General features: G+C 60.7%; 178 protein-coding genes, 5 tRNA genes and 1 pseudogene (2 of these 184 running past the window's edge). 102 read left to right on the plus strand and 82 right to left on the minus strand.

Annotated features, from left to right (window positions below; translation table 11 throughout):
* Nucleotides 1-169 carry the start of an aminotransferase-like domain-containing protein gene (locus tag ACEN8R_RS05060; protein WP_495624591.1) on the minus strand. Its footprint begins 1,157 nt before the window's first position, so the window shows 169 of its 1,326 coding nt (coding positions 1-169); it begins with the start codon at nt 167-169; its stop codon lies off the left edge, out of view.
* Between the two features lie 89 nt (nt 170-258).
* On the opposite strand from ACEN8R_RS05060, the gene ACEN8R_RS05065 reads away from it, so the two are divergent.
* The gene (locus tag ACEN8R_RS05065; protein ID WP_018925330.1) at nt 259-888 is read left to right on the plus strand and encodes a LysE family translocator; all 630 of its coding nucleotides are present in this window, start codon (nt 259-261) and stop codon (nt 886-888) included.
* A 26-nt stretch (nt 889-914) separates the two neighbouring features.
* On the plus strand, nt 915-1,244 hold the full coding sequence (locus ACEN8R_RS05070; protein WP_018925331.1) for an antibiotic biosynthesis monooxygenase: 330 nt from the start codon (nt 915-917) through the stop codon (nt 1,242-1,244).
* 36 nt (nt 1,245-1,280) lie between these two features.
* Here the strand turns inward: ACEN8R_RS05070 and inhA are convergent, their stop codons facing one another.
* A complete protein-coding gene (inhA, locus tag ACEN8R_RS05075) occupies nt 1,281-1,967 on the minus strand; it encodes an isonitrile hydratase (RefSeq protein ID WP_064619088.1) in 687 nt (228 codons plus the stop codon).
* A 90-nt stretch (nt 1,968-2,057) separates the two neighbouring features.
* On the opposite strand from inhA, the gene ACEN8R_RS05080 reads away from it, so the two are divergent.
* Nucleotides 2,058-3,050 carry a GlxA family transcriptional regulator gene (locus ACEN8R_RS05080; RefSeq protein WP_495624592.1) on the plus strand — a complete coding sequence of 331 codons (993 nt, stop codon included), beginning with the start codon at nt 2,058-2,060 and terminating at the stop codon, nt 3,048-3,050.
* On the opposite strand, the gene ACEN8R_RS05085 is transcribed toward ACEN8R_RS05080, so the two are convergent.
* The 3 genes from ACEN8R_RS05085 to ACEN8R_RS05095 all read right to left on the minus strand — a co-directional run bounded on the left by ACEN8R_RS05085 (nt 3,019) and on the right by ACEN8R_RS05095 (nt 6,688).
* Complete coding sequence (locus tag ACEN8R_RS05085) at nt 3,019-3,909, minus strand: alpha/beta fold hydrolase (RefSeq protein WP_495624593.1); 891 nt, start codon at nt 3,907-3,909, stop codon at nt 3,019-3,021. The two genes, ACEN8R_RS05080 and ACEN8R_RS05085, sit on opposite strands and share 32 nt — an antisense overlap.
* Before the next feature lie 59 nt (nt 3,910-3,968).
* Nucleotides 3,969-4,358, minus strand: coding sequence for a hypothetical protein (locus tag ACEN8R_RS05090; protein ID WP_495624594.1), 390 nt, complete (start codon nt 4,356-4,358; stop codon nt 3,969-3,971).
* A gap of 506 nt (nt 4,359-4,864) precedes the next feature.
* A complete protein-coding gene (locus ACEN8R_RS05095) occupies nt 4,865-6,688 on the minus strand; it encodes a glycoside hydrolase family 15 protein (RefSeq protein WP_495624595.1) in 1,824 nt (607 codons plus the stop codon).
* A 161-nt stretch (nt 6,689-6,849) separates the two neighbouring features.
* Between ACEN8R_RS05095 and ACEN8R_RS05100 the strand changes: the two genes are divergently transcribed.
* A complete protein-coding gene (locus ACEN8R_RS05100; RefSeq protein ID WP_495624596.1) occupies nt 6,850-8,022 on the plus strand; it encodes an MFS transporter in 1,173 nt (390 codons plus the stop codon).
* A 20-nt stretch (nt 8,023-8,042) separates the two neighbouring features.
* Here the strand turns inward: ACEN8R_RS05100 and ACEN8R_RS05105 are convergent, their stop codons facing one another.
* Nucleotides 8,043-9,176: a cupin-like domain-containing protein gene (locus ACEN8R_RS05105; RefSeq protein ID WP_495624597.1), complete on the minus strand. Its 1,134-nt coding sequence runs from the start codon at nt 9,174-9,176 to the stop codon at nt 8,043-8,045.
* Nucleotides 9,177-9,334: 158 nt separating this feature from the next.
* Between ACEN8R_RS05105 and ACEN8R_RS05110 the strand changes: the two genes are divergently transcribed.
* The 5 genes from ACEN8R_RS05110 (at nt 9,335) to ACEN8R_RS05130 (ending at nt 42,345) form a co-directional block, all read left to right on the plus strand.
* Nucleotides 9,335-10,072 (plus strand): thioesterase II family protein, encoded by a 738-nt coding sequence (locus tag ACEN8R_RS05110; RefSeq protein ID WP_086945110.1) that lies wholly within the window; start codon nt 9,335-9,337, stop codon nt 10,070-10,072.
* A 319-nt stretch (nt 10,073-10,391) separates the two neighbouring features.
* The gene (locus tag ACEN8R_RS05115) at nt 10,392-22,772 is read left to right on the plus strand and encodes a non-ribosomal peptide synthetase (RefSeq protein ID WP_495624598.1); all 12,381 of its coding nucleotides are present in this window, start codon (nt 10,392-10,394) and stop codon (nt 22,770-22,772) included.
* Nucleotides 22,772-36,292: a non-ribosomal peptide synthase/polyketide synthase gene (locus ACEN8R_RS05120; RefSeq protein WP_495624599.1), complete on the plus strand. Its 13,521-nt coding sequence runs from the start codon at nt 22,772-22,774 to the stop codon at nt 36,290-36,292. Before ACEN8R_RS05115 ends, ACEN8R_RS05120 begins: the two co-directional genes overlap by 1 nt.
* A complete protein-coding gene (locus ACEN8R_RS05125) occupies nt 36,289-39,522 on the plus strand; it encodes a non-ribosomal peptide synthetase (protein ID WP_018925342.1) in 3,234 nt (1,077 codons plus the stop codon). Before ACEN8R_RS05120 ends, ACEN8R_RS05125 begins: the two co-directional genes overlap by 4 nt.
* A 342-nt stretch (nt 39,523-39,864) precedes the next feature.
* Nucleotides 39,865-42,345 (plus strand): TonB-dependent siderophore receptor, encoded by a 2,481-nt coding sequence (locus tag ACEN8R_RS05130; protein ID WP_018925343.1) that lies wholly within the window; start codon nt 39,865-39,867, stop codon nt 42,343-42,345.
* A 156-nt stretch (nt 42,346-42,501) separates the two neighbouring features.
* On the opposite strand, the gene ACEN8R_RS05135 is transcribed toward ACEN8R_RS05130, so the two are convergent.
* From ACEN8R_RS05135 to pvdM, 5 genes are all read right to left on the minus strand, one after another.
* Nucleotides 42,502-46,677, minus strand: a complete 4,176-nt coding sequence (locus ACEN8R_RS05135) for a non-ribosomal peptide synthetase (protein WP_018925344.1) — start codon at nt 46,675-46,677, stop codon at nt 42,502-42,504.
* Between the two features lie 29 nt (nt 46,678-46,706).
* Nucleotides 46,707-48,365, minus strand: coding sequence for a cyclic peptide export ABC transporter (locus ACEN8R_RS05140; protein ID WP_018925345.1), 1,659 nt, complete (start codon nt 48,363-48,365; stop codon nt 46,707-46,709).
* A gap of 131 nt (nt 48,366-48,496) precedes the next feature.
* Entirely contained in the window at nt 48,497-49,384 is an 888-nt protein-coding gene (gene pvdO, locus ACEN8R_RS05145; protein ID WP_018925346.1) for a dihydropyoverdine dehydrogenase, read from the minus strand.
* 127 nt (nt 49,385-49,511) lie between these two features.
* Entirely contained in the window at nt 49,512-50,792 is a 1,281-nt protein-coding gene (gene pvdN / locus ACEN8R_RS05150; protein ID WP_495624600.1) for a pyoverdine-tailoring periplasmic protein PvdN, read from the minus strand.
* Nucleotides 50,789-52,159: a pyoverdine-tailoring dipeptidase-like protein PvdM gene (gene pvdM / locus ACEN8R_RS05155; protein ID WP_495624601.1), complete on the minus strand. Its 1,371-nt coding sequence runs from the start codon at nt 52,157-52,159 to the stop codon at nt 50,789-50,791. The genes pvdN and pvdM overlap by 4 nt, the downstream gene beginning before the upstream one ends.
* Nucleotides 52,160-52,485: 326 nt before the next feature.
* On the opposite strand from pvdM, the gene pvdP reads away from it, so the two are divergent.
* Complete coding sequence (pvdP, locus tag ACEN8R_RS05160; RefSeq protein ID WP_495624602.1) at nt 52,486-54,114, plus strand: pyoverdine maturation tyrosinase PvdP; 1,629 nt, start codon at nt 52,486-52,488, stop codon at nt 54,112-54,114.
* 66 nt (nt 54,115-54,180) lie between these two features.
* Here pvdP and ACEN8R_RS05165 read toward each other — a convergent pair whose 3' ends face one another.
* From ACEN8R_RS05165 to ACEN8R_RS05175, 3 genes are read right to left on the minus strand one after another with little or no spacing between them, the layout of a single operon-like run.
* Nucleotides 54,181-55,575, minus strand: a complete 1,395-nt coding sequence (locus ACEN8R_RS05165) for an efflux transporter outer membrane subunit (protein ID WP_495624603.1) — start codon at nt 55,573-55,575, stop codon at nt 54,181-54,183.
* A 7-nt stretch (nt 55,576-55,582) separates the two neighbouring features.
* A complete protein-coding gene (locus ACEN8R_RS05170) occupies nt 55,583-57,556 on the minus strand; it encodes a MacB family efflux pump subunit (RefSeq protein WP_495624604.1) in 1,974 nt (657 codons plus the stop codon).
* Nucleotides 57,557-58,729, minus strand: coding sequence for an efflux RND transporter periplasmic adaptor subunit (locus ACEN8R_RS05175; protein ID WP_495624605.1), 1,173 nt, complete (start codon nt 58,727-58,729; stop codon nt 57,557-57,559).
* Between the two features lie 325 nt (nt 58,730-59,054).
* On the opposite strand from ACEN8R_RS05175, the gene ACEN8R_RS05180 reads away from it, so the two are divergent.
* The 6 genes from ACEN8R_RS05180 (at nt 59,055) to ACEN8R_RS05205 (ending at nt 68,715) form a co-directional block, all read left to right on the plus strand.
* Nucleotides 59,055-59,537: a sigma-70 family RNA polymerase sigma factor gene (locus tag ACEN8R_RS05180; RefSeq protein ID WP_019579945.1), complete on the plus strand. Its 483-nt coding sequence runs from the start codon at nt 59,055-59,057 to the stop codon at nt 59,535-59,537.
* A gap of 131 nt (nt 59,538-59,668) precedes the next feature.
* Complete coding sequence (locus ACEN8R_RS05185; protein WP_495624606.1) at nt 59,669-61,006, plus strand: lysine N(6)-hydroxylase/L-ornithine N(5)-oxygenase family protein; 1,338 nt, start codon at nt 59,669-59,671, stop codon at nt 61,004-61,006.
* 431 nt (nt 61,007-61,437) lie between these two features.
* Entirely contained in the window at nt 61,438-64,155 is a 2,718-nt protein-coding gene (gene mgtA / locus ACEN8R_RS05190; protein WP_495624607.1) for a magnesium-translocating P-type ATPase, read from the plus strand.
* Nucleotides 64,156-64,329: 174 nt separating this feature from the next.
* Entirely contained in the window at nt 64,330-64,707 is a 378-nt protein-coding gene (locus ACEN8R_RS05195; RefSeq protein ID WP_495624608.1) for a response regulator, read from the plus strand.
* Nucleotides 64,708-64,849: 142 nt separating this feature from the next.
* Nucleotides 64,850-65,476: a response regulator transcription factor gene (locus ACEN8R_RS05200; protein WP_018925357.1), complete on the plus strand. Its 627-nt coding sequence runs from the start codon at nt 64,850-64,852 to the stop codon at nt 65,474-65,476.
* Between the two features lie 32 nt (nt 65,477-65,508).
* Nucleotides 65,509-68,715: a transporter substrate-binding domain-containing protein gene (locus ACEN8R_RS05205; RefSeq protein ID WP_050563944.1), complete on the plus strand. Its 3,207-nt coding sequence runs from the start codon at nt 65,509-65,511 to the stop codon at nt 68,713-68,715.
* 3 nt (nt 68,716-68,718) lie between these two features.
* Here ACEN8R_RS05205 and dkgB read toward each other — a convergent pair whose 3' ends face one another.
* Complete coding sequence (dkgB, locus tag ACEN8R_RS05210; RefSeq protein WP_018925359.1) at nt 68,719-69,522, minus strand: 2,5-didehydrogluconate reductase DkgB; 804 nt, start codon at nt 69,520-69,522, stop codon at nt 68,719-68,721.
* 243 nt (nt 69,523-69,765) lie between these two features.
* Between dkgB and ACEN8R_RS05215 the strand changes: the two genes are divergently transcribed.
* From ACEN8R_RS05215 to ACEN8R_RS05225, 3 genes are all read left to right on the plus strand, one after another.
* On the plus strand, nt 69,766-70,632 hold the full coding sequence (locus tag ACEN8R_RS05215; RefSeq protein ID WP_018925360.1) for a pirin family protein: 867 nt from the start codon (nt 69,766-69,768) through the stop codon (nt 70,630-70,632).
* 136 nt (nt 70,633-70,768) lie between these two features.
* A complete protein-coding gene (locus ACEN8R_RS05220; protein WP_495624609.1) occupies nt 70,769-72,217 on the plus strand; it encodes a mechanosensitive ion channel domain-containing protein in 1,449 nt (482 codons plus the stop codon).
* A gap of 165 nt (nt 72,218-72,382) precedes the next feature.
* Nucleotides 72,383-72,823: a carboxymuconolactone decarboxylase family protein gene (locus ACEN8R_RS05225; protein WP_018925362.1), complete on the plus strand. Its 441-nt coding sequence runs from the start codon at nt 72,383-72,385 to the stop codon at nt 72,821-72,823.
* A 9-nt stretch (nt 72,824-72,832) separates the two neighbouring features.
* Here ACEN8R_RS05225 and ACEN8R_RS05230 read toward each other — a convergent pair whose 3' ends face one another.
* The 4 genes from ACEN8R_RS05230 to ACEN8R_RS05245 all read right to left on the minus strand — a co-directional run bounded on the left by ACEN8R_RS05230 (nt 72,833) and on the right by ACEN8R_RS05245 (nt 78,515).
* Entirely contained in the window at nt 72,833-74,425 is a 1,593-nt protein-coding gene (locus ACEN8R_RS05230; protein ID WP_018925363.1) for a DHA2 family efflux MFS transporter permease subunit, read from the minus strand.
* Nucleotides 74,426-74,433: 8 nt separating this feature from the next.
* On the minus strand, nt 74,434-75,561 hold the full coding sequence (locus ACEN8R_RS05235) for an HlyD family secretion protein (RefSeq protein ID WP_018925364.1): 1,128 nt from the start codon (nt 75,559-75,561) through the stop codon (nt 74,434-74,436).
* Between the two features lie 150 nt (nt 75,562-75,711).
* The gene (locus tag ACEN8R_RS05240) at nt 75,712-77,238 is read right to left on the minus strand and encodes a trypsin-like serine peptidase (protein WP_018925365.1); all 1,527 of its coding nucleotides are present in this window, start codon (nt 77,236-77,238) and stop codon (nt 75,712-75,714) included.
* A 125-nt stretch (nt 77,239-77,363) separates the two neighbouring features.
* A complete protein-coding gene (locus tag ACEN8R_RS05245; protein ID WP_018925366.1) occupies nt 77,364-78,515 on the minus strand; it encodes an MFS transporter in 1,152 nt (383 codons plus the stop codon).
* A gap of 168 nt (nt 78,516-78,683) precedes the next feature.
* On the opposite strand from ACEN8R_RS05245, the gene ACEN8R_RS05250 reads away from it, so the two are divergent.
* The gene (locus ACEN8R_RS05250) at nt 78,684-79,676 is read left to right on the plus strand and encodes a diaminopimelate epimerase (RefSeq protein WP_026286351.1); all 993 of its coding nucleotides are present in this window, start codon (nt 78,684-78,686) and stop codon (nt 79,674-79,676) included.
* A 57-nt stretch (nt 79,677-79,733) separates the two neighbouring features.
* Here the strand turns inward: ACEN8R_RS05250 and codA are convergent, their stop codons facing one another.
* The 5 genes from codA to ACEN8R_RS05275 form a co-directional block, all read right to left on the minus strand.
* Complete coding sequence (codA, locus tag ACEN8R_RS05255; RefSeq protein ID WP_018925368.1) at nt 79,734-80,978, minus strand: cytosine deaminase; 1,245 nt, start codon at nt 80,976-80,978, stop codon at nt 79,734-79,736.
* A 13-nt stretch (nt 80,979-80,991) separates the two neighbouring features.
* Complete coding sequence (gene codB, locus ACEN8R_RS05260; protein WP_495624610.1) at nt 80,992-82,263, minus strand: cytosine permease; 1,272 nt, start codon at nt 82,261-82,263, stop codon at nt 80,992-80,994.
* 310 nt (nt 82,264-82,573) lie between these two features.
* Nucleotides 82,574-83,404, minus strand: coding sequence for an alpha/beta fold hydrolase (locus tag ACEN8R_RS05265; protein WP_018925370.1), 831 nt, complete (start codon nt 83,402-83,404; stop codon nt 82,574-82,576).
* A 112-nt stretch (nt 83,405-83,516) separates the two neighbouring features.
* Nucleotides 83,517-83,873, minus strand: a complete 357-nt coding sequence (gene queD, locus ACEN8R_RS05270; RefSeq protein ID WP_007933061.1) for a 6-carboxytetrahydropterin synthase QueD — start codon at nt 83,871-83,873, stop codon at nt 83,517-83,519.
* An 85-nt stretch (nt 83,874-83,958) separates the two neighbouring features.
* Nucleotides 83,959-85,038, minus strand: a complete 1,080-nt coding sequence (locus ACEN8R_RS05275) for a hypothetical protein (RefSeq protein WP_018925371.1) — start codon at nt 85,036-85,038, stop codon at nt 83,959-83,961.
* Nucleotides 85,039-85,317: 279 nt separating this feature from the next.
* Here ACEN8R_RS05275 and ACEN8R_RS05280 point away from each other — a divergent pair, with 279 nt between their 5' ends.
* The 7 genes from ACEN8R_RS05280 (at nt 85,318) to ACEN8R_RS05310 (ending at nt 91,564) form a co-directional block, all read left to right on the plus strand.
* Nucleotides 85,318-85,626 carry a PepSY domain-containing protein gene (locus ACEN8R_RS05280; RefSeq protein WP_018925372.1) on the plus strand — a complete coding sequence of 103 codons (309 nt, stop codon included), beginning with the start codon at nt 85,318-85,320 and terminating at the stop codon, nt 85,624-85,626.
* Nucleotides 85,626-85,931 (plus strand): PepSY domain-containing protein, encoded by a 306-nt coding sequence (locus ACEN8R_RS05285; RefSeq protein WP_018925373.1) that lies wholly within the window; start codon nt 85,626-85,628, stop codon nt 85,929-85,931. The genes ACEN8R_RS05280 and ACEN8R_RS05285 overlap by 1 nt, the downstream gene beginning before the upstream one ends.
* Nucleotides 85,932-85,934: 3 nt before the next feature.
* Nucleotides 85,935-86,603, plus strand: coding sequence for a response regulator transcription factor (locus ACEN8R_RS05290; protein WP_018925374.1), 669 nt, complete (start codon nt 85,935-85,937; stop codon nt 86,601-86,603).
* A complete protein-coding gene (locus ACEN8R_RS05295) occupies nt 86,600-87,913 on the plus strand; it encodes a sensor histidine kinase (RefSeq protein WP_018925375.1) in 1,314 nt (437 codons plus the stop codon). Before ACEN8R_RS05290 ends, ACEN8R_RS05295 begins: the two co-directional genes overlap by 4 nt.
* Nucleotides 87,914-88,106: 193 nt before the next feature.
* Complete coding sequence (locus tag ACEN8R_RS05300) at nt 88,107-89,423, plus strand: Na+/H+ antiporter family protein (RefSeq protein WP_167331173.1); 1,317 nt, start codon at nt 88,107-88,109, stop codon at nt 89,421-89,423.
* A 97-nt stretch (nt 89,424-89,520) separates the two neighbouring features.
* Nucleotides 89,521-91,197 carry a methyl-accepting chemotaxis protein CtpM gene (ctpM, locus tag ACEN8R_RS05305; protein ID WP_495624998.1) on the plus strand — a complete coding sequence of 559 codons (1,677 nt, stop codon included), beginning with the start codon at nt 89,521-89,523 and terminating at the stop codon, nt 91,195-91,197.
* Between the two features lie 208 nt (nt 91,198-91,405).
* Nucleotides 91,406-91,564: a metallothionein gene (locus ACEN8R_RS05310; protein ID WP_018925378.1), complete on the plus strand. Its 159-nt coding sequence runs from the start codon at nt 91,406-91,408 to the stop codon at nt 91,562-91,564.
* Between the two features lie 71 nt (nt 91,565-91,635).
* On the opposite strand, the gene ACEN8R_RS05315 is transcribed toward ACEN8R_RS05310, so the two are convergent.
* Nucleotides 91,636-91,863 (minus strand): DUF6555 family protein, encoded by a 228-nt coding sequence (locus tag ACEN8R_RS05315; protein WP_018925379.1) that lies wholly within the window; start codon nt 91,861-91,863, stop codon nt 91,636-91,638.
* A gap of 145 nt (nt 91,864-92,008) precedes the next feature.
* Between ACEN8R_RS05315 and ACEN8R_RS05320 the strand changes: the two genes are divergently transcribed.
* The 3 genes from ACEN8R_RS05320 (at nt 92,009) to ACEN8R_RS05330 (ending at nt 94,053) form a co-directional block, all read left to right on the plus strand.
* Nucleotides 92,009-92,797, plus strand: coding sequence for an AraC family transcriptional regulator (locus tag ACEN8R_RS05320; RefSeq protein ID WP_018925380.1), 789 nt, complete (start codon nt 92,009-92,011; stop codon nt 92,795-92,797).
* 96 nt (nt 92,798-92,893) lie between these two features.
* Nucleotides 92,894-93,067, plus strand: a complete 174-nt coding sequence (locus ACEN8R_RS05325) for a DUF1427 family protein (protein ID WP_007933035.1) — start codon at nt 92,894-92,896, stop codon at nt 93,065-93,067.
* Nucleotides 93,068-93,096: 29 nt separating this feature from the next.
* The gene (locus ACEN8R_RS05330) at nt 93,097-94,053 is read left to right on the plus strand and encodes a quinone oxidoreductase family protein (RefSeq protein ID WP_018925381.1); all 957 of its coding nucleotides are present in this window, start codon (nt 93,097-93,099) and stop codon (nt 94,051-94,053) included.
* 93 nt (nt 94,054-94,146) lie between these two features.
* Here ACEN8R_RS05330 and ACEN8R_RS05335 read toward each other — a convergent pair whose 3' ends face one another.
* The gene (locus ACEN8R_RS05335) at nt 94,147-95,181 is read right to left on the minus strand and encodes a purine-nucleoside phosphorylase (protein ID WP_018925382.1); all 1,035 of its coding nucleotides are present in this window, start codon (nt 95,179-95,181) and stop codon (nt 94,147-94,149) included.
* 24 nt (nt 95,182-95,205) lie between these two features.
* On the minus strand, nt 95,206-96,162 hold the full coding sequence (locus ACEN8R_RS05340; protein ID WP_018925383.1) for a nucleoside-specific channel-forming protein Tsx: 957 nt from the start codon (nt 96,160-96,162) through the stop codon (nt 95,206-95,208).
* 307 nt (nt 96,163-96,469) lie between these two features.
* Here ACEN8R_RS05340 and selD point away from each other — a divergent pair, with 307 nt between their 5' ends.
* Together selD and mnmH are read left to right on the plus strand one after the other, a co-directional pair.
* Nucleotides 96,470-97,504 (plus strand): selenide, water dikinase SelD, encoded by a 1,035-nt coding sequence (gene selD, locus ACEN8R_RS05345; protein ID WP_018925384.1) that lies wholly within the window; start codon nt 96,470-96,472, stop codon nt 97,502-97,504.
* Entirely contained in the window at nt 97,504-98,607 is a 1,104-nt protein-coding gene (gene mnmH, locus ACEN8R_RS05350; RefSeq protein ID WP_018925385.1) for a tRNA 2-selenouridine(34) synthase MnmH, read from the plus strand. Before selD ends, mnmH begins: the two co-directional genes overlap by 1 nt.
* A 63-nt stretch (nt 98,608-98,670) precedes the next feature.
* Here the strand turns inward: mnmH and ACEN8R_RS05355 are convergent, their stop codons facing one another.
* Entirely contained in the window at nt 98,671-99,342 is a 672-nt protein-coding gene (locus ACEN8R_RS05355; RefSeq protein ID WP_432416833.1) for a histidine phosphatase family protein, read from the minus strand.
* Between the two features lie 310 nt (nt 99,343-99,652).
* Here ACEN8R_RS05355 and ACEN8R_RS05360 point away from each other — a divergent pair, with 310 nt between their 5' ends.
* The 3 genes from ACEN8R_RS05360 to hemB all read left to right on the plus strand — a co-directional run bounded on the left by ACEN8R_RS05360 (nt 99,653) and on the right by hemB (nt 102,340).
* Nucleotides 99,653-100,360 carry a glutathione binding-like protein gene (locus ACEN8R_RS05360; protein WP_018925387.1) on the plus strand — a complete coding sequence of 236 codons (708 nt, stop codon included), beginning with the start codon at nt 99,653-99,655 and terminating at the stop codon, nt 100,358-100,360.
* Between the two features lie 23 nt (nt 100,361-100,383).
* A complete protein-coding gene (locus ACEN8R_RS05365; RefSeq protein WP_018925388.1) occupies nt 100,384-101,226 on the plus strand; it encodes a PhzF family phenazine biosynthesis protein in 843 nt (280 codons plus the stop codon).
* 139 nt (nt 101,227-101,365) lie between these two features.
* A complete protein-coding gene (gene hemB / locus ACEN8R_RS05370) occupies nt 101,366-102,340 on the plus strand; it encodes a porphobilinogen synthase (protein WP_018925389.1) in 975 nt (324 codons plus the stop codon).
* A gap of 15 nt (nt 102,341-102,355) precedes the next feature.
* Here the strand turns inward: hemB and ACEN8R_RS05375 are convergent, their stop codons facing one another.
* Nucleotides 102,356-103,885, minus strand: coding sequence for an FAD-dependent monooxygenase (locus ACEN8R_RS05375; protein ID WP_018925390.1), 1,530 nt, complete (start codon nt 103,883-103,885; stop codon nt 102,356-102,358).
* Between the two features lie 160 nt (nt 103,886-104,045).
* Between ACEN8R_RS05375 and ACEN8R_RS05380 the strand changes: the two genes are divergently transcribed.
* On the plus strand, nt 104,046-105,140 hold the full coding sequence (locus tag ACEN8R_RS05380; protein ID WP_018925391.1) for a DUF1615 domain-containing protein: 1,095 nt from the start codon (nt 104,046-104,048) through the stop codon (nt 105,138-105,140).
* Between the two features lie 81 nt (nt 105,141-105,221).
* Nucleotides 105,222-105,842: a glutathione S-transferase N-terminal domain-containing protein gene (locus tag ACEN8R_RS05385; RefSeq protein ID WP_018925392.1), complete on the plus strand. Its 621-nt coding sequence runs from the start codon at nt 105,222-105,224 to the stop codon at nt 105,840-105,842.
* A gap of 113 nt (nt 105,843-105,955) precedes the next feature.
* Here the strand turns inward: ACEN8R_RS05385 and ACEN8R_RS05390 are convergent, their stop codons facing one another.
* Nucleotides 105,956-106,396 (minus strand): CBS domain-containing protein, encoded by a 441-nt coding sequence (locus ACEN8R_RS05390; protein WP_007939416.1) that lies wholly within the window; start codon nt 106,394-106,396, stop codon nt 105,956-105,958.
* Nucleotides 106,397-106,746: 350 nt separating this feature from the next.
* On the opposite strand from ACEN8R_RS05390, the gene ACEN8R_RS05395 reads away from it, so the two are divergent.
* Nucleotides 106,747-109,107, plus strand: coding sequence for a DNA polymerase II (locus ACEN8R_RS05395; protein ID WP_167331174.1), 2,361 nt, complete (start codon nt 106,747-106,749; stop codon nt 109,105-109,107).
* Here the strand turns inward: ACEN8R_RS05395 and ACEN8R_RS05400 are convergent.
* The 3 genes from ACEN8R_RS05400 to ACEN8R_RS05410 form a co-directional block, all read right to left on the minus strand.
* Entirely contained in the window at nt 109,072-109,542 is a 471-nt protein-coding gene (locus tag ACEN8R_RS05400; RefSeq protein ID WP_018925394.1) for a DUF1810 domain-containing protein, read from the minus strand. The two genes, ACEN8R_RS05395 and ACEN8R_RS05400, sit on opposite strands and share 36 nt — an antisense overlap.
* A gap of 30 nt (nt 109,543-109,572) precedes the next feature.
* Complete coding sequence (locus ACEN8R_RS05405; RefSeq protein ID WP_018925395.1) at nt 109,573-110,394, minus strand: aldo/keto reductase; 822 nt, start codon at nt 110,392-110,394, stop codon at nt 109,573-109,575.
* Between the two features lie 176 nt (nt 110,395-110,570).
* Nucleotides 110,571-111,719, minus strand: a complete 1,149-nt coding sequence (locus ACEN8R_RS05410) for an aldose epimerase family protein (RefSeq protein WP_018925396.1) — start codon at nt 111,717-111,719, stop codon at nt 110,571-110,573.
* Nucleotides 111,720-111,968: 249 nt separating this feature from the next.
* Here ACEN8R_RS05410 and ACEN8R_RS05415 point away from each other — a divergent pair, with 249 nt between their 5' ends.
* Together ACEN8R_RS05415 and ACEN8R_RS05420 are read left to right on the plus strand one after the other, a co-directional pair.
* The gene (locus tag ACEN8R_RS05415) at nt 111,969-112,718 is read left to right on the plus strand and encodes a hypothetical protein (protein WP_018925397.1); all 750 of its coding nucleotides are present in this window, start codon (nt 111,969-111,971) and stop codon (nt 112,716-112,718) included.
* Between the two features lie 164 nt (nt 112,719-112,882).
* Nucleotides 112,883-113,668, plus strand: a complete 786-nt coding sequence (locus ACEN8R_RS05420) for a sulfite exporter TauE/SafE family protein (protein WP_018925398.1) — start codon at nt 112,883-112,885, stop codon at nt 113,666-113,668.
* Here ACEN8R_RS05420 and ACEN8R_RS05425 read toward each other — a convergent pair.
* A complete protein-coding gene (locus ACEN8R_RS05425; RefSeq protein ID WP_007939410.1) occupies nt 113,650-114,045 on the minus strand; it encodes a VOC family protein in 396 nt (131 codons plus the stop codon). The genes ACEN8R_RS05420 and ACEN8R_RS05425 overlap by 19 nt on opposite strands.
* A 164-nt stretch (nt 114,046-114,209) precedes the next feature.
* Here ACEN8R_RS05425 and ACEN8R_RS05430 point away from each other — a divergent pair, with 164 nt between their 5' ends.
* The 3 genes from ACEN8R_RS05430 to ACEN8R_RS05440 all read left to right on the plus strand — a co-directional run bounded on the left by ACEN8R_RS05430 (nt 114,210) and on the right by ACEN8R_RS05440 (nt 116,057).
* Nucleotides 114,210-114,755 (plus strand): DUF4174 domain-containing protein, encoded by a 546-nt coding sequence (locus tag ACEN8R_RS05430; RefSeq protein ID WP_018925399.1) that lies wholly within the window; start codon nt 114,210-114,212, stop codon nt 114,753-114,755.
* Between the two features lie 641 nt (nt 114,756-115,396).
* Complete coding sequence (locus ACEN8R_RS05435) at nt 115,397-115,774, plus strand: DUF6124 family protein (protein ID WP_018930331.1); 378 nt, start codon at nt 115,397-115,399, stop codon at nt 115,772-115,774.
* 16 nt (nt 115,775-115,790) lie between these two features.
* On the plus strand, nt 115,791-116,057 hold the full coding sequence (locus ACEN8R_RS05440) for a hypothetical protein (protein WP_007941174.1): 267 nt from the start codon (nt 115,791-115,793) through the stop codon (nt 116,055-116,057).
* A gap of 274 nt (nt 116,058-116,331) precedes the next feature.
* Here ACEN8R_RS05440 and ampC read toward each other — a convergent pair whose 3' ends face one another.
* Nucleotides 116,332-117,486, minus strand: a complete 1,155-nt coding sequence (gene ampC / locus ACEN8R_RS05445; RefSeq protein WP_280630357.1) for a class C beta-lactamase — start codon at nt 117,484-117,486, stop codon at nt 116,332-116,334.
* Nucleotides 117,487-117,646: 160 nt separating this feature from the next.
* Between ampC and ACEN8R_RS05450 the strand changes: the two genes are divergently transcribed.
* Nucleotides 117,647-118,525, plus strand: a complete 879-nt coding sequence (locus tag ACEN8R_RS05450; protein ID WP_018925401.1) for a LysR family transcriptional regulator — start codon at nt 117,647-117,649, stop codon at nt 118,523-118,525.
* A gap of 40 nt (nt 118,526-118,565) precedes the next feature.
* Here ACEN8R_RS05450 and gudD read toward each other — a convergent pair whose 3' ends face one another.
* Nucleotides 118,566-119,909 carry a glucarate dehydratase gene (gene gudD / locus ACEN8R_RS05455; RefSeq protein WP_495624611.1) on the minus strand — a complete coding sequence of 448 codons (1,344 nt, stop codon included), beginning with the start codon at nt 119,907-119,909 and terminating at the stop codon, nt 118,566-118,568.
* Nucleotides 119,910-119,932: 23 nt separating this feature from the next.
* Nucleotides 119,933-121,279: an MFS transporter gene (locus tag ACEN8R_RS05460; protein WP_495624612.1), complete on the minus strand. Its 1,347-nt coding sequence runs from the start codon at nt 121,277-121,279 to the stop codon at nt 119,933-119,935.
* A gap of 283 nt (nt 121,280-121,562) precedes the next feature.
* On the opposite strand from ACEN8R_RS05460, the gene ACEN8R_RS05465 reads away from it, so the two are divergent.
* Entirely contained in the window at nt 121,563-122,279 is a 717-nt protein-coding gene (locus ACEN8R_RS05465) for a FadR/GntR family transcriptional regulator (RefSeq protein ID WP_007940425.1), read from the plus strand.
* Between the two features lie 110 nt (nt 122,280-122,389).
* On the opposite strand, the gene trhP is transcribed toward ACEN8R_RS05465, so the two are convergent.
* On the minus strand, nt 122,390-123,715 hold the full coding sequence (trhP, locus tag ACEN8R_RS05470; protein ID WP_018925404.1) for a prephenate-dependent tRNA uridine(34) hydroxylase TrhP: 1,326 nt from the start codon (nt 123,713-123,715) through the stop codon (nt 122,390-122,392).
* Nucleotides 123,716-123,890: 175 nt separating this feature from the next.
* Here trhP and ACEN8R_RS05475 point away from each other — a divergent pair, with 175 nt between their 5' ends.
* On the plus strand, nt 123,891-124,952 hold the full coding sequence (locus tag ACEN8R_RS05475) for an AI-2E family transporter (RefSeq protein WP_018925405.1): 1,062 nt from the start codon (nt 123,891-123,893) through the stop codon (nt 124,950-124,952).
* Here ACEN8R_RS05475 and ACEN8R_RS05480 read toward each other — a convergent pair.
* The 3 genes from ACEN8R_RS05480 to ACEN8R_RS05490 all read right to left on the minus strand — a co-directional run bounded on the left by ACEN8R_RS05480 (nt 124,949) and on the right by ACEN8R_RS05490 (nt 125,988).
* The gene (locus tag ACEN8R_RS05480) at nt 124,949-125,131 is read right to left on the minus strand and encodes a hypothetical protein (RefSeq protein WP_018925406.1); all 183 of its coding nucleotides are present in this window, start codon (nt 125,129-125,131) and stop codon (nt 124,949-124,951) included. The two genes, ACEN8R_RS05475 and ACEN8R_RS05480, sit on opposite strands and share 4 nt — an antisense overlap.
* Before the next feature lie 101 nt (nt 125,132-125,232).
* Nucleotides 125,233-125,427 (minus strand): hypothetical protein, encoded by a 195-nt coding sequence (locus ACEN8R_RS05485; protein ID WP_018925407.1) that lies wholly within the window; start codon nt 125,425-125,427, stop codon nt 125,233-125,235.
* Nucleotides 125,428-125,619: 192 nt separating this feature from the next.
* Nucleotides 125,620-125,988 (minus strand): hypothetical protein, encoded by a 369-nt coding sequence (locus tag ACEN8R_RS05490; protein ID WP_018925408.1) that lies wholly within the window; start codon nt 125,986-125,988, stop codon nt 125,620-125,622.
* 238 nt (nt 125,989-126,226) lie between these two features.
* Between ACEN8R_RS05490 and ACEN8R_RS05495 the strand changes: the two genes are divergently transcribed.
* Complete coding sequence (locus ACEN8R_RS05495) at nt 126,227-127,045, plus strand: shikimate 5-dehydrogenase (protein WP_018925409.1); 819 nt, start codon at nt 126,227-126,229, stop codon at nt 127,043-127,045.
* 163 nt (nt 127,046-127,208) lie between these two features.
* Here the strand turns inward: ACEN8R_RS05495 and ACEN8R_RS05500 are convergent, their stop codons facing one another.
* Nucleotides 127,209-127,856 carry a YceH family protein gene (locus ACEN8R_RS05500; protein ID WP_495624613.1) on the minus strand — a complete coding sequence of 216 codons (648 nt, stop codon included), beginning with the start codon at nt 127,854-127,856 and terminating at the stop codon, nt 127,209-127,211.
* A 127-nt stretch (nt 127,857-127,983) separates the two neighbouring features.
* On the opposite strand from ACEN8R_RS05500, the gene ACEN8R_RS05505 reads away from it, so the two are divergent.
* The gene (locus ACEN8R_RS05505; RefSeq protein WP_019579999.1) at nt 127,984-128,493 is read left to right on the plus strand and encodes a DUF1993 domain-containing protein; all 510 of its coding nucleotides are present in this window, start codon (nt 127,984-127,986) and stop codon (nt 128,491-128,493) included.
* Between the two features lie 69 nt (nt 128,494-128,562).
* On the opposite strand, the gene sstT is transcribed toward ACEN8R_RS05505, so the two are convergent.
* Nucleotides 128,563-129,795 (minus strand): serine/threonine transporter SstT, encoded by a 1,233-nt coding sequence (gene sstT / locus ACEN8R_RS05510; RefSeq protein ID WP_064618915.1) that lies wholly within the window; start codon nt 129,793-129,795, stop codon nt 128,563-128,565.
* Between the two features lie 334 nt (nt 129,796-130,129).
* Here sstT and ACEN8R_RS05515 point away from each other — a divergent pair, with 334 nt between their 5' ends.
* A complete protein-coding gene (locus tag ACEN8R_RS05515; protein WP_138867944.1) occupies nt 130,130-131,284 on the plus strand; it encodes an MFS transporter in 1,155 nt (384 codons plus the stop codon).
* 4 nt (nt 131,285-131,288) lie between these two features.
* Here ACEN8R_RS05515 and nhaR read toward each other — a convergent pair whose 3' ends face one another.
* The gene (nhaR, locus tag ACEN8R_RS05520) at nt 131,289-132,188 is read right to left on the minus strand and encodes a transcriptional activator NhaR (RefSeq protein ID WP_018925414.1); all 900 of its coding nucleotides are present in this window, start codon (nt 132,186-132,188) and stop codon (nt 131,289-131,291) included.
* Between the two features lie 156 nt (nt 132,189-132,344).
* On the opposite strand from nhaR, the gene ACEN8R_RS05525 reads away from it, so the two are divergent.
* Together ACEN8R_RS05525 and ACEN8R_RS05530 are read left to right on the plus strand one after the other, a co-directional pair.
* Nucleotides 132,345-132,587, plus strand: a complete 243-nt coding sequence (locus tag ACEN8R_RS05525; protein ID WP_495624614.1) for a hypothetical protein — start codon at nt 132,345-132,347, stop codon at nt 132,585-132,587.
* 28 nt (nt 132,588-132,615) lie between these two features.
* The gene (locus ACEN8R_RS05530; RefSeq protein ID WP_258612393.1) at nt 132,616-133,365 is read left to right on the plus strand and encodes a TerC family protein; all 750 of its coding nucleotides are present in this window, start codon (nt 132,616-132,618) and stop codon (nt 133,363-133,365) included.
* An 80-nt stretch (nt 133,366-133,445) separates the two neighbouring features.
* Here the strand turns inward: ACEN8R_RS05530 and ACEN8R_RS05535 are convergent, their stop codons facing one another.
* On the minus strand, nt 133,446-133,616 hold the full coding sequence (locus ACEN8R_RS05535; protein ID WP_019020874.1) for a hypothetical protein: 171 nt from the start codon (nt 133,614-133,616) through the stop codon (nt 133,446-133,448).
* A 171-nt stretch (nt 133,617-133,787) separates the two neighbouring features.
* Between ACEN8R_RS05535 and ACEN8R_RS05540 the strand changes: the two genes are divergently transcribed.
* The 3 genes from ACEN8R_RS05540 to ACEN8R_RS05550 all read left to right on the plus strand — a co-directional run bounded on the left by ACEN8R_RS05540 (nt 133,788) and on the right by ACEN8R_RS05550 (nt 135,062).
* A complete protein-coding gene (locus tag ACEN8R_RS05540; protein WP_018925417.1) occupies nt 133,788-134,516 on the plus strand; it encodes a cysteine peptidase family C39 domain-containing protein in 729 nt (242 codons plus the stop codon).
* 93 nt (nt 134,517-134,609) lie between these two features.
* The gene (locus ACEN8R_RS05545; protein WP_019580004.1) at nt 134,610-134,825 is read left to right on the plus strand and encodes a DUF6021 family protein; all 216 of its coding nucleotides are present in this window, start codon (nt 134,610-134,612) and stop codon (nt 134,823-134,825) included.
* A gap of 12 nt (nt 134,826-134,837) precedes the next feature.
* The gene (locus tag ACEN8R_RS05550) at nt 134,838-135,062 is read left to right on the plus strand and encodes a hypothetical protein (RefSeq protein ID WP_019580005.1); all 225 of its coding nucleotides are present in this window, start codon (nt 134,838-134,840) and stop codon (nt 135,060-135,062) included.
* Nucleotides 135,063-135,120: 58 nt separating this feature from the next.
* Here ACEN8R_RS05550 and pbpG read toward each other — a convergent pair whose 3' ends face one another.
* Complete coding sequence (gene pbpG, locus ACEN8R_RS05555) at nt 135,121-136,059, minus strand: D-alanyl-D-alanine endopeptidase (protein WP_018925420.1); 939 nt, start codon at nt 136,057-136,059, stop codon at nt 135,121-135,123.
* Between the two features lie 261 nt (nt 136,060-136,320).
* The gene (gene folD, locus ACEN8R_RS05560) at nt 136,321-137,175 is read right to left on the minus strand and encodes a bifunctional methylenetetrahydrofolate dehydrogenase/methenyltetrahydrofolate cyclohydrolase FolD (RefSeq protein ID WP_018925421.1); all 855 of its coding nucleotides are present in this window, start codon (nt 137,173-137,175) and stop codon (nt 136,321-136,323) included.
* Nucleotides 137,176-137,450: 275 nt separating this feature from the next.
* Here folD and ACEN8R_RS05565 point away from each other — a divergent pair.
* The 12 genes from ACEN8R_RS05565 (at nt 137,451) to ACEN8R_RS05620 (ending at nt 148,069) form a co-directional block, all read left to right on the plus strand.
* Nucleotides 137,451-137,527: transfer RNA gene (locus ACEN8R_RS05565), tRNA-Arg, on the plus strand.
* A 32-nt stretch (nt 137,528-137,559) separates the two neighbouring features.
* A tRNA-His gene (locus tag ACEN8R_RS05570) sits at nt 137,560-137,635 on the plus strand.
* A gap of 57 nt (nt 137,636-137,692) precedes the next feature.
* Nucleotides 137,693-137,777, plus strand: a tRNA-Leu gene (locus tag ACEN8R_RS05575).
* Nucleotides 137,778-137,855: 78 nt separating this feature from the next.
* A tRNA-His gene (locus tag ACEN8R_RS05580) sits at nt 137,856-137,931 on the plus strand.
* Nucleotides 137,932-138,331: 400 nt separating this feature from the next.
* Entirely contained in the window at nt 138,332-139,642 is a 1,311-nt protein-coding gene (gene tig / locus ACEN8R_RS05585; RefSeq protein ID WP_026286355.1) for a trigger factor, read from the plus strand.
* Nucleotides 139,643-139,735: 93 nt separating this feature from the next.
* Nucleotides 139,736-140,374 (plus strand): ATP-dependent Clp endopeptidase proteolytic subunit ClpP, encoded by a 639-nt coding sequence (gene clpP, locus ACEN8R_RS05590; RefSeq protein ID WP_018925423.1) that lies wholly within the window; start codon nt 139,736-139,738, stop codon nt 140,372-140,374.
* Nucleotides 140,375-140,480: 106 nt separating this feature from the next.
* A complete protein-coding gene (clpX, locus tag ACEN8R_RS05595; protein ID WP_018925424.1) occupies nt 140,481-141,764 on the plus strand; it encodes an ATP-dependent Clp protease ATP-binding subunit ClpX in 1,284 nt (427 codons plus the stop codon).
* Between the two features lie 232 nt (nt 141,765-141,996).
* Entirely contained in the window at nt 141,997-144,393 is a 2,397-nt protein-coding gene (gene lon / locus ACEN8R_RS05600; protein ID WP_007940400.1) for an endopeptidase La, read from the plus strand.
* A 151-nt stretch (nt 144,394-144,544) separates the two neighbouring features.
* Entirely contained in the window at nt 144,545-144,817 is a 273-nt protein-coding gene (locus ACEN8R_RS05605; RefSeq protein ID WP_002552737.1) for an HU family DNA-binding protein, read from the plus strand.
* Nucleotides 144,818-144,870: 53 nt separating this feature from the next.
* Nucleotides 144,871-144,947: transfer RNA gene (locus tag ACEN8R_RS05610), tRNA-Asp, on the plus strand.
* 102 nt (nt 144,948-145,049) lie between these two features.
* The gene (locus tag ACEN8R_RS05615; RefSeq protein ID WP_018925425.1) at nt 145,050-146,921 is read left to right on the plus strand and encodes a SurA N-terminal domain-containing protein; all 1,872 of its coding nucleotides are present in this window, start codon (nt 145,050-145,052) and stop codon (nt 146,919-146,921) included.
* 278 nt (nt 146,922-147,199) lie between these two features.
* Complete coding sequence (locus ACEN8R_RS05620) at nt 147,200-148,069, plus strand: DUF2242 domain-containing protein (RefSeq protein WP_495624615.1); 870 nt, start codon at nt 147,200-147,202, stop codon at nt 148,067-148,069.
* A 291-nt stretch (nt 148,070-148,360) separates the two neighbouring features.
* Here ACEN8R_RS05620 and ACEN8R_RS05625 read toward each other — a convergent pair whose 3' ends face one another.
* Both ACEN8R_RS05625 and ACEN8R_RS05630 read right to left on the minus strand, forming a co-directional pair.
* On the minus strand, nt 148,361-149,446 hold the full coding sequence (locus tag ACEN8R_RS05625; protein ID WP_018925427.1) for an AraC family transcriptional regulator: 1,086 nt from the start codon (nt 149,444-149,446) through the stop codon (nt 148,361-148,363).
* A gap of 3 nt (nt 149,447-149,449) precedes the next feature.
* Nucleotides 149,450-150,580 (minus strand): carbon-nitrogen hydrolase family protein, encoded by a 1,131-nt coding sequence (locus ACEN8R_RS05630; protein ID WP_018925428.1) that lies wholly within the window; start codon nt 150,578-150,580, stop codon nt 149,450-149,452.
* A 208-nt stretch (nt 150,581-150,788) separates the two neighbouring features.
* Here ACEN8R_RS05630 and ACEN8R_RS05635 point away from each other — a divergent pair, with 208 nt between their 5' ends.
* The gene (locus ACEN8R_RS05635; RefSeq protein ID WP_018925429.1) at nt 150,789-152,828 is read left to right on the plus strand and encodes an oxidoreductase; all 2,040 of its coding nucleotides are present in this window, start codon (nt 150,789-150,791) and stop codon (nt 152,826-152,828) included.
* A gap of 202 nt (nt 152,829-153,030) precedes the next feature.
* Nucleotides 153,031-153,963, plus strand: a complete 933-nt coding sequence (locus ACEN8R_RS05640; RefSeq protein WP_018925430.1) for a 1-aminocyclopropane-1-carboxylate deaminase/D-cysteine desulfhydrase — start codon at nt 153,031-153,033, stop codon at nt 153,961-153,963.
* Here ACEN8R_RS05640 and ACEN8R_RS05645 read toward each other — a convergent pair.
* The 3 genes from ACEN8R_RS05645 to ACEN8R_RS05655 form a co-directional block, all read right to left on the minus strand.
* Nucleotides 153,960-154,508 carry a cytochrome b gene (locus ACEN8R_RS05645; protein ID WP_018925431.1) on the minus strand — a complete coding sequence of 183 codons (549 nt, stop codon included), beginning with the start codon at nt 154,506-154,508 and terminating at the stop codon, nt 153,960-153,962. The two genes, ACEN8R_RS05640 and ACEN8R_RS05645, sit on opposite strands and share 4 nt — an antisense overlap.
* Nucleotides 154,509-154,700: 192 nt before the next feature.
* The gene (gene phnX, locus ACEN8R_RS05650; protein WP_018925432.1) at nt 154,701-155,528 is read right to left on the minus strand and encodes a phosphonoacetaldehyde hydrolase; all 828 of its coding nucleotides are present in this window, start codon (nt 155,526-155,528) and stop codon (nt 154,701-154,703) included.
* A gap of 118 nt (nt 155,529-155,646) precedes the next feature.
* The gene (locus ACEN8R_RS05655; protein WP_495624616.1) at nt 155,647-156,756 is read right to left on the minus strand and encodes a 2-aminoethylphosphonate--pyruvate transaminase; all 1,110 of its coding nucleotides are present in this window, start codon (nt 156,754-156,756) and stop codon (nt 155,647-155,649) included.
* 113 nt (nt 156,757-156,869) lie between these two features.
* Here ACEN8R_RS05655 and ACEN8R_RS05660 point away from each other — a divergent pair, with 113 nt between their 5' ends.
* The gene (locus tag ACEN8R_RS05660; RefSeq protein WP_018925434.1) at nt 156,870-157,733 is read left to right on the plus strand and encodes a LysR substrate-binding domain-containing protein; all 864 of its coding nucleotides are present in this window, start codon (nt 156,870-156,872) and stop codon (nt 157,731-157,733) included.
* Between the two features lie 102 nt (nt 157,734-157,835).
* Here ACEN8R_RS05660 and ACEN8R_RS05665 read toward each other — a convergent pair whose 3' ends face one another.
* Entirely contained in the window at nt 157,836-159,266 is a 1,431-nt protein-coding gene (locus tag ACEN8R_RS05665) for a type VI secretion system Vgr family protein (protein ID WP_018925435.1), read from the minus strand.
* Between the two features lie 232 nt (nt 159,267-159,498).
* Here ACEN8R_RS05665 and ACEN8R_RS05670 point away from each other — a divergent pair, with 232 nt between their 5' ends.
* Complete coding sequence (locus ACEN8R_RS05670; RefSeq protein WP_007940960.1) at nt 159,499-160,203, plus strand: YebC/PmpR family DNA-binding transcriptional regulator; 705 nt, start codon at nt 159,499-159,501, stop codon at nt 160,201-160,203.
* Nucleotides 160,204-160,271: 68 nt separating this feature from the next.
* On the opposite strand, the gene ACEN8R_RS05675 is transcribed toward ACEN8R_RS05670, so the two are convergent.
* From ACEN8R_RS05675 to ACEN8R_RS05715, 9 genes are all read right to left on the minus strand, one after another.
* Nucleotides 160,272-161,576 carry a leucine-rich repeat-containing protein kinase family protein gene (locus ACEN8R_RS05675; RefSeq protein ID WP_018925436.1) on the minus strand — a complete coding sequence of 435 codons (1,305 nt, stop codon included), beginning with the start codon at nt 161,574-161,576 and terminating at the stop codon, nt 160,272-160,274.
* An 81-nt stretch (nt 161,577-161,657) separates the two neighbouring features.
* Nucleotides 161,658-162,785, minus strand: coding sequence for a cell division protein ZapE (gene zapE / locus ACEN8R_RS05680; RefSeq protein ID WP_111454094.1), 1,128 nt, complete (start codon nt 162,783-162,785; stop codon nt 161,658-161,660).
* Nucleotides 162,786-162,952: 167 nt separating this feature from the next.
* Nucleotides 162,953-163,999 (minus strand): ABC transporter substrate-binding protein, encoded by a 1,047-nt coding sequence (locus ACEN8R_RS05685; RefSeq protein ID WP_495624617.1) that lies wholly within the window; start codon nt 163,997-163,999, stop codon nt 162,953-162,955.
* Between the two features lie 18 nt (nt 164,000-164,017).
* Entirely contained in the window at nt 164,018-165,133 is a 1,116-nt protein-coding gene (locus tag ACEN8R_RS05690; protein WP_495624618.1) for an NAD(P)/FAD-dependent oxidoreductase, read from the minus strand.
* Complete coding sequence (locus ACEN8R_RS05695; protein WP_495624619.1) at nt 165,130-166,485, minus strand: FAD/NAD(P)-dependent oxidoreductase; 1,356 nt, start codon at nt 166,483-166,485, stop codon at nt 165,130-165,132. The genes ACEN8R_RS05690 and ACEN8R_RS05695 overlap by 4 nt, the downstream gene beginning before the upstream one ends.
* The gene (locus ACEN8R_RS05700; RefSeq protein WP_018925441.1) at nt 166,482-166,772 is read right to left on the minus strand and encodes a (2Fe-2S)-binding protein; all 291 of its coding nucleotides are present in this window, start codon (nt 166,770-166,772) and stop codon (nt 166,482-166,484) included. The genes ACEN8R_RS05695 and ACEN8R_RS05700 overlap by 4 nt, the downstream gene beginning before the upstream one ends.
* A 7-nt stretch (nt 166,773-166,779) precedes the next feature.
* Nucleotides 166,780-167,574 (minus strand): ABC transporter permease, encoded by a 795-nt coding sequence (locus tag ACEN8R_RS05705; protein ID WP_019580025.1) that lies wholly within the window; start codon nt 167,572-167,574, stop codon nt 166,780-166,782.
* Between the two features lie 6 nt (nt 167,575-167,580).
* Nucleotides 167,581-168,450, minus strand: a complete 870-nt coding sequence (locus ACEN8R_RS05710) for an ABC transporter permease (protein WP_018925443.1) — start codon at nt 168,448-168,450, stop codon at nt 167,581-167,583.
* Nucleotides 168,447-169,472: an ABC transporter ATP-binding protein gene (locus tag ACEN8R_RS05715; RefSeq protein WP_064618870.1), complete on the minus strand. Its 1,026-nt coding sequence runs from the start codon at nt 169,470-169,472 to the stop codon at nt 168,447-168,449. Before ACEN8R_RS05715 ends, ACEN8R_RS05710 begins: the two co-directional genes overlap by 4 nt.
* Nucleotides 169,473-169,715: 243 nt before the next feature.
* Here ACEN8R_RS05715 and ACEN8R_RS05720 point away from each other — a divergent pair, with 243 nt between their 5' ends.
* Nucleotides 169,716-170,552 carry an IclR family transcriptional regulator gene (locus ACEN8R_RS05720; protein ID WP_018925445.1) on the plus strand — a complete coding sequence of 279 codons (837 nt, stop codon included), beginning with the start codon at nt 169,716-169,718 and terminating at the stop codon, nt 170,550-170,552.
* A 12-nt stretch (nt 170,553-170,564) separates the two neighbouring features.
* Here ACEN8R_RS05720 and ACEN8R_RS05725 read toward each other — a convergent pair whose 3' ends face one another.
* Nucleotides 170,565-171,317 carry an anti-sigma factor family protein gene (locus tag ACEN8R_RS05725; protein WP_018925446.1) on the minus strand — a complete coding sequence of 251 codons (753 nt, stop codon included), beginning with the start codon at nt 171,315-171,317 and terminating at the stop codon, nt 170,565-170,567.
* Nucleotides 171,314-171,820, minus strand: coding sequence for an RNA polymerase sigma factor (locus ACEN8R_RS05730; RefSeq protein WP_086945058.1), 507 nt, complete (start codon nt 171,818-171,820; stop codon nt 171,314-171,316). Before ACEN8R_RS05730 ends, ACEN8R_RS05725 begins: the two co-directional genes overlap by 4 nt.
* Nucleotides 171,821-172,114: 294 nt before the next feature.
* On the opposite strand from ACEN8R_RS05730, the gene ACEN8R_RS05735 reads away from it, so the two are divergent.
* The 5 genes from ACEN8R_RS05735 (at nt 172,115) to ACEN8R_RS05755 (ending at nt 177,586) form a co-directional block, all read left to right on the plus strand.
* Nucleotides 172,115-173,677, plus strand: coding sequence for an amino acid adenylation domain-containing protein (locus tag ACEN8R_RS05735; RefSeq protein ID WP_495624620.1), 1,563 nt, complete (start codon nt 172,115-172,117; stop codon nt 173,675-173,677).
* A complete protein-coding gene (locus ACEN8R_RS05740) occupies nt 173,674-175,008 on the plus strand; it encodes a ferredoxin reductase domain-containing protein (protein WP_495624621.1) in 1,335 nt (444 codons plus the stop codon). The genes ACEN8R_RS05735 and ACEN8R_RS05740 overlap by 4 nt, the downstream gene beginning before the upstream one ends.
* A gap of 57 nt (nt 175,009-175,065) precedes the next feature.
* The gene (locus ACEN8R_RS05745) at nt 175,066-175,830 is read left to right on the plus strand and encodes an enoyl-CoA hydratase-related protein (RefSeq protein ID WP_495624999.1); all 765 of its coding nucleotides are present in this window, start codon (nt 175,066-175,068) and stop codon (nt 175,828-175,830) included.
* 122 nt (nt 175,831-175,952) lie between these two features.
* Nucleotides 175,953-177,044 (plus strand): catalase family peroxidase, encoded by a 1,092-nt coding sequence (locus ACEN8R_RS05750; protein ID WP_495624622.1) that lies wholly within the window; start codon nt 175,953-175,955, stop codon nt 177,042-177,044.
* Nucleotides 177,041-177,586 carry a cytochrome b gene (locus ACEN8R_RS05755; protein WP_018925452.1) on the plus strand — a complete coding sequence of 182 codons (546 nt, stop codon included), beginning with the start codon at nt 177,041-177,043 and terminating at the stop codon, nt 177,584-177,586. The genes ACEN8R_RS05750 and ACEN8R_RS05755 overlap by 4 nt, the downstream gene beginning before the upstream one ends.
* Here the strand turns inward: ACEN8R_RS05755 and ACEN8R_RS05760 are convergent.
* Entirely contained in the window at nt 177,479-178,810 is a 1,332-nt protein-coding gene (locus ACEN8R_RS05760; protein WP_495624623.1) for an MFS transporter, read from the minus strand. The genes ACEN8R_RS05755 and ACEN8R_RS05760 overlap by 108 nt on opposite strands.
* Before the next feature lie 96 nt (nt 178,811-178,906).
* Here ACEN8R_RS05760 and ACEN8R_RS05765 point away from each other — a divergent pair, with 96 nt between their 5' ends.
* A complete protein-coding gene (locus ACEN8R_RS05765) occupies nt 178,907-179,353 on the plus strand; it encodes a winged helix-turn-helix transcriptional regulator (RefSeq protein ID WP_026286359.1) in 447 nt (148 codons plus the stop codon).
* 62 nt (nt 179,354-179,415) lie between these two features.
* On the opposite strand, the gene ACEN8R_RS05770 is transcribed toward ACEN8R_RS05765, so the two are convergent.
* Nucleotides 179,416-180,567 carry a M14 family metallopeptidase gene (locus tag ACEN8R_RS05770; protein WP_018925455.1) on the minus strand — a complete coding sequence of 384 codons (1,152 nt, stop codon included), beginning with the start codon at nt 180,565-180,567 and terminating at the stop codon, nt 179,416-179,418.
* Between the two features lie 481 nt (nt 180,568-181,048).
* Nucleotides 181,049-181,390 (minus strand): DUF6124 family protein, encoded by a 342-nt coding sequence (locus ACEN8R_RS05775; RefSeq protein WP_018925456.1) that lies wholly within the window; start codon nt 181,388-181,390, stop codon nt 181,049-181,051.
* 129 nt (nt 181,391-181,519) lie between these two features.
* On the opposite strand from ACEN8R_RS05775, the gene ACEN8R_RS05780 reads away from it, so the two are divergent.
* Nucleotides 181,520-182,185 (plus strand): LexA family protein, encoded by a 666-nt coding sequence (locus tag ACEN8R_RS05780; RefSeq protein WP_495624624.1) that lies wholly within the window; start codon nt 181,520-181,522, stop codon nt 182,183-182,185.
* Between the two features lie 39 nt (nt 182,186-182,224).
* Here ACEN8R_RS05780 and ACEN8R_RS05785 read toward each other — a convergent pair whose 3' ends face one another.
* Genes ACEN8R_RS05785 through ACEN8R_RS05800 form a run of 4 tightly spaced genes read right to left on the minus strand, consistent with a single transcriptional unit; the run spans nt 182,225 to nt 187,792 of the window.
* A complete protein-coding gene (locus ACEN8R_RS05785; RefSeq protein ID WP_495624625.1) occupies nt 182,225-184,180 on the minus strand; it encodes an acetyl/propionyl/methylcrotonyl-CoA carboxylase subunit alpha in 1,956 nt (651 codons plus the stop codon).
* The gene (locus ACEN8R_RS05790) at nt 184,180-184,995 is read right to left on the minus strand and encodes a gamma-carboxygeranoyl-CoA hydratase (RefSeq protein ID WP_007940935.1); all 816 of its coding nucleotides are present in this window, start codon (nt 184,993-184,995) and stop codon (nt 184,180-184,182) included. The genes ACEN8R_RS05785 and ACEN8R_RS05790 overlap by 1 nt, the downstream gene beginning before the upstream one ends.
* Before the next feature lie 13 nt (nt 184,996-185,008).
* On the minus strand, nt 185,009-186,616 hold the full coding sequence (locus ACEN8R_RS05795; protein ID WP_086945009.1) for a carboxyl transferase domain-containing protein: 1,608 nt from the start codon (nt 186,614-186,616) through the stop codon (nt 185,009-185,011).
* Between the two features lie 12 nt (nt 186,617-186,628).
* Nucleotides 186,629-187,792, minus strand: a complete 1,164-nt coding sequence (locus ACEN8R_RS05800) for an isovaleryl-CoA dehydrogenase (protein ID WP_007940933.1) — start codon at nt 187,790-187,792, stop codon at nt 186,629-186,631.
* A 211-nt stretch (nt 187,793-188,003) separates the two neighbouring features.
* On the opposite strand from ACEN8R_RS05800, the gene ACEN8R_RS05805 reads away from it, so the two are divergent.
* On the plus strand, nt 188,004-189,701 hold the full coding sequence (locus tag ACEN8R_RS05805) for an AMP-binding protein (protein ID WP_495624626.1): 1,698 nt from the start codon (nt 188,004-188,006) through the stop codon (nt 189,699-189,701).
* Nucleotides 189,702-190,312: 611 nt separating this feature from the next.
* Here ACEN8R_RS05805 and ACEN8R_RS05810 read toward each other — a convergent pair.
* The 3 genes from ACEN8R_RS05810 to ACEN8R_RS05820 all read right to left on the minus strand — a co-directional run bounded on the left by ACEN8R_RS05810 (nt 190,313) and on the right by ACEN8R_RS05820 (nt 192,875).
* Nucleotides 190,313-191,212, minus strand: coding sequence for a hydroxymethylglutaryl-CoA lyase (locus tag ACEN8R_RS05810; RefSeq protein WP_064618838.1), 900 nt, complete (start codon nt 191,210-191,212; stop codon nt 190,313-190,315).
* 129 nt (nt 191,213-191,341) lie between these two features.
* Nucleotides 191,342-191,740: a MerR family transcriptional regulator gene (locus tag ACEN8R_RS05815; protein WP_007904077.1), complete on the minus strand. Its 399-nt coding sequence runs from the start codon at nt 191,738-191,740 to the stop codon at nt 191,342-191,344.
* A 205-nt stretch (nt 191,741-191,945) separates the two neighbouring features.
* Nucleotides 191,946-192,875, minus strand: coding sequence for a LysR family transcriptional regulator (locus ACEN8R_RS05820; RefSeq protein ID WP_018925462.1), 930 nt, complete (start codon nt 192,873-192,875; stop codon nt 191,946-191,948).
* 188 nt (nt 192,876-193,063) lie between these two features.
* Here ACEN8R_RS05820 and ACEN8R_RS05825 point away from each other — a divergent pair, with 188 nt between their 5' ends.
* Nucleotides 193,064-194,293 (plus strand): acyl-CoA dehydrogenase, encoded by a 1,230-nt coding sequence (locus ACEN8R_RS05825; protein WP_018925463.1) that lies wholly within the window; start codon nt 193,064-193,066, stop codon nt 194,291-194,293.
* A 170-nt stretch (nt 194,294-194,463) separates the two neighbouring features.
* Here the strand turns inward: ACEN8R_RS05825 and ACEN8R_RS05830 are convergent, their stop codons facing one another.
* Nucleotides 194,464-195,801, minus strand: coding sequence for a substrate-binding domain-containing protein (locus tag ACEN8R_RS05830; protein ID WP_064618836.1), 1,338 nt, complete (start codon nt 195,799-195,801; stop codon nt 194,464-194,466).
* Between the two features lie 112 nt (nt 195,802-195,913).
* A complete protein-coding gene (gene xthA, locus ACEN8R_RS05835; RefSeq protein ID WP_018925465.1) occupies nt 195,914-196,726 on the minus strand; it encodes an exodeoxyribonuclease III in 813 nt (270 codons plus the stop codon).
* A 244-nt stretch (nt 196,727-196,970) separates the two neighbouring features.
* Here xthA and ACEN8R_RS05840 point away from each other — a divergent pair, with 244 nt between their 5' ends.
* From ACEN8R_RS05840 to ACEN8R_RS05850, 3 genes are all read left to right on the plus strand, one after another.
* Nucleotides 196,971-197,621, plus strand: coding sequence for a GNAT family N-acetyltransferase (locus ACEN8R_RS05840; protein WP_018925466.1), 651 nt, complete (start codon nt 196,971-196,973; stop codon nt 197,619-197,621).
* Nucleotides 197,622-197,686: 65 nt separating this feature from the next.
* Nucleotides 197,687-199,414: an autotransporter assembly complex protein TamA gene (locus ACEN8R_RS05845; protein WP_207238872.1), complete on the plus strand. Its 1,728-nt coding sequence runs from the start codon at nt 197,687-197,689 to the stop codon at nt 199,412-199,414.
* Entirely contained in the window at nt 199,411-203,085 is a 3,675-nt protein-coding gene (locus ACEN8R_RS05850; RefSeq protein WP_495624627.1) for a translocation/assembly module TamB domain-containing protein, read from the plus strand. The genes ACEN8R_RS05845 and ACEN8R_RS05850 overlap by 4 nt, the downstream gene beginning before the upstream one ends.
* A gap of 97 nt (nt 203,086-203,182) precedes the next feature.
* On the opposite strand, the gene ACEN8R_RS05855 is transcribed toward ACEN8R_RS05850, so the two are convergent.
* Entirely contained in the window at nt 203,183-204,046 is an 864-nt protein-coding gene (locus ACEN8R_RS05855; RefSeq protein ID WP_371924316.1) for a methyl-accepting chemotaxis protein, read from the minus strand.
* Nucleotides 204,041-204,823 (minus strand): annotated as a pseudogene (locus tag ACEN8R_RS05860) (MCP four helix bundle domain-containing protein); the annotation flags it as partial. The gene ACEN8R_RS05855 and the pseudogene ACEN8R_RS05860, both read right to left, overlap by 6 nt.
* A gap of 341 nt (nt 204,824-205,164) precedes the next feature.
* Here ACEN8R_RS05860 and ACEN8R_RS05865 point away from each other — a divergent pair.
* The 11 genes from ACEN8R_RS05865 (at nt 205,165) to ACEN8R_RS05915 (ending at nt 217,245) form a co-directional block, all read left to right on the plus strand.
* Nucleotides 205,165-206,184 (plus strand): LacI family DNA-binding transcriptional regulator, encoded by a 1,020-nt coding sequence (locus ACEN8R_RS05865; protein ID WP_064618828.1) that lies wholly within the window; start codon nt 205,165-205,167, stop codon nt 206,182-206,184.
* The gene (locus ACEN8R_RS05870; RefSeq protein WP_495624628.1) at nt 206,168-207,172 is read left to right on the plus strand and encodes an ABC transporter substrate-binding protein; all 1,005 of its coding nucleotides are present in this window, start codon (nt 206,168-206,170) and stop codon (nt 207,170-207,172) included. The genes ACEN8R_RS05865 and ACEN8R_RS05870 overlap by 17 nt, the downstream gene beginning before the upstream one ends.
* Nucleotides 207,173-208,042: an ABC transporter permease gene (locus ACEN8R_RS05875; protein ID WP_018925472.1), complete on the plus strand. Its 870-nt coding sequence runs from the start codon at nt 207,173-207,175 to the stop codon at nt 208,040-208,042.
* Nucleotides 208,039-208,833 (plus strand): ABC transporter permease, encoded by a 795-nt coding sequence (locus ACEN8R_RS05880; protein ID WP_258612378.1) that lies wholly within the window; start codon nt 208,039-208,041, stop codon nt 208,831-208,833. Before ACEN8R_RS05875 ends, ACEN8R_RS05880 begins: the two co-directional genes overlap by 4 nt.
* Entirely contained in the window at nt 208,830-209,861 is a 1,032-nt protein-coding gene (locus ACEN8R_RS05885) for an ABC transporter ATP-binding protein (protein WP_018925474.1), read from the plus strand. The genes ACEN8R_RS05880 and ACEN8R_RS05885 overlap by 4 nt, the downstream gene beginning before the upstream one ends.
* A 25-nt stretch (nt 209,862-209,886) precedes the next feature.
* Entirely contained in the window at nt 209,887-210,720 is an 834-nt protein-coding gene (locus ACEN8R_RS05890; RefSeq protein WP_064618825.1) for a phosphodiesterase, read from the plus strand.
* Between the two features lie 191 nt (nt 210,721-210,911).
* The gene (locus ACEN8R_RS05895; protein WP_495624629.1) at nt 210,912-212,231 is read left to right on the plus strand and encodes an OprD family porin; all 1,320 of its coding nucleotides are present in this window, start codon (nt 210,912-210,914) and stop codon (nt 212,229-212,231) included.
* Nucleotides 212,232-212,426: 195 nt separating this feature from the next.
* Nucleotides 212,427-212,906, plus strand: coding sequence for a MarR family winged helix-turn-helix transcriptional regulator (locus tag ACEN8R_RS05900; RefSeq protein ID WP_018925477.1), 480 nt, complete (start codon nt 212,427-212,429; stop codon nt 212,904-212,906).
* Complete coding sequence (locus ACEN8R_RS05905; protein WP_018925478.1) at nt 212,896-214,365, plus strand: efflux transporter outer membrane subunit; 1,470 nt, start codon at nt 212,896-212,898, stop codon at nt 214,363-214,365. Before ACEN8R_RS05900 ends, ACEN8R_RS05905 begins: the two co-directional genes overlap by 11 nt.
* A gap of 15 nt (nt 214,366-214,380) precedes the next feature.
* Complete coding sequence (locus ACEN8R_RS05910) at nt 214,381-215,589, plus strand: HlyD family secretion protein (protein ID WP_018925479.1); 1,209 nt, start codon at nt 214,381-214,383, stop codon at nt 215,587-215,589.
* A 126-nt stretch (nt 215,590-215,715) separates the two neighbouring features.
* Entirely contained in the window at nt 215,716-217,245 is a 1,530-nt protein-coding gene (locus ACEN8R_RS05915) for a DHA2 family efflux MFS transporter permease subunit (RefSeq protein WP_018925480.1), read from the plus strand.
* A 37-nt stretch (nt 217,246-217,282) separates the two neighbouring features.
* Here ACEN8R_RS05915 and lpxH read toward each other — a convergent pair whose 3' ends face one another.
* Nucleotides 217,283-218,035, minus strand: a complete 753-nt coding sequence (gene lpxH, locus ACEN8R_RS05920; RefSeq protein ID WP_018925481.1) for a UDP-2,3-diacylglucosamine diphosphatase — start codon at nt 218,033-218,035, stop codon at nt 217,283-217,285.
* Nucleotides 218,032-218,535 (minus strand): peptidylprolyl isomerase, encoded by a 504-nt coding sequence (locus ACEN8R_RS05925; protein WP_018925482.1) that lies wholly within the window; start codon nt 218,533-218,535, stop codon nt 218,032-218,034. Before ACEN8R_RS05925 ends, lpxH begins: the two co-directional genes overlap by 4 nt.
* Before the next feature lie 261 nt (nt 218,536-218,796).
* On the opposite strand from ACEN8R_RS05925, the gene ACEN8R_RS05930 reads away from it, so the two are divergent.
* A complete protein-coding gene (locus tag ACEN8R_RS05930; RefSeq protein WP_018925483.1) occupies nt 218,797-220,497 on the plus strand; it encodes a glutamine--tRNA ligase/YqeY domain fusion protein in 1,701 nt (566 codons plus the stop codon).
* Nucleotides 220,498-220,517: 20 nt separating this feature from the next.
* Nucleotides 220,518-221,900 carry a cysteine--tRNA ligase gene (gene cysS / locus ACEN8R_RS05935; protein WP_111454075.1) on the plus strand — a complete coding sequence of 461 codons (1,383 nt, stop codon included), beginning with the start codon at nt 220,518-220,520 and terminating at the stop codon, nt 221,898-221,900.
* A gap of 78 nt (nt 221,901-221,978) precedes the next feature.
* On the opposite strand, the gene ACEN8R_RS05940 is transcribed toward cysS, so the two are convergent.
* On the minus strand, nt 221,979-223,859 hold the full coding sequence (locus ACEN8R_RS05940) for a sigma-54-dependent Fis family transcriptional regulator (RefSeq protein ID WP_495624630.1): 1,881 nt from the start codon (nt 223,857-223,859) through the stop codon (nt 221,979-221,981).
* 430 nt (nt 223,860-224,289) lie between these two features.
* Here ACEN8R_RS05940 and ACEN8R_RS05945 point away from each other — a divergent pair, with 430 nt between their 5' ends.
* The 6 genes from ACEN8R_RS05945 to ACEN8R_RS05970 are packed head-to-tail and all read left to right on the plus strand — an operon-like array spanning nt 224,290 to nt 230,226.
* Entirely contained in the window at nt 224,290-225,384 is a 1,095-nt protein-coding gene (locus tag ACEN8R_RS05945; protein WP_018925486.1) for an ABC transporter ATP-binding protein, read from the plus strand.
* Nucleotides 225,384-226,481 (plus strand): ABC transporter ATP-binding protein, encoded by a 1,098-nt coding sequence (locus tag ACEN8R_RS05950; RefSeq protein WP_495624631.1) that lies wholly within the window; start codon nt 225,384-225,386, stop codon nt 226,479-226,481. Before ACEN8R_RS05945 ends, ACEN8R_RS05950 begins: the two co-directional genes overlap by 1 nt.
* Nucleotides 226,478-227,344, plus strand: coding sequence for a carbohydrate ABC transporter permease (locus tag ACEN8R_RS05955; protein ID WP_495624632.1), 867 nt, complete (start codon nt 226,478-226,480; stop codon nt 227,342-227,344). The genes ACEN8R_RS05950 and ACEN8R_RS05955 overlap by 4 nt, the downstream gene beginning before the upstream one ends.
* Nucleotides 227,345-227,352: 8 nt before the next feature.
* A complete protein-coding gene (locus ACEN8R_RS05960) occupies nt 227,353-228,153 on the plus strand; it encodes a carbohydrate ABC transporter permease (RefSeq protein WP_105343966.1) in 801 nt (266 codons plus the stop codon).
* Nucleotides 228,154-228,163: 10 nt separating this feature from the next.
* Nucleotides 228,164-228,436 carry a DUF2160 domain-containing protein gene (locus ACEN8R_RS05965; protein WP_105343964.1) on the plus strand — a complete coding sequence of 91 codons (273 nt, stop codon included), beginning with the start codon at nt 228,164-228,166 and terminating at the stop codon, nt 228,434-228,436.
* A gap of 47 nt (nt 228,437-228,483) precedes the next feature.
* Nucleotides 228,484-230,226 (plus strand): ABC transporter substrate-binding protein, encoded by a 1,743-nt coding sequence (locus ACEN8R_RS05970; protein ID WP_495624633.1) that lies wholly within the window; start codon nt 228,484-228,486, stop codon nt 230,224-230,226.
* A 43-nt stretch (nt 230,227-230,269) separates the two neighbouring features.
* On the opposite strand, the gene ACEN8R_RS05975 is transcribed toward ACEN8R_RS05970, so the two are convergent.
* On the minus strand, nt 230,270-230,686 hold the final stretch of the coding sequence (locus ACEN8R_RS05975; protein ID WP_495624634.1) for an alpha/beta fold hydrolase. Its footprint extends 462 nt past the window's final position; only the last 417 of its 879 coding nucleotides appear in the window; its start codon lies beyond the right edge, outside the window; its stop codon occupies nt 230,270-230,272.

A 230,686-nucleotide genomic window follows, 5' to 3' on the forward strand; every position in this document is an offset into this window, starting at 1 on the left:
GGCCGATCGCCTCCAACTCGTGATAGACCCGCAAAGCCGTGGCCAGGGCGATCCGTTCGCTCTGCATCAACGCGCGAATGGTCGGCAATTGCGTGGCGGGTGGCAGTTCACCGCTGCGAATCTTCCCGGCGAACTGATCCACCAGGCGTTTGTAGCGAATACGGGTCATGGGTGAGCGCTCTTTGTATCTGGATCAATTTTTTGTTTGTATCAGATTGGCGCTCTAATCTACAGGCTTTCCAGGACGGAGACTTCGCTGTGATTGACCCTGCGACCTTATCGATTTTCGTCGGCGCGGTGATGCTGTTGCTGCTGTCACCCGGGCCGAACATGGCCTTCGTAATCAGCCATGGTGCCAGTTATGGCTGGCGCGGCGGTGTGGCGTCGGGATTGGGCATTGGCCTGGCCGATCTGATCCTGACCGCGCTGACCGCGATGGGGGTTACGGCACTGGTTGCCAGTTGGCCACCGGCCTTCGACCTGATCCGTTATGCCGGCGTTCTGTACCTGCTGTGGCTGGCGTTCAAAGCGTTGCAAAAGCCATCGGCCAGCGGCACGTCGGATGTTGCGCAGGTGCCGCTCAAGACCCTGCTGATCCGGGCGATGCTCAACAGCCTGCTGAACCCCAAGGCCTTGCTGTTTTTCATGGTGTTCCTGCCGCAATTCGTTAACGCGCAACGAGGCTCGATTGCCGTACAGCTGGTGCTGCTGGGCATGGTGCTGACCCTGGTCAGTGGCGTGTTTCACACCCTGCTCGGGGTTTTCGGCAGCACGGTCAGCCGGCGTATTTCCAGCACGTCGACATTCGCCACATGGCAGTCATTGGGGCTGGCCGCGGTATTGCTGTTGCTCGCCGTCCGGCTGGCCCTGATGACACGTCCGGCCTGACTCATTCACTGAAAAGGAACCTCTGCATGTACATCGCATCGTTTATCTACAAACCCGGGCAACGAGACGAGGAGTTCAACCTGTTGAGCACGTTGATCGACGAAGTCGCGATCAGCATCGAAGGGTTCGTCGGTACCCAGTCCTGGTGCTCGGCCGATGGCGAACTGGTCAACGCCAGTTACTACTGGCAGGACGAAACCTCTATCCGGGAATTCGCCAGCCACCCCAGGCACCTGGAGGCCAAGCGCCAGTACCGCAAGTGGTATGCGGGTTATCAAGTGGTGATCGCTAAAGTGGAGCGGGCTTATGGCGATGACTCGTTCGAGCTGTTTGTGCCGAATGGCCGGCGTGAGTGACTGGCTGCGGGGTATAGCCCCCCGCGGCCATCTCTTTCACTGGAGGTCGAGTTTCGCCGCTGCACGTTCGGTGATTTCCGTACGTAATTTCAACGACCCGGCAGCACGTTTACGGGCTTCCTCCAGCACGCCGGCTGGTGCTGTCTCGGGGCTGCCCGAAGCAAACGGCGGTGCCGGGGCGTATTCCAGCTGCAATTGCACCAGTTGCGCGGTGTCCTTATCGAACAATTCAGCGGCCAGGGTCAGGGCAAAATCGATTCCCGCGGTGATCCCGCCACCGGTCAGCAGATTGCCGTCGCGCACCACCCGATCCTTCACCGGGATCGCCCCCAACAGCCCGAGCAACTCGTGATACGCCCAGTGCGTGGTGGCGCGCTTGCCCTTGAGCAGCCCTGCCGCGCCAAGCACCAGGGCACCGGTGCAGACCGAGGTGACATACCGCGCCGTGGCGGCCTGAGTCTTGATGAAGGCCAGGGTTTGTTCATCCTCCATCAATGGGCCGACGCCGCCACCTCCGGGAATGCAGATCACATCCAGCGGCGGGCAATCGTCGAAGGTGATGGTCGGTTTCAACACCAGCCCGGTACTTGCGGTGACGGGCACCAGGTCCTTCCAGATCAGGTGCACCTTCACGTCCGGCAGCGAGGCCAGCACGTCATAAGGGCCGGTCAGGTCCAATTGTTGAACCTGTGGAAACAACAGTAAACCGATCTGCAACGTCATGGCGTTTTTCTCCTGATTGGGGTGGACGGCTTCACTGTAGGCTCGTAGGATTTGGCGAATACGCCAATAACCCCACGAATTACGCCAATCATGCCAAACCACCCGAAAACCATTCATGTGCTGGCCTTCGCCAACGTGCAAGTGCTCGATGTCACCGGGCCGTTGCAGGTGTTTGCCTCGGCCAATGACATTGCCCGCCAGCAAGGTCTGCCGCCGCCCTATGCGCCGTCAGTGATTGCCAGCGGTGGCGGGGCGGTGATGTCGTCGGCGGGGTTGGCACTGTTGGCAGAACCGCTGCCGAATCGGGGCAGCGACACCTTGATCATTGCCGGTGGCTGGGGCGTTTACGCGGCAGCGCAGGACGCGTCGCTGGTGGCGTGGGTGCGTGAGCATGCGCGAGATTGCCGGCGGGTATCGTCGGTGTGTACCGGGGCGTTTTTGCTGGCGGCCAGCGGCTGGCTTGATGGTCGACGGGTGGTGACGCACTGGACCCGTTGCGAGCAATTGGCGCAGCAGCATCCCAAACTGCAGGTCGAACCCAACCCGATCTTCATCAACGACGGTCCGGTCTGGACCTCGGCCGGGGTTACCGCGGGCATTGACCTGGCGCTGGCCATGGTCGAACAAGACCTCGGCCGAACCATGGCCCTCGAAGTCGCCCGGCAACTGGTGGTGTTTCTCAAGCGTCCGGGGGGCCAGTCGCAGTTCAGCGTGACCCTGTCTTTGCAGAAAGAAGGCAACCGATTCGACGAGCTTCACGCCTGGATCAGCGAAAACCTCACCAAGGACCTCGGCATCCCGACCTTGGCCTTGCAGGCCGGGATGAGCGAGCGCAGCTTCGTCCGTCACTACCGCGCCGACACCGGCCAGACCCCGGCGCGGGCCATAGAACTGATTCGGGTCGAGACCGCGCGACGACTGCTCAGCGACACCGGCGTACCGATCAAACGGGTCGCGGTGCAATGCGGGTTTGGCAGCGAAGAAACCCTGCGCCGCAGTTTTCTGCGGGCCTTGGGCGTGACACCGCAAGCCTATCGCGAGCGGTTTTCCGTCAGCCCTTCAGCAGATCCAGTATTGCCCTGAGCGTCGCTTCGGGTGCTTCCTCGGGAATGTTATGCCCGACGCCCGCCAACACTCGGCGTTCGTAGCGGCCGGTAAAATGCTCGGCGTCTTCATCGACTTCAGGCGCGGGCCCCACACCGTCATCGGCACCGCACAGGGAAATTGTCGGCACGCTGATTGCCGGTTGTCGGGTCAGCGCTTGTTCCATCCACTCTAGCGCTGGGTCGCCAGGCGTATACATGAACCGGTGCCGGTACGAGTGAATTACTACGTCGACGAAATCCGGATTATCGAAGGCTGGCGCGCTCAAGGGATATCGTTCGGCATTTTGCGCCCAGGTCGGTGACCACAGGCGCCAGAGCAGTTCGCACAGGGCCCGGCGGTTTTGGGTCAAGCCTTCCACGCCGCGCGGGGTGTGGAAGTAATACTGATACCAGAGACGATGTTCAGTCAGCGGATCCAGAGGCTGGGTGGAGCGGGGGATGTTCTGCAGGTTGTAACCGTCCCCGGTCACCAGGCAGCGCACCCGCTCCGGCCTTAGCGCCGCGACAATGCACGCCGCCCGACCGCCCCAGTCATAACCGCACAGCGCGGCTTGTTTGATGGCGAGGGAGTCCATCAGGTCCAGCAAATCCTGGGCGAGGGCGGCCTGCTGGCCAGAGCGCAGGGTGGCGGGGGAGTTGAAACGGGTCGGGCCGTAGCCGCGCAGGTAGGGAACGATCACGCGGTAGCCCTTTGCGGCGAGGGTTGGGGCGATGTCGTCGTAGGCGCGGGGGGAGTAGGGGAAACCGTGCAGAAGGATGACTGGGTCACCGGTGCTGGGGCCGTGTGTTTCGCAGGCAATATCGAGGTTTGGCGTCAGGACATGTTGGATCTGCATTCGATGCTCCATGGGCTGTCTATCAACGGCTGATTCAGATCGACCTGAGGCCTTGCTTCTCAGGCTTCCACGTCCGCTACCTGGTTGAAATACTTCGACCGATCCGGCGTAAATGTCACGACCATTCTGGTCCTGGAACAGGTCAACGCCCGTTCTGCGCTCAGATCAATATCCAGATCTTCCCCGCGTAACCCTTGCCATTGGGCGAGGTATTTGAGGGATCCGTATTTTTCGAGTTTCTTCAGGCTGCGGCTGACGCCACCTTTCCAACCCAGCACCGGGAGTTCGCCGGTGAGGCATTGGTGGGCGAGGTCGGGGAAGCGGGCGGCGCGCTGACGGCCGATTTCCCAGCATTTGATCAAGCCTTTGTCGGGGCCTTCCCACAGTTCAGTCCGATTCAGGCCTGATCGGAGTGGGACGTTGATGCTGCGATGGATGCGCTGGGTCATTCTGGTTCCTTGAATTCGGGTTTTGTTGGACAGCTCCGCTGTGCCCGTTGAGCGTGGATGGTAGGGATGGATGTAGGTGCTGGCAACAAGGTATTTCCGGATGTAGGAATCAGTTACCAAGTGTTGATTGGGCTGGTTTGTTTAGTGAATGTAGGCGATTGGCCTACGCAATCCTGTGGCGAGGGGGCTTGCCCCCGTTCGGCTGCGCAGCAGTCGCTAAGCCAGTAAATACGGTGCTTCTGGAGGAATGTGGTTGCAGATTTCAGGGCCGCTGCGCGCCCCAACGGGGGCAAGCTCCCTCGCCACGGGAGGTCAGTCCTGTCAGGCAGAGTGTGTTTAAGTTCATCGCGGGTAGGTCTTGATCCTACAAAAAGTGTCGTAAAAGTAGATATTTCTGACGAGTTTTGGCGGTAGTCACAACGGCGGTACCGAAGCCAGCGCCACCCACAGTTGAACGGTATACATCTGTAGGAGCGAGGCTTGCCCGCGAAGCAGTCACCTCAGTCTCAAGGCTGCCAGAAGTTCTTCTCCCCACTCAACTTCCGATCCAGAAAGCTCGCCGCGCTGATCAGCGCCAGGTGCGTCAGTGCTTGTGGTGTGTTGCCCAAGTGCCGCGCGTGGCTGTCTAGCTCTTCGGCGTACAACCCCAACGGGTTGGCGTACCGCAGCAATTGCTCGAACTCCAGCTGCGCCTTTTCTACCTGGCCGGCGCGGGCCAGGCATTCGACGTACCAGAACGAACAGGCAGCGAAGGCGCCTTCGGTGCCGGGCAGGCCGTCGATCTGGCTGTCGTCGTTGCGGTAGCGGTAGACCATGCCCGCGCGCACCAGGTGTTTCTCGATGGCTTCGAGGGTCGCGATCCAGCGTGGATCCTTGGCACTGACGAAGCGCACCAGCGGCATCAGCAGCATCGAGCCGTCGAGGCCGGTGCCGCCGATGTGCTGGACGAAATGCCCGCGTTCTTCGTTCCAGAAGTTGCTCCAGATGTCGGCGTAGATCGCTTGACGGGTCTGGTCCCAACGGGCGAACGGGGCGGGCAGCGAGCGTTTGGAGGCCAGCCGGATGGCCCGATCCAGCGCCACCCAGCACATCAGTCGCGAGTGCAGGAAATGATGCTGCTCGCCGCGCATTTCCCAGATGCCAACGTCCTTTTGCTGCCAGGTTTCGCAGACCTGATTGACCACTTCCACGGTGTGTTTCCAGCCTTCGTGGGAGATCGCCTCACCGTACTTGTTGACCAGGTACACCGCGTCCATCAGCTCGCCGAAGATGTCGAGCTGGATTTGTTCGTAGGCCTGATTGCCGATGCGCACCGGCGTCGCACCGCCATGGCCGGACAGGTGCGCAAGTTCGACTTCCGGCAACTCCTGGCGGCCATCGATGGCGTAGAGAATATTGAGTTTCATCGGTTTACCACGGCAATCACTGACCCTGCCGCGCAGCCAGCGCATGTAGGCGTTGGCTTCCTCGACGAAGCCCAGGCGCATGAAGGCGTAGACGGTGAACGAGGCGTCGCGGATCCAGGTGTAGCGGTAGTCCCAGTTGCGTGTGCCGCCGGGTGTTTCCGGCAGGCCGAAGGTGGCGGCGGCGAGGATGGCGCCGTGTTTGCGCGAGGTCAGCAGCTTCAGCGCCAGGGCCGAGCGATTGACCATTTCCCGCCAGCGCCCGCGGTAATTGGACTGGCCGATCCAGTTGCGCCAAAACTTCAGGGTGCGCTCCAGGCACAGATCGGCGGCGCCTTCCTTGAAGCGCGGATCGTCAACGCCGCCGAGCAAAAACTCGGCGCTCTGGCCCTGTTCGAGGGTGAATTCGGCAATCGCTGCGTTGCCCTCGACGCGCAAGGGCTGATCCGCACACAGCTGCATGGGCGGCTGACCGGTGGCCTCGAAATACACACTGCGGCCGCGCGCCCGCGCCTTGGTGTGAGCCCGCGCATAGTCATGACGCAGGTTGCACAACATCTGAATCGTCGCTTGACCGCTGACCACGCGCACCCGGCGCATCAACATCGGCAAATCATCCTCGCTGTCGCCGATGGGCAGCAGGTCGGTGACTTCGACCACCGCATGATCGCTGAGCCAGCGGGTTTGCAAGACGTTGGTGTCGGGCAGGTAAATCTGCTCGCGGCGGGCGTCGGGCAGGTCCGGAGCCAATTGGAAGATGCCGGCTTCGGGGCTGTCCAGCAGCGAGCAGAAGATCGACGGGCTGTCGAATTCCGGCCAGCAGAAAAAGTCCACGCTGCCCTTGTCGTTGACCAGCGCCGCGCTGCGCATGTCGCCAATGATGCCGTGGGCGTCGATCGCGCTTTGTCGTTCGGAAGGATCAGCCATTGCCGCAGAACTCCGGGAATCGAGGGCTTAACCAGCTGACTGGTTTAAGCCACGGAGAGTTCATTTGGCGCCGAACCGCGTTCACACTCAACCAACAATTCGGCGCTTTCCCGCAGACCGACGCTGTGGCAAGTTGCAGGCCCTTGTTGAGGCCCGATCCCATGGCAAACCCCTACCGCGAGCTGTTCCACGCCCCAGGCGCCCGTGCCTTTGTGCTGGCCGGGATGATCGCGCGCATGCCGATTTCCATGACCGGCATCGGGCTGATCACCATGCTCTCGCAGCTCCAGGGCGGTTATGGCCTGGCGGGCTCCATCGCGGCGACTTTTGCCCTGGCCACGGCGTTTTGTGCGCCGCAGGTTTCGCGGCTGGTGGACCGTTTTGGGCAAGGCCGGATCTTGCCGGTATCGGCACTGGTCGGTGGCGGGGCGCTGTTGATGCTGTTGCTCTGCACCCGCTTGCAGGCGCCGCACTGGACGTTGTTTGCGTTTGCCGCGCTGGCCGGTTGCATGCCGAGCATGTCGGCGATGGTGCGGGCACGCTGGACCGAGTTGTATCGCGGTCGCCCTGAGTTGCAAACCGCCTATGCGCTGGAGTCGGTGCTGGATGAGGTGTGTTTTATCGTCGGGCCGCCGCTGTCGGTGGGGTTGTGCGTGGTGGCGTTCCCCGAGGCGGGGCCGTTGGCGGCGTTGCTGATGCTGGCGATCGGGGTCACGGCGCTTGTGTTGCAGCGCGGCACCGAGCCGCCAGTGCATCCCCATGAAGAACACCATCAGGGTTCGATCATCCGCTCGAGCGAGATCCAGTTGTTGATGCTGTTGATGGTTGCCATGGGCACTATTGTCGGTGTGGTGGATGTGGTCAGCGTTGCCTTCGCCGCGCAGCAGGGGCAACCGGCGGCCGCGAGCATTGTGCTGTCGGTGTATGCCATCGGTTCATGCCTGGCCGGGTTGGCGTTCGGCGCGCTGCGCTCGAAACTGCCGCTGCCGTTACTGTTTCTCTATGGCGGGGTAGCGACGGCGGTGACCACGTTGCCGTTGCTGCTGGCGGCGAATATTGTCGGCTTGTCGCTGGCGGTGTTCGTTGCCGGGCTGTTCTTCGCTCCGACCCTGATTGTGGCGATGGCGCTGGTGGAGCGCATCGTGCCGCCGGCCAAACTCACCGAAGGCCTGACCTGGCTGGTCACCGGTTTGAGCATCGGCGTGGCGATCGGCGCGGCCAGTTCCGGCTGGCTGGTGGATGCGTTCGGGGCGCGCAGCGGGTTCTGGGTGTCGATTGCCGCGGGTGCCGTGGTGTTGGGGGCGGCGGTGCAGAGTTTCCGTCATTTGAAATAGCCCGCTGCTCCCGTAAGGGATTACCAGCCTCTTCCCGAATTCACCCAGAAATTCACCGACAACGATGTCGAGACCGATTCCACCTGATGGAACCAGCCTTCGGGCAGAAACAGCAGGTCGCCGGCCTCCAGGGTTACTCGCAGAAACGTCACGTCTTGCGCGCCGGGGAAACGCTGGTAATCCGGCGCATCCGGGTTGAAATCACAACCGTCGAGCCCGCCCTGCGGGGCTGTCGACCAGGTGCCGAGGGCTTCACGGTGATGGGGCGCGGCGAGGGTGAAGGTTTTCTGGCCCCAGACCTGAGCGAACAGGTTGTCGGTGTCGTCGCGGTGCAGCGGTGTCAGCGTGCCCTTGGGGCCGATCCAGATGCGGGGCGGGATGAGCAGCGCTTGATCGAAGTAGGGCGGGTACTTGATCTGCTCCATCAACTGCGCCGGCAGGATGTTGTTGCCCATGTACGCCGGAGGTTCGCCATCGGCGCTTTTCACTGCCGGGGTGTCCAGCGAAGCGATGAACTCGGCCATGGAGGTGGAGCGGAAATCCCGCTCCGTGGAGAAGGTTTTCTTCACGTAATCGCCGTGGCGGGTGATGCCTTGCAGTTCGGCGAAATGCACCAGCGATTCTTCGCGGCTGAGCTTGAACAGGGGCCAGTCTTGCAGGGCATCGCTGATCACCAGCGGAATCCCGTGGGGCAGGTAGCGCGTTTCGAACTCCAGCACTGACAGTTCGCGACGTGGCCGACGCTCCACCGAGCGTTGGGGCGACAGGCTGGCGGAGACCTTTTCGCTGAAACGCGGCGGGGTCGGGTAGCGCTTGTTCATGTCGACCTTTTCCACCACGCCGCCACCATGGCGGGCGTGATCGATGATCTGCGGCAGCATCGTCGCCAGGCCCATGTTGCCGCCGATTTTCAAGCGGCCGCTGGCGAACAGTTCCTCGACATTGGCCATGCCGCCCATGATCCCGAGAAAGTCCTGTTCCGCGACTTCGATGGTCACGTCGGGGCTGGGATGACGGCCGGCTTCGGTGCGGCTGCTGGTCTTGACCTCGGACCAGTACGCCTGATGCGGGCCGAACACGAATTGAAAAACCCCTTCGATGCCGACGGCACCGGCATTGGCGAACAGTTTGCCCAGGATGGTCTGCAGGTCCACGGCGACGCCTCTTGTTGGTTTTGGTCTGAGCTGGTTTTGGTTTGAACTGATTCTGGTTTGAAGAGAAACGAGCACCTGCAGCGGAGATTTAACCGACGCTGACTAATTTGCGCTCCTCGCGGGTCGTCTTCCCATACAGACGACTTTTTGAGGTAAACGTGGTGACCAAGCTGACCCTGCTGTGCCTGCCGTATTCTGGCGCCAGTGCCATGGTCTACAGCCGTTGGCGACGCAAGTTGCCGCAGTGGCTGCAGTTGCAACCGGTGGAGCTGCCGGGGCGGGGCGCACGGTTTGGCGAACCGCTGCACACCGACATGCGCGCGCTGGCGATGCAATTGGCCAGGGAGTTGCGTTCGACGCTCAAGGCGCCCTATGCGCTGTTTGGCCATAGCTTGGGCGCCTTGCTCGCGTGTGAGCTGGCCCACGCCTTTCGTGCGCTGGGTTGTCCGGAACCGGTGGCGCTGTTTGCCTCGGGGACGGCGGCGCCAACGATGCGCGCCGACTACGATCGGGGCTTTGCCGAGCCCAAAACCGATGCGCAGTTGATCGAGCAGCTACGCACGCTCAATGGCACCAGCGAAGCGGTGCTGGCCAATGAAGAGCTGATGAGCCTGACACTGCCGATTCTGCGTGCGGATTTTCTATTGTGTGGGCGTTTTCAGCCGGTGCAGCGGCCATTGCTCAAGTGCCCGGTGCATGTGCTGGGTGGTAAGGCCGACAAGGCCACCACCGAACAGTTGATCGGCTGGAGCAGGGAAACCCTCGGCAGCTTTTCGGTGGACATGTTGGCCGGTGGGCACTTCTTCATTCATGAGCACGAAGCCAAGGTGCTGCGGGTGATCAAGGATCAGCTGGAGGTTCACCATCGGCGGCATGCCTTGGCGGCTGTCGGTTAACACGATGCTTCAGTTTGGTGATCTCTGTGGCGAGGGAGCTTGCTCCCGCTGGGTTGCGAAGCGACCCTAAAACCTGCGACCTCGCTGTGTCAGGAATACCGCATTCGCCGGTTTACGACTGCTGCGCAGCCGAGCGGGAGCAAGCTCCCTCGCCACAGGTCTGTGTTCGGCCGTCATTCCTTCGCCGCCCTGCCGATTCCAGTCGCTTCGACCTCCCTTCCTGATACTTGTTCTCAAACGCTAATTTTTCCGGTCTGCATTCGTTTCATAGGGACGACGTGCCTTTGTGCTTCCTGCCTACTGATCCGGATGCTAAGAAATGAATGCTGAAGACTCCTTGAAACTTGCTCGCCGGTTTATCGGGTTGCCCCTGGAAAAGCGCCAGATGTTCCTTGCGGCCTTGCACAAGGAGGGCGTGGACTTCGCCCGTTTTCCGATTCCGCAAGGGGTCGAGGCCGAGGACCGGCAAGCGCTGTCCTACGCCCAGCAGCGCATGTGGTTTCTTTGGCAACTGGACCCGCACAGCGGCGCCTACAACTTGCCGGGCGCAGTGCGCTTGACCGGGCAACTGAACCTGCCGGCCCTGGAGCAAGCGTTCGCCAGCCTGGTGGCGCGTCATGAAACCTTGCGCACGGTGTTCCAGCGCCAGGCCGACGAGTCCCTGCAACAGGCACCTGCCAGTGCGCCGTTGGTGATCGAGCAAATTGATTTCAGCGCGCTGCCAACCCTTGAGCGCGAACAGGCCGTGGCCGAGGCCGCCCAGCAGCAATCGTTGCTGCCGTTCGATTTGGCCGTCGGGCCGCTGCTGCGGGTCAAGCTGCTCAAGCTCGCCGAGCAGGAGCACGTGCTGCTGCTGACCCTGCACCACATCGTTTCTGATGGCTGGTCGATGAACGTGTTGATCGACGAGTTCATCCGCTGCTACGACGCCCATGATGCCAGCGTGCAACCGCAGCTCGCGCCGTTGCCGATTCAATACAGCGACTATGCCTTGTGGCAACGCCGCTGGCTGGAAGCCGGGGAGCAGGCGCGGCAGTTGGAATACTGGCAAGCCCAATTGGGCTTCGAGCATCCGGTGCTGGAGCTGCCCACCGATCACCCGCGCCCGGCGATGCCCAGCTATCGCGGCACGCGTTATGAGTTCGGCGTCGACGGCCCACTGGCCGAGCAACTGCGAGCCACCGCGCAGAAGCACAACATCACCTTGTTCATGCTGTTGTTCGGCGCATTCAACGCGTTGCTGCACCGTTACACCGGGCAGACCGACATCCGCGTCGGCGTGCCGATCGCCAACCGCAATCGCGGCGAAATCGAAGGCCTGATCGGTTTCTTCGTCAACACCCAAGTGCTGCGCACCCGGCTCGATGGCCAGACCCGCGTGGCGGATTTGCTCAGTGACATCAAGGAAACCGCCCTCGGCGCCCAGGCCCATCAGGACTTGCCATTCGAGCGGCTGGTGGAAGCGCTAAAGCTGGAGCGCAGCCTCAGCCATACGCCGTTGTTCCAGGTGATGTACAACCATCAGCCGCAGGTGGCGGACATTTCCACGGTAACCACCGCCTCGGGCCTGGAACTGGGCATGATCGAATGGGAAGGGCGCACCACCCAATTCGACCTGACCCTGGACACCTATGAAAAGGCCGGCACACTGCACGCCGCGCTGACCTATGCCAATGACCTGTTCGATGCGCCGACCATCGAGCGCATGGCGCGGCACTGGACCCATTTGCTGCACGGTATGGTCAACGACAGCCAGCAGCGCATCAGCGATTTGCCGATGCTTGAAGCCGAGGAATACCAACGCATCGTCCATGACTGGAACCGCGCTGACGAAGGTTTCGCCGATGATCTGTGCATCCATCAATTGATCGACCGCCAGGTCGCCGCCCAACCGGATGCGCTGGCGGCGACCTTCGCGGCCAAACAACTGACTTACGCCGAACTCGACAGCCGCGCCAACCCACTCGCCCACAAGCTGATCGAGTTGGGCGTGGGTCCGGAAGTGCGGGTCGGCGTGGCGATGCAGCGTTCCGACAGCTTGCTGGTAGCGCTGCTGGCGGTGCTCAAGGCCGGCGGCGCCTACGTGCCGTTGGACCCGGATTACCCGGCCGACCGCGTGGCCTACATGCTCGAAGACAGCCGTGCATTGGTGCTGCTGACCGAGCAGGCCGTTGCGGCAACATTGAGCATCGCTGCCGAGACACAAGTGTTGTTGATGGACAACGCCGAGCCATGGCTGGTCACTTACCCAAGCAGCGCACCGGTGACCGGCGTCACGCCGGATAACCTGGCCTACGTGATCTACACCTCCGGTTCCACCGGCAAGCCCAAAGGGGTGGCCATCGCCCATCGCAACGTGCTGGCGCTGATCGACTGGTCGCAATCGGTGTACAGCCGCGACGACATTCAGGGTGTGCTGGCCTCGACCTCGGTGTGTTTCGACCTGTCGGTGTGGGAGCTGTTTGTCACCCTGGCCAACGGCGGTTCGGTGATCATCGCCCGCAACGCCCTGGAGCTGCCGCAATTGCCGGCCCGCGATCAGGTGCGCCTGATCAACACCGTGCCGTCGGCGATCAATGCGTTGCAACGCGACGGGCAGATCCCGCCGAGCGTGCGCATCATCAATCTGGCCGGTGAGCCGCTGAAGCAGTCGCTGGTCGACGCGCTTTATGGGCAGCCGACCGTGGCGCATGTCTACGACCTTTACGGCCCGTCGGAAGACACCACCTATTCCACCTGGACTCGCCGCCAGTCCGGCGGCAGCGCCAACATTGGCCGACCGTTGAAGCACACCGCCAGCTATTTGCTCGATGCCGATCTGCAACCGGTGCCGCAGGGCGTATCGGCTGAGCTGTACCTGGCCGGCGCGGGCATCACCCGGGGTTACCTGGCGCGACCGGGCATGACCGCCGAGAAATACGTGCCGAACCCGTTTGCCAGCAACGGCGAGCGTCTGTATCGCACCGGTGACCTGACCCGCTATCAGGTCGACGGCGCGTTGCAATACGTCGGTCGCATCGACCATCAGGTCAAGGTTCGTGGTTTCCGCATTGAGCTGGGTGAAATCGAAGCGCGGCTGTTGCAGCAGGACGCGGTACGCGAACTGGCGGTGCTGGCCCAGGACGGCGCCAGCGGTCAGCAACTGGTCGCCTACATCGTGCCCGCCGATGCAGCGCTGTTGGCGGACAATGCCGATGCTCAAGCGAACCTGCGCGAAACCCTGAAAGCCGCGCTGCGCCGACATTTGCCGGACTACATGGTCCCGGCGTATCTGCTGTTCCTCGAACAATTGCCGTTGACCCCCAACGGCAAGCTCGACCGCAAGGCCTTGCCTGCGGTCGACGGCACCCAGCAACAACGTGAACACGTGGCGCCGCGCACGGCGCTGGAAAAGTCGCTGGCGGCGATCTGGCAAGACATCCTGGCCATCGACAACGTCGGCCTTGAAGACAACTTCTTCGAGCTGGGCGGCGACTCCATTGTGTCGATGCAAGTGGTCAGCCGCGCGCGTCAGACGGGCATCCTGTTGAGCCCCAAAGACCTGTTCCAGTACCAGACTATCCGCAGCCTGGCGCAAGTGGCCCGCAGCGGCGAGCAGAACCTGATCGATCAAGGTCCGGCTGTTGGCGCGGTGGCCCTGACGCCGGTGCAGCACTGGTTCTTCGAGCAAGCCATCCCTGAGCGTCATCACTGGAACCAGTCGCTGCTGCTGGTGCCGCGCGAAGCGCTGGATGCCGGGGCGCTGGATCAGGCGTTGGCGCAGTTGCTCCAGCATCACGATGGGTTGCGTCTGCGTTATCAACAGACCGACGCCGGTTGGCAGCAGGCCTATGGCGCAGCGTCTGTTGAGTCGGTGCTGTGGCAACGCTCGGCGCAATCGCTCGAAGAGCTGAATGCGTTGTGCGACGAAGCCCAGCGCAGTCTTGATCTGAGCAGCGGCCCGTTGCTGCGAGCGTTGTCGGTGCAGATGGCCGATGGCACTCAGCGGCTGCTGCTGGTGATTCACCACTTGGTGGTGGACGGTGTGTCGTGGCGGGTGTTGCTGGAGGATCTGCAACAGTTCTATCGCCAGGCACGCGATGGCTCGACGCTGACGACGGCGGTGAAAACCAGTTCATACCAGCGCTGGGTGGCGCGTCTACAAAGCCACCTGCCAACGTTCCACAACAGTGTCGATTATTGGCAGGCGCAACTGCGCGATGCGCCGCAAACCGACTTGCCGTGCGACCGCCCAGACGGTGCACTGCAAAACCGTTTCGAGCAGAAAGTCGAACTGATCTTCGATGCCGAACAAACCCGCAAACTGCTGCAACAGGCGCCGGCGGCTTATCGCACTCAGGTCAATGATTTGCTGCTGACCGCGCTGGTGCGGGCCGTGTGCCGCTGGACCGGGCAGGGCAGCACGCTGATCCAGCTCGAAGGCCACGGCCGTGAAGACCTGTTCGACGACATCGATTTGACCCGCACTGTCGGCTGGTTCACCAGTCTGTTCCCGGTCAACCTGAGCCCGGTCGGCGACCTCGGCGCATCGATCAAAACGGTCAAGGAGCAACTGCGCGCGGTGCCGGACAAAGGACTGGGCTACGGCGTGCTGCGCTATCTGGGCGACTCGCAGGTTGGCGCCGCACTGGCAGCCATGCCGCAACCGCGCATCACCTTCAACTACCTGGGGCAGTTCGACCGTCAGTTCGACGAAGCGGCGTTGTTTGTGCCGTCCAGCGAAGGCAGCGGTGTGGCCCAGGATCCGTCGGCGCCGTTGGCCAACTGGCTGACGGTCGAAGGCCAGGTGTACGGCGGCGAGCTGTCGATGAGCTGGGCCTTCAGCCGCGAGATGTTCGACACCACGACCATCCAGCAGCTGGTTGATCAATACGCTGTCGAACTCAACGCATTGATCGAGCATTGCTGCACCCTTGAGGTGCCACAGGCCACGCCATCGGACTTCCCGCTGGCGCGCATCACCCAGGCACAACTCGATGCATTGCCGGTGGCCGTCGGCCAACTCGACGACCTCTATCCGCTGTCGCCGATGCAGCAGGGGCTGTTGTTCCATACCCTGTACGAGCAGGCGGCGGGTGAATACATCAATCAGCTGCGGGTGGATGTGCAAGGCCTCGAGCCGGAGCGTTTCCGCGCCGCTTGGCAGGCCACGGTCGATGCACAGGACATCTTGCGTACCGGTTTTGTCTGGCAAGGCGAACTGGAACAACCGGTGCAGATCGTCCACAAGCAGGTGCAGTTGCCGTTCACCGTGCTCGACTGGCGTGAGCGTGACGATCAGCTTCAGGCCTTGAATGAACTGGCCAATGCCGAGCGCCAACAAGGATTCGACCTGAGCCAGGCACCGTTGCTGCGACTGGTGTTGGTGCGCACCGCAGCCGATAGCTGGCAGCTGATTTACACCCATCACCACATCCTGATGGACGGCTGGAGCAACTCGCAGTTGCTCGGCGAAGTCTTGCAGCGTTACAGCGGTCGCCCGCCGATAGCTACCGGCGGACGCTATCGCGATTACATCGCTTGGTTGCAGCGTCAGGATGGGCAACTGAGCCAGGACTTCTGGCGCGAGCCATTGGCCTCCTTGCAAGAGCCGACCCGACTGGCGCGGGTGGCGTCCGGCAACGAAACCCTGAGCGGGCACGGCGACCACTTCCAGACCCTGGACATCAGTCGCACCCAAGGCCTTGAAGCCTTTGCCCGGCAACAGAAAGTCACCCTCAACACGTTGGTGCAAGCCGCGTGGCTGCTGTTGTTGCAACGCTACACCGGTCACCCAACCGTGGCTTTCGGCGCCACGGTGGCCGGGCGTCCGGCAGACTTGCCCGGCATCGAGCAAGCGGTCGGCTTGTTCATCAATACCTTGCCGGTGATCGGCGCGCCGCGTCCGGACCAAAGCGTCGGCCACTGGTTGCAAGCGGTACAGGCGCAAAACCTCAGCCTGCGCGAGTTCGAACACACGCCGCTGGCGGACATTCAACGCTGGGCCGGGCAGGGCGGCGAAGCCCTGTTCGACAACATTCTGGTGTTCGAGAACTACCCGATTGCCCAGGCGCTGCAGCAGGGCGCGGAGCAAGGCGTGGTATTCGGCGACGTCGCCAACCTTGAGCAAACCCATTATCCGTTGAGCGTTGCCGTGACATTGGGCCAGACCCTGGCGCTGCATTACAGCTTCGACCGGGCGCATTTCTCAACGCCGGCGATCGAACGCATCGGTGCGCACCTGTTGCAACTGCTGGAGCAGTTCGCCGAGTCGGCCGAACGCAATCTTGGTGAAATTGCCCTGGCCAGCGCTGCCGAGCTGTCGCAGCAACAGGCCAATAACCAGCCGCAGCCGTATCCGGTGAATGTCGCCGTGCACCAGCGCATCGCCGAACTCGCCGCCCAACGCCCCAAGCGCACAGCGGTGATTTTCGCCGGTCAGCGGTTCAGCTATGGCGACATCGACCAACGCGCTAATCAATTGGCCCACGCTTTGATCGCCCGGGGTGTCGGCCCGGAAAGCCGGGTCGGCGTGGCCTTGCCGCGCAGCGAAGGGGTGATTGTCGCGCTGCTGGCGGTGCTCAAGGCCGGCGGTGCCTACGTGCCGCTGGACACCAGCTACCCGCGCGAACGCCTGGCCTATCTGATCGAGGATTCGGGGCTGGCGTTGTTGCTCAGCGATTCGTCGGTTTCGGCGCAGTTGCCGGTGGATGATGCGGTCCCGGTGCTGGAGCTCGACCGTCTCGATCTGCGCAGCCAATCCCTTACCGCACCCAAGGTGCCGCTCGATCCGCAGAACCTCGCTTACGTCATTTACACCTCCGGCTCCACCGGTAACCCCAAAGGCGTGAGCGTCGCCCATGGCCCGCTGGCGATGCATTGCCAGGCCATTGGCGAACGCTATGAAATGCGTGACAGCGACTGCGAATTCCACTTCATGTCCTTCGCCTTCGACGGCGCCCATGAGCGTTGGCTGACCAGCCTGACCCACGGCGCCTCGCTGCTGATTCGCGACGACAGCCTGTGGACCCCGGAACAGACCTACAACGCCATGCGCGAACACGGCGTGACGGTGGTGGCGTTCCCGCCGGTCTACCTGCAACAACTGGCCGAACACGCCGAACGTGAAGGCCACCCGCCGAAGGTGCGGATCTACTGCTTCGGCGGTGATGCCGTGCCCAACGCCAGTTTCGAACGGGTCAAGCGTGCGCTCGATCCGGACTACATCATCAACGGCTACGGCCCGACCGAAACCGTGGTCACGCCGCTGATCTGGAAGGCCGGGCGCGACGTACAGTGCGGCGCGGCCTACGCGCCGATCGGCAGTCGCATCGGTGACCGCAGCGCTTACGTGCTGGACGCCGACCTGAACCTGCTGCCCCAAGGCATGGCCGGTGAGCTGTACCTGGGCGGCACCGGCCTGGCCCGGGGTTACCTGAACCGTCCGGGCCTGACGGCGGAGCGCTTTGTCGCCGATCCGTTCAGTGCGGTCGGTGGCCTGCTGTACCGCACCGGCGACCTGGTGCGGCAACGCGCCGACGGCACGTTCGATTACCTGGATCGCATCGACAATCAGGTGAAGATTCGCGGTTTCCGCATCGAACTGGGAGAAATCGAAGCGCGCCTGCAAGCCCTCGACGGGGTGCGCGAAGCCGTGGTGGTCGCCCAGGAAGGCACCGCCGGCAGCGGCAAGCGCCTGGTGGCTTATGTGGTCGCCGATGCGCTCGATGCCGAACAGGCTGATTTCGCCGACAGCCTGCGCGAGCAACTTAAAGTCGCTCTGCCGGCGCACATGGTCCCGGCGTATTTGCTGCTGCTTGAGCGCCTCCCGCTGACCCCCAACGGCAAACTCGACCGCAAGAACCTGCCCAAGCCGGACATCAGCCAATTGCAGCAAGCCTATGTGGCGCCGCAAAACGCACTGGAGCAGCAACTGGCGACGATCTGGCAGGACGTGCTGAAACTCGATCAGGTCGGTTTGAGCGACAACTTCTTCGAACTGGGCGGCGATTCGATCATCTCGATCCAAGTGGTCAGCCGCGCCCGTCAGGCCGGCATCCGCTTCACGCCAAAAGACCTGTTCCAGCACCAGACCATCCAGGCACTGGCCACGGTGGCGCGGTTGGGTGAGCAGGCTCAGGTCATCGATCAGGGGCCGGTCACAGGCGATCTGGTGTTATTGCCGGTGCAGCAGGCGTTCTTCGAACAGACCATCCCCGAGCGTCAGCACTGGAACCAGGCGGTGATGCTCAAGCCGACGCAAATACTGAATGCCAATCTGCTTGAGCAGGCGTTTGGTGCGCTGGTTACTCACCACGATGGCTTGCGCTTGAGTTTCGTCGAACAGGCCGAGGGCTGGCAGGCGCAATACCGTGCGCCGGGCAGCCAGACCGAGGCGTTGCTCTGGGCGGTTGACGTCGCCGACGCCACGGCACTGGAAGCGGTGGCCAATGAGGCGCAACGCAGCTTGAACCTGCAACACGGGCCGCTGCTGCGCGCGGTGCTGGCGAACCTCGATGACGGCACTCAGCGCCTGTTGCTGGCGATCCACCATCTGGTGGTGGACGGCGTGTCGTGGCGGATTCTGTTTGACGATCTGCAAACCGCTTACCGTCAGCTGTTGAGCGGCGAGCCCCTGCAATTGCCGGCCAAAACCAGTGCGGCCAAGGTCTGGGCCGAGCACCTGCAAACCTACGCCCGCAGTGCTGAACTGCGCAGCGAACTGGCCTGGTGGCAACAGCAGTTACACGGCGCCGACGTGGCGTTGCCGGAGGACAATCCCGAGGGCGGGCAACAGAACAAGCATGCACTGACGGTGCGCACGCAACTGAACAAGGAAATGACCCGGCAACTGCTGCAAGACGCCCCGGCGGCGTATCGCACGCAGGTCAACGACCTGCTGCTGACCGCTCTGGCCCGCGTCATGGTGCGCTGGACCGGGACCGACAGCGCGTTGATCCAGCTCGAAGGTCATGGCCGTGAAGAGCTGTTCGACGGCGTTGACCTGACCCGCACCGTCGGCTGGTTCACCAGCCTGTACCCGGCCAAACTGACGCCGGTCGCTGACCTCGGTGGTTCGCTGAAACAGATCAAGGAACAGCTGCGCGCGATCCCGAACAAGGGCCTCGGTTTTGGTGCGCTGGCCCATCTGGGTGACGACGCTGCACGTCAAATCCTCAGCCAATTGCCGGTGCCGTGCCTGACCTTCAATTATCTTGGCCAGTTCGACGGCAGCTTCACCGAAGCCGACGGCGCCTTGTTTGTACCGTGCAGTGATGCGGCCGGTGATGAACTGGACGCCCGGGCGCCATTGGCCAATCAGTTGGCCCTCAATGGCCAGGTGTATGGCGGTGAACTGAACCTGGGCTGGACCTTCAGCCGCGAACGGTTCAATGAGTCGACCATTCAGGCGCTGGCCGACGATTACGCCCAGGAACTGCAAGCGCTGATCGCCCATTGCTGCCGGGCCGGGCAGCACGGCGTCACCCCGTCGGACTTCCCGCTGGCGCGCTTGAGCCAGGCACAACTGGACGGCTTGCCGCTGGCGCCGCAATCGATCGAAGACCTCTATCCGCTGTCGCCGATGCAGCAGGGCATGTTGTTCCATGCCGTGTACCAGGAAACCACCGGCGATTACATCAACCAGATTCGCCTGGATGTGGAAGGGCTCGACCCCGAGCGTTTCCATCAGGCCTGGCAAGCAGCGGTGGATGCCCACGACATTCTGCGCACACGCTTTGTCTGGCAGGGCGAACTGGAAAACCCGGTGCAGGTGGTCGGCAAACACGCGCAGATGCCTTACAGCCTGCATGATTTACGCGCCCATCCGCAGCGCGATCAGGCCTTGCAGACGCTCGCCGACACGGAACGCCAAGCCCTCAACTTGAGCGCACCGACCTTGTTGCGGTTGGTGATTGCGCGCATCGACGACCACCGTCATCACCTGATCTACACCAACCATCACATCCTGATGGACGGCTGGAGCAACTCGCAGTTGCTCGGCGAAGTTCTGCAGCGTTACAGCGGCCAGTTCAACGGCGCTCACAGCGGACGTTACCGCGATTACATCGCCTGGCTGCAACGCCAGGACTCGGCCGCCAGCGAAGCGTTCTGGACCCCGGCGCTGCTGGCGCTGGAAGAGCCGACGCGCCTGGCCCAGACCGTCGCAGTGCCGCAAGCGTCTACCGAAACCCAAGGTTACGGCGATCACTTCCAGGTGCTGGAGGCCGATCAAACCCTGCGTCTGGGCGAGTTCGCCCGGGCCGCGAAAGTCACCGTCAACACGCTGGTACAGGCGGCCTGGTTGCTGTTGCTGCAACGCTACACCGGCAAAACCACCGTGGCCTTCGGCGCGACGGTCGCTGGTCGTCCGGCAGACTTACCGGGTGTCGAGCAGCAGATCGGGCTGTTCATCAACACCTTGCCGGTGATCGCCAGCCCTCGGGCCGAGCAATCGCTCGCTAGTTGGCTGCAAGCGGTGCAAGGGCAAAACCTGGCCTTGCGCGAGTTCGAACACACCGCGCTGTTCGATATCCAGCGCTGGGCCGGGCAGGGCGGTGAAGCGCTGTTCGACAACATTCTGGTGTTCGAGAACTACCCGATCGCCCAGGCCCTGGAGCAGGGCGCCCTGCAAGGGCTGCGCTTTGGTCCGGTGGCCAGCCGCGAGCAAACCAACTATCCGCTGACCCTGCTGGTGAGCCTCGACGCGCAACTGTCGCTGCACTTCAGCTATCAGCGCGGCAGTTTTGCGCAGGCGACAGTGACGCGACTGGCGGCTCATTTGCAGCACCTGTTGAGCCAGATGATCGACGCCGGTGAACGCTGTCTCGGCGAGTTGTTGCTGCTGGATGAAACCGAGCAGCAACAAGTGTTGCTGGATTGGAACCCTGCTGACGAAGGTTTCTCCGATGATCTGTGCATCCATGAGCTGATCGCCAGGCAGGTCGCGGCCATGCCGGATGCGCTGGCGGTGACCTTCGCAACCAAGCAATTGACTTACGCCGAACTCGACAGCCGCGCCAACCAATTCGCCCACAAGCTGATCGAGTTGGGCGTGGGCCCGGAAGTGCGGGTCGGCGTGGCGATGCAACGTTCCGACAGTCTGTTGGTGGCGCTGCTGGCGGTGCTCAAGGCCGGCGGCGCCTATGTGCCGTTGGACCCGGATTATCCGGCCGACCGCGTGGCCTACATGCTCGACGACAGCCGCGCGTTGGTGCTGCTGACCGAGCAGGCTGTTGCGGCAACATTGAACGTGACGGCGGGCACTCAAGTGCTGTTGATGGACAACGCCGAGTCGTGGCTGGCGGATTATCCGCGCATCGCCCCGGTCACCCGTGTCACGCCGGATAACCTGGCCTACGTGATCTACACCTCCGGCTCCACCGGCAAGCCCAAAGGCGTGGCCATCGCCCATCGCAACGTGCTGGCGCTGATCGACTGGTCGCAATCGGTGTACAGCCGCGACGATATTCAGGGGGTACTGGCCTCGACTTCGGTGTGTTTCGACCTGTCGGTGTGGGAGTTGTTTGTCACCCTGGCCAACGGCGGCTCGCTGATCATCGCCCGCAACGCCCTGGAGTTGCCGCAACTGCCGGCCCGCGATCAGGTTCGCCTGATCAACACCGTGCCGTCGGCGATCAATGCGCTGCACAGTGCCGGGCAGATCCCGCCGAGCGTGCGCATCATCAACCTCGCCGGTGAGCCGCTGAAGCAGTCGCTGGTCGATGCGCTTTATGGGCAACCGACCGTGGCGCATGTCTACGATCTTTATGGCCCGTCGGAAGACACCACCTATTCCACCTGGACCCGTCGCGAAGCGGGTGGCACGGCGAACATTGGTCGCCCGCTCAAACACACCGCCAGCTATTTGCTCGACGCTGATCTGCACCCGGTGCCGCAGGGCGTATCGGCCGAGTTGTACCTGGCCGGTGCCGGCATCACTCGGGGTTACCTGGGGCGGCCGGGCATGACCGCCGAGAAGTACGTGCCGAACCCGTTCGCCAGCAACGGCGAGCGCCTGTACCGCACCGGCGATCTGACCCGCTATCAGGCCGATGGCGTGCTCGAGTACCGAGGCCGAATCGATCATCAGGTGAAGATCCGCGGCTTCCGCATCGAACTGGGGGAAATCGAAGCGCGTCTGCTGGAGCAGCCAGCGGTTCGCGAAGTGGCGGTGCTGGCGCAGGAAGCCCTGGGCAATCAGCAACTGGTGGCCTACGTGGTCGCTTCACCACTGGGCCTAGAGGCTGCCGACGATCAGCAGTCCCTGCGCGATGAACTCAAGGCACGGCTCAGGGAGTCTTTGCCGGAGTTCATGGTCCCGGCGCACCTGCTATTCCTCGAACAATTGCCGCTGACGCCCAACGGCAAGCTCGACCGCAAGGCGTTGCCGACGGTGGAGGGCGGTCATTTACAGGGGCGTTATGTCGCCCCGCAGAGCGAGCGCGAGCAGCAGGTTGCGGCGATCTGGCAGCACGTGCTGCAAGTCGAGCGTGTCGGCCTGCTGGATCACTTTTTCGAACTGGGCGGCCACTCGTTGCTGGCCGTCAATGTGGTTTCACGCCTGCAACTGGAACTGGGCCTGAAACTGACCCCACAACTGATTTTTCAACACCCCGTACTCACGGATTTCGTCAGCAGTCTGGCAACCGCAGGTGAGCAGGTCGATACGTTGAAACTGAGCAAGCTGGACGCCCTGCTTGATGAAATGGAGGAAGCTTGATGGATACCAATGTCGCTTTGAAGATCGCCCGGCGCTTCATTACTTTGCCGCTCGACAAGCGCAGGGTCTATCTGCAGAAGATGCTCGAGGAGGGCGTTTCACCGGCGAACCTGCCGATTCCCGAAACCCAGTCGCAGTTCGATCCGGTGCCGCTGTCTTTTGCTCAGGAGCGCCAGTGGTTCCTCTGGCAGATGGACCCCGACAGCGCCGCCTACAACATCCCCAGTGCCATGCAGTTGCAGGGCGAACTCGACATCGCGGCACTCGAACGGGGGTTCAATGCGCTGATTGCCCGTCATCAAAGCCTGCGCACCACGTTCCGGCAGCAGGATGAGCAAGCGGTGCAGGTGATTCATCCGCACATGAACCTGACCGTCGCCGTGCATGAACTGGATGAAAGCCCCGATGCCCTGTCGCCAGAAGCGCAGATTCAAGCGTTCGTCGCCGAACAGGCCGGGCAGCCGTTCGACTTGGTCAACGGGCCGCTGTTGCGCGTCAGCCTGCTGCGCCTTGGTGCGCAGGAGCACGTGCTGACCCTGACCCAGCACCACATCGCCTCGGATGGCGCGTCGATGCGGGTCATGGTCGATGAACTGCTGCAACTGTACGGCGCTTACCGCCAGGGCCAGGAACTCGCTTTGCCGGCGCTGTCGATCCAGTACGCCGACTATGGCATCTGGCAACGGCACTGGATGGAAGCCGGGGAGCGCGAGCGGCAGCTGGAGTATTGGCAGGCGCACTTGGGCGGCGAACATCCGGTGCTGGAATTGCCCACCGATTACCCGCGTCCGGCGGTGCAGAGCCTGCGTGGCGCCCGTCATGAGCTGGCGTTGCCGCCGGCACTGGGCGAGCGCCTGAGGGCCTTGGCCAAAAGTGAAAACGTCACCCTGTTCATGCTGTTGCTGGCGTCGTTCCAGACCTTGTTGCATCGCTACAGTGGCCAGGCCGAGATTCGCGTCGGCGTGCCCACCGCTAACCGCAACCGGGTCGAGACCGAGCGGCTGATCGGCTTCTTCGTCAACACCCAGGTGCTCAAGACCGAGTTCGACGCTCAGGCCACGTTCAGCACGCTGCTGGCCCAGGTCAAGCAGACCGCGATGGCCGCCCAGGCGCATCAGGACCTGCCTTTCGAGCAATTGGTCGAGGCTTTGCAGCCGGAACGCAGCCTGAGTTACAGCCCGCTGTTCCAGGTCATGTACAACCACCAGAGCACCGGCGCCAGCCAAAGCCGCCAGGGCACCGGCGAGTCGGCGCTGACGATCCGCCACTTGCATCAGCCATCGCGCACCGCGCAATTCGACCTGACCCTGGAAACCTTCGACGGCCCCGAAGGCCTCGGCGCACAGCTGACCTATGCCACCGACCTGTTTGACGGCGCGACCATCGAGCGTCTGGCACGGCATTGGCAAAACCTGTTGGGCAGCATCGTTGCCGATCCGCATCAGCGTTTAGGCGAACTAGGCCTGCTCGACGAAACCGAACAACAGCGGGTGCTGGTCGACTGGAACCGCAGCGCCGCCGAATACCCGACCGACCGTTGCATCCATCAATTGATCGAAGCCCAGGCCCGGCGCACGCCAGAGGCCACGGCGTTGGTGTTCGACGGGCAATCCCTGAGTTATGCGCAACTCAATCGCCAGGCCAACCAGTTGGCCCATCGGCTGATCGAACGGGGCGTCGGCCCGGATCAGTTGGTCGGTATCGCCATCGACCGTAGCCTGGAAATGCTGATCGGGCTGATGGCGATTCTCAAGGCGGGCGGTGCCTACGTGCCGCTGGACCCGCAATACCCTGAAGACCGTCTGGCGCACATGATCGAAGACAGTGGCTTGCAACTGCTGCTGACCCAGGCGCATTTGATCGGGCAATTGCCGATTCCGGCCGGCGTGCAGACCCTGTTGCTCGACCCGCAAGGCGAGCACGCTCGCGGTTACAGCGAGGCCGATCCGCAGGTAGCGCTCAGCGGTGAACACCTGGCGTATGCGATTTACACCTCCGGCTCCACCGGCAAGCCCAAAGGGGTGATGGTGCGCCATCAGGCGCTGGTGAACTTCGTGGTGAGCATGGTCAAGGCGCCGGGCATCGAGGCCCAGGACCGCATGCTGTCGCTGACCACGTTCTCGTTCGATATTTTCGGCCTGGAAATCTACGGCCCGCTGCTCAGCGGTGCCCGTGTGGTGCTGGTGGACAAGCACACCGCCCAGGATCCGCAAGCGCTGCTGGAGATGATCCGGCAACAGCAAGTCACGATGGTGCAAGCCACGCCGTCGACCTGGCGCATGTTGCTCGACCATGAACAGGCGCCCACCCTCCAGGGTTGTAAATTCCTCTGCGGTGGCGAAGCGCTGGCCGATGACCTGGCCCAACGCATGCTCGGTCTGGCGGGGCAGGTCTGGAACCTTTATGGCCCGACCGAAACCACCATCTGGTCGGCGGCCTGGCAGCTGACCCGCGAGCAGCGCCAGCCGTACCTGGGCAAACCGATTGCCAACACCACGCTGTACATTTTGGGTGATGACCTGGCACCGAACCCGGCGGGCTCGATTGGCGAACTGCTGATCGGCGGGGATGGCCTGGCCCGTGGGTATCACGACCGAGCGGCAATGACCGCCGAGCGCTTCCTGCCCGACCCGTTCGGCAACGGCGCGCGGCTGTACCGTACCGGCGATCTGGCGCGCCATCGTCACGACGGCGTGCTCGAATACATGGGGCGTATCGACCATCAAGTGAAGATCCGCGGTTTCCGCATCGAACTGGGTGAAATCGAGGCGCGTTTGCTGGAGCAGCCAGCAGTCCGTGAAGTGGCGGTGCTGGCGCAGGAAGCCCTGGGCAGCCAGCAACTGGTGGCCTATGTGGTCGCGCCGCAACTGGACCTCGATGCCGCCGACGAGCAACTGCGTCTGCGCGATGAACTCAAGGCGCGGCTCAAGGAATGCCTGCCGGAATTCATGGTCCCGGCGCATCTGCTGTTCCTCGCCAACCTGCCGCTGACACCTAACGGCAAACTCAATCGCAAGGCGTTGCCAGCGGTGGACGCGAGCCAGTTACAGGCGCGTTATGTCGCCCCACAGAGCGAGCGGCAACAGCAAGTCGCCGCCATCTGGCAGGACGTACTGAAGCTGGACCGCGTGGGCCTGACCGACAACTTCTTCGAGCTGGGCGGGCACTCCCTGCTGGTGACCCAAGTGGTGTCGCGGGTGCGTCGGGTGCTGGGCATTCAGGTGCCGTTGCGCAGCCTGTTCGAGCACAGCACCCTGGAGGATTTCGTCCAGGCGCTGGGCGCCGAGCCGGGCGAACAGTCACCGCCGATGACCCGGGTCGACCGTGACCAACCGCTGGCGCTGTCCTTTGCCCAGGAGCGCCAATGGTTCCTGTGGAAAATGGACCCCGACAGCGCCGCCTACAACATCCCGACCGCGCTGCGGATGCGCGGCGCGCTGGACAAAAATGCCCTGCAACGCAGCTTCGAGACGCTGGTGGTGCGCCACGAAAGCCTGCGCACAGCGTTCGTCGAGGAAGATGGCCGCACCTGGCAGGTGATCCGCCCGCAAGGTCGCGTGAGCTTTGTCGAACAACGCCTGGCGGCCAGCGATGAGGCGAGCATCAAGGTCTTCGTCGAACAGGAAACACAACGCCCGTTCGATGTGCTCGACGGCTCGTTGGTGCGCTTCGTTCTGCTGCAGGTGGGCGAGCAGGATCACGTGCTGATTCTGACCCTGCACCACATCGTCTCCGACGCCTGGTCGTTGCAGGTGATGATCGACGATTTGATGGGCCTGTATGCGGCGATCAGCCAGGGCCGGCCGGCCGAATTGCCGCCACTGCCGGTGCAGTACGCCGACTATGCGGTGTGGCAGCGTCAATGGATGGCCGCCGGCGAACGGGATCGGCAGTTGGCCTACTGGTGCGAAAAACTCGGCAGCGAACAGCCGCTGCTGGAGCTGCCACTGGATCATCCGCGTCCGGCGCAGCAAAGTTTCCGTGGCGCGCGTCTGCCGATTGCCCTCGACGAATCCCTGAGCAATGCCCTGAAGGCCTTGGCCCGACGGGAAAACGTCACGCTGTTCATGCTGTTGCTCGGCTCGTTCCAGACCTTGCTGCATCGCTACAGCGGCCAGGCCGATATCCGCGTCGGCGTGCCGATTGCCAACCGTAATCGGCTGGAGACCGAGCGTCTGATCGGCTTCTTCGTCAACACTCAAGTGCTGCGCGCCGAGTTCGACGGCCAGCTGACGGGCGCGCAATTGCTGCAACAGGTGAAGCAGACGGCCATGGCGGCGCAGATGCATCAGGACCTGCCGTTCGAGCAACTGGTCGATGCGCTGCAACCGCAACGCAACCTGAGTCACAGCCCGCTGTTCCAGGCGATGTTCAACCATCGCAGCGAAGCGGCCTCAACGCTGGCCGAATCGTTGCCGGGCATCGAGCTGGCAAACCTCAGTTGGGAACACCGCACCGCGCAGTTCGACCTGACCCTGGACACCAGTGATAACCCGCAAGGCCTGCACGCGTCACTGACCTACGCCACTGATTTGTTCGAGCCATCGACCATCGAGCGCATGGGCCGGCACTGGCTGAATCTGTTGCAGGGCCTGGTCGAGGACATCCACCGTCCGGTCGGGCAATTGGCGTTGCTCGATGACCGCGAGCGGCAATTGACGGTCGCCGGTTGGAACGCCACCGCTGTCGACTACCCGTTGCATCGCAGCGTGCAGGCGCTGATCGAAGAGCAGGTCGGTAAAACCCCGCAGGCGTGTGCGCTGGTGTTTGCCGAGCAACGCCTGAGCTACGCCGAACTCAATGGCCGCGCCAACCAACTGGCTCACGTGCTGATCGAGCAGGGTGTCGGCCCGGATGTGCTGGTGGGCATCGCGGTCGAGCGGTCGGTGGAAATGGTCGTGGGCTTGCTGGCGATTCTCAAGGCCGGCGGTGCCTATTTGCCCCTGGACCCGGAATACCCGCAGGAACGTTTGGCCTATATGTTTGCAGACAGCGGCATCCAGTTGCTGCTGACCCAGAGCCATTTGCTTGAGCAGTTGCCGATTCCGGCCGGCATTCGCAGCCTGGTGCTGGATCAGGACGGCGACTGGCTGGAAGGCCGCAGCGATGCCAACCCTGGCGTTGATCTCGACGGGGAAAACCTTGCCTATGTGATCTACACCTCGGGCTCCACCGGTAAACCGAAAGGCGCGGGCAACCGTCATTCGGCACTGGTCAATCGCCTGTGCTGGATGCAGCAGGCCTATCGGCTCGACGCCACGGACAGCGTGTTGCAAAAAACGCCGTTCAGTTTCGACGTGTCGGTCTGGGAGTTCTTCTGGCCGCTGTTGACCGGTTCGACCCTGGTGGTGGCCGCACCGGGTGTTCATCGTGATCCGGCGCAGTTGATCGAGTTGATCACCGCGCAACGCATCACCACGCTGCATTTCGTGCCGTCGATGTTGCAGGCGTTCCTGCAAGACCCTGCGGTGGGCCAGTGCCGCAGCCTGACCCGGATTGTCTGCAGCGGCGAAGCCCTGCCAGTGGACGCGCAGCAGCAAGTGTTTGCCAAGCTGCCGAATGCCGGGCTGTACAACCTCTACGGCCCGACCGAAGCGGCCATCGACGTCACGCACTGGACGTGCATCGAGGAAGGGCGCGACAGCGTGCCGATCGGCCAGCCGATCGCCAACCTGGGCACTTACATTCTCGATCACGAGTTGTCGCCGGTGCCGGTGGGCGTGATTGGTGAGTTGTACCTGGGCGGCGAAGGCCTGGCCCGGGGTTATCACCGTCGCCCGTCGCTCACGGCGGAGCGCTTCGCGACCAGCCCGTTCGGTGACGGCCAGCGTCTGTACCGCACCGGCGACCTGGCGCGTTATCGCGCCGACGGGGTGATCGAATACGCCGGGCGCATGGACCATCAGGTGAAAATCCGTGGCCTGCGCATCGAATTGGGCGAGATCGAAGCGCGCCTGGCTGAACACGCCGAAGTCCGTGAAACCGTGGTCATCGCCCAGGACGGCACGCTGCTGGTGGCGTATGTGGTGCCGGCCCGCGACGCATTGCTGCACGCCGACGATGAAACTCGCAACGCCTTGCAGCGCAGTCTCAAGGAACACCTGAGCCAGACATTGCCGGACTACATGGTCCCGCAGCATTGGCTGTGGCTGGAAAAAATGCCGGTCAGCCCCAACGGCAAACTGGAACGCAAAGCGTTGCCCAAGGCTGACACCACAGCCAGCAGCAAGGCTTACAGCGCCCCGACCAGCGCTATGGAACAAGCGCTGGTGGAGATCTGGCAAAGCGTGCTGGGTCGGTCGCAGGTGGGAATCAGCGACAACTTCTTCGAGCTGGGCGGCGATTCGATCATCTCGATCCAGGTAGTCAGCCGGGCGCGTCAGGCGGGGATTCATTTCAGCCCCAAAGACCTGTTCCTGCACCAGAACGTGCAAAGCCTCGCGGCGGTGGCGAAGGTCGGCGACAGCGACTTGCGCATCGACCAGGGCCCGGTCACTGGCGATACGCCGTTGCTGCCATTCCAGCAGTTGTTCTTTGAACGCGAGATGGCCGAGCCGCACCACTGGAACCAGTCGGTGCTGCTCAAGTCCGCCAAACCACTGCACGCCGAACACCTGGAGCGTGCGTTGCAGGCACTGGTCAGCCATCACGACGTGTTACGTCTGGCCTTCACCCGTCAGGGTAATAAATGGACCGCGCAGCATCGCTCCCCGGCCGAGCAACAGGCGCTCTGGCAACAGTCGCCGCTGCTGTGGACCTCCGAGGTTGCCGATGCGGCGGCACTCGAACAGTTGGGCGAACAGGCACAGCGCAGCCTCGAACTGGCGAGCGGTAATCTGCTGCGCGCGGTGCTGGCGAACATGGCCGATGGCAGCCAGCGACTGTTGCTGGTGATCCATCACCTGGTGGTCGACGGCGTGTCCTGGCGCATTCTGCTTGAAGACCTGCAACAGACCTATGAGCAGTTGCAGGCCGGCCAAACGCTCACATTGCCGGCCAAGACCAGTGCCACCCAGGCCTGGGCGCGACGCTTGCAACAGCATGCCGACAGCCCGGCGATGCAGGCTCAGCTGAGGTTCTGGCAAGAACAGTTGCAGGATGCACGCAATGACTTGCCCTGCGATCGACCCCAGGGCGAGTTGCACAATCGCCACGCCTTGCATGTGCAGACCCGTCTGGACAAACAGCAGACCCGCCAGCTGTTGCAGGAGGCACCGGCGGCCTATCGCACGCAGGTAAACGACCTGTTGCTGACGGCGCTGGCGCGGGTGATTGCGGACTGGACGGGCGACGCCTCGACCCTGATCCAGCTCGAAGGCCACGGTCGCGAGGCGCTGTTCGACGAACTCGATTTGAGCCGCAGCGTGGGTTGGTTCACCAGTCTGTTCCCGGTTCGGCTGACCCCGGCGAGCACGCCGCAGGACTCGATCAAGACGATCAAGGAGCAACTGCGGGCGATCCCCGATAAAGGCCTGGGCTTTGGCGCGCTGCGCTACCTGGGCAATGACAGTACCCGGCAAATGCTGCAAGCCTTGCCCGTGCCGCGCATTACCTTCAACTACCTCGGCCAGTTCGATGCCGGGTTTGGCGACGAGGCGGGCGCACTGTTCACCCCGGCCAGCGAATCGGCGGGCGCGGAGCAAAGTCCGCTGGCACCGCTGGACAATTGGCTGACCCTCAATGGCCGTGTGTATGGCGGCGAATTGAGTATTGGCTGGACGTTCAGCGGGCAGATGTTCGATCAGTCGACCATCGAGCGATTGGCGCAGGCTTATGCGCGGGAACTGGGGCTGTTGATCGAGCACTGCTGTGAGGCTCGGCATCAGGGCCTGACACCGTCGGACTTCCCGCTGGCCGGGTTGACGCAACGCCAGCTTGATTCATTGCCCGTGACGCCACGCCAGGTCGAAGACATTTACCCGCTGTCACCGATGCAGCAAGGCATGCTGTTCCACACCCTCTACGAGCAGCAGGCCGGCGATTACATCAATCAGCTGTGCGTGGATGTCGAAGGCTTGAACGTCGAGCGTTTCCGCGAGGCCTGGCAAGCGGCAATGGATGCGCACGATGTGCTGCGCAGCAGTTTTGTCTGGGACGGAGAATTCAAGCGTCCGTTGCAGGTGATCCACAAGCAACTGGCCGTACCGTTCACCTTCCATGACTGGCGCGACCAGAGCGATGTGGCCCTGGCGCTCAGCGAACTGGCGGCCGCGCAGCGCCAGCAGGGTTTTGATCTTGCCGCCGCACCGTTGCTGAACCTGACGGTGGTGCGTCTCGACAACGCGCGTTTTCACCTGATCTACACCAGCCATCACATCTTGATGGACGGCTGGAGCAATTCGCAGCTGCTCGGGGAAGTGCTGCAACGCTACAGCGGCCAGGTGCCGGCGAACACGGCGGGGTGTTATCGCGACTACATCGAATGGCTGACGCAACAGGACGCGCAGGTCACCGAAGGTTTCTGGAAAGGCCAGTTGGCCGGGTTCGATGAGCCGACCCGGTTGGCCAAAGCGCTGGTGTGGACCGGCAGCGAAGCGGCCAACGCCGCCCAGGGCGAGCATTTCCTGACCCTGGACCTGGCGCAGACCGCCGGGCTCAACACGTTTGCACGGGAACAGAAAGTCACCCTCAACACCCTGGTGCAGGCAGCCTGGCTGCTGCTGTTGCAACGCTATACCGGGCTGGACACGGTCAGTTTCGGCGCCACGGTGTCCGGACGTCCGGCGCAACTGGCCGGGGTCGAGCAGCAGATCGGCCTGTTCATCAACACCTTGCCGGTGGTCGCCAGCCCACGGGCCGAACAGCCGCTGGCGCAGTGGTTGCAACAGGTGCAGGCGCAGAACCTGGCCTTGCGTGAGCAAGAACACACCGCACTGTTCGACATCCAGCGTTGGGCCGGGCAGGGCGGCGAAGCCCTGTTCGACAACATTCTGGTGTTCGAGAACTACCCGATCTCCGAAGCCCTGCAACAGGGCGCACCGCAAGATCTGCGCTTCGGTGAAGTGGGTAACTTCGAACAAACCAATTACCCGTTGACCCTGTCGGTCAACCTCGGCGCCGAGTTGTCGTTTCAACTGAGTTTCGATCGTCAGCAGTTCGATGACGCCGCGATTGAACAACTGGCCGGGCATCTCGCGCACCTGCTGTTGCAGATGGTCGAGGCACCTGCCGCCAGTGCCGTGGGCGATCTGGCCCTGGTCTCGACCGCTGTGCGCGAGCCGCTGGCGCTGCCGGTCGATGACATGTGCGTGCAGCGTTTGTTTGAACGGCAAGCCGAACGCACGCCGCACGCGCTGGCGTTGATTTTCGACGAGCAACGCCTGAGCTATGCCCAGCTCAATGCCCAGGCCAACCAATTGGCCCACGTGCTGCTGCAACACGGCGTCGGCCCCGAAGTGCTGGTGGGCATTGCGGTCGAGCGTTCGACGCAGATGATCATTAGCCTGCTGGCGGTGCTCAAGGCCGGTGGCGCCTACGTGCCGCTGGACCCGGAGTACCCGGCCGAGCGACTGGGCGCGATGATCGAGGACAGCGGTCTGCGTGTGCTGTTGACCCAAAGCCACCTCGTGCCGACGTTGCCAGAAGCTGCGGGTGTGACCGTCCTGAGCCTGGATCAACTGGATTACCCGACCCAGACCGACAATCTGCCGCAGCGCAGTGGCCCGCAAAACCTGGCGTATGTGATGTTCACCTCGGGCTCCACCGGGCGCCCGAAAGGCGTTGGCATCACCCACTCGGCGCTGACCCGTCATGCCCGGGTGGCCCTGGATTTCCTCGGCCTCACGCCGCAGGACCGCTCGCTGCAATTTGCCACGTTCAACTTCGATGCCTTTGTCGAGCAGCTTTACCCGGCACTGATTTGCGGTGCCTCGGTGGTGCTGCGCGGGCCGGACATCTGGGACAGCGAGACCTGGTATCGCGAACTGCGCGACAAGCAGTTCAGCGTCAGCGACCTGACCACTGCCTACTGGAATATGTTGGCCAAGGACCTCGCGGCGGCGGGTCATCGTGACTATGGTGCGTTGCGCCAGGTGATCGTCGGTGGCGAAGCCATGCCGCCGGAAGGTGTTGCCGCCTGGGGCCGGGCCGGGCTGGGCCATGTGCGCCTGCTGAACACCTACGGCCCGACCGAAGCCACGGTCAGCGCCACGCTGCTCGATTGCAGCGACTACGTGTCCGGCCGCGACCCGTTGCCGGTGACCATGCCGATTGGCCGGGCGTTGGGCGGCCGGGCGATTCATGTACTCGACACCCTGGGCCAACCGGCGCCGGCCGGTGTGGTCGGTGAACTGGTGATTGGCGGTGAGCTGCTCGCACGGGGCTACTTCCAGCGCCCGGAATTGACCGCCGAACGCTTCATTCCCGACCCGTTCGATCCACTGGGTGGTGGCCGCGTGTACCGTACCGGCGACCTCGCGCGTTATCGCGCCGACGGCGTGATTGAGTACGTCGGGCGGGTCGATCATCAAGTGAAGATTCGTGGATTGCGCATCGAGCTCGGTGAAATAGAAACCCATCTGCTGCGGGTTCCTGCGGTGCGTCAGGCACTGGTGGTGGCGCAACCGGGCGCCATCGGTCAGCAATTGGTGGCGTACGTGGTGTTCGACGATCCGACGCAAGCCAGCGCCGATTCATCCACGCTGGCGGCGTTGCGCAATGACATCAAGGCACGCCTGAAGGCCAGCCTGCCGGATTACATGGTTCCGACCCATGTGCTGTTCCTCGAAGGCCTGCCCCTGAGCCCGAATGGCAAGATCGATCGCAAGGCCTTGCCGGGCGTCGATGCCCGTCTGGTGGCGTTGGACTTTGTCGCGCCTGAAGGTGCACTGGAACAGCAGATCGCTACGGTCTGGCAGGACGTGCTGGAACGGGATCAGGTCGGTCGCGACGATCACTTTTTCGAGCTGGGCGGGCATTCTCTGCTCGCCACGCAAGCGGTCTCGCGCCTGCGCAAACTCACGGCCTGTACGTTGAGCCTGCGCGACCTGTTCAGCCATCCGCGACTCAAGGACCTGGCGGCGTGGATCGCGCAGCAGCAGGGCACACCTGAGCCGAACGGCCACCACGGTTTGGTGCTCAAGGCCCATGGCACCCGGCACAGCGCACCGTTGTCGCTGGTGCAGCGTCGCTTGTGGATCGCCGAGCAATTGTCCGGCGGCACCGCGGCCTATGGCATGCCGATGGCCTTGCGTTTGCGTGGTGAGTTGTCGGTGGAACGGCTGATCAGCAGTTTCGCCGAGGTGGTGCGCCGCCATGAAGTGCTGCGTACCGCGTATACCCAGGACGATGAAGGTGACCCGATTGCCGTGATCGCCGAGCAGGTTGAACTGGATTTCCCGGTGATCGATTTGTCCGGTCTGTCCCGCAGTGCCCAGGAAGAATGGGTGGCGCAAGCAGCACTGGAAAACGCGCGCACGCCGATTGATATGGAACACGCGCCACTGTTGCGTGGGCGGATCCTGCACCTGGGGCCGACCGAGCATGTGATGCTTTATGCGATGCACCACATCATTTCCGATGGCTGGTCGATGGGCTTGCTGGTCAACGAACTGGTGCAGATTTACCACCGCACCAAGGCCGGTGACCTGACCCCGTTGCCGGCGCTGGAGGTGCAGTATTCCGACTTCGCGCTATGGCAGCAGGAACTGGAACAGCAAGGCGTGCTGGCGCGCCAGGCCGAGTACTGGAAAGCGCGGCTCGCGGGCTATAGCGGGCAACTGAAGTTGCCATCGGATAACCCCCGTGGTTTGACACCGTCCTATGCCGGTGACTCGGTGCAGTTCCAGCTCACCACGTCACTCAGCACGGCCTTGCGCCAGTTGTCCATGGACGCGGGCGTCACGCTGTACAGCACGCTGCTGGCCTCGTTCCAGGTGTTGTTGCACCAGATCAGCGGCGTTGCGGATGTGTTGGTCGGCGCCGACGTGGCCGGGCGTGAACAGCCGGAGCTTGAACGGTTGATCGGCTTCTTCGTCAACGTCTTGCCGTTGCGTTCGCAGTTCGATGCCGCCACGCCGTTCGCCCGATTCCTGGGCCAGACCCAGGAATCCCTGCTCAGTGCCCTGGAGCATCAGGACCTGCCGTTCGACATGATCGTCGACGCCTCGGACGTGCCGCGGCACAAGGGCATGAACCCGCTGGTGCAAGTGTTGTTCGTGATGAACAACCTGCCGGGACGCACCCAGGCCATGGGCGGTTTGAGCGTGGAATCGCTGCCGGCGCTGGAGACCCATTCTAAATTCGACATGGCGTTGTTCGTTGACGATGAAGCAGGGCAATTGCTGGGTAATTGGCAATTCGCCACAACCTTGTTCGGACACGAGCGCATCCAGCACCTGGTCAAGGCCTGGATAGCCCTGTTGGAACAGATCGTCGCTGATCAGGACATTCTATTGGGAGCTATCAGCATGCCAGTCGACAATTTAGCGGTGGCCGCCAAGCCTGCCGTCCCCGGACCCAAGGCCGACAAACTCGGTAAGTTCCTCAAGCGCGGCGCAGCCCCGGCGGCCAAGGCCCGACCAGCGCCGATCCGCGAATCGCTGATCGCCGCACCACAGCCGTTCCCGCTGCTGCTGGAACCGAACGAGCCGCACCTGGACTTGATCGAGTGGATCAACAACAACCGGCCGCTGATCGAAGAAAAACTCGCCAGGCACGCCGGGATTCTGTTCCGTGGTTTCGAACTGGACGGCATTCAGGGCTTCGAGGCGTTTGCCGAAGCGATCCAGCCAGGGCTTTACGGCCAGTACGGCGATCTGCCGAAGAACGAGGGCGGCAAGAACACCTACCGCTCCACGCCGTACCCGGAACGCAAGATGATCCTGTTCCACAACGAGAGCTCCCATCAGGACCGCTGGCCGCGCAAGCAAATGTTCTATTGCGAGCAAGCCGCGCCCATTGGCGGTGCGACTCCAGTGGTGGATTGCCGGTTGATGTACGAAAAACTGCCGGTGGACCTGCGGGACAAGTTCGAGGAAAAAGGCCTGCTTTACGTGCGCACCTTCACCGACAACCTCGACGTGTCCTGGCAGCATTTCTTCAAGACTGAAGACCGTGCCGAAGTCGAGGCCCGCTGCCGGGCCGGCGGCATCGAATGGCGCTGGCTCGACAACAATGAACTGCAAACCCGCACCCCAGGGCCGGCCATCATTCGTCACCCGGTGACCGGCGCCAAATCGTTCTTCAACCAGGTGCAACTGCATCACATCTATTGGCTGGAGCCGGACGTGCGGGAAGACCTGTTGTCGATGTTCGGCCTGGACCGCTTGCCGCGCCATGTGTTCTACGGCGACGGCACGCCGATCGAAGATGAAGTGATGCAACGCATCGGTGACTTGTACGAAGAATGCGCGGTGCGTTTCGACTGGCAAAAAGGCGACGCCATCCTGCTCGACAACATGCTGGTGGCCCACGCCCGTGATCCGTTCGAAGGCCCGCGCAAGATTGTCGTGGCCATGGGCGACATGTTCGACCGCAGCGCCCTTGAACGCGTAATGAACACCGAGGAAACCGGAGCATGAACGAGGTATCGATGGACCAGCAGGACCTGGGTTACGCCTTGACGCCTGAACAGCAACGGTGGCTGGAGCAGTTGCCCAAGGCCCCGGCCTGTGGTGATGCGCTGCATTTCCTGGAGATCGAGATCCGCGGCGCCCTCGATCCGCAGCGAATGCAAAGCGCGCTGGATCGCTTGCTGGCGCAACAGCCGATGCTGGTTGCGCGGCTGGGCAAGGCGCCGGGTTTCCATGGTGTCCGGCAGTTCGTCGGGGGGGCGGAGCGCTTTCCGCTGAGCGTGCAGGTGCGGGTCGATACCCCGGCCGGTATTCAGGCTCAGCTCAGCGAATGGGCGGAACGTGCTTTTGTCGTCGGTGAGTCCGAAGGCGCGCAAGCGGTGCTCTATCGCTTGGCCGATGATCAATGGAAATTGGTCTTGGGTCTGGCCCGGCACAGCCTCGATGCAAGCGGCGTGCGGTTGCTGTATCAGCAATTGGTGCGGGCCTATGGGCAATCAGCGGCGGCGGACGACGAAGAGACCGGTGAATTCACCCAGTACCTGGAATGGCGCAGTGAAGTGGTGCTCGACGAAGACGCGGCCGGCGCACGTAGTTACTGGCAGGAACACCTGCAAGGCGTCGATCCTGATCTGAGTACTCCGTGGCTGGCCTATCGCAACGCGAATCCTGGGTTGTCGTCGGCCACTGAATCGCTGGCGCTCACGCTCGATCCGGCACTGCGCAGCGGTTTGCAGCAAGTGGCCGAGGCGTTGGAGCAATCGCCGAGTGTGGTGCTGCAAGCGGCCTGGTGGCTGTTGCTGGGTCGGCTCAGCGGGCATCAACAGGTGCTGGTCGGGGTGCGGCATGACAGTCGCGAAGATTACCAATACTTCAGTAATGCCGTGGGCGTGTTCGAGAAAACCCTGCCGCTGAACCTGCCACTGACGGCGAATGCAGGGTTCAGCACTTGGGTGGCGGAGTTGGCGGCGCGCCTGGATGAGCACCGTACGTGGCAGGAATACTGGTCGCCTGAACTGGCGCCGACGGCGGCTCGCCCGGCCTATGGTTTTGCCGTGTGCCGGGCCATGCAAGCCGCGACGTCCGCTGATCTGCAATGGACTCCGCATTCGGCAGTGCGCGAAGCACTGTTTGAATTAATGCTTGAACTGGAAACGGACGAGGCGGGCAACGCCCACGCGTTCCACCTGCATTACAACGCGTCCCGTTACTCGGTTCAGGCGATGGAAGGGTTGCTGGAGCAGTTGCGCGTATTGCTCGAAAACATCGTTGCCAATCTTCACGCCGAACTCGGTCAACTGAACGTGTTGGGAGCCGCCGAACAACAGCGCTTGCTGTCGATCAACCCGCCAGCGCGAGCACGGGTCGATAGCCGGTTCTTGCCGCAGCGCATTGCCGACTGGGCCAGGACCACGCCGCAAGCTATCGCCCTGACTGACGGCGATCAACGCCTGAGTTACGGGCAGTTGCAGGCGAAGGTCGAGGTGTTGGCCCAGGCATTAAAAGCCCAGGGCATGGGGCCGGGGGCTATCGTCGCGCTGGCCTTGCCACGCTCGGCGGAGCTGGTGATCGCCATGCTCGCGGCGTGGCGCATCGGCGCCGCGTACCTGCCGCTGGACCCGCAATGGCCGCAAGCCCGTCAAGCCTTGATGCTGGAACAGGCCGGCGCTGCGTTGCTGCTGGTCGACGCCGGGAACATCGCGCAATGGCACGATTATCCGTTGCCTCTGGCGACCGTGGATCGTGTGCTGCAATCGACCCCGGCGAGCACGTCGGCCATCACCCACGATACACAGGGCGATCAGGCGGCGTACGTGCTGTTCACCTCCGGCTCCACCGGTATGCCGAAAGGCGTGGTCATCGAGCATCGGCAATTACTTAATTACACCGCTCACGTCAGCCAGGCCCTGGGGCTGGATCAATGCCAGCAGTTCGGCTTCACCTCCACGGTGGCGGCGGACCTGGGCAACACGGCGCTGTTCGGCGCCTTGTTCAACGGTGCCGCACTGCATGTGGCCAGCGATGAGCAAATGCAGGACGGCAATTTGTTTGCCGACTTCCTGCAACGGCAAGCCATCGATTGCCTGAAGATCGTTCCGTCGCACCTGGCTGCGCTGCTCGACAGCGAACGCGCGCAACTGCCGCGCACGCTGGTGCTGGGTGGCGAGCCGATTGCCCAGGCATTGGTGCAACGGATCGCCGGTTTGCGCAGTGATTGCCGGGTGTTCAATCACTACGGCCCGACCGAGGCCACGGTCGGCGTGCTGGTTCATCCGCTGGATCTGGAGGCGGCGGTGCCTGACACCGGCGTTCTGTCCCGGGTGTTGGGCAACAATCAGGTGTTTGTACTCGACGATAACCGGCAACTGGCGCCAGTCGGTGTGCTGGGCGAGTTGTACCTCGGCGGCGCGCAGTTGTGTCGCGGCTACGTGAATGTCGAGGCCGATTCGCAAGTGTTTATCCAGAGCCCGTTCAATCCGCAGGAGCGCCTGTACCGCACCGGCGACCTGGCCCGCTATCGCCCGGATCTGGCGATTACGTTGCACGGTCGGCGCGATCAGCAAATCAAGGTGCGGGGTTTCCGCATCGAACTGGCAGAGATCGAAGCCGAGTTACTGCGTGTGCCACAGGTCGCGCAAGCACTGGTGTTGCCGGGGCCGTCCGCGCAAGACGGGATGCTCGCGTTCATCGTGCCGCATCAGGCGCCTTCGGCGACGTTGCTCGATGCCGTTCGCGACGAACTGGCGCGGCGTCTGCCCAGTGTGATGCTGCCGCAGCACTTGCAGTTGATCGACAGCTTCCCGCGACTGGCCAACGGCAAGGTTGACCGCAAGGCCTTGCAACAACTCGTGTCCACTTCGGCTGACGATGAAGCCATGCAGCCCCGCGATGCTCTTGAGCAACTGCTGGTGACGCGCATGGCGCAGTTGCTGGGGGTTGAGCGTCTGGGCATCGACCGGGACTTTTTCGCCGCCGGGGGCCATTCCTTGCTGGTGATCAAACTGGTGGCCGGCATTCGCAAGTTGTTGCAGTGCGAAATCCAGCCGGGCGTGGTGTTTGACCATCCGACCGTGGCGGGGCTGGCGGCGGCGTTGCGCTCCCGGGAAAGCAGTCCGGGTCAGTTGGAGAAGATGGCCCAGGCGAGGCTGCGTCTGGACAACATGAGCCCCGAAGAAAAAGCGTTGCTCACCGAAAAAGCCCGGCAACTGCAGAACGCCAAGGCTGCACAAAACGGTTGAAGTAGCAGAAAAAAAGGCCGACGCCCAATGCGTCGGCCTTTTTTTTGAATGTTTGCGCAAATGATAAATAAACTCATTCCGGTTTTTGCGCGGTGCTGCGTCTTACTTACGTAAGCAGATAAATCGAGCCGGGCAGGGTAGCCACAGGGCTCAGGTTTTCCCAGCCGTACACATTTTTACCGCTGCCCGGACAAACGATCGTGCCCGGGGAGGGGCCGGTCATCGACTTGCGACACGTTGCCCGAGATGGCAGCCGATCCAGGTGGTTCACAGGTCCAGGCAGCGGCAGGGCACTCGATTGCCCATGGATCCTATCCATTTCAATTAAAAATAGAGAGCACGATGTCAGCAATTCATGAGTTGAAACCTCTGTTCAAGGCCTTGGTCATTGCCCGAACCTTGCGCTCGCGTCGCTCGTTGGCCGGTCTGGGCATGGCTTGCCTGCTGCCGCTCAGCGCGCAGGTCCACGCCGAAGACTTCACCCTCGACATTCCTGCCCAGCCTTTGCCCCAGGCGTTGCAGGCGTTTGGCACGCAGACCAATCAGCAGGTGATCTACAGCGCCGATGATATGACCGGCCTGCGCAGCACACGCGTCAGCGGCAAGTTGAGCAGCGAAGCGGCGATTGCCCAATTGCTCAAGGGCACGGGCGTGCACTACAGCTTTGAAGGCAACACGCTGATGCTGGTACGCGGCAGTTCGACCGAGGGTCTGGAACTGGGCGCCACCACCATCAACGCGCAACAGGTGGGCGCGACCACCGAAGGTTCGAATTCCTACACCTCGAATGCCGTGACCATCGGCAAGGGCACCCACACCCTCAAGGAAATTCCGCAGTCGGTCACGGTGATGACCCGCAAGCAAATGGATGATCAGGATATCGTCGATCTCAAGGACGCCGCCAACAAGACCACCGGACTGGTCGGTGCCCAAGGCGTAGGCAGAGGTTTGATCCTCTCTTCGCGCGGTTTCCAGATCGATGACTGGCAGTACGACGGTGTGCCGATCCCGCGCAACACTTACGCGCTGGGCAACTGGGCCACGCAGGACTTGATTTTCTTCGACCGCATGGAAGTGCTGCGCGGTGCGTCGGGCTTGCTGCAAGGCACCGGCAGCCCGGGTGGCGCAGTCAACCTGGTGCGCAAGCGCGGTCAGGCCGTACCGACCGTGACCCTGACCGGCAAGGCTGGCTCCTGGGATCACTACGGTCTGCAACTGGACGCGGGCGGGCCGTTGAACCAGAACGGCACCATTCGTGGACGCTTCGTGGCCGACCAGGACGACACCCACACGTTCGTTGATTCCGAATGGTACAAGACCACCTCGCTGTACGGTGCGCTGGACTTCGATCTGAGCGAAGCCACCACCGTGGGGGTCGCGGTCAGCCAGTCCGACGGCGAATCGCGCGCGAATGTCCGCGGCTTCCCGCGTTACTCCGACAGTAAACCCATCGACCTGCCGCGCAGCACGTACACCGGGGCGAAGTGGAACCATTCGGATATCGACGTCACCACGCTCTACACCGATCTGGAACACCGTTTCAACGATGACTGGGCCTTCAAGATCGGCGCCGTGCGCATGACGGAAACCAACAAGGCGAAGAACCAGCGGGTGCAATCCACCGGCGATGGCATCAATCCCGATGGCAGCGGCGTGCAATACGCGGACTTCGTGACGGACATGGACTCCACCAAAGTCGCTCTGGACATGAACCTCACCGGCAAGTTCGAAGCCTTGTCCATGCCGCAGGAAATCATGGTGGGCGGCAACTATTCCAAATACACCTCGGACGACAAATACGCCCGAACCTTCAATGACAGCTCCGACAATATCTTCGACATTGATCACAACCGTCCGGATATCAGCTACGAAGGCTTGATCAATAGCCCCGGTGGTCGTGGGACTCCCAGCCAATACGACATCCGCCAGAAAGGCCTGTACGGCAGCTGGCGGGTCAAGCCTGTTGAAGACCTGACCCTGGTGCTCGGCTCGCGCGTCAGTTGGTACGACTACAATTACAAGTCTTCGACCCAGACCGCGAGCGGCATTACAGAAGATCCAAAAAGCACCGCCACTGAAACCGGAGAAGTCACGCCCTATGCCGGTATCGTCTATGACCTGAGCCGCGAATGGGCGGTCTACGCCAGTTACACCGACGTATATACACCGCAGACCGAACGCGATACCGCCGGCGCGGTACTCAAACCGATTATCGGCAGTAACTACGAGATTGGTCTCAAGGGCGAGTTGATGGACGGCCGGATCAATACCTCCGTGGCCCTGTTCCGTTACGACCAGGAAAACCGTGCCGTTCTCGATACGCAGGGTGCGCAAACCTGCGACGGTTGGTTCTGCTCGACGGCATCGGGCAAAGTGCGCAGCCAGGGTCTGGACGCCGAAATCAGCGGCGAAGTGATCGACAATCTGCAACTGTTTGCCGGCTACACCTACAACACCACCAAATACCTCGACGACCCTGACAACGAAGGCAAAATCTTCAGCTGGTGGACGCCTAAACACATGCTGCGTGTGTGGGGCAATTATCAGTTGAGCGGCGACTGGAGCCGTGTGAGTACAGGCCTGGGCTTTACCGCACAAACCCACACGATAGGTTTCGACCACTCCGTCAACGTTCCGGGTTACACCGTGTGGAATGCCCGCGTCGGTTACCAGCTCACCCCGGAAATCGAGCTGGCGATGAACGCCAACAACCTGTTTGACAAGACCTACTTCGCAGCGGCCTACAACCAGATCAACGGCAACAACAACTACGGTGATCCACGCAACGTGATGTTCAGCGTGAAATACACACCGCAGTTCTGAGTCCTTTGCACTAGCGTCAATGTCCCGGCCCGCGCCCTTTTACCAGGGGCGCGGGCTAATCTTGTAGCAGCTGCCGAGCAGCTGCTACGGTATTGCCGGAAGTACAAACAAAAACGCAGAAGCCATGGCTTCTGCGTTTTTTTTGCCGTCGCTCGGTCAGCTACATGACTTGCCCTGGCAGCCGAGAAACACTTCGGTAAACGACTCCAGTAGCGACTCGGTGTAGATCATGCTGCGGTGCGGCAGTGGTGAGTGGATCGAGGTGTGCAATTGGCCTGTCACGTTGTGGGCCCTGAGCAGTTGTTCCGAATACAGCACTTGCTCCAGGGTTTTATGCGACAGCGACCACCAGCAACTGGCCTTGACCTTGAGCGGCGGCAGCGAGAAGGCATTGAACGCGTCCACCAGGCGATCGTGAATCGCATAGGCCTGGGCGTTCATGACTTCCTGCTTGATGCCTTCCAGGGTCGCGATCATCTCTTGCTCGCCGGTGGCCGTCTGTTCGCTGGCCCAGCGATAGAAGGTCTTGAGGTCGGCCGTCGGGTTCCGGGCGATGAAGCTCGCCGCCGCCGGTTCCAGATGCGCGAACATCAGGTTGAAGACTTCGAGTGCTGCCAGCAGTTCGTTTTCCGCGCTGAGGTGGTTCGGGTTGTCTTCTTCCAGAGGCTTGCGCGGCAGGTCGGCGGGCAAGGCATGTTCGGGCAATGTGCTGTCGACGAGGCCGAGGAAGGTCACTTCCTTGCCCTGGCGCTCCAGGTGGGCGGCGACGTCCATGGCAATCGCGCCCCCCAATGACCAGCCCATCAATCGGTAAGGGCCGTGTGGCTGCTTCTCGACGATCTGTGCGCTGTAGTCGGCAATCATCTCGGCCCATGTCTGAGCGTTCGAGTCTTTGTCGGCAAAGCCCTTGTGCATCACGCCGAAGGTCCGGGCATGGGCACTGAGTTTTTTCGCCAGCGGCTGATAACAGAACACGATACCGCCGCTGGGGTGCAGGCAGAACAGTGGTGGTACCGACGCTGTCGAGGCATTGAGTTCGACCACGCATTGCACATGCTGCTGATGCTCCAGGGCGATGAATCTGGCCAGTGCCTGGACATTGGGGTGAGCCAGCATGTGTTGCAGCGCCAGTTTGATGCCCAGGCGCGCGTTTAGGGTCGAGATGAATTGAATGGCCAGAATCGAGTGGCCACCGAGTTCGAAAAAGTTGTCGTCGAGGCTGACACGCTCGACCTGCAACGCTTCTTGCCAGAGTTCGGCGAGCGCCTTTTCCAGGGGCGTTTCGGGAGCAATGAAGTGGCGCTGCGTCTGGCGGAGGTCGGGCTGCGGCAGGGCCTTGCGGTCGAGCTTGCCGTTGGGGCTCAACGGCATGGCGGCCAGTACCAGCAGATGGCTGGGCACCATGTAGTCCGGCAGATTGGCCTTGAGCTCAGCCTTGAGGGTTTCGCGCAGGTCGAGTTGTTGCTGCTCGCTCAGCGAGTCGCTTTGGGCCACGACATAGCCGACCAGTTGCAAACCCACCGCGCCTTCCCGGGCAACCACCAACGCCTCGCGGACCTGCGGCGATCGCAGCAGGCATGACTCGATTTCCCCGAGTTCGATGCGGAAGCCGCGAATCTTCACCTGGTGATCCAGCCGGCCTGCATACTCGATCACACCGTCGGCGCGATAGCGCGCCAGATCGCCGGTGCGGTAGAGACGACCGCCGCCCTGAACATCGAACGGGTCGGGGATGAAGCGCTCGGCCGTGAGCTCAGGTCGCTTGAAGTAGCCGCGTGCGAGCAGGTCGCCGGCAATCATCAGTTCACCGACGACACCCACTGGCACTGGCTGGCCGCCGGCATCGAGCAGGTAAATCGCCCGTCCGGCGAGAGGCTGGCCGATCGGCATGCTTTTGGGCAGGGCGATATGCCCTGTCACGTAGTCGCTGCAATCCAGCACCGTGGCGCTGACGGTCGTTTCCGTCGGCCCGTAGGTGTTTAGCAGCTTCACGTGCCCGAGCCCGGCCTTGCCCCAGGCCGCCACGCCCTCCGGTGGCATCGCTTCGCCACCGACGATCACTTGCCGCAGTGCACCGTAGTCGCGCTGACCGGCAGCGGCGAAGTCCTTGGCCAGCATGTTCCAGTAGGTGGTGGTCAGGTCGCTGACGCTGAACTGTTTGTCGAGCAGTTCGCGGTACCAGGTTTCACTGTCCCAGATATCCGGCCCGCGCAGCACCACCGAGGCGCCGCAGATCAACGCCGGGTAAAGCTGCTCGACAAAGGCATCGAAGTTGAACGTGGCGAACTGCAGGGACCGGTCCTGTGCGCTCAGGCCGAGAAACTCCAGCGCCACCTGGGCGTGACGGGTCAACGCCGCCTGGGTGATGCCGACCCCTTTGGGGCGACCGGTAGAGCCGGACGTGAACATCACATAGGCGAGGTTTTGGCCGGTGGTGCGGCAGGGCGGGTCAAGTGCGGGCAGCGTCCCCCGGACATCGATGTCGTCGACGCAGCGTCGCTGGACGCCGGGCATCGAGGGCAGCCGATCCAGCAGCGAACGCTGGCTCAGCAACACGCTCAGGCCACTGTCTTCAATCATCCAGGCCAGGCGTTCCTGCGGATAATCGGGGTCCAGCGGGACATAGGCGCCGCCGGCCTTGAGCACCGCCAGCAGGCTGACAATCATCTGCGCCGAACGCTCCACGGCAATGCCCACCAGCACCTCGGGGCCGACCCCGCATTCAATCAGGGTGTAGGCCAGGCCGTTGGCCGCATGGTTGAGCTGCGCATAACTGAGTTCAAGGTCGTTGAAGATCAGGGCCACCGAGTCGGGGGTTGCCAGCGCCTGGCGTTCGAACAATTGATGCACGCCGTCCTCAGGCATCGCCGACGCGGGCGGATTCCACTGCTGCAACTGAACCTGGCGTTCGTCGCTTGCCAGCAACGGCAATTCGCCGAGCGCACGCAGCGGATCTTCCGTGAGTGCATGGAGCAGGTTCAGCCAGTGCCGGGCCAGGCGTTCGAGGGTGGCAGGGGCGTAGAGGTCCCGGCTGTATTCGAGACTCGCGTGGATGCCCTCGAGCGAATAGCCGACGTCCAGGGACAGATCGAATTTGGCCTGGCCGGGACCCGCGCCGAGGAACTCCAGCGCCAGCCCGTCCAAGTCGATCCGGTCCGGTTGCCCGGCTTCGGTGCGCCAGTTGAACAACACCTGGAACAACGGATTGGCGTGTTCGCTGGCGTGCAATTGCAACGCGTCGAAACTCAATTCCAGCGGGTAATCGCCATGGTCCAGTGCCGCCAGCGATTCGCGCCGCAGCCGCTGGAGAAAGTCTGCGCAGGACAGCAGCGGATCAATGCGCGCCCGGTACACCTGGGAGCTGACGAAAAAGCCGACCAGATCCTGGGTTTCGCTGCGATTGCGGGTGGCGTTGGGTACGCCGACGGTAAAGTCGTGTTGGCCACTGTAGCGGCTCAATAACAATTGCCAGGCCCCGAGGGCCACGACGAAAGGCGTCAGTTTTTGCTGCTGGCAGAAGCGGTTCAGGGCTTGCGCGAGGGGGGCGGGCACACTGAAGTCATACTGCCCGGCAGGGTGGCTGTGCCGGGCATTTCGTGGGAAGTCCACCGGCAGATCGAGGGCCGGCAATGTTTGCCCCAGATACTCTTGCCAGTATTCGGCGCTGCTGGCGCAGATTGCACTGTGCAGGTATTCGCCGCGCTGCCAGGCGGCGTAGTCGGCGTACTGGATGGCCGGGCGTGGCAAGGGTGATGTATCGCTGCTGCCGGCCTGGGCAAAGGCCCGTGTCAGGTCTTGCATCAGAATGGCATTGGACCAGGCATCGGAAACGATGTGGTGCATGTTCATCAGCAACAGATGCTCGTCGACCGAAATCTGCAGCAGAGTCGCGCGCATCAGCGGCGCCTGGCGCAGATCGAACGGCATGCCGGCCTGGGCCTCGATACGTAGCGCGATCCGGTTGGCGCGGGCTTCGTCCGACAGACCCGACAGGTCTTCATGGCCGAGCACCAGTGTTGCCTGCGCATCGACCACCTGCATGGCGCAACCATCGATTTCGACGAAGGCACTGCGCAAAATATCGTGACGCTCAAGCACCTTGTTCAGGGCTGTTTCCAGCCGCCGGGGCGCCAGGGGGCCGGTGATGCGCATGACACGGGGCAGGTTGTAGGCGGCGTTGTCCGGTGACAGTTGCTGGAGAAACCACAGCCGCTGCTGGGCGAAAGACAGCGGCGCCGGGCGCTGGTTGACGCGGGCGGTTATCCCTTGGGGTTGATCACCGGCATCGGCCAGCAGCAGCGCCAGTACATCATCATCGATCAAGTCGTTCATCGGGGCTCTCGTAGTCGGCGGTGGATCGTTCAGGCGGTCGCCAACGGTTTTTTTTGTGCGACGAGCTTGCCGCCTTCCATCCGCACCAATTGGTCGGCGACATCGAAGTAACGGTCGTCGTGGGAAATGACGATGATGGTCTTGCCCAGGTATTTGAGTTCCGGCAACAGCTCGGTGTAGAAGATGCGCCGGAAGGCCGGGTCCTGGTCGGCCGCCCACTCGTCGAACACCAGCACCGGGCGTTCTTCCAGCCAGGCGTTCAACAGGGCCAGGCGTTTACGCTGACCGGTGGACAGGTCGGTGGTGCTGAAGGCGCCATCGCGGATGCTGACCTTGTGTGAGATTTCCAGGCGTTCCAGGTAACGGTTGGCGTCTTCGGGAACGTTCTGCTCACCTTGCACCAATTCGTCGAACAGGTAGTAGTCGGCGAAAATCGTGGTGAACAACTGGCGATAGTCGTCGCGGTTATGCGCCAGGACCGGCTTACCGTTAAGGATGATTTCCCCGCCCTGGGGCGCATACAGCCCCAGCAGCAACTTGATCAGCGTGGTCTTGCCGCCGCCATTCTCGCCGACGATAAACACGATCTCGCCCTGGGCGATGGACAGGTTGACCGGCCCGAGGGCGAAGGGCTTGCTGCCGTCCACCGTCGGGAAGGCGAAATGCACGTCGCGCATTTCAAGGTGTTCGACCACCGGTTTGGGCGCGTCTTTGTCACTCAGCAGCAGGTGCGGTTCCGGTGAAGAAAATTGCTCCGCCAGGTCGGCAATGCGCTTGAACGCAATGTTGGCGCGGCTGACCACCGGCAGGGTGGTGACCAGGTATTCCATCGGGCCCTTCATGTACAGCAGCACCAGCACGAACCCGCTGAGCACCGCTTTATCGGTGCCCAGCCACAGCGATTGCAGGGCCAGCGCCAGGCCGATCACCACGAAAAACAGCATCGAGCCAAGGGTCTTGGCCACCACGAAGGTGTTGACCGCGCGGATGTGCGTGTTGCAGATGAAATCAGCGGTGCCTTCGATACGTTGGCTGAACATGCGTTGGCGGCGCGGACGATGGATGCGCAGTTCCTTGGCGCCGGCGGCAATCGCGCTGTAGTGCTTTTGCAGTTCGTCCTCGGCTTCGCGAGCCGCCTGGAAACCCTTGATGCCCTTGGTCCGGGCCACGTATTGCAGCGCGGTGCCGATCACCAGGGCCACCAGCAGCAAGGCAAACATCGGCAACGACAGGTAGGCCAGGTAGCTCAGGCAGCCGAGGGTGACGGTGAACGCAATGGCCAGCGGCGCGAAGGAAAAGGCGAAATCACTGACGGTGTCGACGTCATGGGTCAGCACCGGAATCAGTCGATAACTGCGGAAGCGCTCGATCTGTTCGATCGGTGCCAACAGGACTTTTTCCCCCAGGGATTTACGCAGCCCGGCAATGATGTGTTGCCCGACATGGTTGGTGCCGATGTCCGACAGGATCGACGTCAGCAACGCCACCGCGCACAGGCCGATAAACGTTGCCAACACCCGGGTCGACGGGGTATCGGCGGCGTTCAGCGCGTCATTGATGGTCGCCAGTAACGCGGTGATGCTGAGGCCACCGAGCATGCCGAGCATGATCGACACCACAACGATGACCCGGAAAGGCCTGAGCAGGCCGAGGACTTCACTGAAGGCTCCGCGGGATTTTGAGGTCATGGAAGTTTCCGCTTCAAGTGCCGCTAAAGGGCAAAGGTTCAAGAGTTTGGCTGCTTAAAAGACGAAACCCGTGGGCGGCGATTTAGCCGCGCACGGGTTTGTTGCAGGTCATGCGACGGGAGGTGGGAGCCTCAAAGATCCCGCGCGACGCGAAAACCGAGCCAGTCGCCACGGGTGTCGGGGTAGGTGGCATTACGGTTGCCCGAACGCGAGAACACCGGTGCTTCACCCCAGTCATTGCCGCGAATGCGCCGGGCGGTGCATTCGCCGGTCAACCAGGCGCTGCCATCGCTCGGTGCGCCGACGTAGTTGTCGTTGTAGCAATCGGCGGTCCACTCATAGACGTTGCCGTGCATGTCGTACACGCCGAAGGCGTTGGCCGGGAAGCTGCCCGCCGGTGAGGTGAAGTTGTATCCATCGGCGGCGCCGTAGGTGTTGGCGTGTTTGGCGATGCTGTATTCCTTGCCTTCATCGAACGGGAAGGGGAACGGGCCACTGCTGCCCGCGCGGGCGGCATACTCACGCAGCGATTCGCTGACCAACCGATAGTGCTTGCCGGTCTTCTTCGAGAGCCAGGCCACATAGGCATTGACCTCGGGGAAGTTCATGCACACCGCCGGATGCCTGGCCGTGCGTTCATAGCGCGGCACGCCGGCCTTGCACTCGCGGCCCGGCCGGGTGTCGCCGTCGGGCATGAGGTAACCGCTGTCGCGCAGGTACGCGTCCCACTCGCCGGCCAGCACCTGAAAGCGGCTGATGGCCAGCGGTTTGGCGAAGGTCACCGGGTGCAACGGACCTTCGTCGGGCTCGCGGCCTACCTCATTGTCCGGGGTGCCCATGGTGAAAGTCCCGGTGGGCAGCACGACCATCTCCGGGCAGTCCTTGCAGTCCTTGAACACTTTGCCGGGCTGGGCGGGGGCGGCGGCCTGAGCGGCGCCCGGCAGCAGGCCTGCAACTACCGTGGCGAAGGCCAGTGCGGGAAGCGTCTTCAGGGAAAAGCTACGCAGCTCACTGTTCATCATTGCTCTCGATAAAAAGTTAAAGGGAATCAGGGGGGGCAACTTCCGCCGCGCCGCAAATCTCCGTAGCAGCTGGCGAAGCCTGCTGCTACAGATCGCATTACGACATTAACCATGGGGCTGGCGATCAGAGCTGTTTGCCGAGCAACGCGATGAAGCGGTCGACTTCAGCTTCGGTGTTGAGCAGCCCCGGCGCCGTGCGGATCACCGGGCCCACGTCGCGCTCCACGGCATCGGCGATCACGCGGTTTTGCATCAGCCAGGCGGCGATCTTGTCGCTGCTTTTGCCCTTGACCCGAAAGAAGCTGAAACCGGATGACAGCTCGGGACTCACGGGCGTGACCAGTTCGATCTGCGGGTGCGCTTGCAGGCGCTTTTTCATATGGCTGTTCAGGGCATGGATACGCGCCTGAACATCGGCCTTGCCCCATTGCAAATGCAGCTTGAAGGCTTCGTTCAGCGCCCAGCGGTGCTCGAACGAGTGGTAGCCGCCCGGTGTCATGGTGGTTGAGAACGCCGTGGCTTCGGAGAAGGTCGGGATGATCGGCGTGACGTATTTGACCTCTTCACTGCGGCTGCAAACGATGCCGGTGCCACGGGGACCGAACATCCATTTATGGGTGCCGGCGATGAAGAAGTCGCAGTTCATGGCGGGAAAACTCAAGTCCTCGACACCAAAACCGTGCACGCCGTCGACCAGGTAAATAATGCGATCGTGGTCGGCGCGATTGCGGTTGTGCTTGTCCACCAGCGCGCCGATGTCAGCGATCGGCAGTTTCACGCCGCTGCCGGAGTGCACCCAGGTCATGCCGAGTACACGGGTTTGCGGTTTGATGTTCTGGTCGATCGAGGCCAGGATCTCCGCTTTGGACACCGTCTGCGGATCCTTGAACAACCTGATCTTGCGCACCCGAGTACCGTCCCGTTGGGTGCGCAGATCGAGAATGGTGTGGGTCGCGTAATGCTCGTGGGCGGTGGTGAGGATTTCCTGGTCCGGGCGTACATGAACGCCGCCGTAAATCATCGCCAGGCCTTCGGTGGTGCTGCCGGTCAAGGCGATCTGTCTGGCATTGGCTTGCAGGTAGCGACCGGCCCAGACACGTACCTCTTCTTCACGCTGCTCGATAACGCCGAGGTCCCAGTCCATCGCCAGCCCGGGGTTTTTATCGAGGGCGGCACGGTGCATCTCGATCGCTTCACGCACAGGCTTTGGGTGCGAGGTGATCAGGAAATTGGAGAAATGCAGGTAATCCGGATCCTGGTCGAACAGCTGCCGCAGTTGTGCCCATTTGTCCCCGGGCGGCGAGGGCACTGGCGTGGCGTTGGCGACGTTGTTCAGGCCGGCAGTCAACGGCAGGCCGGCGGCGAGGATCCCGGCCTGTTTCAGAAAGGTGCGACGATCGCTCATGGTGTGCTCGTGCCTTGTTGTGAAATCAGCGCTGGCTTGGCGGCTTTCTGCACCTGATCCCAGACCCGCAGGAAGTTGCCGCCCCAGAGCTTGGCGATATCTGCTTCGGAGTAGCCGCGCGAGATCAGTTCTGCCGTGACATTGCGAATGTCACCGACGTTTTCCCAGCCTTTGACGCCGCCCCCTTCGTTGAAGTCGGAGCTGATGCCGACATGGTCAATGCCGATTTTGCGCACCGTGTAATCGATGGCGTCCCCGAGGTCCTTGAGGCTGGCTTTGGGTTCTTCTTCGAGAATCGCGTAGAGACGGCTGGCGTACTGGCCGAATTTTTTCTCGGGCCAGGCAGCGATGACCGGATCGCCCGGCATCAATGCCATGGCGAGGTTCGGCAGGGGCGGCAGGTCGAACGCTTTGCGCAGTTCGTTGAGTTTGTCCTGGGTGGTCTGGGTCAGCGGGCGCAGGTATTGGGAGAAACCGACCACCTGCACCACGCCGCCGCTGTTCTTGATCAGCTGCATTTCCTTGTCGCTGAGATTGCGCGGGATATCGACCATCGCCCGTGGCGCCGAGTGCGAAGCGACCATCGGTGTGCGGCTCAATTGCGCGACTTGCTCCAGGGCCTTGGTCGACATTTGCGATACGTCGATGATCACGCCCAGATCATTCAAACGATGCACCGCTTGCTTGCCCAGGTCCGAGAGGCCGTCGAGGGCATCCGGCGAATCGTTGAAAAACGGCAAGGGACGCGAAGAGTCGGCCCAGTCGTTATTGCCGATGTAGCTGAAGCCGAACATGCGCATGCCGCGTGCCGTCCACAGGTCCAGCAGGTTCAGGTCGTGGCCCAGCGGGTAGGCATTGAGCATGCTGATGAAAATCGCGAACTTGCCTTCGCCGTGCAAGCGACGGAAATCGTCGGGGGTGTAGGCAATGGCGACCTGATTGGGAAAATCACGGACCATCCCGGAAATAATCTTGTAGCGGATCTCCTGCTGGTTGCGTGCCTCTTCGACAAAACCGGCGGTGGGCTTGTGCGGCGCGTTGGCGCCATTCCACAGTTCCGGCCAGCCGAAAATCGTCAGGGCCGCGCCGGACAGGCGTCCGCGGTTGGCCTTGACCAAGTCGAACTGCCCCGTTCCGTCCTTATCGGCTTCGTTGCCCTGGGTGCCGAAGTTCTGCATCAGGGTGATGTGGCTGTCGAAGGAGAGCATGCGCTCGTGCAACTCGTCGGCCTGTTGCATGACCTTGATCGGGTAACCGGGGGTGTCCGTGAATCCGTAATACCAGACTGCGAAGCTCGCGCCGGCGCTGATCGCCAGGGCCAGCGGCAGGCCGATGTAAAGAGCCTTTTTCGAACGTGGTTTTGTCATTGCCATCTCTGTCAGGTTCGCCGCCCCGGTGCAGGCGCAGGGGCCTTTGCTATCTGGGAGGAACGAGTGGCTGGCAGAAAAAATTAGGAGATAGCGAGATACCTGTGGCGAGGGAGCTTGCTCCCGTTGGACTGCGAAGCAGTCCTGAAACCTGCAACCTCGTTCTGCCAGGCACACCGCATGCGCCGGATTTACGACTGCTTTGCAGCCGAGCGGGAGCAAGCTCCCTCGCCACAGGGGATTGTGTTTGGCACGCTTAAATTTCCCCGCACAACAAACGTTCTAGCTTGGATAAAGCCTGCTTCATGGCTGACACAGGTAGGGCAATGACGATTTCTCGACGATGGTTCATGGCAGGCCTGGCGCTGACTGGCGCTGCCGTGCCTGCGGCTTATTATGGGCATCGCGAATGGACGAAGCCGGACCCGACGATTACCCCCGGCGAGGCGACGGTCGACCTCGCGGACACCGCGGGTCAGCAGTTGGCCAACTCGCTGCGAGGCATCTGGGATATCCGCTTCGAAGGTTCGCAAGCGGGCCTCGACGGTTTACCGCAGCACGGGCTGGAGCTGTTTCTCGACATCGCTCAGCGCGGCCGTGGCCTGCGTGGCTGCCTCGATACCGCGCAGCAGTTACGCGGTGAAGCCGAGCCGCGTTATCGGGTGATCGGCGACCTGGTGTCGCCTGACGCCAGCCAGCTGTACTGGCGCCTGATCGATCGGCAATCGGCCAACGGCGCGCCGGCTTATGAGCTGGCGGTCACGTTCGATGAGGTCTGGGCCGATTTCGGCAATGCCGGCAGTGGCACCCTCAGCGGGCGGATCCTGCGCCTGGATCGCCCGCTCGGTTTGCTGGAACTGGACAATCGTTTTGTCGCGCGCAAACGGCTGTTTCCCGAAGCCCGTGAGCGTGTGGGGTTGAATCCGCCGTTGCTGGCGTGGCTGATTTCCCCCGAGCACCGTTTGTTCCACCAGCTCTGGCACGCCTCGCGGGACAAATGGCACAAACTCTCCAAGGACCAACAGGACGCCTTGCGCGGCATCGGCTGGCAGCCGGGCCCGCGAGGCAATGAGCGCGATGCCCGGGGGCCGCGCAAAGACCGTAATGGTTCGGGAGTCGACTTTTTCTTCATGCACCGGCACATGCTCGGCACGGCGCGTTCGATGCAGGACCTGCCGTCCTGGTCGAGCTTCCCGATGCCGCAGCCGGAGCTTGAACGCGACCGTCAGGGCTTCGCCCGCTATTTCGACAATCACGATGGCACGGCGCTGCCGCCCACCTGGCTGGCCGCCGAAGACACCGAGTACACCCAGTGGGTCAGCGACATCAAGACTGCCGAGACCTACCACAGCAATTTTCAGGTATGGGAGTCCCGTTACCGCGACCCGCGTTACCTGTCGAAGCTGACCCTGGGGCAGTTCGGTTCGGAGGTGGAACTGGGGCTGCACGACTGGCTGCACATGCGCTGGGCCTCGGTGCCACGGGATCCCTCCAACGGTCAGCCGGTGCCTTTTGCCCGGGATCCGGCGGACTTTGCCGCGCGCTGGTATGCGCCGGAAAACGACTTCCTCGGTGACCCGTTTTCATCCCACGTGAACCCGGTGTTCTGGCACTTCCATGGCTGGATCGACGATCGCCTGGAAGACTGGTTCCGCGCCCACGAGCGTTTCCATCCGGGGGAGCTCAGTCGGCTTGAGGTCAATGGCGTGCCTTGGTTCGCCCCGGGGCGCTGGGTTGAAGTCGATGATCCGTGGCTCGGCCCGAGCACCCACGGTTGCAGCACTACGCCGGGATTGCAGGTCGGCAAGTCGGTGGAAATGGACCCGGAAACCATGAAGCTGGCGCTGCGCATTACCTTCGGTACGGATGAAAAGAAACTCGCGGGGCTGTTCCGGCGGGTGCCGCAGCGGCCGTGGTATGCGCGGAATCTGAAGGTCAAGCCGCTGAGTTCGTAAGCCAGGCACTTGTGGCAAGGGAGCAAGCTCCCTCGCCACACAGTTTTTGGTGACGGATAACCTCGATCAAAGCACCTGCCACCCCCCACCCAACGCCTTGTACAACGCAATGCTCGCCTGCAACCGCGACAACCGCAGTTGCACATTCGAGTCCTGCGCCGCATACAGCGTGCGCTGCGTTTCCAGCACCGTCAGCCAATCCTCGGCGCCAGCCTGATAGCGGCTTTGCGCAATGTTGAACGCGGCCTGGGCCTGGTTCAGTTCTTCGCGTTGCCACTGCCGCTGTTCATCCAGGCCGCGAATGCTGTTGAGGGCTTTTTCGACGTCGGCAAACGCATTGATGATCGCGCCTCGGTAGGCTTCCAGCAGTTCTTGTTGGCGGGCCGTGGCCTTGTCGCGCTCGGCACCGAGGCGGCCGTTGTTGAAGATCGGTGCGACCAGCCCGGCGGTGAGGTTGTAGAACGGGCTGCGCAGAATGTCGCTGGCCGTGTTGGCGCCCGAGCCGATGTCGGCGCTGAGGGTCACGGCGGGCAACATGGCTGCGCGTGCGACCGTGACGTTGGCCTGGGCGGCGGCCAGTTGCGCTTCGGCGCGGGCGATGTCCGGGCGGCGGCTGAGCAGTTCGCTGGGCAATCCGGCATCGATGGCAGGCCATTGCAGTTGATCGAAGGATTCGTGGCTGGGCGGAAGTTGCTGAACCGGTCGGCCCAGCAGGGCGGCGAGGTTGATCCGGGCGTCCTCGGCTTGCTGGCGAATCAGCGGCAGTTGCCGTTGTTGCGCCGCCACCAGGCTTTTTTGTTGGGCCAGTTCCAGCGCGGTGGCCGAGCCTGAGTCGAAACGGGTCTGCACCAGTTTCAAAACGTTCTGTGCATTGGCCAGGTTCAGCTCGGCAATGCGACTTTGTTCATCCAGCGACAAGGCTTGCGCGTAGCTGTTGGCCACGCCGCTGAGCAAGGTCAATTCAACCGTGGCCTGATCGAACTCGCTGGCGCGCAGCCCGAATTGCGCACTGTCCCGGGACGCACGTTTGCCGCCCCAGAAGTCGATTTCGTAACTGGCGCTGAGGTTGGCGTCAAAGTAGTCCACGGCCTTATTGCTGCTGTCGGCATCGAGTTGGCTGTAGCCGTTGCCGCGCAACAGTTTTTGGCGGTTGGCGTTCATGCCGGCCTTGATCTCCGGCAGCTGCGAGCCGCCGGCAATCACTGTGTCGGCCCGGGCCTGATGCACCCGAGCGATGGCGGCGGCGAGGTCATAACTGCCGACGCGGGCCTGTTCGATCAGGCGATCAAGCTGCGGGCTGCCGAACTGCGTCCACCATTGTCGACTCGTCCGGGAGGCACTTTCATCGTGTGGTGATTGCCAGGCCGGCGGTGGTTGAATGCCGCTGTCCGGGCGCGCAGCCGGGTGGCTGCAGGCGCCGAGTAACAGGCAAAGGGTCAACAGGCTCAGTTGCGGTTTCATAGATCGATCATTCACTGGTAAGGGCCGTGACCGGGTCGAGCCGGGCAGCTTTGCGGGCCGGCATGAAGCCGAAGACAACGCCGGTGATCAGTGCGCAGGCGAAGGCGCCGATGACCGCCGCCAGGGAAAAGGCCACCGCGACTTTGCTGAGCACCAATGCGCCGCCGACGATCAGCGCCAGGGCGATGCCGGCGATCCCGCCGACCACCGAGAGCATCACTGCTTCAGTGAGGAACTGGCGCAATATGTCGCGCTGACGGGCGCCGGTGGCCATGCGGATACCGATCTCCCGGGTCCGTTCGCGCACGGTCATGAGCATGATGTTCATCACGCCGATGCCGCCCACCAGCAGCGAGATCGCCGCAATCGAACCGAGCATCAGCGACAGCGTATTTTGCGTGCGCGCCTCGGCCTGAATCATCGCGGCGTTGTTGGTCAGTTCGAAATCGTGTTTGCCGTCGTGCAGGCGCAGCATCAACTGCTCGATGGCCTTTTCGGTCTCTTTGACCTTGCGCGCGTCGGCCGCGGCAATGGCCACGTATTCGGGGTTGTGGGTGCCGAACAGCCGGACACTGGCGGCCGAGTAGGGCACGGCAATCCGATTGTCGCTGTCGGAATCGCCGGAACTGGCGCCTTTTTCCGCGAGCACGCCGACGACCTGAAAGGGCACGTTTTCGATCAGGATGTATTGGCCGATGGGGTTGGTGACGTCCTTGAGCAATTTGCTGCGCACCTTGTGGCCGATCACCGCGACCGCCGCGGCGTTGCGTTCATCGGCCTCGGTGAAGTAACTGCCCTCGACCACCGGCCAGTTGAAGATCGCCGGAAAGTTGGTGTCGTTGCCGCCGACGTAGCTCAGATGGTCGAGGTTGCCGAAGCGCACCCCGGCTTCGGCGCCGTTGACCGGCATGATTCGCATGACTTGCGGCAGGCTGGCCAGCGCGGCGACGTCATCCAGGGTCACGATGCCGGGCGGTGTGCGTGGATTGGGAGCGGAGCCGCTGAGGTAAATGATGTTTGAGCCGAACGCGCCCATCTGCGCCATGACCTGACGCTTGCTGCCTTCGCCGACGGCCAGCATCACCACCACCGAGGCGACGCCGATGATGATCCCCAACAGCGTCAGGGCGGTGCGGAAGCGGTTGATCCACATCACCCGCCAGGCCGCGTGTACCGCATCCACCAATTCACCTTTCCAGGCACCGGTGGCCTCGCTGCCTTCGCTCAGCCGCTTGCGCAAATCCACCGCTTGCAGCGCACCGGGATTGGCCGAGGCCTGCACGGCGGGGTTGTCGCGGGCGCTGTCGCTGATGATCAGGCCGTCGCGGATTTCGATCACGCGTTTGGCTCGCGCCGCCACGTCGCGGTCGTGGGTGATGAGGATCACCACATGGCCCTGGCTCGCCAGTTCGTCGAGCAGTGCCATGACCTCGGCGCCGCTGTGGCTGTCGAGGGCACCGGTGGGTTCGTCGGCGAGGATGATGTGGCCGCCATTCATTAATGCGCGAGCGATGGACACCCGTTGCTGCTGGCCGCCGGAGAGCTGGTGCGGACGGTTGCCGGTGCGTGCTGCCAGGCCGAGACGGTCGAGCAGGGCGGCGGCGCGGGCGTGGCGTTCGGCCGCTGGGGTGCCGGCGTAGATCGCCGGCATCTCGACGTTTTCCTGGGCCGAACCGGACGGAATCAGGTGATACCCCTGAAACACGAAACCGAATGCCTCGCGGCGCAGCCAGGCCAGTTCATCGCTGTCGAGTGCCGCGACATTTTCGCCGGCGAACCGATACTCGCCGGACGTTGGCCGGTCGAGGCAGCCGAGGATGTTCATCAGCGTCGATTTGCCGGAGCCGGAAGCACCGACGATCGCCACGAACTCCCCGGCGTGGATCGACAGGTCGATGCCGCGCAACACATGAACTTCAGGCGCGTCGCCGCCACCGTAGGATTTACGAATGTCCTGCAGGTCGATCAGAGGCGTTTGCATTCAACCTCCGCTGCCGTCGGCGGGGCCGATCAACAGGTGATCGCCTTCGGCCAGTCCGTCGAGGATCTGCACCTTCAGGCGGTCGCTGATGCCGGTGCGCACGGTCCGTTGCTCGATGCTGCCGTTCTGGGCGACCACCCGAGCCGTTTGACTGTCGGCCTGCGGGCCGCCCTGCAAGGCGGCGACCGGCGCGGTAAGGACGTTTTTTGCCTGGTTGGAAACGAAGAACACTTGGGCGGTCATTTCCGCCATCAGCGCGTTGTCGGCGTTGTCGACGTCCAGCAGCACCGTGTACAGCACCACGCGGGCCGTCCCGCTTTTACTGGAACTGGCTGGACTGCCGCCGCCCTGGCTGGTCTGATCCAGTGGTTTGGGCGGTATCGGCAAAATCTGCCGCACCGTGCTGCTCCAGCGCCGGTTACCGCCGCTGAGCGTGGTGAACCAGGCGCTCATGCCGGGTTTGACGTGGCCGATGTCAGCCTCCGAGACCTCGGCCCAGACCGTCATCGGCGACAGTTTGGCGATGCGCAGGATCAGCGGCGTTTGTTGCTGGGCGTTGAGGGTCTGGCCTTCGCGGGCATCGAGGGCCACGACCGTTCCGCTCATCGGTGCGTAAATGCGCGTATAGCCGAGTTCGGCCTGATCGCTGCGCAGGTTGGCCTGGGCCTGGCGGATCTGCGCCTCGAACATGTCGATGCGCGCCTGGGTGGTGCGCAGTTCGGCCTGGGCCGTTTGCACGTCTTCGTCCCGTGTCGCGCCGCCGGCGGCGAGGTTCTGTTGACGCTGATATTTCTGCCGGGCCAGGTCGTGCTGTGCCCGCTGCTCCTGCAGCTGCGCCTTGAGGTTGTCGATGGAAAAACGCCCGGCGTCGAGTTTGGCCTGTTGGGTGGAGGGATCGATTTCCACCAGCAACTGGCCTTCCTTGACCACGTCACCGACCTCCACATGGATCTTCTGGATCTGCCCGGAGGCCTGGGCGCCGACATCGACATACCGCCTCGGTTGCAGGGTTCCCAATGCCGTGACGCTGCTTTCAATGTCGCCGCGCGCGACCTGGACCGTGGCGAAGCGGTCACGACCCGCTGGCAAAACCTGCCAGGCCGCGATGGCGATAACGGGGATCAGACAAAGGGCAACAAGCAGGGCGCGTCGGGTGTGACGGGGACGTTTCATGCAGGGTTCCGGCCAATAGGATTCGGCCCGTCATTCAACTTGCGCGCAAAACCTGGCGGCAGCTGAACGCTGTCGGAGGACCGACAGCCACGGGGAGCTGTCCTGTAAACGAGGGAAGGGGCGGGGAATTTAAGCGTTGAGGCTTTGAGTGACAGACAGGTATAGAACAGCACTATTTAGCAGGCAAATGGAAACAGCACTTTAAATCTATATGAGAATTACTATAAATTACGCACTCGAAGTCGCCATCATCGTGCCATTGCCTATTTGGGCGGTGGCGGATCTGGTTCAAGGATAGAAACCGCACCCCGTGCGGCCGGGAGTCATGTTGGAAAACTACTATCGCGAGCTGGTGTGTTTCCTGAACGCCAAGCTAGGCAACCGCCAGGTGGCCGAAGATGTGGTGCATGACGCGTATCTGCGGGTACTGGAGCGTTCCAGCGACACGCCGATCGAACAACCCCGGGCGTTCCTTTATCGCACCGCGCTCAACCTGGTGATCGACGACCACCGACGCAATGCCCTGCGTCAGGTCGAGTCGCTGGACGTGCTCGACAGCGAAGAACGCTACTTCATCCCTTCGCCCCACAACAGCCTCGATCACGGTCAGCGCCTGGACATGCTCCAGCGCGCACTGGCGGAATTGCCACGGCTGTGTCGCGAGAGCTTCCTGCTGCGCAAGATCGAAGGCCTGTCACACCCGCAAATCGCCGAGCACCTGGGTATTTCCAAAGCGCTGGTGGAAAAGCACATCGTCAATGCCATGAAGCATTGCCGGGTGCGCATGCGTCAGTGGGACGTCGCTTAAATCAGTCCTCGTTAAATTTTTTTTCATTGTCCTCGTTCCTATTCAACAGACGATCTGCCGCCGCCAAAGGCCGGTCAGGTCACCCAGGCTTTATCCCCGCAGCTGCGGGGTTTATCCAGAGGACACTGGAAATGACACAGGCAATTGCATCGCCCATCGTTCACGACCTGATCGGCGTTGGTTTCGGCCCTTCGAACCTGGCCCTGGCCATCGCCCTGCAAGAGCGCGGGCTGAGCCAGGGCGAGCTGGATGTGCTGTTTCTCGACAAGCAGGCGGACTACCGCTGGCACGGCAACACCCTGGTCACCCAGAGCGAACTGCAGATTTCTTTTCTCAAGGACCTGGTGACGCTGCGCAACCCGACCAGCCCGTATTCCTTCGTCAACTATCTCAAGCACCATGGTCGTCTGGTGGACTTCATCAACCTCGGCACCTTCTATCCGTGCCGCATGGAGTACAACGACTACCTGCGCTGGGTCGCCGGGCAATTCACCGGGCAGAGTCGCTACGGCGAGGAAGTGCTGACCATCGAGCCGGTGCTGCATAACCAGCAGGTCGAGGCGTTGCGAGTGATCTCGCGTGATACCCAGGGTTTGCAGCATGTGCGTACCACCCGTTCGGTGGTGGTCAGCGCCGGCGGTACACCGCGGATTCCCGAAGCGTTCAAGGCACTGAAGGATGACGGTCGGGTGTTCCACCATTCCCAGTACCTGGAGCGCATGGCCAGGCAACCGTGCGTGAACAACCAACCGATGAACATCGCGATCATCGGCGGCGGGCAGAGCGCGGCGGAGGCCTTCATCGACCTCAACGACAGCTTCCCGTCGGTGCAGGTAGACATGATCCTGCGCGGCTCGGCCTTGAAACCGGCCGATGACAGCCCCTTCGTCAACGAAGTGTTCTCGCCGGAGTTCACCGACCTGGTGTTCCAGCAGGCCAGCAGTGAACGCGAGCGTCTGGTCAACGAGTACCACAACACCAACTATTCGGTGGTGGACATCGACCTGATCGAGCGCATCTACGGGATCTTCTACCGGCAGAAAGTCTCGGGCATCGCGCGGCATGCGTTCCGTACCCTGACCACCGTCGAAAAAGCCATCGCCACCGAACGCGGTATTGAACTGACTGTGCGCAATAATGCCACCGGAGAAGTCTCGGTTCGTCGTTACGACGCGGTGGTGCTGGCCACGGGTTACGAGCGTCAGATGCACCGCAAACTGTTGGCGCCGCTGGAACAATACCTGGGCGATTTCGAAGTCGATCGCAATTACAGGCTGATCACCGACGAGCGTTGCAAGGCCGGCATCTACATGCAGGGTTTCTGCCAGGCCAGCCACGGCTTGAGCGACACCTTGCTGTCGATCCTGCCGATCCGCGCCGATGAAATTGCCGGCTCGTTGTATGACCATGGCAAATCCCGCGGGCATGGCCGGTCGGTCAGGGACTTGTTGTTGGCTACTGCCAGCTAAGATTTTGTGGCGAGGGGGCTTGTCGGAACGCCCCCTCGCCACAGGTTTGCGATCAACCTGAACCCTTCCTGAAGAACCCCGAGATTCCCCCTGCAACACCCCTGCGCAGCGTTTACTCTCTAGATATCGCGGCGTAAGCTTCACGCGTTTTCATCAATTAGCGGAGACCCACAGTGGGTACTTGTTCGAGTGACAGTTGTCGGCCGGTCTCGGTAACCGGCATTTTCCCGGCAAGATAACGCGCAGCCTTTTTCTGCCGTTGTCTCGCCGTAAAGCGAGCAGCGGCATCCCGATCGTGGCCGGTTTTGGCCCGACTCCCGACGTCCTCTCATCGACGCTGAACAGCGTGTGATGTTCGACCCCGTGTCGTCATCGCAGCGCCTCGACACGCCTGCTCGACGGTTTCCCGGCTGACCCTGGGGGGCACTGCCATGAACCTGACCTGGCTGAAAGAATTCTTCGCCGGATTCCTGCGAAACCGTCACATCGCCCGGCACTTCCGTCGACTGGCGCTGCTGGAAAGCTTCACCGACACCACGGTCAGCCGTGAAGTCCCGCCGACGCTCGCGCAAACCCTGGTCGCCGCCGCCAACAGCGACACCGGCCAATTGCTGGATAACCTCGGCAGCCACACCGACGGCCTGAGTGAAGCCGAAGCCGATGCCCTGCGCGAGCAACATGGCCTCAATGAAGTCGAGCACGAGCAACCGTTGCCGTGGTGGACCCACCTGTGGCACTGCTACAAAAACCCGTTCAACCTGCTGCTGACCTTGCTGGCGGTGATCTCCTGGCTGACCGAAGACATGAAAGCCGCCATCGTGATTTTCTCGATGGTGGTGCTCTCGACCTTGCTGCGTTTCTGGCAGGAAACCAAATCCAACCAAGCCGCCGACGCGCTCAAGGCGATGGTCAGCAACACCGCCACGGTGATGCGTCGGGAGGTGGCGAACAACGGTGCGCAACGCCTCGAATTGCCGATCAAGCAACTGGTGCCGGGTGACCTGATCGTGCTCTCGGCCGGTGACATGATTCCTGCCGATTGCCGAGTGCTCAACGCCAAGGACCTGTTCGTCAGCCAGGCCGCGATGACCGGTGAATCGATGCCGGTGGAAAAATTCCCACGTCAGCAGGACAACCACACCCACAACCCGCTGGACCTCGACAACATCCTGTTCATGGGCACCAACGTGGTGTCCGGCACGGCGATGGCGCTGATTCTCACCACTGGCAACAACACCTATTTCGGCGCGCTGGCGCAGCGGGTCGGTGCCACCGATCGTGCGCCGACTTCGTTTCAGACCGGGGTCAACAAAGTCAGCTGGTTGCTGATCCGCTTCATGTTCGTCATGGCGCCGCTGGTATTGTTCATCAACGGTTTCACCAAGGGTGACTGGACCGAAGCGTTGCTGTTCGCGCTGTCGATCGCCGTGGGCCTGACCCCTGAAATGTTGCCGATGATTGTCACCTCGACCCTGGCAAAAGGCGCGGTGTTCCTGTCGCGCAAAAAAGTCATCGTCAAGCGCCTCGATGCGATCCAGAACTTCGGCGCCATGGACGTGCTCTGCACCGACAAGACCGGCACCCTGACCCAGGACAAAATCTTCCTCGCGCGCAACGTCGATGTCTGGGGTAACGATTCCGATGACGTGCTGGAAATGGCCTACCTCAACAGCTACTACCAGACTGGCCTGAAAAACCTGCTGGACGTGGCAGTGCTGGAGCACGTGGAGATCCACCGTGAACTGAAAGTCGGCACGGCGTTTCGCAAGGTCGACGAGATTCCGTTCGACTTCACCCGTCGGCGCATGTCGGTGGTGGTGGCCGAGCGTGAGCAGCCGCATCTGCTGATCTGCAAAGGCGCGGTGGAGGAAGTGCTGGCGGTGTGCACCCGGGTGCGCCACGGCGATGCCGACGAGGCGCTGAGCGATGAATTGCTGGCGCGGATTCGCCAAGTCACCGCCACCTTCAATGCCGAAGGCCTGCGGGTGGTGGCGGTGGCGGCGCGGCCAATGATCGAGGGCCGCGACACTTACAGCCTGGCCGATGAACAGGCGCTGACGCTGATCGGTTATGTGGCTTTCCTCGATCCACCGAAGGAAAGCACCGCGCCAGCACTCAAGGCCCTGGCCGCGCACGGTGTGGCGGTGAAAGTGCTGACTGGCGACAACGAACTGGTGACCGCGAAAATCTGCCGTGAAGTCGGGCTGGAGCAGCAAGGCCTGCTGATGGGCAACGACATCGAACGCATGAGCGACGCCGAGCTGGCGGTGGCGGTGGAGACCACCAACGTCTTCGCCAAACTCACGCCGTCGCACAAGGAGCGCATCGTCCGCCTGCTCAAGGGCAACGGTCACGTGGTCGGCTTCATGGGCGACGGCATCAACGATGCGCCAGCCCTGCGCACTGCCGACATCGGTATTTCGGTGGACAGCGCGGTGGACATCGCCAAGGAAGCGGCGGACATCATCCTTCTGGAAAAGAGCCTGATGGTGCTGGAGGAGGGCGTGCTGGAAGGGCGGCGGACCTTCGCCAACATGCTCAAGTACATCAAAATGACCGCCAGCTCGAACTTCGGCAACGTGTTCTCGGTGCTGGTGGCCAGTGCGTTCATTCCGTTCCTGCCCATGCTGCCGATGCACCTGCTGGTGCAGAACCTGCTCTATGACATTTCGCAGATCGCCATCCCGTTCGATAACGTCGATGAAGACATGCTGAAACAGCCCCAACGCTGGCAGCCAGCGGACGTCGGACGCTTCATGCTGTTCTTCGGCCCGATCAGTTCGATTTTCGACATCAGCACTTTTGCGTTGATGTGGTACGTGTTCGATGCCAACACCCCGGACCACCAGACCCTGTTCCAGTCCGGCTGGTTCGTGGTCGGGTTGCTGACCCAGACACTGATCGTGCACATGATCCGCACGCCGAAGGTCCCGTTCCTGCAAAGCCGCGCCGCCATGCCGCTGCTGGTGATGACGGGCATCATCATGGCCGTGGGGATTTTCCTGCCGATGGGGCCGCTGGCGCATTACTTCAAACTGCAGGCGCTGCCGTCGCTGTATTTTGTGTTCCTGCCGGTGATTCTGCTGGCGTACATGGCACTGACCCAGGCGGTGAAAGGTTTCTATATTCGGCGGTTTGGCTGGCAGTAAGGCTGCCAAAAGTAGGAGCTGTCGCAAGCTGCGTCAGCTCCTACGAAGGCCGCGATCTTTTGATCTTTAAGTCGGACAGAGCGCCCTATTTTTAGGAAAAGTCCTACAGAACGCTTCCCGAGTCTTCCGTAGCCTTGCCGCCTCACTCATCAGCCATTGACCTGGAGGCCCGCGATGACCAATAAAGCCTTGCGCATCCTGATCGCCGACGAACAGCATTTTCACCGGCTGAAAACCGAGCGGTTGTTCAATCAGCTCGGTTATTACCGGGTGGCACCGGTGCACAGCCTTGTGCAGATACTGACCTTGGTCGAGTACGGTTGCGAGCCGTTCGACCTGGTGGTCATCAATGCCTCTCTGGCGGCAGGGGCATTGGATCTGTCCGGGTTCTTGCGCGATAACCGCCAGGTTCACCACGCCTTGATCTACGAAGACCACGCGGCGCTGCCGGATTTAGCCGCCATTCGACGGCTGATGGAGCTCATCGATCCGCCTGCGTGTGAAGCTGCATCGCCACTGGATCAGGAGCGGAGTCGACAACGGATCGGTTGAGTCCAGGGTTACCGTTCGTCGGTACTATCATTTCTGATAGGTACATTTCTCCTGCTTTCCGTGCAAAAGTCATTGCGCAGCCGCTGCGTCTATCCCGGCGGTTACCGGCGGGCAATCGTTGAGTTTTTGCAAAGGAATTGCCATGAAGAAAGCGCTGATTGTGGACGATCATCCGGTGGTACGTGCCGCAGTCACACTTGTACTCGAGCGGGAAGGCTTCAAACTCATTTTTGAGGCGTCCAGTGTTGGCGAGGCCTTATCGATACTTCGTGAGCATGCAGTCGATCTGGTGATACTGGATCTGGTTATGCCCGGTGGCGATGGGCTGGAGCTGCTGGACCGGATCAGGGCCAATGGTTGGCTATGTCTGGTACTGGTTTTCACTTCCCTGGATCCGCTTTTTTTTCAAGAGCGTTGCATGCGTGCCCGGGCCATGGCTTATGTCGCCAAGACCCGCTCCTTGCAACAATTGCAAAAAGCCGTGCACGCCGTCATGGCCGGTTACACCTTTTTCGCGCGGTTGCCTGCGGGATCGCAGGACCCCCGGCAACGCAGCGAAAAAGAGATGATCGATAAACTTTCCAACCGCGAACTGACAATCCTGCGGTATTTGGCCCAGGGCATGAGCAACAAGGCGATCGCCGAACGTATGCACCTGAGTCACAAGACCGTCAGCACCTACAAGACCCGCTTGATCGAAAAACTGGGCGTGAACGCTGCGGTACACCTGCGCGATTTCGCCAAGCGTAATCTTCTGATCTCTGAGTGAACTCGACCGTGCGCATCTTCCAGTGGGGCTTGATGCTATGTCTTGTATCGCAGGCCCTGGTCGCGGTAGCCGACGAGCCTAAGTCATTGCGCCTGCTGGGGCGCTCCACGGTGGATGGCTATGCCGTCCAGCTGGGCATGGATGACCGCAATTGGCTGGTCAGCAAACGGGTGTTGCGCGTCGGAGTAACGGGGCCGGACTACCCGCCCTTCGAATTGACGCGCAATCACGATGAACTGGAGGGCATTACCGCCGATTACGTCGAGCTGCTTGCGCAACTGCTGCACGTCAACGTCGAGGTGCTGCGCTACGGCACACGCGAGTCGGCGATGGAGGCACTCAAACGCAAAGACCTGGATCTGCTGGGAACCTCCAACAGCTTCGAGGCCGCCGATCCCGAACTGAATCGAACCAGCGCCTATGCCGAAGATCAGCCGATGCTGGTCACCAGACTGGACGAGCGCATGCCCGAGGATCTGGCGGGTAAACGCATTGCCATGGTCGCCGACTATCTGCCGGAGCAGACCGTCAAAGCCTTCTATCCCAAGGCTGATCTGCAACGTTACCCATCGGCGCTCGATGCACTCGGAGCCGTGGCATACAGGCAGGCTGATGTGTATCTCGGGGACCTTATCAGTGCCAATTACCTGATCAACAACAACTACCACAATAACGTTCAGTTGATGGGGCCATCCGGCCTTGACGCCAACCCGTTCGGTTTCGCATTGGCGCGGGACAATACGCGCCTGAAAAACATCGTCGACCAGGCACTGGCGGCGATCCCGATGGAGCAACGCTCTGCCATCGAGCAACGATGGAGTGCCGGCCGCGCCAATCGACTGGGTCTGCAGCGGGTGAGTCTGAGCACCAGTGAACAGCACTGGCGGGATCAGCATCCGACGGTGAGCGTCGGAGTGGTCGGGGACTTTGCGCCTTTGACTTTCTATGACGCCGAAAGGCGATTCAGCGGGTTGACCGCGCAATTGTTGACGCTGATCAGCCAGCGTAGCGGTTTGAACTTTGACGTGCAGCGGGGCCAATCCCTGGACGAGCAGATCCAGCGACTCAAGGCTGGCGAGATCGACATATTGCCGGCGCTCATCCCCACGACTGAAGGTGTGGCCGGGCTGCGTTTTACCAGCCCTTACGTCACCAATCCATACACGCTGGTCAGTGCAGTCAACCCCGGCAGCCCGAGAACGCTGGACGATCTGGCCGGCAAACGCCTGGCGATTTATCACAGTCATCCCATGCGCGCATTCATTCTTGCCAGGGCACCGCAGGTGCGGATGCTGGATGTGCAAAGCCCGGCCCAAGGCCTGGAAATGGTCATGAAGGGGGAAGCCGATGCCGCGCTCAGTTCGTTGTTCATGACCCGCTACCTGATTGCCCGGTATTACAGCGGGCGTCTGCGCATCAGCAGTACCGTGGGCGATGAACCGGCACGCATCGCTCTGGCGACCGGAAGTGATGCGCTGGAGCTGCACTCGATTCTGAACAAGGCATTGCTGAGCATCTCGCCCCAGGAGATGGACGATCTGGTGGCCCGCTGGAGCAATGACGTGGTGGTGGATGACAGCTATTGGTTGCGTCATCGCCAAGGCATTGTTCAAGCGTTTGCCGTGGCGGGAGCCTTGCTGTTGCTCGCCTTGGGCTGGATCGCCTGGCAGCGTCGGCAGATCCGCCAGCGCCAGCAATGGTTGCGGCAATTGCAGGACGCCAAGGCTGAGGCGGAGGATGCCAATGGCGCCAAAACCACTTTTCTGGCGACCATGAGTCACGAGCTACGCACACCGTTGTACGCCCTGATCGGCATGCTCGAACTGGCCTTGAAGCGTGCGGACGAGGGCGTCACCGACCGTAGCGCCATTGAGGTGGCGTCCAGTGCCGCACAACAATTGCTGGCGCTGATCGGCGACATTCTGGATATCGCGCGTATCGAGTCAGGGCATTTATCCCTGACCCCTGAGCGCGCCAATCTGCGGGGGCTGGTGGAATCGGTGTGTCGGGTTTTCGAAGGCCTTGCACGGCAGAAAGAGCTGGCGTGGCGAATCGATCTGGACGAACACAGTGACTGTGATGTGTTGATCGATCCCACACGCTTCAAACAGGTGCTGTCCAATCTGCTGAGCAACGCCATCAAGTTCACCCATGAGGGTGAAGTGAGCCTGACGCTGCGAGTGGCGGCCGTCATGTCAGGACATCTGGCGGTCAGCGTGCAGATTGAAGACACCGGCATAGGCATCAGCACCGTCGACCGACAACGGTTGTTCAGCCCGTTCATCCAGGCCGATAACGGCCGACAGTCAGCCCGAAGCGGCTCTGGCCTGGGGTTAGTGATCAGCCGCACGCTGTGCGAAATGATGGGCGGGCGGTTGCAACTCGACAGCGTCCTTGGACAAGGCACGCAGGTCGACATCAATCTTGAGCTGATCGCATTGCCGTCGTTGCCTTCCATTGAGGCCGTGGAGAGCGGATTGCAGGCGCCAACGCGGCCACTGACGATTCTGGTGGTTGACGATCACCCGCCTAATCGACTGTTGCTTTCACGGCAACTGAGCCACCTTGGGCATCATGTTCTGGAGGCCGAAGAGGGCGCACGGGCGCTTAAGCTGTGGCGCAAACATGAGTTCGATCTGGTGGTTACCGACTGCAATATGCCCAGGCTCAGCGGTTATGAACTGGCGGGTGCAATCCGCGATGAAGAGTGTGCCAAGGGATTGCCACCTACATTGATTCTGGGCTGTACCGCCAATGCGCAGCCCGAGGAGAAGGCCCGATGCCTGGAGGCGGGCATGGACGACTGCCTGTTCAAACCGATCCTGCTGGCGGATCTGAACACTTGGTTGGCCTCCAGGTTTTTGAACCAGACGCCAGAACCTGTCGCAGAGCCCTTGACGCCGGAGATTGACCTCAGTGGCCTGGAGCAATACGTCGGTGCGGACCGCACGTTGATTGATCGTCTGGTGCGCGAACTGACGGTGACCAACCGGGTGGATCGGGATGATCTGCTCCAGGCGCACGCCAATGGCAATCACCGTGTGCTGCGCGACCTGGCGCACCGCATCAAGGGCGGTGCGCGCATGGTCCGGGCGGTGCGTTTGATCGAGCATTGCGAACAACTGGAGCGGGTCATCGATGTGGGGGATTCGGCGCTGCTCGACGAAGCCGTCGATCAATTGCAGCGCGCGATGTCATCGCTGGATGAATGCTTGAGCCAAGATTTAAGTCAGGGCTGAAACTCAATCCCACCGCGGCGCAATGCCGTTGGGGCTGGTCAGCCGCTGGCCGCGATCCAGGCCCGCGATCAGCGCCATGTCGGCGTCGCTCAGGGTCAGGGTGCAGGCGTGCAGATTGCTTTGCAGGTTGGTGCGTTTGGTGGAAGAGGGGATCACCGCGTACCCCAGTTGCATGGCCCAGGCCAGGGTGACTTGGGCCGGTGTCGCCTGCAGGCGATCGGCGATCCGTTGGATGAGCGGATCTTTCAGCACTTCGCCATAGGCCAGGGTCATGTAAGAGGTGATCTGGATGCCCTGGCTTTGTGCAAATTCGACGACCTTGCGGTTTTGCAGGTACGGGTGCAGTTCGATCTGGTTGGTGGCGATGTTCTCGGCGCCGACCGCAGCAATGGCTTGCTTCATCAGGTCGACCGTGAAGTTGGACACGCCGATCCGACGGGTCAGGCCCAGTCGTTTGGCCTCGAGCAGCGCCCCCATGAACTCTTCGACCGGCACCTGATCTTCCGGTGACGGCCAGTGGATCAGGGTCAGGTCCAGATAGTCGGTTTGCAGCTTATCCAGGCTTTCTTTGAGGCTGTCGATCAACCGGTCTTTGGCAAAGTTGGCGACCCAGATTTTGCTGGTGATGAACAACTCTTCACGGGCAATGCCGCTGGCGGCGATGGCCTGGCCGACTTCGGCTTCGTTTTCGTAGATTTGCGCGGTGTCGATGACCCGGTAGCCCAGCTCAAGACCGGTGCTTACCGAATCGATGACCACTTGGCCTTGCAGGCGAAACGTACCAAGACCGAATGCGGGAATAGACATCAAAGACTCCAGGGGTTGCAGTGGGAATGGGCGGGAGTATCCCCGGCTGCACCCTTGAGAAAAACCGCTGGTTTGGCAAAGCACTGTTTACCGCAAGTCATGAATGGGTTGTTGGAAGATCAAAAAATCTTCCTCCATCGTTCTCCAGATAGAACGATGAGGCTGATTTTTGCAGTCTAGTGCGCCAAAGGTCATGGTTTTAAGCTTTATCCATCGCGTCACACAACAGATTCAGAGGCCAAGATGAAAAACATCATCGGTATCTACACCAGTCCACGACCTCATTGGGTCGGCGACGGTTTTCCGGTTCGCACGCTGTTTTCCTACGACAACCTGGGCAAACACATCAGCCCGTTCCTGCTGCTGGATCACGCAGGTCCCGCCGAATTCACTCCGACCACCGAGCGTCGTGGCGTGGGTCAGCATCCGCACCGCGGGTTCGAAACCGTGACGATCGTCTACAAGGGCGAGCTGGAACACCGTGACTCCACCGGCAGCGGCGGCAAGATCGGCCCCGGCGATGTGCAATGGATGACCGCAGCCTCGGGGATCATTCATGAGGAGTTTCACTCCGAAGGTTTCGCCAAAACCGGCGGCACCCTGGAAATGGTGCAGCTGTGGGTCAACTTGCCGGCCAGGGACAAGATGGCCGAGCCCGGTTACCAGACGATTCTCGACGGCGACATTGCGCGTATCCCGCTGAAAAACAATGCTGGCAGCCTGCGCTTGATCGCCGGTGAGTTCGACGGCCACAAAGGCCCGGCGCGGACCTTCACGCCGATCGACGTGTGGGATGTGCGCTTGAACGCCGGCAAGTTGCTGACCCTGGATCTGCATGAAGGACGCAACACCGCACTGGTGGTGCTGCGCGGTACGGTTCAGGTCAATGGTCAGGAACTGGTGCGTGACGGGCAGTTGGCGTTGTTCGAACGCAACGGTGATCAGCTCAGCCTCGAAGCCGACAACGATGCAGTCGTGCTGCTGCTCAGCGGCGAGCCGATCGACGAGCCCATCGTCGGCCACGGCCCGTTTGTAATGAACACCGAGCAGGAAATTCATCAGGCCTTCAGCGACTTCCAGTCGGGCCGGTTCGGCCGGATGAGCGGTTGAATACGACGCAGTAGTGGGTTGCTCTGCAACCTGGTATCTCCCACATTGGTTTTGTGGTGTTTTGCAGATCGCAGGCTTCGCCAGCTCCTACAATCTGTGAGATCTTCACGCCATTGGCCATTGTTGGAGTTGCTTGATGCTGTCACTGCTCACCAATCACCCGTTGCTTAGCGCGCTGATCCTGATCCTGATAGATCTGATGTTGTGGCGTTTGATCACGGCCAGTAGCAGCAGCTGGAAACTGGCCGCGCGGGTGGTGATTTTCGCGTTGTTCAGCGTGCTGCTATTCAACGAAGGCTTGAACCCCATGGCGCCGGCGCCCTGGGCCGACAATGTGCCGTTGCACCTGGCGGCAACCGGTTTGCAGATTGGCTGGTGGCTATACGCAGCGCGCACCCTGACAGTATTGCTCGGCGCGGTGATGATGCAACGGGTCGGGCACACCGGGCGCTTGTTGCAGGACCTGCTCGGCGCGGTGATTTTCCTGATCGCGGTCATTGCTGCTCTGGCGTACGTGCTCGAATTGCCGGTCAAGGGCGTGCTGGCGACATCCGGCGCGTTGGCGATCGTCGTCGGCCTGGCCTTGCAAAGTACCCTCAGCGACGTGTTTTCCGGGATCGTCCTGAACACCACCAAACCCTATCAACTGGGTGACTGGATCTCCATCGATGGCACCGAAGGTCGGGTCACCGACATCGATTGGCGCGCCACACGCCTGCAAACCTCCCAAGGCAGCATGGCGGTGATCCCCAACTCCCTGGCGGCCAAGGCCAAGATCATCAATTTCAGCCGGCCCAGTGATATTTTCGGCGTCTCGATCAGTTTGCAAGTGAGCCCCCACGCGCGTCCGCAAACGGTGATCGATGCCCTGGAGCGGGCCATGCAGGGGTGCCGCTTTCTGTTGGACAAACCGGCACCGTGCGTGGCGTTGAAAAGCTCCGGCAGCACCGGCGTGGAATATGAAATCAGCGGCTTCGTGGTCTCCATGGATCAGAAACGCATGGTGCGCAATCTGCTGTTCGACCTGGCGTTCCGGCACTTGCAGGCGTCCGGCGTCATCCTGTTGTCGAACGTCGAGCCCAACGCTCCTGCGGCCTTGTCACGGCAGCGGGCGTTGCTGGACAGCTCGAACATCTTCTCGACCCTGCGTCAGGAAGAGAAAGAAACCTTCAGCCAGAACATGAAGCTGCAAACCTTCCGCGCCGGAGAAATGATTCTGCCGGCGGGGGAGGTCAGCGATCATCTGTTCATCATTGAATCCGGCGTCGTGTCGGTGGAGCTGAGCCGCGGCGGGGTCAAGATCGAAAGCGGGCGCATGGGGCCGGGAGAGGTGATCGGCGAGGGAGGGATTTTGTCCGATATGGCGATGCCGGCGGACTTTAAAGCCAAGACGACCTGCAACTTGTACCGGATCGAAAGGGAATACCTCCAACCGTGCCTGGATGCGCGGCATGACATCGGTGAAGCGATGAAGACGTTGCTGGATTTCCGCTTGAACAAGGCTCAGGCGCTGAGTCAGGAAACACCCAAGGTGGTGGAGAAAAAAGGGTTTTTGCAGTGGTTGCGCAATCGTAGTCACCAATAGGTTGGTTGCCTGTTCCGGCGCCTTCGCGAGCAGGCGTCGGCGTCGGCACTGTCACTTAAATTCTTCTGGTCTATTGGCATCCTCAACTTCCCAATAATTGGCTATTTGTTCAACCTCAGGTCCGCATTAACGTAGCGCCAACACCCATTGTGATTGGAGCTCGCCATGCAAACCCGTATCGATTTCTACACTGCCTCCCCAGACGCCTTCAAAGCCATGATGGCCCTGGAAACCGCTGTCTCGAAACTGCCCCTGGAAAAGTCGCTGATAGAACTGGTCAAGCTGCGCGCCTCGCAGATCAACGGCTGCGCCTTCTGCATCGACATGCACACTGCCGATGCCATGAAGGACGGGGAAACGCCACGCCGGCTGTTCGCCGTGACCGCCTGGCGCGAGGCACCGTTTTTCACCAATCGCGAGCGCGCCGCACTGGCCTGGACCGAGTCCATGACCCAAGTGAGCCTGACCCACGCGCCGGACGAAGACTATGCGCTGCTCAGCGCCGAGTTCAGCCCCAAGGAAATGGTCGACCTGACGGTGGCGATTTCCACCATCAACAGCTGGAACCGCCTGGCCGTGGGTTTCCGCAAGATGCCTCAGGAGTAACAATCAGGCTCAATGAGCATCGGCACTCGGCGCGGCTGGTGGTTGTACCTTGCGCATCAGGGGCACCATCGCCGTGGCGAGAATGAAGCAGACCATGATCATCAGGAACGCGTCGCCGTAGGTTTGCGTCTGCGCTTCGCGGTAGGTCAGCAGCCACAGTTGATGCAGGCTGGCGGTGACGCCGATGTCACCGCTCTGGCCGAGGGCGGCGAAGTTATGGCCGACCTGGGACAGCCACTGATTGAGTGCTTCGTTGGTGCTGTTGAGGTTCTCCGCCAACCGGGTGAAGTGCAGGTTGGTGCGGTCATTGAGGATGGTCGCGCACGCGGCGATCCCCATCGCGCCGCCAAGGTTACGCATCAGGTTAAATAACCCCGAAGCATGTTTGAGCCGCGACGGTGCCAACCCGCCAAGGGTCAGGGTCACCGCCGGCGGCACCGCCAGTTGTTGCGCGATCCCGCGCAAGGCTTGCGGCAGTATCAATTCCCTGGCGCCCCAGTCGTGGGTGATCGGGCTGAAATCCCACATCGACAGGGCGAACAGCCCAAGGCCGGTCATCATGATCCAGCGCAGGTCGATGCGATTGGCCAGAAAGGCGTACAGCGGAATCGCCATAATCTGGAACACCCCGGTGGAAAAAACCGCCAGGCCAATGTCCAGCGCGCTGTAGCCGCGTACCCGGCCGAGAAACAGCGGCGTCAGGTAAATCGTCGCGAACAGGCCGATCCCGGTGACGAACGAAAAGAAACAACCGAGGGCGAAGTTGCGGTCCTTCAAGGCGCGCAGATCGACGATCGGGTTGGCCACGTACAAGGTTCGACCGATGAAGGCCAATCCGGCCAGGCCGCTGATCCACGCAGTGGTCAGAATCGTGCTGTCGCTGAACCAGTTCCAGCGCGGGCCTTCTTCGAGGGTGTATTCCAGGCAACCGAGAAACACCGCCATGAACAGCATGCTCAGGTAGTCGGCGCCTTTGAGCAGCGACAATTCCGGCTGGTCGATTTTCACCAGCATCGGCACTGCCACCGCGACGAAAATCCCCGGCACCAGGTTGATGTAGAACAGCCAGTGCCAGGACGAAATGTCAGTGATCCAGCCACCGATGACCGGCCCCAGCGTCGGCGCCAGCGAGGCCACTGCGCCGATGGTTGCGGCGGCGATCACCCGTTGCTTGCCGGTGAAGAAAAAGAAGGCGGTGGTGAACACCAGCGGAATCATCGAGCCACCGAGAAACCCTTGCAGGGCGCGGAAGGCGATCATGCTCTGGATGTTCCAGGCCACACCGCAGAGCAGGCTGGCCAGGGTGAAGCCAATCGCCGAGGCGCAGAACAGCCAACGGGTCGAGAACACCCGGGACAACCAGCCCGACAGCGGAATCACGATGATTTCGGCGATCAGGTAACTGGTCTGCACCCAGGCGGTTTCGTCGGTGCCCGCCGAGAGCCCGCCGCCGATGTCACGTAGCGACGCCGAGACGATCTGGATATCCAGCAGCGCAATGAACATGCCGATGCACATCGTGGCGAAGGCGAACACCTTGGTCGCCGTCGCCATGTTGGCGGCGTTGAACGGTTGCGCGGGGGCGGCGAGGGCGCGGCTCATGGCGCGGCTCATGGCGCGCTGGCCACGGTTGGGGTTTGCGCTTCAGGCTCGGCGCGGGTGTCCACTTCGGCCGTCACCGACAGGCCTGGACGCAGATGACCGAGTACGCCATCCGCCGGGTCGAGCAGGATCCGCACCGGCACCCGCTGGACGATTTTGGTGAAGTTACCGGTGGCGTTTTCCGGTGGCAGCACGCTGAACTGCGAACCGCTGGCCGGCGCGAGGCTGTCCAGATGCCCGTGGAACTCACGTCCCTTGAGCACGTCGGCATGAACGATCACACGTTGGCCCGGCGTCATCCGCGCTAGCTGATCCTCCTTGAAATTGGCGTCGACCCACAATCCGCTGGCCGGCACCAACGACAACAGTTGCGAACCGGCCTGGGCGTAAGCGCCGACCCGCGCCCGACGATTGCCGATCACACCATCGACGGGGGCTTTCAACTCGGTGTAGCCGACGTTCAACTGCGCCAGATCACGCTCGGCCCGCGCCTGTACCAATGCGGCACGGGCTTGTTGTTTCTGGGTTTCGATCACGTTCAACTGGCGTTGCGCGGCCAGCAGTTCGGCCTGGGCCCGGGCACTCTGCGCCTGGGCCGTCTTGAAGGTAGCGTCGGCCCGTTGCGCGCTTTCCACCGAGACGGCATTGCTGCCCACCAGGCGCTTGTAGCGGGCATTGTCGTCCCGCGAGCGCGCGGTTTCGGCGCCCGCGGCATCGATACCGGCGCGGGCCTGGCCGATCACCGCGTGTTGCAGTTGTTCAGTGGCGTCGAGGTTGGCGAGCAACGCTTCTTCAGCGGCCACCGCGCCTTCGGCCTTGGCCAGGTTGGCGCGATAGTCACGGGCGTCGAGCCGGATCAGCACATCGCCGGCCTTGACCCTCTGGTTGTCGGTCACCAGCACTTCTTCGATATAGCCGGCAACCTTCGGGCCGATCACCGTGACGTCGCCACCAATGTAGGCATCGTCGGTTTCTTCAATGAAGCGTCCGGCAGTCCACCAATGGTTCGCGTACAGCCCGATAAACACCAGGGCAGCGATGGCTGCCGTCAGCAGCACCAGCCGTTTCAGCAGGGGAGGCTTGGGTGGGGTCGCTGCGACGGCAAGGTCGGGTTCAAGGCTGGGCATGCTGGTCATGACAATTACCTGTGAGAAACGATGCGCTATTACGTGCGTAATATGATGCAGGTAATATATTGTGACAATGGTTTTTTGTAGCCGCTCGTCGCTTATCCAAGCTGCGCGCCGGGAGGATGCCGGTCATATGAAGAAAGCGCTAACCCAGGCTTACGGGGCGGCGTCTGGCAGTCGGAAGTCGATGACAGGCGAAGGATTGCCTGCCATGTCCACGGTCTTGAGGCAGATTTTTTTCTCGCCGTCGCTCGTGTCCACTTCAAAATCCAGCAGTGGTGGCCTGACCTGCTTGTATCCCTCAGCTTGTTGGCAATCAATCGTGGCCGATGTACCGATCTTGTATTGATGCCCTGCTACATCCAGATCGGGCGTGACCTGAGAAGGCGCTACAGAATAGACGCCCTCTCCTCTATTCGTGATGTTGAATACTGGCGCCATTTGAGCGGGTTCTGCCAATACCCACCGCCAAAAAATCCTGGCGTTTCGCGCATCCCATTTTCCGGGTGGTCCCGCCTGATGGTTTTGCCCCATCACGCACAAGAAATACAGCCCTGGTCCTTGGCGCAGTTCATAGCGTAACTCGCTCTCGCCGCCTGAGTCAGTGGTACGCACCTCACTGTAATCCCTGATATCCGCACAATTTTCGGCAGTGCGCGTGTACTTGAAGCGAAAGAAGGGTTGGTTGCTCGAAAAACGATGCTCCCACAACAACGGCAGGTAGTTCCCTTGTTCATCTCGGGGCTGTTTGAGGAAGTGATCGCCATACTTCGAGCCGAATTCCGACACGGGCCCCAGTACACAGGGCTCGCGGTCCCCAACGAAGCGCCCCCCTCTAAAACAGGTATCCAGGCCATTGGCGGGCGTCGAGTAATTGGTGTCTTGCGCTTTATTGGGCATGCCTTCGATGACTTCGCAAGGTGCGCTGATACTGCATCGCGATCGCCCGCTGTCGCGCGTGGTGGTGCCAATCACCGCGACGATTTCGTTGGTGTAGCGATTCAGGAGTGGAGAGCCAGAGATTCCATTGATGACCCCCAGGCATCGATTGCTGATTTGATCCACCCAAACCCACCCGGCTTCGAGAATTCCTGCGCGGTGTTCCTGCGGACATGCCGAACGCTGGATAAAATCATCGACAGCGGCGCCAACCACCAGCGTATCGGTGCCTTCGGTCAGGGCATGGCTCGCAACTTTCAAGGGCTGGATGCCATCGTTCATCACTTGGCCGAGGGTGCGATCGAGTACCAGCAGCGCAATGTCCTGGCCACGCAGGGTGCTCCAGGCGATTCTGGTGATGGGATAGTTTTTTTGTTGTGGCGTCGTGTCCCGGAAAAAATTGAAGGTAGCCTGTCCGGACGCAGGCTCGTTCACGATAAATCGACCGACATTACCTTTTGCACAATGACCTGAGGTGAGCACATACGCTGGGCCGCTGCGATCATCGTTTGCTCCACGGGTATCGATCAGGCTGCCGCTGCAGATCCGGCCTTCATCAACCTTGACCCTGGCGATGGACTGCCAATGGTTGTATCGCCCGTCGGCATTGGACAAGAGACGTGCCGGTGCGAAATTTTCAATACCTTCGCCCCAGTCATGTTGGGCAAGCGGCGATTTGCTGCAACCGTTCGCGCCCATCAGCAGCAACAAAACCAGCAGAACCTTGAGGTTGAACGTGTTCATGAGGAGCTCACCCGCCTGGGATATTCAACTCATGGTCGATGCGCAGCCAAAACGTGTCTACTGTCAGAACTGATAGTAAAGCGGCGAAAAATACGACCTCCTGTCGTTTTTCGTGCTGCTGAGCATTAGACCTTCAGCACTTTCCCTCCAATCGCCACCGCCACCAGCAGGCCCCCCATTAGACCGAACGCGAAGCTCAGGCTGCTGCCATGAGCCACAAAACCGATCACCGCCGGTCCCGCCAGAATCCCGGCATAACCCAGGGTCGTGATGGCCGGCACCGCGATGCTTTGCGGCATCACCGTCTGCTTGCCCACGGCGGTGTACAGCACTGGCACGATGTTCGAACAACCGGCACCGAGCAGCGCATAACCGAGCAGCGCGGCTTGCCATCCCGGTGCGAAGGTCGCCAGAAACAATCCTGCCGCAGCCATCAGTCCGCCGAACAGAATCACCCGCGTGGCGCCCAGGTGCCGGACAATCGCGTCACCGGTCAATCGCCCGGCGGTCATGGTCAGCGCAAATGCCGCATAACCTAGCCCGGCATACGCGGTGTCGATCCCGCGTTCCTGCGCCAGGAACACCGCGCTCCAGTCGAGTGCCGCACCTTCAGCCAGGAATACGATGAAGCACATCCCGCCGATAAACAGCACGATGCCATGGGGCACGGCAAATGCCGGGCCGGAGCTTTCACTGCCGTAAGGCAACAGGTGCGGCGCGGCTTTAAGCAATGCCAGCACCAGCACCACGATCACCACGCACATCGCCCCCAGCGGCGAAAAACCCAGACCGAGCAGGCCGCTGACACCCGCCGCGCCGACGATCCCGCCGAGGCTGAACAGCCCATGAAAACCCGACATCATGGTCTTGCCGCTGGCCCGCTCGACGATCACCGCTTGCAGGTTCACCGTCGAATCCACCGTGCCCAGGCCGGCGCCGAACATGAACAATGCCGCGATCAACGCCGGAATCGAGGATACCGTCGCCAACAGTGGCAGCGCCGCGCAGATCAACAAGGTGCCGCCGCTCAACACCCGACGGCAGCCGAAACGCGTCGCCAGAATCCCGGCCATGGGCATCGCCAGAATCGAACCCACCCCCAGACACAACAGCAACAGCCCGAGGGTGCCTTCATCCAGCCCGGCCCGCGCCTTGGCGTAAGGCACCAGCGGCGCCCAGGCCGCGATGCCGAAACCGGCGATGAAGAAGGCGATGCGCGTGGACATCTGTTCCAGACGTCCGGGGACGAAGGTGGCTTGGGTGTTGAGGTTGGTCATATCGATCCTTGGCAAAAAACGTCGCGTCCCAAAGGACAGTGAACAACCGCAAAGGGTTCGATCACCACGTTCAGGCGGGGGCAGCAGTCACGCAGAGTGACATCCTTGCACAGCCAGCCGTTGTTTCGCGATATTGTCGACGCATCAATTGTTCATAGGGGGGGCGCCATGACGCGGATGTACGATGCTCGAGGCAATATCTACGCGGTGGTGGCGCCTGACGCCCTGCGCGATAGCGGTATCGAGCTGCCTGAACAGGCCAGCCAGGCGGCGCAAACCCGTGAGGCCTGGGCGTTGTCGGCCATCGAGGCATTCTGCGGCTGGGCTCCCGGGACACAACCGCCCGGCAGCAAGGCGCATCGTTGCGATGGCTTGCTGGTGGGGCCGTTTCAATCTTCGCCGCCGTTTGACCTGCTGATCGTCAACACCGACGGCAGCCTGGCCGAGCGCAGTGGCAATGGCCTGACGATTTTTTCCCAGGCCCTGAGTGAACAAGGGCTGATGCCGAGGGAGGAGGCTTGCCTGCTCAGGGTTCATCACGACAAGCGCGATGCGCTCTCGCCAGTGGCGACTTCGGTGAAACCCGCCGAAATCGATGGCGTGCAAGGGTTCTGGCTGGACTTGGGGCAGCCTTCGTTCGGGCCTGAAGCGGTGGGTGCGCAAGGGGTCGAAGCCGTCGTGTTGGACGGGCGTGATGTCAGTCACGTGCGGCCATTGTCGACGCTCGACCCAGCCTGGAACCGCAGCCAGTTCGTGCGCATCGGTAACCCCCATTGTGTGACGTTAGTGACAGACGCCGATGCGTTGCCGAGCAACGCGCAAATGCGCGAGTCGGAGTTGTCTGGAGGGTTGACCCGCATCGCTTACGCCACGCCGACCGGGGCAGGGCAGCCGTGTGCGGCCGGGGTGAACCTGCAATGGGCGATGCTTGAATCCGAAGGGCGAATCGTTGCGCGGGTGTTCGAGCGTGGCGAAGGGCCGACCGCGTCGTCGGGTACCAGCGCCAGTGCGGTGGCGTGCGCGGCGTGGCGAGTGGGTTGGGTGGCGGCGGGGGAAGTGCAAGTGGTCATGCCCGGCGGCACGGCGCCGATTCTGCTGGAAGAACGGGAGGGCGAATTGAGTCGGGTCAGGTTGTTTGGGACGGCGCGGTTGATGGGGTGATTTTGAGACCGTCATCGCGAGCCTGCTCGCGATGACGCCCGAACGGTCAGCGAAGATTCAGAGCCGATCCGCCCACTCAACCACCGGCATCTGTCGCTTCATCAACACCTTGCCCCCGCGAATCGAATACAGCGGCAGACCCTGGCTGCGGATCACCTCGTAATCGCTGTCCGCCGACAGAATCAGCAGATTCGCCGGCCGGCCCCGTTCCAGACCATAGCGATCGCCCAGGTTCATCGCCTTGGCACTGTTGTCCGTGACCAGGTCCAGCGCACTCTGCAAATTGCGATAACCGAGCATGTGGCAGATGTGCAAACCGGCCTCGAGCACCCGCAGGATGTTGCCATTGCCCAGCGGATACCACGGGTCGACGATCGAGTCCTGACCGAAACACACGTTCATCCCCGCTTCGAGCAACTCATTCACGCGAGTCACGCCACGGCGTTTCGGGAAGTTGTCGAAGCGGCCTTGCAGGTGAATGCTTTCGGTGGGGCAAGAAACAAAACTGATCCCCGAGTGCCCGAGCAAGCGAAACAGTTTCGCGCAGTAAGCGTTGTCGTAGGAGCCCATCGCCGTGGTGTGGCTGGCGGTGACGCGCGAACCCATGTCGCGGCTGCGGGCCTCTTCGGCCAGCACTTCAAGGAAGCGTGAGTGCGGGTCGTCGGTTTCGTCGCAATGCACGTCCACCAGACAGCCCGTACGTTCGGCCAGGTCCATCAGGAACTTCACCGAGCTTACGCCCTGGTCCCGGGTGTATTCGAAATGCGGAATGCCGCCGACCACATCGGCGCCCAGGCGGATCGCTTCTTCCATCAGCTCGCGCCCGTTGCGGTACGACTCGATGCCTTCCTGGGGGAACGCGACGATTTGCAAGTCGATAAGGTGGTGGCTTTCCTCGCGGACTTCGAGCATCGCCTTGAGCGCGATCAGTTCCGGGTCGGTGACATCGACGTGGGTGCGCACGTGCTGAATGCCGTGGGCGGCGAGGGTCTGGATGGTTTTTTTGGCGCGGGTCTTGGTGTCTTCCTGAGTGATGGTGGCCTTGCGCTCGCCCCAGCACTCGATGCCTTCGAACAGCGTACCGCTCATGTTCCAGCGCGGCTCGCCGGCCGTCAGGGTGGCGTCGAGGTGAATGTGCGGTTCGACGAAGGGCGGCACCACCAGATTACCGCCGGCGTCCAGGTCATCCGGCCCCAGTGACGGGGCTTCGGTTTGCCGGGCGATGCTGTGAATCAGGCCGTTTTCCAGGTGCAACTCATGCAGGCCTTCTTGGTTGCGCAGGCGGGCGTTGATGATGTGCATCAGGCGAGTCCTTTTAGAGATCTTGTAGTGGTGCTTCGGCGGTACGGGCACCCAGTACGCCGGTCAATAACACATACGTTAGCGCGGCAGTGGCAATCCCTACCAGCGGCGCGATCCACGGCGAGCTGAATGCTGCGACAGTGCCGACCGCATAAGCGCTCAGGCCAGGCCAGTTGAACGCCGGCAACCGGGCATCGGCCAGGCGTGGATATTGCCCACGGTAACGGAAGAAAAAGTCCGCCATGATCACCCCGCCAATCGGCGGAATCACCGTGCCCAGCAGAATCAGGTAAGGCACCAGCATGTCGTACATGCCCAGCAGCGCCAGCAGCGTGCCGATCACCGCGCCGGCCAGGGTCACGGTTTTACGGCGGCCGGTGCGCAACAGATTGCAGCCGGCGACGGCGAAGTTGTAGATCGTGTTGTCCTGGGTGCTCCAGATGTTGAGCAGCAACATCGCCATCGCGGCCATGGCGAAACCTTGCAGCAACAGCACTTCGACCACGTCCGGTTGCTGATAGACGATCGCGCCGTAGGCACCGATCAACACCATCAGGCCGTTGCCGATGAAAAAGCCGATCAGGCTTGCCAGCACCGCGACTCGCGCCGAACGGGAGAAACGTGTCCAGTTGGTCGCCTGGGTCGCGCCACTGACGAAGGTGCCGAACACCAGGGTAATCGCGGTCGACCAGTCCAGTGTTGCCGTCGGCACCACGGCGAGCAAACCCTCGAGCCCGCCGACCTTCACCGTCGCGACCCACATCGACAGCATCAGCAACAACATCATGGCGGGTACGGCGATGTACGACAGAATCTCCAGCCCTCGATAGCCGATGTACGCCGTGGCGCAAAAGCCCAGGCCGAACAGCACCATCAGCCCCAGAACGGTGCTTTCATTCAGTTCGAAATATTTGCCGAGTACGACGGCTGCGGTCGCGGTGCCCCAGGCGTACCAGCCGATCTGGGTGAAGCCGAGGATCAGGTCGTTGAGCTTGCTGCCCACTTCGCCGAAGCAGAAACGGCCCATCAACACCGAATTGAGGCCGCTTTTGAAGGCGATGTAGCCAAGTCCGGCTGCGTAGATTCCCAACAGCAGATTGCCGGCGATGATCACCGCCAGCATCTCGCTGAAACTGAACGCCACCCCCAGCTTGCCGCCGGCAAACATGGTCGCCGTGAAGAAGGTAAAACCCAGCAGCACCATGGCTGTGGAGGCGAGCCCCTTGCGGGCATGCATCGGGACTTCGCTTAAAGGGTAATCGTTGCCCGGATCGTTCTGCGTCATGTGGCATTCCTTGCTGGATGGAGGACGCGAGGGTGTTGCAGTGCTCGTGCCAATGGCGCGAGGGTGTTGTTCTTTATAGCCGAGCCGGCGGATTTAGCCTGAAGAGGGGCACGAAAGCAGTGCGGCGGTGGTTCAAATTGGAACGCAGCAATCAGGTAGTCACAAAGTCCTGTGGCGAGGGGGCTTGTCGGAACGCCGCATCGCCCCGTTGGGTTGCGAAGCAGCCCCAAAATCTCTGATATACCAAAGATCTTGTGAGCGCTACGCACTCAAACGGGGGCAAGCCCCCTCGCCACAGGGTCTCCGTCGCTCAGGCGTTCTGTGCCAACGGTAAAAACCGCAATATCGCCGCCATGATCGCCTCCGGTGCATCCTCCTGCACCAGATGCCCGGCATTCGCAACGGGATGAAACTGCGACCCCGCAATCATCTGATGCAACGCCCGCCCGCGTTCAATGGGAATCCACTGATCGTCTTCCCCCCAGAGAATCTGCACCGGGCAGCGAATCGTCGGGTACAGCGTTTCGATCTCGCGGGTATAACGCTCATCCATCTGCGCGATCTGCCGATAGAACGCCGCTTGCCCCGAATCACCCAGCCAGGGCTGCACGTAAGGCGCCAGCTCCTGATCGGAAATCTCGCGCTTGATCGCGCCACGAATATAGGTCGGCACAATCGCCCGTTGAATGTAATCAGGCAGCCCGCTGAACGCCGCTTCATGCTGACGCACATGCTGCACGAACGGCGAACCCCAGGGCGACAGCGCCACCGGGTCAATCAGCGTCAGGCTGCGGTAATCCTTGCCATTGAGCAGATGCGCGCGCAACACAGTGGCGCCGCCGAAATCGTGGGCTACCACGTCTGGCCGTTCCAGGCCCCAGTGCTCCAGCAATTGCGCCAACAGTTGGTTTTGTACGCCCAGCGACACATCGCCGTCCGGCTGTGCGGACTGCCCGTAACCCAGCAAATCGAAGTAATACACCCGGTGCGTGGTGATGAAGTGCGGCGCGATCCTGTGCCACACATGAGAAGAGAAGGGCGTGCCATGCACGAACACCAGCGGCGGACCGTCGCCACGTACGGCGTAGCGAACGGAGTGCCCGTTGAAACGATAGGTCTGAGCCAGCGGCCAGTCAGTCATGGGTGCGTCCTCTTGGCGTGTGCAAGGCCAAAAGCATAGGCATAAAAAAACAGCCATTGAAGGCTGTTTTTCATATCACTGACGAAACGCATTCTCCTTATGGGATTTACGTTTACTCACCGCGATAGATGCAACCGCTGGTGCAGGTCTCGTGGATGCGGATCGCGCTGAGTTCCGGCAACAACGGCTTCAACTCATTCCAGATCCACTTGGCCAGCACTTCGCTGGTCGGGTTTTCCAGGCCGGGAATGTCGTTCAGGTAATTGTGATCGAGGCGCTCGTAGAGCGGCTTGAAGATCTCTTTGATTTCAGAGAAATCGCGGATCCAGCCGGTGTGCGGATCGAGGTCGCCGCTCAGGTGAATCGCCACTTTGAACGAATGACCATGAAGGCGGCCGCACTTGTGGCCGTCCGGTACGTGGGGCAGGCGATGGGCGGATTCGAAGGTAAATTCTTTGAAGATTTCCACAGTGATGTTCAGCTCTTTCAGGTGGCGATCGCCGCGGCGATGTGGGCAGGTGGCGAGTTTACCAGAGCTCCGGGCAAAACACTGACTAAAGGGTCAGCAAGCGCTCGCCGAGGCGACCGTTGGCGGTCAGTTCAAGGAATTCATCGCCCAGGCGACGGCTTTCATCCATCGTTGCGCGCCAATACTTCTGTCGGCTCGGGGCATCGCCCATGAAGCGCTTGAAGTCGTTGCGGTCCGGCAGCTTGCCGTAGGGCAGGCGTGCCAGGTATTCCTTCGACGGGGCCAGCAGCAGAACATCCTGCAAGCGCTCAGGGCAGGCGCGGCGCCATGGCAGCGTCTTGTCGAACCAGCCGGGGATCACCCGGTCGGTGAAGTGCGGATACAGCACGATGTCGTTGCCGCTGTAGGGCAGGTCGAGGTGATAGTCCAGCAGACCACCATCGCGGAACGTCCCCGCGCCGGCCCCCGGCAAGTCGCGTACGCCTTGCATGACCATCGGGATCGAACCCGAGGCCAGCAGGGCCTGGCGCAGGTTGCCGGCATTCAGTGAGATGAAGCGCGACGGGAAGTCGTTCAGCGCGTTGACCGGTGGTGCCAGGCGCGGGTCGTGGATGATCAGCCGCTCGAAATGCCGCGACAGCCGTGAACGACCGCGCAGGTTGTCGGCGATCACTGACGACAGGCCCAGCCCCAACCGGCCGCGATGATCGTCCGCCAACAGGCCGTGGCTTTTGACCACCATGATGTTCAGGCGGTAGTGGGCGTTATCCAGAATCGAAGCATCGCGGCCGTCGAGCAAGTCATCGAGCATGCGTCGGGAGCTCTGGCTGATCTGCGCCATGGTCACGCCTTTGGCGAAGTTCTGCTCGGTGTACAGATGACCGAGGCGGCGGATGCCTTCGGCGGCATCCGGCAGGCAGGCGCTGGCGAACCGCCAGGAACCCACCGAGGCGCCGATCAGCGAACGCTCCCGGGGCGCCGCCGGCAGCCATTCGCCAAACAGCGCCAGGTCCAGACCCTGAATCCCCAGCGCTTTCGGGCCACCGGCGGCGCCCGGCAACGTGCCCACATCGGCAGCGTTCAAGCCGTTGGCACGGATGCGCGCCAGAGCACGCGGGCCGGCCTTGAGGGTCAGGGAAGGGAACTTGATGTGGATAGCGGTCATACCGGTCTCGATGTCTGGCAAGCAGGGATTATAAGCACCTCTTGGGCTGCGATTGTCCCCGATCAATGCAGGAGCTGCCGAAGGCTGCGATGCTTTAATCTTTGGCTGCGTCATGCACGCAAAAAATCCAAATCAAAAGATCGTCCGATCGCGGCCCGAGCCTTCGGCAGCTCCGGCTTATGCGTAAGCTATTCCCAATGATGGCAATTCAGTTTCAGTTAAGTTCGAATCGCTAAGGTCGCGCCGTCGGCAACACATAAGAAAATACGGAGCCACCCCATGAAAATCCTGACTGCCCTGTTCACCGCGTCCCTCATCTGCCTGACCGCCAGCCTCGCTCATGCCCGCGACCTGGGCCCCGACGAAACCCTGAGACTGCACGACGCTGGTACCATTGTGTCTTTCGAGAAGCTCAACGCCACCGCTCTGGCCAAACACCCCGGCTCGACCATCACCGGCACCGAGCTTGCAGAAGAGTACGGCAAGTACAAATACCAGATGGAACTGCGCGACCCGCAAGGCATTGAGTGGGATATGGAATTGGATGCGGTCAGCGGGCAGGTTCTCAGGGATCATCAGGATACGTAATGAAGGTGCTTTCATTTTCAAGCATGGCGCTGGTGCTTCTGGCTTTTTGCTCGGTGGCCGTGGCCCGCGACCTGGATCAGGACGAAGCCCTGCGCCTGCGCCAACAGGGCGTGATCCTGCCGCTGGAGCAGCTCTTGCAGCAAGCGCTGGACCGCTATCCCGGGGCCAAGTTGCTGGAAGCCGAGCTTGAAGAAAAACACGACGTCTATGTTTATGAAGTCGAGCTGCTGACCGCCGAAGGCGTGGTGCGCGAGCTGGACGTCGATGCCACCACCGGCCACGTGCTGAAAGACAAGGAAGATTGATCGATGCGTTTGCTCCTGGTGGAAGACCACGTGCCGCTGGCCGACGAATTGATGGCCGGCCTCAATCGGCAAGGCTACGCCGTGGACTGGCTGGCCGACGGCCGCGATGCGGTGTACCAGGGCAGCAGCGAGCCTTATGACCTGATCATCCTCGACCTTGGCCTGCCGGGTTTGCCGGGGCTTGAGGTGCTGGCGCAGTGGCGGGCCGGTGGCCTGGCCACGCCGGTGCTGATTCTCACCGCACGCGGTTCCTGGGCCGAGCGGATCGAAGGCCTCAAGGCCGGCGCCGACGATTACCTGAGCAAACCCTTCCACCCGGAAGAACTGCACCTGCGCATTCAGGCCTTGTTGCGCCGCTCCCACGGCCAGGCCAATCAGCCGACACTCAAGGCCGCCGGGCTGCACCTGGATGAAGGTCGCCAGTGCGTGACCCGCGACGGCGCCGACATCCAGCTCACCGCCGCCGAATTTCGCCTGCTGCGCTATTTCATGCTGCACCCCGAACAGATCCTTTCCAAAAGCCACCTCGCCGAACACCTCTATGACGGTGAAACCGAGCGCGACTCCAACGTGCTAGAAGTCCACGTCAATCACCTGCGCCGCAAGCTCGGCCGCAGCGTGATCGAAACCCGTCGCGGTCAGGGTTACCTGTTCGGCGGGCAAGCCCAGTGAGGTCGATCCAGCGCCGCTTGAGCCTGGGCCTGATCAGCGTGATGGTGATCGTCGGCCTGGTGCTGGCGCAAACCAGCCTGTGGCTGTTCGAAATGGGTTTGCAGCGCTACCTCGAAGCCGGGTTGCGCAACGACAGTGAAAACCTGCTGGTGGCGCTGGTGCGTGGCCCGCAGGGGTTGCAGCTGGATGAGCGCCATCTGTCGCCGGCCTATCAGCGCCCGTTTTCCGGGCACTATTTTCGTATCGACTTTGCCGACAGCCATTGGCGCTCCCGTTCGTTATGGGATCAGGACCTGCCGCGGCTCGAACACCCTGGCCTGAACAGCAACCTGCAACTGGGGCCGGAAGGGCAGCAGTTGCTGGTGCTGCGTTCGGACTACCGGCGGCTGGGCCAGGCGATTTCCATCAGCGTCGCTCAGGACTACACGCCGGTGCGCGAGAGTTTCTGTCGCATGCAACAAGTCGGTCTCGGGTTGGGGCTGGCGGGGCTGTTGCTGATTTTGCTGTTGCAACGGATCACCGTGCGCCGCGCCTTGCGCCCGCTGGAAAAGGCCCGCGAGCAAATCGCCCAGTTGCAGCAGGGCCAGCGTTCGCAACTCGACGAAGCCGTGCCGGTGGAGCTGGAACCGCTGGTGGCGCAGATCAACCATTTGCTGGCCCACACCGAAGACAGCCTCAAGCGCTCGCGCAATGCCTTGGGCAACTTGGGGCATGCGTTGAAAACCCCGTTGGCAGTGTTGTTGAGCCTGGCTTCCAGCGAGAAGCTCGATGCGCACCCGCAGCTGCGCAAGGTGATTCAAGCGCAACTGGAGCAGGTCCAGCAGCGACTCAATCGCGAACTCAACCGCGCCCGGTTGTCCGGCGATGCACTGCCGGGGGCGTTGTTTGATTGCGATGCCGAGCTGCCGGGGTTGCTGGCCACGCTGAACATGATTCACGGTGAACACCTCGACCTGAGCTACCGCGCACCGGCCGGTTTGCAACTGCCGTGGGATCGCGAAGATCTGCTGGAGTTGCTGGGCAACCTGCTGGACAACGCCTGCAAATGGGCGGATGCCGAGGTTCGGTTAAGCGTGGTTGAAACGGCTGAAAGTTTTCAGTTGAGCGTGGAAGACGATGGGCCGGGGATTCCCGAAGACCAGCGTGACCAGGTGTTCAGCCGCGGTACACGGCTTGATGAACAGACCGATGGGCATGGATTGGGATTGGGCATCGTGCGCGACATCGTCGACACGTGGGGCGGGGTGTTGAGGCTGGAGGAAAGCGAGTGGGGCGGCTTGAAAGTGATGATCGAACTGCCCAAACGCTGACACAGAGCGGAAGCCAACCCATAACCCTGTGGGAGCGCAATCCGTTACATATCGGCAATAGCTGTTCGCTTTGACAAGGGGACGATGCTGCGGCACAGTGCGCGCCCTCTAATAAAACCCTCTCTTCAATCCGCTGGCGGCGCTTATGCGCACTGCCGGCTGGACTCTTTCCGCTTGCCTTGAGGTAACGATGATTAATGCAGTAATTGCCGCGGTCGGCATCATGCTGATACTCAGCCTGTCCCGCGTGCATGTGGTAATCGCGCTGATTGTGGGCGCGCTGGTCGGTGGCTTGACCGGTGGTCTGGGGATCGATGCGACCCTCAAAGCCTTCAACAGCGGCCTCGGCGGCGGGGCGACGGTGGCGTTGTCCTACGCCTTGCTCGGCGCGTTCGCCGTGGCCATTGCCAAGTCCGGCTTGGCCCATGCCCTGGCGGACAAAGCCCTGGCCATGGTCGATCGTCAGCACGCCAACGGTGGCGGCAATGTCAAATGGCTGCTGATCGGCCTGCTATGGGTGGTGGCCATCGCCTCGCAGAACATTTTGCCGATTCATATCGCGTTTATCCCGTTGCTGGTGCCGCCTCTTTTATATGTGCTGACCAAACTGCAACTGGACCGGCGGTTGATCGCCTGCGTGATGACCTTCGGGCTGATCACGCCGTACATGTTCCTGCCGGTGGGCTTCGGCAACATCTTCCTCAATGAAATCCTGTTGGCCAACGTCGCCCGTAGCGGGGTGGACATCAGCGGCATCAACGTCACCCATGCCATGGGCATTCCGGCGCTGGGCATGGTGTTTGGCCTCGCGGCAGCCTTCATCAGCTACCGCAAGAAGCGCGTTTACGACCTGGAAAAGATCGAGCAAGTCGAACAGGTCGCGGTGCAGTACAACCCCTTGAGCCTGATGGTCGCCGGTCTGGCGATTGTCGTGGCGTTCATTATTCAGCTGTTGCTGGACTCGATGATTATCGGGGCGCTGGTGGGCTTCCTGATCTTTTCGGCGTCGGGCATCGTCAAGTGGCGTGAAACCGACGACCTGTTCACCGAAGGCATGAAGATGATGGCGATGATCGGCTTCATCATGATCGCCGCATCCGGTTTTGCTGAAGTGATGAAAGCCACCGGTCATGTGCAGACACTGGTGGAGTCCTCGGCCTCGTGGATCGACCACAGCAAAGGCATCGGGGCGCTGTTGATGCTGCTGGTGGGCCTGTTGGTGACCATGGGCATCGGCTCGTCGTTTTCCACCGTACCGATTCTGGCGGCGATTTTCGTGCCGTTGTGCGTGCAACTGGGCTTCAGCCCGATCGCCATCGTGTGCATCGTCGGCACTGCCGGCGCGCTGGGCGATGCCGGTTCACCGGCGTCGGACTCGACCCTGGGCCCGACCTCCGGTCTGAACATCGACGGCCAGCATCACCACATCTGGGACACCGTGGTCCCGACCTTCCTGCACTACAACCTGCCGTTGCTGGCGTTCGGTTGGGTGGCGGCGATGGTTCTGTAACCACTCTACCTTGTGGGACCGCGTTCAACTTTTGATCTGGCGTGCCGTTATAGCCTTTAACCACGCCAATAAAATCAAAAGAGTGAACGTCATGCGCATGAGCCTGAAGGCCAAAGTCCTGTCCCTTGCCGTCCTCCCGGTGTTGCTCTTTGCGCTGGTCATCAGCCTGACCACGCTGTTCATCCTGCAGGAACAGGCCCGCAAGGAAGTCGAGGAAACCCGTCAGCGCCTGCTCAGCGATGCCAAGGCAACCCTGCAAAGCTACGTTGCCGTGGCCATGACCGCGATCAAACCGCTCTACGACGCGGCCGCTCCCGGCGATGACGCGGCGCGGGCGCAGGTGATCAAGTTGCTGTCGAGTATCACCTACGGCAAGGACGGCTACTTCTTCGGCTACGACTCCAACACCGTGCGCCTGTTCAGGGCCAACAGCCCCGAAGGCGTGGGCCAGAGCTTCAAGGACAACCGCGACCCGAACGGCGTCTACGTTAACCGCGACCTGGTGAAAGTCGCCAAGGACGGGACCCACTACCTGCAATACAGCTCGACGATGCCCGGCAACAGCCAAGTGCTGGTGCCCAAGCTCGGCTACACCGAATACCTGCCGAAGTGGGACATGGCGGTCGGCTCCGCGGTCAACCTCGACGGCATCGAGGCTCAAGTGGCGCTGGTCGAGACCAAGGTCCAGGAACGCATGCAAGGCGTGGTGCTGAGCATTGTCGGGATTGCCGTGGTGGTGCTGCTGGTGATCGCCGCGGCCGGGATGCTGCTGGCCAATACCATTCTGCGTCCGCTGAACCTGATGAAAGCCAACCTCGACGACATCGCGGCGGGCGAGGGCGACCTGACCCGGCGCCTGACCATCACCAGCCAGGATGAACTCGGCGAACTGGCCGGCTCGTTCAACCGTTTCGTCGACAAGATCCACGGCCTGGTGCGGCAGATCACCGAAATGACCTCGCAACTGACCGGGCTGGTGAATCAGGTTTCCGATCAGGCCCAACGCTCGGATCAGGCCATGGAGCGCCAGCGTCACGAGACCGATCAGGTGGCCACGGCGATCAACCAAATGTCGGCGGCGGCCCAGGAAGTGGCCAAGAGCGCGCAAAACGCCGCGGTCGCTGCCCAGCAGACCGACGAAGAAGGCCAGGCCGCCAAGCGCGTGGTGGCCGGCAGCATCGTGAAGATTCATGCACTGGTGAACGACATTCGCAGCAGCGGCGTGTCCCTCGACAGCCTGCAGAAAGACGTGTCGTCGATTGTCAGCGTGCTCGGGGTGATCCGTTCGATTGCCGAGCAGACCAACCTGCTGGCGCTCAACGCCGCCATTGAAGCAGCCCGCGCCGGTGAGGCCGGGCGTGGTTTTGCGGTGGTCGCCGACGAAGTGCGGGCGCTGGCCAGTCGCACGCAAATCAGCACCCAGGAAATCCAGGGCATGATCGACCGCTTGCAGGCCGGCACCCAATCGGCGGTCGAGTCCATGCGCCGCTCCAGCGAGGCCGGCGACGGCACATCGGCCCAGGCCAACGAGGCCGGGGCGTCGCTGGACGCCATGGCCCAGTTGATCGGCACCATCAACTCGATGAACGCGCAGATTGCCAGCGCCGCCGAAGAGCAAACCGCCGTGGCCGAAGAGATCAACCGCAGCGTGCACCAGATCGCCGTGGCGGTAGACAGCGTCGCCGACGAGACCCAGCGCGGCGCACAAACCTCGCGCAGCCTGGCCGATCTCGGTCAGCGCCTGGGGCAATTGGTCGGGCAATTCCGTATTTGATTGATGTCGCTGAGAGAGTTATGCGATCTGCAGCAGCTGCCGAGCCCGCGAGGCTGCTGCTACGGGGGAGCCACATCGCGACTACCCTCAATAGTAAGCAAACTCCGTCCAGGCATCTGTTTGAACCGGTTTCTGCAACGGGCGGTCATTTGCTTCAGGTGCCGCGCACCCGCGGCACCCGGACGACCCTAACCATGGAGTCAGACTCATGAACGACGGTACCTGCGACTGCCCGAAATGCTCCTGCAAACTGGGCGATCACCCCATCGTGCGTCACGGCAAGCACTATTGCTGTGAAGCCTGCGCCCACCATCACCAACACGGCGAAGAATGCTCCACCAAAGGCTGCAAGTGCGCTAAGCCCTGACCGCTCACCCAAAAAAGTGGAGCCGCTGCGGCTCCACTTTCAGTTTGAATATTCACTCTCCCTTTCAAAGCTCAACTCGTCGGCCGCCAGGTCACATTCTCGACGCCGAATTTTTCCGCCACAGGTTTGCTGGTCTTTTGCACCCGCTCACGGCCAAAACGCGGGATCCGGCCTATTCCGGCGTCGCAACTTGCCCAGTGCCAGGCTTCTGCGTTGTCCATTTTGTCCTGGCGGATGATGAAAGACTTGGGCTTGCCATGAAGTGTGTATTCAATGACGAAAAGTTTTGCGTTGTTCATAAAACCTGTATTCCTCCCTGTTGTAATAGAAGGATCGCCAGGCGCGCGAAAAATTCAGTCGGATTGTCAGTCGGTTACAGCGACTGGCGACACGTCGCAGGCCTCGCTACCATGGAGCCTTTCCGCCCCTCAATGATCCTAGCCTATGGCCAAGGCCGCACCCCCTGATTTAAGCGATACCGATGTGCCGGTGCAACCGCTGGCACGTACTTACCCGCGTGGGTTGTATATCGAGCCTCACGAACATGTGTGGGGCCAGTTGCTGTACGCGATGAGCGGCGTGATGTGGGTCGAGACACCCCATGAAGCACTGGTGGTGCCGCCGCAACGGGCGGTCTGGCTGCCGCCGGGTGTGCCGCACGGGATTCGCGTGGTCTCTGACTTGCAGATGCGCAACATCTACCTGCGGCCGTCATTGGCGGCGACACTGGACGACAGTGTGCAAGTGATTGAAGTCGGCGGCTTGCTGCGCGAACTGATCGTCGGGTTGGTGGAGCAGGGCGACGACGGTGCCCCGGATTACTACGACGCGCTGGTCGGCCTGGCCTTGCTGGAGCTCAAGCGCGCCCGGCGCTCATTGCTGAAAATACCGCTACCGGACGATTCCGACCGGCGGCTGATGAACCTGTGCCAGGCGGTCATGGCCTCACCGTCGCTGGACATTCCCTTCGAGCAGCACGCCGAAAATGCCGGTGCCAGCGTGCGTACCCTGGCGCGGTTGTTCAAGGACGGTTTGGGCATGGGCTTCGCCGAATGGCGGCGGCAGGTGCAACTGGCGACCGCGGCGGCCGAATTGATTCAGGGCGTACCGGTCAGTGCGATAGCCCGGGAACTGGGTTATTCGCCGAGCAGCTTCAGCGACATGTTCCGCCGGGAACTGGGTGTCGCGCCTTCGCAGTTTTGCGTGAGCCAGCAACGGGGCGGCGCTGCGTAAAAAGCGCTTTGGCCGACATTCAGAAGTACTTGGCCGACGTCCGTGGCGACCTCTCTCTAGACTCTGCGCATACCCTCTTATGCCACGGAGTCTGTCATGAACTACCTTATCTCGTTGGGTATCGGTCTGGGCGTCGGCCTGCTCTATGGCGCGCTGGATTTTCGTTCCCCCGCACCGCCGGCCATCGCGCTGGTGGGCCTGCTGGGCATGCTTGCCGGTGAGCAGTTGTGGCCCTTGGGTCGGCAACTGGTGGCGGGCTGGATCTCCTGAAACCTCTTATCCATTTGGTGGAAATGCCCATGAAAGCACTGCAATTCGACAAAACCGGCGACCTCTCGGCCCTGCGCTACGTTGAGGTGCCCACCCCCGTTCCCGGCGCTGACGAAGTGCTGGTCCAGATCAAGGCGGCGGGCCTCAATCCCAGCGATGTGAAAAACGTACTGGGGCGCTTTCCCTACACCACATTGCCGCGGATTCCCGGGCGTGATTTCGCCGGTATCGTCGTCGAAGGCCCGCAGGCGCTGATCGGCCAGGAAGTCTGGGGCACCGGCCGGGAGCTGGGCTTCTTTGCCGACGGTTCCCACGCGCAATTCGTCAAACTGCCGGCCAATGGCGTGGCGCTGAAGCCGACGCATCTGAGCTTTGCCCAGGCTGCCAGCCTCGGTGTGCCGTACACCACGGCGTGGGATGCGCTGGAGCGCAGTCTTGTCACGACCGGAACGCGGTTGTTGGTGATCGGCGGCGGGGCGGTGGGCAGCGCAGCATTGGCGCTGGCCAAAGTCCGGGGCGCCCAAGTGCTGGCGGCGGCGCGGCGGCCGGAGCAGGTCAAGGATTTGCAGGCTCAGGGTTATCAGACGCTGCAACTGGATAAGCCTGAGGACCTGGGCGCACAGGTCAACGCCGTGTATGCCGGCGGTGCCGACGTGATCTTCGACACCACCGGTTTCTGGCTACCGGCCTCGGTCCCGGCGCTGGCCGCGTTCGGTCGCATCGCAATCATCGCCGCGCCGGCGGATGGGCATGTGCAATTGCCGGCCCTGGCGCTGTATCGCAAGGGCGGTTCGGTGGTAGGGATCAATTCGTTGCTGTACGGGGTTCAGGCGTGTGCGGCGATGCTCGAACAGTTCGGAAGCTTTTTCGATCAGGGCCTGTTGCCGTTGCCGGAAGGGCTAGTTGAATCGCCGTTGGCCGAGGGGCTGGAACGGTATGCCGAGGTGAATCAGGGCAGTGGCGACAAGGTGATTTTGTTGCCGTAAAGAGCTTCGCGGGCAAGCCTCGCTCCTACAGGTTGGTGTCGATTTCGAACCGTAGGAGCGAGGCTTGCCCGCGAAAGCGTCCTCAAGCCGAACTCAAACCTCAGGCACGCCTTTCTCCCAAGCCGACCAATTCTTTAAAATCTCCTGCACCAACGGATTCCCCGTGCGGTACAGGTTCTCCAGTGCCGGCACAAACCCGCCCTGATCGGCGTATTTGAGCAGGTTATCCACCTCGCTCTGGCCCGGCGCGGGCCGGTCGAAGTCGGAACCGGCGCGTACCACCGCCAAACGGCGGACATCCACCAGACCTTCGCGACTGGCCCGCAGCAGTGCCTCGTAGGTGGAGTTGTCTTCCTGCTGAGTGGTGCAGTAGACACCTTCGTTGTTGGTCAGCAATTTTGTCCAGACTTCCGCCCGCTCACTCAAGCGCGTCCCGGAAAACCAGGTATTGCCCGCCAGCGTGTCGCACTGGGTCACCACCGGCGGCTGATTGGCCGGGGCCGACGGATACTTCAAGCGCCACGCCGCCGACTCCTTGCTCTCGCTCAGCTCGACCTTGTGGCTCAGGGCGAAGGCCTTGGCCTGCAGCTTTGGGTTGAGTTCGAAGACTTCGGTCTTGTAATCCAGCGGTGGTTTTTCGTTCGGGCCTTTGGTGTTGATGCCCAGGTAACCGGTCGGCCAGTCTTTCGGCGCGTCCCGGGAGTCCAGTTCCCACTGGGTGCCGAACTCCACCAGGTAGTGCGCCCACGCGGTGGTGCCGATGGTCCCGTGTTTCGGGCTGATGCCGGCAATCCCGGCGATCAGGAAGTAACTTTTGCGCAGGTCGAATTTCGGCGACAGCGCCAGGGCCAGGGTCGAGGCCGCCGCATTGGTCTGGCCCATGCCGGTGACCATCAGGCATACCTGTTCGATGTTGCAGCGAATGTTCGGGTACTCGGCGGACAGGCCCGGTACTCGCACTTCCTGCTTGAGTTCCAGGCGATCGATCCAGTTCTGCGCCTCGGGAGCGAACATAGTGATCAGCATCACTTTCGGCTGGATCGGCGCTTCTACCGCCCAGGCAGAGGAAGAGAGCAGGGTGCTTGCCGCAAAACCGACAGACAGGGAAATACGCGTCATTGCTTTCATAAAACCTCCTGATTCAAATGAGCCTTAAAACTGATAGCCGACACCGGCGTAGTAACCCCAGCCGTTGGAACGGGCGCGGAAGTCGCCGTCGCCGAAATTCAACTCACTGCCGTCCTCCCAGTTGCCGCCGTTGTGGAAGTAACGGCCGACCAGGGTGAAACGCAAGTGGGTGAAGGCGTAGAGCAACACGTTGGTGGCCACGGTGGCATTGGCGGTGCGGGCCGGGTTGTCCTTGTGCAGGTCGGAGCCGAAGTCGAAGTTGGTGAAACCGATGTAGGTCAACGAAGCGCCGTTGCTGAAACTGCTGATGGGCACGATGTATTTGAGCTGGGCGCGGTAGCCGTCCCACGAATACTCGTTGCTGGCGCCGTAGTTTTCCCACTGGTAGCGACCGTAGAAGTTGGCCGACAGGTTGACCCGCGAATGGGTGTCGATGTCGGTGCCGAGGCCGCTGTACAGCGTGTTGGCGCGGTTGGCGCGGTTGCTGCCGTGGTCGTAGATCCAGTCGAACGCCACGTACCATTCCTTGAACGGCCCGACGGCCAGGCTGCGGCCGGCGAGGTAGTCGATGGAAATCCGCGGTTCGTGCTCCATGAACACTGGCGAGCCGTGGTCCCATACGCCTTTGTCATGGCTGTTGCCGATGTCGAAGATCTTCGGAATGTCGATGTAGCCGTACAACTCGAAGGGCCCCTTGCGGCCGAAGTACTCGTATTCCAAGTAGATGTCGTCGGCCGGTTGCGGGCCGAAACTGATGTCCTTGCTGCCGATGACGGTCAGGTCCTGATTGAACCAGTCCGACAGGTACGCGCCTTTTTTTGGTGGGTTGGCTTCAGGGCTGAGGGCTTCGCCCTGGGCGGATTCTTCGGTGGTGGCCGGTTGGGCCAACGCGGAGCTGCTGAGTAGTCCTGTAACGCTGGCCAACAGCAAGGAAACAGCAAACGTGCGCGAGCAAGTCACGCGACTGGAGGTGCAATGCATTAAAAGTCCCTTTTCGTGCGTATCGAAGCCCCGATGGTGCGGGCTTGTGCGGTTTAAGTGGCGAACAGGCCGGTATCGGCGACTCGCAAACGTTTGCACAAGCCATACCAATTTTCGCAATGCGCTGAAAAGCCGGAGGAATTGGCGGTTTTGCTGTCCTTTTGGTCAAGGATTTCGAGGGGCGGGGGAAAGGCGGGGAGCTGAATGCACCAAAGTGAGTTTCGCTGCACAAAGATCGTTCTTACGCGGCTTCTGCCAAATGGGGTTGCTGTAGAATCCTCGCCATTGACTTCACAAGGTGCATCCCATGAGCGAGCCGATACGTCTGACCCAATACAGCCACGGCGCAGGTTGCGGCTGCAAGATTTCGCCCCAGGTGCTGGAGGTGATTCTGGCCGGCAGCGGGGCGCAGAACCTGGACCCGAAACTCTGGGTTGGCAACGCCTCGCGCGATGACGCGGCGGTGTATGCCATCGATGAAGAGCGCGGCGTGGTGTCGACCACTGACTTCTTTATGCCGATCGTCGACGATCCGTTCGATTTCGGCCGTATCGCCGCCACCAACGCCATCAGCGACATTTACGCCATGGGCGGCGATCCGTTGATGGCGATTGCGATCCTCGGCTGGCCGGTCAATGTGCTGGCGCCGGAGATTGCCCGGGAAGTGATTCGCGGCGGGCGGTCGGTCTGCGATGAAGCGGGAATCCCCTTGGCCGGCGGCCATTCCATCGACGCACCTGAGCCGATCTTCGGTCTGGCCGTGACCGGACTGGTGGAAAAGCGCCACATGAAGCGCAACGACACCGCCACCGCCGGATGCCTGCTCTATCTCACCAAACCCTTGGGCATCGGCATCCTCACCACCGCCGAGAAAAAGGGCAAGTTGCGCAATGCCGACATCGGCCTGGCCCGCGACTGGATGTGCACCCTGAACAAACCCGGCAGCCGTTTTGGCAAGCTCGATGGCGTGACCGCAATGACTGACGTCACCGGTTTCGGCCTGCTCGGGCATCTGGTGGAAATGGCCGACGGCAGCAACGTGACCGCCCGCATCGGCTATGACCGTGTGCCGCGCCTGCCGGGCGTCGAGTATTACCTCGATCAGGGCTGCGTGCCCGGCGGCACACTGCGCAATTTCGACAGCTACGCCAGCAAGGTCGGTCGGCTCCAGGAGTTGCACAAGCGCGTGCTCTGCGACCCGCAGACCAGCGGCGGTTTGCTGATTGCGGTCAAGCCCGAAGGCGACGCAGCGTTCCTGGCGGTGGCGGCCGAACTTGGGCTGGCCCTTCAGCCCATCGGCGAACTGGTTGAGCGACAGACCCACGCGGTTGAGGTGGTTTGATGTCCAGAGACTTCACCGATTACCGCGACATCTTCCTCAACGACCGGCCGATGATGGATGTGCGCGCGCCGATCGAATTCCTCAAAGGCTCATTCCCCGGCGTGGTCAACCTGCCGCTGATGAATGACCACGAGCGGCAACGGGTCGGCACTTGCTACAAGCAACACGGTCAGCAAGCGGCCATCACGCTGGGGCATCAGTTGGTGGCCGGCGCGATCAAGGCCGAGCGCATCCAGGCCTGGGCCGATTTTGCCCGGGCGCATCCGGATGGTTATTTGTATTGTTTTCGCGGCGGACTGCGTTCGCAGATCACCCAGCAGTGGCTCAAGGACGAAGCGGGCATCGACTATCCGCGGGTCGGTGGCGGCTACAAGGCCATGCGCACCTTCTTGCTCGATACGCTCGACCAGGCCGTTGCCCAGTGCGATTTCGTTTTGCTGGGCGGCATGACCGGCACCGGCAAGACCGAGGTGCTCGCTCAATTGAGCAACGCGCTGGACCTTGAAGGTCACGCCCATCATCGCGGCTCCAGCTTCGGCAAACGCGCCACCGGCCAACCCTCCAACATCGACTTTGAAAACCGCCTGGCCGTGGACGTGCTGAAAAAGCGTGCCAGCGGTATCGAGCAGTTTGTGCTCGAAGACGAGAGCCGCGCGATCGGCAGTTGTGCGCTGCCGTTGCCGCTGTATCAGGGCATGCAGCAGTTTCCGATGGTCTGGCTGGAAGACAGCCTGGAAGGGCGCGTCGAGCGGATCCTGCGCGATTACGTGGTGGATTTATGCGCCGAGTTCACCGAGGTGTATGGCGATGAAGGCTTCGCGCTGTTTTCCGAGCGGATGTTGGCGAGCCTGAACAATGTCCAGAAACGCCTGGGCGGCGAACGTCATCGGCGGATGCTGACCTTGATGGAAGATGCGCTGGCGGAACAGGCCAATAGCGGCGCGGTGGACTTGCACCGGGGCTGGATCGAAGGGTTGCTGCGTGAGTATTACGACCCGATGTATGTGTTTCAGCGGGAGAAGAAGGGCGCGCGGATCGAGTTTGTCGGGGATCGGGGGGCGGTTCTCGAATATTTGCGGGAGCGGGGTAAGCAGCGGGGGTGATGTTGTTTTTACTGGCCCCTTCGCGAGCCTGCTCGCGATGGGGCCTGGCAGGTGCCCGACCGCTTACGTCGGACAAGTCTCCGGGCCGTTATTGAGCCCTTGTTTATAGCGGTGGCTCTGCAGGCTGGCCTTGCCGTTGTGCCAGGTCAGCGTGAGCACGTAAAGCGAGTCATAGTCGCTGGATGCCCAGTCATCGGTGATGCGCTGTTCTGAGCCGACGGCTTCCCCGGCGACCTTGTTGATCAGTTCGGGCAGGTAGCCATGGGACCAGGCGGTATAGATGATCGAGTTGTGATACTTGTCGCGAAGCAGTTCATCGGCCAGGTCGCTGGTGTCGTTGGCCGAAAATTCGATGTTCACCGGTAAGCCGAGCTTGATCGCGCTGGGGCTGATGGTCATCAGGGGGCGAATGTAACTGTATGAATTATCCAGTTCGCCTTCCTCTACATTGCGCGTCGGGTTGGCGGCAAACACGTAGTTGGCCTTGCCGAATTTTTCCGGCAGCAAGGTGGCCAGGTCGATGGCGCGGTTCAGTCCCTGACAATTGAGCTGACCCAGGCCGCCGGCCGGTTTTTCCGCGTGACGCAAAAACACCAGCGTCTGTGTACCGTCAACCGGCTGGGCGCGGCTTACACTGGACTCCAGCGACAAAAGCAACGCGCTGGCCGCCAACAGAGCGGGCAGGAAGATATAAGCGCGATGTTTGAAGCGGTTGGTGAATTTCAAAGGATTCATCATCGAATAGGTGATCTTCAGCGCATTTGGTTAAGGCTGACAAACATTGACACCTCAAGCTCCTAGCATAGGGTGTTTTCCATGTCGTTGACCCGGTCCATTTCTAACAGGGCAATGCTCAGAGTCCGATGAAGCCCTTTTGGTTCGATTCGAGCTTCGATCCGAGCGAGGTGCCTGGCACTTTAGCGGCAACCTTGAACGGATTGGGGGGAAGGTTATCGACAGGATGTTTCGGATTTATGGACACAGTACACATCTTAGCCCCGTCCCCCTTATGATCTTCACTCCGATTTTCCCGTGGAAGCTCCCGATGACCGATTTGTCTGCATTCCCCATCACTCGAAAATGGCCGGCCCAGTACCCGGAGTGGATCCAGCTCTATTCCTTGCCAACGCCCAATGGCGTCAAGGTTTCGATCATGCTCGAAGAGATCGGGCTGCCCTACGAGCCGCATCGTGTGGGCTTCGACACTCAGGATCAGCTGTCCCCTGAGTTTCTGTCGCTGAACCCCAACAACAAGATTCCGGCGATCCTCGACCCCCACGGCCCGGGCGACCAACCGCTAGCGCTGTTCGAGTCCGGGGCGATTCTGATTTACCTCGCCGACAAGAGCGGGCAACTGCTGGCGCAGGAGTCGGCAGCGCGTTACGAGACCCTTCAGTGGCTGATGTTTCAGATGGGCGGTATCGGGCCGATGTTCGGCCAGCTCGGTTTTTTCAACAAATTCGCCGGCAAGGACTACGAAGACAAGCGTCCCCGTGATCGCTACGTCGACGAAAGCAAGCGCTTGCTCAAGGTCCTCGATGGCCGTCTGCAAGGGCGCGACTGGATCATGGGCGAGCGCTACACCATTGCCGACATCGCGACTTTTCCGTGGGTGCGTAACCTGATCGGCTTCTACGAGGCCGGCGACCTGGTCGGCATCCAGGATTTCCCCAACGTCACCCGTGTGCTGGAGCGTTTCCTGGCAAGACCGGCGGTAATTCGCGGTCTGGAAATCCCCAAGCAATCCCTTTGAATCCTTCATCACCAAGGCAGGCAATGAGCGCATTCGATTTCAAGCAAGTAGATGTTTTCAGCCCCGTCGCGCTCAAGGGCAACGCGCTGGCGGTGGTGTTCGGCGCAGACAGGCTCAGCGATGAACGCATGGCGGCGTTCGCGAACTGGACCAACCTCAGCGAAACCACTTTCGTGCTCGAACCTCGAGACCCCCGGGCCGACTATCGAGTACGTATCTTCACCACCCTGCAAGAGTTGCCGTTCGCCGGTCATCCGACGCTGGGCACGTGCCATGCCTGGCTCGAGGCCGGTGGTGTGCCCAAGGGTGAGGAGATCATTCAGGAGTGTGGTGTCGGCCTGGTGCGGGTGCGTCGGCAGGGGGCGGAGCTGGCGTTTCTCGCGCCACCGCTGCTCAGGTCCGGTCCGGTGGATGCCGGACTGGTCGAGCGCGTACGGCAGGGGCTTGGGTTGGCGCCGGGGGCGATTGTGCGCACGCAATGGGTCGACAACGGTGCCGGTTGGCTGGCGGTGATGGTCGAGGACCGCCAGCAGATTCTGGACTTGCAGCCGGATCATGCACAGATGCTCGGCCTCGCCGTTGGTGTCATCGCGCCATGGCACCCCGAGAATGATGGTGCTGACGCGCAGTTCGAGGTGCGTGCATTCATCTCCGGCGACGGCATGCCGGAAGACCCGGCCACCGGCAGCCTGAACGCCGGAATCGCTCAATGGTTGCTCAGCGAAGGGCTGGCCCCGGCATCTTATGTCGTCAGTCAGGGCCTGACCATGGGCCGCGCCGGGCGGATTCGGGTGGAGCAGGTGGGGGATGAGATCTGGATTGGTGGTTCTGTAGTGACGTGTATTACCGGAACGCTGACGATCTAACCTGTGAGAGCAGGCGGTATTCGATGCGGGCGATTGTTGCCGCCGCGGTAACGTTGTCTTGAGCGATCGAGGTTTGTGTCCCGCACCTTGCAGGGCATAAGCTTTGCGCCCTACGAATTTCGTCTCTTCAGGAAGGTCCATGTCCAGTCAGTTCCCCGAAGCACGTCCACGCCGTCTGCGCCGCAATGCGAGCCTGCGCAGCCTGTTCCAGGAAACCGAGTTCAGCTTGAATGACCTGGTGCTGCCGATTTTCGTCGAGGAAGAGATCGACGATTTCGTGCCGATCAAGAGCATGCCCGGGGTGATGCGCATTCCCGAGTCGAAACTGGCCGGCGAGATCGAGCGTTACGCCCGGGCCGGGATCAAGTCGGTGATGACCTTCGGCGTGTCTCATCATCTGGACAGCAACGGCAGCGACACCTGGAACGATAACGGCCTGGTGTCGCGCATGTCGCGCATCGCCAAAAACGCCGTGCCGGAAATGATCGTGATGTCCGACACCTGTTTTTGTGAGTACACCGACCACGGCCATTGCGGCGTGTTGCACCAGCACGAAGTCGATAACGACCAGACCCTGATCAACCTCGGCAAACAAGCCGTGGCCGCCGCCCGGGCCGGTGCCGATGTGATCGCGCCGTCGGCGGCGATGGACGGGCAGGTCCAGGCGATTCGCCGGGCGCTCGATGCAGCGGGTTTCAGCCAGACCGCGATCATGGCCTATTCGACCAAATTCGCCTCGGCGCTTTATGGCCCGTTCCGCGAAGCCGGCGGCAGTGCGCTCAAGGGTGACCGCAAAAGCTATCAGATGAACCCGATGAACCGTCGTGAAGCGGTGCGTGAGTCGTTGCTGGACGAACAGGAAGGCGCCGACGCGCTGATGGTCAAGCCGGCCGGCGCGTACCTGGACATCATCCGCGACATCCGCGAAGCCTCGCGTCTGCCGTTGTCGGCGTATCAGGTGAGCGGTGAATACGCGATGATCAAATTCGCCGCCCAGGCTGGGGCGATCGATGAAGATCGCGTCGTGCGTGAGAGTCTGGGGGCGATCAAAAGGGCGGGGGCGGATTTGATCTTCACCTACTTCGCAATGGACCTGGCCCTGGCCGGGATCTAACAAATCAAAAGATCTTCAGGTGATATAAGGCCGTATCCCATGATCGCGGAAATACCGTTCGATCACCTTCGGATCGGCGCTGTAATCGGCGATCGCCACATAGGTATCGGGGCGCAGCAGGTAAAACCCGTTGCGCGCCAGGCCCACGGTTTCAAATACCGGTCGCCAGTCGAACACCTGCAGCGGCAGGTGATGCGCCTTGCACCAGGCGATCATCTCGTCGCTGGTTTCGCCATACACATGCACCTGCCAGGTCAGGTATTTCAGCGATTCGAAGTTGTCCCCTTCATCGTCGTGGGCCCAGGGCAGGCGATCACCGCCGTGAATATGGCCGGTAACGCCCTCACTCAACGGCATGCCGCGATAGTTGAGGGTGGTCTGTGACACCGTGCGAAACAGGAACTCCCGGACGGCCTCGAACGAGATCATTTTCGGGATCAAAAAGGGCGCCACGCGCATGCGCATTACGTCGGCAATTGGCCCATCGGCCGTGACAAAATTGAACACCCGATCAGTGGTGGCCACCAGGCGCTGGGCAAAGGCGATGCGTTCGGTTTCATAACTGTCGAGCAGTTTGGCCGTGGCGCTGCCGCTTAACACCGCCGCGAGCTTCCAGGCCAGATTGATCGCGTCGCCAATACCGGTGTTCATGCCCTGGCCACCCGCCGGGCTGTGGACATGGGCGGCGTCACCCAACAGAAACGCGCGTCCGGTACGAAAGTGATCCGCTACCCGGTGATGCACGCGGTAGGTCGAGAACCAGTTCACCTGATCGATCTGCACCTTTAAATTCTCGATGGCCCGTCTGCTGACGTCTGCAAACTGGAGGGTTTCGGCGCGCTCGGCGCGTTCGTCGCGAACCGTGCCGATCAGTCGGGCGCGACCTTCGCTGGACAGAGGAAAAATGGCGAGAAAGTCGGCTTCGTCGAGGTCCACATGCAATTCACCGTTGAACGTCGGGCCGCGGGCCTGCACATCCGCCACGTAAAAAATCTGCTGATAGGTGCCCCCCGGAAAATCGGTGTCCAGGGATTTGCGCACGATCGAGCGGGCGCCGTCGCAGCCAGCGAGGTAGCAGGCCTGGCAGGTTTGCTGCTGGCCATCGGGCAAGCGCAGCGTTGCGGTGATGCCATCGCCAGTTTCCTCGAAACTGTGCAATTCGGTGTTGCGCTCCACCGTAATGCCAAAGGTCTCCAGGCGTTCGATCAGCAGTTGTTCATGCTCGTCTTGCGGATAGATTTCCAGGAACGCATAGGGCGTCAATCCCTCGCCGATGGCGCTCAGCGGCAAGTGTGCGACCGGTTCGCCCTTGACCCAGAAATTCGCGGCGCACACTTTATGGCCGTTCTGCACCACGGCGTCGCTGAGGTCGAGCTGGCGATACAGCTCCAGCGTTCGGGCCTGTACTGCCAACGCGCGTGAGGTAGTACCGGGGGCCGAGGTCTTGTCGATAATCCGCACCCCAATCCCCAGCTTGCTCAGCCACAGCGCCAGGACCAGCCCGGTCGGGCCGGCGCCGATGATCAGCACGTCGCTACGGTTCATGAGCCTGTCCTCCTCGGTGTGTGGATCAAGTATGGTTCAACCGGGACGCGCTCGCAGGCTCGACAGCGGCTACGGAACAGGGAGAGGGCGGGATAGTCATAGCCTGCGCCATGCCATTGATCGTATGGTTAACCCGGCTCAACGGATTTGATGGAGCACCATGCAAGCCAATCGATTGATCATGAGCGTGGCCGCGCTGTTGGTACTGGCCGGTTGCGGCACTCAGCGCCCTCAGGAACCGCCGGCCCGCAAGCCTGCCGAGGTCAAGGCCGAGATCGTCAGCCTGCTGCCGGCCAAAACGGTCGACCGTCAGGGCTGGGCCACGGACATCTACGCAGCATTTGCCGCGCAAAAGATTTCGCCGACCACGCAAAACCTGTGTTCGGTACTCGCGGTCGCTGAGCAGGAGTCGACGTTTCAGGCTGACCCGCTGGTGCCAGGCCTGGGCAAGATCGCCCGGGATGAAATCGACCGCCGCGCCGATAAGGCCCACATCCCCAGCTTGCTGGTCAGCGGTGCCTTGCAGGTGCGTTCACCCAACGGCAAAAGCTACAGCGACCGGCTGAATGCCGTGCGCAGCGAAAAAGAGCTCAGCGAGATTTTCGATGACTTCATCGGCATGGTGCCCATGGGCCGGACCTTGTTCGGTGGCTTCAACCCGGTGCACACCGGCGGGCCGATGCAGGTCAGCATCGACTTTGCCGAGCAGCATGTGCGGGATTATCCCTACCCGGTGAACGGCTCGATTCGTCACGAAGTGTTCACCCGTCGCGGTGGCCTGTATTTCGGTATCGCCCACTTGCTCGGCTATCCGGTGAGCTATAAGCAGCCGCTGTATCGCTTCGCCGATTTCAACGCCGGTTGGTATGCCAGCCGCAATGCGGCGTTTCAGAACGCGGTCAGTCGTGCGACGGGTATCCCGCTGGCGCTGGATGGCGACCTGGTGCGCTACGACTCGATCATGCCCGGCACCACGGAACTGGCGGTGCGCACCCTTGGCAAGCAATTGGACATGCGCAACCCGACCATTCGGGATCAACTGGAGGAGGGCAAAAGTCTTCAGTTCGAGGACACCACGCTCTATCAACGCGTCTTCGCTTTGGCCGAACAGGCCGAAGGCCGGCCATTACCCCGGGCGGTGTTGCCGGGGATCGTGCTGCAAAGCCCGAAAATCACCCGAAAACTCACCACGGCGTGGTTTGCCAAGCGGGTCGACGAGCGCTATCAGCGCTGTATGAAGCGCGCGGGAGGGTAACCGGGCAAGCTCGCTCCCACATGGTTCGTGCGCAGTCTTTGGCATCTGCTACAAAGAGAGAGTCGCAGAGGAGATTTAGTCATGTACCAGCTCTATGGGCATCAGAATTCGGGGGCGGCCGCCATCGAAGCCGCGCTGGAACTGTGCGAGGTTCCTTATCGCTTCATCGACGTTTCATCGTCCCCGCAGGCGCTGCATGCGCTGGAGAAGCTCAACCCGCTGAAGCAGGTTCCCACTCTGCAACTGCCTGATGGCGGCGTTCTTACCGAGAGTGCGGCCATCCTGATTCACCTGGGCCTTACGTTTCCGGAGTCGAATCTGTTGCCGGAAAATCCGATCAAGCGCGATCAGGTGATTCATGGCCTGGTGTATATCGTCAGCAATTGTTACACCGCCATCGGCATCATCGATTACCCCGAACGCTGGCTGGCCGAGGCGGACGAGTCGTCCCGGCAAAACCTCATGGCCGGTGCCCGCCAACGCCTGCATTGGCATTGGGAGGTGTTTGCCGATCAGTTCGCCGGCAAGTTGTACCTGGACGATGGAAAACCGGGCGCGCTGGATATTCTGGCAGCGGTGGTAACGCGGTGGGCGGGCACCCGGGAACACTTGCGCATTGCGCGGCCGGGGTTCTTCGCCTGGCTCGAACGCTTCGACCGCCACCCTGCATTGGCGCCGGTCTTCTCTCGGCATTGGCCATAGGAACACCGCCAAACACATGTTGTGGGGGAGGGGCGGGCTTATCTGTGGCGAGGGAGCTTTTGTGGCGAGGGGCAAGCCCCCTCGCCACAAAAGCCCCCTCGCACAGTGTGCAATCACTCGCCGCGAATGTACTGCTCCAGCTGCCGAATCAGTTCAGCCTGTTCGGCAATGGCTTCCTTGACCAGGTCGCCGATCGACAGCAAGCCCATCAGCTCACCGTCCTCCACCACCGGCAAATGCCGCAGGCGTTTGTCGGACATGATGCCCATGCAGGTTTCGACGGTTTGATGGGTGTCCACGGTGATCACCGGCGACACCATGATGTCGCTGACCGGTGTGCCGACGGAGGAGCGCCCCTTGAGCACCAGTTTGCGCGCATAGTCCCGCTCACTGATGATGCCGACGACCTTTCCGTCTTTGAGGACCGGTAACGCGCCGACGTTTTTGGCGGCCATCACCATCAGCGCTTCCAGCACCATTTGATGAGGCGCAATGGTGTGGACTGCCTGATTCTGTTGGGCCTTTAACTTGAGCAACTGGGCGACGGTTTTCATGACGGCTTCTCGGGTGTTGTCGTTGTTCTTGAAGAATCGTAGAGACAGGCTCACAGAGCAAGGTGCAAAGCGGCAGATAACACGCAAATAGCGTCATTCAGTGATTTTTCTTTGTAAAAGTCCGCAGCCCTCCCGGGCACCCTGCGCAATTGTGGCGAGGGAGCTTGCTCCCGTTCGGCTGCGTAGCAGTCGCAATCCGATAAACGCGGTGTGCCTGAGAGACCGTGTTGGCAGGTTTGAGGCCCGCTTCGCAGGCCAACGGGGTGGTGCGGCGTTCCGACAAGCCCCCTCGCTACACCGGCGATCACGCGTAGAATCACCCCTTGAATCAAATCGTTGAGGTCGCAGTGGTGGATTTACAGCAGGGCTTCGTCCTGACCCGGCATTGGCGCGATACCCCGGCCGGCACCGAAGTCGAGTTCTGGCTGGCGACCGATGCCGGTCCCCGGCGCATCCGCCTGCCGCATCAACCGTCGGTCGCGTTCATTCCACAGGCCATGCGCGAGCAAGCCGAAGCGGTGTTGCGCGGCGAAAAGAACGTTGAACTGCGGCCGTTGGCGCTACTGGACTTCGAGCACCGCCCGGTGCTGGGCCTGTATTGCCAGCAGCACGGCCAGCTGATGCGCCTGGAAACCGCACTGCGCAAATCAGGCGTCGAGGTGTTTGAAGCCGACATCCGCCCGCCGGAACGCTACATGATGGAGCGGTTCATCACCGCGCCGGTTTTGTTCGGTGGCACGGCTGGCGCCGACGGCCTGCTGTTCGACGCGCAAATGAAACCCGCCCCCGGCTATCGGCCGAACCTGCGGCTGGTCTCGCTGGACATCGAAACCACCGCCCAGGGCGAGTTGTACTCCATCGCCCTGGAAGGCTGCGGCGAGCGTCAGGTGTACATGCTCGGGTCGCCCAATGGTGATGACAGTGGGGTGGATTTCCAGCTCGAATACTGCGATTCGCGAACCCTGCTGCTGAAAAAACTCAATGAGTGGTTCGCCCGGCATGACCCCGACGCCATCATCGGCTGGAACGTCGTGCAGTTCGACCTGCGCGTCCTGCACGAACATGCCCGGCGCCTGGCGGTGCCTTTGAAGCTGGGGCGTGGCGGCGAAGAAATGCAGTGGCGCGAGCACGGCAGCGGCAATCATTATTTCGCCTCGGCTGCCGGCCGGTTGATCATCGACGGCATCGAGTCGTTGCGCTCGGCCACCTGGAGCTTCCCCTCGTTCAGCCTTGAAAACGTCGCGCAAACCCTGTTGGGCGAGGGCAAGTCGATCGACAACCCGTACCAGCGCATGGACGAAATCAATCGCATGTTCACCGAGGACAAACCGGCCCTGGCCAAGTACAACCTCAAGGACTGCGAACTGGTGACTCGAATCTTCGCCAAGACCGAGTTGCTGACTTTCCTGCTGGAGCGCGCCAGCGTCACCGGATTGCCGGCGGACCGCAGCGGCGGCTCGGTAGCGGCGTTCACCCATTTGTACATGCCGTTGATGCACCGCCAGGGTTTCGTCGCACCGAACCTTGGCAATAAACCACCGCAGGCCAGCCCCGGCGGTTTTGTCATGGACTCGCAGCCGGGGTTATACGAGTCGGTGCTGGTGCTCGACTACAAAAGCCTCTATCCGTCGATCATCCGCACCTTCCTGATCGACCCGGTGGGCTTGATCGAGGGGCTCAAGCATCCTGACGACAGCGAGTCGGTGCCAGGCTTTCGCGGCGCACGTTTCTCACGGACCCGGCATTGCCTGCCGGCCATTGTCGCCCGAGTCGCCGAAGGCCGCGAAACCGCCAAGCGCGAACACAACGCGCCGCTGTCCCAGGCGCTGAAAATCATCATGAATGCGTTTTACGGTGTACTGGGTTCCAGCGGTTGTCGCTTCTTCGATACCCGGTTGGCTTCGTCCATCACCTTGCGCGGGCACGAGATCATGCTGCGTACCCGCCAACTCATCGAAGCTCAGGGCCACGCGGTGATCTACGGCGATACCGACTCGACTTTCGTCTGGCTGCGTCGCCCCCACGGTCAGGTCGAAGCGGCGCAAATCGGCCATGCGCTGGTGGACCACGTCAACCAATGGTGGCGCGAGCATGTGAAGCAGGAGTACGGGTTGGAAAGTGCCCTGGAGTTGCAGTTCGAAACCCACTACAAACGCTTTCTGATGCCGACCATTCGCGGTGCCGAGGAGGGCAGCAAGAAGCGCTATGCCGGGTTGGTTACCCGTGCCGATGGCTCCGACGAGATGGTCTACAAAGGCCTGGAAACCGTGCGCACCGACTGGTCGCCGCTGGCCCGGCAATTCCAACAGGAGTTGTACCTGCGCATCTTCAACCGCAAGCCCTATCAGGATTACGTGCGTGACTATGTGCGCAAGACGTTGGCCGGTGAGTTCGATGAGCGCCTGATCTACCGCAAACGCCTGCGTCGGCCCCTCGATGACTATCAGCGCAATGTGCCGCCCCATGTGCGGGCCGCGCGGATCGCCGATGACTACAACGACCAACAGGGGCGGCCGCGGCAGTATCACAACGGCGGCTGGATCCGTTACGTGATCACGGTTGCTGGCCCCGAGCCGCTGGAAGTGCGCAGCACGCCCATCGACTACGACCATTACATCACCCGGCAGCTGCAACCGGTGGCGGACGCTATCCTGCCGTTCGTGGATGACGATTTCTCAACGCTGATTGGGGGGCAGCTGGGCCTGTTTTGAGTCCAGCAGCGACAGCGTCCAGTCATCCGGTATGCCGTGAAAGTACTGATCCAGCGCCTGATGGAACAGGCTGCCTTTTGGCGAAACCTGGGCGAACAGCGTCATCGATGAATGAAACTTGAGGTTGTCGGGGTGCCCGAAAATCTTGGTGATCGAACGTTGAGGAGCATCCAGCACCAATTGCGTGCAGGTGCGCAAGCGCGGCCCCAGCAACGGATGCTCGAGGTACGCCGCGGCCTCTTCACTGGAGCGAATGGCAAAGTAGCGGGACATTTCGCTGTCACCCAATCCGGCAAACTGCGGAAAGATGAACCACATCCAGTGTCGGCGCTTTTGGCCGGCGCGCAGTTCATCCTGAACCCACTCGAACACAGGATCCTGCGCCTGGACGAAGCGTGGCAAATTGAAAGAGTCGAGCTGATCGGTACTTCTCATGCCGATGCCCTCTGATAGATCCGCGATGGCTCAGACCATGGCCAACCGCTGCTTGCGTTGTGGCGCGCGAAACGCTTGGTCCAGCGCCTCCAGATCCCCAGCCTCCAGACGCAATTGCGCCGCTTGTGCGTTGAGCCGCACATGCTCGGGGTGGGCCGCTTTGGGGATGGCGATCACTCCGCTCTGACGCAGAATCCATGCCAGCGCTACCTGCGCAGGTGTCGCCTCGTGACGGGCGGCAACTTGTTTGAGTATTGGATTGGCCAGCATGTGTCCGCCCTGGCCGATCGGACAGTAGGCCATCACCGGCATCTTTTGCCGTTGGCTCCAGGGCAGCAGATCGAATTCGATGCCGCGCTCTTCCAGGTTATACAGCACCTGATTGGTGGCGCAGGCCGGTGAGGCCAGCTCTTCCAGGTCGCCCAGGTCAAAATTGGACACGCCCCAACGGCCGATCTTGCCGTCTTCGCGCAGGCGTTCGAAGGCTTCGACGGTTTCCTCAAGGGGATACTCGCCGCGCCAGTGCAACAGATAAAGATCGATGTAATCGGTATTCAACCGCCGCAGGCTGCGTTCGCAGGCCTGGGGGATGCCTCTGCGGCTGGCGTTGTGAGGGTAGACCTTGCTCACCAGGAAAACCTGGTCGCGCAGGCCTGTGATGGCTTCACCCACCACCTCTTCGGCGCCCCCTTCAGCGTACATCTCTGCGGTGTCGATCAGGGTCATGCCCAACTCGATACCCAGGCGCAGCGCTGCAACTTCCTTGGTGTGTCGGGAGCGTTCCTCTCCCATGTGCCAGGTGCCTTGGCCGATGACCGGCACAGCGCGGCCGGCCAGCTCAAGAGTCCGCATGAATCCTCCTTGTCGAAGCCCGATCGATACTACAGTTGGCAGCAAAATAGCAGGGTGGTTCCGTCGTCATCATGAAAGATCACAGCCTGCGGCAGCTCCTGCGAGGGCGGGGCACACCTGCGATATCACGGGTGTACCCAGCTCCCTGGAGCTGCCGAAAGCTGCGATCTTTTGATCTACCGGGCGGAGAACCTGAACACGGTGGTCTGGGCATAGGTCTTGCCCGGATCCAGCCGCGTGGACGGGAAGCTCGGCTGGTTCGGCGAGTCCGGATAATGCTGGGTCTCCAGAGTAAAGGCACCCCAATGCGGGTAAATCTTGCCGGCCTTGCCCTTGACCGTGCCGTCGAGGAAGTTGCTGGTGTAGAACTGTACGCCAGGTTCGGTGGTGTAGAGCTGCAAGCGACGGCCGGATTGCGGATCGCTGACATCGGCGGCGAGTTTGCCCAGGTCGCCCTTGGCATCCAGCACCCAGTTGAAATCAAAACCACCTTGTTTCGGTTCGGCGAATTTCAACTGTGGGTGATCGGCCTTGATGTGTTGACCGATGGCGGTCGGTTGAGTGAAGTCCATCGGCGTGCCGGCGACCGGGGCTAGTTCACCGGTGGGGATCAGTTTGCCGGTGACTGGCGTGTAACGGGCGGCGTGCAAGGTCGCCAACTGCTTCAACACATCGCCGTTACCCGCGCCGGCCAGGTTGAAATAGCTGTGGTTGGTCAGGTTCAGCACCGTGGGCTTATCGGTGCTGGCCTTGTAGTCGATGCGCAGCTCATTGTTCTCGGTGAGGCTGTAGGTGACCTCGGTTTTCAGGTTGCCGGGGAAACCCATTTCGCCATCCGACGACAGGTACGTCAGCGTCACGCCCACCGAATCCTTGCTCTTGCTCGGTTCGGCTTTCCACACCCGCTTGTCGAAACCTTGAGCCCCGCCGTGCAGCGAATTGCTGCCGTCGTTGAGCGGCACTTGAAAGCGCTTGCCATCCAGCTCGAAGGCGCCGTTGGCCAGGCGATTGCCGAAGCGGCCGATGGTCGCGCCGAAAAACGCCGTGCCACTTTGATAACCCTGCACGTCGTCGAAACCGAGCACCACATCGTCGAGCTTGCCGTTTTTATCCGGCACTTTCAGCGACTGGAGAATCCCGCCGTAAGTAATGACCGTGGCCTGCAGGCCGTGGCTGTTGCGCAAAATGTATTGCTCGACGGGCGTGCCGTCATTGGTTTTGCCGAAGGCTTTTTGTTCGCTGGACAAGCCAGTGGCGTGAGCGGGGAGGGTGGCGATCATCAGGGACAGTCCGAGGCCGGAGAGCAGGTGTCGGGATTGAAGCATGGTTGACCTTCCTTTTTGTTGTTTTTAAGAAGTAGTCATACTAATAATCGTGATTTTACGCGATCAAGGAAGGATTTATAGCTCATTCATTAAGCATTGCAATTATAAAGTATGACTAATTTGTGAGTGCTTTCGCGATAGCCAGCGCTTACGGACCACCGGCACTGCACTTTTTCAGCTTTCACGGTTCTATCCTTGGCCAGCCCGCGGCGATCCCCACTGCCGGCCCATGCCCAAGTTCAAGAACCCATGGCTCGAGTTTTACCCCGTTTTACCCTGCACATTCGCCGTCATTGCTTGCTGCTGATTAGCCTGTCGATGCTCCTCGCCAGTGGTTGCAGCCATCAGCCGGGCAACGATGTCATCAGCCAGTTTCGCGATGGCAAACCCCAGGAACTCCTCCAGACCAGCGTCGACCGCATGGCGACCCTGACGATGCGCGACAACCTCGAAAGCCTCTACCTGCTGATGAACAAGCTCTACCTGCGCAACCCGCAGGAGCTGAAAAAATCTGGCTTCCTCGATGTCGGCACCGCAGAAAAACAGGTGCGCATGGCCATCGAACAGCAAGAGCCGCTGCCCACCCTCGGCGGCAAAAAAGACCTCGCGGCGCTGAGCTTCGCCATGAGCCCGGAATTCCTCGGTGACCGGGTCGGCGCATTCATCTATGCGATTGGCAGCATGCTGGTGACGGCCCATGGCAATCGGCTGGAGTTCTACATGACGGATGCGCTCAACCCGACCTTCGTCAGCAATGCCGCGCGCAACATCGAAAAAGCCACCTGGATCTTGAGCCAACGGCAAAACAGGCAAGGCGAGCCTTTGCTGTTCTCCAATGAAATTTCGGAGGAGGGCAGCAACCTGAGTTTTGCCGTGGAGTTCGGCAAAATCGTCGCGCGACTGGACCTGCTGACCCAGATGCTCGATGAGCGGTACCGGCGGATCGGCCTGAACTACGCCCAGAGTCTGCTGTTCCTGAATTTTTTGCCGGTGCAGTGAGATGTCGGATAAAGCGCAATTCTTGTGGGGTTGGTATTGAGTGGGGAGTCGCTGTTTCAAATCGGTGAATTGGCATAACGATAGACCGCATCGATATATGTGGTTATAAGAAAAATCGCTATGCTGCTGACCGGTTTGTTTCCTGCGAATTTCTGGGCGTATTAATGGATTTCGGTAATTTCGGGTTGGTCGTAGCGGGTCTGGTGGTCGGCTTTATTGTCGGCATGACCGGTGTTGGGGGCGGTTCGTTGATGACGCCAATCCTGCTGTGGTTCGGCGTTAACCCGGCCACGGCGGTGGGCACGGATTTGCTGTACGCGGCCATTACCAAATCCAGTGGTGTGCTGGTTCATCGCAAGAACAAGAACATCGACTGGGCGATCACCGGTTGGTTGACCCTCGGCAGCGTGCCGGCGGTAGCCCTGACGCTGTGGTTCCTGAGCACTTTGCAGACCTCGCCCGAGGCGATGAACGCCGTCATCAAACAGGCGCTGGGCTTCGTATTGTTCGCCACGGCGCTGGCGATTTTCTTCAAGAAACGCTTGCTCGATTTCGCTCACAAACGGGCGGGCGGTCACTACAACCCCAGCGGTTCCCGGTTGAATGCACTGACCGTGATCACCGGTCTGGTGCTAGGCACCATGGTGGCCCTGACCTCCATCGGCGCTGGCGCCCTGGGCACCGTTGCGCTGTTCATTCTGTATCCGCTGCTGCCCACTCGTCGCCTGGTCGGCACCGAAATCGCCCACGCGGTGCCCCTGACCCTGGTCGCCGGCCTGGGCCACGCGAGCATGGGCAATATGGATTGGCACGTCCTGGGCTTCTTGCTGGTCGGTTCGCTGCCAGGGATTTACCTGGGCAGCCATTTGACCGGGCGCATCTCCGACGAACTGCTGCGTCCGTGCCTGGCCACGATGCTGGTGCTGATCGGCTATAAACTGGCGTTCTGATCCGATACCGCTTCCCGAGTAAAAATCTCCAGCAGATGCCCGTCCGGGTCATCGAAATACACCCGCCGGCCACCGGCGTAATCGTTGATCTCGTTGGGCCGCTGCTTACCGGGGTCGGCCCACCACGGCTGCTTGATCGCCTGCAGGCGAGCGAAGGCCGCATCGAAGTCGTCGTCTCCAATCAAGAACGCATAGTGCTGGGACGCGATGGGCGGGTCGTTGTTGTAGAAATCCAGCGACACCCCGTTATCAAACTTGACCACCAGCATCGGCCCGAACGGCTCGGGATCGGGCAGGCCGAGGAGGTCGGTCAGGTAGCGTGCCGAAACCTGTTTGTCACGGCACCAGACGATGGTGTGGTTCAGCTGAGCGCTCATGGATAAACCCTCACGATGAATCAGCTATGAGATTAGCTCAGGCTGTTGCGCAATGACCGCCCTGACCTAAGCTTGGGCAAGGCGGAACACAATCGCGGTGCATCGCCCGGAACGATCACCGCGATGCGCAATCATTAGAGCGTGGATATCAAAAGGAGATGCGCATGCTCATCAGGTCTTTGACCCTGGCTACCCTGTTGGCTTTCGTCGGTCCTTCATTTGCCGCCGATGACGATTCCCCTCTGGTTAAAGACGTGGGCCGGGCTCGTCCCCTGATAGTCATCGCGCCCAGTTCGGTGGACCCGGTTTGGCTCAACCTGAAAAAGTCACTGGACGACTCTGCCAACCACAAGGGTTTCACCGATCGAAACATGGTGCTGTACACCGTGATCAATACGATGGGCCAACGGGACGGCAAAGACCTCGACCCGCAATCGACGATGGCGTTGATCCGCTCACTCAAGCTGGGCGCCGGGGCGAAGAGCAAAATCATCCTGATCGGCAAGGATGGCGAAAAGAAGCTTGAGCAGTCGGATGCGGTCGAGTTGAAAGAGATATTCAACACCGTCGACCAGCTGCCGACGGCCGAGAAGGAAGCAACAGTACCGGTGCCAGCGCCGGTGGCTGAAGTCGCACCGGTCAAAGGTGCTAAAGGCACCAAAGGCAAACCGGCGAAGCCTGCCAAACCAGCTGAGCAGCCGGATGATTGAATTGAGCTCAGTAGTGGTGAGAAGGCTTACCCCAATGGGCGACCCGACAGGTCGCCCATTTTGTTTGCCAACGGAAATCCGAAACTTGGTGACCCATTGTGGCGAGGGAGCTTGCTCCCGTTCGGCTGCGCAGCAGTCGTAAACCCTGCACCCTAGGCCTATCTGATGTACCGCGGTGACTGGTTTGGGGCCGCTGCGCAGCCCAGCGGGAGCAAGCTCCCTCGCCACAGGTTCTGTGCCAATCCGGCCAATGATTTCCAGGCTCGGCAGCTGCTACGGAATTGGGGCGTCCTAGGACGTTAAGTCTGCGCCTTCGTTTGCGTCGGACATTTCCTGCAAGACGTAGCGCATTCCATGAACTATCGCCCCGTCGACTGCCCGGATAACCTTCTTCTGCCGCTGCAAAATCAGTGGTCGGATGTGGAAGTCCGTGGTCAGAGATACTTACCAACGCTTGTAAAGCGCATGGCGACATTTTTTATGTCAACATTGCCGCGTTATGGCGGCTGTGCGCGGGAGCACCTTCGGGTGCGCCGGGTTTTGGTGAGTTTCCCTGGTCTTCCACACCTGCGTACAGCTGCCACCCTCATGTGGAAGTGAGATGGGTAGCTCCCCCTGAAACTCAACAGAGTACTTCCCATATGAAGAAACAAACGCCTAACCCTCCCGAAACCCAAGCCGATGATGATTCCCTAGATCCCGTCGAACTTTCCGAAGTGACCGAACCCGCCATCAGCGCTCGCTTACGTAACCCCAGGCGCGCCGACCCGATCAGCCACATCTTCACCATCGTCCCCGGTGTCCACACAGAAACCCTGCTAAGCCACGCCTGCGAAACCCTCGCGTCCCTGAATGTCCTGATCACCGATCTGGCCTGCAAGCTGGAAAGCTCCAACCGCAACGTGGCGCTGACGATTCAGCAGTTGGCGGTAGTCGCCGAATTGTTGGTGAACCGCGCACTGGACACTATCGATCCGCCCGAAGGCGCAACTGCAGTTCAGCCAGGCACTCAACATTGATCAGGGAGGTTCAGTTATGGCTCGATACATGCCGATAACGGGCATCGACTGCAAAATCCCGTCGTTGCTGATTGATACCGAAGCACCTGTGGATGTGTTGCATGACACGGCGGCCTACCGCATCAGAAGCGTGACTCAACTACTGGAAACCCTCTCCATCGGCGAGGGGATCAGCCGCGATGCATTGCTGTTGCAGGACTTCGCGCGGGTGCTGGCGATTCCGCTGCGCGACGGCTGTGATTTGATGGATGTGATCGGGCGACGATTGCAGGCACAGATTTAAATGCAGTAACGAAAATGGGCGACCTCAACAGGTCGCCCATTTTGTTTACCAACGGAAATCTGAAACTTGGTGATCCATTGTGGCGAGGGAGCTTGCTCCCGTTCGGCTGCGTAGCAGTCGTAAACCCTGCACCCTAGGCCTATCTGATGTACCGCGGTGACTGGTTTGGGGCCGCTGCGCAGCCCAGCGGGAGCAAGCTCCCTCGCCACAGGTTCTGTGCCAATCCGGCCAATGATTTCCAGGCTCGGCAGCTGCTACGGGGCGTCGCCCTCGGCTATTTGGTCAGCGCACTCAGAATCTGGTAGGCGATTTTGATCCGCTCCGGGTTCGGGTAGTTTTTGTTGGCCAGGATCACGATGCCGATGTCCTTCGCCGGGATAAAAGCGACGTAGGCGCCAAAGCCGCCGGTTGAGCCGGTTTTGTTGATCAGCACGGTGTCGCGTTGAGGTTGTGGCGGGGTCAGCCACCGGACTTCATGGGCCTCAAATGCCATCTGCGACGAGTTGCCGGCCAGTAGGGTGTCGAGCGTCACCGGGTAGTTGTAGAGCTCCCATCCCAACCCTTGAGTCATCTCGCCAACCCGGTAATAACCGGTGTGAGTGCTGGCGATGGCTTGCTGCAAAGGCTTTTCCAGCGACGCGGGATTCATGTTCGCCTCGACATAGCGAAGCAGGTCCGCGGCGCTGGTTTTCACGCCGTACGCTTCGGAATCCAGCGCACCCGGCTCGACCCGCACAGGCTTGTCATCCTTGCTGTAACCCTGGGCGTAAAGCGCCATCTGATCCTGCGGCACCTTGAGGTAGCTGTGCTTGAGGCCGAGTTTCGGCAGCAAGGTTTTCTCCATCAGCTCATCGAACGGCGCCCCCATGCTCTGGGCTGCCAGATAACCGAACAGCCCGAGGCTGGGGTTTGAATACTGGCGATGAGTGCCGGCGGCGTAGGTCGGTTTCCACTGCTTGAAATAGCCGAGCATCTTGTCCTGACGGTCTGCTTCGCCAGGGAATTGCAGGGGCAGGCCGCCGGCGGTGTAGGTGCCGAGTTGCAGCACGCTGATGTTATCGAACGCGCTGCCGCGCAAGGCCGGGAGTACCTGGCTGGCGTTGTCCGACAAGGACAGTTTGCCGCTCGCCTGGGCATAGGCGGCGAGGGTGGCGGTGAAGGTTTTGCTCACCGAACCGATCTCGAACAGGGTGTTTTCGGTGACGGCTTTACCGTTTTCTTTCGAGGCCACGCCGTAGTTAAAGTAATGCGGCTGACCATGGACGGTGATTGCGATCGCGAGGCCGGGGATCTTCTGTTGCTGCATCACCGGTTCGATGGCGGCTTTAACGATGGTTTCGATGCGCTCGTCAGCAAAGCTGTGGCTGGCACCGAGGAGAAGTGCGAAAGCGCTGTAGGATATGAGTTTCTTCTGATTTTTTTTACGCATGATTGAGACGCTGTCCATGATTGTTCGTGGTGTTAACCGCTACACTCCGAGCGGTTTTTCAAGGCGGTCCGCTGTTGGGCGAGCCAAATCTAGGCAGTTTGGCGAAGACCGGCAAACGACGATATTTCGGATGAGCCATTAGAAAATTTTGGGGGCTGGCATGATTCGACCTCATTTGCCGCTGAATGCGTTGCGTGCTTTCGAGGCTTCGGCGCGCCATTTGAGTTTCACCCGGGCGGCCGTGGAGTTGTGCGTCACGCAGGCGGCGGTGAGCCATCAGGTCAAAAGTCTTGAAGCCCAGCTTAACGTGACTTTGTTCAAACGCCTGCCCCGCGGCCTGATGCTGACCAGCGAAGGTGAAACCCTGCTGCCGGTATTGCGCGAATCCTTCGACCGGATTGCCGAAACCCTGGAGCGTTTCGAGGGTGGGCATTTTCGTGAAGTGTTGACGGTGGGCGCCGTGGGGACGTTCGCGGTCGGTTGGCTGTTGCCGCGATTGGCGGATTTTCAGAAGAAACATCCGTACATAGATTTGCGCCTGTCGACCAATAACAACCGGGTGGATGTGGCCGCTGAAGGCCTGGATTACGCCATCCGCTTTGGCGCGGGGGCGTGGCATGGGATTGAAGCGGTGCGGTTGATCGAGGCACCACTGTCGGTGCTCTGTGTGCCGGAGATCGCCCGGCAATTGCAGGCGCCAGAGGATCTGTTGCAGCAAACGCTGTTGCGCTCCTATCGCACGGATGAGTGGCCGGAGTGGTTTCAGGCGACCGGTCTTTCGGCCCATGCCGTGCTGCCCCGGAGCATCGTCTTCGATTCCTCGCTGGCGATGATGGAGGCTGCGTTGCAAGGTGCAGGTGTGGCATTGGCGCCACCGCTGATGTTTGCCCGGCAACTGGCGGCGGGTGCAATCGAGCAACCGTTCGCCATCGGGATCACCACCGGCAGCTACTGGCTGACCCGCTTGCAGTCGCGTCCCGAAACGTCGGCGATGGCTGCGTTCCGGGGCTGGCTGCTGCAAACGGCCCAGATGAAATAGTGGAAACACCACTCCTTGTGGGAGCGGTGTTTCCAGAGGTTTAGCGCACCAGGCACGGCCGCTTGTTATCGAACTTCCATCCCGGAATCAGAAACTGCATCGCCACGCTGTCATCCCGCGCGCCGAGCCCCATGCCTTGGTACAGCTCATGGGCCTTGGCCAGTTGATCCATGTCCAGCTCAACCCCCAGGCCAGGTTTTTTCGGTACTTTCACGCAGCCGTCGACGATTTGCAGCGGTAACTGGGTCAGGCGCTGGCCGTCCTGCCAGATCCAGTGGGTGTCGATGGCTGTGATCTCGCCCGGCGCGGCGGCCGCGACGTGGGTGAACATGGCCAGGGAAATATCGAAGTGGTTGTTGGAATGCGAGCCCCAGGTCAGGCCCCACTCGTGACACATCTGCGCCACCCGCACCGAGCCCTGCATGGTCCAGAAGTGCGGGTCGGCCAAAGGAATGTCCACCGACTGTAGCTGGATCGCGTGGCCCATTTCTCGCCAGTCGGTGGCGATCATGTTGGTCGCGGTTTTCAGGCCCGTGGCACGACGAAATTCAGCCATGACTTCGCGGCCCGAGTAACCGTTTTCCGCCCCGCAAGGGTCTTCGGCATAAGCCAGAACATGATGCTGATCCCGGCACAGGCGGATCGCTTCCTTGAGCGACCAGGCGCCATTCGGATCGAGGGTAATGCGCGCATCGGGAAAGCGCTCGGCGAGGGCCGTGACCGCTTCGATTTCCTCGTCGCCGCTCAACACGCCGCCCTTGAGTTTGAAGTCCTTGAAGCCATAGCGGGCGTGAGCGGCGACCGCCAGGCGCACCACGGCGTCGGCGCTCATGGCTTTTTCGTGACGTACGCGGAACCAGTCATTGTCGGCATCCGGTTCATCGCGATAAGCCAGATCGGTTTCGTTGCGATCACCGACGTAAAACAGGTAGCCGAGCATCTTCACTTCATCGCGTTGCTGGCCTTCGCCGAGCAGTGCGGCCACCGGCACGTCCAGGTGCTGGCCAAGCAAGTCGAGCAGGGCCGCTTCCAGGCCGGTGACCGCGTGAATGGTGATGCGCAGGTCGAACGTCTGTAAACCGCGACCGCCGGCATCGCGATCGGCGAAGGTCTGGCGCACTTGATTGAGGATCTTCTGGTAGGTGCCGATCGGGCTGCCGACCACCAGTGCGCGCGCGTCTTCCAGGGTCTGGCGAATGCGCTCGCCACCGGGTACTTCGCCGACGCCGGTGTGACCGGCGTTGTCCTTGAGGATCACGATATTGCGGGTGAAGAACGGGCCATGGGCGCCGCTCAGGTTGAGCAGCATGCCATCGTGGCCGGCCACCGGCACAACCTGCATGCTGGTGATGATCGGGGCTTTTGCGGCTTCTTGTGGGTTCATTTTTTTGTCCTTTCAACCAATATTCAAGCGTGATTCGGCGCTGGTTTGCCCAGTGCAACGGCCGGTGCGGGTTTCGGTTTATTGCGCGCGGCGAAGACGATGATCGCGGCGATGATCGAGGTGGCGGCCAGGCCGTAGAGCCCGCCCTGGATTGAACCGGTGTGCTCTTCCAGCAAACCGAAGGTGGTCGGCGCCACGAAGCCGCCGAGGTTGCCCACCGAGTTGATCAGCGCGATCACGCCGGCAGCGATCCGCGCATCCAGGTACGCCTGGGGAATCGGCCAGAACAGCGACGAAGCCGATTTGAAACCCAATGCGGCGAAGCAGATCGCAACGAAGGCGAAGATCGGCCCGCCGGTGGTGGACATGAACATTCCCGCCGCAGCGATCAGCAGGGCCGTGGCGACCCAGGCTTGCTGGTGCTTCCATTTGCCAGACAGCGAGGCAAAGGCGTACATGCCGACGATCGACAGCAACCACGGAATCGAGTTGAACAAGCCGACCTGGATGTCGCTCAGGTCGCCCATTTTCTTGATGATGCTCGGTAGCCAGAAGGTCGCGGCATAGATGGTCAATTGAATGAAGAAGTAGATCAGGCAGAACAGGATGATCTGGCGGTCCTTGAGCAGTGTGCCCAGCGACGGTTTGATCGGCGTCGCGGCTTCGCGGGCCAGTTGTTCGTCATCGATGGCTTTGACCAGCGCGTCCTGTTCAGCCAGGGTCAGCCATTTGGCGTCGTGGGGTTTGGAGTCCAGCCAGCACCAGACGAACACGCACAACCCGACCGAGAACATGCCCTCGATGAAGTACATCCACTGCCAGCCGTGCATGCCCCAACCGTTGATTTGCAGCAGCAGCCCCGACAGCGGGCCGGAGATCAGCGAAGCAATCGCCGAGCCGCTGAGGAAGATCGCAATCGCCTTGCCGCGTTCCACACCGGGCAACCAGCGGGTGAAGTAATAGATCACCCCGGGAAAGAACCCGGCTTCAGCCACGCCGAGCAGAAAACGCAGGATGTAGAAGTGGGTTTCGTTCTGGATGAACGCCATGCAGGCGGCCACCAGGCCCCAAGTCAGCATGATGCGGGTCAGCCAGATTCGCGCGCCGACTTTTTGCAGGAGGATGTTGGAGGGCACTTCGAACAGCGCGTACCCGATGAAGAACAGACCGGCCCCGAGGCCGTAGGCGGCAGAGCCAATCCCCAAGTCATGTTCCATGTGGGCGCGGACGAAGCCGATGTTCACCCGGTCGATGTAGTTGACGATGAACATGATCACGAACAGCGGCAGGACGTGGCGTTTCACTTTTGAGATGGCGGACTTCAGGACCGAATCGGCGCCATCGTTCATCCCGGATATGGATGTATTCACTTCGTTTTCTCCCACTCGTTATTTTTATGCGGGGTGTGGCTGGGCGTAGCGTTGTTGATAGACATCATACAACTGGTTTTTTTGATTCGACAAGCACTGTACTCCAATAAAATGGCTATTTATCGGATGGTTTCTATGCTTTTTTGGGTCGGGCGTGGGGTTGTGATGGTGTTCGAATGGTGAATTTGTTGAGTGTTGTCATACAAGTTTGAGGCTGTTTTCTGGGGATTCCAATCGATTCCGGTGCTACGATCCGGATAGCCCTGCCTTACGGATAATCACCATGCAAGAAGACATCGACGCACCCGCCCGCAAGCGCGCTCACAACCTGGCCCATGATCTGGTGGCCAAGCTGACCCAGAGCATTTTGCTCGGCCAGATGCTGCCGGGGGACAAGCTGCCGTCGGAGAACTCGATTGTTCAGGAGCATGGGGTCAGCCGTACGGTGGTGCGCGAGGCGATTTCGAAATTGCAGGCTTCAGGGCTGGTGGAAACCCGTCACGGTATCGGCACCTTTGTCATCGAGCGCGCACCGGAGCAGGGGTTGCGGCTGAATGTCGATACCGCGCTGGGGGTGCGCAGCATTCTGGAGTTGCGCATGGGCCTGGAAACCCAGGCCGCCGCGCTGGCGGCGGTGCGTCGTACCGATCAGCAATTGGCGCAGATGCGTGAAGCGCTGGATGACTATCAAAGTTTGCTGGCCAACAATGACAGCTGCGTCGAGGCCGACAAACGTTTCCACCTGCTGATCGCCGAAGCCACCGGCAATGTATGCTTCACAGAGATCATGCAGCACTTGGGCAATGCGATGATTCCCCGCACCCGCGTCAATGCCGCCGAGCGCGGGTCAGCGGACTTGAGCAAGCTGGGGCAGCTCGCCAACCTCGAACACGAGGCGATTCTCAACGCCATCAAGCGCCAGGATCCGGATGCTGCGCGGGCAGCCATGTGGTTGCACCTGACCAACAGCCGCGACCGCTTTTCGGCGGGCGGCAGCTGATTCGTCAGTGCGTAGGAGCGAGCAGTGCGGCGATCCGACTTGTCCGCGAAGAATACACCGCGTTTTTTCAGGTATTACGCGTCATCGTTCTTCGCGGGCAAGCCTCGCTCCTACAGGGGCGCTATATCGCGCATCAGCAATCCATAACGCAAATCCACCGCATCCGGAATCGGCAAATACACCGTGTGCCCATCCCCAGGCGCCACTTCAATCACCTCGCCCCTGAGGTTCTGCAGTTGATGCAGGTCGAAGTGGAAGTTGCCCTTGGGCGTCATCAGTTCCATGTGATCGCCCAGGCCAAAACGATTCTTCACCCGTACCTCGGCCAGCCGGTCGCGGCGTTCACCGGTCAACTCCCCAACGAACTGTTGGCGCTCTGAAACCGAGCTGCCGTTCTGGTAGTTCTGGTATTCGTCATGCACGTGCCGGCGCAGAAAACCTTCGGTGTAGCCGCGCTGAGCGAGGGACTCCAGATCAGTCATCAAGCTGCGATCGAACACTCGGCCAGCCACCGCATCATCAATCGCGCGGCGGTAAACCTGGGTGGTGCGCGCGCAATAGAAATGCGATTTGGTCCGGCCTTCGATTTTCAGTGAGTGCACACCCATCTGCGTCAGGCGCTCGACGTGCTGGACGGCGCGCAGGTCCTTGGCGTTCATGATGTAGGTGCCGTGTTCATCCTCGAACGCCGGCATCAGTTCGCCGGGGCGATTGGCTTCTTGCAACAGGAACACCTGATCGGTCGGCGTGCCGAGGCCCAGGGTCGGTTCGGGAGAGTAGTGCTGGACGATTTCGCCGAGCTGATTTTCGCTGGCCGGTGTCGCCGAGTATTTCCATCGACAGGCATTGGTGCAGCTGCCCTGATTGGCGTCACGCTTGTTCATGTAGCCCGACAACAGGCAGCGCCCGGAATAGGCCATGCACAATGCGCCGTGCACAAACACTTCCAGCTCCATCGCCGGAACGTGCTGGCGGATTTCGGCGATTTCTTCCAGCGACAGTTCGCGGGACAGGATGATCCGGCTCAAGCCCTGTTGCTGCCAGAACTCGACGCTGGCCCAGTTCACCGTGTTGGCTTGCACCGACAGGTGGATCGGCATCTGCGGGAAGTGCCGGCGCACCAGCATGATCAGGCCGGGATCGGACATGATCAGAGCGTCCGGCGCCATGCCGATCACCGGTTCCAGATCCTTGAGGAACGTTTTCAGCTTGGCGTTGTGCGGGGCGATATTGACCACCACATAAAAACGCTTGCCCTGAGCCTGGGCCTCGGCGATGCCGAGCGCGAGGTTGGCGTGATCGAATTCGTTATTGCGCACTCGCAGGCTGTAGCGCGGTTGGCCGGCGTATACCGCATCGGCACCGTAGGCGAAGGCATAACGCATGTTTTTCAGGGTGCCGGCAGGGGCGAGCAGTTCCGGGGGGATGAGTGGCATGGCGCAAGTCATGGCAGTGTCGATCGCAAAAGCCGGCAAGGGTAAGCGGCCTGCACGCGGGGTTTATTGATCTGGATCTATGCTTGACCAACAAACAGATGGCACTCGCGCCAACCGTGGCGGACTAAACATAAGGACGCGAATTTTCGCTTCTGCGCATTGGCATGGACCGGACATGAACGAAACGAAGCTCCAGAACACTTCGCTGATGGTCTTGCTGGCTGTGGTGACCGTTGCCTTCGTCTGGATTCTGCTGCCGTTCTACGGTGCGGTGTTCTGGGCGGCCATCCTCGGCATTCTGTTTGCGCCCTTGCAGCATCAGTTGCAGCTGAGATTCGGTTGGTCACGCAACCTGACGGCCCTGTGCACCTTGAGTCTATGTGTGCTGATTGCGATCCTGCCGGTAATCATCATCAGTACCTTGCTGGTTCAGGAGGGCGCGGCGCTTTATGGCCGAATCGAAAGCGGCGAACTGGACATTGCCGGGCATGTGTCGCAGTTCAAACACAGCTTACCGCCGTACTTTCAGCACTTGCTCGATCGTTTCGGCATGGGTGAACTGAGTGGGCTTCGCGAGAAAATCATCAAGAGCATGATGCAAGGCAGTCAGTTTCTGGCGTCCCAGGCGTTCAGTTTTGGCCAGGGGACGTTCGATTTCGTGGTGGGTTTTTTCATCATGCTGTATCTGCTGTTTTTCTTTCTGCGGGACGGGTCTGAACTGGCGCGCAAAGTGCGCGCGGCGATACCGCTGGAAGATAACCAGAAGCGTCGCTTGCAACTCAAATTCAATCGGGTGGTGCGGGCCACGGTGAAGGGCAGTTTGCTGGTGTCGATCACGCAAGGGGCGTTGGGCGGGTTGATTTTCTGGTTTCTGGATATCCCGAGCGTGCTGCTCTGGGCGGTGTTGATGGCATTCCTGTCGCTGTTGCCGGCGGTGGGGGCGGGTATCGTCTGGGTGCCGGTGGCGGCGTATTTCCTGCTCAGCGGTGCGATTTGGCAGGGCACGGTGCTCGCGTTGTTCGGGGTGTTCGTGATCGGGTTGGTGGACAATATCCTGCGACCGATTCTGGTGGGCAAGGACACCAAAATGCCTGACTACCTGATTCTCATCTCGACCCTGGGTGGCCTGGCGATTTTCGGCCTGAACGGTTTTGTCATCGGCCCGTTGATTGCCGCGTTGTTTATGTCGAGCTGGGCGATTTTCGTCGATACCAAACAGCGGGTTCAGCTGCCTTAAGCGTTGAGCTGGCCTGAGCCGATACGTTGCGACAGGGCTTGGGCGTCGGGAAGCGAAGTGAGCGGGCCGCTGATCGGTTCGCCGTCCTGTACGAGATACCAGCAGGCAAGCAATCCCAGTGCTCTGAGCGGTGCGGGAACGGCGCTGCCGATAACGGACATAATCTGAACCTGAGCCATAAGTACCTCCATCAATCTGTGGGGTTACCTTACGGATCGGACGCTTGAGTGGAAAATCAACGCTTTCGATAGTCGTCATTGATGCCAGTGAGTGTTGGCGATCAGTCCACGACTTGATCGAGCATATGCACGACTTCCTGTTCATTGAGCAGGCCTTTGCGCACCAGGTTTTCCGCCAGCAGCGAGAGAAACTTGGCGCTGCGATGGCCTTCCAGGTGCTTGAGCTCGGTCAGTGCGTTGTACACCTTGCTGGATGTGCACAAGCCGACAATGCGGTGCGGGTTTTGTGTGGGCATGAGGTCGTCCTTGTTTTTATCAACCTGTTGTTTATGGACAGATCAAGCTTGCGGGCCTGTCATGACATAAATATGACCGACTTTACCTGCCGGTACTGTCCCGACAGCGACCTTGACGAGATTTATTCAGACTCCGTTCGCCTTGCGGCCACAAAAAAGGCCCCGCTGTTGAGGCGGGGCCTGATGAGTCTGTTACCAGCGGTCGTCACGGTAATAACCATGGGGATGGCCATAGTAGCCGCGCGGTGGGCCATAGTAGCCGCGTGGTGGACCGTAATAAATCGGTGCCGGGCGGTAGTACATCGGTTGTTGGACATAGACCGGCGCCGGTTGGTAGTAAACGGGCGGTGGCTGTACGTAAACCGGTTGAGGCTGAGCGTAAACCGGTTGCTCTACATACACCGGCCGGTCGCGGCCGATAATTGCCGAGCCGATGATTGCCGAGCCGACGATCGCACCAAACACAGCCGGACCTTCCCAGCCACGACCACCTGCTTCTGCCTGCCCTGCGATAGCGAGAGCACCGATCAGCAAGGCTACTGTGGGGATTTTACGGATCATGATAAGTCCTCGGTTCTTCGACCCGGCGCTTGGGTCTGCAATAGACACAAGTTGTCGCGGGGATACTTCTAAGACAGCAATTTTTTGAAAATCAGCACAGCCGTTGGGTAAATTTTGTGTAAGGTCTGTACCGGTTTCTTTACGGTGCTGTCTGGTACAGACATACCCTTATGATCGACCACAATCCGGTGGAATTGTTAATTCCGTCCATCTGAAAGTGCTACTGAAGGAGATTCGGATGCAGATGAACCCCAACAAAGACACCCAGTTGTGCATGTCACTCTCGGGCCGTCCCGGCAATTTCGGCCTGCGGTTTCACAATCATCTGTACGAACAACTGGGGCTGAATTTTTACTACAAAGCCTTCAGCAGCCAGGACCTGACGGGGGCTGTCAGCGGCATTCGTGCATTGGGTATTCGCGGTTGCGGCGTGTCGATGCCGTTCAAGGAGGCCTGCATCGCGCTGGTCGATGAGCTGGATGCATCGGCCGAGGCTATTCAATCGATCAACACTATCGTCAACACCAACGGCCACCTCAAGGCCTACAACACTGATTACATCGCCGTCGCCCAGTTGCTCGAAACCCACCAGGTGCCCAAGGATTCGACCTTTGCCCTGCGCGGCAGCGGCGGCATGGCCAAGGCCGTGGCCAGTGCCTTGCGCGATGGCGGCTACAAAAACGGCTTGATCGTGGCCCGTAACGAACGCGCCGGGCGTGCCCTGGCCGAATCGCTGGGTTACCAATGGCAGGCGGAGCTGGGTGCTCAACGCCCGCAGATGCTGATCAACGTCACGCCGATCGGCATGACCGGTGGCCCGGAAGCCGATCAACTGGCGTTTCCCCCTGAAGCCATCGCTGCCGCTGAAACGGTCTTCGATGTGGTGGCGATTCCCTCGGAAACACCGCTGATCGTGCGTGCTCGTGCCGAAGGCAAACGGGTGATCACCGGGCTGGAAGTGATTGCCATCCAGGCGCTGGAGCAGTTCGTGTTGTACACCGGCGTGCGGCCGACCGATGAGCAGTTTCAGAAAGCCGTGGCGTTTGCCCGGAGCTGAATTCCGATTATCGGTTGGACCTGTGGCGAGGGAGCTTGCTCCCGTTGGGTCGCGAAGCGGCCCCAAAGCAGTCAGCACACCGAGTTTGCCGGCCTTGCGACTGCTTCGCAGCCGAACGGGAGCAAGCTCCCTCGCCACAGGGAACTCGGTACATCGGGAAGGGTTATTCGAGGCGCGCCAGGCGTTCTTCCAGTGCCGCGATTCGCGCTTCAAGCTCTTCGATTCGCTCAACCGACACACCGCCACCGGTGCCACGTTCCACCGGATTCTGTCGGGCCGCGAGGATCGCTTCGATATCCGCCGGATCACCCAGCGCATGCATGTAACGATCTTCGCGCTGACCGGCCTGGCGCGGGATCAACAGCGCCAGGCCTCGGGCGATCAAGCGCTCCAGTTGATGCACCACTTGTTCGGCATCTTCGAAGTCATGCATGCGGCCGCTGCGGGTCAGCAGTTCGTTGACCGTCTGCGGGCCGCGCAGGAACAACAGCCCCGTCAGAATCACCTGGGCCGGCACCAGTTCCAGCGCCTTGTCGACCCGATGTTCCCAGCGGTCGGCACGGCTGCCCATCACCAGCCGGGTGAAGCCGCGACCTTCAAGGGCGCGCAGGCTCTGGCCAACCTGGCCCTGGCTGAGGTTCATCACCGGTTCACGGCTGGTTTTCTGGTTGCAGGCAATCACCAGGGCATTGAGGGTCAGCGGATAGGTTTCCGGGCTGGTGGTCTGTTTTTCGATCAACGAGCCCAAAATGCGGATTTCCGTGCTGTTGAGCCGCGGTTCGTCGAAGGTCGTCTCTTGTTCAGTGCTCATCGCGCTTTTCCCTAGGCAGTCGAGCCGCCTAGCCTAATCCTTGCTGGATAAAAGACAAGTCGCAGGGCGCGCCGGCATGGCTATAATCGCTCCACGTTTTTTACTCCCGTCACCACACGAGACTGCCATGACTATTTCCCTGTACGCCGCATCCGTTCCGGTTTTCCAGCAAATGCTCAACGCCCTGAGCAACAACCTGAGCAAGGCCGAAGCCCACGCTACCGCGAAAAACATCGACCCGAACGCATTCCTGCAGGCCCGTCTGTACCCGGACATGTTCCCGCTGGTGCGTCAGGTGCAGATCGCCGTTGATTTCGCCAAGGGTGTTTCGGCGCGTCTGGCTGAAATCGAACTGCCGAAATACGACGATACCGAAACCACCTTCGCCGAACTGCAAGCGTTGATCGCCAAGGTTCTGGCCTTCATCGGCGAGATCAAACCCGAGCAAATCAACGGCAAGGAAGGCATCGAAATCGTGACCCGTCCTGGCACCCCTAAAGAGAAGCGCTTCACTGGCCAGGCTTACCTGCTGAGCTACGGTCTGCCGCAGTTCTTCTTCCACGTCACCACCGCCTACGCGCTGCTGCGTCACAACGGTGTGGAAGTGGGCAAGCGCGATTACATGGGCGCGTTCTAAACCACCCAGGTACAAAAAAGCCCGCCAAGGTGTAAGCCTTGGCGGGCTTTTTCGTTTTCGTCGGTGCGTTTACGCCAAACGCTGCGCCTTCAACTCTTCACCCTGGCAAGCCGCCGCGGTGAACAGCACGTCGGTGGAGGAGTTCAGCGCGGTTTCCGCCGAGTCCTGCAATACACCGATGATGAAGCCGACCGCCACTACCTGCATGGCGATTTCGCTCGGGATGCCGAACAGGCTGCACGCCAGCGGAATCAGCAACAACGAACCGCCCGCCACGCCCGAGGCGCCACAGGCACAAATTGCCGCGACGACGCTGAGCAGAATGGCCGTCGGAATATCCACGGCGATGCCCAGGGTGTGCACGGCGGCCAGGGTCAGCACAGTGATGGTGATCGCCGCGCCGGCCATGTTGATGGTCGCGCCGAGCGGGATCGATACCGAATAGGTGTCTTCATGCAGGCCCAGGCGTTTGCTCAATTCCAGGTTGACCGGAATGTTCGCCGCCGAGCTGCGGGTGAAGAAGGCGGTGATGCCGCTCTCGCGCAGGCAGGTGAGTACCAGCGGATACGGGTTGCGGCGCAGTTTCCAGAACACGATGACCGGGTTCATCACCAACGCGACGAACAGCATGCAGCCCAGCAGCACCGCCAGCAGGTGCATATAGCCGATCAATGCGCCGAAACCGGAAGTGGCGAGGGTCGAAGCCACCAGACCGAAGATCCCCAGCGGCGCAAAGCGAATCACCAGGCGCACGATCACGGTCACGCCATTGGACAGGTCGCCCAGCACTTCGCGCGTCGTCTCGCCAGCATGGCGGATCGCAATGCCCATGCCGATCGCCCACGCCAGAATGCCGATGAAGTTGGCGTTCATCAGTGCGCTGACCGGGTTATCGACCACGCTCAGCAACAGACTTTGCAGCACTTCGCTGATGCCGCCCGGCGCGGTGACCGCAACGTCCTGGGTCGACAGCACCAGGCTCGACGGAAACAGCGTACTGGCGATCACTGCAACCACGGCTGCGGCGAAGGTGCCCAGCAGATACAGAAACAGGATCGGCCGGATATGGGTTTCCTGGCCGTGCTTATGGTTGGCAATCGAGGCCATGACCAGCACGAACACCAGAATCGGCGCGACAGCCTTGAGCGCCGACACGAATACTTTGCCAATGAAGGCGGTGGACTTCGCCACCTCAGGCGCGAACAGGGCCAGGGCAATCCCGGCGATCAGGCCGATGATGATTTGCGTGACCAGGCTGCTGCGTTTCAGGCGTTGCAAAAGAGAAGGGGATGAAGCGGTCATAACGGTATCTCTGATTTTATTAGGGTGCAGGGTTCCTTGGCTCATGCAGCAAAAAGCCGGGCAGGCTACATGGAGGGAACCGAAGGGGTCGCCACATCAATGCCAATCAATGGCCGATGAGCAAGGTGTCAATCTCGCGGGTCGCGGACTTTATCACAGCGTAGCCGCGATCCTTCAGACCTGTGACGATCTGCCACCCGATTGTTCAACGCGATTTGCAGGTTCGTGCAACTTCGTTTGGAAACACTCTGTTAAGCTTCGCCATCCTCATTTTCTAGTTCTGCCAGTGGGCCTTCGGGCTGTCGCTGGTGTCGTCGTTTTCCTGGAGTTCTGCATGCTGTTGCCCATTCTTCTGTTGTCCGCCGCCGGTTTCACGGTGCTGACCACGGAATTCATCATCGTCGGCCTGTTGCCGGCAATCGCCCGTGACCTGGACGTCAGCATCCCTCAAGCGGGTTTGCTGGTGACCCTGTTCGCGTTCACCGTGGCCGCGTTCGGGCCGTTCCTGACAGCGTATTTCGCAAGGTTTGAACGGCGCAAACTGTTCATCAGCGTGTTGATCATGTTCGGCCTGGCCAACACGCTGGCGGCGTTTGCGCCGAACATTTGGGTGATGGCCATTGCCCGGTTGATTCCGGCGCTGGGGTTGCCGGTGTTCTGGGCGTTGGCCAGTGAAACCGCGGTGGACATCGTCGGGCCGGACTACGCCGGGCGGGCGATTGCCAAGATTGGTTTCGGCATCGTCTGCGCCACCGTATTCGGCATTCCGGTCGGCACGTTGATTTCCGATGCGTTCGGTTGGCGCAGTGCTTTCGGCATTCTGGCGGTGATTGCGTTTGCCAAGGCGCTGCTGCTGTTTATCTATTTGCCGAAAACCAGCCTGCACCAGCATCAGGTAAGTTTTCGTTCGCAATTCAAGATCTTGCGCAGCCCGCTGATGCTGGGTCATGTTCTGCTGTCGATCCTGGTGTTTAGCGGCATGTTCACCGCCTACACCTACCTGGCCGACATTCTTGAACGCCTCGCCGGTTTCAACGGCACCGTGGTCGGCTGGTGTCTGATGGGCTTCGGCGCGGTCGGGCTGATCGGCAACTCGCTGGGCGGTCGCGCGGTGGATCGTCACCCGCTGATCGCTTCTATGACGTTTTGCGCGTTCATGATTGCCGGCATGGTGACGCTGGTGCCGAACATTCACTCGCCGCTGGGGCTGGCGGCGGCGATGGGGATTTGGGGGGTGACCCAGGCGGCGTTGTTCCTGGTCAGTCATGTGCGGTTGATGAAGGCGGCGCCTGAAGCGCCGGCCTTCGCGGCGTCGTTGAACATTGCCGGGGCCAACCTCGGGATCGGCCTGGGCGCCATGGTTGGCGGCCGGGTGATCGACAGTGTGGGCCTGGGCGGACTGGGTTTCGCCGCAGCCGGTTTTATCCTGGTTTCGATTCTCCTGGCCATGGCGCTGATGACCTTCAAACCTCGCGAAATCTGCGCCTGAGGCTTCACATCTCGGTGAACAGCTCGCGTCGGGCACCTTCGGTAATGGCGACAATGCCGGGGTGCTTGACCTTGCGTTCCACCGAAATGGCATAAAACGACTCGCGCACCGCGTCGGTCTGGCCGATCAACTCCACGCCGCATTGGCGTTTCACCTCGTCGGCAATCACGCTCGGGCCGATGAAAATCCCGCTACCGGATTGGCCGAAGGCCTGCATCAAAGCGCTGTCGTCGAACTCACCGACGATTCGCGGCTGAATCTGCTGTTCGGCAAACCAGCGTTGCAAGCGACTGCGCACCACGGTTTCCGGCCCGGGAATCAACAACGGGGCGCCGTGCAGGCTGCGGGGGAAATCCTGGCCGTATCGCGCCGTCAATTCAGCGGTGGCAAAGAAGCTGATACCGCATTCGCCGAGCTTCTGGCTGTAGCCCTTGATGTCCAGATGCGAGGGCATCGGGCTGTCGGAAATCACCAGGTCGAGGCGTTGAATCGCCAGGTCGGCGAGCAATCGTTCCAGTTTGTCTTCGCGACAGGTGATGCGTAGCGGCTCGCTCAACTCCATGGTCGGCGCGATCAGGCGATAGACGATGGATTTGGGCACCACATCGGCGACGCCCACCCGAAACAGAATCTGTTGCTCATTGGGCTGCGCCCGCAGCATCAGTTCCAGCTCGCCCCCAAGTTGAAACATCTGCTCGGCGTAGGGCAGGGTCTGACGTCCGGCTTCGGTGAGTTCCAGTTGCCGCCCGACCCGGCGAAACAATTCAATGCCATAGGTTTGTTCGAGCAGGGAAATCTGCCCGCTGATGGTCTGTGGCGTCAGGTTCAACTGCTCGCAGGCGCGCACGATGCTGCCGGTCTTGGCCACCACCCAGAAATAATGCAGCTGTCGATAATTCAGCATTCATGTTCCCCGTAGCGTGTGTTTTGCTATGGATTCGTAAAAACCGAAGTATAACCGCTGAAAATACGAATTTTCCTGAAGTGTTTGCCTCTTTAGACTGCCTCGCTATCGACGGATCGCCTTTCGGGTTCTGTCTGTCCTATCGAGGAAAGCATCATGAAGCTTAAAACCACCGCGCTGCTGATCACCTCTTTACTGGTTTTGGCCGGTTGCGACCAGGCCGAGAAAAGTGCTCAGCAATTGATGGGCAAGGCCGCCGAAAGCGCCAAACAGGCAATCGACGATACCCACAAAGCCGCCGAACAAGCGTTGAGCGAGGCCACGAGTGGCCTGACCAGCAAGAAAGAACAACCGGCCAAAGAGACGGGCAAAACCGACTCTTCGTCCCAGGAAATCTAAACCGTCTACAACGAGTCAGGACTGACCCATGGAATACCTTTTAGAACTCGCTGCAAGCCCCACCGCCTGGGTCGCCCTGGCCACGTTGGTGGTGATGGAAATCGTGCTCGGCATCGATAACCTGATCTTCATATCGATCCTCACCAATAAGCTGCCCGAGCAGCATCGCCAGAAGGCGCGGCGCATTGGTATCGGCATGGCGTTGATCCTGCGCCTGGCGCTGTTGAGTACCATCGCGTTCATCGTCCAGTTGACTGAACCGGTGATCGACATTCTCGGCCACGCGTTCTCCTGGAAGGACATGATCCTGATCGCCGGCGGCCTGTTCCTGTTGTGGAAGGCGACCACCGAGATTCATCACAGCATGGACCCGTCGCCGGAAGATGCGACGTCGGCCACCTCGACCGTGACCCTGGGCTTTGCCGCCGCCATCGGTCAGATCCTGATGCTCGACATGGTGTTCTCCATCGACAGCATCATTACCGCCGTCGGCATGACCGAGCATTTGCCGATCATGATCATTGCGGTGGTGGTGTCGGTCCTGGTGATGTTGCTGGCTGCTGACCCGTTGGCCAAGTTCATCAACGACAACCCGACGGTGGTGATGCTGGCGCTGGGCTTCTTGATCATGATCGGCATGACGCTGATCGCCGAAGGTTTCGGCGCCCACGTACCGAAAGGCTATGTCTACGCGGCCATGGCGTTCTCGGCGACGATCGAAGGCTTGAACATGCTGTCGCGGCGGGCCAAACAGAGGCGCGTTGCCGCAGAAGCTTAATCGCCGATAAACGAAACGGCCGCCTGAACTCGCGAGAGTCCAGGCGGCCGTTTTTTGTTTGTACGACTGAAAAGCGCCAGTCAGTGCGCGGTGATGGGGTGTGTAGCCGGTTTATCGGTTTTGGCCGCGGGCGCCGATTGAATCGGGTGGTGATGGTGCCGACGGGTAATGCGCAAAACGCCCCACAACATGGCGGCGGCCACTGCCAGCCAGCCGGAAATCAACATCACAATGGTCATTGTCAGGCTCATCAGTGCCTCCTCTTTGCCCTGCCGCGGGCGCACACTCTTCCTTGGTAAAGGACAGTCTAGCCGTTGCTGTGTTTCAGGCTATTGACCAAAGGTCGCCTGTCATCAACCCGTTCGCTCTATCAAATGCAAACAACTGCCGGTTAAGGCTATACCGCTGTCGCGCGGCATCCTATGATCGACGGCCAAGCCGGCTGCGTGATCGCCTGGCGTCTGAACAAGAGAGTGATGATGGTGCGGGTATTTTCTCGAATTCGATCTTTGGCACTGATCGTTGGCTGCGTTGCCGGCCTGGCTGGCTGCGCGGGGAGCGTAGCGCCTGAGATCAAGCGTCTGCCGGAGCGTGTCGAACTCAGCGGTACGTTCTACCGTGGGCAAAGTTATCAGAGCGGGCCTCAAGTGCTGGCCAGCCTGTTGTCCCAACAGGACATCGTGATAACTCCGGGGTTGCTCGAAAAGCCCCTGAATTTACCGGGCGCCGAAGACCGGTTGCAGCAGAACATGCAAAACCTCGCCCGCGAATACGGGATGGTGGTCTATCCCCTCGACAGCCAATTGCCGGCGCTGCTGACCCAGGTCGCAGCCGGTTATCCGGTGATGGTACGCATTACTGAAGGCTCGGCATTCTGGGCCGGGCCGCGATACGCCATTCTTGCCGGTTACAACCGTCAGAAGCAGACCGTGTTGCTGCGCACCGGGATGGATCGTCGGTTGCTGATGGGGTTCAGCGCCTTTGAGTCGGCGCTCGAGAATGCAGGCGGTTGGGCCGTTTTGATCCAGAAGCCGGACCAGATTCCGGCCAACGTCGATCAGCAGCGCTGGCTGAAGGCGGCGAACGATCTTGCCCAGTCAGGTCAGGAGCAGGCGGCAGCCAGGGCGAAGAAGGCGCTGACCGCGCAGTAGTTTCCGCTCGTCATCTGCAAGGCACGACTCAGCGTTTTTGGTCTCTTATATAAAGGGCCCGGATTCTCGCCGGGTCGTGACCAGGAGGCGCCCATGGCTCATCCCAATACCCCCGACGGCCCGCACTCGTCCGAGCATTCGTCCGATAATGAGTTGGGGTTTGACCCCGACTCTCCAGACGTTGCTGATCCTCAGGTCGACCCCATCGGACCTGCCAGGGCGCCCAGGGACATAAAGCCGGGTGAGGAGGGCAAGAAGAAGCCGGCCAAGCCTTACGACCCACTCGGTAATCTGAGACCCAAGTCTTAGTGAGAGGTGCATATGTCTACCGATTCGAGCTTCGATGACAAACATCCGGACTCTCCCGACAGTGTTCCAACAACCCTTGAGCCGGACGTGGATCCGGTGATGGACCCAGACAGCCCGTTAAGGGATCCCTTGGCCAGGCCGATGGTGGTGCCGACGAAGCATCCGCAGGGCTGGCGAGACCCGAGTGCCGGGGACGGCATTCCGGATGACGATCAGATGCCGTTGCCCAATGATTGACCGCCGGACAAAAAAAGCCCCGAATATTCGGGGCTTTTTATTTACGGATGTTTCGACCTTATTTTGAGGCTTCAATCACACCGCTCTGGCGATGTTTGAGGTTCTTGTCTGACTTGTATTGCAGGGCGACGGACGGCACGTTGGTGCTCTTGCCGGTTTCAACCCAGCTGCGAATACGGGTTGCATCGGCAAAGTGCGTGTACTTGCCGAAGGCATCGAGAATCACCAGCGCAACCGGACGGTTGCCCATGCTGGTCACCAGCACCAGGCAGTGACCGGCCTGGTTGGTAAACCCGGTTTTCGTCAGCTTGATGTCCCAGTTCGGCTTGTTGATCAAGTGGTCGGTATTGTGGAAACCCAGGCTGTAGTTGGGTTTACGGAATGTAACGGTTTTTTCCTTGGTCGTGCTCAGCTCGGTCAAGAGTGGGTACTTGTGCGCGGCGATCAGCAGTTTGCTCAGGTCGCGGGCGGTGGACACGTTGCGCGGGGAGAGACCCGTCGGTTCGACGAAGTGGGTACTGGTCATGCCCAGCGCCTTGGCTTTGGCGTTCATGGCGGCAATGAACGCGACGTAACCGCCCGGATAGTGATGCGCCAAGGTTGCGGCGGCACGGTTTTCCGATGACATCAGGGCGATCAACAGCATCTCGCGGCGCGTCAATTCGCTTTGGAGTTTGACTCGGGAGAACACGCCTTTCATTTCCGGGGTGTCGCTGATGTTAACGGGAATATATTCGTCCATGTTCTGCCGCGCTTCTACGACCACCAGGCCGGTCATCAGTTTGCTGACGGAGGCGATGGGTACGACGACGTCAGGATTGCTGGCATAGATGACTTTGTTGGTTTGCAGATCCATCAGCAAAGCGCTGCCGGAAGCGATCTTCAGTTGTGCAGTGTCTCGTGGTGCCGCGGTGGTTTCACCGGCGTTGACCGTTGGCGTGATGAAAGTCCCTGTAACTGCAAAAACTAGGCTCAGGATGGAAAGACGGATTTTCACGCTGGCAGACTCATAAAGGGTGGATATGCCGTTCTGTAACGGGCTGTTTCTTAAAAACGACGCATTTTAGGAGTATGTGCCAGGAAAGCCATAGGCGCCTGCAAGACGGGGGGTAAAAGTGAAGAATATTTAATGCTGTAACTCTTTCTTTACTATTTGGCTTTGCAGTTGTCCGACCTCTGTGACCGAGCTGTTTGCTACAGGCAAAAAGAACCCCGCGATGGGCGGGGTTCTTTTGGGTGCAGCAGGGTGAGAGTTAACTCAGCTGTGCAGTGTTTCGGCGGCGTACAACGTGTTTTCCAGCAAGCAGGCGCGGGTCATCGGGCCGACGCCACCCGGTACCGGAGTGATCCAGCCGGCACGGGCCAGGGCGGATTCGTAAGTCACGTCGCCGACCAGTTTGCCGTCTGCCTGACGGTTGATGCCGACGTCGATCACGATCGCGCCTTCCTTGATCCACTCACCTTTGACCAGGCCCGGCTTGCCGGCGGCAACCACTACCAGGTCGGCGCGACCGACGTGGCCGGCCAGATCCTTGGTGAAGCGGTGGGTGACAGTCACGGTGCAACCGGCCAGCAGCAGTTCCATCGCCATCGGACGACCAACAATGTTGGAAGCCCCGACAATGACCGCGTCCATCCCGTAAAGATTGACGCCGGTGCTTTCCAGCAGCGTCATGATGCCTTTGGGCGTGCACGGGCGCAGCAGCGGAATGCGCTGGGCCAGGCGACCGACGTTATAAGGGTGGAAACCGTCGACGTCCTTGTCGGGACGAATGCGCTCCAGCAATTTGGAGGCGTCCAGGTGTTCAGGTAGAGGCAGCTGAAGCAGAACGCCGTCGATTGCCGGGTCGTCGTTCAGGCGATCGATCAGATCGGTCAGCGCTGCTTGAGTGGTGTCGGCAGGCAGGTCATAGGCTTGGGATAGGAAGCCGACCTCTTCACAGTCTTTACGCTTGTGCGAGACATAAACCTGAGAGGCAGGATCGCTGCCGACCAGGATCACCGCGAGGCCGGGTGTGCGCAGGCCTTGCTGGCGACGCTCGGCAACTCGTTTGGCGATCTGCTGGCGCAGGCTGGCGGCGATCGATTTGCCGTCGATTAGTTGTGCAGTCATTGCGCGTGATTAACCATCGAGAGGGGAAAAAAAGAGAGCGCATTCTCGCATGTCACGAGGTGAGGGCAAAGGCGCTTGGTCTGCAAATTCCCCTAACTCCTTTAATTAAATGAATTTTTTTCAAAAAGGATTTGACGACCTTCAGGGGGCTCTATACTATTCGTCGCACTTGTCGGGCACAGCCTAGCACTGGTTAAGAAGGTCGAGCGGAGTTACGGTTCCGCAAGGCTGAAAAGCACTTAGTTTGTAGTCCTTCAAGGGTACAGATTAACAAGGCGCCCGTAGCTCAGCTGGATAGAGCATCCGCCTTCTAAGCGGATGGTCGCAGGTTCGAGTCCTGCCGGGTGCGCCATTAGGCAGCATTGGCACAAGTAGCGCGATATGGTGGGCGTAGCTCAGTTGGTAGAGCACGGGATTGTGACTCCCGTTGTCGTGGGTTCGATCCCCATCGTCCACCCCATATTTCGAAAGGCGCCAGATTAATAGTCTGGCGCCTTTGCTTTAACAGCTTCAACCCGCGGATGTGGTGGAATTGGTAGACACACTGGATTTAGGTTCCAGCGCCGCGAGGCGTAAGAGTTCGAGTCTCTTCATCCGCACCAAATAAAGCTTCACTCATGCCGATTGGCATGATTGAGGTTCAACAAAGAAGTTGTTTGGCTTCTTTGTCACGCAATATGGTGGGCGTAGCTCAGTTGGTAGAGCACGGGATTGTGACTCCCGTTGTCGTGGGTTCGATCCCCATCGTCCACCCCATATTCCGAAAGGCGCCAGATTTAACAGTCTGGCGCCTTTTTTGTTTCAGTGGTTTGAGTGTTGGTGGCTGCAGGTTGTGGGCCGCAGGGGCAGGTCGCTTCGTCGTATTTATGTTTCTCGATGATGCCTGATTTGCCCGCCGATCCCCTCGCGGGGTTGGCTGTCAGGGACGGATTGCCGATTCCTTCTATATATAGGAAGGTGGGTGCAGAGCCCTGGCTTGATTGGCTGTATTTGCTAACAGGGCGAGGCACAACCGTTTGTCCCCGCCTATAAATTGCCTGCTGTTTTTTTACCCGTTTTCAGTAGGGTGACTTCTTGAGTTTGACCCACTAGAATGCATGCCCTTGATTCTGGGGTCGGAAACGGCCGGCTAACGTCTGTGCAACGAGGAATATCCATGCAAGTTTCTGTTGAAAATACTTCTGCTCTTGAGCGCCGCATGAGCATCACCGTGCCGGCTGAGCGCATCGAGACTCAGGTCAACAAGCGTCTGCAGCAGACTGCCCAAAAGGCCAAGATCGCTGGCTTCCGTCCAGGCAAAGTGCCAATGAGCGTGATCCGTCAGCGTTTCGGGGCTGATGCACGTCAAGAAGCCGTGGGCGACGTGATCCAGTCTTCCTTCTACGAAGCTGTCGTCGAGCAGAAGCTGAATCCGGCTGGTTCGCCTTCGATCGAACCTAAAACCCTGGAAGCGGGCAAGGACCTGGAATACGTAGCCGTATTCGAAGTGTTCCCTGAGTTCACCGTTGCCGGTTTCGAAGGCATCACTGTCGAGCGCCTGAGCGCCGAAGTGGCTGACGCCGATCTGGACAAGATGCTGGAAGTCCTGCGCAAGCAGAACACCCGTTTTGAAGTGGCCGAACGCGCTGCCCAGAACGAAGACCAGCTGAACATCGATTTCGTCGGCAAGGTCGACGGTGAAGTGTTCGCAGGCGGTTCTGCCAAAGGTACTCAGCTGGTGCTGGGTTCCGGCCGCATGATCCCTGGTTTCGAAGACGGTCTGGTTGGCGCTAAAGCCGGCGAAGAGCGCGTTCTGAACCTGACCTTCCCAGAGGACTACCAGAACCTCGACCTGGCAGGCAAAACTGCTGAGTTCACCGTGACCGTGAACACCGTTTCCGAGCCTAAACTGCCAGAGCTGACCGAAGAGTTCTTCGCTCAATTCGGCATCAAGGAAACCGGTCTGGAAGGCTTCCGCACCGAAGTTCGCAAGAACATGGAGCGCGAACTGCGTCAGGCGATCAAATCCAAGGTCAAGAATCAGGTGATGGACGGTCTGCTGGCCACCAACCCGATCGAAGTGCCTAAGGCTCTGCTGTCCAACGAAGTCGACCGTCTGCGCGTGCAGGCTGTTCAGCAGTTCGGTGGCAACATCAAGCCTGACCAACTGCCGGCCGAGCTGTTCGAAGAGCAAGCCAAGCGCCGCGTCGTGCTGGGTCTGATCGTGGCTGAAGTGGTCAAGCAATTCGACCTCAAGCCTGACGAAGCCCGCGTTCGCGAGATGATTCAGGAAATGGCTTCGGCCTACCAAGAGCCTGAGCAGGTTGTGTCCTGGTACTACAAGAACGACCAGCAACTGAACGAAGTCCGTTCGGTTGTGCTGGAAGAGCAAGTTGTGGATACTGTTCTGCAGAAAGCTAGCGTGACCGACAAATCGGTCTCTTACGAAGAAGCGGTCAAGCCGGTAGAAGCTCCACAAGCCGACTGATTGGTTTTGCGGTAAGAAGTACACACCATAAGCCAGCCTTCGTGCTGGCTTATGCGTATTCAAGACATAACTATTTGGGAGTGACTGCGAGACATGTCCCGCAATTCTTATTATCAGAGCTCTGACATCCAGGCCGCAGGCGGTCTGGTCCCGATGGTTATCGAGCAGTCTGCCCGTGGCGAACGTGCCTATGACATCTACTCGCGCCTGTTGAAGGAGCGAGTGATCTTCCTGGTAGGTCCGGTAGAAGACTACATGGCCAACCTGGTTGCGGCGCAACTGCTGTTCCTTGAAGCGGAAAACCCGGACAAGGACATCCATCTTTACATCAACTCACCAGGCGGTTCGGTGACTGCGGGCATGTCGATCTACGACACCATGCAGTTCATCAAGCCAGACGTTTCCACCACCTGCATCGGTCAGGCCTGCAGCATGGGTGCCTTCCTGCTTGCCGGTGGTGCTGCCGGCAAGCGTTTCTGCCTGCCGAACTCGCGCATGATGATTCACCAGCCGTTGGGCGGCTTCCAGGGTCAGGCGTCGGACATCGACATCCATGCCAAGGAAATCCTCCACATTCGTTCGCGTTTGAACCAGCTGTTGGCTCATCACACCGGTCAGAGCCTCGAAACCATCGAGCGCGATACCGAGCGCGACAACTTCATGAGCGCTGAGCGTGCGGCTGAATATGGCCTGATCGACTCTGTGATCGACAAGCGTAAAATGCCCGCCTAAGCAGCCCAAATGTAGGTGGTCGGGGTAACTGACCGCCTGCGGGCTTGAAAAAGCCTGCAATTGCCTTCATCTTGTGTTGCAAGCCTATCGGATTTGGATCGATCGAATGACTGACACCCGCAACGGCGAGGACAACGGCAAACTGCTCTATTGCTCCTTCTGTGGCAAAAGCCAGCATGAAGTGCGCAAATTGATTGCCGGCCCCTCGGTCTTTATCTGCGACGAGTGCGTCGACCTGTGCAATGACATCATCCGTGAGGAGGTGCAGGAAGCCCAGGCCGAAAGCAGCGCGCATAAATTGCCTTCGCCTAAAGAAATCAGCGGCATCCTTGATCAGTACGTGATTGGTCAGGAACGTGCGAAAAAGGTTCTGGCCGTAGCGGTGTATAACCACTACAAGCGTCTGAACCAGCGCGACAAAAAGAATGACGACGTCGAACTCGGCAAAAGCAACATCTTGCTGATCGGCCCGACAGGCTCGGGTAAAACCCTGCTTGCCGAAACTCTGGCCCGCTTGCTGAACGTTCCGTTCACCATCGCCGACGCAACCACCCTCACCGAGGCGGGTTATGTGGGCGAAGATGTCGAGAACATCATTCAGAAGCTGCTGCAGAAGTGCGATTACGACGTAGAAAAGGCCCAGATGGGCATTGTCTACATCGATGAGATCGACAAGATCTCGCGCAAGTCTGACAACCCGTCGATTACCCGGGACGTTTCCGGTGAAGGCGTGCAGCAGGCCCTGCTCAAGTTGATCGAAGGCACGGTCGCTTCCGTTCCACCTCAAGGTGGTCGCAAGCATCCGCAGCAGGAATTCCTTCAGGTCGACACCCGTAACATCCTGTTCATCTGCGGTGGTGCGTTCTCCGGTCTGGAAAAGGTTATTCAAAACCGTTCCACCCGTGGCGGCATCGGCTTCAACGCAGAAGTGCGCAGCAAGGAAGAAGGCAAGAAAGTCGGTGAATCCCTGCGTGAAGTCGAGCCTGACGATCTGGTCAAGTTCGGTCTGATCCCGGAATTCGTCGGGCGTCTGCCGGTACTTGCAACGCTGGACGAGCTTGATGAAGCTGCGCTGATGCAGATTCTCACCGAGCCGAAGAATGCCCTGACCAAGCAGTATGCCAAGCTGTTCGAGATGGAAGGCGTGGACCTGGAATTCCGGGCCGACGCGCTGAAATCGGTCGCCAAACGTGCCCTGGAACGCAAAACCGGTGCCCGTGGCCTGCGCTCGATTCTCGAAGGTGTATTGCTCGACACTATGTATGAAATCCCCTCGCAGTCCGAGGTGAGTAAAGTAGTGATCGACGAAAGCGTTATAGAAGGCAAGTCCAAGCCTCTGTATCTCTATGAGAACAGTGAGCCGACTGCCAAGGCGGCGCCAGACGCTTAAGCGTCACACTGCTGGAATAAAGAAGGGGCCTTCGGGCCCCTTTGCTATTGTGGGAGACGGGGCAGCTAACCTGAATTTCTGGATGCGCCGGGATAAATGCAGGCGCTACCGTAAGCTCTGATTTTTTAAGTGATTCTTTTATCCGCTTGTTTTTTTTGAAAACAGCCCCCATCTTGGTTTCAAGCTTACTTCCATCTGTTTACGGCCTTATGGCCGCCGTAGAGGCGAAATCATGAAGACGACCATCGAATTGCCTCTCCTGCCATTGCGTGATGTCGTGGTTTATCCGCACATGGTTATCCCGCTGTTCGTGGGGCGCGAGAAATCCATCGAAGCTCTCGAGGCAGCGATGACGGGCGACAAGCAGATCCTTCTGCTGGCTCAGCGGAATCCTGCTGACGACGATCCCGGTGAAGAAGCACTTTATCGCGTAGGCACCATTGCTACCGTTCTGCAGCTGCTCAAACTGCCTGACGGCACCGTCAAGGTTCTTGTCGAAGGCGAGCAGCGGGGCGCCGTGGAGCGCTTCAGCGAAGTCGACGGCCACTGCCGTGCCGAAGTCTCGTTGATCGACGAAACCGAAGCGCCAGAGCGCGAATCGGAAGTGTTTGTCCGCAGCCTGCTGGCTCAGTTCGAACAATATGTGCAGCTGGGTAAGAAAGTCCCCGCTGAAGTCCTGTCGTCGCTCAACAGCATCGACGAGCCGGGCCGCCTGGTCGACACCATGGCCGCGCACATGGCCCTGAAGATCGAGCAGAAGCAGGAAATCCTCGAAATCATCGATTTGTCGGCCCGGGTCGAGCACGTTCTGGCGTTGCTGGATGCCGAGATCGATCTGCTGCAAGTCGAAAAACGCATTCGCGGCCGCGTTAAGAAGCAAATGGAGCGCAGCCAGCGCGAGTACTACCTGAATGAGCAGATGAAGGCCATTCAGAAAGAGCTGGGTGACAGCGACGAAGGCCACAACGAAATCGAAGAGCTGAAAAAGCGCATCGATGCCGCCGGTCTGCCGAAAGATGCGTTGGCCAAGGCTCAGGCCGAACTGAACAAGCTGAAGCAAATGTCGCCAATGTCCGCGGAAGCGACCGTGGTGCGTTCGTACATCGACTGGCTGGTTCAAGTGCCATGGAAAGCCCAGAGCAAAGTGCGCCTGGACCTGGCCCGTGCCGAAGACATTCTCGACGCCGACCACTACGGTTTGGAAGAAGTCAAAGAGCGGATCCTCGAATACCTCGCCGTGCAGAAGCGCGTGAAGAAGATTCGCGGCCCGGTATTGTGCCTGGTCGGTCCTCCAGGGGTGGGTAAAACCTCTCTGGCGGAGTCGATTGCGCATGCAACCAACCGCAAATTCGTCCGCATGGCCCTCGGTGGCGTGCGCGATGAGGCGGAAATTCGTGGTCATCGCCGGACTTATATCGGTTCGATGCCAGGAAGATTGATTCAAAAGATGACAAAGGTGGGCGTCCGTAACCCGCTGTTCCTGCTCGATGAAATCGACAAAATGGGCAGCGACATGCGTGGCGATCCAGCGTCGGCGTTGCTGGAAGTGCTCGACCCCGAGCAAAACCACAACTTCAACGATCACTATCTGGAAGTCGACTACGACCTGTCCGATGTGATGTTCCTGTGCACCTCCAACTCGATGAATATTCCACCGGCGCTGCTGGACCGGATGGAAGTGATTCGTCTGCCGGGTTACACCGAAGACGAGAAGATCAACATCGCCGTCAAATACCTTTCGCCCAAGCAGATTGCTGCCAACGGCCTGAAGAAAGGCGAGCTGGAATTCGACGCCGAAGCGATTCGCGACATCATTCGCTACTACACCCGCGAAGCCGGTGTACGTGGGCTGGAGCGCCAGATTGCCAAGGTTTGCCGCAAGGCGGTCAAAGAGCATGCTCTGGAAAAACGCTTCTCGGTGAAGGTGACAGCCGAGATGCTGGAACACTTCCTGGGCGTGCGTAAATTCCGTTACGGCCTGGCTGAACAGCAGGATCAGATCGGTCAGGTCACCGGCCTGGCGTGGACCCAGGTGGGCGGCGAATTGCTGACCATCGAAGCCGCAGTCGTGCCGGGTAAAGGCCAGCTGATCAAGACCGGTTCTCTGGGTGACGTGATGGTCGAATCGATCACCGCAGCCCTGACCGTTGTTCGCAGCCGTGCTAAGAGCCTGGGGATTCCCCTGGACTTCCACGAGAAGCGCGACACGCATATCCACATGCCTGAAGGGGCAACCCCGAAAGACGGCCCTAGCGCCGGTGTAGGCATGTGCACGGCCCTGGTGTCGGCATTGACTGGCATTCCTGTAAGAGCGGACGTCGCCATGACCGGCGAAATCACCTTGCGTGGGCAGGTGCTGGCGATCGGTGGCTTGAAGGAAAAACTGCTGGCTGCTCACCGTGGCGGAATCAAGACGGTGATCATTCCTGAAGAGAACGTACGCGATCTGAAGGAAATTCCTGACAACATCAAGCAAGATCTACAGATTAAACCCGTTAAATGGATTGACGAGGTCCTGCAAATTGCGCTGCAATACGCGCCGGAACCCTTGCCGGATGTGGTTCCGGAGATCGTTGCAAAGGATGACAAACGCGAGTCTGACTCTAAGGAAAGAATTAGCACGCATTAGTACGCATTTGCCTGGGGGGCTTCCTTGACAGTTTTTTAGAGCCCTTGTTATAAAGCGGCTCTTAAGTGTCTGTAGGCCATTCAGCACTCGTTTTTTTTGCTTTCACCAAAAAACTTAGAATCAAACTCAAATAGATATAAGGGGACTTAGAGTGAACAAGTCGGAACTGATTGATGCTATCGCTGCATCCGCTGATATCCCGAAAGCTGCTGCTGGCCGTGCGCTGGACGCTGTAATCGAATCCGTCACTGGCGCTCTCAAGGCTGGTGATTCTGTTGTTCTGGTTGGTTTCGGTACTTTCTCCGTGACTGATCGTCCAGCTCGCATCGGTCGTAACCCACAGACCGGTAAGACGCTGGAAATCGCAGCAGCCAAAAAACCAGGTTTCAAAGCCGGTAAAGCACTGAAAGAAGCTGTCAACTAAGTTCGATTCAGGTTTTTGCCTATCCGGGTCGGGGTCATTCCTGACTTGGCAGCGGAGCGGTAGTTCAGTCGGTTAGAATACCGGCCTGTCACGCCGGGGGTCGCGGGTTCGAGTCCCGTCCGCTCCGCCAGTTACGAGAAGGCGCATCCTCGGATGCGCCTTTCTTCTATCCGGATTCTACCCACGCTCCACGGTTGCCTAATTTTGAAGTTCAACCGTTTCTGGGGGACGCATGCTGCAGAATATCAGGGACAATTCACAAGGCTGGATTGCCAAGACCATTATCGGGGTCATCGTTGCACTGATGGCTTTGACCGGTTTCGACGCTATTTTCAAGGCCACGACGCACAAAAATGACGCGGCCAAGGTCAACGGCGAAGAAATCAGCCAGAACGAGCTGAGCCAGGCGGTCGATATGCAACGCCGTCAGCTCATGCAACAGCTGGGCAAGGATTTCGATGCTTCCTTGCTCGACGAAAAAATGCTGCGCGAATCGGCCCTCAAAGGCCTGATCGATCGCAAACTGCTGCTGCAAGGCGCAGAAAAATCGAAATTCGCTTTCTCCGAAGCCGCTTTGGATCAGGTGATCCTGCAAACGCCTGAGTTCCAGGTGAACGGCAAGTTCAGCCCTGAGCGTTTCGACCAGGTCATCCGTCAACTGGGCTACAGCCGTCTGCAATTCCGTCAGATGCTGGCTCAGGAAATGCTGATCGGTCAGCTGCGCGCTGGCCTGGCCGGTAGCGGTTTCGTCACCGATGCACAGGTGTTGGCCTTCGCCCGTCTGGAAAAGCAGACCCGTGATTTCGCCACCGTGAACATCAAGGCAGACCCGGCGGCAGTGAAACTGACCGACGATGAGGTCAAGGCCTACTACGACGAACATGCCAAGGAGTTCATGACGCCGGATCAGGTGGTCATCGATTACCTTGAATTGAAGAAGGCATCCTTCTTCGATCAGGTCAGCGTCAAGGACGAAGACTTGCAAGCGGCGTATCAGAAAGAAACCGCGAACCTGTCCGAGCAACGCCGGGCTGCGCACATTCTGATCGAAGTGAACGACAAGGTGACCGAGGCGCAAGCCAAGGCGAAGATCGAAGAAGTTCAGGCGCGCCTGGCCAAAGGCGAGAGTTTCGAGGCCCTGGCCAAGGAGTTTTCCCAGGATCCAGGTTCGGCGAACAACGGCGGTGACCTCGGTTTTGCCGGTCCGGGCGTCTACGATCCAGCGTTTGAAAAAGCCCTGTATTCGTTGGCCAAGGATCAGGTCTCGGAGCCGGTTCGCACTGACTTCGGTTTCCACCTGATCAAGCTGTTGGGTGTCGAAGCGCCTGAAGTGCCAACGTTCGCCAGCCTGAAAGACAAGCTGACCCGCGAGTTGAAAACCCAGCAAGTCGAGCAGCGTTTCGTCGAAGCGACCAAGCAATTGGAAGACTCCTCGTTCGAGTCCTCTGATCTGGCCCAGCCGGCACAAGACCTGAAGCTGACCGTTCACACGTCCGCGCCATTCGGCCGTGAAGGTGGCGAAGGCGTTGCGGCCAATCGTGCCGTGGTGACCGCTGCATTCAGTCCTGAAGTGCTGGATGAGGGGGCCAACAGCACCGCCATCGAGCTGGATCCGGAAACCGTGATCGTGCTGCGCGCCAAGGAGCACCGCAAGCCTGAGCAACTGCCGCTGGAAAGCGTGGCTGCCAGCATCCGCGTGCAATTGACCAAGGAGCACGCCAGTGCCGCCGCCAAGACCAAGGCCGATCAACTGATCGCCAGCTTGCGTGATGGCAAGACTGCACTGGACAAGGCGATCGATGGTCAGAACTGGAAAGTTACCGCAACCGCGACTCGCGCTCAGGAAGGGGTCGACCCAGCCGTGCTGCAAGCGTTGTTCCGCATGCCCAAGCCAGTCTCCAAGGACAAGCCGACCTTCAGCAGCGTGACCCTGGCCGATGGTAGCCTGGTGGTCGTGCGTCTGAACGGCGTGAATGAAGGCGCTGCGCCGACCGAAGAAGAGAAGGCTCAATACCGTCGCTTCCTCGCCTCGCGCATTGGCCAGCAAGACTTCGCGGCCTACCGCAAGCTGCTGGAGCGTGAAGCTGAGATCAAGCGTTTCTGATGCCTGACTGAGTGTTGCGCGACACAAAGGACCCCAGCCGAAAGGTTGGGGTTTTTTTATGGGGGAAACGAAAAGATCGCAGCCTGCGCTAGCGCTTTCAGTGGATCGCGGTCATCTTTAGGCGCTGCCGCAGGCTGCGATCTTTTGATTTTTGCTCCGGCGGGACTTTCTCCCGAGATGATGGTCAATGAATCTGTAGCCGTTTTAGACAATCGTTGCTCCGCTAAGCATCGATCTGTTGCACAATACGCCTCGAACCGTTTTCCTCAGGATGTTCAATGTTTAAATCAATTCCCATGCGTGTTGTAGGGCTGGCCTTGGTGCTGGCCGCCGCTGCCGGTTGTTCGTCGAAGAAGGCCGCCATCTATGAGCATGAGAACTTCGACGACTCGGGAACGTTTTCGCGCAGCTACCCGGTGACCGATGCGCAAACCTGCGAAGCCGCCCGTCGGGCCTTGCTTAGCCAGGGTTACATCATCACCAGCAGCGATCCGAAACTGGTCAGTGGGCATAAGAGCTTCCAGCAGACCGGCGAAACCCATATGGAGATCAGCTTCAACGTGGTTTGTGCCGATGACGGCAGCGAGGGGCACCATGCGACCATGTTCGCCAACGCCCTGCAGGACCGATATGCGCTGAAAAAGACCAACAACTCCGCCAGCCTCGGCGTCGGCGTATTGGGCTCGGTATCGATGCCGATCGGCTCGTCCGATGATTCGATGGTCAAGGTCGCCAGTGAAACCGTGTCCTCGGCCAAGTTCTACGAGCGTTTCTTTACCCTGGTCGAACTGTTCCTGCCGCCGGAAGCGAAGAAGGCCGCGCACATTATCGAGAAGCCGAAAACCGAACTGGGGATGCCTGAAGCCAAGGCTGCGCCCGCTCAGTTGGCGCCAACCCCGGCACCGGCGGCAGAACCTGCACCTGCACCTGCACCTGCACCTGCACCAGCGCCGGCAGCCGAGCCCGCACCTGCCGCCGCGCCTGCCACTTCGGAGCCTGTTGTGCCGCCTGCTGAAACAGCGCCGATTACCCCGGCCAAGAGCACCGAGCCGACGTCGTCCACGGAAACGGTCACTCCAGTAGCGGACTCGAGCACGCTGCCGCCACCGACCGAGCCGATTTCGGCGATACCTGTCTCCGGCCAGTAATGGGCTTGCTTGTTATGGGGGCGGGTCAGACGATACCGCTCCCGTAACGTCCTTCAAGACTGATCCACATCAAGTCGGGCTGTATTCCCACAGTCCGTGTCGAAAAATCCAGTGATAAATTCCTGACCACCTGCTACGTTTTATTCAGTAGCGACGTAGTGTCGTACCCGCGTCATTTTTCTTTCATGCGGGCACTTTATGCTCAAGGCGTTGGTCATTTATTCAAGCGATTTTTTCAACAAGCGATGGGGGTTTAATAATGGACGATTATCAAGAAGAACTGCTCGAGTATCAGGCCTTTGAACTGGACCCGCTGGAACCGGCCGAAGACGCTACCGAGCTGTAATTACGCTGACTGCGGCGAAACTCGCCGGGCGTCTGGCCGTTCCAGCGTTTGAAAGCGCGCTGAAAGGCTTCGGCTGAGGCAAACCCCAGAAGATAGGCGATTTCGCCGAACGCCAGTTCAGTGTCGCGGATGTAGGTCATGGCCAGGTCACGGCGTGTATCGTTGAGAATTGCACGAAATTGCGTGCCTTCCTCGGTGAGTTTGCGGCGCAAGGTCCAGGTTGGCAGCTTCAGGCGTGCCGCCACTTCTTCCAGGTCGGGTTCCCGGCCACCATTGAGCAACGGGCCCAGCAACTGAGTGATGCGTTCACGCAGGCTGCGGGTGCGTGTCAGTTGCTCAAGTTCCCGTTCACACAGTTGCAGCAGGTGCCGCCAGGTGCTCGGGCAGTGCTCCGGGTTGCGCTGGGCGAGGCTGTCCAGGCCCAGGCGCAGTTGATTCTGTTCGGCGCCAAACTGAATCGGACAGTCGCCGAGTACGGCATAGGCCTCAAGGTAATCCGGTGCGTCAAATTCGATCTCGATTCGTTCGGCGCGCAGTGGGGCAGGGCTCACGCTGGACAATTGCTGCAACCAGCCAGCGATGATCGAATCCACCACGAAGCGGTTGTAGGCGTTGTAGGGGCTGATCGAATAGAACCGCAGCCAGGCGCCTTGGGCGTCTTCGTGAAAGCTCGACTGGCCTCGATAGTTGGAGCCGTACAGCGCTTCGAAACGAATCAGGCAGCGCGCCGCTTCGCGCACGGTGGGAGCCTGGGCGGCGGTGACGCCGGCCAAGCCGGCCTGGCTCAGGCGACTGAGCTGGCCCATGCGCAAACCCAGCGCCGGGTCGTCGGTCAGTTGAATAGCGCCGTGGCCCAGACGCATGTAGCGCGGGATCGACAGGCGGGCACCGGCTTCGGCCAGTCGCGCGGCGTCGAGGCCGTACTGTTCCAGCAACGGTTGTGGGTCCAGGCCATGGCTGCGCACGGCGTCGGCCAGGCTATGGACGAAGCCCACCGACAGATCCCCGAGGCGCATCGGCTGCGGTTTCATCGCTTACAACCAGAGGTTCAGCAATTGCGCGCCGCGGGCATCGCTGTCGGCGAAATGCTGCCCGTTGCTGCTGAGGAAGCTTTGACCGGCGCTGCTCTTGTCCCAGAACTGACCGCGCAGGAACACACTCATGCCGGCGATGCTCTGGCTGGCCGGTGGTTGGGCGGTCAGCGTCAGCCGCTGCCAGGCCTGACCTTCGCTGAGTTCGCCGGCCTTGAGGCTGACAGAGCCCGGCGCGGGCAGGCCTCTATAGCCGCGCCATGGTTGATCCCAGGACCCACGCCCGACGACGAACGCCGGGACCGCCACCAGTTGCGCGCCTTGGGCGTCAAGTTTGCGGTAGTTGTCGGGGTACCAGCTGTCGCTGCCGATCAGCACGCCGAGGCGTCCGGCCGGGGTGTCGACGACGTTGACCGGATGATCGGAATTGCCTTGGAGCGTGCCACGTCCAGCGAACGTCGGGTGCACTTGTCGCTGGGGCTGGCCGATTGGCAGGCCGTCGCGACCGAACACCACGCTGCTGTTGTACAGCGCGCCGCGACCGATGTGCAGGGTGCCGTCGCTGACGCTCGGCTCGGGCAGCACGATGGAACCGGCCACCAGGGTCACGTGGAATTCTTTCGCCAGGCCACCGAACAGCGCCTGGTAATCCTTGGCCATGCGTTTGGCTTTCATCCGCAAGTGCGCGTCGTCGAGACGGTTGCTGCCTTCGGCGCTGATCAGGGCGCGGATGAACTGCAGCGGGTTGCTCACCGCCAGCCAGTTCATGGCTTCCTTGAGGGTGGTGGCCTGGTACAGCTCGTCTTTCTCGCCGCTGACCATCAGCCAGGTGCCGACATGTTCAGGCAGTACGACGATGGTTTTTTCATTCAGCAGGCCCTGGTCCTGGGCCTTCTGCAAATAGGCCGCGAGCTTGCGGTGCAGGCGTTCAGGGCTTTGATAGTCGGTGGGGAACAGCTCGGGCTGGATGCCCAGCAGATTGCCACGATCGGCGGGTGTGCCCTGATCGACCGCGAGATTGATGCGCAGGTCCGACAGGTAATGACCCACCGGACGGTCCGCGGCCCACATCGCGTAGGTCGTCAGAACGGCGATCAACGCCATGGAGAGGGTCAGGTACAGAAGTTTGCGCATGGAAAACAGTCAGCGGCCGTGTGCAGGGTTCGCGACTAGGGTAGGGCCCATGCCAGCGCTTGCCAAGGGGCGCTGCGCATTTGGATCAATAAGTTGTCAGTTACGGTCATTGAGTGACAGCGGTGCGACTCTTAGTCTGTCGAACATGACTGACGGGGGCCGAAGAGCTCCTGCAAATTTTCCGTGATCGCTCGTTGTGGAGTTACCGATGGCCGCCGCTCATTACCCGCACCTGTTGGCCCCGCTGGACCTGGGTTTTACCACGTTGCGCAACCGTACCCTGATGGGTTCGATGCACACGGGCCTCGAGGAAAAACCCGGCGGTTTCGAGCGCATGGCCGCGTACTTCGCCGAACGTGCCCTTGGCGGCGTTGGCTTGATGGTCACCGGCGGTATCGGCCCGAACGAAGAGGGCGGGGTTTACTCCGGCGCCGCCAAGCTGACCACCGAGGAAGAAGCGCTCAAACACCGGATCGTTACCCGTGCGGTGCACGAGGCAGGCGGCAAGATCTGCATGCAGATCCTTCACGCCGGGCGTTATGCCTACAGCCCGAAACAGGTGGCGCCGAGCGCGATCCAGGCGCCGATCAACCCGTTCAAGCCTAAAGAGCTGGACGAGGAAGGCATCGAGAAGCAGATCATCGATTTCGTTACCTGCTCGACCCTGGCGCAAAAAGCCGAGTACGACGGCGTCGAGATCATGGGTTCCGAAGGTTATTTCATTAACCAGTTCCTCGCGGCGCACACCAACCATCGCACTGACCGCTGGGGCGGCGCCTACGAAAACCGCATGCGCCTGCCAGTGGAAATCGTCCGTCGGGTGCGCGAAGCGGTCGGCCCGAACTTCATCATTATCTTCCGCCTGTCGATGCTCGACCTGGTGGAAGGCGGCAGCACCTGGGAAGAAATCGTGCAATTGGCCAAGGCCATCGAGCAGGCGGGCGCGACCATCATCAACACCGGCATCGGCTGGCACGAAGCGCGGATTCCGACCATAGCCACCAAGGTGCCCCGTGCAGCGTTCAGCAAGGTCACGGCGAAACTGCGTGGTTCGGTGAGTATTCCGCTGATCACCACTAACCGCATCAACACCCCGGAAGTCGCCGAGCAGATCCTGGCCGAAGGCGATGCCGACATGGTGTCGATGGCGCGGCCGTTCCTCGCCGACCCGGACTTCGTCAACAAGGCGGCGGCCGGCCGTGGCGATGAAATCAATACCTGCATCGGTTGCAACCAGGCTTGCCTGGATCACACGTTCGGCGGCAAGTTGACCAGTTGCCTGGTGAACCCGCGGGCCTGCCATGAAACCGAACTCAATTACCTGCCGGTGCAGCAGATCAAGAAAATCGCCGTGGTTGGCGCCGGTCCCGCGGGGCTGTCCGCCGCCACCGTGGCCGCCGAGCGCGGTCATCAGGTGACGCTGTTCGATTCGGCCAGCGAAATCGGCGGCCAGTTCAACATCGCCAAGCGCGTGCCGGGCAAGGAAGAGTTCTTCGAAACCCTGCGCTACTTCAACCGCAAGTTGCAGACCAGCAACGTCGAGCTGTGCCTGAACACCCGTGTGGACGTGGCACAGCTGGTCGAGGGCGGTTACGACGAAATCATCCTCGCTACCGGCATCGCGCCGCGGGTGCCGGCGATTCCGGGTGTCGAGCACGCCAAGGTGCTGAGCTACCTGGACGTGATCCTCGAGCGTAAACCGGTGGGCAAACGCGTCGCGGTAATCGGCGCTGGCGGTATCGGTTTCGACGTGTCGGAATTCCTCGTGCACGAAGGCGTGGCCACCAGTCAGGACCGCGACGCGTTCTGGAAGGAGTGGGGTATCGATACGCACCTTGAAGCACGTGGCGGTGTCGCGGGCATCAAGGCTGCGCCGCATGCGCCGGCCCGCGAAGTATTCCTGCTGCAACGCAAGACCTCCAAGGTCGGTGATGGCCTGGGCAAGACCACCGGCTGGATTCACCGCACCGGTCTGAAGAACAAAAAGGTGCAAATGCTCAACAGCGTCGAGTACCTGAAGATCGACGACGAAGGCCTGCACATCCGCATCGGCGAAAGCGGCGAACCGCAGGTGCTGCCGGTGGACAACATCGTGATCTGCGCCGGGCAGGATCCATTGCGCGAGTTGCACGACGGTCTGGTTGCGGCCGGGCAGAACGTGCACTTGATCGGCGGCGCGGACGTGGCGGCGGAGCTGGATGCCAAGCGTGCGATCAACCAGGGTTCGCGGTTGGCGGCTGAACTCTAACGTTCGCAGCTATCCCTTGTAGCAGCTGGCGCAGCCTGCGTTCGGCTGCGCAGCAGTCGCAAAATCAGCCATCGCGGTATTCCAGGTAAACCGAGGTGTCAGGATTGACGACTGCTTCGCAGCCGAACGCAGCCTTCGGCAGCTGCTACAGGGTTCGTGCTGGCTGATAGACTCCTGTTTTTCGTCAGAACGTAACGCATCAATGCTTTTTCCTCCTGCCGACTGGCTCCCCCAAGCCCCTCTCGAACCCCTTCACCTCGACTGGCTCACCACCGCCGGCATCGACGTTGCCATCCTGCGTCTGGACCAGATCGACCCGCTGATCAGCGGCAACAAGTGGTTCAAACTCATCGAACACCTGAAAGCCGCCGACCAGAACGGCGCCCAAGGCATCATCAGCCTGGGCGGTGCTCACTCCAACCATCTCCACGCATTGGCCGCCGCAGGCAAGCGCTTCGGGTTCACCACGGTCGGTTTGCTGCGCGGGCATCCGCAAGACACCCCGACAGTAAAGGACTTGCAGGCGTTCGGCATGCAGTTGCACTGGCTGGGTTATGGCGGTTATCGAGCGCGGCATGAGCCGGGTTTCTGGCAGCCGTGGCGGGCGCAGTATCCCGAGCTGCAACCGGTGCCGGAAGGTGGTGGTGGCTTGCGTGGGGCGAAGGGCTGCATGCAGCTGGTGACGCAGGCCCGCGAGCAACTGAGTGGTCTGGGCTGGAGCCATTACGACGGCTGGTGGCTGGCCTGCGGAACGGGCACGACCCTGGCCGGTCTGGTGCTGGCCGAGGCGGGTGAACACCCGGTGTATGGCGCGCTGGCGGTGCCCGATGATCATGGCGTGGCGCAGCAGGTCGAGATGATCGGGCGGGAAGCCGGTTGGGTCGATCCCTTGTATGAACTACTGGACGCCAGCCGTGGCGGTTTTGCCAAAGTCGATCCGCAGCTGCTTGCATTCATCGAGCAGACCGAACAGGCCAGCGGCATTCTTTTCGAGCCGCTGTACACCGGCAAAGCGCTCATGGCTCTCAAGCAACAAGTCGAAGCTGGTAAATTTCCCCAAGGCACGCGCCTGATCTTCATCCACACCGGCGGCTTGCAGGGCCGCCGGGGTTTCGAGCAAAGCGGTCGCGATTAACCGCGTTTGGGCATCATCCGCAGCAAGGTGTTATCGCGCACCACATAGTGGTGGTAAATCCCGGCCACCGCGTGCAACCCGATCAGCCAATAACCGATGGTGGCGCCGAGCTCATGCCAGCCTTGGAACTGCTTGGCCAGCGGTTTGTTTTCTTCGATCAGCAATGGCAAGTCGACGCCATAGAACATCACCCGATGCCCTTCGGCGCTGGTAGTCAGCCAACCCAGAACCGGCACGGTGATCATGAAAATATACAGTGCCCAATGCATCAGCCTGGCAACCACGGTTTGCCAGCGAGGGGAGGCGGGGAATATCTGCGGTGCCGGCCCCAGGCTGCGGGCGAACAGCCGCAACCAGACCAGCACGAACACGGTCAGGCCGAGCATGAAGTGCGCTTCCTTGATCAGCGTTCGGCCGCCACTGCCTTTGGGAAAGATCCCGCGAAATTCGATACAGGCGTAGACCAGTATTAACAGAACCAGCATCAACCAGTGCAGCGCGATCGATACGGTGCTGTAGCGTGATTCGGAATTCTTCCAGGGCATACGGTGTTTCCTCACAATTCTGGTCTGAAGTCACCGTTCTTGTTCGACGGCGTGCACTAACTGTAATCCTGTTTCGCAGGATTTGCCCGAGGCAAATGGGCCGCTCAATGCTCTAAATCAAGTGATCGACCACAAAAAAGCGCCAGTTCCATCCAAGGAACTGGCGCTTTTATTATGAGGCGAGGGGTGCGATCAGTTGGCTTGCGGCATCTCGCCGTTGGCCAGGCGCTTGTTGATGTCGGCGATCACCTCGGGCAAGTCGGTGATGGTGTCGATCATGTAGTGCGGTCGCGAGCCTTCGAACAGGGCATGAATGCGCTTGCGTTCGCTGGCCAGTTGGTCGCTGCTTAGCGCGCGATAACCTTCGTAGTCCAGACCCAGCGCGTTACCGGAGCAGATCAACGCCACGGTCCACATGCCGGCACGGCGACCTTCGAGAATGCCCGGCACCGTGTCGTCGATCTTCACGCAGGCCGCGACGTCGTCGATGCCCAGCGCAATCACATTGGCCAGGGCCTGAGCGGGCCATGGGCGGCCGTTGGGCACTTCGTCAGTGGCGACCACGTGATCGGCGACGTAGCCGTTGGTGGCGGCCAGTTCTACCACTTTGTCCATGACTTGTTTCGGGTAGCCGGAGCACGAGCCGATCTTGATCCCTTGCTGACGCAGGTTGGTGATGGTGTCCAGGGCGCCCGGAATCAGTGCCGAGTGTTCGGCGATTTTTTCGATCTGCAGCGGCATGAAACGTTGGTAGATGGCGGTGACGTCGTCGTCGGTCGGCGTGCGGCCGAACACCCGGCGATAACGCTCGGCAACTGGTGGCTGATTGCACAGGGTGCGGATGTGGTCCCACTTGCCCATGCCCATCGGCCCACGGGCTTCTTCGATGGAAACCTGGACGTCGAACTCGGCGAAGGCTTCGACGAAAATCTGCGTCGGGGCGATGGAGCCGAAGTCGACCACGGTGCCGGCCCAGTCGAGGATGGCGGCTTGCAGTTTGGTTGGGTTTACATAGTTCATGTCTCTGATCTCTGTAGGAGCGAGGCTTGCCCGCGAAGAACGATTACAGGGTTTAACTGACGCACCGTGTCGTCTGCATTCGCGGGCAAGCCTCGCTCCTACAGGGAACAGTGGTGGTTTAGATTTCGATGACTTCCATCTCGCGCAGCACCTCGGCCACGGCCGCCACCGCTGCGTGCATTTCGGCCTGGTTGACGTGGCCGATGCAGCCGACCCGGAACGTTTCGACCTGGGTCAGTTTGCCGGGGTAGAGGATGAAACCCTTGGCCTTGACCCGTTCGTAGAATTTCTTGAACTGGTAGCGCGGGTCTTTCGGCGCGTGGAAGGTGACGATGATCGGCGCCTGGATCGCGGCGGGCAGGAAGCTGCGCAGGCCCAGTTTGGCCATGTCATCGAGCAGCACCTGGCAGTTGTTGGTGTAGCGTTGATGCCGCGCCGGCAAACCACCTTCTTCGTTGTATTGCAGCAAGGCTTCGTGCAGCGCCGCGACCACGTGGGTCGGCGGGGTGAAACGCCATTGACCGGTCTTGGCCATGTAGCTGTGCTGATCGAACAAGTCCATCGCCAGCGAGTGCGAGTTGCCGGCGGCGTTCGCCAGCACTTCTTTGCGAGCGAAGACGAAACCCATCCCCGGCACGCCCTCCAGGCATTTGCCCGAGGCGGCGATCAGGGCGTCGAACGGCACCTGTTGCGCATCGATCGGCAGGGCGCCAAACGAGCTCATGGCGTCGATGATCAGGCGTTTGCCGTGCTGCTCGATGACGTGGGCGATTTCCGCCAGCGGGTTGAGGATGCCGGTGCTGGTTTCGCAGTGAATCAAGGCGACGTGGGTGATGCTGGCGTCGGCCTGCAGCAGGCGGTCGACGTCGGCGGTGGTGATCGGTTCGTCTTCGGCGGTTTCGAAGGTGCTGAACGAACGGCCAAGCACTTCGCAGATCTTCGCCAGGCGTTTGCCGTAGGCGCCGTTGATCAGCACCAGGACTTTGCCGTCCCGGGGCACCAGCGTGCCGATCGCCGCTTCGACCGCGAACGTGCCGCTGCCTTGCAGGGGCACGCAGTGGTGGCTGTCGCCGGCGTTGATGATCACCAGCAATTTCTCGCATAGGCTGGCGGTCAATTGGTTGAAGCGGTCATCCCATGAACCCCAGTCGACCATCATCGCCTGACGGGTACGTTGCGATGTGGACAATGGGCCGGGGGTGAGCAGGATGGGCTCGGCAGTACGCATTCTTGTGTCCTTGCAAAAGCTCAGTGGGATGAAACTACGGGGCATAAATTGCAATTCGGCGTGCTATCAATCAAATTGTTTGTTGTTATGCCAGCCATCAGTGAGAGTTATTCATGAATCTGTTCCAGCTGCGTGCCTTCGATGCCGTGGCCCGAGAGGGCAGCTTCACCCGCGCCGCCGAGCGCCTGTTTATCAGCCAACCGGCGGTCACCGGGCACATCAAGGCGCTGGAGGAGCACTACCAGATCACCTTGCTGCGCCGCACCGCGCGGCGGGTCGAGTTGACGGAAGAGGGCACCAGGCTCGCGGCGATCACCCGGGCAATGTTCGGCCTGGCCGAAGAAGCGCAGGCGATGCTGGAGGCCAACCGGCAGCTACTCACCGGGCGCCTGGAAGTGGCGGCGGATGGCCCGCACATGGTCATGCCGATGCTCGCCAGCCTGCGTGCGCGTTATCCGGGGATCACCGTGAACCTGCGGTTGGGCAATGCCCAGGAAACCCTCGCGGCGTTGCTGTCGGAGCATGCCGACGTGGCGGTGCTGACCGAAGTGGAGCCGCGCAAAGGGTTGCATCTGCAAGGGTTGAGCGAGTCGAGGATTTGCGCGTTGGTGCCCGCGGGCCATCCGTGGGCGCAGCAGTCGCAAGGGCTGCCGCTCAAGGCGCTGGATCAGGTGATCATGGTGCTGCGCGAGCCGAGTTCGATTACCCGGCGCACGTTCGACGAGGCGTGCGTTCAGGCCGGGGTCAATCCACGGGTGTTGCTGGAACTGGACAGTCGCGAGGCCGTGACCGAGGCAGTGGCCGCCGAGTTAGGCGTGGGCGTGGTGTCGTCGGTGGAAGTCAGCCACGACCCACGGGTGGCGGCGGTGCCGATCATTGGCGAGGGGCTGGTCAATCGGCACATGATCGGTTGTATGGAACGGCGGCGGGATTTGCGCTTGATACAGGCGTTTTTTGGGCTGGCGCCCGTCGGGTAGACCGCGGCGCGGCTATCGCGGGCAAGCCACGCTCCCACAGGTTTTGCGTCGTACGCAAGGTTGGCGGCCAGCATAAATTCCTGCGGGAGCGGCCCGGTAAAATCACGGCATGGGATCCGAGCGGTTGATCAGCCAGTCGAGCAGTAGATGCGCATCGCGGCGCGGCTCGGGAGCGGGACGGGAAGGCTGGAGGTGGCTCATGCCGGCACACAACACCGGCCGGTCCGGGTCGCTGTCGAGAAAACTGACCAACACTTCGGTGCCGGCCAAGGGCAGCCTGGACGGATCGATCCGACCGTCCGGTGCTGCGAGGGCGACCGGTAGCCAGAGCCCAACGGACTCATCCGCCTCGAACCCCGGTTTCGGCCACAAGCAGACCTGTATTCGGCCTTGCTCGTCGAGCGCTGCCGGCTGCCCGACGGGGCCCAGCACCCGGGCGGTCTGATAGCCCGGGATCCTCGGCCTGACCTGTTTGAGCCCCGGCCTGAACACCATTGACCAGGGAATGGCGGTGAAACGATTGCTGTAGCGCCGGGCCATGTCATGGCCGGGCTTGTCCTCGGCGAGAATCGACGGCTGCTGCCCCTGGTGCTGGATGTCGGTGAGCAGCCACTGATCGTTGAAGCTCGAGAGCGGGTGCTGCGCCACTTGTACGATTCGTCCGCTGCGCAGCTCGTTCAGGGTGCTTTGGCCGTGGATCTGCCGGTGCTGGCAACGCAGGCGTTCCAGCGAGCGGCGGCCCAGCTGTTCGCGATGAAGCTGTTCGGGCGCAGGTCTTGCCGTAACCGGGCCCGTTCCGGTGAGCGGGTGGTTGGCCGCGCCGTCGCCGATCACGTGCGCGCCGCGGTTTCTGGCATCCCATTGTGCCGGGGCGGGGTCCGGGTCATGGCGCTGGAACAGTTCGCTGATCGCCGGCAAGAGCGGGTCGTTGAACACGTCGGCATGGAACGGCATCAGCAGCGGTTCCTGCGGGAAACTCAGGCTGTCATCGGCCAGGACCAGCACGTGCCCGTCGTGCTGATGTTCGAAGTGGAAGTGGATGCCTTCTTCTTCACACAGCCGCTGCATGAAGGCCAGATCGCTCTCATCGTACTGAATGCAAAAGGGCCGCAGCGGGTAGTGGCCGCAGGTCAGGTCGAAGCGATAGCTGTGCTCGGGCAGCTGATGCTTTTCCAGCAACTGACGCATGATCGCCGGCACGCTGAGACGATGAAAAACCCGACGCGAGCTGTGCAACTGAAGTCGTTGCAGATGGGGCGCCAGCACCAGTGAGTAGCCGACCCGATACGGGCCGCGATGTTCGCGGCTGACGCTGTGGATCACGCCGTGAATGCCCTGATCAGCCGACAGCCTCAGGAACGCCGGTTGTTGCAGCAACCGATCCAGGTTCATCGCCGGCGCGAGGCCGATCACCTCGATGTCGAATCGATAGGGCTGGTTGAGGCCCTCGCGGCCATTGAACTGCAACACCTGCAAACTCAGACCGCCGTCGAGGAGTGTCAGGGTGTAGGGGCTTTCCTTGTCGTTGTGCATCGAGCGCGCTTCTGCCTTGGAGAACGGGCGCAGAGGGTACGAAACCATAGCCCTGAAGCGTCACCGCAAATCGACTTTTCAGAATCGCCCTACAAACGCTGGTGAAGATGTCGACCCGTCGTGGGCTGAAGATGTTGGAATTTTTTGGTCGATTGGCATCTTTAGGCCGTATAAACTTGCGCTACGCGTCGGCCAATAGATGTCTCGGCGCCACAGATCAAGAGAGTGAGTAATGGGCGCACAGTGGAAGGTTAAACACAAAGAAGCGGCAGCCAACGCCAAGGGCAAGATCTTCGGCAAACTGGTGAAGGAAATCACCATTGCTGCGCGCAACGGTGCCGATACCGCCACCAACGCACACCTGCGTCTGGTGGTCGAACAGGCGAAAAAAGCCTCGATGCCTCGCGAAACCCTGGAACGCGCGATCAAGAAAGGCTCCGGCCAGCTCGGCGAAACCGTGCAATACCATCGCGTGACGTATGAAGGGTTCGCACCGCATCAGGTGCCGCTGATCGTTGAATGCGTGACTGACAACATCAACCGCACCGTCGCTGAAATCCGCGTGGCGTTCCGCAAGGGCCAGTTGGGCGCTTCCGGTTCGGTGGCCTGGGACTTCAACCACGTCGGCATGATCGAGGCGTCCCCGGACAGCCCTGACGCCGATCCGGAAATGGCCGCGATCGAAGCCGGCGCCCAGGATTTCGAGCCGGGCGAAGACGGCGCGACGCTGTTCCTGACCGACCCTGCGGACCTGGATGCGGTACAGAAAGCGCTGCCGGAGCAAGGCTTCACCGTGTTGTCGGCCAAGTTGGGTTATCAGCCGAAGAACCCGGTGAGCGGCTTGAGCGACGAGCAGATGGCAGAAGTCGAAGCGTTCCTCGAAGGCCTCGATAACCACGATGACGTGCAGGACATGTTTGTCGGGTTGGCGGGTTAAGCGGTTCTGACCGTTGTGATTTAACCTGTGGTGAGGGAGCTCCCTCGCCACAGGTTCTATATTTGCCGCTAGTTGAACGCGGCCATCTCCCGCACCACCTCACTGAACCCCGGCCGCGCCAACACATCCGCCTGACAGCAGCGCTGTTGTAAATTCTCTAACGCGACCCGCTGTTCAGCGCTCAACCCCGAGTCGATCCGCTCCAGCAATTCTCCCAGCAAAATCCCGAACGCCCGTACCTCGATCCGTTGCAGCGCGCGGCTTTCAAGGTTGTCCGAGGTGGCATGGAAAGATGCCGCGCCAAAATCCCCCAACAGACAATCGCCATGCTCGTTCCACAGAATGTTGTGGCCATAGAGGTCGCCGTGGGTGATGCCTTGACGGTGCAGGTGTTCGGCCACCGAGGCGATGCCACTGGCGATGCGCATTGCCACGCCGGCGCTGAACCGGGTGTCGTCGGCATAGATGTCGCGGGAGCAGGACGCCAGGCTCGGCAGGCTGGCCAGGTTGCGGTAGCTCGGATCGATCAGTTGCATCACCAGCCCGGCTTGCGCCTGTGGGTGCCCGACGATCCGCCCTTCGACCCGGATCAGGTTAGGGTGGATGCCGGCGGTGATGCAGGCGTTCATTTCGTGCAACGGCGAGCCGTCGCTGGTCATCTCGCCTTTGTAGAGTTTTACCGCGACCTGTTTTGTCTGCTCCCACAGCGCCTGATGAATGACCCCCGACGCGCCTTCGCCGAGTTTCTGCTCCAGGCTCAGCTCGGACCAGGGAATGCTCGTCGTGGCTTCAAGTGCGGCCGCATCGGCTTCGGTTTCCAATGGGTTACCGGCGTACGCCAGCCAGGTCAGGCCCGGCAGGGTCAGCAGCCATTCGGGAAGCTCGGTGAGCTGATTGGCGGCAATGCGGATCAGTTCAAGTCGATGACAGTGGCTCAGGCTCTCGGGCAAACGCTGTAAGCGGTTACCGGCGAGCATGAGTTTTTGCAGGTACGGGCGCTCGCCCAGTTCGGTTGGCAGATCCGTGATGCGGTTGTCGGTCAGGATCAGCCAGCGCAACAGCGGCGGCAGGGCGGCGGCCGGCACGTGTTCGATGGCGTTGGCCTTGAAACCGATCATTGTCAGCGCCGTACACTGGCCGAGGCAGGCGGGCAGTTCGGTGAACTGATTGTCCGAGCAGAACAGCACGCGCAAACGGGTCAGGCGGTGCAGATCGTCCGGCAGGCTGCGCAAGGCGTTGCCGCTGAGGTTGAGCACTTCCAGCGAGTCCGCCAGGTCGAAGATTTCCCGGGGGAATTCGGTCAGGCCACAGACCAGGTCCAGGCGGGTGATACCCGACAGTTGGCCGGCGCGCAGTTGTGCGAGGGTGTGCATAGGCAGGTTCGCTATTGATCTGAAGGAAGGCGCTGGGGCCTGGAAATGGGCGACATGATAGCGGGAAAGTGGTGGTGGCTGTCAGGCGAGTTCCCTGACTTCCAGTAACTGCCCCAGCCGGCTGCGCGTGCGCGCCAGGTCGATGGCATCGCCATCCAGGCATTCGCGCAATGACTGGTGGCCGAGCAGAATCAGGTGTTTGTCCTGGTCGTACAAGACGTCGATCAGGTTGATGAAGCGTTGCTGGGCGGCGATTGAACAGCCGGCGAGGCTGGGCAGTTTGTCGATGATCCAGCGGTCGAAGCGACGGCACAGTTCCAGGTAGTCCATGACGGCGGTGGGGTGTTCGCACAAGTCGGCGAAGGTGAAGCCAATGGTTCGCCCTTCGCAGTATCGGGCTTGAAGGTGTCGTGTCCCGACGGGCAGCCGAATGGGCGGTGCGTCGTGTTCGAGCAGGTGCAGCGCCTGACGCTGGCTCACCGTGGCCGGCCAGACGTACTGGCCCTGGGTAAACAGCTGCTGCGCACGGGGTCGCGCCTGACTGCGGTAATCATGGGGGCCGCCGACTTCCATCACCTGCATGCGCGTGTTGATCAGGTCGATCACCGGTTTGAAACGGGCATGGTAAAGCGGGTTGGGCAGTAAACCTTCCGGCGGGTAGTTTGAGGTCACCAGCAGCAGAATCCCCCGGCGAAACAGCGCCTTGAACAACCGCGTGATGAGCATCGCATCGCCGATGTCATGCACGTGGAATTCATCGAAACACAGCACCCGGCAGTCTTGCAGCAGTTCGTCGAGGGTGGTTGCCAGCGCATCGGGCTGATCGCGATGGCTGAACATGCCCTGGTGCAACTGCGCAAAAAACTCATGGAAGTGCAGGCGCTGTTTTGCCGTGACGGGGATGGCCTGGAAAAAACCGTCGAGCAGCCAGCTCTTGCCGCGCCCGACCGCACCATGGAGGTAAAGTCCGGGGAGTGGCGTCGATGACCCCGGCAGCGCCGACGCGTGCTGCGCCATGCAGTCGATCACGCGCAACTGGCTGTGGCTGAGGGTGTAGCCCTGAACATGGGCCTTGTGGCGGAAGTAGTCGTGGATCACCCGGCCTTGCGCACTGCCACTGGATGGCGCCGCGAATGCCTTGCCGAAAAAACGGCGTAGCGCGGACCAGCGTGGTGTGAGTTGCGGACGGTTGGGCGGTCGTACGGCCAATGTGATGTCACCCCGTAATCTTCAGGCCGGCTCCCCCTGAGCCGCAGCGGCGTAGTTTAACCAAGTGGGTAATTTTCCTTCCACTGCTGCCGACCAAGCTTTTGTGTCGAGAAGGCTTTTGTGGCACAGGAGCTCGCCACAAAAGCCCTCTCACCTGATCTTCGAGGTTAGCGCTCGATACTGCGATTCCACCGGTCATTCCACGCCGGACGCTGTTCGTTGACCTGATCCCAATCGATGGCAATCGCCGTTTCCAGATAGTGTTTCATTGCCTCGACCTGACCGCGGGTCTTGTCGGTGGTTGGCGTATTCGGGTTCGACGGAATCTGATCGCCGTCTTCAAGCGCCGCAGCCTGTGCGGCAGGCGTCAGCAAGAAGGCCGCGAGTTTCTGCGCCAGTTCCGGCTGGGTGTTGTTGGCGATGGCGCATTCGGCCACGTTGAGCACCACCGAGCCTTCCTTCGGCTGCGCATATTCCACCGGCATGCCCTTGAGTTTCAGCGCGGTGACCTGGGTCGGGGTCAGCGGGAACAGCGCCGCTTCATCGGTCTGGAGCATTTCGGAGATTTTCGCCGAGCTCGGAATGTACTCCAGCACGTTGCGCCCGACGGTGTTCGGCCAGGCCTTGAACCCCGGTTCGACGTTAGTCTCGCTGCCGCCCTGAATCCGGTTGAACATCAGGAAACCGTGCAGGCCGAAGGTCGAGGAGGCCATCGACTGGAACACCAGTTTGTCCTTGAAACGCGGGTCGGCCATGTCCATCCAGGAGGTCGGCGCGTTCCAGCCTTTTTCCTTGAACAGCCGCGTGTTGTACGCCAACCCGGTAACGCCGAGGCTGACCGCCACCGCTTGATCCTTGATGCGGCCCTTGGGCGGAATCTGCGCCAGGGTCGGGCTGTCTTCGAGTTTGTCGCACAAGCCCATGGCGATGGCGCGGTACATGATGCCGTCGTCGAGGAACATCACGTGCAATTGCGGGTTGCCTTTGCTGGCCTGGACCTTGGCCAGAATATCAGCCGAGGTCCCCGGCACGATCACCACTTTGACGTTGTTGGCTTTCTCGAAAGCCGGCAGCACCTTGTCGGCGTAGAGCCGCTCCATGGTCCCGCCATTCATGCCCAGATAAAGCGTCGGTTCGGCGTGGACCTGAGTGACCGTGAGCAGGGCGCTCATGCAGGACAAACCGAGCAGTGCAGTGCGTTTGAGGTTATTCATTGGCGCGACCTTCCTCTATCAAGCTACGGAGATGGAGTGAAACCGGGTGATGGAAAACGCATCCAGCGACGTCTTTGACGTGCCGCTACAGATGATCTCGGTGAGCGCCTGGCCCACCGCAGGCCCGATCTGAAAGCCCGCGCCGGCAAAGCCGAATGCGTGCAACAGACCGGGTTGCGTGCTGCTGTGACCGATCACCGGTTGGCGGTCGGGCAGATAACCTTCGGTGCCGCTCCAGGTACGAATCGCCTGGGCGCCTTCAAGAAACGGGTAAAGCTCGACGGCCTGACGCAGGATCTCGATCACCGCGCTCTGACCAGGTCGGGCGCGGGCACCATCAAGGGCAAAGCCCTGACCGCCGCCCAACACACAATTGCCCCGCGCGACCTGACGGGCATAGATGCCGCCGCCTTCGACGCCGGTGCTGGCATTCATCACCAGCGGCAACGGCTCGGTGACCAGCATCGCCGGGTGCCCGGCATGCATCGGCACCGCTTCACCGAATTGCGCGGCAAGGTTGCCGGCCCAGGCGCCGGCGCAGTTCAGCAGCCAGGGCGCGTGTAGCTCGAGGCCGGTTTGAGTGCTGACGCGAAAGCGCTGACCATCGTGCTCCACCGCAGTGACTGCACATTGCTCATGCACCTGCGCGCCATGCCGACGTGCCGCTTGGGCAAACGCCGGAGACACCAGGCGCGGGTTGGCGTGGCCATCGTCCGGGCACAGCGAAGCACCAACCGCGACGTCTCCGACCCACGGAAAACGTGCGCGCAACTCATCGCGATCAAACAGCTGCAAATCAAGGCCGAACCCCTGGCTGCTGGCGGCGTAATCCTGCAAGGCATGCAGATCGTTGAGGCTGCGGGCGAGTTTCAGGTGACCGCTGCGCTGGTACTCACCGTCGATGCCGATCAGTTGTGGCAGCTGCCCCCAGATCTCATGAGCTCGTTGCGACAACGGCAATTGCGACAGCGGCCGGCCCTGACGACGCACGCCGCCATAGTTCACACCGCTGGAATGCGAACCGCAAAAATCTCGTTCCAGCAGCGCTACGCGTCGGCCAGCCTTGCTCAGAAACAGGGCGGCGGAGGCCCCGACAATGCCGCCGCCAATGATGACCGCCTCGACCTCGATCATGGCTCGACCTCCAGACCGAACGGCAAGGGTTTGATCGGTGCCTGAGCCCGCAACCGACCGATGTCGGCTACCGAACGCTGACTTTCGCAGGCAATGATTTCCGCGGCGGCGGCCCCGCACATCCGGCCCTGACAGCGACCCATGCCGACCCGGCAATGGGCCTTGACCCGGTTGATCTCCCAATGACCTTCGCGCACCACCTGGCGGATGTCGCCGGCGCGTACTTCTTCGCAGCGACAGATCATCAGGTCATCCGCAGCGTCGGCGGCCCAGCTTTCGGGGAAGGCAAAGGCACGCTCAAGACCTTGGCGGAATCTGCCAATTTCTTTCAGCGACTGTTCCAGCTGGGTGGCACGTTGTGGCGGGAGCAGGTAACCGCTGTCTTCAAGCAAGGCCAGGGCTGCCCGTTCACCGGCCATTTCCGCCGCGTCGGCGCCCATGATGCCGGCGCCGTCACCCGCCAGGTACACCTCGGCGACACTGCTGCGCCCGGCACTGTCGCGCTGTGGCAGCCAGGCGCGGTTGAGCGGGTTCCAGGTGAATTCGCAGCCCAGCAGATCGGCGAGTTGGGTTTCGCTGCGCAGGCCATGGGCGAAGGCGACGGCGTCGCAGTCGATTCGATGTTGGCTTTTTGCGTTGCGCCAGTTCAGCGATTGCACACGCTGTTGGCCATCGATGCCTGACAAGCTGGCGCCCTGATGCACCGGGATGCCGTGGGCGGTCAGCCAGGTGCGGTAATAGAGGCCTTTGGCGAGGGTAGCCGGTTGTGACAACAGACCGGGCAGGGCGCGGGCCTGAGCGCTGAACGGCGAACTGTCGAGCACCGCGACCACGTTGGCACCGGCCTTGGCGTATTGATACGCCACCAGGTACAGCAACGGTCCGCTGCCGGCGAACACCACGCGTTCACCAATGGCACAGCCCTGAAACTTCAAGGCGATCTGCGCCGCGCCGAGGCTGTACACCCCCGGCAACGTCCAGCCTGGCACCGGCAGAATCCGGTCGGTGGCGCCCGTGGCGACAATCACCCGGGAGAACGCCACACGTATGGCGCGGCCCTCGTGCAAGGTGTCGAGCGCGTTGGCCTCGGCGTTCCATACCAGCGTGTCGGGACGGTAATCGAGTTGTTCACGCAGTGCGTCGATGGTTTGATGCAGCGCGTTGGCCTTGGGGGCTTCGAAGCCATACAACTTGATGGGCGAGCGCTTGAAGTTCGCCGGTTGCCGCCGATAAATCTGCCCGCCACCGCGTGCGGCTTCGTCCAGCAGAACCGGGCGCACGCCATGCGCCACCAGCGTCTGCGCCGCACGAATCCCGGCGGGGCCGGCGCCGATGATCACCACCGCGTTCATACCGAGCGCCCCGGTTCGCGGCTGACCTGCTGGCCGGCTTCAAGCTGCGTCGAGCAGGCCCGCACCCGGCGGCCATCGCCCAGGCGTACCCAGCAGTCCTGGCAGGCGCCCATCAGGCAAAAGCCGGCGCGGGGTTCGGCGCTGAAGTCGCTGCCGCGCAGGTGTTCGCTGCAGGTCAGCACGGCGGTCAGCAGGGTGTCGCCGAGCAAGCCGCTGGCAGGCACGCCGTCGAGGGTAAAGTCCAGGGCCGGGCGGTCGCCTTCGGCCAGTCGTTTCAGCAGAGCCATGGCGCCCTCATTGTTTACCCACCAGAACCCGATCCAGGCCGTAGACCCGATCGAGCAGAATCATCGTCAGCGCGGTCAGCGCGATCACCAGGGCCGACACCGCCGCCATCATCGGATCGATGGATTCGGTGGCGTACACGTACATGCGCACCGGCAAGGTTTGCGTGGCCGGCGAGGTGACGAAGATCGACAACGTGACCTCGTCAAAACTGTTGATGAACGCCAGCAGCCAGCCACCGGCGACCCCCGGCAGAATCATCGGCAAGGTGATTTGCCGGAACAGCGTGAAGCGTCCGGCACCCAAGGATTGCGCGGCGTGTTCGGCGCTGCGGTCCAGGCCTATGGCCGACGCCAATACCAGCCGCAACACATACGGCGTGATTACCAGCACATGGGCGAAGATCAGCCAGGCGAAGCTGCCGTTGACGCCCATCAGCGCAAACAGGCGCAGCAACGCCACCCCCAGCACCAGGTGCGGAATGATGATCGGCGACAGGAACAGGGCGTTGAAAAAGTCCCGTCCGGGGAACTCGAAGCGGGTGATCGCCAGCGCCGCCGGCACCGCAATCAGCGTCGCCAGACTGGCCGCGCTGAAGGCCAGGATCAGGCTGTTGTAGAACGCATCGACAAAGTCCGCACGTTCGAACACGGCGCGGAACCAGCGCAGGGAGAAATCCGTGGTCGGCAGGCTCAGGGTGTTTTCCGGGGTGAAGGCGACGAGGCACACCACCACCAGCGGCGCGAGCATGAACAGCACCACCAGGGCATGGAACAGCAGGGCGAAAGGACCGTTTCTGGACATGACGAATTATCCCAATGACTTCTTGTAGCGGCCTTCGATCATTCGGTTCCACGACAGCATGATCAGCAGGTTGAGCAACAGCAGGGCCACGGCAATCGCGGCGCCCATCGGCCAGTTCAGCTCCGACAGGTACTGGTCGTAGATCAGCGTGGCGACCATCTTCAGCCGGCGTCCGCCGAGCAGGCCGGGAATGGCGAAGGAACTGGCCGCGAGGCCGAACACGATCAAGGTGCCGGAGAGCACGCCGGGCATGACCTGCGGCAACACCACTTTGCGTATCACCGTGAAGTGGCTGGCGCCCAGTGACAGCGCAGCCTGCTCGGCGGCCGGGTCGAGTTTTTGCAGCGAGGTCCAGACCGGAATGATCATGAACGGCAGCATCACGTGGACCAGCGCGATCACCACTGCGAACGGCGTGTAGAGCAGCTTCATCGGCGAGCCACCGAAGGCTTGCAAGGTCTGGTTGACCAGCCCGTCGGCGCCCAGCAACAGGCTCCAGCCGAACGCCCGCACCACCACCGAAATCAGCAGCGGCGTGAGGATCAGAATCAGGAAAATCGAACGCCACGGTGCGCCCATGCGACTGAGGATGTAGGCCTCGGGCACGCCGATCAGCACGCAGAGCAGGGTGGTCAGGGCGCTGATCCACATCGTGCGCAGAAAGATCTCGTAGAAGTACCGGTCGCCCAGCAGGCTGCTGTAGTGGGCGAAGGTGTAGGCGTCGCTGTTGATCCCCGAGCTGTAGTCGAAGACGTTCAACGACAACACCAGCGTCAGCAGCAGCGGGATCGCCAGCAGGCCGACGTACAACGCCAGGGCCGGCGCCGACAACACATACCCTTGGCGTCCCTGGCGGATGGCGGCGAGCGTATTCATGCCGACACCTCGTCGACACTCAGCACCCGCAGCAGTGCCGCGTCCCAGTCGAGACCGACCGCCGTGCCTTCGGCCAGTGGCGCCGAGCCGTCGTTACGACGCACCACGCAGAGTTCGCCCAGGGTTGTCGTTACGCCGTACAACCATTGGCTGCCGAGGAAGAAGCGGCTGGCGATCTTGCCTTGCAGACGGCCATGGCCTTTTTCCCGCAGATCGATTTTCTCCGGGCGCAGGCTTAGCGTCAGTTCGCCGTTGCCGGTGTTGCACACCTGAACCACACCGGCGCCGTCCCGCTCACCGGGCAGCAGATTGGCTTTGCCGACGAACCCGGAAATGAACTCGGTGCGCGGGTGTTCGTAGAGGGTGTAAGGGGCGTCGATCTGGGTGATGCGCCCGGCCTGCATCACCACCACCCGATCGCTGATCGACAGCGCTTCGGACTGGTCGTGGGTGACCATCAGCGTGGTGATCCCGACTTCGCGCTGGATGCGGCGGATTTCGAACTGCATCTCTTCGCGCAAATTGGCGTCGAGGTTGGACAGCGGTTCGTCGAGCAGCAACACCGGCGGCTCGATCACCAACGCCCGGGCCAGTGCAACACGCTGGCGCTGGCCGCCGGAAAGCTCTCGCGGGTAACGCTCGGCGTGCTGGTGCAGGCGAACCAGTTTCAGCACTCGGTCCACCCGTTGCTGCAACTCACCGTTGGGCACTTTGCGCATGCGCAGGCCGAAGGCGACGTTGTCTTGCACGGTCATGTGCGGGAACAGCGCGTAACTCTGGAATACCACGCCCAGGCCACGGCTGGCGGGTTTGGCGTGGGTGATGTCGCGACCGTCCAGCACAATGCGTCCGCTGCTGACTTCGACGAAGCCGGCGATCATTTGCAGGGTGGTGGTTTTGCCGCAGCCGGAGGGGCCGAGCAGTGAGACGAACTCGCCTTTTTCCACCGACAGGTTGGTGGCGACGACTGCGTCGATCTCGCCATATCGTTTGCCGAGGTTTTCAAGCTGCACAAAGGCCATGACTGCGCTCCACCTGAGATTGTTATGCGTCGCCAACGGCGCGCTTTTTTGTATGGGCAGATACGAAAAGATATTGCGGGGGGTGTTGGCGCTCGACGTGTGTCGGCTGCCGTTGTTGTTCGAATCGCCCCTGTATGGACGCAGAGTAGGACGAAGAATAGGATGGGCTCAATAACCTATTTCACTGAAGCGATGACTATTTTCAGTTTTATTCAGTGAGTAAATTTATTGATGAGAAATCAAATGTCAGATTCCACTGATCGGAATGAAAACAAAAATGAAGTCGGTGTCGGTGCGGTCTCAAGGCTGTTTGCGGTGCTGCGCAGCCTGGGTGACACCGTCGAGGGCGGCGAACGCGTGACGCAACTGGCGCAGCGCATCGGCTTGTCGCAACCGACTACCCACCGCTTGCTGCGCAGCTTGATGGACGAGGGCATGGTCGAACAGGACGCCCGCAGCAAACGCTATCGCCTGAGCCTGGAGTTTTTTGCCTTGGCGGCCCGCGCCGGCAATACCAACAACCTGCGAGAACTGGCGCGGCCGGCATTGCTGCGGTTATCGGCATCGCTGGGCGATTCGCTGTTTTTGCTGGCGCGCAGTGGCTTTGATGCGATCTGTCTGGACCGCAGTGAAGGGCCGTTTCCGATCCGCACATTTACCGGTGACATCGGCGGGCGGGTGGCGCTCGGCGTGGGTCAGGGCAGCCTGGCGATTCTGGCATTCCTGCCGCAAGAGGAACGCGACACGGTGATTCACTACAACTTGCCGCGGCTCAAGGATTTTCACCTGTATGACGAAGTGTTCCTGCGCTCGGAAGTCGAGAATGTGCGCGCGCTCGGGTACGCCGGGCGCAACACCGGCGTGTTGCAGGGCATGGCCGGCGTGGCCGTGCCGATCCTCGATCGCGACGGCCGGGCAGTGGCGGCGTTGAGCGTGGCCACGATCAGTGATCGCCTGGGGCCGGATCGTTTGCCGACCGTGGTGGAAATGCTCAAGCGCGAAGCGGCGTTGATCGGGCCGCGGATCAACCCGTTCGACCCGCTGTTGCGCAGGCCTTCGCAGGTGTTTGGGCAGGGGTGACCACAACCCGGATCAGAACTTCAGTGTCTGCTTGAGCATCTGCGCCGCCGGTGTGTCACTCGGGCTGACCATCGCGTAGTTGTACCCGGCATCCGACCAATACTCGGCCTGCAGTTCGCCGTCGCTGCGGCTGCCGCGGGGCAGGAGGAAGTTTTTCGGTCCCGGCGGACGGACGTAAAAGCTGACTTTGTGGCCGCCCTGATCTTCGTAGACCACCATCGCTGCCGGCCCTTGTTCGGTACTGAGCAAACGGCCGCTGACCGGTTTGTAGCCTGCCCCCGCCAAGTTCGGCAGGCGATGGGCCTGGCTGAAATAGCGGTCGAGCCAGCCTTGCATATCGCCATCGTCGCTGACTTGGTAATCCGCCGGCAGCATGCCTTGCTGAGCAATCAGTCGGTAGGCCTGCATCGCATCGGCCATCGGCAGTGGGGGGCTGACCAGAGTCATCTCCCGCGCGTGCCAACCGCCCAATCCGCCGACGCTGACCGCAATCAACAACATCGCGGCACTGGCCAGATGACGGCGAGACTGGCGTTTGAGGCGCTGGCGAATCAGCGCCGGGTCAAGTTGCGGGTTGGCCGGTTGCTGCAAGGCGCCGCTCAGGGCTGCGCGCAATTGTTGGGCGTCTTGCTGCCAGGCGCGTACTTGTGCGGCCACTTCGGCGTTGCCGGCCAGATAAATTTCCACTTGATGTCGGTCGGCATCGCTGAGTTGGTGATCGACGTAGGCGTGCAGGTCACGCTCGTTGGGAGGCAGGCTGATCATTTGAGTCTCCGCAGGGAAGGGCGGGTGATTTCGCCGTCGCTGAGCTGGCGCAAGGCCTGACGCGCGCGGGACAGGCGTGACATCACGGTGCCGATGGGGACGTCGAGAATCTCGGCGACCTCCTTGTAACTCAAGCCTTCCACCGATACCCAGAGCAGCAGCGCGCGCTGTTCGGTGTTGAGCTGATCGAAGGCTTGCAGGGTCGACTGGGCGATTACCGTGCGTTCTACCGAAGGCTGTGCATCGTCGCGCCCGGTAAAGAATTCGAGCATCCGCGCATACCGCCGGGAGCGGCGGTGGGCGTCGAGAAACTGCCGATAAAGAATCGAAAACAGCCAGGCCCGCAGGTCGCCCTCCGGACGTTTAGCGCTCCAATTCGACAGCGCTCGTTCCAGGCTTGCCTGCACCAGATCGTCGGCGCTGCTGGGGTTGCGCGTCAGCGATACGGCGAAGCGCCGCAGCCTGGGAATGATTTCACGCAATTGTCCGTCGATGTTGTTCATGGAAATGGCGTGTTCTCTGGCTGTGATGAATGGCACTGACAAGAAGGACGCCGGCCACTGTGGTTTATTCCTTCGTCGGGGAAAACCATTACTTATTTGTGTAGGAGATTTCTGAGGGGTTTGTAATCCATGTAATGGCATCGAACTTCGCGGCTCAACCCATGCAGCAAGCTCAGGCAGTCAGCCCAGCCTCTCACCAGGCTGCGCAGAACCACCCGTGCTTGAACGTAAATATTGAGCCTGAAGAGAATTTTTAACATGCAAGAGTGCAAAATTTCCCTTGAGTCGGCATCGATGTGTTCGCTGCTTCCGGACAACAACACCCATGACGTGTGGCCGCAGTTCGGTCGTGGGCCGACGGTTGAGCCTGAGTATCTTCTGATCCATCACGCCATCGAGGCGCAAGCCGCCGCCAGACCTCAGGACATTGCCGCCCATTGTGAGGGCGAAGCCATCACCTACGGTGAACTGAACCGGCAGGCCAACCGACTGGCCACGCTGTTGCGTCAGCAGGGCGTCGCCCCGGGCGATCACGTGGCCTTGTTTGTGGAGCGTTCGATCCCGATGCTGGTGGGAATGTTGGCCGCATTGAAAGTGGGTGCTGCCTACATCCCTCAGCACGTAGGGATTACTCCCACCGCGCAATTGCGCCACATCATGGACGTGGCCTCGACGCGGGTGGTGCTGACACTGTCGAGCCTCGAGTCGCGAATTCCCCTGACGTCGCAGCAACACTGCATTTGCCTCGATGAGTTCATGGAGGTTGCGTCAACACCCGCTGATGACCTGAATGTGGCCAGTTCGCTGTCATCGACCCCGGACAGGTTGTGTTTCGTGCTGTTTACCTCCGGCACCACCGGCCTGCCCAATGGGGTTCGGGTGACCCACCGCAATGTGTGCAATATTTTGCTGACAGCCCCTGGCAATCTCGGCATGCGGCCTGGGCTCAAGGTCGGACAGATACTTAACATCGCCTTTGACATGGCGGCCTGGGAAATACTCGGGAGCCTGGCTCATGGTGCGACCTTGATGATCCGTGGCAAGGACATCGCCCAGACGGCCGAACAATGCGACGTGCTGATCGCTACACCTTCGATACTCGGCACACTCGATCCATTGCGTTGCCAGCAAGTCAAGGTCGTGGCCCTTGCCGGGGAGCCTTGCCCTCAGCCCCTGGCTGATCGCTGGTCCTCGTTCTGCACTTTTTACAATGCCTGCGGCCCGACCGAAACCACGATCGTCAACACCATGCAGCATTACAGGGGCGCAGGTGCATTGACGATCGGCAAACCCACGCCCAACAACACGGTGTACGTGCTGGATGAGTCGGGCCAGCTCTGTCAGGTGGGTGAGCAAGGTGAGATGTGGGCTGGCGGCGACTGTGTGACCGCCGGTTATTTGAGTAACCTGACGCTGACCGCCGAACGCTATCGGCCCGATCCGTTTCTGGGGCAGGGCCGGATGATGTTTCGCACACGTGATCTGGGGCGCTGGACAGCGAACGGCGAACTTGAACACCTGGGACGTGTCGATGATCAGGTCAAGGTCAGAGGGTTTCGGGTGGAGCTCGACTCTGTTTCTGCGGCTCTGGAGTCATCTGATCGCTGCGAGCGGGCGGTCACGTTGAAACTCGACAGTCGCCATCTGGTGGCCTTCGTCTATCCCGTTACCACGGACATCGATGATGCAAGACGACGCTGTGAAGAGCGGCTTGCCTACTATTGCGTCCCTTCGCTGATCCTCGCCGTGGAGCACATTCCGCTGACCTCACGCGGCAAGGTCGACAAACGCTTGCTGCTGGAGTGGGCGATGACGCACCAGGCCGACGCGACGACCCGGCAAGGGGTGGGCGCATGAAGGGGGGGAATCCGGATACCGCGCTGCCGGTCAAGCGCGTGCTGTGGCGGCGATTGGGGACGTTGCCGATATTTTCGCATTACAACCGCCTCGTAGCGTTGGTGCTTGCACTCAATATCGCGGCACTGGCGCATGGGTTGACCGCCGGGCAGTGGTGGACATCCACGGGGATAGTCCTTGAGGCGCTGTCGGGATTGGTGGTGGCGAATCTGTCGCTGGCGATTTTGATTCGCCAGCAATACATCATCAATCTGCTGTTCTGGCTGGCAACCCGGGCGCCCACTTCCTGGCCGCTTGCGATACGCCGCTCACTGGCCAAGGTTTACCACTTCGGCGGCTTGCACAGTGGCGGGGCGCTGGCGGCGATTGGCTGGTTCGCGGTGTTGATCGGCTCCCTGGCCTGGCATTGGACTGAAAGCTTGGGCGGCGTTTCCCTGGCGCTGCTCGGGGTGAGCACCGGGTTGCTGGGGATCTTGCTGCTGGTGGCCGTCATGGCTCACCCGCGGATTCGCGGGCGTTTTCACAACGGCTTCGAGCGAATGCACCGCTTTGGTGGGTGGACCGCACTTGCCCTGTTCTGGGTATGGAGCGTTCTGTTTACCCGGGACCAGAACCCGCAGGCCTCCGTGAGCGAGGCGCTGTCGACGTCGGTGGCATTCTGGATGCTGATTGTGCTGACGTTCAGCATCGCCTTGCCATGGTTTCGTCTGCGCAAAGTGCCGGTGCAACTGATCAGGCCTTCTTCTCATGCGGTAATAGCCCGTTTTGACCATGTCACGCCGTTTGCCGGCTCCTCCAACGCCATCAGTCTCAACCCGCTGATGGAGTGGCATTCCTTTGCCAATATTCCCGCACCGGGTGAAGCGGGTTTTCGCCTGATCATTTCCCGGGCAGGTGATTGGACCGGCGAGTTCATCGAGCAAATGCCGACGCATGTCTGGGTCAAAGGCATTACCACCGCTGGCGTGGCGCACATCGAAACCCTGTTCAAATCGGTGGTGTACATCGCCACGGGCAGCGGCATCGGCCCGGTGTTGCCCCATTTGTTGGCCAGGCAAGTACCGATACGGCTGGTCTGGTCGACCCGCAGCCCGCGAAAAACCTACGGTGACGAACTGGTGGAAGAGATCCTGCGGGCCAATCCTGATGCCTTGATCTGGGACACCGATGTGCTCGGCAAGCCAGACCTTGTGCAACTGGCTTATGACGCGGTTCGCTCGTTCGGTGCCGAGGCGGTGATCTGCATTTCGAACCAGACGCTCACCCAGCGAGTGGTTGAGGAAATGGAGGGGCGGGGCATTCCGGCGTATGGCGCAATCTGGGATTCCTGAAGTGTGCCAAGAGCGTTTTTTCATTCAAACATTTCACATCTATTTAATGAGATCACCATGCACACATTGATCGAACGTCATGATCGAGTCGTATTGATTCGTCTTAATCGGCCGCAGGCCAGGAATGCTTTGAGTTCGGCCCTGATGCGCGAACTGCTGGACACCTTGCAACGGCTGGACCGCGACCCCGGAGTCGGCTGTTTCGTGATCACCGGGACAGCGGATTTTTTTGCGGCGGGTGCCGACATCAAGGAGATGTACGGAAAATCTTACCTGGACATGGTCCATGAGGATTATTTCGCCGATTGGGAAGCCTTTGCCGCGTTGCGTACGCCCAAGCTGGCCGCTGTTGCCGGTTATGCATACGGTGGCGGCTGTGAGTTGGCCATGATGTGCGATCTGATCTTTGCTGCGGATAACGCTCGTTTTGGCCAACCGGAAATCAGGTTGGGGGTGATGCCTGGAATGGGCGGGACCCAACGTCTCACGCGCCTGATCGGCAAGTCGAAGGCCATGGACATGATTTTGACCGGACGCTCGATGTCGGCCGAAGAGGCCGAGCGGGCAGGATTGGTGTCGCGGGTCATCGTTGCCAGCGATCTGCTGGAGCAATCCTTGGCCGCAGCGCAGATCATTGCCGGTTTCGCCAAAACCGCCACACTGGCTGCGCGAGAAGCAGTGGACCGGGCACTGGAGTCAGGATTGCGCGATGGCCTTCTTTTCGAGCGAAGAGTGTTTCATGGTTTGTTTGCCACGGGGGGGCAACAGGAAGGTATGCAGGCTTTTTTGCAGAAGCGTGAGCCGAGTTTTAACCCGGTTTGACCAACCTTGAGGATTCGTCGCTAGCGGTGCTTTGAAAGAAACTACAGTTCAGGGGGAATAATCCTACGTGACGTTCGTCTCATAGCTCTTTCCCCCTGTGGCCTATGGCCCCGGAGACTTTCATGGTTGATCGCTCATCTACAACAGGGCCGTCTCGGCCGCCCCTGAGCACCGCGAGCCTGACGTTGCGCCTGACCGGCATTGCCGTGGTGGTCGCCGCGCTGGCCGGGGCTTTTGCCTACGTCAACGGCACACTCGACCCACAGCGCCTGACGCCGAAAGCGTTGATCAATGTGCTGGAGAAAAACAACGGCGTGCACCCGGGGTTCCGTCGTAACCACGCCAAAGGGGTGTGCGTTATCGGGCATTTCGAGAGCAGCGGCCAGGTGCGCGAGTATTCCAGCGCCCAAGTGTTCAATGAAGCGCGGACCCCGGTGGTCGGGCGTTTCGCGCTGCCTGCCGGCAACCCTTACGCACCGGACAACAGCGTGCCGATCCGCAGCCTGGCGTTGCGCTTTACCCAGGCCAACGGTCAGCAGTGGCGCACCGGGATGAACAGCATGCCGGTGTTCCCGGTGGGCACGCCCGAGGCGTTCTATCAGCTGCAACAGGCGCAGTCACCGGACCCGGCCACCGGCAAACCGAATCCTGCGGCGGTGCCGGCGTTCTTCGGTTCTCACCCGGAAGCCGCGCCGTTTCTTGCCTGGATCAAGACTGCCAAACCTTCTGCCAGTTATGCGACCGAGACGTATAACAGCGTCAATGCGTTTTACCTGGTGAACGCAGCGGGGCAGCGGCAAGCGGTGCGTTGGAGCATGACCCCGGTTGCTCAGGATGCGGCGGGCGCGACGGCACCGGAGGGCGCTGACTTTCTGGAGAAGGATCTGGTTCAGCGTTTGTCCGCCGGACCGCTGCGTTGGCAGTTGAACATCACCCTGGCGAACTCTGGGGACCCGGTCAACGACGCGAGCAAGGCCTGGCCCAGCGACCGAAAAGTTGTGAACGCCGGCACTCTGGTGCTCGAAAGCACCCAGCCACAACTCAATGGCGAGTGCCGTGACATCAACTACGACCCACTGGTATTGCCCAGCGGTATCGAAGGCTCCGACGACCCGCTGCTCGCCGCTCGTTCAGCGGGCTATGCCAATTCCTATCTGCGTCGCACCAGCGAAGTGAATCAGTTGCCCAACGCCAAGCAGGAGGCTCATCAATGAGCGCTCAACCGAACCATTTCGCTCCCCTGGCGCGGCTGCTGCATTGGCTGATGGCGCTGATGATCATCGCGATGCTGTTCATCGGCGCCGGCATGGTGGCCTCGGTGTCCGAGCGTCACGAGTGGCTGATCCACCTGCACAAACCGTTGGGCATCGCCATTCTGCTGTTGGTGGTCGTGCGTCTGGCCGTGCGTTTTTCGACCCGGCAACCACCGCTGCCGGCGGACTTGCCGGGTTGGCAAGTGCTCGCGGCGAAGGCTTCGCATGTCTTGCTGTACGCCTTGATGCTGATTTTGCCGCTGCTGGGCTGGGCGATGATATCGGCGGCTGGCGATCCGGTGATGCTCAGCAGCTCGTTGCAACTGCCGTCGATCCTGCCGGCGAATGCGCAGGTGTTTGCATTCCTGCGCAAGGCACATAGGTATCTGGCGTATCTACTGTTCCTGACCGTGCTGCTGCACCTGGCGGCGGCGTTGTTTCACGGTTGGGTGCGCCGCGATGAGGTACTGGACAGCATGTTGCGGGGCAGGGACCGTGGGTGAGTCGGGGGACTGCCGATAACTGTGGCGAGGGGGCTTGCCACAGGTGTTGGGTGTTTTGGCGGCGAGCGTCAGCCACCAATAGATCAACGCTACGGCGCTGATGCCCGCACCCAGCCAGCACACCGCGATCCAGCCGGCCCAGGCATACATCGCCGTCGAACCGATAGAGCCCAAGGCGCTGCCGATCGAATAGAACAGCATGTAGCCGGCGGTGAGTCGGCTTTGCGCTTCGGGGCGCACGCTGTAGATCATGCTCTGGCTGGTGACATGAACGGCCTGCAAACCCAGATCCAGCGTAATCACCCCGAGCAGCAGCGCCCACAGCGAGGATTGAGTGAGGGCGATGGGCAGCCATGAGGCGAGCATCAGCAACAATGACAGTCCGCTGGTCCATTGACCCAGGCCACGATCGGCCAGATGCCCGGCGCGAGCGGCGGCCAGTGCGCCGGCAGCCCCGGCCAGCCCGAACAGTCCGATTTCGGTGTGGGACAGTGAAAGCGGCGGGGCGCTCAACGGCAATACCAAAGGGGTCCACAGCACCATGGCACTGGCGAACGTCAGCAGGGCAAGGATGGCCCGTTGACGCAACACCGGTTCTTCCTTGAACAACGTGAAGACTGAGCCGATCAACGCGCCGTAAGCGCTATCCGGTCGCGCGTCTTCGTGCCTGGGCAGCACACGAAACAACAGCAGCGCCATCACCAGGGTCAACCCGGCGGACAGCTGATAAATCGAACGCCAACCAGCCAGGTCGGCCATGCCGCCGGCCACCGTTCGTGCCAATAGAATGCCGACGACAATGCCGCTGGTGATCACGCCTACCACACGTCCACGTTGCGCCGGGATGGCCAGCATCGCGGCGTAGGCCACCAGGACTTGCGTAACGACCGCCAGTAACCCGGTCAGCGCCATGCCGAGCAACAGCCAGGTGCTGCTCGGCGCTAACGCAATCATCAACAAGGCCAGTGCCGACAGCAGGGTTTGCAAGACGATCAATCGGCGGCGGTTGAGCAGATCCCCCAGAGGGACCAGCAACAACAGGCCCACGCCATAACCGATCTGAGTGAGGGTGATGATGATACCGATGGTTGCCGGGTCCATGGCGAAGGCTTCGGCCATGGCATCGAGCAATGGTTGTGCGTAATACACATTGCCGACGGCCAGGCCGCAGGCGACGGCAAACAGCAGCACCACGGCGCCGCTTAACGGGTGGTCAGGTTTCATCACAGGCTTCCTTGTGTGGTTGCAATATAAAACCAGTTGTACGGTAAGGAGTCTGGTTTTATATTGCAACCACATTGGTTGCCGGCGGACGCGGTCATGGTTAAACGTACAAGCATGGAAGGCGCCGAATGCCCGGTCGCTCGTTCACTGGATGCGATTGGGGATTGGTGGTCGCTATTGATCGTGCGCGATGCGTTCGATGGTCTGCGACGCTTCGGTGAGTTCCAGCGCAATCTCGGCATGGCCAAGAACATTCTTTCGGCACGCCTGCGCACATTAGTGGCCCACGGGATTTTCGATCTGGTGCCGGCGTCGGATGGCAGCGCGTATCAGGAATATGTGCTGACGGAGAAGGGCCAAGGCTTGTTCCCGTTAATCATCGGGTTGCGGCAGTGGGGCGAGGCGTTTTTCTATGAGGCGGGGGAGGCGCATTCGCAGGTTGTCGATCGTGAGAACGGTCGACCGGTGCGGCCGCTGGAATTGCGCGCCGAGGATGGGCGGCTGTTGGGGCCCCAGGATTGTGTGCGGATCCCGGCTGAGTAAAACATCAAAAAATCGCAGCCTTGCAGGAGCTGCGAAGGCTGCGATCTTTTGTCCAAGGGTGATTAGCGCAAGGTATCGACCATGTCGGCAATGGTCGTCAGCACATCCTTGCCCAACTGCTTCGAACGCTTACCAGACCAGCCGGTCAGCGCATTCGGCGCGTCGTTGTTGTCCTTGAAGGGCATTTCAATGGTAAAGGACAGGCAGTCGAACTTCTGACCGACGCTGTTGCAGGCCAGGGTCATGTTGGCTTTGCCCGGTTCGTCGCGGGTGTAGCCGTGTTTGGTCTGAAAGTCCTTGGTCAGGTGCTTCAGATGGCTGCGGAAGCGCTCTTCGAGTTTTTCGATCCGCGGTGTATAGCCGGGGTTGCCTTCGCAACCGGCGGTGAACACGTAGGGAATTTCTTCATCGCCATGGATGTCGAGGAACAGGTCGACGCCGTATTTTTCCATTTGCTGCTGAACGAACAGCACTTCCGGGCTGATTTCCTGGCTGGCGTTCTGCCAGGCGCGATTCAGGTCCTGGCCCATGGCATTGGTGCGCAAATGACCGTGGAAGGCGCCGTCCGGGTTCATGTTCGGCACCAAGTACAGGTCGGCGCTGGCCAGGAGCTTATTCAGCACCGGGTCGTCATGTTTTTCCAGGCGTTCGATCACGCCTTCCATGAACCATTCGGCCATGTGTTCGCCGGGGTGTTGCTGGGCAATGATCCAGACCTTGCGCTGGCCTTCGCCGCCAGTTCCTTTGCGCAACAACTGGATGTCACGACCTTCAACGCTCTTGCCGGTGGCCAACAGTTCGGTGCCGGCCTTGGTCAGTGCCTGTTCGATCAGCCAGTCGTGACGGCCACGGCTGTAGGGTTCGAAGTAGGCGAACCAGGCATGGGTGGCAGTGGCTTCAAGGCTGAAACGCAGGCAGTCGCCTTCGAAGATGGTCGGCACCCGGAACCAGTTGACGTGGTCGTAGGACGCCACCGCCTGATAACCATCCCAGGCCTTGTTGTATGAGGATTTGCTGGCGTTGTTCAGACGAAACCAATGCTCCTGACCCACATGCAGGCCGCTGGCCTTGAAATGGAACCACTGGAAATGCTGGCTGCGAGTGTCTGGCCTGATGGCCAGCAATGCTTGCAGAGGATTGCTGATGTCCAGCACATCAATGTTGCCGCTGTCGAAGTTAGCGCTGATGTCGAAAGAAGATTTAGCCCCGGCCATAATCATTTCCTGAATACGATTTTTATGGCTGCTACTTTACACGCAAGAGGGGAGAAACCGGGGGAAATTACGGGGGTAAAAGGGGGCGTCCTCCTTGACGCCGATGCAGCTTAGAGACTGCGCAATTGATTCTCAAGTGCTATTTTTCGTTAGTTTGGCCCAGTGCTGCCGGGCTTCTCTTGGCAGTAGATATTCTTTTGATATCATCCGCGCCAATCGAATTTTGCAGCACCTACAGACTTCATTAGCCTGAAGCCAAAGCCAGCCTGACTGGCAAAAAAAAGACCCGGCAAAAAGCCGGGTCAAAAACCGTGATTAGCCTGATGAGGAGATAGTCCAGGAGTCCGACCTAAGGTCTCTTGGACTATCGACTGATCTCGCGACCAGTTGATGCAATAATAATCATTATCATTTGCAAGTCAAATGTTTCTACCTGCGCGATTGGAAAAATTTTCCTGTCCTCCTCCAATATGCTCCCGCCTCAATTGTTCTGATTGCCCTCCAGGGCCCGTTCGACCATCGCCTTGGCCATGTCGATCATGTGCACCGTCGAAAACGCCAGATCCCGGCTTGCGCCCTGCAGTTGGTTGGCTGACTCATGCGCGGTGGCAACGGCGCACCGCAGCAGATCCGAAGCATGGACCAGCGCCTCTTCGCTGCTGATGTTACGGTTCACATCAAAGAAACGTTCTTCGCTGGCTACTTCTGACACAGCTGGTTTCAAGTAATAGTCCAGTGCGCGCTGCGCCGCGGCAGAGCCTTTTGGCGAGGTGAGGCTGGTGTCGATTTGCATATCGGGCAAGGTATTGCTGGGGATGGTCATGACGATGGCGAGCTCCGTGAGAAATTCAAATCCGTGAGCCCAGCTTAGTACTTACTGTATTTGTGTCTTCAGTTTTAATACTACAATTTGTGTTTTGATGGTCGGAGTACCCCACGTATCGTGCCGCACATGGATAAATGGATTGAATTGGTCAAGGCCAAAATGAGTGAACTCAAAGTCACTCAGGAAATACTCGCCGAGCGCATCGGGATGTCCCAGGGTGGCGTCGGCCACTGGCTCAATAAACGTCGTCAGCCCGGCATCGCAGAGATGAATCGTGTCTTGCGGGCGCTCGGCATGGACTATCTGGAAGTGGCGATGGTGATCAGGGAGCCGCTGCCCTCAGAGGATGAGGAGATCTCCCTGGCGCAAAAGTACAACCCGTACTTTCGCTACCCGGTCAGTGACTGGCGGGAAAACGGGGAGGTGCGCGACGGCGAGCTATCGACCTACGGTACTTCGCTGGCTGTCAGCAAGCCACGTTTCGAGCTGTCCGATTACCACGCACAGGGCGCGGCGTTCTGGCTGGTGGTGGTCGGCGATGCGATGACCGCCCCTACGGGAGCGAGCATTGCCGAGGGCATGCTGATTCTGGTCGACCCGGCGATCGTGCCGGAGCCTGGCAAACTGGTGATCGCCCAATGGCCCGGCAGCGCCGAGGCGGTCTTTCGCAAACTGATCGAAGAGGGCGGGCAGCGTTACCTGGTCCCGCTCAATCCGACGTATCCGAAAGCCCTTTACACCGAGGAATGCCGAATCATCGGCGTGGTGGTTCAGGCGACTGCCAAATTCTAATCGGATCGGTCCTCGCAACGCGTAGGACCGATCTTCATTTCACGCTTGCTCCAACTCCACCAACGCACTGCCTTCGCTGACCATTTCGCCTTCCTGGCAATACAACGCCTTGATTACCCCGGTGTGGGGCGCGCGAATGCTGTGCTCCATCTTCATCGCTTCCAGCACCACCAGTTGCGCCCCGGCTTCGACCGTTTGCCCGACCTCCACCAACACCCGCACGATGCTGCCGTTCATGGGCGCGGTAAGCCCGCCTTGATGGCTGTGACTGGCTTCGACGGCGCCGATCGGGTCATACGACTCGATGCGGCGCAGCTCGCCGTCCCATTGCAGATACAGCGCATCGCCACGGCGGATGGCCCGGTGCTGGCGGCGCAAACCGCTGTGCTCGGTCAGCAGGTATTCACCCTTGAGCCGTGCGGTATGCATGTCGGCATTGCCCAGGGTCAGCGCCCGGTCTTGCCCTTCGCAACTCAAATGCAGGGTGATTTCTGTCGGCAACCCGGCACGGAAACCATTGTTGAAGGCCCACGGCGAACTCGGATCATCGGCGCGCAAAACAGCCGGCTGACTTTGCGCAAACGCCTGGGCCGCCGCTTGCCAGAACTCATCACTGAGCGGCGAAGGTGCTGGCAGCAGTTGTTCCTGATAACGCGGAATGAACCCGGTATCCAGTTCGGCGGCGGCAAACGCCGGGTGGCCGATGATCCGGTGCAGGAAGTTGATGTTGGTCTTCAGCCCGCCAATGGCAAACTCCTCGAGCATGCTCAGCAATCGCAGCCGCGCCTGTTCACGGTCTTCGCCCCAGGCAATCAGCTTGCCAAGCATCGGGTCGTAGAACGGCGAAATCTCGTCGCCTTCTTCGACGCCACTGTCCACACGACGCCCCGGCCCTTCGGCGGATTCGCGGTACAACGCCAGGCGCCCGGTGGCCGGCAGAAAATCGTTGCCCGGGTCTTCGGCGTACAACCGCACTTCGATCGCATGGCCGATCAGCGGCACCTGATCCTGTGTCATCGGCAGCGCTTCGCCGCGGGCTACACGAATTTGCCAGGCCACCAGGTCGAGGCCGGTAATGGCCTCGGTCACCGGGTGTTCGACTTGCAGGCGCGTGTTCATTTCCATGAAGAAGAACTCACCGCGCGCATCCAGCAAAAACTCCACGGTGCCGGCGCCCACATAGCCGATCGCTTGAGCCGAGCGTACGGCGGCTTCGCCCATGGCCCGACGCAATTGCGGGGTCAGGCCTGGAGCGGGTGCTTCTTCGACGACTTTCTGATGACGACGCTGAATCGAGCAGTCACGCTCGTTGAGGTACAGACAATTGCCATGCTGGTCGGCGAACACCTGGATTTCCACGTGACGTGGCTTGAGCAGGTATTTCTCGACCAACATCCGTGAATTGCCGAACGACGATTGTGCTTCACGCTGCGCCGAGGCCAGGGCTTCGGCCAGTTGGCTGACGTCCTCGACCACTTTCATGCCCTTACCGCCGCCGCCCGCCGTGGCCTTGAGCAACACCGGATAACCGATGCGTTCGCAGGCATCGCGGAAGGTGTCGAGGTCTTGGGCTTCGCCGTGATAGCCGGGCACCAGCGGCACACCGGCGGTTTCCATCAAGGCTTTGGCCGCAGACTTGCTGCCCATGGCGTCGATGGCCGAGGCGGGCGGGCCGAGGAAAATCAGGCCCGCCGCCTCGATCGCCCGGGCGAACCCGGCGTTTTCCGAGAGAAAACCATAACCGGGATGAATTGCCTGAGCACCGCTGGCTTTCGCGGCGGCGATCAGTTTGTCGATTTGCAGGTAACTGTCGGCGGCTTTGCTGCCGCCCAGATCGACGCGGATATCCGCTTCGCGGCTGTGCCGGGCGTCACGGTCGGTGGCGCTGTGCACGGCCACAGTGGTCAGGCCCAGAGCCTTGGCGGTGCGCATCACCCGGCAGGCGATTTCGCCACGGTTGGCCACCAGCAGGGTGGTGAGAACAGGTGCGCTCATCAACGCGGCTCCTTGAGGGTGATTTCGGCTTGCCAGGTGGGCGAACGTTTTTGCAGGAAGGCGCGCAGGCCTTCCTGGCCTTCCGGGCTGACGCGAATTCGGGCGATGGCATTCTCGGTGTAGCGGCGCAGCGCCGGAGTCAGCGCGCCGTTGCCGACTTCACGCAGCAGATCCTTGCTGGCGCGCATGGCTGCCGGGCTGTTGAGCAGTAGATTGTCGATCCACTGATCGACTTTCTGCTCCAGCTCAGCCATCGGATAGCTCTCTGACAACAGGCCGATTTCCCGAGCCCGTTGCCCGCCGAAACGTTCGGCAGTCAAGGCATAACGCCGCGCCGCACGCTCGCCAATGGCTTGCACCACGAACGGGCTGATGACCGCTGGCGCCAGGCCGATTCGCACTTCCGACAGGCAGAACTGCGCGTCGTCGGCGCCAATCGCCATGTCGCAGCAACTGATCAGGCCCAGTGCACCGCCAAATGCCGCGCCCTGCACCACGGCCAGCGTCGGGACTTTCAGTTTGGCGAGGTTGTACATCAACTCCGCCAGTTCCCGGGCGTCATCAAGGTTGGTGTGGTAATCGAGTTCGGCCGATTGCTGCATCCAGGCCAGATCGGCACCGGCGCTGAAATGTTTGCCGCGCCCCCGGATCAGCAGAAAACGCAGGCTGGCATCGCTCGACACTTTATCCAGCGCGAGGATCAGTTCGCGGATCATTTCGGCGTTGAATGCGTTGTTCTTTTCTTCTCGGCTGAGCCACAGGGTGGCAAAACCACGGGGATCGGTCTGCAGCTCAAGGGTATTGAAGTCGCTCATGGTTTTCTCCAGATCACATCCGGAACACGCCGAAGCGGCTCGGTTCGATGGGTGCGTTCAGCGACGCCGACAAGGCCAGGGCCAACACGTCGCGGGTCTGCGCCGGGTCAATGACGCCGTCGTCCCACAGCCGGGCGCTGGAGTAGTAGGGGTGCCCCTGTTCTTCGTACTGATCGAGGATCGGTTGCTTGATCTCGGCTTCCTGCTCGGCGCTGAAACGATGCCCGCTGCGCTCGGTTTGCTCGCGCTTGACCTGCACCAGCACACCCGCCGCCTGTTCGGCGCCCATCACGCCGATTCGCGCGTTCGGCCACATCCACAGGAAGCGTGGATCGTAGGCCCGGCCACACATGCCGTAGTTACCGGCGCCGAAGCTGCCGCCGATGATCACGGTGAATTTCGGCACCTTGGCACAAGCCACGGCGGTCACCAATTTCGCGCCGTGCTTGGCGATGCCGCCGGCCTCGTATTTCTGGCCGACCATGAACCCGGTGATGTTCTGCAGAAACAGCAACGGAATGCCGCGCTGGCAGGCCAGTTCGATGAAATGCGCGCCTTTCTGTGCGGCCTCGGCGAAGAGGATGCCGTTGTTGGCGAGGATCGCGATCGGGTAGCCGTGCAGGTGGGCGAAGCCGCACACCAACGTCGTCCCGAACAGCGCCTTGAACTCATCGAACGCCGAGCCGTCCACCAGTCGTGAGATCACTTCGCGCACATCGAACGGTTGCTTGGCGTCGGCCGAGACCACGCCGTACAACTCGTCGCTGCTATACAGCGGCGCGATCGGCGTACGTTGTTGCAGTTCGCCGAGCTTGCGCCAGTTGAGGTTGGCCACGCTGCGCCGGGCCAATGCCAGGGCATGTTCATCGCTTTCGGCGTAGTGGTCGGCGACCCCGGAAATCTTGCAGTGCACATCGGCCCCGCCGAGGTCTTCGGCGCTGACCACTTCACCGGTCGCGGCTTTCACCAGCGGTGGGCCAGCGAGGAAGATGGTGGCCTGCTGACGAACCATGATCGCCTCGTCGGCCATCGCCGGAACGTAGGCGCCCCCGGCGGTGCAAGAGCCCATGACCACCGCAATTTGCGGAATGCCCATGGCGCTCATGTTGGCCTGGTTGAAGAAGATCCGCCCGAAGTGTTCGCGGTCCGGGAACACTTCATCCTGACGCGGCAGGTTGGCTCCACCGGAGTCCACCAGATAAATGCACGGCAGGCGATTCTGCTGGGCGATGGTTTGCGCACGCAGGTGTTTTTTAACGGTCAGCGGGTAGTACGAGCCACCTTTCACGGTGGCATCGTTGGCGACGATCATGCATTCGACGCCTTCCACCCGGCCGATCCCGGCAATCACGCCAGCGGCGGGAACGTCTTCGCCGTACACCGCGTAGGCCGCCAGTTGGCTGATCTCGAGAAACGGCGAACCCGGATCGAGCAGGCGATTGATCCGCTCACGGGGCAGCAGTTTGCCCCGCGAGGTGTGACGTTCTTGCGCCTTCGGGCCACCACCTTGCTGCACTTGCGCGAGCAGGGTGTGCAGGGCGTCGACCTGTTTGAGCATCGCCGCGCTGTTAGCCGCGAACTCCGCCGAACGGGGGTTGAGCTGGGTATGCAGGATAGCCATGGACAGCTCCGTTTAGCGGGTTTCGTTGAACAGTTCGCGACCGATCAGCATGCGACGGATCTCACTGGTGCCGGCGCCGATTTCATACAGCTTGGCGTCACGCAGCAGACGACCGGCCGGGAATTCGTTGATGTAGCCGTTGCCGCCGAGAATCTGGATCGCGTCGAGGGCCATTTGCGTGGCGCGCTCGGCACTGTAGAGGATCACCCCGGCGGCGTCCTTGCGAGTGGTTTCGCCACGTTCGCAGGCCTGGGCCACGGCATACAGGTAAGCGCGGCTGGCATTGAGTTGGGTGTACATGTCGGCGACTTTGCCCTGGATCAGCTGGAATTCGCCGATGCTCTGGCCGAACTGTTTGCGGTCATGGATGTACGGCACGATCAGGTCCATGCAGGCCTGCATGATCCCGGTCGGGCCACCGGAAAGCACCACGCGCTCGTAGTCGAGGCCGCTCATCAGCACTTTCACGCCGCCATTGAGTACGCCGAGGATGTTTTCTTCCGGCACTTCGACGTCATCGAAGAACAGCTCGCAGGTGTTCGAGCCACGCATGCCGAGCTTGTCGAATTTGTTGCTGCGGCTGAAACCTTTCCAGTCGCGCTCGACGATGAACGCGGTGATGCCATGCGGGCCTTTTTCCAGGTCGGTCTTGGCGTAGATCACGTAGGTGTTGGCGTCAGGGCCGTTGGTGATCCAGGTCTTGCTGCCGTTGAGTACGTAGTGATCGCCGCGTTTGTCGGCGCGCAGCTTCATCGAGACCACGTCGGAACCGGCGTTCGGCTCGCTCATGGCCAGGGCACCGATGTGCTCGCCGCTGATCAGTTTCGGCAGGTATTTGCTTTTCTGTTCATGAGTGCCGTTGCGGTTGATCTGGTTGACGCAGAGGTTGGAGTGCGCGCCGTAGGACAGGGCGACCGACGCCGAACCGCGGCTGATTTCTTCCATGGCGACCACGTGCGCCAGATAACCCAGGCCCGCGCCGCCGTACTCTTCCGGCACGGTGATGCCCAGCAGGCCCATGTCGCCGAATTTACGCCACAGGTCGGCCGGGAACAGGTTGTCGATGTCGATCTGAGCGGCGCGCGGGGCGATCTCTTTGGCGACGAAGGACTGAACCTGATCGCGCAGCATGTCGATGGTTTCACCGAGGGCAAAGTTCAGGGATGGGTAGCTCATGGGGCACCTTTTGGCTTTTTTGTAGGGTGGGGAGGGCAGTGATTCAGCTCTCACCTTTACGTTAACGTAAGCCTGTGACGAATGGCTGTCAATCACCCTTTACGTTAACGTCAACTTGAGCGAGAGTAGAGCCAGTTCTGAAAGACCTGCGTCGCCTTATGTGGCTTGCCACACAAGCCTCGCTCCTACAATAAAGACAATAGGGGTCGTCATGGATCAACCCAGTGCAAGCCCGCAGCGCAGCTATACCCGTGGTTCCCAGGACAAAGCCTTGCTGGCGATGACCATCGGCCAGGCGTTTGATAACACCGTCGCGCAATACCCGAACGGGGAGGCGCTGGTCGTGCGCCACCAACAGCTGCGTTACACCTGGCAGCAGCTGTCGGATGCTGTTGATCTGCACGCCAGAGCATTCCTGGCGCTGGGTTTGCAAACCGGTGACCGGCTCGGCATCTGGGCCCCGAACTGCGCCCAGTGGTGCATCAGCCAGTTCGCCAGTGCGAAAATCGGCGTGATCCTGGTCAACATCAACCCGGCTTATCGCAGTTCGGAACTCGAATACGTATTGAAGCAATCCGGCTGCCAATGGCTGGTTTGCGCCGGGGCCTTCAAGACCTCCGACTATCACGGCATGCTGCAAGGGTTGGTACCGGAATTGGCGGAGCAATCCATCGGCCGCTTGCAGAGCGAACGCCTGCCGGAACTGCGTGGGGTCATCAGCCTGGATGCGCAGCCACCCTCGGGTTTCCTGCCGTGGTCGCAATTGGCCGATCTGGCAGCCAGTGTGTCGATCGAGCAATTGCACGAACGCCAGGACAGCCTGCATTTCGACCAGGCGGTGAACATCCAGTACACCTCCGGCACCACCGGTTTCCCCAAGGGCGCGACCCTCAGCCACTACAACATTCTCAACAACGGTTACATGGTCGGCGAAAGCCTCGGCCTGACTGCCCGTGATCGGCTGGTGATTCCGGTGCCGCTGTATCACTGCTTCGGCATGGTCATGGGCAACCTCGGCTGCGTCACCCACGGCAGCACCATGATTTACCCCAACGATGCCTTCGATCCGCTGTTGACCCTGACCTCCGTCGCCGAAGAAAAAGCCACCGCGCTTTATGGCGTGCCGACCATGTTCATCGCCATGCTCGATCAGCCCAAGCGCGCCGAATTTGATTTGTCGAGCCTGCGCACCGGGATCATGGCCGGGGCGACGTGTCCGATCGAGGTGATGCGTCGGGTTATCGGCGAAATGCACATGAGCGAAGTGCAGATTGCCTACGGTATGACGGAAACCAGCCCCGTGTCTTTGCAGACCGGTCCGTCGGACGACCTGGAATTGCGCGTCACCACGGTCGGCCGCACCCAGCCGCAACTGGAAAGCAAGATCATCGACGAGGCGGGCAATCTGGTGCCACGCGGCACCATTGGCGAGCTGTGCACTCGGGGTTACAGCGTGATGCTCGGCTACTGGAAGAACCCGCAAGCCACCGCCGAGGCTATCGATGACGCTGGCTGGATGCACACCGGCGATCTGGCGAGCATGAACGAAGAGGGTTACGTGTGCATCGCCGGGCGTAACAAGGACATGATCATTCGCGGCGGTGAGAATATTTACCCGCGCGAACTTGAAGAGTTCTTCTTCACCCACCCGGCGGTTGCCGATGTGCAGGTGATCGGCATTCCTTGCTCCCGGTATGGCGAAGAGATTGTCGCCTGGATCAAATTCCATCCCGGCCACAGCGCTACCGAGCAGGAACTGCAAGCCTGGTGCAAGGAGCGTATCGCGCACTTCAAGACGCCGCGTTACTTCAAGTTCGTCGAGGAGTTTCCGATGACCGTGACCGGCAAGATCCAGAAGTTTCGGATGCGCGAGATCAGCATCGAGGAGCTGCGCAGCAAAAACGCCTGACACATAACCAGTGTGGGGGCGAGCCTGCTTCCACATGTGGGTCGAGAAAAATAGAAAGACAAGAAAGCACAAAGGGGAGCCGAAGCTCCCCTTTAATTTTGTCGTTACGTGCTCTTTTTTTATTATTGAGGGGCGGTCTGTTGTTGTTTTTGGCAACCGTGGCCCTTTACCGCTGTTTTTGTCGATCCCCATCCGGGATCAAGAGCAAACGTATTTTTTTGAGCGCTGATCTACTTTTTCGCCAAGCGATCCAACCAGTTCGGGAGCTACCTGAAGGTAGTTTTATTATTCTCTGCCCGGTTGCGGGTTACTCCGAAAAGCACCCTGAAAAGCACACCTTCTCCAAAAAAATCTGTTAGCTGCGTCTCTGCCGTGTTGTTCTTGTTATGTCAGAGTCGTTACGTCTTATTTTTATTGGTTTGCAGCTTTTTATTCTTGTTATGCCATAGAGATAGCAGAAGCCATGCCAACTTTGAAAAGTCCTTTAAAATCAATGATTTGATTTTTTGTGAGATTTTTCACCCGTACCAAACCTGACAATTTGTTTCCGTGTTACTCGTTTCCGCCCCACGTGCCAGAACACGCGGTAACACCCGGACACATCCACACTGTCACTGTGCGCTGCGAGCCTTGGCCACGCGAGAACCGGTAGGGCGCCCCAGCACCGCGCAAATCTGCTGGCCGGCGCGAATCAAGGCGTCCAGGTCGATCCCGGTCTCGATGCCCAGGCCGTTGAGCAGGTAAACCACGTCTTCGGTGGCGACGTTACCGCTGGCGCCCTTGGCGTACGGGCAGCCGCCAAGGCCGGCAATGGAGCTGTCGAATACCGAAATGCCTTCCAGCAGGCTGGCGTAGATATTGGCCATGGCCTGGCCATAGGTGTCGTGGAAGTGCCCGGCCAGTTTTTTCCGTGGCACGTCGGCCGAAACCACTTCAAACATCTTGCGGGTCGCGCCAGCGGTACCGGTGCCGATGGTGTCTCCCAGCGAAACCTCGTAGCAGCCCATCGCATAGAGCTCGCGAGCGACCCGGGCGACTTGTGCAGGCTTGACATCACCCTCATAAGGGCAGCCCAGCACACAAGACACGTAACCGCGCACGCTGACGCCGTGTTGTTTGGCGGCGTCCATGATCGGCACGAAGCGCTCCAGGCTCTCGCTGATCGAGCAATTGATATTGCGCTGGGAGAACGCTTCGGACGCTGCGGCGAACACCGCGACTTCCTTGACCCCGGCGGCGATAGCGTCTTCAAAGCCCCGCAGGTTGGGGGCGAGGGCGCCATAGGTCACCCCTGGTTTGCGCTGGATCTGCGCGAAGACCTCGGCGGAACCGGCCATTTGCGGCACCCATTTGGGCGAGACGAAACTGCCGACTTCTATATAGCCGAGGCCAGCGGCGGTGAGCGCATCGACCAGTTGCACCTTGTCCGCGACGCTGATGGGTTGGGCTTCGTTTTGCAGACCGTCGCGGGGGCCGACTTCGACCAGGCGTACGTGGGTGGGGAGGGACATGGGAATCGACCTGTTGAGATTGTATGAATGTTCACAGAGCCCTGTAGGAGCTGAGCTTGCTCGCGAAAGCGTCAGGTCAGTCGACATTCATGTTGAAGGACATACCGCTTTCGCGAGCAAGCTCAGCTCCTACACGAGCTGCTGGCTCTTGATCGTTTGCTCCAGCGCCTGGGTGCAGCGCTCCTCGGCTGTGTCGAGTTCCAGCTTCATCTGTTCGATGTCCAGCAGTTGCTGCTCGAGTTGTTCCCGACGCTCGGCAATTTTCGCCAGCATGCTGTGCAATTGCTTGGTGTTACCGCTGGAGGGGTCATAGAGCTCGATCAGCTCGCGGCATTCGGCCAGGGAAAAACCAATGCGCTTGCCCCGCAGGATCAGCTTCAGGCTGACCTTGTCACGGGGCGAATAAATGCGTTCCTGACCGCGACGCTCGGGGCTGAGCAGGCCCTGCTCTTCATAGAAGCGAATGGCCCGGGTGGTGATGTCGAGCTCGCGGGCGAGGTCGGAAATGCTATAGGTCTGGCTGCTCATGGAAGCGCTCGAAAAAGGTCATGGCGCTAAGCTAATGTCAGGTTGACGTTTACGTCAAGGGGCATGAATTGTCTGTGTAGTGACGGGCCTCTTCGCGGGCAAGCCTCGCTCCTACAGGTTTGGTGTCGATCATTTAATCGTGGTTCGACGCTAACCTTGTAGGAGCGAGGCTTGCCCGCGAAGAACGATGACGCGGATTAACGTCCTACACCGTATCCAGCTTCTTCTCGTGCGCCGTGACCTGCTGGCACAACTCGATCATCTGCTCGCGCATCCAGCGGTTGGCCGGGTCCTGGTCGGTGCTTTCGTGCCAGTAGAGGTGGGTTTCCACCGGCGGAACTTCTTTGACCGGCAGGTTCACCGAGTACAAATCATGGCGACGGGCGAAGCGTTCCGGCACGGTCATGACCATGTCGGTCTGCTGTAACACCTGGGACGCCATCAGGTAATGCTGGGAGCGCAGGGCGATCTTGCGCTGGATGCCCATTTTGCCCAGGGCCAGGTCGACATAGCCCAGGCCGCTGCGGCGGCTGGAAATATGGATGTGGGTCAGGGACAGGTAATCGTCGAGGGTGAATTTCTCTTTGCCCGCCAGCGGATGGCCCTTGCGCATGGCGCACACATAACGGTCTTCCATCAACTTGACGTGGCGCACCTGCGGGTCGGTGTTGAGCGGCGCATCCACCGCGAAATCCAGGCGCCCGGCCGCCAGTTCCTTGGTGGTTTCGCGGCGTTTGGACAGGAAACTTTCGATGATCACCGTCGGCGCCAGGCGGCGCAGGCGCTGGAACAATGGCGGGAGGATCACCGCTTCGGTGAGGTCGGTCATGCTGATGCGGTAGGTCTTGACCGCCTGCAACGGGTTGAAGATGCGGCTTTCCTGCACCGACACCCGCAGCAGGGAGAGGGCGTTACGCACGGGGCCGATGATGTTCTGCGCCATCGGTGTGGGCACCATGCCCTGGGCGGTGCGCACGAAAAGCGGGTCGTTGAAGGTTTCGCGCAGGCGGGCCAGAGCGTTCGACACCGCCGGTTGAGTAATGCCGACGATCTGCCCGGCGCGGGTCAGGTTGGCTTCGGTGTAGATCGCGTCGAAGACGATGAAAAGGTTGAGGTCGACCTTGCTCAGATTCATGCGCTGCACTCTTGTTATCAGGGGCGTCTTGATCGGACCCGAGGGCCTTGGCAATCAGCCGATCATATATCGGTGATGAATGTTAATACACGCCGAGAATAGGTTAGGTAAATTTTCGTAGCTGTTCTAGCATCGATTGCATGACCTGAACAACTCCTCTGAACCCCTGATTAAAAGGTAGAGCTGCCATGGATTTCGCTTATTCGCCCAAGGTCCAGGAACTGCGTGAGCGCGTGACTGCGTTCATGGACACCTACGTTTACCCCGCCGAAGCGGTGTTCGAACGCCAGGTCGCCGAGGGCGATCGCTGGCAGCCGACGGCGATCATGGAAGAACTCAAACTCAAGGCCAAGGCCGAAGGCCTGTGGAATTTGTTTCTGCCTGAGTCTGAACTGGGTGCCGGCCTGACCAACCTCGAATACGCGCCATTGGCGGAAATCATGGGTCGCTCATTGCTGGGCCCTGAGCCGTTCAACTGCTCGGCGCCCGACACCGGCAACATGGAAGTGCTGGTGCGTTACGCCAACGAAGAGCAGAAGCAACGCTGGCTCGAACCGCTGTTGCGCGGCGAGATCCGCTCGGCGTTCGCCATGACCGAGCCGGACGTGGCCTCGTCCGACGCCACCAACATGGCTGCCCGTGCCGTGCGTGATGGCGATGAGTGGGTGATCAACGGCAAGAAATGGTGGACTTCAGGGGCCTGCGATCCGCGCTGCAAGATCCTGATCTTCATGGGCCTGAGCAATCCGGATGCACCACGCCACGCTCAGCACTCGATGATTCTGGTGCCGGTGGATACGCCGGGCGTGAAGATTGTGCGTCCGCTGCCGGTGTTCGGTTACGACGACGCGCCTCACGGCCACGCCGAAGTGCTATTCGAGAACGTCCGGGTGCCGTACGAAAACGTCCTGCTGGGCGAAGGACGCGGCTTCGAAATCGCCCAGGGTCGCCTCGGCCCGGGCCGGATTCACCACTGCATGCGTTCGATCGGCATGGCTGAACGTGCGCTGGAGCTGATGTGCAAACGGGCGGTCAACCGCACTGCATTCGGTAAACCTCTGGCGCGTCTGGGCGGCAACATTGACAAAATCGCCGACTCGCGGATGGAGATCGACATGGCGCGACTGCTGACGTTGAAAGCGGCGTACATGATGGACACCGTCGGCAACAAAGTGGCGAAGAGCGAGATCGCGCAGATCAAAGTGGTTGCACCGAACGTGGCGTTGCGGGTGATCGACCGGGCGATCCAGATCCATGGCGGGGCAGGGGTGTCCAACGATTTCCCGCTGGCCTACATGTATGCCATGCAACGCACCCTGCGCCTGGCCGACGGCCCGGACGAAGTGCACCGCGCGGCGATTGGCAAGTTCGAGATCGGCAAGTATGTGCCTAAGGAAATGATGCGCAGGGGGCACTGAGACCTGTGGCGAGGGGGCTTGCCCCCGTTCGGCTGCGCAGCAGTCGTAAATTGTACACCGCGTCTTTCCAGGAAAAATGCGGTGGCCGGTTTGAGGCCCGCTTCGCAGTCCAACGGGGGCAAGCCCCCTCGCCACAGTAGGCCCCCAAGCCACAATGTTTGGTGCTTACTTCAATACACCCAAACCTCAACCCGCCGATTCTTGATCCGCCCTTCATCCCCGCTGTTGGCCGCCACCGGCATCTCGGCGCCAAAACCGCGAATTTCGCGAAACACCACGCCGCTTTTCACCAGTTCTCGCCGCACCGCCATGGCCCGCAGTTTCGACAGCAGGTCGGCCCGCGCGGGGTCGCTCTTGGCATCGCCAAACCCTACCAGCGTCACCTGCCGATTGGCTTTGTCGTGCTGCCTTATATAGTCGAGCACCCGCGACAGGTCCTGGCGGGCCTTGTTGTCCAGCGTCGCGCTGCCTTCTTCGAAACGAAAATTCACCGTCAGCCGCTGGGCATGCCGACTGAGTGCCTGATAACCCTCGGGCATCAGCGCATTCGGTGTGACGGCCATGGCCTGAACGGTTTGCGCGATAAAACCATTGGCCGCAACAATCGCCTGGCCATTGCTGCTCTGGGCGAACTTCACCAGCGCCTTGGCCCAGGGATTTTTCCCGTTCGGCGGCAGGTAAAAGAACAGCCGACGGGACAGCGGGTAATCTTCCGTCGTGATCAGGCTATTGAGCGGCAGCATGGCCTGGGAGTCGCCATCGACAATGGCCACGGCCTTGGCCTGGCGCACATAAGGCAAACCGATGAAGCCGATGGCTTGCGGGTCCAGACTCACCGCGTCGGACAATTGCTCACTGGATTCGAAGCGTTTCGCGTTGCCGCTCAGCATTTTCCCACGCGGGCTGAGGACCAACTCCTTGAACGTGTCGTAGGTGCCCGATTGGTCATCCCGCGCGTAGAGATGAATTGTCCCACCGGTGCCGCCGAGTTCTTCCCAGGTTTTCGTCTCGCCGCTGAAGATTCGTGCCAATTGCTCGGTGTTGAGCTGCTTCAGCGGATTGTGCGGATGAAGGATGATGGCCAGCCCGTCGATGGCGATGACTTGTTCGGCAACCGGGCTTTTCAGGTCGCCCAGCGGTTCGAGATCCAGTCGTTCGCTGTCCTTGATCGGCCGTGACGAGGCCGCAAGATCGGCGGAGGCGATTTTCAGGGCTTTGAACCCGGTGCTGGAACCGTGGGCCGCGACTTCCACCTCGACTCGGCGGCCCTGAGCGGTTTCGCCGACGATGCGTTGTTCGTTGGCTTTGTCCGGGGCTTCGCGGTGCACCTTGAGCAGGCCCTGTTCATGCATCAACCCCTCGACCAGCGCCGGCCCCAACGCCGCGCCAATGGTGTTGGAACCCTGGATGCGCAGCACCGGGCCGCGTTCGGGCGTCGGCAGATCGCCGGCCGATACTGTCAACGGCAGCACGGCGCCGAGCAGCAGGAACAACACGCGCAGGGACATGCCGGCACCTTAATAAGCCAAAGAAAGTGCCGGGAGAATAAGTCAGTAAGGTTTCTGAACGATGACAGTGATTATTCCCACGCGGAGCGTGGGAACGATCAGCAAAACGTTATCAGCTCAACTCAAGCCAGATCGGCGCGTGATCTGAAGGCTTTTCCATTGCGCGCAGTTCGTAATCCACGCCTGCGTCCTTGACCCGAGGCAACAACCCGTTGGACGCCATGATCAGGTCAATTCGCAGCCCGCGCTTGGGCTCATCTTCAAAACCGCGGCTGCGGTAGTCGAACCAGCTGAAACGGTCGGCAACCTCCGGGTTCAGGTGACGGAAACTGTCCACCAGACCCCAGTTCTTCAGGCGTGCCATCCATTCGCGTTCTTCGGGCAGGAAGCTGCATTTGCCGGTTTTCAGCCAGCGTTTCATGTTATCCGGGCCAATGCCGATGTCGCAGTCTTCCGGGGAAATGTTCACATCGCCCATCACCACGATCGGCTGGTCGTTGCTGAACTGGCTTTCCAGCAATTGCTGCAAATCGCTGTAGAAACGTTCCTTGGCCGGGAACTTGGTGGGGTGATCGCGGCTTTCGCCCTGTGGGAAATAGCCGTTCATGATGGTCACCGGCACGCCATTGGCGTCGGCGAACGTGCCCCAGATAAAGCGCCGTTGAGCGTCTTCTTCATCAGTGGCGAAACCTTTGTGCAGCGCAATCGGCTCCTGGCGCGAGAGCAGGGCCACGCCGTAGTGACTCTTCTGGCCGTGGAAATACACGTGATACCCCAGCGCCTGCACCTCGGCCAGGGGAAACTGGTCGTCGTGGACCTTGGTTTCCTGCAACCCGATCACGTCCGGCTGATGCTTTTCGATCAGCGCCGCCAGCTGATGCGGGCGAGCGCGCAGCCCGTTGATGTTGAAGGAGACGATCTTCATGGTCGGCAGTCCTGGCAAAAGTGCGATGCTAGCTGACATGTAGGAATGGGGCCAGCTTTGGGATGAGGGGATTCGTTGTGTCCTGTCAGAGATGTGTTGGCAGATCCGGCCTCTTCGCGGGCAAGTCCGGTCGATGAAGCTCCTCGCTTGGTCTATACCTGTCTGGGGAACTGTGAAGCCACCCCAAGGCTCGTACCAAGAAGAGCGCAGCCATCTGAGCTGTGCCCCAGGGAGATCCGCCGTTATGCCCGAAACCTCGACCGCCATCGCCGATATTCACATGCTCGACAGCGGCTATTCCCGCGAAGCGCGTTCCCTGTTGTACCAGGCGTACCGGCACGAGCCGACGTTCGGCTACCTGTTCGAAGCCGAACGCCCCGGTTATGAACAGCGAGTCCGGGCGACGGTGCGCGAACTGATCAAACAGCACTTTCTGCAGGATTTGCCGGCCATCGGCCTGCTGGTGAATGACCGCTTGATCGGCATCGCCCTGATCGCGCCGCCGCAACGCCGCCTGGGCATCACCGAAAGCTGGGCCTGGCGCCTGCGGATGGTGCTCAGCACCGGGTTTCGCTGTACCCGACGCTACCTCGATTACCACGCCGCCGTGATGGCGTGCGTGCCGTCCGACTCGGTGCACGTCCTGCCATTGCTGGGGGTTCACCCGCAATTCCAGGGCAAGCACTTTGGCGAACAGTTGCTGCAAGCGGTGCACAACTGGTGCGCAGTCGATGAGCACTCCCAAGGCGTGATCCTCGACACCGGGAATCCTCGCTATCTGGAGTTCTATAAGCGTCAGGGCTATGAGGAAATCGGCGAAGTGGCCGTAGGACCGATTCGTGAGCACGTGTTTTTCCACGCCAACCCGCAGGTGTTACAAACAGCAACAGCGTAATCGCCGAACTTATGGGACAAGTCCGGCTCTATCAGGCTCCCAAGCTCGTGATAGCATCCGCGCCTATGAATGTTCCAGGAAGAATCACCAGCGGCCTGTTGATGCTGTTATCCAGCTGCGCGGCGCTGGCGCAAAGTGAATTGGATGTGCGGATCAAACCGTCCAACGATGAACTGAAGGCCAATATAGAGGGCTATATCGGTAGCCTCGGCGATCGCGATGAAGAAGCCTTGCTGCGCTTCAGTCGCGGCGCCGAAGAACAGGCGCGCAAGGCCGCCCAGGCCTTGGGGTATTACCAGCCGCAAATCGACAGCGACGTGAAGGGCGGCAAGACGCCGCGCCTGGTGCTGAACATCGATCCCGGCGAGCCGATCCATTTGCGTAACGTCACGATACGTGTCGACGGTCCTGCCGCCTCGCTCAAATCCTTTCGTGTGCCCAAAAGCGACCTGCTAATGCCAGGCGCGGTGCTTAACCATGGCCGTTACGAAGACGCCAAGCGGCTGATCCAGAACCAGGCCTCGCGTTTCGGCTTCTTCAGTGGGCGCTTCACTCGCCAGAAGCTGCTGGTGGACCCGCGCGCGGGCGTCGCCGACATCGAATTGATCTACGACAGCGGCCCGCGTTATGCGCTGGGCAAAGTCAGTTTTGAAGGCGACACGCCGTTCGACGAAGACCTGCTGCAACGCATGGTGCCGTTCAAGGCCGGTACGCCCTATGACTCGGAACTCATCGCCGAACTCAATCAGGCGCTGCAATCGAGCGGTTATTTCGAAGGCGTGCGCGTCGACGCGGCGCCAACGGCCTCCAAGGACGACGTGATCCCGGTGGCGGTCAAACTCGACACCCGCAAGCCTCGGACCATGGGCTTGGGTCTGGGGTTTTCCACCGACGTCGGCCCGCGAATCAAGGCCAACTGGACCCGGCACTGGGTCAACCCGCAAGGCGACAGCTATGGCTGGGAAGCCGAACTGTCGGCACCGCGGCAGAACGTCGGGGTGTTTTACGACATTCCCCTGGACCCACCGTTGACCGACAAACTGCGCTGGGCCGCTGGCTATCAATATGAAGATATCGCTGGCACCGACTCCCGCAGCAAATTGCTGACCCTCGGCCCCGAATGGCACAGCAAGTTGCCCAGCGGCTGGCAGCGGGTGGTGTCGCTTAAATGGCAACGCGAGGAATACACACTCGGTGACGACTCGGGGCTCAGTACCTTGTTGATGCCCGGCGTGAGCTATTCGTACCTGAAAAGCGACAACCGCATCGATCCGCATAATGGCTATCGCCTGCAATTCGAAACCAAGGTCGCCAAGGAAGGATTGGGTTCGGACACCAACCTGGTGTATGGCACGGCATTGGTCAAAGGCCTGACCACGGTCTTCGATAAACACCGCTTCCTCGGTCGGGTGCAGGTCGGCGGCAGCGCCACCAACGGTTACAAATCGGTGCCGCCGTCTCTGCGCTTCTTCGCCGGTGGCGATCAGAGCGTGCGCGGTTACGACTACCAGAGCCTGTCCCCGGAGAACTCCGATGGCGACCGTATCGGTGGCCGTTACATGGTGGCCGGCAGCGTCGAGTATCAATACTCCATCGCCGAAAAGTGGCGGGTCGCAACCTTCATCGATCAGGGCAACTCCTTCAACACCCTCGAACTGCCGAACCTGAAGACCGGCGTCGGTATTGGCGTGCGCTGGGTTTCGCCGGTAGGGCCGATTCGCCTCGACCTGGCCCACGCGATGGACGACGACGGCGGCATTCGACTGCACTTTTCCATGGGGCCTGAGCTGTGAAGCGTGGTTTGAAAATAGCGCTGCTGGCGATCCCGGCGCTGCTGATGCTGGTCGTGCTGGCCTTGATCATCGTGCTGGGTACGGCGACGGGCAGTCGCTGGGCGCTCGGGTTTGTGCCGGGTTTGACCGTGGAGAATTTCCAGGGCCGTTTGGGTGGACAGTGGAGCGCCGACCATCTGCTGTGGCAGCAGGACAACAGCCGGGTTGAGCTGAACCAGGCGATTTTCGCCTGGTCGCCACTGTGCCTGACGCGCATGACGCTGTGCATCGAGCAATTGCAGGCCGAGCAGGTCAGCCTGCAATTTCCGCCAGGCGCAGAAGAGCAAAGCAGCGGGCCGATCAGCCTTCCAGACTTGAAATTGCCGCTGGCCATTGAGTTGGGTGACGTCAAGGTCGGCCGTCTGCTGTTCAATGGCAGTGAAGAGCTCAAAGGCCTGCAACTGGCGGTGCACTGGACCGAACAGGGTTTGCAGATCGACTCGGTGCACTTGCAGCGGGATGAACTGAGCCTGAACCTGTCTGGCCTGTTGCAACCGAGCGGCAACTGGCCGCTGACCGCCGAAGGCAAACTGACCTTGCCGGCGCCGGGCACCGAACCCTGGGCGCTGGTGTTGAAGGTCGACGGCGATCTGCTGAAAACCCTGAACCTGAAAGCCGACAGCAGCGGTTACCTGAACGGGCAGTTGACCGGCGAATTGCAGCCGCTGGTGGAAAACTTGCCGGCAAAAGTGCGTATCACCGCTGACGGCTTCAAGGCCCGCGCCGAGCTGCCGGACACCCTGCAACTCAATCAACTGGAGCTCACCGGCGACGGCGACCTGAAAAACGGCTACCAGTTGCTCGGCAAAGCCACGTTGCCCGCCGAACTTGGCCCGGTCGCGTTGTCGCTGCAAGGCAAGGTTGACGCCAAGGGCGCGCAAATCGCGGGTCTCGACCTGACCGCCAATGACAAACAAAGCCTCAAGCTCACCGGGCAACTGGACTGGAGCAAAGGCTTCAGTGCCGAAGCGAAAATCGACTGGCTGGATTTCCCCTGGCACCGCCTCTATCCGCTGATCGATGAGCCGCAAGTGGCACTGCGCAGCTTCAACGGTGAAGTCTCCTACACCGACGGCAACTACATCGGTAACTTCAAGGCCGCACTGGATGGCCCGGCCGGGGCGTTCAGCCTGAACAGCCCGTTCAGCGGCGACCTGAGCCAAATCCATCTGCCGCAATTCAAGCTCGAAGCCGGGCAGGGCAAGGCCGAAGGGCACCTGAACCTGCAATTTGCCGACGGCATCGCCTGGGATACCGCGCTGGACCTCTCGGCGATCAACCCGGCGTACTGGCTCGCGGAGTTGCCGGGTACCTTGGCGGGTCCGTTACGCAGCAAAGGCGAGATGAAGAATGAAAGGCTCAGCCTGACCGCCGACCTGGACCTGAAAGGCAAACTGCACGGGCAGCCGGCGGTGTTGCAAGCCAAGGCTGATGGCGGCGGCGAGCAATGGAACCTCAGCGCGTTGCAGATTCGCCTGGGTGACAACAGCATCAACGGCCAAGGCAGCCTGCAACAGAAACTCGCCGGCCAGATCGACATCAAAATGCCGCGCCTGGCCCAACTCTGGCCGCAACTGCGCGGCCAGCTCAATGGTCGGGTCAATGTCGCCGGCACGCTCAAGGCACCGCAAGGCAAGCTCGCCCTGCAAGGCACGCAACTGGTTTTCGAAGACAACCGCCTGCAAAGCCTCAATCTGGATGCCGCCCTCGACAGTGCCCAACGGGCGAAGATCGACCTCAAGGGCAGTGGCATCCAGACCGGCGACACGTCACTGGGCACCTTGACCGCCAGCGGCCAGGGCGACATCAAAAACCAGAAGCTGACCCTCGACCTGCAAGGACCGAAACTGAAACTGGCGCTCGGTCTCGATGGCGCGTTGGATAAAGGTAACTGGCGCGGGCGTCTGGTCAGTGGCGATATCCAGGCCGGTGGTCAGGACTGGAAGCTGCAAAACCCGGCCAGACTCGAACGGCTGGCGGACGGCAAAATCAACTTCGGTGCCCATTGCTGGATGTCCGGCCCGGCCAGCCTGTGTGGCGAAGACCAGCGCTTGATGCCGGAGCCAAAGCTGCGTTACCACCTCAAGCAGTTCCCGATCGACAGCCTGGCGCAATGGCTGCCGAAGGATTTTGCCTGGCAGGGCCGGCTCAACGCCGACCTGCAACTGGACTTGCCGGCCAGCGGCCCGAACGGCCAGATCAGCGTCGATGCCAACGGCGGCACGTTGCGCATGAAGGAAAAGGATCAGTGGCTGGATTTCCCCTACCAGACCCTGAAACTCACCAGCAAACTCACGCCAAAACGCATCGACACCGACCTCAACTTTGTCGGTGGCAAGCTTGGTGAGTTGATGCTGCAGGCGCAGATCAACCCGTTGCCGAAGAACAAACCGCTGACCGGCTCATTCCGCCTCAATGGCCTGGATTTGTCGGTGGCGCGGCCGTTTGTGCCGATGGTCGAGAAACTCACCGGGCATTTGAACGGCAGCGGCACGCTGTCTGGCGGGTTGCTGGCGCCGCTGGTCAACGGCAACCTTGAGCTGCGCGACGGTGAAATCTCCGGGCCGGAACTGCCGATGGCGCTCCAGGCCCTGCAACTGCAAGCGGTGATTGCCGGCGAAACCGTACAGCTGAACGGCGGCTGGAAAAGCGGCAAGGCCGGGCAGGGCAGCCTCAATGGCAACATCGCCTGGGGCCAGGCACTGGTCGTGGATCTGGCGCTCAAGGGCTCGCAGTTGCCGGTCACCGTCGAACCCTACGCCGCGCTGGAAGTCGCGCCGGACCTGAAAATCTCCATGAAGGACGACAAACTCGCAATCGTCGGCAAAGTGCTGGTGCCCAAGGGCGAAATCACCGTGCGTGAGCTGCCGCCGTCGACGGTCAAGGTCTCCGATGACACGGTGATCGTCGGTCAGCAGACCGAAGAGGGCAAGCCGCCGATGGCCATGGCGATGGACATCGACGTGGTGGTCGGGGAAGACAAACTCAGCTTTGCCGGGTTTGGCCTGACCGCCAACCTGCAAGGTCATGTGCACATCGGCGACAACATGGACACACGCGGCGAGCTCTGGCTCAACGACGGGCGTTATCGCGCCTACGGCCAGCGGCTGACGGTGCGTCGGGCCCGATTGCTGTTTGCCGGTCCCATCGATCAGCCGTACCTGGACATCGAAGCGATTCGCCAGACCGACGACGTGATTGCCGGCATTCGCTTGAGCGGCAGTGCCGAACAGCCGACCACGCAGATTTTTTCCGAGCCGGCGATGAGTCAGGAGCAGGCGTTGTCCTACCTGGTGCTGGGGCGTCCGCTGAGTACCACCGGTGAAGACAACAACATGCTCGCCCAGGCCGCCCTCGGCTTGGGTTTGATGGGCAGCTCCGGGGTCACTAGCGGGTTGGCCAAGGATCTGGGCATTCAGGACTTCCAGCTCGATACCCAAGGCAGCGGCAATACCACCAGTGTGGTGGCCAGCGGCAACATCTCCGAGAAGCTCAGCCTGCGTTATGGCGTAGGCGTGTTTGAACCGGCCAACACCATCGCCTTGCGTTACAAGCTGAGCAAAAAAGTCTACCTCGAAGCCGCCAGCGGCGTGGCCAGTTCGCTGGACATCTTCTACAAACGGGATTTCTAACACCTCGATCCTTTCAGATAGACCGGGTCGCTCCCGTCGTAAGCAGGTCCGCCCCACACGGTCCGGTGTGGTCCTTGCGGGAGTGGGGCGGCGGCGCTCAGAGTTTGAACTGGGCGACCAAGGTGCTGAACGAACCGGCCAGGCGAGACAGCTCCTGGCTAGCGGCCGCCGTCTGATTGGCCCCCGCGGTACTCTGGGTCGACAGGTCTTGGATGTTCGTCAGGTTACGGTCCACTTCCCGTGCGACCTGGGCCTGCTCTTCGGAGGCGGAGGCAATCACCAGATTGCGTTCGTTGATGATCGAAACGCCGTCCGTAATCTTCTGCAACGCCGAACCGGCGTCCTGCGCCAGGTCCTGGGTTTGAGTGGCCAGTGCCAGGCTCTTGCCCATGGCGTTCACGGCCCCGTCGGCCCCGCGTTGCACAGTGCTGATCATGCCTTCGATTTCCACGGTGGAGGCCTGGGTGCGATGGGCCAAGGCACGAACTTCGTCGGCCACCACGGCAAAACCACGACCTTGCTCTCCCGCACGGGCCGCTTCGATAGCGGCATTCAAGGCCAGCAGATTGGTCTGTTCGGCAATGCTGCGAATCACGTCCAGCACCTTGCTGATCTCCCGGACATTGCCGGCCAGTTCGGTCACTGCCTGGTTGGAATCGGTGATTTCGGCCACCATGTGGGTGATGCCTGTCACGGTCTGTTTGACTTGTGACTGACCGTTAATGGCGTCGCTACTGGCGCTGCTTGAGGCTTGTGAAGTAGTGACGGCGTTACGTGCTACTTCTTCAACCGCAGCGGTCATCTCGTTGACCGCCGTGGCAGCCTGCTGGATTTCATCATTCTGACGGGTTAACCCGCGTGTGCTTTCTTCGGTCACAGCTGACAGTTCTTCGGCGGCTGAGGCCAGTTGATCCGATGCGTTGGCGATTTGTGTGAGGGTACGCTTCAGGCCCCCTTGCATCGCAGAAATGGCATTGAGCAACTGGCCTGCTTCGTCGTGGCTGTTGCCGCTGATGGCTCGGGTGAGGTCCCCACCTGCAATCTCCTGTGCGTAAGACACGGCCAGCGCCAATGGACGTGTGATCATGCGGGTGATGAAGACGCCAAGGGCGATTGCCAGGACGAACGCAATGATGATCCCGGTCGTCAACGACAGTATGGCGGTGCGGTGCAACGCTTCCGCCTCAGCAGCGCCTTCGCCTATCTGTCGGTTGTTGGAATCAACCATCGCCCGTATCAGGCTTCGCGCTTCACTGAACGCGATGTTATTGGTGCCGTTGAGGATGACGGCGGCCTGGTCCAGATTTTTGGCGTCTATCAGTTCGACAATCTTTTGTGATGTGCTGATGTAGGTCGGCCAGACCAGGTCCAGTTTGTCACCCGCCGCGCGCTCATCGTCCTGCAGTGGCGTCGCACGGTAGCTGGCGTAGGCATTTTTTGCAGTGTTCAAATCAGTCACCAGCGCTTCGTGCAGGCGGTGATTTTCGCTGTCCGGTAACACGCCTCTTTGCCCATCAAGCAGACGATACATCCCACGGTTGTGCGCGGTGAGGCTGCTCAGGGTTTCCCCGATTTTGCCCACTGACACGAGGTTGTCAGAAAAGGTCAACGCCAGCGCCGTGGACAACCGATTAATGCTCAGGATGCTACCGGCGCCTACGAGTAGAGTAATCAAGGCGCAGAAAACAAACGCTGTCAGCAGTTTGGTCGAGAATTTAGAGCGGCTCAGGATGTTCATTCAGTGAACTCGGTTGGAGTTTGTATGGGTTTGATCAGTGGGGATTAATCGCCACCATAATGGCATCGCAATAATTAACTAACTAGAACATTTATCATTTTTTCGCTCGTAGCCCAGAGCAAGACATCACGGACTCTGGACGTGGGGGGGAGGAAACACACCCAGTCTATTTCTGCGGGATCGCTGAAGGTCTGACAGGTGCGCCTGTGCTCAAATCCGTTGAGCGGGTGGGGCGTAATCGGATGCCGCGATTGACATCAAAATGTCATCTTTTAATCGCATGAACGCCATGTTCGCTGAGTAATGTTCTCGCGAATGAGATCGATCTCAAGCGAGCGACAATGACTGATTTGAAAGAAGTTGCACGACTGGCAGGTGTATCGCGGGCGACTGCCGCGCGGACCTTCGCCTCCCCTGAAGTGGTGCGTCCGGCGACCCGCGAGCAAGTGTTCGCCGCTGCCCGCGAACTGGGTTTTCGGCCCAATCGCCTCGGCCGTCAACTGCGTTTGCAAACCACCAACCTGATCGGGGTGGTGGTCCCCAATCTCCTCAATCCGGTGTTCGCCGAGCAATTCCAGGCAATGGAGCGGGCCGCGCGTTTGCGTGGCTACAATTTGTTGCTGGCGACCACCGATTACAACAGCGAGCGTGAAAGCGCGGTGGTCGAGGAGTTGTTGCGCCAGCGGGTTGACGGGCTGGTGCTGACCGTTACCGATGCCGAAAGCAACCGCGTGCTGCAAAGCCTCGCCAGCGAGGACACGCCGTTTGTGCTGGCTTATCACCAACCGAGCAATCCCGATTACAGCGCGGTGTCGGTCGACAACCGCGCCGGGATGGCACTGGCCACGCGCTATTTGCTGGACGCTGGGCATCGGCGCATTGGCATGGTCGCCGGCCCGGCCTTGCAGTCTGACCGTGCCCGTCTGCGTTACGCCGGTTATGGCGACGCGATGCGTGAGCACGGCCTCGACAGCTTGCCGGTGATCGAAATGCCCGCCCATACCCAAGCCGATTTCGCCGCCCTTGAACCTTTTTTGTCCGGACCACAGGCGCCCAGCGCGTTGGTTTGTTCCAACGATTTGCTGGCGATCAGCCTGATCGCCGAACTGCGCCGACACGGCTGGAATGTGCCTGGGCAGCTGTCAGTGATCGGTTTCGACGGTATCGCCCTGGGCACGCAAATGCACCCCACGCTGTGCAGCGTGGTGCAGCCAATTGCAACGCTGGCCAGCACGGTCATTGACCAATTGCTGGCACAAATTGCTGGCGCTGCCCCGGTTTCCCATTGCCTGCCTTGCCATGTCCGGCCAGGCGAAAGTACTCAACCCTACGAGGAGAAACTCGATGACCCGCTTCACTAAAACCCTGGCTGCGTTATGGCTGTGCGGTGTGGCCAGCCTGGCCCAGGCCGCTGAAACGGCGATTTGCTACAACTGTCCACCGGAATGGGCAGATTGGGGCACTCAACTCAAGGCCATTGCCGACACCACAGGTGTGCAGGTACCGCTGGACAATAAAAACTCTGGCCAGGCTCTGGCGCAGTTGGTTGCCGAGCACGCCGCGCCGGTGGCGGACGTGGTGTATTACGGCGTGACATTCGGTTTACAGGCACAAAAAGCCGGAGTCGTCGGGACTTATAAACCCAAAGGCTGGGAGCAGATTCCGACGGGGTTGAAAGACCCGCAGGGGCACTGGTTTGCAATTCATTCCGGCACGTTGGGAATCATGGTCAACGTCGATGCGCTGGGTGGCTTGCCGGTGCCGCAGAGCTGGGCTGATCTGCTCAAGCCTGAGTACAAAGGCATGGTCGGCTACCTCGATCCATCCAGTGCATTCGTCGGTTACGTGTCCGCGGTCGCCATTAATCAGGCGATGGGCGGGACCCTGGATAACTTCGCGCCGGCCATTGATTACTTCCAGAAACTGGCGAAAAACGCGCCCATCGTGCCGAAACAAACCGCGTATGCGCGGGTGCTTTCCGGTGAGCTGCCGATTCTGGTCGACTACGACTTCAACGCTTACCGTGCGCGCTACAAAGACAAGGCGAACGTCGCTTTCGTGATCCCCAGGGAAGGCAGCATCAGCGTGCCTTACGTGATGAGCGTGGTCGACAAGGCACCGCATCGCGCCAACGCCGAAAAGGTCCTGGATTTTGTGCTGTCCGACCAGGGGCAGGCGTTGTGGGCCAAGGCATATCTGCGTCCGGTTCGTGAGATGAAGATGCCGGCCGACGTCGCCGCGCAGTTCCTTCCGGACAGTGACTATGCCCGCGCCGGCGTGGTCGATTACGAAAAAATGGCGGCGGTGCAGGAAGCCTTTGCTGCGCGCTATCTGAGTGAGGTCAAGTAAGTGACGACTGTGCCGCTCAACGTGCAGGACGTCTCGTCCCGCCACGATGTTTTGCAGCGCTTGCGACCAACGGCTGCCTGGGCGCTGGCCCCGGCGGCAGCGGTTCTGCTCGCGTTCTGGCTGTTGCCGCTGGCGCATTTGATTGTGCTGGGTGGGCAGGGGCGCGAGGGCAGCGACAGTGGCTATTGGCAAGTGCTCAGTAGTGCGCAATACCTTGGCAGCCTGGTGCAGACCTGTCTCCTTGCGGCGTTGGTGACACTGGCGGCGTTGTTGGTCGGTGGCATCAGCGGGGTGTTTCTCGCTCGCCAGCAGTTCTTCGGTCGCTCGGCGTTAGTTGCGCTGCTGACGTTTCCGCTGGCGTTTCCCGGGGTGGTGGTCGGCTTTCTGGTGATTCTGCTGGCCGGTCGACAAGGCCTGTTCGCCTCGCTCGGTCTGGGGCTGGCGGGTGAGCGCTGGATTTTCGCTTACTCGCTGACGGGGCTGTTCATCGGTTATCTGTACTTCTCGATTCCGCGGGTGATTCTCACGGTGATGGCCGCGTGTGAAAGCCTGGATCGCAGCCTGGAAGAAGCCGCGCACTCACTCGGCGCCGGACATTGGCGGGTGGTGTGCGACGTGATCGTGCCGGGGTTGGCCCCCGCGCTGGTATCCTGCGGCGCCATTTGTTTCGCGACGTCGATGGGCGCTTTCGGCACTGCGTTCACCTTGGGCACGCGGCTGAACGTGACCCCCGTGGCCATCTATAACGTGTTCACCAACTACGCCAATTTCACCGTGGCCGCTGCGCTGTCGGTCATCCTCGGAGCAGTCACCTGGGCGGTGCTGTTGCTGGCACGGCGCGTGGCCAAACAGTCGGGGACGGTTTTGTGAAACGAACAACGCTGTTTATCGCACAGCTGGTTTTTACCCTGCTGGTCTGTGCCTTCATGTTGGTGCCGGTGCTGATGTCATTGCTGGCGGGGCTGACGCGCAATTACTTCGTCGGGGTGTCCAGTGGCCTGACGTTCGACTGGTTGATTCAGGTCTGGCAAAGCTACTCGCCGACGGTCTGGTTATCACTGCGGTTGGCGGTTGCCTGTGCCGTGTGTGTTTGCGTGATCGGCGTGCCGGCGGCTTATGCCCTGGTGCGGATGAACAACCGCTTCAGCCGTGCATTTGAAGAGCTGATGGTGTTGCCCGTGGCCATGCCGGGCTTGGCCAGTGCCTTGGCGTTGCTGCTGACCTACGGGCAATTCGGCGAGTTTCGCAGCAATTGGCTGTTTATCCTGGTGGGTCATGTGCTGTTTACCTTGCCATTTCTGGTGCGCCCAGTAATGGCGGTGATGCAGCGCCAGCAATTGCCGACGCTCGAAGAGGCGGCGGCGAGCCTCGGTGCCGGGCCGATCAAGCGTTTCTTCAGTGTGGTGGTGCCCAATTGTCGGGCCGGGATACTGGCCGGAGTGTTGATGGTCGTCACCCTGTCGCTGGGTGAGTTCAACCTGACCTGGATGCTCCACACACCGATGACCAAGACCTTGCCGGTGGGCCTGGCCGACAGCTATGCCTCGGCGCGGCTGGAAGTGGCCAGCGCCTACACCCTCATATTTCTGTTGATGATCGTGCCGCTGCTGATTGCGTTGCAAGCCATCAGCGCCCGTCTTTCTCGTGGAGAGCGTCGATGACTGGAACCACTATTCGCCTGCAGGGTTGCCGCAAGGCGTTCTCTGACGGCACCGTTGCTGTAGATGATTTGAACCTGACTATCGAGGCCGGGGAAACCTTGGCGATCCTTGGCCCGTCCGGTTGCGGTAAAACCACCACGTTGCGCATGATCGCCGGCCTTGAACGCCCGGATGTCGGGCAGATTTTCTTTGCCGACAGTGACGTCACACGCCTGCCGATCGAGCGCCGCGACGTGGGCATGGTGTTTCAGAATTACGCGTTGTTTCCGAACCTGGACGTGGCCGGCAATATTGTTTACGGCCTGAAGATAAGAGGCCTGTCGCCCGCCGAACGCAACAAGCGTTGCGCCGAGTTACTGGAACTGGTCGGCCTGCAGGATCACGGCAAACGCCGCATTCACGAGTTGTCCGGCGGCCAGCGTCAGCGGGTGGCACTCGCCCGTGCGTTGGCCCCCCGGCCTCGGGTGTTGCTGCTTGATGAGCCGTTGGCAGCGCTGGATGCGCAGTTGCGCGAACGGCTGCGCAGCGAGCTGGATCAACTGCTGCGCAGCTTGCGCATTACCTCGGTGTTTGTGACGCACGACCAGGGCGAGGCCATGGCGCTGGGGGACCGGATCCTGGTCATGGAGCGCGGACGCATCGCACAACTGGCCACGCCACGAGACATCTATCAGCAACCCGCCAACGCGTTTGTCGCCAGTTTCGTCGGCAACCTCAATGCGTTCCCGGTGATCGAACCGACCGCCCATGGCTTGAAGGTCAGCGGTGGCGAGTTGCCCTGGAAGGGGATCCCTGTGCCGACGACGGTGTACTGCCGTCCTGAGCATTTGCGGGTGATGGACGGTGCCGGGCATGTGCGCGGTCGTCTGGTCGGGCAGTTTTTCCAGGGGGCGCAAAGTCGCCTGTTGGTGGACGTCGGGGCTGGGCAGCCATTGCTGGTCGACAGCGCTGACGGCGTCATTCATGCCACTGGCGCGCTGATTGCCCTGGCCATCGAGCCACACGTGTTGTTCACCCTGCATTCGTGATGTTTTTTGTTTAAGAGCACTTATTTTGAACAGTCCGTTTCTTATTGCGCAGATCAGCGATTTGCACCTTAAAGCCGATCAAAAGCTGACCTATGGCGTGGTCGATTGTCTGGGCGCGTTGCGGCGCGCGGTGGATCATTTGAATGCCAGCCAACCGCGCCCTGACATCGTGGTCATCAGCGGCGACCTGGTGGATTTCGGCCGTGCCGATGAATACGCGGTGCTCAAGCGCGAACTGGCGCGATTGCACATGCCTGTCTATCTGGTTCCCGGCAATCACGATCATCGCGAGCAGCTACTGGCGGGATTTACCCATCACACTTATTTGCCGACTAACGCCAACGCGCCGCTCGACTGGGTGGTCGAGGAGCATCCGGTACGCCTGATCGGCTTGGACTCGACCCGGCCGGGCGCCCATGGCGGTCAATTGCTGGACAGCCAGTTGCGCTGGCTCGATGAGCAATTGTCCCGTCGCCCCCATGTACCGACGCTGTTGATTCTCCATCATCCGCCCTTTATCACGGGCATCGGCCACATGGACCACGAGCCGTTTATCAATACCGCTGCTTTGGAAGCGCTCGTCGCTCGCCATCCGCAGGTAGAGCGCTTGCTTTGTGGGCATCTGCATCGGCCCATGCAGCGTCGCTTCGGCGGCTCGTTGAGTTGTGTGTGCCCCGGCACTTCCCACCAGATCGTGCTGGATCTGGAGGCATCCGCGCCCGCACATTTCAATCTGGAGCCGGCGGGGTACCTGGTACATCGCTGGCATCCGCAACAAGGTCTGGTGACCCACAACGCCGTGTTCGGTGAATACGCCGGGCCTTATCCGTTTTATGACGATCATGGATTGATCGACTGATAACGCCAGGACGATGACGATGCTGTGCTTATTTAGCTTGGGGAGGTTTTAACGACGGCCACTTAGTACGGTTACATGACGTTTATCTCAATGATGACTTAATGCACGGGCTTATCCATTGGTGGGCCCGTTGCTTCCTGCTGTCTTTTTACTGCGCACAGAACATGGTTTCTGCGCTGGAGTTCGCCCTGATGAAAGCCTCGTTTCAAGTATTAAGTTTTTTGACCGGCGGTTTGGGCATGGCCCTGAGTCCCTTGGCGTCTGCTGATTTTATTAATGACAGCAAAGCCAACTTGAACTTGCGTAACTTCTATTTCAATAACGATAACCGCGACGGTGCCGCCGCGCCGTCGAAAACTGAAGAATGGGGCCAAGGCTTCATGCTCAACTATCAGTCGGGGTTCACCGACGGTACGGTGGGCTTCGGTCTGGATGCGATCGGTTTGCTTGGGATCAAGCTCGACAGCGGTGAAGGACGGCATGTCGGCAGTTCAATGATTCCCAGTGATGGCGATAAGGCCGCGGATCAATGGGCGCGTGCCGGCGCGACGGCAAAGATGCGGTTCTCCAAGACCGAGTTGCGCTACGGCACCTTGCAGCCAAAGTTGCCGATTCTGGTGGCGAACGATGGTCGACTGCTGCCGCAAACCTTTGAAGGCGGTCAGGTCACCAGCAACGAACTCGATAATCTGATCTTTACCGCCGGCCAACTTGAGCATGCCACTGGCCGCGGTTCCAGCGACAGTGCCGGCCTGGCGGTAGCGGGTGCCAACCAGGAAAGCAACAAGTTCACCTTCGCCGGCGCTGATTACAAACTGACTAAAGACCTGACTGCCCAGTATTACTACGCCAACCTTGAAGACTATTACCAACAGCACTTCGCCGGTGTATTGCATGTACTGCCGTTGGGTGAGTACGGCTCGCTGAAAACCGACTTGCGATATTTCAAGACCACTTCCGATGGCAAGAACAGCAGTGCCGCCGGGCGTGCCAGTGGTTACAAGTTAGGTGGTTATACCAAAGGCGGGACGGGTGAAATCGACAACGATACCTGGAGTGCGGCATTCATTTACTCGTTAGGCGGCCATGCCATTACAGCGGGTTATCAAAGCGTTTCCGATGACAGCAACTTTGCTCAACTCAATCAAGGCGGGCTGGTCGACAAAGGCGAGGGCGGCGCCAGTCTTTATCTGTACACCGACCGCACCATTCAAACCTTCATCCAGGCCGGCGAACGGACCGCATTCGCGCAATATGCCTACGACTTCGCGGCCGTGGGAGTTCCGGGTCTGAAGGCGTCGGTCATGTATCTCAAGGGCAACAACATCCAGACGACAAGCGGCCAGGACGCGAGCGAATGGGAGCGAGATATCTCCCTGGATTATGTGATTCAAAGTGGCGCGTTGAAGAACGTCGGTTTCGGCTGGCGCAACGCAATGTCACGCAGCGATATCGCCCGCAATCAGGATCAGAATCGCCTGATCGTGAGCTATTCCATTCCCCTGATGTAAGCCCGCCTTCAAGCCCATCGGCGAACAGGTTCACGATCATGTGGGTGAACCTGTTCCTGCCGACGATTGACCACTCTATCCCCCCGCCGCCGATCAGCTAAATACAAAGCAACCTAACTATTACGTTGACATTCGCTGCCTAGGCAGTAACATCTCGTCATACATTCTCTGCCTAGGCAGCTAATCGGTGGCCAGATGAAACATTTCTCCTCATACGATTTCCATAATTGCCATCTCGGCCTCTTGCTCGGACGCGCCGCGCTGCTCAAGGACCGGATCATCGACACTCACATGGAACCCCACGGCATCACCGCCGCGCAGTTCAAAGTGTTGATCATCATGGCCCAGTTCGGCGTCGATACCCCGGCCGAGCTGTGCCGCCACCTGTCGCTGGACAGTGGTTCGATGACCCGCATGCTCGATCGTCTGGAACAGAAAGGTTTCCTCGCCCGCCAACGCTCCGAAGCAGACCGCCGTCAGGTGCAACTGGTGCTGACCGAACAAGGTCAACAGTTGACTGACCGTCTGCCGGAAATCGGCGCCGATGCCATGAATGAACTGGCCGGGGCCATCACCCCGGAAGAACTGAAAGCCCTGGAACACATCCTGAAGAAAATCCTGGTAGCGGCGGGTGACTCGATCACCTTGCTGCGGGTAGGTGGCAATGAACAGTAAACGCCTGCGTACCGGACTGAGCCTGGTGCTGTTGGCCATGAGCGTCGCCGGTTGCGCCAGTTACAGTGGCCTGAGCACCGAAGGCGTCAGCCTCGATGCGAAGAACCTCAAGGCCGGGCAGTCGCTCAATGGCGTGACCCTGACACCCGCCGCATGGCCGAAAAGCGACTGGTGGAAAAGCCTCGGCGACCCGCAGCTCGACGGCCTGATCCGCGAAGCCCTGCACGACAGCCCCGACATGCAAATCGCCGACGCCCGCGCTCACCAGGCCAGTGCTGCCGCCTACGCCGCCGATGCTGCACGGATGCCCACCCTCGATGCCAATGCCGGTGTCAGCCGTTCGCGTCTGGCCCGCGACAAAGACCCGAGCGGGCAGGGTGGCACTTACTCCACTGTGCGTAATCTCGGCGCCAGCTTCAATTACACCTTCGACCTCTGGGGCGGCCAGCGCGATGCCTGGGAAGCCGCGTTGGGCCAGGCCCGCGCCGCCGAAGTCGATCAGCAGGCCGCGCAACTGACCTTGTCCGCCGACGTCGCCCGTGCCTACAGCGATCTGGGGCAGGCGCACATCATCCATGACCTGGCCAGCGAAGACCTCAAGCGCACCAAACAAATGCTCGACCTCAGCCAGCGTCGCCTGAGCTCGGGGATCGACAGTCAGTACCAGTTCCAGCAAACCGAAAGCCTTGAAGCCAGCGCCGAAGCCAGCCTGATCGACGCCGAGAAACGCCTGCAAAGCGCGAAAATCGCCTTGGCGGTGCTGCTGGGCAAAGGCCCGGATCGCGGCAACGAAATCGCCCGGCCGAAAGTCCTTCAGGCCAGCGCCGTTGCATTGCCGTCGGTATTGCCGGCCGAACTGCTCGGTCGTCGTCCCGACCTCGTGGCCGCGCGCTGGCGGGTCGAGGCCGCGAGCAAGAACATCGCCGCTGGCAAAACACAGTTCTATCCCAACTTGAACTTGAGCGCGGCGGCGGGTGCCGAATCTTTACTGGGCGATGCGATGTTTGGATCGGCGAGCCGTTTCTTCAACATCGCGCCGACGATCTCGGTGCCGATTTTCGACGGCGGCCGCCTGCGTGCCGACCTCGATTCCCGCGACGCCGATTACGACCTCGCGGTGGCGCAGTACAACAAAAGCCTGGTGAAAGCCTTGGGCGATGTCAGCGACACCATCAACCAGTTGCACGATATCGGCCGGCAAATCGGTGCCCAGCAACACGCCACCGACATCGCCCGGGATTCTTACAACACCGTGGTCCAGCGCTACGGTTCCGGCATCGGCAACTACCTCGACGTGCTCAGCATCGAGCAGCAATTGCTCCAGGCCCAGCGTCAGCTGGCCAACCTGAATGCCGAGCAGATCGACCTGTCGATCCAACTGATGCAGGCGCTGGGTGGCGGTTTTCAGGGCGAAACCCTGACCGCCGCCAACGCAACCCCAGCCACGCAGCACAACTAATTCAAGGTACTTGTCATGGCCACTGCCGATACAACTCCAACCCCAACGCCTGACAACGGTCAAGACACGAGCAACCCGCGCAAGCGCAAGGTGATGCTGTTTGTCCTGACCATCATGGTGATCCTCTCCGGAGCCGGCGTCTGGGGTTATCACCAATTCTTCGGCCGCTGGAGCGAAAGCACCGACGACGCCTATGTGAACGGCAACGTGGTGGAAATCACGCCGCTGGTCACCGGCACCGTGGTCAGCATCGGCGCCGACGATGGCGATTTGGTCCATGAAGGCCAGGTGCTGATCAACTTCGATCCGAACGACGCCGAAGTCGGTCTGCAAAGCGCCCAGGCCAACCTGGCCCGCACTGTGCGCCAGGTGCGCGGTTTGTACAGTAACGTCGACGGCATGAAAGCCCAGGTCAATGCGCAGCAGGCCGAAGTGCAAAAGGCTCAGGAGAACTTCAATCGGCGGAAAAACCTCGCTGCCGGCGGGGCGATTTCCCAGGAAGAGCTGTCCCACGCCCGTGATGACCTGACCTCGGCGCAGAACGCCCTGGCCAACGCCCAACAACAGCTCAAGACCACCAGCGCGCTGGTCGATGACACAGTGGTGTCGTCGCACCCGGACGTGATGGCCGCCGCTGCGCAAGTGCGTCAGGCGTACCTGAACAATGCCCGCAGCACCTTGATCGCGCCGGTCACCGGTTATGTCGCCAAACGTACCGTGCAACTCGGTCAGCGTGTCCAGCCGGGCACCGCGCTGATGGCGGTGATTCCGCTGGATCAGCTGTGGATCGACGCGAACTTCAAGGAAACCCAACTGCGTGACATGCGCATCGGTCAGCCGGTGGACATTGAAGCCGATCTCTACGGTAGCAACGTCAAATACAGCGGCACCATCGACAGCCTCGGTGCCGGGACCGGCAGCGCGTTTGCCTTGCTGCCGGCGCAGAACGCCACCGGTAACTGGATCAAGATCGTGCAGCGGGTGCCGGTGCGGATTCACATCAATGCCGAAGAACTGGCCAAGCACCCGTTGCGGGTCGGCCTGTCGACTCAGGTCGAGGTGAACCTGCGTGACCAGAGCGGTCCGGTGTTGGCGCAACAGCCACCGCAAAAGGCTTCGTTCAGTACCAATGTGTATGACCGTCAGTTGGTCGAGGCCGACGCGATGATCACCCAATTGATCCACGATAACAGCGCCGCGGTCAGCAAAACCGCGCACCGCTGATTCGCCATCACACCGACCCTGTGGGAGTGAGCTCCCTCTCCACACTCACTCCCACAAGGTCAGCTGCGTCAGTAACAGGCGCTGTGCCAATCCCGCTCCAAAAAATTCAGCTCCAAAGGATTCGCGATGAGCCATAACGCCTCTTTCTCGCCGCCCAGCCTGGTGCTCAGCACCATCGGCCTGTCGCTGGCGACGTTCATGCAAGTGCTCGACACCACCATCGCCAACGTGGCTTTGCCGACGATTTCCGGCAACCTGGGCGTGAGTTCGGAGCAGGGCACCTGGGTGATCACCTCGTTTGCCGTGAGCAACGCCATCGCGCTGCCGCTGACGGGTTGGCTCAGCCGGCGCTTTGGTGAGGTGAAACTGTTTCTCTGGGCGACGATGCTGTTCGTGCTGGCGTCGTTTCTGTGCGGTATCTCGACTTCGATGCCGGAGCTGATCGGCTTTCGGGTACTGCAAGGCCTGGTGGCCGGGCCGTTGTACCCCATGACCCAGACGCTGTTGATCGCGGTCTATCCGCCCGCGAGGCGCGGCATGGCCCTGGCGTTGCTGGCGATGGTCACGGTGGTGGCGCCGATTGCAGGTCCCATCCTCGGTGGCTGGATCACCGACAGCTACAGCTGGCCGTGGATCTTCTTCATCAACGTGCCGATCGGGGTTTTCGCCGTGATGGTGGTGCGCCAGCAACTCAAGGCGCGCCCGGTGGAGACCAGTTACCAGCCGATGGATTACGTGGGTCTGATCACCTTGATCATTGGCGTTGGCGCATTGCAGGTGATTCTCGACAAGGGCAATGACCTGGACTGGTTCGAGTCGAACTTCATCATCATCGGCGCGGCTATTTCGGTGATTGCGCTGGCAGTGTTCGTGATCTGGGAAATGACCGACAAACACCCGGTGGTCAACCTGCGGCTGTTCGCCTACCGCAACTTCCGCATCGGCACCATCGTGCTGGTGGGCGGTTACGCCGGGTTCTTCGGCATCAACCTGATCCTGCCGCAATGGCTGCAAACCCAGATGGGCTACACCGCTACCTGGGCTGGCCTGGCGGTGGCACCGATCGGCATTCTGCCGGTGGTGTTGTCGCCGTTTGTCGGTAGGTACGCGCACAAATTCGACCTGCGATTGCTGGCCGGTGGCGCGTTCCTGTGCATCGGTTTGAGTTGTTTCATGCGCGCCGGGTTTACCAACGAAGTGGACTTCCAGCACATCGCCCTGGTGCAGCTGTTCATGGGCATTGGCGTGGCGCTGTTCTTCATGCCGACCTTGAGCATTTTGATGTCGGACCTGCCGCCGAGCCAGATTGCCGACGGCGCGGGGCTGGCGACCTTCCTGCGGACCCTGGGCGGTAGTTTTGCGGCGTCGTTGACCACCTGGATCTGGATTCGCCGGGCCGATCAGCACCATGCGTATCTGAGTGAAAGCATCACCACCTATGAGCCGGCAACCCGGGAGGCGTTGAACACGCTGGGCGGGGCGGGCAACCCGGCCTACGCGCAACTGGATCATGTACTGACCAGCCAGGCGTACATGCTCTCCACCGTGGATTACTTCACGTTGCTGGGGTGGGCGTTCATGGGCTTGATTCTGCTGGTATGGCTGGCGAAACCGCCGTTTGCGGCGAAGGCGGGGCCGGCTGCTTCCGGCCACTGAGGCAGGAAGATCGGTCCCACGCAGAGCGTGGGAACGATCAGGCTGAAGGTGCTGCCAATTGCGGCGGCGGGGTGAAATCAAACGGCGCCAACGCAAACCCTTGCTCATCCACCTGCAACGCCCAGCCTTGACGGTCCCAATCCCCCAGCACAATGCGCTTGGCCGCTTGCTCGCCAATCTGCAACTTGTGGATGGCGGGGCGATGGGTATGGCCGTGGATCAGGGTTTTCACGCCATAGGCCTGCATGACCCGCGGCACTTCTTCCGGCGTGACATCGACAATGTCATTGGCCTTCATCCGCGTTTGCGCACGGCTTTCACTGCGCAGCTTGCGCGCCAGTTTATGCCGGGTGCCCAAAGGCAGATGGCGCAGGATGAACAGGGTGATCGGGTTACGCAGGTAGCGCCGCAGCTTCATATAACCTACGTCGCGGGTGCAGAGGCTGTCGCCGTGCATCAACAGCACCGGCTCGCCGTAAAACTGCACGACACTCGGATCTTTGAGCAAGGTACAGCCGGCCGCTTTGCAGAAGGCCTTGCCGAGCATGAAGTCGCGATTGCCGTGCATCAGGAAAATGGCCGTGCCGCTGTCGCTCAAATTACGCAGGGCCTGGCAGATGGAACGCTGGAAGGCTGTCATGGCATCGTCGCCAATCCACGCCTCGAAAAAGTCGCCCAGAATGTACAACGCACTCGCCGAGCGGGCGCGTCCAGCGAGCAAATCCAGAAACGCCCGGGTAATGTCCGGGCGCTCCTCTTCCAGATGCAAGTCTGAAATCAGCAGTATCACTCAATGATCTCGGCTTTCTCGATGATCACGTCGTCTGCAGGGACGTCCTGGTGACCGGCCTTGGAGGTGGTGGCCACGCCTTTGATCTTGTCGACGACGTCGGTGCCTTCAACCACTTCGCCGAATACCGCGTAGCCCCAGCCCTGAACGGTCTTGGCGCTGTGGTTCAGGAAGCTGTTGTCAGCCACGTTGATGAAGAATTGCGCGGAAGCCGAATGCGGCTCCATGGTGCGGGCCATGGCAACGCTGTACTTCTTGTTCGGCAGGCCGTTGTCGGCTTCGTTCTGAATGCTTGGGCGCTTGTCTTTCTTTTCTTTCATGCCTGGCTCGAAACCGCCGCCCTGGATCATGAAGTTACCGATGACGCGGTGGAAAACAGTGTTTTCGTAGTGACCGGCCTTGACGTATTCGATGAAGTTGGCAACGGTCAGCGGTGCCTTTTCAGCGTTCAGTTTCAGGACGATGTCGCCGAAGTTGGTAGACAGTTTGACTTGAGTCATGATCAGTACTCTTTATAGAAATTCGTGGGTTAGGGGCGCTTTGGCCCTCAACCGGTCCGGCCAGTGTCGGCCAAGGTGCGCAGTTTAGCGTGCCGGACGCGAATTTCGAGGCTGTTTTTCATCGCCGGCCGATTAAATGCAACCGATTGCCGGCCTGCTCTGTCAGCCACTTGACAGCATCGGCTATGATAAGCCCCTTTGATTTATAACAGCCGCTTTGATTTGGCCAACTGGCCGCGCACTTGTACGTTCAAGGATCCTATGAGCAAGCCCACTGTCGACCCTACCTCGAATTCCAAGACCGGCCCTGCCGTGCCGGTCAATTTCCTGCGCCCGATCATCCAGGCGGACCTGGACTCGGGTAAGCACACGCAGATCGTTACCCGTTTTCCGCCTGAGCCCAACGGTTACCTGCACATCGGTCACGCCAAGTCGATCTGTGTGAACTTCGGCCTGGCCCAGGAATTCGGCGGCGTCACGCACCTGCGTTTCGACGACACCAACCCGGCCAAGGAAGACCAGGAATACATCGACGCGATCGAAAGCGACGTCAAATGGCTGGGCTTCGAATGGTCCGGTGAAGTGCGCTATGCCTCGCAGTATTTCGACCAGTTGCATGACTGGGCGGTAGAGCTGATCAAGGCCGGCAAGGCCTATGTCGACGACCTGACCCCCGAACAGGCCAAGGAATACCGTGGCACCCTGACCGAGCCGGGCAAGAACAGCCCGTTCCGCGACCGCTCGGTTGAGGAAAACCTCGACCTGTTCGCTCGCATGAAGGCCGGCGAATTCAAGGACGGCGCACGTGTGCTGCGGGCCAAGATCGACATGGCCTCGCCGAACATGAACCTGCGCGACCCGATCATGTATCGCATCCGTCATGCCCATCACCACCAGACCGGCGACAAGTGGTGCATCTACCCGAACTACGACTTCACCCACGGTCAGTCGGACGCCATTGAAGGCATCACCCACTCGATCTGCACCCTGGAGTTCGAAAGCCATCGTCCACTGTATGACTGGTTCCTCGACAACCTGGCAGTACCGGCGCACCCGCGTCAGTACGAATTCAGCCGTCTGAACCTCAACTACACCATCACCAGCAAGCGCAAGCTCAAGCAGCTTGTGGACGAGAAACATGTCAATGGCTGGGACGATCCGCGCATGTCCACGCTGTCGGGCTTCCGCCGCCGTGGCTACACCCCGGCGTCGATCCGCAACTTCTGCGACATGATCGGCACCAACCGTTCCGATGGCGTGGTCGACTTCGGCATGCTCGAGTTCAGCATCCGTCAGGACCTGGACGCGAATGCCCCGCGCGCCATGTGCGTGCTGCGTCCGTTGAAAGTCGTGATCACCAACTACCCGGAAGACCAAGTCGAGAATCTCGAACTGCCACGTCATCCGCAGAAAGAAGAACTCGGCGTGCGCAAGCTGCCGTTCGCCCGTGAAATCTACATCGACCGCGATGACTTCATGGAAGAGCCGCCAAAAGGCTACAAGCGCCTGGAGCCGAACGGCGAAGTGCGTCTGCGCGGCAGCTACGTGATCCGTGCCGACGAAGCAATCAAGGATGCCGACGGCAACATCGTCGAACTGCGTTGCTCGTACGATCCGGACACCCTGGGCAAGAACCCCGAAGGCCGCAAGGTCAAAGGCGTGGTGCACTGGGTGCCAGCTGCGGCCAGCGTCGAGTGCGAAGTGCGTCTGTACGATCGTCTGTTCCGTTCTCCGAACCCGGAGAAGGCCGAAGACAGCGCCAGTTTCCTGGACAACATCAACCCTGACTCACTGCAAGTCCTCACCGGTTGTCGTGCTGAACCCTCGTTGGGCAACGCACAGCCGGAAGACCGTTTCCAGTTCGAGCGCGAAGGTTACTTCGTCGCGGATATCAAGGACTCGAAACCGGGCGCTCCGGTATTCAACCGTACCGTGACCCTGCGTGATTCGTGGGGCCAGTGATCAAGTCTTAAGGAACCGTCGTGCTTACGATCTACAACACGCTCACCAAGAGCAAAGAAGTCTTCAAGCCGCTGGATGGCAACAAGGTGCGCATGTACGTCTGCGGGATGACCGTGTACGACTACTGCCACCTGGGCCATGGCCGCAGCATGGTCGCGTTCGACCTGGTGACCCGCTGGTTGCGGTTCAGCGGTTACGACCTGACCTACGTGCGCAACATCACCGATATCGACGACAAGATCATCAATCGGGCCAACGAGAACGGCGAGTCGTTCGAGGCCTTGACCGAGCGCATGATCGCAGCGATGCACGAAGATGAAGCGCGCCTGAACATCAAAAAACCGGACATGGAGCCGCGTGCCACGGATCACATCCCGGGCATGCACGCGATGATCCAGACCCTGATCGACAAGGGTTACGCCTACGCACCGGGCAATGGCGACGTGTACTACCGCGTCGCCAAGTTCATGGGCTACGGCAAGCTGTCGCGCAAGAAGATCGAAGACCTGCGCATCGGCGCACGAATCGAAGTCGACGAGTCGAAACAGGACCCGCTGGACTTCGTGCTGTGGAAAGGCGCCAAGCCGGGCGAGCCGAGCTGGCCATCGCCGTGGGGCGACGGTCGTCCGGGCTGGCACATCGAGTGCTCGGTGATGTCCACCTGCTGCCTGGGCGAGACCTTCGACATTCATGGCGGCGGCAGCGACCTCGAGTTCCCGCACCACGAAAACGAAATCGCCCAGAGCGAAGCGGCCACCGGCAAGACCTACGCCAACGCGTGGATGCATTGCGGCATGATTCGCATCAATGGCGAGAAGATGTCCAAGTCCTTGAACAACTTCTTCACCATTCGCGACGTGCTCGAAAAGTACCACCCGGAAGTCGTGCGTTACCTGCTGGTGTCGAGCCACTACCGCAGCGCGATCAACTATTCGGAAGACAACCTCAAGGACGCCAAGGGCGCCCTCGAGCGTTTCTACCATGCGTTGAAAGGCCTGCCGAAAGTGGCACCTGCTGGCGGCGAAGCCTTCGTCGAGCGTTTCACCCAGGTGATGAACGACGACTTCGGCACGCCGGAAGCCTGTGCGGTGCTGTTCGAGATGGTCCGCGAGATCAACCGTCTGCGCGAGAGCGATCTGGATGCGGCGGCCGGTCTGGCGGCGCGCTTGAAAGAGCTCGCCAGCGTGCTGGGTGTGTTGCAGCTTGAAGCCGATGACTTCCTGCAGGCCGGTGCCGAAGGGCGGGTCGACGCGGCTGAAGTCGATGCACTGATCCAGGCGCGCCTGACTGCCCGTGCCAACAAAGACTGGGCCGAATCCGACCGCATCCGCGACCAGCTCACCGCTATGGGCGTGGTGCTGGAAGACGGCAAGGGCGGCACGACCTGGCGTCTGGCTGACTGATCGCTGCGTTTGCTACAAACAAAACCCGCCTTGTGCGGGTTTTTGTTTGTTTGGTTGAAGATCAAAAGATCGCAGCCTTCAATCCCCCAATTGGCGCAACCGCTTGTAAAGGGTATTGCGACTAACCCCTAACCGCCGCGCCAAGTGCGAAATATTTCCCCCAGCCGCCTGCAATTGCCGATTCAATGCCTCGGCATCATTCAAATCAACGGCTATCGGCTCCGGCGTATCCACCGGCTCCATCTCCAGATCGACAAAAAAATCATCCGGCAAATGTTCCGGCCGCACGGGTTGCTCTTCGGCCATGGCCAACGCCACCTGCATCACGCTGCTGACCTGACGCAAATTCCCCGGCCACGGATGGCGGCTGAACAGTTCCAACACCTCGGGGCTCAACCCGGCCCATTGCGACGGTTCACGGTGTTGTTCCCACAAGCGCTTGAACAGTGCCTGCTTGTCGCTGCGTTCCCTGAGCGGTGGCAGTTCCAGGGTCAAACCACCGATGCGGTAATACAAATCCTCACGAAACCGCCCCAACTGCACCTGCTCGCGCAACAAGCGGTTGGTCGCCGAGATGATCCGGATGTCCACCGGGAACAACTCGCTGCTGCCCACCGGTTGTACGCTACGTTCCTGCAATACCCGCAGCAGCCGGGCCTGGGTCGGTAGCGGCATGTCGCCGATTTCATCGAGGAACAGGGTGCCTTTGTCGGCCTTGCGGATCAGCCCGATGCTGCCTTTCTGGTTGGCGCCGGTGAACGCGCCTTTCTCGTAGCCAAACAGCTCGGACTCCACCAGTTCGGCGGGGATCGCTGCACAGTTGACGGCAATGAACGGTTGTTTGCTGCGTGAGCTGGCGTGGTGCAGGGCTTTGACGAAGACTTCCTTGCCGACCCCGGTTTCCCCGTGGATCAACAATGGAATGTCCTTCTCCAGCAAACGTTCGGCCTGGCGCACGGCTTTTTCCACGCGGCTGTCGCCAAAGTGCAGGGTGTTGAGGCTGATCGCGGCGGGCGCTGCCAGGGTGGGCTCAGTGCACTTTATTTCAGGGCTTTTCGTTTCAGTGCTCTTTTTTTCTGCAAACAGCCGCGCCTGAATCGACGCCTGTTTCGGTCGTTTCAGCACGCACTGGAAACGGTTGTTTCCTGAGGCTTGCAGGGAAAACGGCAGGCCGTCCGGCTGATTCAGCAGTTCCATCAACGAGACTTTGAACAGGCTTTCGACGCTGACCCGCGACAGGCTGATGCCCAGCAGATTGTCGGCCCGGCGGTTGGCCGACAGTACCTGACCGGTTTCATCGAAGATCAGCATCCCGGCCCATTGGCTGTCGAGGTTGTTCAACCCGGTGTTGAAGGTCAGTTGGAAATGCTGGCCGTGGAACAGGTTGAGGATCAGCCGGTTCTCCACGGTCTGGCTCATCATCTTGACCATGCCCAGGGTGTGGGAGGGCGGCAGGTAGCTGTCGCTGGACACATCCAGCACCGCGATCACCTTGCGCTCGGCATCGAAAATCGGCGCGGCGGAACCGGTCATGAAGCGGTTGGCCTTGAGGAAATGTTCATCGTGCTCGATGTGTACGGCCTGCTCGCAGGCCAACGCGGTGCCGATCGCATTGGTCCCGCTGCAATGCTCCATCCAGCTGGCGCCGACGCTGAAACCGCGGGTCAGGCTCGGCTCGATGAAACGCTGGGTACCCCACGACGTCAGCACCTGGCCGTGATTGTCGGCGAGCATGATCAGGCAATTGGAGTTGCTGAGGATGTTTTCGTAATACGGCAGGACTTCCTGATGGGTGGTTTGCACCAGCGAATGCTGACTTTCCAGCAAGTGGGCGATGCCGTCTGCCGGTAGCTGATCGAACGCTGGCGCGCTCTGATGATCGAGCCCGAACGCGCGGCAGCGGGACCAGGAGTCCTGGATGATGGCGTCGTGGGAGCGCTTTGAGACAGGTACGGCCATGGCGGTCGATCTCTGGGCATTATTATTTTTGTTATGAGTAACACGCTTCATGTAGCAGCTGGCGAAGCCTGCGTTCGGCGACGCAGTCGTCGTGAAATCAGGCGTCGCGGTGTATCAGGACGACCACGCAAACAGGTCTTACGACGACTGCGTCGCCGAACGCAGGCTTCGCCAGCTGCTACACAGGATGTGGGGGATTCGAGTAATCGTCTTGCTAAAGCATCCGTAGAGTGTTGTTCACTATTGTTCATTGTCAACCGCCGGATTGTTCAGTTGTTCATTCGTGGTTGTTCATTTCTGTTCATCAACGAATCCGATTTTTATCTTGTTTGATGGGATTTCCAGCCAAATCAAACGCTTGAGATTTTTGGCACGGATGTCGCTATGTAGCTCCGGTCGCTTGACTCAAAAAATAAAAAAAGGCCGAGCCATGTCACTAATCCTGGAACATGTCAGCCGCACCATCGAAGGCCAGACCTGGATCGACGATGCGTGCCTTAATTTCGAACCCGGATCGTTCAACGTTTTGCTCGGTCGCACGCTGTCCGGCAAAACCAGCCTCATGCGCCTGATGGCCGGTCTGGACAAACCCGACAGCGGCCGCATCCTGATGAACGGCGTCGACGTCACCCAGCGCCCGGTGCGTTTGCGCAACGTGTCGATGGTCTATCAGCAGTTCATCAATTACCCGACCATGACGGTGTTCGAGAACATCGCCTCGCCGCTGCGTCAGGGTGGCGTTGCCAATGAGCTGATCCAGAGCAAAGTGCTGGAAACCGCGAAGATGCTGCGCATCGAGAAATTCCTCCAGCGCCATCCGTTGGAGCTCTCCGGCGGCCAGCAACAGCGCACGGCCATGGCCCGGGCGCTGGTCAAGGACGCCGAGCTGATTCTGTTCGACGAGCCGCTGGTCAACCTCGACTACAAGCTGCGCGAGGAGCTGCGCCAGGAAATGCGCGAGCTGTTCAAGGCGCGCAATACCATCGCGATTTACGCCACCACCGAACCCAACGAAGCCCTGGCGCTGGGCGGCACCACGACGATTCTTCACGAAGGCCGGGTGATTCAGAGCGGCAAATCCTCCGAGGTGTATCACCAGCCGCAAACCGTGCTGGCGGCGGAGTTGTTCTCCGAGCCACCGATCAACCTGATGCCGGGGCGCATTGCCGGCAACGAAGTCAGTTTCGCCAATTTCGTGCACTTCCCGTTGAACGTCGATCTGCGTCCGGTGGGCGAGGGCGAGTTCCGTTTCGGCGTGCGTCCCAGCCATATCTCGCTGGTGCCGAGCAACGACGACGATCTGGAACTGGCGGTGACCGTCGAGGTGGCCGAGATCAGCGGTTCGGAAACCTTCCTGCACGTGCGCAACGAGTATTTCCTGCTGGTGCTGCACTTGCCGGGGGTGCACGAATACGACGTCGATGCGCCGATTCGCATCTATATCCCGACTCATAAACTGTTTGTGTTCGATATGCAGGGGCGGCTGGTCCAGGCGCCCGGTCGCCGCATTGCGAGGGTTGCCTGATGGCCGAAATCCGTTTGCAGAGCCTTGCCCACAGCTACACCCGCACGCCAGCCGGCCCTGAGGATTACGCGATCCGCGAGATGGACCACGTCTGGGAGCAGGGCGGCGCTTATGCGCTGCTCGGGCCATCGGGGTGCGGCAAGTCGACCTTGCTCAACATCATTTCCGGGTTGCTCAGCCCGTCCCAGGGCCAGGTGATGTTCGACGGCGAAGTGGTCAACGAACTGACCCCGGAAAAGCGCAACATCGCCCAGGTTTTCCAGTTTCCGGTGGTCTACGACACCATGACGGTGTTCGACAACCTGGCCTTCCCGCTGCGCAATCAGGGCATGGTCGAAGCGAAGATTTTCAGCAAGGTGCATGAAATCGCCGAAGTCCTCGACCTTCAGGCGTTGCTGCACAAGAAGGCGCGCAACCTCACCGCCGATGAAAAACAGAAAGTCTCCATGGGCCGTGGGCTGGTGCGCGATGACGTGTCGGCGATCCTCTTCGATGAACCGTTGACGGTAATCGACCCGCACCTGAAGTGGAAGCTGCGGCGCAAGCTCAAGCAGATCCACGAGCAGTTCAACATCACCATGGTCTACGTCACCCACGATCAGCTCGAAGCTTCGACCTTCGCCGACAAGATCGCAGTGATGTATGGCGGGCAGATCGTGCAGTTCGGTACGCCACGGGAATTGTTCGAGCGGCCGAGCCACACCTTTGTCGGCTATTTCATCGGCAGCCCGGGGATGAACCTGATCGAGGTTCAACCGCAACCCGGCGGTGTCGGTTTTGCCGGGACTCACTTGCCGTTGTCCGAAGCGATGCAGAAACAAATCGCCGACACCGAATGGAAAACCCTGAAGGTCGGCATCCGTCCGGAGTTCGTTCATGTGTGGGAGGAGGCCTTTGATGACGCGTTGCAGGCAAAGGTCGTACACGTCGAAGACCTGGGCACCTACAAGATCATGACCCTGAACCTCGACGGCGTTCTGCTGAAAGTACGCCTGGCCGAAGACAAACCGGTGCCCGATGGCACGGTGTACATCAGTTTTCCGGCCCAGTGGTTGATGGTCTATGCCGATGATTACCTGCTGGAGGTGCTGCCATGAACAAGGTGCAGAACAACAAGGCCTGGTGGCTGGTGCTGCCGGTGTTCCTGCTGGTGGCATTCAGTGCGGTGATCCCGATGATGACCGTGGTCAACTACTCGGTGCAGGACATCTTCGACCAGTCCAGCCGCTATTTCGTCGGCGCCGATTGGTACAAGCAGGTGTTGCTCGACCCACGGCTGCATGACTCGCTGCTGCGCCAGTTCATCTATTCCGCCTGCGTGTTGTTGATCGAAATTCCGTTGGGCATCGCCATCGCCCTGACCATGCCGATCAAGGGCCGCTGGTCGTCGGTGGTGCTGATCATTCTGGCGATTCCGCTGCTGATTCCATGGAACGTGGTCGGCACCATCTGGCAGATCTTCGGTCGCGCCGATATCGGCCTGCTCGGGTCGAGCCTCAACGGCATGGGCATCAGCTACAACTATGCGGCCAACACCATGGATGCCTGGGTCACGGTGCTAGTGATGGATGTGTGGCACTGGACGTCGCTGGTGGCGTTGTTGTGTTTCTCCGGTCTGCGGGCGATTCCGGACGTGTACTACCAGGCGGCGCGGATCGATCGGGCGTCGGCCTGGGCGGTGTTCCGACACATCCAGTTGCCCAAGCTCAAGAGCGTGCTGCTGATCGCGGTGATGCTGCGGTTCATGGACAGTTTCATGATCTACACCGAGCCGTTCGTGCTGACCGGTGGCGGTCCGGGCAATGCCACGACCTTCTTGAGTCAGACTTTGACCCAAATGGCCGTAGGCCAATTCGATCTGGGCCCGGCGGCAGCTTTCTCGCTGGTGTACTTCCTGATCATCCTGTTGGTGTCGTGGCTGTTCTACACCGCCATGACTCACTCTGACGCCAATCGGTGAGGCCCGCCATGAGCAAGAGAAAGCTGATCCCGCTGCTGATCTACATCCTGTTCCTTTTGGTGCCGATTTACTGGCTGTTGAACATGTCCTTCAAGAGCAACACCGAAATCCTCGGCGGCCTGACGCTGTTTCCCCAGGATTTCACCTTCGCCAACTACAAGGTGATCTTCACCGACCCGAGCTGGTACACCGGCTACCTCAACTCGGCGTACTACGTCAGCATGAACACGATCATTTCCCTGACCGTGGCGTTGCCGGCGGCCTATGCGTTTTCCCGTTACCGCTTTCTCGGTGACAAGCACCTGTTTTTCTGGCTGCTGACCAACCGCATGGCACCGCCGGCGGTGTTCCTGCTGCCGTTCTTCCAGCTGTATTCCTCGATCGGGTTGTTCGACACGCACATCGCGGTGGCGTTGGCTCACTGTCTGTTTAACGTGCCGCTGGCGGTGTGGATTCTTGAGGGCTTCATGTCTGGTGTCCCCAAGGAAATCGACGAAACGGCCTACATCGACGGCTACAGCTTTCCCAAGTTCTTCGTGAAGATTTTCGTCCCGCTGATCGGTTCCGGGATCGGTGTCACGGCGTTTTTCTGCTTCATGTTTTCCTGGGTCGAACTGTTGCTGGCGCGAACCCTGACGTCGGTGAACGCCAAACCCATCGCCGCGGTGATGACCCGTACGGTCTCGGCGTCGGGCATCGACTGGGGCGTGCTAGCGGCAGCGGGGGTGTTGACCATCCTGCCGGGCATGCTGGTGATCTGGTTTGTTCGCAACCATGTGGCCAAGGGCTTTGCCCTGGGCCGGGTATGAGGAACTGATGATGGAATGGATGAGTTGGACCGGCCCGACGGCGGCGTTCTTCGGCGTCATCGCCTTGATCCTGGTGGGCATGACGACCTGGGAGTTGCGTTCGCCAAGCATTCTTCGAAAAGGTTTTCTGCCGATTGCCACCACCCGTGGCGATCGCTTGTTTATCGGTCTTCTCGGCAGCGCCTACCTGCATTTGCTGGTAATCGGCGTCACCGACTGGAGCATCTGGATAGCGTTCGCGTTGTCCCTGGTGTGGCTGTTGGCTGTGATGCGTTGGGGCTAGTCGAATCGCTCGGCAATCGTGCTCCAAAACCTAAACAGGAGGTCTCTATGTTCGACAAAAACAATAAGCTGCGACATAGCATTTCATTGGCAGCCATGCTGGCACTCAGCGGTTTGAGCGCATCGGCCTGGGCTGATGCCTACGAAGACGCTGCGAAAAAATGGATCGGCAGCGAATTCAAACCGTCCACCCTGACGGCCGATCAGCAACTCGCGGAATTGAAGTGGTTCATCAAGGCGGCCGAGCCGTTTCGCGGGATGGACATCAAGGTTGTCTCGGAAACCCTGACCACCCATGAATACGAGTCCAAGGTGCTGGCCAAGGCCTTTACCGAGATCACCGGCATCAAAGTCACCCACGACCTGCTGCAAGAAGGCGATGTGGTGGAAAAGCTGCAGACCGTGATGCAGTCGGACAAGAGCATCTATGACGGCTGGGTCAACGACTCGGACCTGATCGGCACCCATTTCCGTTACGGCAAGACCGAAGCCATTACCGACCTGATGGCCAATGAAGGTAAAAACTTCACCTCGCCGACCCTCGACATCAAGGACTTCATCGGCACCTCCTTCACCACTGCGCCCGATGGCAAGCTCTATCAATTGCCCGATCAACAGTTCGCCAACCTCTACTGGTTCCGCGCCGACTGGTTCGAGCGCCCGGAGCTGAAAGCCAAGTTCAAGGAAAAGTATGGCTATGAACTGGGCGTGCCGGTGAACTGGTCTGCCTATGAAGACATCGCCAAATTCTTCAGCGAAGACGTCAAGGAGATCGACGGCAAGCGGGTCTACGGGCACATGGACTACGGCAAGAAAGACCCGTCCCTGGGCTGGCGCTTTACCGATGCCTGGTTCTCCATGGCCGGTGGCGGTGACAAGGGCTTGCCCAACGGTTTGCCGGTGGATGAGTGGGGCATTCGTGTCGAAGACTGTCATCCGGTCGGCTCCAGCGTGACCCGCGGAGGCGATACCAACGGCCCGGCAGCGGTTTTTGCCACCACCAAATACGTCGACTGGCTGAAGAAATATGCGCCACCGGAAGCGGCGGGCATGACCTTCTCCGAATCCGGCCCGGTGCCGTCCCAGGGCAACATTGCCCAGCAGATTTTCTGGTACACCGCGTTCACCGCCGACATGACCAAACCGGGGCTGCCGGTGGTGAACGCCGACGGTACGCCGAAGTGGCGCATGGCGCCGTCGCCGAGAGGGCCGTACTGGGAAGAGGGCATGAAGCTTGGGTATCAGGACGTGGGTTCCTGGACATTCATGAAGTCCACGCCTGAGAAACAGAAACTCGCGGCCTGGCTGTACGCGCAGTTCGTGACCTCGAAAACCGTGTCGCTGAAGAAAACCATCGTCGGTCTGACACCGATCCGCGAGTCGGACATCAACTCTCAAGCCATGACCGACCTGGCGCCGAAGCTCGGTGGCCTGGTCGAGTTCTATCGCAGCCCGGCGCGGGTGCAATGGACCCCGACCGGCACCAACGTGCCGGACTATCCGCGTCTGGCACAGTTGTGGTGGAGCCACATCGCCGAAGCCGCCAGCGGCGAGAAAACCCCGCAACAGGCGCTCGATGGTCTGGCCAAGGATCAGGACGCGATCATGACCCGTCTGGAACGCTCCAAGGCCCAGGCCACTTGCGCGCCGAAAATGAACCCGGAACGCGACGCGCAATACTGGTTCGACCAACCGGGCGCACCGAAGCCGAAACTGGCCAACGAGAAGCCCAAGGGTGAAACCGTGAGCTATGCCGAACTGCTGAAATCGTGGGAGGTGGCGCGTAAGTAACAGATCGGCCTGCGACGTCGAACGGCACCTTCGGGTGCCGTTTCTATTTATGTCCACTTTCTCGTTTCAGCGACTGGCGCACGGTTCTCATTACCGCGAGGTCGAAGGCGTTGTGCCCGGCGTGGAGCAGACGACAACGGATGTTCTGGCGCTGGCGAAGCCAACGTACGCTGGACATGCCGAAGGTGTCTTTGATGCCTTGTATCACCAGGGTATCGGCATCGACCCGGAGACGCTCGTCCGCCCGTGTGAAGAAATAGTGATTAACGTGGTAATGCAACTCCAGGCAGATGGCGCGCACCGCTTCTTCATCAACGAAGTCTTCGAGTGCGTGCGGGCACATCGATTGCCCGTTCAATTGCAAAATAGCCTGCAGCCAGTGGATGGCAGCCTGACGCTGTTGCACCTCGCAACCATTGCTCAGTATCTGGTAGATACCCCGCGCACTGGCGTCGTGGGA

The organism is Pseudomonas sp. Pseusp15 (genome assembly GCF_059492165.1).

Excerpts from the sequence above, each read along its gene's own strand:
- ACEN8R_RS05660 (WP_018925434.1), top strand. The coding sequence starts at position 156,870 with ATGAATCTGTTCCAGCTGCGTGCCTTCGATGCCGTGGCCCGAGAGGGC.
- ACEN8R_RS05805 (WP_495624626.1), top strand. The coding sequence starts at position 188,004 with ATGGATCAACCCAGTGCAAGCCCGCAGCGCAGCTATACCCGTGGTTCC.
- ACEN8R_RS05320 (WP_018925380.1), top strand. The coding sequence starts at position 92,009 with ATGGCCAAGGCCGCACCCCCTGATTTAAGCGATACCGATGTGCCGGTG.
- ACEN8R_RS05740 (WP_495624621.1), top strand. The coding sequence starts at position 173,674 with ATGAAGGGGGGGAATCCGGATACCGCGCTGCCGGTCAAGCGCGTGCTG.
- ACEN8R_RS05640 (WP_018925430.1), top strand. The coding sequence starts at position 153,031 with ATGCTTTTTCCTCCTGCCGACTGGCTCCCCCAAGCCCCTCTCGAACCC.
- ACEN8R_RS05615 (WP_018925425.1), top strand. The coding sequence starts at position 145,050 with ATGCTGCAGAATATCAGGGACAATTCACAAGGCTGGATTGCCAAGACC.
- trhP (WP_018925404.1), bottom strand. The coding sequence starts at position 123,715 with ATGCCACTCATCCCCCCGGAACTGCTCGCCCCTGCCGGCACCCTGAAA.
- ACEN8R_RS05280 (WP_018925372.1), top strand. The coding sequence starts at position 85,318 with ATGAAAATCCTGACTGCCCTGTTCACCGCGTCCCTCATCTGCCTGACC.
- ACEN8R_RS05080 (WP_495624592.1), top strand. The coding sequence starts at position 2,058 with ATGCCAAACCACCCGAAAACCATTCATGTGCTGGCCTTCGCCAACGTG.
- ACEN8R_RS05355 (WP_432416833.1), bottom strand. The coding sequence starts at position 99,342 with ATGAATCCTTTGAAATTCACCAACCGCTTCAAACATCGCGCTTATATC.
- ACEN8R_RS05095 (WP_495624595.1), bottom strand. The coding sequence starts at position 6,688 with ATGGCTGATCCTTCCGAACGACAAAGCGCGATCGACGCCCACGGCATC.
- codB (WP_495624610.1), bottom strand. The coding sequence starts at position 82,263 with ATGACGCAGAACGATCCGGGCAACGATTACCCTTTAAGCGAAGTCCCG.
- ACEN8R_RS05285 (WP_018925373.1), top strand. The coding sequence starts at position 85,626 with ATGAAGGTGCTTTCATTTTCAAGCATGGCGCTGGTGCTTCTGGCTTTT.
- mgtA (WP_495624607.1), top strand. The coding sequence starts at position 61,438 with ATGAACCTGACCTGGCTGAAAGAATTCTTCGCCGGATTCCTGCGAAAC.
- ACEN8R_RS05710 (WP_018925443.1), bottom strand. The coding sequence starts at position 168,450 with ATGAATACGCTCGCCGCCATCCGCCAGGGACGCCAAGGGTATGTGTTG.
- ACEN8R_RS05665 (WP_018925435.1), bottom strand. The coding sequence starts at position 159,266 with ATGCACAACGACAAGGAAAGCCCCTACACCCTGACACTCCTCGACGGC.
- ACEN8R_RS05335 (WP_018925382.1), bottom strand. The coding sequence starts at position 95,181 with ATGAAAGCAATGACGCGTATTTCCCTGTCTGTCGGTTTTGCGGCAAGC.
- gudD (WP_495624611.1), bottom strand. The coding sequence starts at position 119,909 with ATGAACCCACAAGAAGCCGCAAAAGCCCCGATCATCACCAGCATGCAG.
- ACEN8R_RS05655 (WP_495624616.1), bottom strand. The coding sequence starts at position 156,756 with ATGCGTACTGCCGAGCCCATCCTGCTCACCCCCGGCCCATTGTCCACA.
- ACEN8R_RS05930 (WP_018925483.1), top strand. The coding sequence starts at position 218,797 with ATGAGCAAGCCCACTGTCGACCCTACCTCGAATTCCAAGACCGGCCCT.
- ACEN8R_RS05195 (WP_495624608.1), top strand. The coding sequence starts at position 64,330 with ATGACCAATAAAGCCTTGCGCATCCTGATCGCCGACGAACAGCATTTT.
- ACEN8R_RS05515 (WP_138867944.1), top strand. The coding sequence starts at position 130,130 with ATGCTGTTGCCCATTCTTCTGTTGTCCGCCGCCGGTTTCACGGTGCTG.
- ACEN8R_RS05165 (WP_495624603.1), bottom strand. The coding sequence starts at position 55,575 with ATGAAACCGCAACTGAGCCTGTTGACCCTTTGCCTGTTACTCGGCGCC.
- ACEN8R_RS05230 (WP_018925363.1), bottom strand. The coding sequence starts at position 74,425 with ATGAGCCGCGCCCTCGCCGCCCCCGCGCAACCGTTCAACGCCGCCAAC.
- ACEN8R_RS05970 (WP_495624633.1), top strand. The coding sequence starts at position 228,484 with ATGTTCGACAAAAACAATAAGCTGCGACATAGCATTTCATTGGCAGCC.
- ACEN8R_RS05695 (WP_495624619.1), bottom strand. The coding sequence starts at position 166,485 with ATGAACGCGGTGGTGATCATCGGCGCCGGCCCCGCCGGGATTCGTGCG.
- ACEN8R_RS05900 (WP_018925477.1), top strand. The coding sequence starts at position 212,427 with ATGAAACATTTCTCCTCATACGATTTCCATAATTGCCATCTCGGCCTC.
- ACEN8R_RS05825 (WP_018925463.1), top strand. The coding sequence starts at position 193,064 with ATGGATTTCGCTTATTCGCCCAAGGTCCAGGAACTGCGTGAGCGCGTG.
- ACEN8R_RS05800 (WP_007940933.1), bottom strand. The coding sequence starts at position 187,792 with ATGAGCTACCCATCCCTGAACTTTGCCCTCGGTGAAACCATCGACATG.
- ACEN8R_RS05770 (WP_018925455.1), bottom strand. The coding sequence starts at position 180,567 with ATGGCCGGGGCTAAATCTTCTTTCGACATCAGCGCTAACTTCGACAGC.
- ACEN8R_RS05725 (WP_018925446.1), bottom strand. The coding sequence starts at position 171,317 with ATGATCAGCCTGCCTCCCAACGAGCGTGACCTGCACGCCTACGTCGAT.
- ACEN8R_RS05730 (WP_086945058.1), bottom strand. The coding sequence starts at position 171,820 with ATGAACAACATCGACGGACAATTGCGTGAAATCATTCCCAGGCTGCGG.
- ACEN8R_RS05525 (WP_495624614.1), top strand. The coding sequence starts at position 132,345 with ATGAAGCTTAAAACCACCGCGCTGCTGATCACCTCTTTACTGGTTTTG.
- ACEN8R_RS05130 (WP_018925343.1), top strand. The coding sequence starts at position 39,865 with ATGTCAGCAATTCATGAGTTGAAACCTCTGTTCAAGGCCTTGGTCATT.
- ACEN8R_RS05360 (WP_018925387.1), top strand. The coding sequence starts at position 99,653 with ATGACCGATTTGTCTGCATTCCCCATCACTCGAAAATGGCCGGCCCAG.
- mnmH (WP_018925385.1), top strand. The coding sequence starts at position 97,504 with ATGTCCAGAGACTTCACCGATTACCGCGACATCTTCCTCAACGACCGG.
- ACEN8R_RS05235 (WP_018925364.1), bottom strand. The coding sequence starts at position 75,561 with ATGACCAGCATGCCCAGCCTTGAACCCGACCTTGCCGTCGCAGCGACC.
- clpX (WP_018925424.1), top strand. The coding sequence starts at position 140,481 with ATGACTGACACCCGCAACGGCGAGGACAACGGCAAACTGCTCTATTGC.
- ACEN8R_RS05630 (WP_018925428.1), bottom strand. The coding sequence starts at position 150,580 with ATGCGCAAACTTCTGTACCTGACCCTCTCCATGGCGTTGATCGCCGTT.
- dkgB (WP_018925359.1), bottom strand. The coding sequence starts at position 69,522 with ATGTCTATTCCCGCATTCGGTCTTGGTACGTTTCGCCTGCAAGGCCAA.
- ACEN8R_RS05310 (WP_018925378.1), top strand. The coding sequence starts at position 91,406 with ATGAACGACGGTACCTGCGACTGCCCGAAATGCTCCTGCAAACTGGGC.
- ACEN8R_RS05495 (WP_018925409.1), top strand. The coding sequence starts at position 126,227 with ATGCAGATGAACCCCAACAAAGACACCCAGTTGTGCATGTCACTCTCG.
- ACEN8R_RS05750 (WP_495624622.1), top strand. The coding sequence starts at position 175,953 with ATGGTTGATCGCTCATCTACAACAGGGCCGTCTCGGCCGCCCCTGAGC.
- ACEN8R_RS05315 (WP_018925379.1), bottom strand. The coding sequence starts at position 91,863 with ATGAACAACGCAAAACTTTTCGTCATTGAATACACACTTCATGGCAAG.
- ACEN8R_RS05550 (WP_019580005.1), top strand. The coding sequence starts at position 134,838 with ATGTCTACCGATTCGAGCTTCGATGACAAACATCCGGACTCTCCCGAC.
- ACEN8R_RS05140 (WP_018925345.1), bottom strand. The coding sequence starts at position 48,365 with ATGACCTCAAAATCCCGCGGAGCCTTCAGTGAAGTCCTCGGCCTGCTC.
- ACEN8R_RS05820 (WP_018925462.1), bottom strand. The coding sequence starts at position 192,875 with ATGAATCTGAGCAAGGTCGACCTCAACCTTTTCATCGTCTTCGACGCG.
- ACEN8R_RS05380 (WP_018925391.1), top strand. The coding sequence starts at position 104,046 with ATGCAAGCCAATCGATTGATCATGAGCGTGGCCGCGCTGTTGGTACTG.
- pvdN (WP_495624600.1), bottom strand. The coding sequence starts at position 50,792 with ATGAGCGATCGTCGCACCTTTCTGAAACAGGCCGGGATCCTCGCCGCC.
- ACEN8R_RS05965 (WP_105343964.1), top strand. The coding sequence starts at position 228,164 with ATGGAATGGATGAGTTGGACCGGCCCGACGGCGGCGTTCTTCGGCGTC.
- ACEN8R_RS05475 (WP_018925405.1), top strand. The coding sequence starts at position 123,891 with ATGAACGAAACGAAGCTCCAGAACACTTCGCTGATGGTCTTGCTGGCT.
- ACEN8R_RS05955 (WP_495624632.1), top strand. The coding sequence starts at position 226,478 with ATGAACAAGGTGCAGAACAACAAGGCCTGGTGGCTGGTGCTGCCGGTG.
- ACEN8R_RS05940 (WP_495624630.1), bottom strand. The coding sequence starts at position 223,859 with ATGGCCGTACCTGTCTCAAAGCGCTCCCACGACGCCATCATCCAGGAC.
- ACEN8R_RS05090 (WP_495624594.1), bottom strand. The coding sequence starts at position 4,358 with ATGACCCAGCGCATCCATCGCAGCATCAACGTCCCACTCCGATCAGGC.
- ACEN8R_RS05135 (WP_018925344.1), bottom strand. The coding sequence starts at position 46,677 with ATGAACGACTTGATCGATGATGATGTACTGGCGCTGCTGCTGGCCGAT.
- ACEN8R_RS05775 (WP_018925456.1), bottom strand. The coding sequence starts at position 181,390 with ATGACCATCCCCAGCAATACCTTGCCCGATATGCAAATCGACACCAGC.
- ACEN8R_RS05100 (WP_495624596.1), top strand. The coding sequence starts at position 6,850 with ATGGCAAACCCCTACCGCGAGCTGTTCCACGCCCCAGGCGCCCGTGCC.
- nhaR (WP_018925414.1), bottom strand. The coding sequence starts at position 132,188 with ATGCTGAATTATCGACAGCTGCATTATTTCTGGGTGGTGGCCAAGACC.
- ACEN8R_RS05385 (WP_018925392.1), top strand. The coding sequence starts at position 105,222 with ATGTACCAGCTCTATGGGCATCAGAATTCGGGGGCGGCCGCCATCGAA.
- ACEN8R_RS05950 (WP_495624631.1), top strand. The coding sequence starts at position 225,384 with ATGGCCGAAATCCGTTTGCAGAGCCTTGCCCACAGCTACACCCGCACG.
- ACEN8R_RS05705 (WP_019580025.1), bottom strand. The coding sequence starts at position 167,574 with ATGTCCAGAAACGGTCCTTTCGCCCTGCTGTTCCATGCCCTGGTGGTG.
- ACEN8R_RS05275 (WP_018925371.1), bottom strand. The coding sequence starts at position 85,038 with ATGACCGCTATCCACATCAAGTTCCCTTCCCTGACCCTCAAGGCCGGC.
- ACEN8R_RS05400 (WP_018925394.1), bottom strand. The coding sequence starts at position 109,542 with ATGAGAAGTACCGATCAGCTCGACTCTTTCAATTTGCCACGCTTCGTC.
- ACEN8R_RS05450 (WP_018925401.1), top strand. The coding sequence starts at position 117,647 with ATGATTCGACCTCATTTGCCGCTGAATGCGTTGCGTGCTTTCGAGGCT.
- ACEN8R_RS05070 (WP_018925331.1), top strand. The coding sequence starts at position 915 with ATGTACATCGCATCGTTTATCTACAAACCCGGGCAACGAGACGAGGAG.
- ACEN8R_RS05290 (WP_018925374.1), top strand. The coding sequence starts at position 85,935 with ATGCGTTTGCTCCTGGTGGAAGACCACGTGCCGCTGGCCGACGAATTG.
- ACEN8R_RS05245 (WP_018925366.1), bottom strand. The coding sequence starts at position 78,515 with ATGACCAACCTCAACACCCAAGCCACCTTCGTCCCCGGACGTCTGGAA.
- ACEN8R_RS05735 (WP_495624620.1), top strand. The coding sequence starts at position 172,115 with ATGTGTTCGCTGCTTCCGGACAACAACACCCATGACGTGTGGCCGCAG.
- ACEN8R_RS05645 (WP_018925431.1), bottom strand. The coding sequence starts at position 154,508 with ATGCCCTGGAAGAATTCCGAATCACGCTACAGCACCGTATCGATCGCG.
- ACEN8R_RS05905 (WP_018925478.1), top strand. The coding sequence starts at position 212,896 with ATGAACAGTAAACGCCTGCGTACCGGACTGAGCCTGGTGCTGTTGGCC.
- ACEN8R_RS05895 (WP_495624629.1), top strand. The coding sequence starts at position 210,912 with ATGAAAGCCTCGTTTCAAGTATTAAGTTTTTTGACCGGCGGTTTGGGC.
- ACEN8R_RS05225 (WP_018925362.1), top strand. The coding sequence starts at position 72,383 with ATGCAAACCCGTATCGATTTCTACACTGCCTCCCCAGACGCCTTCAAA.
- ACEN8R_RS05405 (WP_018925395.1), bottom strand. The coding sequence starts at position 110,394 with ATGCGGACTCTTGAGCTGGCCGGCCGCGCTGTGCCGGTCATCGGCCAA.
- ACEN8R_RS05685 (WP_495624617.1), bottom strand. The coding sequence starts at position 163,999 with ATGAATAACCTCAAACGCACTGCACTGCTCGGTTTGTCCTGCATGAGC.
- ACEN8R_RS05620 (WP_495624615.1), top strand. The coding sequence starts at position 147,200 with ATGTTTAAATCAATTCCCATGCGTGTTGTAGGGCTGGCCTTGGTGCTG.
- ACEN8R_RS05815 (WP_007904077.1), bottom strand. The coding sequence starts at position 191,740 with ATGAGCAGCCAGACCTATAGCATTTCCGACCTCGCCCGCGAGCTCGAC.
- ACEN8R_RS05085 (WP_495624593.1), bottom strand. The coding sequence starts at position 3,909 with ATGCAGATCCAACATGTCCTGACGCCAAACCTCGATATTGCCTGCGAA.
- ACEN8R_RS05745 (WP_495624999.1), top strand. The coding sequence starts at position 175,066 with ATGCACACATTGATCGAACGTCATGATCGAGTCGTATTGATTCGTCTT.
- ACEN8R_RS05545 (WP_019580004.1), top strand. The coding sequence starts at position 134,610 with ATGGCTCATCCCAATACCCCCGACGGCCCGCACTCGTCCGAGCATTCG.
- ACEN8R_RS05220 (WP_495624609.1), top strand. The coding sequence starts at position 70,769 with ATGCTGTCACTGCTCACCAATCACCCGTTGCTTAGCGCGCTGATCCTG.
- ctpM (WP_495624998.1), top strand. The coding sequence starts at position 89,521 with ATGAGCCTGAAGGCCAAAGTCCTGTCCCTTGCCGTCCTCCCGGTGTTG.
- clpP (WP_018925423.1), top strand. The coding sequence starts at position 139,736 with ATGTCCCGCAATTCTTATTATCAGAGCTCTGACATCCAGGCCGCAGGC.
- ACEN8R_RS05240 (WP_018925365.1), bottom strand. The coding sequence starts at position 77,238 with ATGAACACGTTCAACCTCAAGGTTCTGCTGGTTTTGTTGCTGCTGATG.
- ACEN8R_RS05430 (WP_018925399.1), top strand. The coding sequence starts at position 114,210 with ATGCTCATCAGGTCTTTGACCCTGGCTACCCTGTTGGCTTTCGTCGGT.
- ACEN8R_RS05760 (WP_495624623.1), bottom strand. The coding sequence starts at position 178,810 with ATGAAACCTGACCACCCGTTAAGCGGCGCCGTGGTGCTGCTGTTTGCC.
- ACEN8R_RS05505 (WP_019579999.1), top strand. The coding sequence starts at position 127,984 with ATGACTATTTCCCTGTACGCCGCATCCGTTCCGGTTTTCCAGCAAATG.
- folD (WP_018925421.1), bottom strand. The coding sequence starts at position 137,175 with ATGACTGCACAACTAATCGACGGCAAATCGATCGCCGCCAGCCTGCGC.
- ACEN8R_RS05125 (WP_018925342.1), top strand. The coding sequence starts at position 36,289 with ATGAACGAGGTATCGATGGACCAGCAGGACCTGGGTTACGCCTTGACG.
- ACEN8R_RS05785 (WP_495624625.1), bottom strand. The coding sequence starts at position 184,180 with ATGAGCGCACCTGTTCTCACCACCCTGCTGGTGGCCAACCGTGGCGAA.
- ACEN8R_RS05410 (WP_018925396.1), bottom strand. The coding sequence starts at position 111,719 with ATGCTTCAATCCCGACACCTGCTCTCCGGCCTCGGACTGTCCCTGATG.
- ACEN8R_RS05215 (WP_018925360.1), top strand. The coding sequence starts at position 69,766 with ATGAAAAACATCATCGGTATCTACACCAGTCCACGACCTCATTGGGTC.
- ACEN8R_RS05425 (WP_007939410.1), bottom strand. The coding sequence starts at position 114,045 with ATGAGCGCTCAGCTGAACCACACCATCGTCTGGTGCCGTGACAAACAG.
- ACEN8R_RS05375 (WP_018925390.1), bottom strand. The coding sequence starts at position 103,885 with ATGAACCGTAGCGACGTGCTGATCATCGGCGCCGGCCCGACCGGGCTG.
- ACEN8R_RS05795 (WP_086945009.1), bottom strand. The coding sequence starts at position 186,616 with ATGGCTATCCTGCATACCCAGCTCAACCCCCGTTCGGCGGAGTTCGCG.
- ACEN8R_RS05120 (WP_495624599.1), top strand. The coding sequence starts at position 22,772 with ATGGATACCAATGTCGCTTTGAAGATCGCCCGGCGCTTCATTACTTTG.
- ACEN8R_RS05540 (WP_018925417.1), top strand. The coding sequence starts at position 133,788 with ATGATCGACGGCCAAGCCGGCTGCGTGATCGCCTGGCGTCTGAACAAG.
- ACEN8R_RS05960 (WP_105343966.1), top strand. The coding sequence starts at position 227,353 with ATGAGCAAGAGAAAGCTGATCCCGCTGCTGATCTACATCCTGTTCCTT.
- ACEN8R_RS05175 (WP_495624605.1), bottom strand. The coding sequence starts at position 58,729 with ATGAAACGTCCCCGTCACACCCGACGCGCCCTGCTTGTTGCCCTTTGT.
- ACEN8R_RS05780 (WP_495624624.1), top strand. The coding sequence starts at position 181,520 with ATGGATAAATGGATTGAATTGGTCAAGGCCAAAATGAGTGAACTCAAA.
- ACEN8R_RS05250 (WP_026286351.1), top strand. The coding sequence starts at position 78,684 with ATGACGCGGATGTACGATGCTCGAGGCAATATCTACGCGGTGGTGGCG.
- ACEN8R_RS05500 (WP_495624613.1), bottom strand. The coding sequence starts at position 127,856 with ATGAGCACTGAACAAGAGACGACCTTCGACGAACCGCGGCTCAACAGC.
- ACEN8R_RS05690 (WP_495624618.1), bottom strand. The coding sequence starts at position 165,133 with ATGATCGAGGTCGAGGCGGTCATCATTGGCGGCGGCATTGTCGGGGCC.
- ACEN8R_RS05205 (WP_050563944.1), top strand. The coding sequence starts at position 65,509 with ATGCTATGTCTTGTATCGCAGGCCCTGGTCGCGGTAGCCGACGAGCCT.
- hemB (WP_018925389.1), top strand. The coding sequence starts at position 101,366 with ATGTCCAGTCAGTTCCCCGAAGCACGTCCACGCCGTCTGCGCCGCAAT.
- ampC (WP_280630357.1), bottom strand. The coding sequence starts at position 117,486 with ATGCGTAAAAAAAATCAGAAGAAACTCATATCCTACAGCGCTTTCGCA.
- ACEN8R_RS05840 (WP_018925466.1), top strand. The coding sequence starts at position 196,971 with ATGCCCGAAACCTCGACCGCCATCGCCGATATTCACATGCTCGACAGC.
- ACEN8R_RS05530 (WP_258612393.1), top strand. The coding sequence starts at position 132,616 with ATGGAATACCTTTTAGAACTCGCTGCAAGCCCCACCGCCTGGGTCGCC.
- ACEN8R_RS05420 (WP_018925398.1), top strand. The coding sequence starts at position 112,883 with ATGGATTTCGGTAATTTCGGGTTGGTCGTAGCGGGTCTGGTGGTCGGC.
- ACEN8R_RS05910 (WP_018925479.1), top strand. The coding sequence starts at position 214,381 with ATGGCCACTGCCGATACAACTCCAACCCCAACGCCTGACAACGGTCAA.
- ACEN8R_RS05325 (WP_007933035.1), top strand. The coding sequence starts at position 92,894 with ATGAACTACCTTATCTCGTTGGGTATCGGTCTGGGCGTCGGCCTGCTC.
- ACEN8R_RS05790 (WP_007940935.1), bottom strand. The coding sequence starts at position 184,995 with ATGAGCGACTTCAATACCCTTGAGCTGCAGACCGATCCCCGTGGTTTT.
- ACEN8R_RS05755 (WP_018925452.1), top strand. The coding sequence starts at position 177,041 with ATGAGCGCTCAACCGAACCATTTCGCTCCCCTGGCGCGGCTGCTGCAT.
- ACEN8R_RS05675 (WP_018925436.1), bottom strand. The coding sequence starts at position 161,576 with ATGCACACCCTCGCACAACTGCGCGCCGGCCAACTGTCGGGTATCACC.
- ACEN8R_RS05390 (WP_007939416.1), bottom strand. The coding sequence starts at position 106,396 with ATGAAAACCGTCGCCCAGTTGCTCAAGTTAAAGGCCCAACAGAATCAG.
- inhA (WP_064619088.1), bottom strand. The coding sequence starts at position 1,967 with ATGACGTTGCAGATCGGTTTACTGTTGTTTCCACAGGTTCAACAATTG.
- ACEN8R_RS05480 (WP_018925406.1), bottom strand. The coding sequence starts at position 125,131 with ATGGCTCAGGTTCAGATTATGTCCGTTATCGGCAGCGCCGTTCCCGCA.
- ACEN8R_RS05765 (WP_026286359.1), top strand. The coding sequence starts at position 178,907 with ATGGTTAAACGTACAAGCATGGAAGGCGCCGAATGCCCGGTCGCTCGT.
- ACEN8R_RS05115 (WP_495624598.1), top strand. The coding sequence starts at position 10,392 with ATGAATGCTGAAGACTCCTTGAAACTTGCTCGCCGGTTTATCGGGTTG.
- ACEN8R_RS05185 (WP_495624606.1), top strand. The coding sequence starts at position 59,669 with ATGACACAGGCAATTGCATCGCCCATCGTTCACGACCTGATCGGCGTT.
- ACEN8R_RS05635 (WP_018925429.1), top strand. The coding sequence starts at position 150,789 with ATGGCCGCCGCTCATTACCCGCACCTGTTGGCCCCGCTGGACCTGGGT.
- ACEN8R_RS05855 (WP_371924316.1), bottom strand. The coding sequence starts at position 204,046 with ATGCAAGGGGGCCTGAAGCGTACCCTCACACAAATCGCCAACGCATCG.
- ACEN8R_RS05865 (WP_064618828.1), top strand. The coding sequence starts at position 205,165 with ATGACTGATTTGAAAGAAGTTGCACGACTGGCAGGTGTATCGCGGGCG.
- ACEN8R_RS05330 (WP_018925381.1), top strand. The coding sequence starts at position 93,097 with ATGAAAGCACTGCAATTCGACAAAACCGGCGACCTCTCGGCCCTGCGC.
- ACEN8R_RS05535 (WP_019020874.1), bottom strand. The coding sequence starts at position 133,616 with ATGAGCCTGACAATGACCATTGTGATGTTGATTTCCGGCTGGCTGGCA.
- ACEN8R_RS05200 (WP_018925357.1), top strand. The coding sequence starts at position 64,850 with ATGAAGAAAGCGCTGATTGTGGACGATCATCCGGTGGTACGTGCCGCA.
- ACEN8R_RS05465 (WP_007940425.1), top strand. The coding sequence starts at position 121,563 with ATGCAAGAAGACATCGACGCACCCGCCCGCAAGCGCGCTCACAACCTG.
- sstT (WP_064618915.1), bottom strand. The coding sequence starts at position 129,795 with ATGACCGCTTCATCCCCTTCTCTTTTGCAACGCCTGAAACGCAGCAGC.
- ACEN8R_RS05180 (WP_019579945.1), top strand. The coding sequence starts at position 59,055 with ATGTTGGAAAACTACTATCGCGAGCTGGTGTGTTTCCTGAACGCCAAG.
- ACEN8R_RS05810 (WP_064618838.1), bottom strand. The coding sequence starts at position 191,212 with ATGTCCCTCCCCACCCACGTACGCCTGGTCGAAGTCGGCCCCCGCGAC.
- lon (WP_007940400.1), top strand. The coding sequence starts at position 141,997 with ATGAAGACGACCATCGAATTGCCTCTCCTGCCATTGCGTGATGTCGTG.
- ACEN8R_RS05670 (WP_007940960.1), top strand. The coding sequence starts at position 159,499 with ATGGGCGCACAGTGGAAGGTTAAACACAAAGAAGCGGCAGCCAACGCC.
- ACEN8R_RS05885 (WP_018925474.1), top strand. The coding sequence starts at position 208,830 with ATGACTGGAACCACTATTCGCCTGCAGGGTTGCCGCAAGGCGTTCTCT.
- codA (WP_018925368.1), bottom strand. The coding sequence starts at position 80,978 with ATGCACATCATCAACGCCCGCCTGCGCAACCAAGAAGGCCTGCATGAG.
- ACEN8R_RS05870 (WP_495624628.1), top strand. The coding sequence starts at position 206,168 with ATGACCCGCTTCACTAAAACCCTGGCTGCGTTATGGCTGTGCGGTGTG.
- ACEN8R_RS05715 (WP_064618870.1), bottom strand. The coding sequence starts at position 169,472 with ATGGCCTTTGTGCAGCTTGAAAACCTCGGCAAACGATATGGCGAGATC.
- ACEN8R_RS05915 (WP_018925480.1), top strand. The coding sequence starts at position 215,716 with ATGAGCCATAACGCCTCTTTCTCGCCGCCCAGCCTGGTGCTCAGCACC.
- xthA (WP_018925465.1), bottom strand. The coding sequence starts at position 196,726 with ATGAAGATCGTCTCCTTCAACATCAACGGGCTGCGCGCTCGCCCGCAT.
- ACEN8R_RS05700 (WP_018925441.1), bottom strand. The coding sequence starts at position 166,772 with ATGGCTCTGCTGAAACGACTGGCCGAAGGCGACCGCCCGGCCCTGGAC.
- ACEN8R_RS05435 (WP_018930331.1), top strand. The coding sequence starts at position 115,397 with ATGAAGAAACAAACGCCTAACCCTCCCGAAACCCAAGCCGATGATGAT.
- ACEN8R_RS05340 (WP_018925383.1), bottom strand. The coding sequence starts at position 96,162 with ATGCATTGCACCTCCAGTCGCGTGACTTGCTCGCGCACGTTTGCTGTT.
- pvdM (WP_495624601.1), bottom strand. The coding sequence starts at position 52,159 with ATGACAAAACCACGTTCGAAAAAGGCTCTTTACATCGGCCTGCCGCTG.
- ACEN8R_RS05415 (WP_018925397.1), top strand. The coding sequence starts at position 111,969 with ATGGCTCGAGTTTTACCCCGTTTTACCCTGCACATTCGCCGTCATTGC.
- ACEN8R_RS05925 (WP_018925482.1), bottom strand. The coding sequence starts at position 218,535 with ATGACTCAAGTCAAACTGTCTACCAACTTCGGCGACATCGTCCTGAAA.
- ACEN8R_RS05830 (WP_064618836.1), bottom strand. The coding sequence starts at position 195,801 with ATGTCCCTGCGCGTGTTGTTCCTGCTGCTCGGCGCCGTGCTGCCGTTG.
- ACEN8R_RS05170 (WP_495624604.1), bottom strand. The coding sequence starts at position 57,556 with ATGCAAACGCCTCTGATCGACCTGCAGGACATTCGTAAATCCTACGGT.
- selD (WP_018925384.1), top strand. The coding sequence starts at position 96,470 with ATGAGCGAGCCGATACGTCTGACCCAATACAGCCACGGCGCAGGTTGC.
- tig (WP_026286355.1), top strand. The coding sequence starts at position 138,332 with ATGCAAGTTTCTGTTGAAAATACTTCTGCTCTTGAGCGCCGCATGAGC.
- phnX (WP_018925432.1), bottom strand. The coding sequence starts at position 155,528 with ATGAACTATGTAAACCCAACCAAACTGCAAGCCGCCATCCTCGACTGG.
- ACEN8R_RS05720 (WP_018925445.1), top strand. The coding sequence starts at position 169,716 with ATGTCAGATTCCACTGATCGGAATGAAAACAAAAATGAAGTCGGTGTC.
- ACEN8R_RS05265 (WP_018925370.1), bottom strand. The coding sequence starts at position 83,404 with ATGACTGACTGGCCGCTGGCTCAGACCTATCGTTTCAACGGGCACTCC.
- pvdO (WP_018925346.1), bottom strand. The coding sequence starts at position 49,384 with ATGAACAGTGAGCTGCGTAGCTTTTCCCTGAAGACGCTTCCCGCACTG.
- ACEN8R_RS05490 (WP_018925408.1), bottom strand. The coding sequence starts at position 125,988 with ATGATCCGTAAAATCCCCACAGTAGCCTTGCTGATCGGTGCTCTCGCT.
- ACEN8R_RS05365 (WP_018925388.1), top strand. The coding sequence starts at position 100,384 with ATGAGCGCATTCGATTTCAAGCAAGTAGATGTTTTCAGCCCCGTCGCG.
- ACEN8R_RS05440 (WP_007941174.1), top strand. The coding sequence starts at position 115,791 with ATGGCTCGATACATGCCGATAACGGGCATCGACTGCAAAATCCCGTCG.
- ACEN8R_RS05845 (WP_207238872.1), top strand. The coding sequence starts at position 197,687 with ATGAATGTTCCAGGAAGAATCACCAGCGGCCTGTTGATGCTGTTATCC.
- ACEN8R_RS05625 (WP_018925427.1), bottom strand. The coding sequence starts at position 149,446 with ATGAAACCGCAGCCGATGCGCCTCGGGGATCTGTCGGTGGGCTTCGTC.
- ACEN8R_RS05945 (WP_018925486.1), top strand. The coding sequence starts at position 224,290 with ATGTCACTAATCCTGGAACATGTCAGCCGCACCATCGAAGGCCAGACC.
- pvdP (WP_495624602.1), top strand. The coding sequence starts at position 52,486 with ATGACGATTTCTCGACGATGGTTCATGGCAGGCCTGGCGCTGACTGGC.
- ACEN8R_RS05485 (WP_018925407.1), bottom strand. The coding sequence starts at position 125,427 with ATGCCCACACAAAACCCGCACCGCATTGTCGGCTTGTGCACATCCAGC.